The organism is Proteiniborus sp. MB09-C3 (assembly GCF_030263895.1).
GTDB lineage: Bacteria > Bacillota > Clostridia > Tissierellales > Proteiniboraceae > Proteiniborus.
Genome location: NZ_CP127161.1, coordinates 2,535,999 through 2,766,684 on the forward strand (window position 1 = coordinate 2,535,999; position 230,686 = coordinate 2,766,684).

The window sequence follows — 230,686 nt, forward strand, 5'->3', positions numbered from 1 at the left end:
ATAAGCTTTAATATTTTGTTACTGCCTGCTTGAAAAGGTAAATGTATATGTTCACAGACTTTATTACATTTTTTTATTGCATAAATAAGTTCATCTGATAAATCTTTTGGATGTGATGTCATAAATCTAATTCTTTCGATTCCATCTATGTCATTAATCAAATAAAGCAAATCTGCAAAGGTTATTTTTGAGTCTAATGATTTTCCGTATGAATTAACATTCTGCCCCAAAAGGGTGACTTCCTTAAAGCCTTCATCTGCAAGATTTTTAATTTCATTTACTATATCCTCGGGCTCTCTGCTTTTTTCTCTTCCCCTAGTATAAGGAACTATGCAATAGCTACAAAAATTATTGCAACCATACATAATATTAACAAAAGCCTTAAATCCATATTTTCTTTTTGCAGGTATACCTTCTACAATGTTTCCTGCATCTTCCCATACATCTATAATCATCCTAGTATGTTGATTATGATTTGCAATTAGCTCAGGAAGCTTATGAATATTATGTGTTCCAAATATTATATCAACAAATTTATATTTCTCTTTAATTATGTCTCTTATTTCTTTTTTCTGCATCATACATCCACATATTGCAATTATCAAATCTGGGTTTTCTCTTTTCAATGCCTTTAATTCTCCAAGGTTACCGTAAACCTTAAATTCTGCATTTTCTCTAACTAGACATGTATTGAGAATTATTAGATCCGCTTCTTCTTTTTTATCTGTATTTATATATCCTAAGGATTCTAAAATTCCTGACATTTTTTCTGAGTCGTGTTCATTCATTTGACATCCCCAGGTTAAAATTGTATACCTTTTACTGCTATTTATCATTAGGACCTCCACCTTCTTTATATCTATTTCATAACTATTATAATAAGCTTTATTCATTATAACAAACATAGCAATAAAAAAAAAGTAGTTCTATCACTATAGTTCTTAATCCAAGTCTATTATACTGTTAAATAAAATATATTTTATTAATTAAAGAGGAAGATTAGCTCTCCCTCTTTATAAGAACTTTCCTATTCGTTATAAAAAATCCTTCATTGTATATTCTAAATTTTCTGTTTCATTTATTACTTTCAGAATGGTTCTTTTCAATAATTCTCTATCTGTTGAAAAGATATGTTCTTTTTCTTCTTTATCACTTAAATCCAAAAATACGCTTATTCCGTCAATACCTTCTTGAATTTTAAGCAATTCCTTTTCATACAATCCAATATTAGCTAAAATCAGGGTTGGATAATTGATCTGTTTCAATTCCATGCTGGGACAGTCATCTAGGCTGCTTATTTCGTATTTTGAAAACCCTGCCATTATCATAATAAGCCTTATTAAAGTCATTTCATTGTAAAAGTAATTACCGTAATTTTTATTAAAAAAGCTTTCTGAAATAAAGGCCCTTACACTTTCTTTAGGATATATCCACACTATTTCGGATATATCTCTATCATTAACTGGTTTTTTATAATCAAAAAAGGTCTTAATAAAGTAGTTACTATAAAATAAGTCTTCTGTTTTAAAATAAACCTTTTTAATATTATTACTATCAGTATATAGTTTATATTTTAAATAGCTGAGAGCTAAAAAGTTAATGAAATCTTCAAAGTTATCATTTTCTAAACGATTGTTATAATAAAATTCAATATTAATTGGAAAAGGTGTTATGTTGCTAATAATGTATGAAACTAAGCTATAATTAAATACTTCCCTTCTTATCGGATCCGACTGCTCATTCATATAGTTCTTAAATATGTTTATTTCCTTAGGTAATAAAGGTGCAGTTTCAGTATTAGGAAACATAATTTATTCTCCTTTCTATAAGTATTTTTTGAAGAAAAGAGAATAATTATATTAATTTATTTATGTTATTTAATGAAAACTATACATAATGATATTAAAAAAGGTTATTATATAAATCTATTGTAATATTATCTTTTTGATAATTTTTCAAAAAAAAGTTTATTATTTGACTTAACTTAGCTATTCCAAAATCAATTTCATCTTTATGAACAGAGGCTATGCTCAACCTAAAGTACTTTGTATCTCGTTGCCAAATATCAAATAAAGAGCCTGGAGCTATGGTTATACCATTTTTAAGGCATAGCTTATACAATTCATTAGCAGAATAGCTGCTAGGTAAGGAGAACCAAAAATTAAGACCTCCTTGAGGTAAAGTATATTTTACCTGCTTTGGCATATATTTTTTTATGCTCTTAATTATGGTATTGTATCTTTCAGAATAAACAGTACTCATACGTTCAATATGCTTTTGCCAAATTCCTTTTTCTAAATATAGATGAAATGCCCTTTGTATCAAGCCAGAGGTCGAAATATCTGATATATGTTTAGCTGATAACACTTCGCTATATATAGTTTGTGGTATTATCATAAAAGCAAGTCTTAAACCAGGCATAAAGATTTTAGAAAAGCTTTTAATATATATCACTTTATCCACTGTATCAAGGGATTTTAAAGTGTTTTTTGGTTGATTGAATAAATGTAAGTCACTTAAATAATCGTCTTCAATAATATAAAAATTATGTTTCACAGCTAATTCAATTAGTTTTTTCATTTTTGCTACAGTATAAGAATATCCAGTAGGATTCTGAAAGTTAGGCATTACATATATGAACTTTGGTTTAAGACTCCTTAGCTTATATTCTAAGTCTATTAAATCTATTCCGTCTTTATTTATAGGTATCTCCACTATTCTAGCAGATCTAGATTTGAATACAGCTATTGCACCTGTATATGTAGGATTCTCTGTGAATACAACGCTGCCATATTCAATTAAAGCCTTTGATAAAATATCTATACCTTGCTGTGCTCCAGATATTATATGTATATTGTTTTCGTTGGCCTTTATATTAAAACCAGATAGATAGTTGCTTATTGCTTTTCTAAGATCTAAATAACCTTGGCTTTCCTGATAGGTAAAAGCTCTTCCTTTATCTCTATCTAATACTTCATTCAAAACTATCTTAAAGTCATCTATGGGAAAAAGATCTGGCATAGGAGCAGTGCTAGCAAAATTAATTATTTTCTCTTCCTTTTTCATGTCTAAAAATAGGTTTAAACTGTCCAAATTCATACTCGTTTCTTCATCTAGTATTAGTTTGTTCACTTCTTTACTCCGTATATCCTGAACAAAAGTACCACTCCCTATTTTTTTGTAAATATATCCTTCTGTCTCTAATTGATTATAAGCATTTACTATTGTACTATTATTTACTCCAAGTTTATTTGCTAAATATCTAATAGTTGGTAATTTTGTATGAGGTTCAATATTATTTGACTCTATTAATCTTTTTATCTCCTCAAATAACTGAAGGTATAAGTATTTATTATTGCTCTTATCAAGCTTAATATCTCCAATTCGCTCCACCTTTTAATCCTCCATTTTTTACACAATAAAATTGCATATACACAATATTATATTATCATAGTTAAGGTTTTTTTCAAATTTGTCTATTATAAAAAATTAAACCTAACGTAATAGTTAGGCTTAATTTTATTTTTTACCAAAAAATTTTGTTAATATTCCTTTACTGGATTCCTGTTCTCTTTTCAATTTATCCTTCAACTCAACTACCTGATAGGATTTTTCTTTTAGCTGCATTTTAAGCTTAATATTTTCACAAATTAGAACATCTCTTTCATTACTATTAATATCATTTCTTAATTCAGCAATCTCATCCTTGAGCTCATTTATTACGTTCAAATTAGTATCTGCTTTCTCGATTAAAATAGATCCCAATCCTTCAGTAATTAATTCTTTAAATATTTCATAAATTTCAGTAGAACTAGGAATCACCTCAGATTCCTTCTTCACTAAAGTAGTTACCGCAGCTTCACCATCAGTGACTATAAGCTCTGGAGAATTAATGATTAGCTTAATTTGCTTGTTTGTAAAACCTTTCTCTTGTAATGCTTTGATGTAATTATAAATTTCTAGTTCCTTATAAGTATAATACCTATGATTAGAGTTATTTCTTGGTATCTCTAATTCAAATTCTTTCTCATAATACCTTATGACATGAGGCTGGTAGCCAGTCATTTCCGAAACCTCAGAGATTGTATATTCTTTTTCTGCATCGTACACAAAATTCACCTCCTCAAAATTCATACATAATAAATGAATTCTTCATTTATTAAATATATCCTTTACTTTTTTTATATTATCGACCAAAATATTCCGATAAATTCAAACATAAATTTCAGTTATTTAATAAAAAAAAACTAAAAATTGCAGGTTTCTACATTTTTTATGGATAAAAAAAATGGGTGAATTATCACCCATTTAGAACTCTATTTCTTTATTCAATAGACTTAGCAATAAGCTTATGCAGCTATTTACATCATTCTTAGAAATTGTTTCGCTAGGACTATGCGCATATCTAGTGGGAACTGAAATTACTCCTGAAGGAATCCCTTCTTTTGTAAGATGAATAGCTCCTGAATCAGTTCCACCACGCTCTAATATTTCTAGCTGATAAGGTATATTATTTTCTTTCGCGGTCTTTACCATAAAATCCTTTACTACTGGACTAACTATTATGCTTTGATCCTTTATTTTTATAGCTGCACCTTTATCTAATCCTACTGCAAATCGTTTTGCTTTAGGAGTATCACCAGAGCCTGTAATATCTACTGCTATACCAAAATCAGGATCAATGCTATAAGCAGAAGTTTTTGCACCTCTCAAGCCTACTTCTTCTTGGGATGTAAAAACAAAATAAATATCATTATTGGTTTCCTTCAAATTTTTTATTGCTTCAATTAATATATAGCAACCTATTCTATCGTCAATACAGCCTGAAATAACATTATTTTCGTTTTCATAATACTGCGATGTATATACACATGAATCTCCTATACTTACTTTTCTCTCTGCTTCATCCTTTGAACTAGCTCCTATATCTATATACATGCTTTCTAAACTAAGCTTACTCATATCTTCTGTAGGTTCCATATAAATTACGCCTGTTATGCCATTTTTAAAAATAACACGTTGCCCAAGAGAAACATAAGGCGATATGCCACCTATATTGGTAAATCTTAAAAAGCCTTTCTCATCTATGTCTGTTATCAATAACCCTATCTGATCCATATGAGCTGCTAACATAACTTTTTTCCCATTTCCTTTTTTTCTAGCAATTAGATTTCCTAATCTATCAATTTTAAATTCATCTGCATAGTCCTTAATCTCATCACGAATGATTTCTGCAACTTGATTTTCATCGCCAGAAGGACCAAAGGCATTAACTAATTTTTTGAATAATTCTCCATTAAAATTCATTATTAAAACCTCCCTTTTCTATATCATCAATAAATAGATTTAGCAGTTTTTCTGCATTAGCATAATCATCTTTACTCATAACACTAATAGGTGAGTGAATATATCTACATGGAACCGAAATAGTAGCAGTTACTGCCCCTCCCTTTGCTAAGTGAATTTTCCCAGAATCATTACCACCAAAAGTAGTTTTTCTTAGCTGATAAGGAATGTTATTCTTCTTTGCAATATCTATAATAAGTTTTCTTAAATCCTTATTAAATATGGTTGTTCTATCCATTACAGAAATTGCAGGTCCTTTTCCTAACTCTGTTGCTTGCAGGTGTCCTTCTATTCCAGGTACATCTGAGCAAGTTGTTCCTTCTAATACAACCCCGATATCTGGCTCTATTCCATATGCAGCAGGGCCAGCACCTACTAGTCCAATTTCCTCCATTACTGTAAATACCCCATAGATAGAAAGCTTCTTTTTAGTCTTTAATATGTCTATCAATATATTACATCCCACTCTATCATCTAAAGATTTAGCTTTTACTAAATTATCTCCAAATTTAACATATTCACTTAAGAAAGAAGCATATTCACCAGGCTTTACAAGCTTTTCAGCTTCATCTTTACTGCTCACACCTATATCTATATACAATTCCTTGTAATCCAATGCTTTTTTCCATTCAGTTCTTTTTTGTAAATGAAAAGGTTTTGCTCCGATTACTCCATTTATTTTTTTGTTGCCCACTATTACTGGCTTTGAAACTAGTACTCTTTGATCTATGCCTCCTACGCATGTAAATCTTAATAATCCACTATCTTCAATCCTTGTAATCATCAGTCCTACTTCATCCATATGAGCAGCTATCATTAATTTAGGAGTATCAACCTCTCCTTTTTTATATGCAATAATATTTCCTATCTTATCTACTTTAATATCATCTACATAATCCTTTATTTCATTAATTATTATTTCTCTTACTTCCTTTTCATTTCCTGAAATTCCTCTGGCTTCTGTAAGTCTTTTTAATAGCATAATAATCCCTCCAAATTATCATGAAAAATACCAGATATAAATCTAGCTAATAATTTAGCAGACATCTTGATATCTTCAATATTGATAGTTTCTATCGAGGTGTGCATATACCTTAGAGGTAGAGAGATTAATAAGGTTGGAATTCCACATCTGGTTATTTGCATTGCACGAGCATCTGTACCAGTAGGTCCTGGATCTATTTCAAACTGATGAGGAATATTATATTCTCTAGCAACTTCAACAAGTTTTTCTCTTAGTTTCGGATGAATATTTCCTCCAATAGTTATTCCAGGACCCTTTCCCATGTCCAATGAATACTCCTTTGGTATTTCTGGAGTTGAGCCAAATCCAACATCAATGGCAATACCTATATCTGGATTGATTTTATATGTACTAGTAGTAGCTCCTCTTACTCCTACTTCCTCCTGAATTGTTGATACAAAATATACGTCAGCTTGATGTTTTAGGTATTTTAATTCTTTAGCACATTCATACATAGTAACTACGCCTGCTCTATCATCTAAAGCTTTTCCACTTCCCCAATTCCCCTGCAATTTAAGAAAATCTCTTTTAACTGTTATGATATTACCAATTTCAACTAGTTCATCTAGTTGCTCCTTTGAAAAGCCAACATCAATAGTTAAATCCTCAGTGTTCACCGCCTTTTCCCTTTCGGATTCATCTTGCAAATGCGGAGGCTTAGCTCCTATAACACCAAATAAATCATTTTTGCCATGTACAATGACCTCTTGTGCCAATAAAGTTCTAGGATCAATTCCACCTATTGTAGTAAACTTTATAAAGCCTTTGTCATCAATGTCAGTAACCATAAGGCCAATTTCATCCATATGAGCCGCCAGCATTATTTTGATATTTTTCAAGTTGTTTTCGCCTTTTTTTACCGCAATAACGTTTCCTATTTTGTCTGTAGTAATTTCATCCGTAAGGTCTTTAAAAGCTTCAATAATAAAATCAGATACTCCTTGTTCATGTCCTGAGACACCTGATTTTTCACATAAAAGCCTTAGTAATTCGTTTGCTTCCAAATGTTTTCTCCCCCTCTTTTTTATATTTATAGATATTATATTATTGTATTAAGGTTAAATATAATAATATAATAAACTAAGTTAATAAACATTTTTTTTATAAAAAAATGTTTTTGCCGATTTTAAATTATATCTTTCTGGCATTATTATTTGTTCTGTGCTTCCAACAAATAATACTCCATCGTTACTTAAAGAATCATGAAACTTTTTATAGATATTCACCTTAGCTTCTTCAGTAAAATAAATCAAAACATTTCTACATAAAATAAGATTGCAGTTATTTGGATATTTATCTTTAAGTAAGTCAATTCGACTAAATTTAACACAATCCTTAATTGATTGATGGATTTTATAATTACTTCCAATAGATTCAAAATATTTATTTTTCAAGTCAATTGGAACATTCTGAAGACTTTTTTCATTATAGATGCCCGTCTTAGCTTTTTCAATTGCACCTGCGTCAATATCAGTAGCAAGAATACTTATGTCTGATAATTTTAAAAATCTTGTCAGCAGCATCACCAGTGTATACGGTTCTTCTCCTGTAGAACAGGCACTGCTCCATATATTTAACTTTCTATTATTATTTATCAAGCTTGGTAATATCTCTTTCTCTAAAACATCCCACTGAGTAGGATTTCTAAAAAATTCTGATACGTTGATAGTTAAATAGTTTATGAACTCGTCAAGCAGTTTAATATCATTTTTTAGTCCATCAAAATAATCATCGAAATCTGTATACTTATTTCTAGTTAATAATGACTGGATTCTCCTTTTCATTTGCTTTTCTTTATAGCTTGATAAATCTATTCCAATTAATGAAAAAACCTGTTTCTTAAAAAATTCATACTTGTCCATCCTTTGTCCCCTTTTCTATAATGCTGATATGTATAGTATCTATTCTATCAATAAAAAAAGCCTGTGGCAATATGCCACAGGAAACTATATAAAGGGGGTCTTGATGTATTTTGTGAGGTCACTATTATTTTTTACATAAATCGAAAAAATATTCTACTTTATTAATCTCTCAACACAAATTTATTTGTTGCTTGGGTCATAAGCAGTCTCGCAACACAGATATATTTGCTCGCTATTGCTCACATAAATCGGGTTAGGTCATAAAAAAAAAGAATGAGGTTAATAACCCCACTCTACTTATTTTCTTTAAGAATATCACCTATTGTTATTTCTTCTTCAGTGTTATACTCTATAGTTTCATTGACTTCTTTTTCTACAGCTTCCTTAATGCTTAAGCTTATTTTTTTCTCTTCCTTATTAATATCTAGAATCTTAACTCTTACATTTTCACCAACTCTTAGTTCTTCAGATGGTTTTGCTATATGTTTATCTGAAATTTGTGATATATGAACTAATCCTTCAATACCTTGTTCAAGCATTACAAATGCACCAAAATCAACTAGTCTAACTACTTTTCCATCAACAATATCTTCAATATTATATTTTTCATCTATGTTTTCCCATGGATGTGGAGAAGCTTGTTTTAATCCTAATGAAATCCTATTTTTTTGTTTATCAGCATCTAATATCAGTACTTTAACAATATCTCCTTCTTTAACTACTTCTTTTGGATGCTTCACATGAGACCATGAAAGATCGGAAATATGAATTAGACCATCTACTCCTCCAATATCAACAAAAACTCCAAAATCGGTAATTCTCTTTACTTCACCTTCAATTATTTGACCTTTTTCTATGTTCTTCCAAAGCTTATTCTTTTTACTTTCAGCTTCTTCTAATTCAACACTCTTTCTTGAAAGAACAATTCTCTTTTTATTTCTATCAAAATCAATTACTCTCACATCAAAGGATTTTCCCATATAAACTTGTAAGTCGTTTACAAATCTATTAGCTATTTGAGAAATAGGAATAAACCCTCTTAGTCCCTTTACTAAAGCAATAACTCCACCATTTACAATTTCAATAACTTTAGCATTTACAATAGATTTATTATTAAATATTTCTTCTATTTCATCCCAGCTCTTTACTGTGTCTACCCTCTTCTTAGATAGAATTACATTACCATCGCCATCATCTAATCTTAGAATAAGTACTTCTATTTCGTCCCCTGCAGAAAGAATATCAGAAGGTGTTATATCAGGATCATTAGTTAACTCATCTCTTTTTATTATTCCATCTGATTTGTAACCAATGTTCACCATTACTTCATCATTTCTTACTGATATTACTTTACCCTTTACAGTTTCTCCTCTATGAACCTTCACCATTGTATCCTCAATGGCCTTCATCAGTTCATTCATATCTCCTAAATTGCTCATTTTGTCGTAAACCTCCTTAATAATCCAGCTGGGAGTTGAAGCTCCAGCTGTTAACCCTACAGTATTAAATTTTTTTAGTTCACTAATAGGTAATTGGTCTGCTGTTTCAATATGAAAAGTATTATTGCAAAATTTTCTACTAATTTCAACAAGTTTCTGAGTATTAGAACTATGGTATCCACCTATAACCACCATGGCATCTGATATTTTAGATATCTCTTCACAAGACTTCTGCCTTAGCTGAGTGGCATTACATATAGTATTGAAAATCTTTACTTCATTTCCTTTGAGTGAAACTAGTTCTGCTAACCTATTAAAATTACCTTCATAAAAAGTAGTTTGTGCTACAATACATATTTTATCATAATTTAACATAACTTCAATATCTTCTTCATTATTTATTATTATGGCGCTATTATCACACCACCCATTGATACCAACAACTTCTGGATGCTTAGCATTGCCAATAATCACAATTTGGTAGCCAAGAGCATTGAATTTCTTTACCTTATTTTGTATTTTTCTTACAAAAGGACATGTGCAGTCAACAAGTTCGATATTCTTCTCTTTAGCAGTATCATACACATGTAAAGGAACTCCGTGAGATCTGATAATTACCTTGCTATTATCAGCTTCCTGAATATTTTCTATAATGTCTAATCCCTCTTGCTTAAGCTGTTCTATTACATGATTATTGTGAATCAAAGGACCTAAAGAATATGTCTTAGTAGTATTTTCAGATAATATTTTTTTTGTTGTTTCTATAGCTTTACTTACTCCAAAGCAAAAACCTGAATTTTCTGCAATTATGATTTTCAAAACTATTCCTCCTGTTTATCTTTACAATTTTTTAGGTTGTAAATTGTGGTCATAACTTGCCTACTTATTTCTCTATAATCATCCATATTTAGTTTCTGGTCATAGTATTCTTCAGTAATTATTTGTTTACCGATTATTACCCTAATTTTCCTAAACAGCTTGTACTGAGTATCTATATATATTGGTATAATTGGTGCTTTTCCCTTGATGCTAATCATTGCAATGCCAGGTTTGGCACTATCAACATCTTCCATTTTGTTTCTAGTACCTTCTGGAAATATTCCTAAAATATTTTCACATTTCAATATCTTTAAAGAATTTCGAATCGCTGCTAAGTCTGCACCATCCCTATCTACAGGGAATGCTCCTAATTTTTCTAATAAGCTGCCAAAAAACTTTTTTTCGAATAGCTCTTTTTTTGCCATAAAATATATTCTTCTAGGAATTGAAGTAGCAACTGTAATAGGGTCTAACATACTGACATGGTTAGAACAAACTATTATTTTTCCCTCAATAGGAATATTTTCAATTCCAGTTACTTCTATTCTAAAAATAATTCTAAAAATGACAAGTAAAATACCTCTCAAAAAACCGTATAGCGACATTAATTATCACCCCTAATTATGCCAAGTATTTCTGAAACTACATCATCAATGGTTTTATCAGTAGTATCGATTTCAAACGCATCTTTACATTTAACTAAAGGTGAAACTTCTCTCGTGCTATCTATTCTATCTCTTTCCTCAATTTCTTTAATTATTTCTTCTAGATTAGCATTATAACCTTTTTCCTTTAATTCTTTGCACCTTCTGCTTCCTCTTTCTTCAATAGAGGCAGTAATATAAAATTTATAATTTGCATGAGGTAAAACAAAGCTTCCTATGTCCCTTCCATCCATTATAACGCTTTTATTGCTTGCTATACTTCTTTGAATTTCAACAAGTTTTTTTCTAACCTCTTTAATTTTTGCTACATCAGAAACATTAGTACTTATTTCATTATTTCTTATTTCCTCGTCAACTTTTTTGCCATCTAAAAAAATATGATTATTTTTAAAATCTATATTAGTATTCTGCAAAATTTTATTCATTTCTGCTTTATCATATATATTGGTTTTATTTTTTAATATCTTTAAGGTTAATGCCCTATACATTGCTCCAGTATCTATATATACTATATTTAACTCCTTTGAAATTTTTTTAGATATTGTACTTTTCCCTGACCCTGCAGGCCCATCAATAGCAATTGTTAAATTTCCCATGATTATTTTTCCCTCTCTTAATAAACATAACCACCTTCAAGGTGGTCAGTATGTTTAAATTTTCTAGACTCTAGTTATCATTATATATTATAATTATTCACTTCTCAAGAACATTTATCTACCTACACTTATAATACCTTTCAATCTATCTTTACCTGTAAAAAAGTTTTAATACTGCCTTCTGTCGTTAATACTTCATTAAGCTCTGGTTTATTAATATTCTTGCTTATTCCTACTACTTTTATTTTTATTTCTATTTCTTCATCGTACATAGTACTATCTAATTCTATAATATCTCCATCAAATACCTTTAGCATTAACTCATTTTTTTTATCAAATTTATATTTTCCCTTTCCATTAACGGTAACAAATATACTATTGAATTTATCACTGTTTCTTTTTAAAACAACATAACCTGCCTCTTTATTTTTTACTGGTTCATCTGCAATATGTTCGTAATCATCATAAAAAGTTGGCATCTCCATATTTTTTATAAAACCTAGCTGCATTACTAAGAAAAAGACCCCTATTATACTTAGTACTAATACAACTGTCTCGATTTTGTTTAGAATTCTTTTGAAGTCCTTCATTTTTTCACCTCCAAAATTAGTATGGTTAAAATAAACTATGCAAAAAAAGCAAAAAAAATGTACCTTTGAAGTACATTTTATATTTAGCTTTTTATTTGATTATTAACAGTTTAGCCCAGCAAGATATCCAGTAGAATACGCAATCTGTAAATTGTAGCCTCCAGTTAATGCATGAACATCTATGACTTCTCCAGCGAAAAATAATCCTTCAACTATTTTAGATCCCATAGTAGAGGAATCTATCTCTAAAGTAGCAACCCCACCTGAAGTCACTATGGCCTCGTTAATTGGCCTGAAATCAGAAAAACTCATTTCTAGGTTTTTTAATAAATGGACGATATTCTTTCTTTCCTCTCTAGTTATTTGATTTACAAATTTATCTTCATTTATATTAGATAATTTAATTATTATTGGTATCAGCTTTCGAGGAAGTAAATCTTCTAAAGAGTTTTTAAATTGTTTTTTCGAATATTTTTCAAAATCTCTCAATATTCTCACTTCAAGTTTTTCATCAGATAGAGCGGGTTTTAAATCGATTACAATTTTTATTTTATTTCCATAATATTTATTTATATAACTGCTCATAGTTAGCACAATGGGCCCTGATATACCATAGTGAGTAAACAGTAATTCTCCGAAATCCTCAAAGATTTTCGAATTTTCGACATAAGCAGAAACTTTAACATTCTTTAATGCTAAACCTTGTAATTCCTTTACCCACTCCTCCTTAATTTCACATGGTATCAAAGCTGGCCTCAGATTAGTAATTGAATGTCCAAAGCTCTTAGCAAACAAATAACCATCCCCTGTGGAACCTGTTTGCTGATATGATTTACCACCAGTTGCAACTATTACCTTATTAAAATACTGTTCCTCAGAATTAGTAAATACTATTTTAAACTTATCGTCATCTAGCTTTTCAATGTATTTAACTTCCTTATTTAATACTATCTTAACTTTTTCATGACTTAAATATCTTTCTAAAGCTTTAATTACATCACTTGATTTATCACTAACAGGAAATATCCTATTTCCACGTTCTATTTTAGTGTCTACTCCATATGATTTTAATAATTCGATAATATCAGTATTTGTAAAAGAGTAAAATGCACTATACAAAAATGATTTGTTAGCTACAATATTTTCAATTAAATCTTCTACCTCACCAGCATTAGTTATATTACACCTACCTTTTCCCGTTAAAAAAAGCTTCTTACCTAATTTGTTGTTTTTTTCAAATAAAACAACATCTTTACCTAAAGATCCAGCCGTAGCTGCGGCAATCATTCCAGCTGGACCTCCTCCAATTACTGCTATTCGATTTTGCAACATTTAGACCTCCTTTAGATGACTTGTGTCATTAAGCACTCTTAAAACTGGCGAATAGTCTCTATACTCAATAATACTTATACCTGTATTACTAATGGTGAATTTATTATAAAAGGAAATATCAATACCTAATATTCCCAATATAAGAGCTTTAATAGAAGAACCATGGGAAACAATGAGAATATTTTTGTCCTTATTGTCTTTTATAAGTATATTTACTATTCCTAATAGTCTTTCCTGCAAATCAATTAATTTTTCAGCCTCAGGAAGATTCAGCTTATGAGGCTCTGTCATCCAAATAGTATGCTCATTCGTATACTTATTCATTATCTCCTGTGTTGTAAGACCTTCCCACACCCCAAATCTCATTTCTCTCAATTCCTCAAAAGTATTAACCTCTAATTCAAGTAATTCTCCTATTACTTTGGCCGTATCGAAAGCTCGATTTAAATCACTTGAAAAAATCAGATCAATTTTCTCATGTAAAAGACCTTGTGCAGCTTTTTTAGCCTGTTCTCTACCTTTATCAGTAAGCTGTGTATTGCTTTGCCCTTGCACTTTGCTTAAAATATTCCATTCAGATTCTCCATGCCTTATTAAATATAGTCGTCCCATTGTTACCTCCTAGATATTATAACCTTAGCTTTTTAAATAGAAATCTTATTATGTTTTAAGTTTATTATATACATTATAAGTCATAAATAATAAAATAACTATATAATTCTTTATCATTTATGATAAGATTATATATGATATATACTTCAAAATAAAAGAACTGATTAATCAGTCCCTTTATTATCACTACCATATGATTTATCCTTGTTATCGTAAACATTGTATTCCTTCCAAATATTCTCTAGTTCATTAAAATATTGTCCTATATCATCTCTTTCTCTCATGCCTATTGCAATTATCAGTGCGTTTAGTAGGCTCATAGGTGCTACCAAGGAGTCAACAAAAGACAACATGTTGCTCCTAGCAATAAGTGTATAGTCTGCTATGCTAGCTATTGGAGAAATCAAACTATCGGTAATACCCACAACCTTACATTGCTGTGCTTTTACATATTTAAGTGCATCTAAGGTTCTCCTAGAATATCGGGGATAGCTTATTCCTATTACTAAATCATCCTTTGTTACTCTGATGAGCTGCTCAAAAATATCACTTATTCCTGTCCTTATAACCTTAACGTCGTCTACGATTATTCCCAAATAGAACCCTAAATAATCTGCTAATGCGGTTGAGCTACGAAGGCCCAATATATATACCCTTTTAGCTCCTAAAATACTATCTATAACCTTATCAAAGGTTTCAACGTTTATCTCATCTATGGTAGCCTTTATATTCTCCATATCAGTCCTTAGAACCTTTTTCAGACCTACCTCATTATCTGAATACTCCCCAGACATACTCAATCTTTGGACAGTTGTGAGTTTGTTTTTTATAAGCTCCTGTAATGCTCTTTGTAAACTTGGATATCCAGCAAATCCTAAGGTCAAAGCGAACCTCACTACTGTAGACTCACTTACTCCGACCACTTCTCCTAATTTTGCAGCAGTCATAAATGCTGCTTTATCATAGTTAGACATAATATACTCTGCAATAAGTCTTTGTCCTTTACTAAGCCTTGTAAAATTCATCTGAATAACTTTCATTAGATCCTTCTTTTTATCTTCCATAACATCATTCCTTGCTTTCTTTTATAAGCTTCATACCTTCCTCTAATGCTTTTTCATTTAAAGCTTCTGTTCCCTTAGGTACTCTAGCTAAAACTGCACTTATCAAAGATTCTTTTGAGACTATTTGAGAAATACAATTAATTGCACCAAGTGCAACAATATTTGCAACTAAGGGCTTCATCAACTTATCATTTGCAGTATCTAGTATTGGAATACTAATTATATTAATGTCATCTCTCTTTGGATGATCAATACTGCTATCAACTACCAATGTACCACCTTTTTTTAAAGTATCAATGTATTTATCACAAGAAAGCTGAGTTAGAGCTAATAATAGATCGCTATCCTTTACTTTAGGATAATGAATCTCCTCGTCACTTATTATAACTTCTGCTTTACTTGCTCCACCTCTGGCCTCAGGACCATATGACTGAGATTGTATGGCGTTTTTCCCATCTTCAATTGCAGCCTCGGCTAAAATTATACCAGCCAATATTAATCCTTGTCCTCCTGAACCGCTTAGTCGTATTTCATATTGACTAGACATACTATCTCTCCTTTTGAAAACTATCGATTATTTTTTGGTACTCCTCAGTATATTCAGTTCTAGCAACTTTATGAAATTCTCCGATTACAAGCTTTCCTACAATCTGATCATCAGCTAATTTTTCAGCTGCTTTAATATTTACTGAGCTTTCTTTTAAATAATTCATCATATCAACTGCGTTTCCCATTTTGTTTTTTCTTCCAAAATATGTTGGACATATACTTGCAACTTCAACAAATGAAAATCCTTTGTTTTTAATACCTTCTTCAACTTGACTAATGACCATGTTAGCATGGTAAGCTGTTGTCCTCGCAACATAGGTTGCACCAGCAGCCTTTACAAGTTGACATAAATCAAAATTAGAATCAATATTTCCATAGGGAGCAGTTGTTCCAATAGCACCAGTAGGCGTTGCAGGCGAATATTGACCTCCAGTCATACCATATATATTATTATTAAACACAATTGTAGTAATACCAATGTTTCTCCTTGCAGAATGAATTAGATGGTTTCCTCCTATTGCGGCACAATCTCCATCACCTGTGATAACTATTACTTCTAGCTTTGGGTTTGCCATCTTTATTCCTGTTGCAAAGGCTAAGGCTCTTCCATGGGTAGTATGCAAAGTATTGAAATCCATGTAGCCAGTAGCTCTTGAAGAACATCCGATTCCAGACACTATACATACATTATCCTTATCTAAGCCTAAATTATCGATAGCTTTAGCAATTGACCTCATGACTATGCCATTGCTGCATCCAGGACACCAAATATGAGGTAATTTATTTGATCTAAAATAAGTTTCAACAAGTTTGCTAGGCACTTTAATAGACCTCCTTAATCTTAGCTAGAATTTCATCAGGTGATATCAATTCACCATTTACTCTATTACATCTGTGTACATTAGAATATTTATTAGCTACTCTTTCTACTTCCAAAACATATTGACCCAAATTCATTTCTGCTACTATAATCGTTTTTATTTTTTCTGATAGTTTAGCAATTTGCTTATCTAAAAATGGCCATATTGTCATTGGTCTAAATAATCCAACTTTTATACCTTGTTGTCTAGCTAGTTCAACTGCACATTTTGCAGATCTAGCAGTTCCACCATAGGCTATAATTGCGATTTCAGCATCATCTAGCATATATTCTTCATATATAGATATATCATTTTTATTTAACTCCACCTTGTTTACAAGTCTTGATACTAGCTTTTCTGCTACTTCAGGTTTTCCACTTGGGAAACCGGTTTCATCATGTACAAGACCAGTAACATGATATCTATATCCTTCACCAAATGAAATCATTCTAGGTGCAATTTCTCCTTCCAAAACCTCATAAGGCTTGTATTGAGTACTACTTTTTTCCGGTCTCATTCTATCAATAATTTCAATCTCTTCAATATTAGGTATCTCAATCTTTTCTCTAAGATGACCTATAACTTCGTCCATTAGCAATATTACAGGAGTTCTATATTTTTCTGCAAAATTAAAGGCTTTTACTGTTAAGTCAAAGGTTTCTCTAACTGATGATGGTGTAAGTGCAATAATTGGATGATCACCATGGGTTCCCCATCTTGCTTGCATTACATCTCCTTGTGCAGGAGCTGTTGGTAAACCAGTGCTGGGGCCTCCTCTTTGGACATTTACAACTACACAGGGTACTTCTGCAATGGCAGCATAACCAAGATTCTCTTGCTTTAAAGAGAAACCAGGTCCACTAGTAGCAGTCATTGATTTTAATCCAGCCAATGAAGCTCCTATGACAGCTCCCATACTAGCTATTTCGTCTTCCATCTGTATAAACTTGCCACCAATTTTGGGTAACTTTTCAGCAGAAATCTCAGCTATTTCAGTTGATGGTGTAATTGGATATCCTGCATAAAATCTCATTCCTGCAGCAATTGCTCCCTCAACACAAGCTTCATTTCCCTGCATTAACTTAATCCTTTTACTGTCCATCTTCCCTACCTCCTAAGTAAATTGCATAATCCGGGCATCTTAGCTCGCACTGTCCACATTTAATACATGCCTCTATGTTTTTGATTTTTATTTTGCCATGTTCAAGTCCTAGAACATTTTTGGGGCAAAACTCTACACAAATCCCACAACCTTTACACCACTCTACATTAAGTTTAAGTACTTTTTCACTTGTGGTAGCCAATTTAAAGTCCCCCTTATAATATTGTTAAAATATTCTACAAATACATGATATCAAAATATACATATATATGCAATTTTTATTTCATTTTTTTAACTAATTGCACAATTTTGCAAGTTTGACTTCATGTGTTACAAGTACGATTACAACGACTTTTTTATGCTTAGAATTTAAAAATAATATATTTTAATATTTTTATTTTATAAGCAAATACTAATTATTGTCTTGCATAAAATAATCTTTTGCGATAGTTAATAACAACTGCTCGGCTGAGATACTTAGAGTTTATAAGCTTGTTACGAGCTGAGCTCCATTCCCTAACAAATTCTCTAAGCTCGTACTCAATACGATTTTATATTAACTAGCATATAGGATTAAATTTTCAACGTTTTATGGGAGTGATTTTATGATACAAATTGATGATGCAGGAAGTGGAAGTTTAATAGGAGGCACATGTATAGGTGCAATAAGAAAAGAAACTATGGAATATAGATATGATATTATTCCTGTAGAGCTTTATAAAGGCTCTGCCTTTACCGAAAAAAAATATCTAGATTATGTAACAACAATAGTAAGTAATCTATTTAGAGAGCTTAATGTGGATAAAAAGGAAGAAATTCATGTATGCAGAGGATACATGTTTGATGAGCTTAGAAAATGGCTGTCAAGAGAAAGATATAACTATCTAAGCTGCAAAATAGATGAACCATTACAAACTATTATTGAAGAAACTTTTGAAAGTTATTGCCTAGATTTAGGTCTTTACAAAGATTATATCCGCTTTAACAAATATCCCTTTCATTTCCACACAATATTGAAATGGGTATATGCTGATTATGAAAATAGAAAGGAACTATGCAAAACAGGTTGGAAGAGCTGGAAAAAGTATGGTAACCTAGATACGATTATTAAAGACACTTCCATTCAAAAAAATAATATTATATGTTTAAGATGCGGCAACCCTATAATAAAAAATACTAAAGTGAAAGCTATAACTTATATTAGCAACAGGAAAACAACACTCCTATTACATGAAAACTGTTAATCAGCTTCTTTGCAATATAGAAATAGGATAAATACTAAACTTGACTAGTATTTATCCTATAACATCCTATAAATGATTTTCAGTAGATTAATAAAATGAAGTCTCTACTAGCATTTCTATATTGGATAAGTTTTTTCTTCTACATTAAGCAATGAACTATCTATTTTATATTTTTCAGTCTGTCTATATTGAAAAAAGCTAATTGCAACTTGTGGAAAAGAAGCATAAGTCAATACATCTTCATCTTGCTCAATGTATTCTCTTATTTCATTTTTTATCTTCTCAAGCTGTGGCTCTAATAAATCCGCTGGTCTGCCAGTATACACTTTTTCATCGCCAATTATTTTTTCCTTAATATCGTCTGAAATAGGAACTGCTGGCTTACCATAAAGTCCCTTTACATAGTTTCTGACTTCTGAAGGAACCATTTTATACCGTTCTCCTAATATTACATTAAAAACGGCTTGAGTGCCTACCATTTGACTCATTGGTGTCACCAATGGAGGAAACCCTAAGTCTTCTCTAACCTTTGGAATTTCATTAAGAACCTTGTCAAACTTTTCTAGGGAGCCTTGCTTTTCAAGCTGAGAAACTAGATTTGAGAGCATACCACCTGGAACCTGATTTATAAGAGTTCTACTGTCTACTCCTAAAACCTTAGGATTTAAAATACCTTCTTTAATGTACTTTTCCCTTATGGGCTTTAAGTAATCTGCAATATCAGCAACCAAGCTTAAATCTAGCCCAGTATCATAGGGAGAATTCTTTAATGATGCAATCATAGATTCAGTAGATGGCTGACTTGTTCCCATACTAAAAGGTGAAAGAGCCGTATCTATAATATCAACTCCTGCTTCTACTCCTTTCATGTATGTTTGATTAGCAACACCACTGGTAAAGTGAGAATGGAGTTGTAATGGAATCTTAACCTCATTTTTTAATTTACTAACTAATTCATAAGCAGTATATGGTAACAGTATTCCAGACATATCCTTTATACAAATAGAATCTGCTCCCATATTCTCCATTTCTTTTGATAATTTAACATAGTATTCAATATCATGGACTGGACTTATGGTATAAGAAATAGCAGCCTGAGCATGTCCTCCAGCTTTTTTCGTAGCTTCTATTGAAGTTCTTAGATTTCTGACATCATTTAATGCATCAAATATTCTTATAATATCAATACCATTATCAATAGATTTTTTCACAAATTCTTCAACCACATCATCAGGATAATTTTTATACCCCAAAAGATTTTGTCCCCTAAGAAGCATTTGAAGCTTGGTCTTTTTAATTACTTTCCTTAGCTTTCTAAGTCTTTCCCATGGATCCTCGTTCAAAAACCTTAAACAAGCATCAAAAGTGGCTCCTCCCCATACCTCCAAGGAGTGAAATCCGACCTCATCTAGTCTTCCTGCAATAGGAAGCATTTCATCCGTTCTCATTCGTGTAGCAATTAAAGATTGATGAGCATCTCTAAAAATCGTCTCCGTAATTTTTGGTTTAGTCATAACACATTCCCCCTAGGTTTATAATTTATTTTTCTCTACACAATAAAGCACAGGTGGGTAATTAATTTGATTGATGAACTCAAATTTTAGGACATTAAATTTCTTCTGGTCTATGACCGAAAAGTATTTATTAATCTGCCTATCTTCTGTTTTTCCTTCGTTATGACCTACATATGTTGTAACTAATAGCAAACCATTTTCCTTAAGTAAATCTAAGCTTTTTTCTAGTGCAATAACCGTAGTTTCCGCCTTCGTAACTATATCATGACTTCCTCCAGGTAAGTAGCCTAAATTAAAAACAATTAAATCAGCTTTATCTACTACATACTGATCAATATTTTCATGACTATCTTTTATTAAATATACACTTTCATTAAAATTATTCTCAATTAATTTTAAATTAGTATTATTTATTGCAGATTCTTGAATATCGAATCCATAAACTTTTCCTTCTTCTCCAACCAGTTGGGCAAGTAAAAGAGTATCATTTCCATTTCCCACTGTGGCATCTACAACGATATTTCCCTTCGAAATCCTTTTTATCATTAGCGCTTTAGCAATACTCACAACATTGTTAAAATATTTGTACACCTTGTCAGCTCCTTCTGCAAGAGCAACAGCCCTTTTTAAAAAACTCTTCTATATTACATGCTAAAATAATATCCGTATCTAATGCTGCAGTTAAAGCTAATTTCTCATCAATTTTTTTAGCCTTAGAAAAACCCTTTTTAATAAAGTATTGATTATCTCCAATAAAAAAGGCTTTCTTTATACCATTTATTAAGCAATAATTTAAAACAGCCCTTAATAGCCCATCGCCTAAGTTGTCTCCTCTTTTATTTTCATTAATCATTAGGAAATTCAATATAGCATAGTCATTATTAATACTTATATTACAGCCTCCAACTATCTTGCCATTATCCTCTAAAACATAGGATACACTGTTATCACTCATATTATTATCTATCTTATATCCTCTTGACATTTCAGCAATAGCTGCATTTTCTTCACTATTTTCTGTTTTTCTAACCACTATCATATGAATCTTCTCCTTTATAGCCAGATTATACCAAATCACAATATAAAATTCAATCAATTTTATCAATATATAAAAATTAAGCCTGATCAAAAATCTAATCACTACGCAATTATTGCGTAATGATTAGATTTTCTTTAGATATTCTATTTCCTTGTCGTTTAAAAATCTCCAACAGCCTTTTTTCAAAGTCCCCAGTTCAAGATCACCAATTGCTATTCTTTTTAATGAAGTAACAGGGTGCCCAATTTTATCACACATCTTTCTTATCTGCCTATTTTTACCTTCATGTATCTGAATCTTTACTACGCTTTTATCATTTATACTGCTTAATACTTCAATTTCAGCCTCAGAGGTAATGTGTCCATCAATTTCTAAACCATTCCTAAACCTTTCTAATTCTTCTTCTATTGGTTTACCTTTAACTGTCGCAATATATGTCTTAACAACTTCATATTTAGGATGAATTAATCTATAAGCTAGTTCGCCATCATTTGTTAAAAGTAAAAGACCCGATGTATCATAATCAAGTCTGCCTACTGGATATACTCTTTCCTTTATATTTTTTATTAAGTCCAGCACTGTCTTTCTATTATATTCATCTGATACTGTAGTAACATATCCTTTAGGCTTATTCATAATAATATACACCTTTTTTTCTCTATGCTTAATTCTCTTGTTATCAACAGTAATGATATCGTGTAACGGATCTATCTTATGACCTAGCTCAGTTATGATTATTCCATTAACTTTTACTCTTTTATCAGCTATTATCTCTTCTGATTTTCTCCTAGATGCAATTCCACATTGTGCCATAAACTTTTGTAACCTCATTAAACCCCTTCTCTCGTATACTTATTTGTTAAATGCCATTATTAGTATTATACAAGTCTCTCATTATAAATATTCAATAAATCCAGCCTTTGTATTTTCCTCTTAATTTCCTCAGTATCAATTATATAGGTGCCTATCATCTTCATTCTATCAAAAAAAATAGAACCTGCAAATGTATATCTTTTCTTTAAGCCCTCTTTATTTTTTATTTCTTCATTAGCATATGCAATGATGTCTCCTATTGCTGTGTTCCTAGGTAATTCTAGTAATGGCATTCCTAAGCTCAGCCTTACGCTATTGTGGCCTGCTAGACTTCCTGTAGAAATAGCTTCTGTATGCCCAACAAACAAACCAGATTTTTCTCCAGCGCATAGTAAATTATCGACTCCATCTACTTTAAGTGCATTGTTTCTTGGTGCTATTGATAAGTATCTGACTGAATTTCCTTTGCCACCTGAATAAGGATCCTCATACCTAGCACGTTCAAGACCTTCTATTTTTCTTAGCTTTTCTAAAGGATAGAAAGGTGTCATAAGTTTTATATGACCAGTATCTAATAAAATTATATTTTCTGAAAACTCTTTAAGCGAATATTGCTGACACACTTTTAAGTCAAGCTTTTCTAGATTTATATCTTCTTGAGGCACTGGTAATATAGCAACACCTTCACGGTCAAGCTTCTCTCTTATTTCCTTGCTAAGTGAGTCCTTGCTTAGCTCACAAGAACCGCTAAAGGCACCATAGGATCCGTCTCCACGTTGACCTAAAATGTCCTCTACTCCAGCACGCATACTTATGCTAATTCTTGGTCCGAAAGAAGGACATCTTAAAATACACATAGCACAGCCATTCCCATATCTAGTGCAGTTTCCCATAGGTCCTGTAGAGCCTGTGGTTTCTATGAAAATATCTCCTTCTATAATATTTCCATCTGCAATTACTATTCCTTTGATTTTTTTATCTTCCATAATTATATCATTTACTCTGCTCTCAAGCATTATATTAATTCCTCTTTCTCTTAACAGCTTCCTTACCTCTGGTTCTACTTTAGTAACATCATAAAGTGATGCGTGTTTATGCCCAGGAAATTCTACATTTTTATGTTTAGATGCATTATCGGTGATTTCAAATAATTCCCCAGCTCCTAAATGGATATTTTCCTCAGCAGCAGTATACCGTCCATTATTTCTCATTATTCCTCCAACGTTACCTAATCCAATTAACATGTCAGTTCTCTCGATTACAGTTACTTCTGCTCCAGCTTTCTTTGCAGTCAAAGCAGCTGCACAGCCAGCCCATCCTCCACCTACTATTATTACTTTAGTCAAGTAATACCCTCCTCTCAATTATTTTTCTAGAATCAATTTGAGTCTTACATGCTTTGGCCCTTGTTCCATCCTTAAGCCTTATAGTACAACCACCGCAAATACCTTCTCCACAACATATCTCATTATTATTTGTTACTGCCAGATATGGATCTATTCCTAATTCATCTATTATGCTGATTACCTTCATATGAAGCAAGTCTGAGCCGGCACTGTATATAAGACTTATATCCTCATTGAGCAACAATTGCATTATTAAGCCCTTACCTTTTTCACTCATTAAGTCCTCTTCATATGTATCAATATTCATGTCTTTTATAAAATCATTTATAAACAGTTCGCCTACACTACCCTTATCAAGTAATAAAATGACTTTATTTTTATTCTTAACTAGCTTCTCTATAGTTAACAACGCAGGGGCTTGAGAAATACCTCTAGCTAGAACTAAGCAAGTTTTTTCCTTAACACTTTTTAAATTGCGCAACCCATAAATTCCATTCCAATAAGGTCCCTTTACTAAAACATTTTCATCACATTTTTTTAAGCTATTTGTTTTTGCTCCAACTGACTTAAAGGCTATAGTAATCTCCCCATTTGAAACATCGGATTGCATTATTGACATAGGCACATCAAAATATTGAGGCAGCCTTTTATCCCTTAAAAATACATAAGCTCCTGGCTCCTTAAGCTGTCTGGCAAGTGTTCTAGTTACTTTTAACTTCAAAAGATAACTATCTTTTCCAATCTCCTTTATATCTTCAATAGTACTATTATAGTAATCCCTCTGTTGTTTTATTTGGTTCCCATTCATTAAAAGCTCCTGATATACACATACCCCTCTCCAATTACAATCGCAAAACTTCTTTCCTTGAAGTTGGGAGCACGTTATACAATTGTTTGTCTCTGCAAGGTAGCATGGACAATACTCACTGCCAACATCAATACATTCTTGCCTTTTTTTCAAAGTTTCCACTCCCTTCTATTTCTTATGACTATAGTATTAGATTATAGAACTAGGAGTTTTTTGTTACAAAAAAACATGGTTAAAAAACCATGTTTACAAATCAATTTTCTTTTGTATTAAAAAATACTCTTTAAAAACTTTATAAAATTGTTCTTAGACTTAGGCTTGCTGATTTCAAGCATTGATTTTATTTCAGCAGTATGCAATAGTTCACCTTCAAGAAAAACTTGAATATTCCCTAATTTTTGCCCCTTATATATTGGTGCACTTAATGAATCGGGAAGGTTTAATATGATTTTAGCTTTCTCTTTTTCTTCATCTTTTAATGGAATAATAAGATCATCTTCGCTCAAAAGATTAAAGTAATCCTTATAGCCATTTGATATTTTTATTTTCTTTAGAAATTGCCCTTTACTTATCAGCAGAGTGGGCTTATAATTCTCAAATCCAAAATCGAACATTCTATAGCAATCATTAAACCAGTTACCGTCGTTAATCACTACAGCAATCAACTGCATTTCATCTCTAGTAGCACTAGCTACTAGACATCTACCTGCTGCTTTTGTATAACCTATCTTTACTCCATCTCCACCTTTATAGTCCCACAATACATCGTTTTTATTTAAAAAATGCTGATTAATTTCTCTATTTGCAACCCAAGTCTTTGTTTTTGAAACTTCTCTAAAGAAGTCTAATTTCATTGCCTCTCTAGTGATAATTGCTAGGTCATATGCAGTCGAATAGTGGTTTGAGTCATGCAGTCCATGTGGATTTACAAAATTCGTATTGAGAGCACCAATATCTTTAGCTTTTTCATTCATCAGTATAACAAATTTATCTATTGATCCAGATATATGCTCAGCAATAGCTACAGCAGCATCATTTCCTGATCTTAGCATTAGGCCATAAATTAAGTCTTTTAATAAAATCTCTTCATTTTTGGCAAGATAAATGCTTGAACCCTCTACCCCAACTGCACTGTCTTTAACCTTGACTATAGAATCTAAATCGCCATGCTCAATTGCCAACAATGCAGTCATAATCTTTGTTGTGCTAGCCATAGGCCTTTTTAAATCATGATTCAAAGAATACATAATCCTTCCTGTCTTTGAATCAATTAAAACTGCACTTTCTGCACTAGGCGATGGATCTTTAAAACCTAGCAATAAATTTATTATAATTATCATAATCAAAATTACTGTAAGTTTTTTAATTTTAAATATTTTCAAAGGCAACACTCCATTAATCTTTGATAATGTTTCATTTCAATAATTAGGAGCAGAATTTTCTGCCCCTAATTAAATATCACAACCTTCTGTACCTTTTCCTTTAGACTCTTTATCCTTAAACTTATTATGTATCCCATTTGCCATTTTGGGAATTAAGTCTAAAATGCTATTTATAACATTGGCATTTTGGTCTACAGGAAGTAATTTCATATTTCCATTTCCAACTACAATAAAAGCAACAGGTTGTATAGAGACACCAGCTCCTGTGCCTCCACCAAATGGTAAATTCTTTTCGTCGCTTGTATTTCGTTCATCATCATCATTTCTATTATTTCCATTAAATTCAGTTCCTCCAGAAGCAAAACCAAAAGAAACTCTTGATATTGGAATTATTACTTGCCCATCAGCAGATTCCACTGGTTCTCCAACTATAGTATTTACATCTACCATTTCCTTTATGCTTTCCATTGTAGTCTTCATTAAACCTTGTATAGGATGATCAGACATTTAATACACCACCTTTAATAAATACTTTTATTCCTTTAAAGCCTGCAATAATAATATGAACAATTTTAAGCTTTATTATGCAAAAAAAGTCAACTTCTAAAATACTTTCATTGAAATTAGGATATATGCTGATATTCATATCTTTGATATCTTTAATCTCTTTATAATTTAATAAAATATTTAACAATGTACCTATTATTGTCCAAAGTACTCCATATGCAATTCCTGTTAAAGCCGCATCTCCAAGGCCAATTGTAGTAGACAAGCTTAAAGAATTAATATGGATTTTTTTTAATATATAATGAATAATCTTATTAAAGGTATTTGAATATTTCTTAATATTATTATAAATTTCAATGATATCCTCGTATTTCAAAACACTCTCTTTCCTTAATAACTCTTTTTCAGTATTTTTCTCTTCCAATTTTCTTCTTATTTTTAACAATGGGCTTTTATCTTTTGTAACTAAATCAATATAAGATATCTCATAATTAAATTTAATTAAACCCTTTAATAGAGTTGCTTTCACATTTATTATATCGTCATGATTTTTTCTCTTAATTTCAATTTTTATAAATACAGGAATATAGATTAGAATAACTATAAAAGTAAACAACACAAGTAAAACCAGTTTCAAGTAAATCAGCTCCATATTAAAATAATCCACCTATTTGAATATCTTTGCCAAAAAAAAGAAAAATAACACAAAATTATTTCGTGTTATCAAATTCTTCTATTTCTTCTGTATTATCTACTTCAAGAATAGGTAAAGCTTCTAATGTAGGTAAACCAAAACATTTTAAAAAATCATCAGTAGTTCCATAGATAATAGGCTTGCCAGTCTTCTCCAATCTACCTATTTCTCTAATCAAGTTTTTTTCTATTAGCGTATTTAAGGCCTTATCACACTTAACTCCCCTTATTATTTCGACTTCTGCTTTTGTTATAGGCTGTTTGTATGCAATAATTGACAAAGTTTCAAGGGCGGCACCTGATAAAGTTTTATTAACTCTTGGAGTACATAGTTTTTTTATCCATTCAAAATGTTCAGGTCTTGTACTTAATTGATACCTGTCGTTAACTCTGATAATCTGGACTCCCCTTCTATTAAAGTTGAAATCATCCATCATTTCAGTTATGATTTCATTTAAAGACTTCTTGTCCAACTCAATTACATCCATAATATCTTCTAAAGATAATGGATCCCCCCATGTAAATAATAATGCTTCTATAATAGATTTTATCTCTCTAATATCCAAAAAAATCACCTCTATTTTTCATTCCTAGAATTATTGCTCTTGATTATTATTTCTCCAAAATTCTGCTCTTGAACCACTTTAATGATTTTCAATTTAATCAGCTCAAGAATAGATAAAAAAGTAACAACTACTTTTATTTTAGTCATATTTTCATTAAAGAGCTCATCAAATCTAATTTTTTTCTTTTGCTTGATAATACTTTCCAAATCTCCCATACATTCTTCAATAGTCAACTCATCTCTTTGAATCTCAGCTAACTTAATTTCTTTTGTGTCATCTTTTGACTTATTTAAAATGTTTGCATAAGCTAATAGAAGCTCTTTAAAATCTATTTTTTCTAATTCAAAGGAATCTTGTTCCATAAATTCTTCTAGTTCTTCTTTATGTTTAAAGAAAACTTTACTTTGGATATCTCCTTTAACTTTTAAATTCTCTGCCGCCATCTTAAATTTTTTATATTCTATCAATCTTTTTACTAATTCTTCCCTTGGATCAATTTCTTCCATCTCTAGCTGCTCATCTTCCCTATTACTTGCAGGTAATAGCATTTTTGATTTTATTTCTAAGAGTGTAGCTGCCATAACTAAAAACTCACTAGTCATATCTAAATCTATGTTCTGCATAGTTTTGATATAATCTATATACTGATCCGTAATCTTTGCTATTGGAATATCGTATATATCAACTTTTTCTTTTTCAATTAGGTGCATGAGTAAGTCTAATGGTCCCTCAAATGCTTCTAAAACAACTTTATATTCCATCATTATCTCCCTTTATTTTAAATAATGCTACCAATAATCAATATATATAACAATATAAAAATGTTGTCAATAGACGTATCTGCGTGTATTAGCAATAAAAACTAAAAAACAGGATATATATTTTATCATATATCCTGCAAGTTATTACCTACTATTACCTAAAAAAATAGTTGTGACTTTCTTAAACATATCAATAACAGAAGCTTTTTTCAAGTCCTTTTCTGCAATTAAGCTAATTCTTCCAATCTCATTTCCGTTAGTCTTTAATATCATTTCGCCAATTTTTTGTCCTTTTTCATAGGGAGCATTAATAACATCAGGCAATATTATCTCTTTTTCAATTTCTTTTGACGAACCCTTTTTAACCAAAAGGCTATAATCTCTTTCCGCTACTATATTTAAATCACTTTCTTTGCCCTTAGAAACCTTTACTTTTTTTATTACCTCATCTTTTCTGCATATTGGTAGTGAATCATAATTTGCAAATCCAAAGTCTAATAGTTTTTTTGATTCTAGAAATCTGCTATTTGAAGTTGGACCTCCTAGTACTACGCTTATTAAAGATAAATTACCTCTTTTAGCTGATGCTGCAAGACAATGACCTGCTTCATTTGTAAGTCCTGTTTTCAAGCCATTTGCACCTTGGTATTCACGTATTAACCTATTTGTATTTACAAGAGTTTGAGTCACATTTTTATTCTTTCCTACTTTTATATCAGTCATATATATAGTTAACCACTCATGAATTTTAGGATACTTTAATAACTCCTTTGACATTAAACTAATATCATATGCGGTGCTCAGATGTTCCTCATCTGGAAGTCCAGTAGCATTTTTAAAATGTGTATTAGTCATGCCAAGCTGTTTTGCCTTTTCATTCATTCTTTGAACAAACACATCTATACTTCCTGACATATGCTCCGCTAAAGCTACTGCAGCATCATTAGCAGATCTTAAGCAAATAGCTTTCAGTAAATCGTCTACTATCTGTGTTTCTCCTTCTTCTAGATAAACTTGGCTTCCACCCATTCTTTCTGCGTTAGCACTTACATGTACTTTGTCATCAATCCTCATATTTCCACTATTTATTTCTTCCATTGCAATCAAAAGAACCATGATTTTCGTTATACTTGCTGGAGATAATCTCTCATGAATATTTTTTTCATATATGATCTCCCCAGAAATAGCATCTATTAGTATAGCTGATTTAGATTCTAGTTTAAAAGGCCCCTCAGTCTCAGCAAATGAAAGACTTGAAAATATAAAAACTAATACTAAAAGCATTAAAATACTAGTTATTTTTCTATATTTGACTAACTTGTTCATTTTGTCCTCCTTTTGCATAATGTTTAATTTTATATTAACCATCAACCATATAACTTATTCAGATACAAAAATACAAAAAAAGGAGACTATATAGCTTTGTCTCCTAAATTTCTTAATAATGTATATTTTTGATTACATTTTTTTCAAACCATTTGCATCTACTATTCCAAAGATTAATTTTTTTTGCCCAGAATTTTTATCTCCAATTCTGATGGCATTTTTCAGCTGTACATCAACATTCTTAGCTTTATTGCGGTCATTATAATGCAAGTAAGCCAATACATCTCCCTTGTTTACCTTATCATCTACTTTTTTATTTAATATTATTCCAGCAGCTAAATCAATACTGCTTTCTTTTGTCTCTCTTCCAGCACCAAGTGCTAGTGCACATTTTCCTATTTCTTCAGCATCTATTGATTTAATATAGCCTTCACAGTCACTCAATACTTCCACTATATTTGAGGCTTTAGGTAATAGCTCAGTATTTTTAATATATTCCACATCTCCACCTTGAGCCTCAACAAATTCTAATAGCTTGTTATAAGCCTGTCCATTATTAATAACTTCTGTTAACATCTCTCTGCCTAATTCCATACTTTGAGCCTTCTTACCCAAGACTAACAGCATTGATCCAAGGGTAAGGCATAATTCCACGAAATCTTTTGGCCCATTTCCTCTTAAAGACTCAATAGCTTCTTTTACTTCTATTGAATTTCCAATTGCGTAGCCAAGAGGCTCATCCATATTGGAAATTATTGCCACTGTGTCTCTCCCTACACTGTTGCCTATATCAACCATTTCCCTTGCGAGAACAAATGCATCCTCCAAATCCTTCATAAAAGCACCACTTCCAACTTTAACATCCAAAACTATAGCATTGGATCCTGAAGCAAGTTTTTTGCTCATCACACTGCTGGCAATAAGGGAAATATTATCTACAGTAGCAGTTACATCCCTTAAAGCATATAGCTTTTTATCTGCTGGAGTGATGTTAGCAGTCTGACTACATATACATATTTTAATTCTATTCACTATTGAAATAAACTCTTCTTTAGAAAATTCAGTCCTGAGACCTTTAATAGACTCAAGTTTATCTAAAGTTCCACCAGTATGACCCAAGCCTCTTCCAGACATTTTAGCAAATGGAAGTCCACATGCGGCCACCATAGGACCCAAGGCTAAGGTAACCTTATCACCTACACCACCAGTACTATGCTTGTCAACTTTAATGCCCTCTATAAGAGAAAGATCAACTGTCTCCCCAGAATTTACAACTGCATTAGTTAAATCCACAGTTTCTCTTTTATTCATTTTTTTCAGATATATGGCCATAAGCAATGCACTAATTTGATAATCAGGAATTTCACCCTTTGTGTAGCCATTTATGAAAAAATTAATCTCATCCGTGGTCAGTTCTCTTCCATCTCTTTTTTTCTGAATGATATTATATATTCTCATTATAGTGTCACCTCATTGAGTATACCTTTTACTAGTTTAATGAACTTAGGTCTGGTTTCATTGGCTACCTTGACAACTTCCTCATGGCTTATGGAGACTATCTCATCAGCTATGGCCATGTCAGTAACACATGATATGCCTAAAACCCTTAAGCCTGCATGTCTTGCAACTATAACTTCTGGAACTGTAGACATGCCAATAGTATCTCCACCTATTCTTCTAAGCATTCTTAACTCAGCCTTTGAAAAATAATAAGGACCACTTATGGCTGCGTATACACCTTTTTTAGTTTCAATATTGTGTTTTTTCCCAACATTTTCAGCCAATTTTATTAATTCCTTATCATATGCAGAAGACATATCTGGAAATCTAGGTCCTAATTCATCATAATTATGTCCAATAAGTGGGTTGTCTCCAATAAAATTAATATGATCTTCAATTATCATTAATGCTCCTGGATAGAGCTCCTTATTCATTCCGCCACAGGCATTAGTCACTAATAACATCTGTATTCCAAGTGCTTTCATTACTCTAACTGGAAAAGTCACCTGCTGTAAGGAATACCCCTCATAATAGTGAAATCTTCCCTGCATTGCAATAACTTTTTTCCCTTCAAGCTCTCCTAATACTAATCTTCCTTCGTGACCTTCCACAGTTGAAACTGGAAAATTAGGTATATCTTTATAATCAAATATAATTGGATTGTTGATTTCATCTGCTAGAGTTCCTAGTCCTGAACCTAAAATAAGCCCTATTTCTGGTGCAAAGTTTATTCTATCTCTTATGTATGAGCTAGTTTCATTAATAGCTTCTAGTAAATTTTTCATCTTGATTACCCCCTAATTATAGTTCTTTTAATATCTTCTTAATTAAAGAAATAAAATCATTTTTCACTCTTTCGGAAGTTTCAATCACTTCTTTATGATTTAGAGGTTGGTCTAATATTCCTGATGCCATATTTGTTATACATGATATCCCAAGGACCTTTATATTTCCATGAACTGCGGCTATGACCTCTGGTACAGTAGACATTCCAACTGCATCTGCACCTAAAAAAGAAGCCAATCTCACCTCTGCAGGTGTCTCATAGGTAGGTCCTGAATTCCACATGTACACTCCTTGTCTAACTGTTAAATCTAATTTTTCAGCAGATTTAATAGCTATATTTATTAGTGATTTATCATAGGCATGAGACATATCTGGAAACCTAGGTCCCAGTTCACTATGGTTTTCACCTATCAGAGGATTATCAAAGGTAAAATTAATATGATCTGTAATAACCATTAAATCACCAGGCGTGAACTCCCTGTTTACCCCTCCAGCGGCATTAGTTATTATTATGGATTCAACTCCTAAGGCTTTCATAACTCTGACAGGAAAAGTCACCTGTTCAATAGGATATCCTTCATAATAATGGAATCTTCCCTGCATTGCAATAACCCTTTTCCCTTCTAAGGTTCCAACTACTAATTGTCCTTTATGCCCTTGTACAGTTGATGTTGGGAAGTTTGGTACTTCATTATATTTGATTATTGTAGCATCAGATATTTCGTCTGCTAAAGAACCAAGTCCCGAGCCTAGAATAATTCCAATATCAGGTTTTACATTTAGTCTATTTATTAAATACTGGGTAGTTTCATTAATTTTCTCAACTAAATTCACCAAATCTCCTCCTATTTATCTAAAATTAAATGAGCAAAGCTTTCTCCATTATTAAGTCCCTCCAGACCCAATAGGTCTAATATTGTGGCTCCTATATCTGCAAAGGTATTTCTTATTCCAATATTGATACCTCTTTTTATTTTTTTCCCATAGATGAGAACAGGTATATATTCCCTTGAATGGTCTGTACTCACTGTTGTAGGATCACATCCATGGTCAGCAGTAATTATCAGAATCTCGTCTTCATTAAGGCAGTCAATTATTTCTGGAAGCCTATTATCAAATTCCTCCAACGCCCTTGCATACCCTTCTACATTATTCCTGTGCCCATATTTCATATCAAAATCAACTAAATTTGTAAATATCAATCCTCTATTATGTTCCTTAATGTATTTTATTGTATTATCTACTCCATTCATATTATCTACAGTATGGACACTCTTTGTTATCCCTTGTCCACTGAAAATATCTTCAATTTTGCCAACAGCCATGACTTCTAAGCCAGCCTTTTTAATAATATCTAGCATAGTTTCTTCTATTGGCTTTATGGAAAAATCTCTTCTATTTGAAGTCCTAACAAAACTACCTGACTTTCCTACAAATGGTCTAGCAATAACTCTGCCAACAGCATATTTGTCTATTAAAATCCCTCTGGCTATTTCACATAGTTCATATAGCCTGTCAACTGGTATGACTTCCTCATGTGCAGCTATTTGAAATACACTGTCTGCTGAAGTGTATACTATAGGATAGCCAGTATTTATATGTTCTTCTCCTAGCTCTTCTAAAATAGTAGTACCTGAAGCTACCTTATTACCTAAAATCTTGGTGCCTATAAGCTCTTCATATTTTGATATTAATTCGTCTGGGAATCCATTTGGAAAAGTAGGAAAAGGCTCCTTAAGAATTATCCCTCCTATTTCCCAGTGGCCTGTCGTAGTATCTTTTCCAGGAGATTTCTCTGATAATTTTCCATAGCTGCCAATAACATTATCTATATAATCTAGGCCTTCAACACCATCTATTGAGCCAAGTCCAAGTCTATTTAAATTTGTTAGCTTAATATTCTTCACATTTTTAATTATATTTCCCAATGTATTGCTGCCTTCATCACCATATTTATATGCATCAGGTAGTTCTCCTACCCCTACACTATCTAGTACAATTAAAGTTACATTGTTAATCATAATAATTATTCCTCCCTTCTTATTAATAATATTATACCCTAAATCTGCGTTAGTTCTCATAAAGTTCTCATAGAAAAACTAACCCACCAAAAGGTGGGAATCATGCTCTGGGATGGGCTTTTTTATATACTTCTTTAATCTTATTCTTAGTAATCAATGTATAAACTTGAGTAGTAGATATATCTGCATGTCCTAACATTTCCTGAACCGATTTTAAATCAGCTCCGTTTTGCAATAGGTGAGCTGCAAAAGAATGCCTAAGTGTATGAGGAGTTATATTCTTATTAATTTTTGCTTGCTTTGTATATTCCCTTACAATTTTCCAAAACCCTTGTCGCGTAAGCCTTTTTCCATGATAATTCACAAATAAAGATTTTTCCTCTCGATCTTTTACCAAACTCATTCTATGTTTTTCTATGTACAGACTCAAGGTGTTTACTGCCATCTTTCCAATAGGTATGACTCTTTCATTAGGAGTATCCTTTGAACTTAATATATAATCCATATATAAATTAATATCATCTATATCTAATGCTATTAGTTCTGAAACTCTAATGCCCGATGCATATAGCAGTTCTAACATAGCCTTGTCCCTTACTCCTTTAGAACATTCTATATTAGGCTGCTCAAGCAGTATCTCTACCTCTTTCGGTGTCAATATGCTTGGAAGCTTTTTCTCTTGTTTAGGAGACTGAAGATTTATAGTAGGATCTTTATTTATAATTCCTTCATTTAAGAGAAATTGATAAAAAGATCTTAATGATGCTATATTCCTTGACACTGTAGAAACTGACTTTCCTGACTTCTGTAGACTCATAAGATAAGTAATTATTAATGTCTTATTTACATTTACAATATCGGATAAGTCGTTCTCCTTTAAATAGACATTGAATTGCCTCAAATCTCTAATATATGATTCTATAGTATTGTGAGACAACTCCTTCTCCACTTCAAGATAACCGTTAAAATTTTGTATGTTGCTATCCATAGTATTTCCCCTTTATAATCTTAAGTATAGTTATAATTCAACATTTGTTCTTAAAATCCTCCATAATATTATTATTTTTAACCAACAAAAAATAAGAAGTGATTTAGAGAAATAAATACTAGTTATATCACGTATCCTAATAATAGCTTCATAAAGATAGGAGTAACATAGGCCTCTACCAAGCTTCCCATAATAATTAATAGAGAGAGGATTGCAGTTGATATTGAATACCTGGTTAATTCAGACATAAAACTAAATTTTATGCCTCGTTTAGTCTTGCTGGTTACAATTTTTATAGAAAAATTTATAGATAATACTGCTAAAGCTACTATTCCAGGTATCACAAAAATATTTTGAGGTAATATTGTAAGCATTGAAAAGGTGAAACCTTTAAGACCAAGCTCATTTATCAAAAATCCTACAGTAAATCCTACTATAAATCCTCTAAGAACTACTATGAAAATTACTATGGGTAACCCAATTACTGTTATCCCTAAAATCCAAATCAATATTATGGTTTGAAAATTATTTACAAATGAGTGTTTTAATAAGGTCAAACTATCTATTTTTTCTTGACTTAATACTTTAAAAAATGAATCTAAAAAACTAATAAGACTTCGGCTTTGTTCTTCATTTAGTACATTTATAGTGATTGCACCAGCGGAAATGCCAATCATTAAAGCCAATACTAGCAAAAAATAGAGTATGAAGTTGTCCTTAATATTTTTATAAACAATATCTTTGATTCCCAAAAAGTATATCCCCCTTTCATACAAGCCTATACACATTAATATGCTTGTCAGGGAGATAATATTACATTGTATATTTTCTTTTACTAGTTTATATAATTTTACTTTTACTAGCCTTTTTTCATTTTATTATATGCCATATAGACCCCAATTATGGTTTTACCATCTTTGATTGTTCCATCTTTAATCATATTTATAGCTTCATCAATATTAATTTTAACAACATCAATATATTCATCTTCTTCAGGAGTAGCCTCTCCATTTATAACCTCTGAAGCTATAAAAATATGTATTTTTTCATTTGTAAAGCCAGGGGATGAAAAGTAATCAAGAATATATTCTATGTTTTCTGAATACAGACCTGTCTCTTCCTTAAGTTCTCTAATTGCACATTCTACTGGCTGTTCGTTTATCTCTAGTTTTCCTGCTGGTATTTCAAGTAAGACTGTTTCTGTAGCCTTCCGAAACTGCTTAACAAATACGATTTCTCCCTCATTTGTTATTGGAACAATGGCCACAGCCCCAGGATGTTCTACAATTTCTCTTTTAGAATATTTTTTATCAGGCAACTCAACGGTATCAATCCTTAAAGATAATATCTTCCCCTCATATATTTTTTCACTTTTCATTGTTTTTTCCTCATAAATCACGTCATTAACCTCCCTTATGGAATAAAAAATAAAAATTATCATATATTACTATATATAAAAAAAGGAGTTGATCTAAATGATTAAAATTACTTTAAAACACAAATTATTCTTTATTGGTAAAGTAGATGAAATAATAGAAGCTATAGATGATATACTGATTACATACGGGGAGAACGCCACATTATTGGATGTCATTGAACATTCTCTAAAAGCCTAATAGAAGCTTTGGCAGCTGCACCTAATGCAAGGAAAAAAACTTCATCATCATAATAACCTCTGCCCATAGTCTTTACTTCTAACCCATAGTAATTTAGTGCCTTTATTATATCACTACCATTTTCAAAAATAATATTGTGCTTATTATTGATATTGTTTTCCTTAATTTGCAAGTCGATAAATTCAGCATAATCTCCCTTAATAACAGGTAAAACTAAATTAGTTTTTGTATTTGCAACTTCATTAAGTATTGTCAAAGTATGATGACTAATGCCTTGATGTCTCTCTCTTTTGTCAGCAAAGCTTATTCTGGGTACAGCAAGGCTTATTCCTCCTAAATTATTAATTGCATCTATTATGTAGCCCTGTTCAATTCCGCTGAATCCATATTTTGTATCAGTCCCTACTATGCCTGGCCCCATAGTGATTATTGTAATATCACTATTTGCCACAACTTTTGCAGCTATGATTCCAGTATATATATTTACACACTCAATATCTCCTCCGAATGCATGGCCTACAGTAATCGTATTTTTTATTATTTCCTTATCCTTTAATAACTTAACGGTTTTACTAAAGTGTAAAGGTAGCGCTCCTGCATCAGTCATTATATATGTAATATTAAGTTCCGGCCTAAGATTTTTTATGACTGCTGCAATAGGTGCTAACATGCTATGTAATGTTCCAACTATATATATAGAACCCTTTAAGCTCTTAAAGCTTTTAAATTCTTCATGATATTTACTATCCTGCTCCTCAGCAGCAAAGCATTTAAACTGCAAAGGTGTATACCTTAACTTCATAATATGACCTAAGCCCTTAGTTATACTGTGTTCCTTATTTTTATAATTAAAAATTATAAAATGATATCCTCCTGTGCCAAGTCCAAGCTCTATTGCTGTAGTATTTAATACGACTTTATCTCCTTCATTTACGTATCCAGTAATAGCATTATAGTTAACGGCTTTTGCACTTTCACCTTCTACCTCAACGTTAACCCACGCAACCTGATCATCAGATTCATTTATTCTTGTAACAATTCCCTCCTTATATGATAACAGTTCAATTCCCTCCTATTTTCTTCCCAATTTATCAATATAACATAATAATCTATTATTATCAATGATTTCAGTTAGTGAATAGCATTCTGAAATAATATGTAAAACAATCAATAGAACTAAATACAATGATTTTATTAAAATAGACTGTGTTCCAGCACAAAAAGCACCAAGAGTCATACCCAATACATTAGAACCTACATCTCCCATCATAGATTTTGCCTTTAAATCATAAGGTAAATAAACCAATACAATACCTAATAATGATGTTATCACATAATTATATTCATTTAATCTTGAACTGAAAATAAGTATTATTGATAATAGTATAAATACTTTGCTCGCCCTTCCTGGTCTTAAATCAAATAAGTTAATGAGATTAGTAAAAAGTCCTATTATTAAACCGTTGATAATGATATCAATTATATTTGTTGATATAGTAAGGGAGACAAGTAGAGAAGCCATACCCCCAACTATAAGCTTTAATCCGCCTGTAGTAAGCCTTAGTTTAATTAATGAAGATATGTGTCCTTTAAACCCCTTTACTTCTTTTTCTCCAATTATATCGTCAATTATACCTATTAATCCAATCATTAGTATTGAAATGATATAAGAGAAAACAAATACATCCTTAATATTCTTATATAAAACATAAATGAATACAACGAATGATTGAGTTAAAATAAATACTAAGCCCATGCCTACAGGGATTTGCTCCTTTCTGTAGTTTAGTGCTTTACAGTTGTTATTTATTAGTAAACCGTAAATTAGAGGAATAGCAATGAAGCTTAATATACCACTTATAAAAAATAACATTATGCTTGAAATATTCATTTATTCACCTTCTAAATGCTAAAATAATCAATGTAAAAAGTATATTTAAAAACTGTTTTCCTCTATGTATAAAACCCTCTATATTTCTTTCTGTTTCCCTATGAGTCATTTCCACATCTACTTCTTTGATGGTAAAGCCTTTCCTCAATACTTCTACTGTCATAGCTACTTCTACGCCAAATCTATCTGGTATATAATCAATACTATTAATCGCCTTTCTATTATATACTCTTTGCCCTGAAAGAGTAGAAGTTATTTTTTCCCCTGTGTAATAGTAAACTCCATTATTAGCTAATTTTTTTACTAATCCGAATCCACCCTTTTTTTTTGCTTTCTGAAATCTAGCGATAATAACATCAGCCTCTTTATTTATAGCAGGAAGTATTAGCTTAATGGCTTCATCACTTGTTTTTCCTAAATCCCCATCTATCAATACTAAATAATCAAAGTCTGAGTATTCAATGGCTTTATTAATTGCATAACCTTTTCCCCTGTTTTTATCTAGTCCTATAAATGTGACATCTAATTTACTTACTATTTCCTTAGTTCTGTCTGTAGATCCATCATCTACTACTATTATCTCATCAATTAGATCAATTTGCCTAATATTATTTATTGTATTTTCTATGAAGCTTTCTTCATTATAAACAGGTATTACCGCCACTACCTTTGACTTAAAATTATCCATGTATAACTCTCCTCATTACTCAATAATGATGGTGCCTAAGTTTGGTACCAAGCTTTCTGCACTAGGCTTTACTCCATAATTTCCTGGTCTGCCGTCAATGGCTAAAACAAGTGCTACTCTCCCCATAATTGTATCTACATTATCTACCGATGATATTCTGTTATCTTTATATTTATCTATATATGAAAATTGCACATTCTCTTTTTCTACCCCTACAATAGGAATATTTGATTTTTTACAAGCATCTATTATTCTCTTGTCAATGACATCAAATCTTGTATCATCTTTTTCTTTTCTTCCTCCAGCAATTACTATATAATCAACAGCTATGAGGTATTTCCCTGTAGCATCAATTAGTCCCTCTAGTTTAAATGCTTCTATTGCTCTACTATCTTCGCCATTGATAATCTCTTGAGCAACTATATCTACTGCAAGTTTAGCAATATTATTGTTGTCTAAATTTTCAGTTCCAGCTACCTTTTCATAGGCATCTTTCAATAATTCCAAATTAGAATCAAAGTTATTTTTTATTGTTGTTATTGATGTTACTTCGGCTCCTGCTGATTCTAAAATCTGACCGATTCCTTTATAAATATAATCTTCACTTGTTTCTATTATTGCTATTTTGACTCCATTTAGTTTATCCTTTATTACATCGCCATAAATCGCCCTATTAAACTCTTTTATCTGTTCATTTTCCTGTGTAACCTTAGCTATTTCATCTCTTACGGTTTTATTTTCCTCTTCTAGATAATCGAATCTCTCTTCAAGTTGAGTTACTATATCTTCTTTTTGAGACATTAAAATATCTTGTGCATCGAACATAAATCCTATATAAATTCCTATAGCAAGTGCTAAAAATATAGAAACAACCGTTAACACATAGTATTTAATATTAGTCAACTTTTAACAACCTCCTAGAAGCCAAATAAAATTCTAAATCTTATTTGAATTAACCTAATTATTTCTTTCATTGGTGGAAACATAAGTGTTAAAACTATAATAGGTATTAACGCTGCAATTCCTAAACCAATAACATATTTAATCTTAAGGCTGCTTCTATAAAGCATATTAACCCCTTTAGCATCAACTAGCCTTGAGCCCACCTTTAGCCTTACTAAAAAGGTACTTGCCATTCCACTTCTGCCTTTTTCTAAAAAGTCAATCATATTGCTATGGGTTCCAACTGCAACTATTAAATCCACATTATTTGAATATGCTAACAAAAAGGCAATGTCTTCACTGGTTCCAGCAGATGGATAAATCTTCGCTTCTAAGCCTAAGTTATTTACTCTTTCAAGGCCCGGTGCTCTTCCATCCTTATATGCATGTACAATTATCTCCTTAGATAATTGTAAACATTTATCGCTTACACTGTCCATATCTCCAATTACAATATCAGGAATATATCCGAATTCTAATAGAGCATCCCCACCTCCATCTACTCCTATAAGTATAGGCTTCATTTCACTTATATAATTCTGTATAGCTAATAAGTCCTTTTTATAATCCTTTCCCCTGACAACTACTAAGGCGTGTTTGTTAGCCATTTTTGTTTTGACCCTTGGCATACTTCCTTTTTCCAATACTAATTCTTTTTCTTCCTTTGCATATTCGAGAGTGTTTTCAATAAATTTATCTAATTCCTTTTCTAAATTGCTATAGCCAACCTTCAACAATTCTTGTATTTTTCCAGAATCTAATTCTTCATAATTTCCAATAATATTGTTTTTATAAATTATTACATTATCGTTTAATTCTAATTCGTCTCCCTCATTAATAATATCAAAAATCTCTTTATTTTTGCTTTCCAACAGTAAAATGCCATATTCGTTTAAAATAGAAGGACCTTTATTTGGATATTTTCCGCTAATGGATAGATTTAAATTCAATACACATTTTATTTTAGACTCAACAAGAGAATTTGCTGCAATCTCATCTAGGTCTTTATGATCTATAATTGCAATATCTCCAGGCTTTAATCTTTTTATAAGATTTTTTGTCCTTTTATCTTTTTTTACTGTTCCCTTTATCAACATATGATATCCTCCAAAGAATAAAAAGTAATCAAAGAACTGTTAATGAATGTTTTATTTCTATTTTAACCAACTTTTATTTATGAATACTTTATTTGAAAAAATCGATTATCATTCATGATAAGATTAGTTTTGATATAATTGAACAAAATAAATCTCTTTCCTAATTTGCGAAAAGAGATTTATTAATATTAGAAAATAATTATTATGATATCTTCTGCTCTAACCTCAACTTATCAGCAACCATAGCTATAAACTCTGAATTAGTTGGTTTCCCCTTGTCATTGTTTACTGTATAACCAAATAGATTGTTAATAGTATCAACCTTTCCCCTGCTCCATGCAACTTCTATTGCGTGTCTGATAGCTCTTTCCACTCTGCTTGGTGTTGTATTAAATCTTTTAGCAATGTTAGGATATAGCTCTTTTGTAACAGCACTTAATAATTCAACATTATCTACTACCATAGTAATAGCCTCTCTTAAATACAGATAACCCTTAATGTGTGCTGGAACACCAATTTCATGTATAATATTGGTGATTTTAGCTTCTAGGCTTTTGTGTGAATTTGCAGTATTAATTAGGCTTGATGGAATTTCTATTTGCTTTCTTCTTTCGATAATTGCTGGTGTAGTGCCTGTTACCTGCCTAATCCTTTTCATGAAAATGTCAAAATCAAAAGGCTTAACTACATAATAATCAGCACCTAGATTAATAGCTCTTTGTGTGATTTTATCTTGTCCCACGGCAGATAAAACTATGACTTTAGGAAATTTCTCTAATTCAACAGAATGAAGCTTCTCTAATACACCTAAACCATCTAAGTGCGGCATTATAATGTCAAGAACTAATACATCCGGCCTTTTTTCACCAACAAGCTCTAGAGCCTCTATGCCATCTTTTGCTATACCTACCACCTCTACATCCTCTTGAGTTGCCAGATAATCATTAAGAATACTGCAAAAATCCTTGTTATCATCTGCAATTAACATACTAATTTTTTCATTTTTCAATGCAAATTACCCCCCTGAAATCAATTTACAGTATAACAAAATTGAATATAAATAATAAATTCGACAAAAGTAATATATTTCCTTCTAACATTTCATTTTTTTATTATTTTTTTAATTTATTACTATTTCTATCATAAAGAAAAGAGATATGGAAAATTTCCTTATCTCTTGTAGTTTGTTATTTTCCTTCTGCAAATTCAGAATTATTATTTACGTAAATTCCTGCTTCCTTTAGCATCCATTCTATATATATACCATAGCCTTTGGTTGGATCGTTGACAAAAACATGTGTTACTGCTCCTACAATCTTTCCATTCTGTATTATAGGACTCCCACTCATTCCTTGAACAATTCCTCCGGTTTTTTCCTTTAACCTCTCATCTGTAATCTTTATAACCATGCTTTTAGATTGAGGAACATTTTGTTTTTCTAGCTTTAATATCTCTACTTCATATTCTGTTACTTTATCTCCTTCGATATTTGCAAGTATATAAGCTTTGCCAAGCTTTACTTCACTTTGAAATCCAACCGGTAATAACTGTTTTTGCTTGAACAATTTATTTTCATCATATATAGTTCCATATATCCCAAAGGTGGTATTATTCTCAATTTTACCTAATACATCGTCTGTTTCAAAAAACATACCTCTCAGTTCTCCAGGACTACCTTTCTTCCCTTGTTCAATCGACGAAACCTTTGCTCTCATTATCTCGCCATTTTCTGCTTTCATTAAAGTACCTGTATCAACGTCAGTAATGGCATGCCCAAGCGCACCAAATTTTTTAGTATTAGGCTCATAAAAGGTTAATGTACCAATGCCTGCAGTTTTATCCCTTACCCATATGCCTAATCTATAACTATTATCCTGTTTACTTTTAACAGGTAAAACTTCTGTAGTAAAACTTGCATTGTTTCTTTCTATTTCAATCTTCACTTTATTATTTTTTATATTGTTTAATAATTGTATTACATGGTCTGCATCCTTAATCTTAATTCCATTTATCATTGTTATGGAATCTCCCACTTTTATACCAGCATTTCTAGCAGGATTGTATATTTTCCCATCTATGCTTTGAATCTCTGATGTGGCTACAACCAGCACTCCTTTAGTATTTAACTTTACACCTATTGTTTCTCCACCTGGTATCACATAAGCTTGATTCACTACATTTACTTGGATGTCTCTTATTGAAAAGATTCCAAGAAATTTTAATTTTAATTTTGCTATACCATTATTTGTGGATTCTAAGTTATATGAATTTTTTAGGCCTACACTTAATCTTTCTGCATTTGTACTATTAATCTTGACTATATCAGAAGATTCTTCCATTATCTCTAGGGAAAAAGGAAAAAAGATGTTTAAATTTCTGCTGTCACCTTTAATGATATCTATTTGGGAGGGAAATCTAGCTATATTTAATATTTGTACTGAGTAAACTAATAGAATTAGGAGCAAAGTAAAGTAAATCAGTTTTTTGTAACTGGACATTTTATGCAATCAAAATCACTCTCCCATTTACCTATGACTTTAACTTCACCTCCAAAAAAACACTAGTCTTCGTAATTAGAAGACTATAAAATTTAATTTATTCTTTAAGAATAATGTGGCCTTTTTAACCCACATTTATTCGAGCAAATATTTATTAAAATGTAAAGTAAAATCTTTATTTCCGTATTATAGATTATAAAAGCAAAAAACATCTAAAGTTTTAGATGTTTTTGCTTTTGACTATCTATTTAATTTTTTTGACATTTCTATCATTTCTCTTGCATGTTGTTTGGTCGTTTCAGTTAAATTTACTCCACCCAATAATCTAGATAATTCTTCTACTCTCTCATTATAATTAAGTTCAATTATTTCTGTTGTTGATTCGCTATCAGATATCTTTTTGTTAATTAAATAATGACTATCTGCAAGAGCAGCAATTTGTGGCAAATGTGTAATACAAATTACCTGATGATTTGAGGATATATTGGCTATTTTTTCTCCTACTATTTGAGCTGTTCTGCCGCTTATTCCAGTATCAATTTCGTCAAAAATAAGTGTAGGAATTTTATCTATTTCTGCTAAGATACTCTTAAAAGCAAGCATTATTCTAGACATCTCCCCGCCAGAAACTATTTTAGATAATGACTTTAATGGCTCACTAGGATTCGTTGAGATCAAAAATTCAATTTTATCTTGACCATTCTGAGTAAAATATTCAAGCTTTTCAATTTTAACTTTAAATTTAACTTTTGGCATATTAACTTCACTGAGTTCTTTTGTAATCTCTTTTTCAAATCTATCAGAAATGCATGTCCTCTCTTTAGTCAAATCTTGACATAGAAGGCTCATTTTTGTTTCACAATCAAATATTTTATTTCTTATTTCTTTAATTTCTTCCTCACAATTTAATAAGATATTTAAATCTCTATTGATTTTCTCTCTATAATTCAAAATTTCCTCTATAGTCTTACCGTATTTTCTTTTTAGCTTATTTATCAAATCTAGTCTTTCATCAAGAAATTTCAGCCTTTCGGGATTATACTCTATTTTATCTTGATAATATCGTACTTCTCTGGCTAAATCCTGAAGCTGATAAATTATAGATTCAATTACACTTGCAAAGCCTAAAGCATCATCACTGTGTTTGGAAATTTTATGTAAACTTGAGTGTATATTACTAAGTGCATCTATTATAGATTTATTTCCATAATAATCTGAATCTAAGTTTGTTATAGTATCAGATAAGGTAACTGCAATACTTTCAGCATTCGATAATAAATTGTACTCGGAGATTAAGGATTCTTCTTCGCCATCTATAAGCCTTGCTTCATCTATTTCTTCAAGCTGAAAATTCAATAAATCTATCTTTCTTTCTTTTTCCATCTCATCTTGTACTAAAGTTTTAAGCCTAGACTTCAAAGTCTGAAGTTCTTCATATCCTATTTTTACTTTTTCTTTAATATCTATTATTTTATAATCGCCTAAGGAGTCAATAAATTCTGAATGCCTATCATTTTTTAAAAGTGATTGATGATCATGCTGTCCATGAATATCTATTAGTTTACTTGTTACATCGTTCAACATACTAAGTGTAACCGTTCTTCCATTGATTCTTGACGTGCTTCGACCAGTATTAAATATTTCTCTCGCAATAAGTAAGGTATTATCATCTTCTTTTTGAATTCCATATTCTTCTAGTACCTTTTCAATATCATTCATATGCTCAATAAAAAACAAGGCTTCTATTGTAGTCTTTTCACATCCAGACTTAACATATTCCTTATCGGCCCTACCACCTAAAACTAATGAAATAGCATCAATAATTATTGACTTTCCTGCACCTGTTTCTCCTGTTAAAACATTCAAGCCCTTAGTAAAATTAACTCTTATTTTATTTATAATTGCAAAATTTTGAATATTCAATTCGAGGAGCATATTATATACCTCCTAGTTAGTTAAGCAGTTTAAGAAACATTTCTCGTATTTCCAATATCTTATTAGCATCACTGACAGCAATGAAAATAGTATCATCACCTGCAATGGTACCTACTATTTCTTCTATTCCTAAAGAATCTACGGCTGAACCAGATATCTGAGCTGCCCCTGGTAAAGTTTTTATAACTAGTAAATGACCTGCTACTTCGACTGATACTATTGAATTTTTAAATATTTTTATAAGTCTATCAGTTGTTCCTTCAACATTCTGTCCCATAGCAGCGTACTTATATTTACCACTTTTAGCTAACACTTTTACAAGCCTTAATTCTCTAATATCTCTTGAAACAGTAGCTTGTGTGACATCAATTCCTAATTTTTTCAGATAATCCGCTAATTCTTCTTGTGTTTCAATCTCATTGTTTTCTATGAGCTCTAGTATTTTCGATTGTCTAGCATATTTTTTCATTTTAACTATCCCCTTTTCCTATGGCTTTGAAAATCTAATAATAAAAGCTTCATGGTTTATATATTATCAATTTATCTCAATTCCCTAATGATTATTATATCAAATGAAAAAACAAAACAATAGATAGAAATCTATTAGAATAAAAACACTATAGCTCTTTATGAGATTCATTAACTACATTCTCTATTTGTCTATCAATATCAAATTCATTAATTTTATTTTTAACTATATATGCTAAATATTCTCGATTACCTTCAGCACCTTTAACTGGAGAATAAGTCAAAGCTGCAAAGTTAAGTCCGATAGACAGACAAAAATCAAATATTTCCTTAATTACCTCCTTATGCACTTTAATGTCCCTTACTACACCTTTTTTTCCAACCTTATCTCTTCCAGCCTCAAACTGTGGTTTTATCAATGCTATAATATCTACATCTTCTGTGGTTAGTTCCTTTACTTTAGGTAAAACAAGCTTCAAAGAGATAAAAGACACATCAATACTAACTAAATTCGCTAATTCTCCAATGTCATCCTTTTCCAGATGTCTGACATTTGTTCTATCCATAACTATGACTCTGCCATCATTCTGAAGCTTCCAATCTAACTGACCATAGCCTACATCAATAGCATATACCTTCTTTACTCCATTTTTTAACATGCAATCTGTAAAACCTCCTGTAGAGGCACCAATATCCAATGCAGTTTTGTCTTTAATTTCCAAGGAAAATGTATTTATAGCCTTCTCAAGTTTTAAACCGCCTCTACTAACATAGGGAATAGGATTCCCCTTAACAATAATATTGCTATCTATAGGCACCTTTGTACCTGGCTTATCAATTCTCTCATCATCTACATAAATTAATCCCGCCATAATATATTTTTTGGCTTTTTCCCTACTATCAATAATTTGATTATTGACAAGTAATATGTCTATTCTTTCCTTTTCTATTTTCATTCAATCTCTCCTAGGTCAGACTAATCTTCTCATATATTTTATTTAGAATACCTTGAGTATCCATATTATATTGCTTAAACAGTTCATCTACACTTCCATGCTCTATGAATACATCTGGTAAAGTAATGTTCAATATTTCTCCACTATAACTGTTCTCTATTAATAAATCATTTATACAGCTTCCAAAGCCTCCAGCCTTTACATTATCCTCTAATGTAATAATAAGTGAATGGCCTTCTGCAACTTCCTTAATTAAATCTTCATCTAATGGTTTTACAAACCTGCCATTGATTAATGTAATATCTTTACCCTGTTCCCTTAACTTCTCAGCTACTTCATAGCCTGTTTCCACCATCTTTCCAATGGCCAGTAAAGCTATATCCTTACCTTTAGCAAGTATCTCTGCCTTTCCTAGCTCTATTTTTGTTCTAGGGTTTTTTTCAATAATATCATAACAATCTCCCCTTGGATATCTTATGGCTAATGGTTCATTATAGTCTTTACTAAATTCAAGCATTTGAATGAATTCGGTTTTATCTCTTGGTGCCATAATTGTAATATTAGGTATGTGAGATAAATATGACAAGTCAAAAGCTCCATGATGAGTCTCACCATCGCTCCCAACCAGTCCTGCTCTATCAATGGCAAAAACAACAGGTAGCTTTTGTATACAAACATCATGAAGAACTTGATCGTATCCTCTTTGCAAAAACGAAGAGTAAACTACAAAGTAAGGCTTTAATTTATTTGACGCTAATCCAGCAGCAAGTGTTACTCCATGCTGTTCTGCAATGCCTACATCAAAGAATCTATTTTTAAATTTTTCTTGGTATTTGCTAAGTCCTGTACCTTCAGGCATGGCCGCAGTTATTGCTACAATTCTATTATCTTTTTCTGCAAGATCAATCAATGTATCACCTAATATATCAGAAAACGAAGGGTAAACTGGTGTTTTTAGGGACTTACCTGTACTAATGTCAAATGGTGATGAACCATGAAACTTGTCAGGATTTTCTTCTGCTGGTTTATAGCCCTTACCCTTTTTAGTAATGACATGAACTAATACTGGACCTCCAACTTTTTTTGCTATTTCCAGCTCTCTGACTATATCATTAATATTATGTCCATCAATAGGACCCAAATACTTAAATCCTAGCTCTTCAAAAAACATCCCAGGTACAAGAAAATATTTAACACTGTCTTTTGCTCTTTCTGCTGTCTTGAATACCTGTTTACCAATTCCCGGTATGCTGTTTAAAATAGCCACAACATCCTCTTTTACTTTAAAATACGTAGGAGCAGTTCTAATTTTACTTAAATATTGGGATAAGCCTCCAACATTATGGGAAATAGACATCTCATTATCATTTAAGACTACTATTAAGCTAGTACCTGTATCACCAGCATGATTTAAAGCTTCGAATGCCATTCCAGCTGTCATGGCACCATCTCCGATAACACTTACTACGCTGTATTTTTCTTTTTTGATATCTCTTGATAGTGCATACCCAAGTCCAGCAGAAATAGATGTAGAACTATGACCCACTTCAAAAATATCATGTGGGCTTTCCTTTCTTTTTGGGAATCCGCTAATTCCCTTATATTTTCTTATAGTATGGAATGTATCTTTTCTACCAGTGAGAATCTTATGCACATAAGACTGATGTCCAACATCCCAGATTATCTTGTCAAAATCGCTATTAAAAACCTTATGAAGAGCAATTGTAAGCTCTACTACCCCAAGGTTTGAAGCTAAATGACCACCATTTTTAGATACAACATCAATTATTAATTTTCTTATATCTTCAGCTAAAGAATATAATTCCTCATTACTCATTGTTTTTAAGTCTCTTAAATCCTTGTATTTTGAAAGAATATTTTCCAAAACGCCCAACCTACTTTCATTTGTTCTTACTATTTCTTAATTCCGGCAATACATCTATCCTAAGATTTTCATCTAATATCATTATTATTTTTGCTGTAAGAAATATTATTCTATCAGATTTATTAATTGCAAATTCTTTTCCTATGGCCTTTCCTCCAACTGTAAGAGAAGCAATAAGTCCAGTCATTACTACACTTATTAGGGTTATCCTAGTAAATCCATATTGATTTACTAGTTTCATAACAATTATTGTTCCTGCAGCACCACTAATTATTCCACATATATCTCCGATTACATCGTTACAGAAATTTGATACGCGTCCTGCATTTCTAACGAGTTTTACGGCATATTTTGCCTCTTTTATTCGATTAGCTGCCATGGAATGAAAAGTTTTTTCATCGGAGGCAGTTACTGCAATTCCTATTATATCAAAAAATACGCCAAAAATAACAACAACTATTAAGCTTATAAATGCCAAAGTAATATTAAAATTTCTAAGTATGCTTTCTGATACAATACTAACACTTGTTGCTAAAATAAATGTCCATAATGTTATAATAAATACCCATTTTATATTACTATTTTTATTGCTTTTTTTGTTTTTATTTGACAATTTCAAACCTCCAATTACTAAGTGAAAAAATAACTGTATATAGAAATAATGCTGATAGCCACGGCTATCAGCATTTGAGTGGTGATATATCAAGTAAATTTTACGGCTTCAGGTCTAGCAGGATTTCCCAGATAGGAGCTGTCTGTCGCCAGTCCAGCGGTTTCCCTTTAATCCAATCTCTATATCGTCGCCAAAAATAGGGCTAGATTGCCACTTAGTCCGCACTGTAATCCTAAATATACCTCTCAGCATGAGAACAGTCTAGGAGATTTCCTCTACAGCCATACTAATTTCTAGCCTCTTTTGCAAAATAGGTTTCCATGACAAAGCCTATTTCCCGTGGGCCCATGGGATTTAGAGCCACAACCATGTTCCGCCTACTTCACTCAAGGCAGGCTACGCTGCAAGTAGCTTGCACCACAATGCAGGTTAATCCCGTGCAATTCATAATTGTCCGAGTCTCCACGAGGGTAGGGTCATCGCCCGCATGCCATTGCAGATCGCCCCATCCCCCTTACTCCCAGAAACGACCCCCGACTGGGCGTCAGCAGCCGCAACCAGGAACTTCATCGATATGCCCTTTGACGGATTTTTAGCCCCGCCTTCAAAATTAGCTGTACTGACTAGAATACTGCACCACTCTAGATTAGAATAATTATAACATAGGCCGATTCTAATTTCAATTAATTGCAAAATATTTAAAATAACTTATCTCATCAATTTACTATGCTACATATTTTTCATTAAAATTTAATAGTATTTTCGCTAATTCTCTAGCTCTTCCTATAGGCTAAATAGTCTGCTAGCTCCTTAAAAAACATGGATTCTTTTTCATCAAATGTTGACAAAGACTCCATTGCTTTAATATTAAGCCTTTGGATTTCATTAACTGAATTTTCCATGCCATATAAACTTAAGTAGGTGAGCTTATTGTTTGTCTCATCGCTGCCAGTATTCTTTCCTAAAGCTTTTTCATCACCAATCCTGTCTAATATATCATCCCTTATTTGAAAGCATAAACCTATTGATTGTCCATAGCCTCTAAGAAAGCTTATCTGTTCATGATTGGCGCCAGCAACTATAGCTCCTGATACTATGGAGGCTTCAATTAACGCAGAAGTTTTGTTTTGGTGAATGAATGCAAGCTTTTTTTCCTCTATTACATCATCCTTTGACTGAATATCTACAGTCTGTCCTCCTATCATTCCAAACACACCAGCAGATCTGCTTACCTCTTTAATGGCCAAAATATGTTTTTCAAGGCCGATTTTATTTAAGGAAATTCCTTCCAGCATTGTTTCATAAGCCAAATTAAGTAGTCCATCTCCAGCTAGTATTGCAATATCCTCTCCAAAAACCCTATGATTTGTTGGTTTCCCCCTACGAAAGTCATCATTATCCATTGCTGGTAAATCGTCATGTATAAGTGAATAAGTATGTATCATTTCAATTCCCATTGCAATATTCATAGCCTCTTCGTAGCTACCACATATCAATTCACATGTTTTTAATGTCAAAATTGGCCTTAGTCTCTTGCCACCAGCAAATATGCTATATCTCATGGCTTCGAAAACTTTTTTTTGGAATAAATCCGTATTTGGAATAACTTTTTCAAGCTCAATATCAATTATTTTCTTATATTTAGCCAGTTCGTTTATTATATCCATAAATTCCTCCTATGAATTAGCGTTAAACTCCACTTCTTTAATATCATTATTGCCATCATCTAGAATTATCTTCACTTTTCCTTCTACTTTGTTAAGCAAGTCATAGCAATATTTATACAATTCAACACCTTTGCTAAACTCAGTAAGTGAATCATCTAAGCTCAGATCTCCATTTTCAAGCATAGATAAAATATTCTCTAATTCTAGCAAAGCCTCTTCATATGATAGATTCTGTTTTTTTCTAGCCAAAATATCACCATCCCTCACAATTATTTTTGGGTAACCTTTACTTCAATTTTTCCGTCACTAAGAGTTAAGTCTAAGACGTCATCCACAGAAGCTTCCTTAATTGATTTAACTATATTTCCACTTTTATCAACAGCAATAGAGTACCCTCTGTTTAACACAGCAAGGGGGCTCATGGAATCTAACTTGCTCCCTAAAAGGCTTAGCTTATTTTTCTTGTCGCTATGGCTCTGATTCATTGCTTTTATTAAGTCTTTTAATATTATATCCAGCCTCTGCCTGTTATCGTTTAATGTATTAGAAGGATTATTTAATATGAGTCTATCATATATATATCCAAGATTATTTTTTTTCGTTCTTATGGATAAATTAAAAATATTAATCAAACTTATCAGATTTGAGCTCAGTCTGTAGTTCAAATCATCAATTTGAGGCACTACAAGTTCACCAGCAGCAGATGGAGTAGGTGCTCTCATATCAGCTACAAAGTCAGCGATTGTAAAGTCAGTCTCATGGCCGACTGCCGATACTACTGGTAGCCTAGAGCTAAAAATAGTCCTTGCAACTTCCTCATCATTAAAAGCCCATAGTTCTTCAATGCTGCCCCCTCCCCTACCTATGATTATTAGATCAATATCTTCTCTAGAATTAAAGTATTTTATAGCATGACATATTTCAGCAGGGGCTTTTTCTCCTTGGACTAGTATTGGGTATATGATGATTTCAGTAGATGGCATTCTTCTCGTAATAACTGATATTATGTCTTTTACTGCTGCCCCAGTTGATGAAGTGGCTACTCCAATTTTCTTTGGTAGGTAATTAATAGTTTTTTTGTTTTTAGAATCAAATAGACCTTCAGCTTCTAGCTTTTTCTTGAGTTTTTCAAATGATTCAAATAATTCTCCAATGCCTTTTTTTCTTATGCTCCTTACGTATAATTGATATGTGCCATCTCTTTCGTATAATGAAATATATCCATTAACTATGACATACATTCCATCCTCTAATACAATAGGGGCATCATCCATATTATTATTAAAAAAGACACATCTTATCCTGCTTTTATCATCTTTAAGTGTAAAGTACATATTACCATTATAATGATACTTAAAATTAGAAACCTCTCCTTCTATATTGACATCATACAATAGAGGGTCTCCTATGAGTATTCTCTTAATATATTGAGTTATCTCACTTACTTTAAATGGCCTTAATTCCATCCTATAATCCTCCAAAAGATCTTTCTCCGTTCTTAATAGCTCCAAGAAAAGCAGTACCAATTGCATTATCTGTACAAAAGCTTGGTGCTGGAAAATAAATATTTCCAAGTCCGGATTCATTAATTTTTACATCTAAAATATGTCTTATTGAGGAGTTAGCTCCAACTCCTCCAATAATTAAAATATCATTTATATCATACACCTTAATAGCATGAATAACAATATTGGCTAATGCATTTGCAATACAATTGAAGGCACTATTTGATATATCTTCATTGCTATACAGCTTTTCTTCCATCAATCTATAAAAAAATGTTTCTGCACCAGAAAAATTAATCCAAGTTCCATCAGTGTTAATGGGAAGCTTTTTGTTAATAATAAGTCCATTATGCGATAGAATATCCATTTCCTTTCCACAAGGAAATATAAGTTCTAGCTTAACTCCTATTCTGTCAATTAACTGACCTGCACTAATGTCTTTTGTTCCACCAATGATTTTAATATCATAATTTTCTATTTTATCTTCTACATAAAGCAATTCCGTAGTACCACCTGAAATATGAAGTGCCAAAAAAGAATCTGTATGATTCTTCATATGACTGCCTAAGATACCAGCTGCAATATGACCCTCTTGATGACTAAATTCCTTATACTCAGCATTTAAAACTCTAGATATAACAAAAGCCTGTCCTTGAGCTACTCTAAAAACAGGCATATATGACTCTTTAATATTTCTAGGTTTAACGCTTGCTGACACAGTTTTTATTTTAGATATGTCTATCTCATTAGATAATTCATCAATTATCCTTGGAAGATTGTTGACATGCTGAAAAACAGCCTCTTGCTGTCTTAAACCCCTATCTCCACGCTTTACTTCTAAAAGACTTCTTCCATCAAATATTATATTATTAAACTCATCGATTACAGCAACAGATGTAGTATAGGCACTAGTATCAATTCCCATATAATAATTAGTCACTTAAATCATTCCCATCTCTAGCAACAGAGCCTAGAAGTCCATTAATAAATTTACTTGATTCATTTGTACTATATTTTTTACTAATATCAATGGCTTCATTTATAGACACTTCAACAGGGATATCACTTCTAAATAATATTTCATAAATTGCAATTCTCAGAACAGATAGATCTACTCTTGGTATTCTATTGATTTTCCAACCTAATGCATATTTTTCTATATTACTATCTATAATATCTAATTTTTCAGTTATATCCTTAATTGTATTTATTATATATTCTTTCTCATCATTAGAAAATTCGTTATTATTAAGAAATATATCAATGGACTCAGAAGAAAAATCATTATTTATCTCCATCTGAAACAATAGCTTCATTGCCGATTCCCTTGCCAACTTTCTTCCCATGACTAGCCTCCTTTTACTTTAGTTAAATTAACCCTCTGAAAAATCAGAGGGCTCATATTTTACTATTGATTGTATCTGTTATTCTTCCTTCTGTTCCTTTTCAATATTCACGCCTTGAATATTAATATTTACCTCAACTACATTTAGTCCTGTCATTGTTTCAACAGTATTCTTAACACTTTCTTGTATTTCCCAAGCTACTTCTGGTATTTTAGCACCATAATCAACTATTATGTATAAACTAATAGTAACTTCCTTTTCTTTAACTTCAACCTTAACTCCCTTTGTAAAGTTTTTTCTTCCAAGCATTTCTGATATTCCACCAGCAATTCCACCACTCATACCAGCTACACCTTTAATTTCTGTTGCAGCTAGGCTGGCAATAATGCCTACTACTTCATCTGATATTTTTATTTGTCCATAGTCTATTATTTCATCATCTTTATTTTCTAAGTTATTTGACATGTCTTTCACCCCCTGCTTTACTTTAGAGTTTACGCTTATATTATATCAAAAGGTGATAGCCTTTACAAACATTACTAAAACTTTTTCATAATTTTTATATTTCCAGCTTCAATGTCAGTTTCTCTTTTCACAATTTCAAATATTTTTATTGCATCCTGTTCAGTTAATTCATTTGTTGAAACGACTACGCTAGCACTGTCATCACTTAAAAACACAAGTGCATCTTCAAATCCTTTTGCTTTTATTAATCCTTCTAAACTTAATTCTAGCTCCGAAACTTGTCCTAAGGAAATTATTTCATTTTGTGCTTTAGTTCTCGTTTCATCATTAGTGTTCTCATTATTAATTATTTCATACAATCTATCAATTAATGTAGCTCTTAGCTTATCTCGTGATAGTCTATGCTCAATAAAATAGTTGCTGCTTTTAAAACTCTCTTCCTTAGTTATTACACTTTCTATATCATCATCTGCGTTTTTCTTTAAATCTCCTATTGCATCGCTCTTACTGTCTACAATTTCTGCTTCTTCTTTATCATCCGTATCTCCAAGAGATGCTCCAGATCTGTCATCGTCTATAGTTTTGCTTAGCTCCATAAGTTGATTCTCCTCATGCTTTTGATAATCATTTGAGGACTGCATCAATGACTGTTTTATTAATTCATGGTTTACATATCCTATCCCGAATAACAAGCATATAAGAGCAACAATTAAAGCTGTTTTTTTCTTAATATACATATAGAATCCCCCCTATTTACTAGAATAGATCTCTACCTTATTTCCTGAAATACCCAACACTGTCTTAACTGCTGAATAGAGCTTTTCCTTTATTTCTATGTCTTCAGCTCCTTCTGCAACAACAATTACACCTCTAACCTTTGGTTTTGTCTCCTTCATTATCATTAAAGAATCACCGCCACTTCCAACAACAACTTGCTGCGAAAGATCTTCCCTTGTGACTTCCCTTGTTCCTCCCTGTGCATCTTTTTCGTCTGTCTTCTCAACAGTTTGGGTAGTATTAAACACTGGAACCTTTTCAGAAGTATCATCAAAGGTTATCATCACATAAACCTCCCCTACCCCTTTTATTTTCTTTAATATTTCTTCAAGCTTTTTCTCAATGTTATCTGCATAGCTTTCCTCGGTAGAATTGAATACATACCCCTCTCTTAAACCATTATCATTTCCATTTAAAGTAGATTTGCCAGTATCATTCTTTTTACCTAAAAAATAATTCGATAACAGTAGAACAATTGCACCAGCAAATAATAAAACAACTAAGTTCGATGCGTTTTTTTTCTGATTCTTAGGATTGAAAAATTCCTTTAACTTCTCTATCATTCTCCTCTTATCCCCCTTGTTTTACTTTAGGCCTTTAGTATTATTATGATCTTTTCTTTAGGAACTTTATAAAGAGATGAAATAGAGTCGATTATTCTTTCAAATCCAGGTGAACTCACTTTATCGCCTTCAGATATATTAGAACTATTCGATTTATCTGTATTTATGACTACTTTTTCTATTTCATCTATTTTTATGCTCTGTTCATTTTGATTGTTAATATTTGAAGCTCCTAGATATACTTCAATACCTGTAATCAATCCAAAATCCTCATTCTCTATATCTTCTTTTATAGATACTTTTACATTTAACACTTTGTAGTTTTCTTCTGTTTTCAAAAATTCAGCTATTTCATTTTCTAACTTTTTCTTATATACCTCTGTTATTTGCTGATTCTGCGATTCAAAATAGCTTTCATCTCTGTCTATTTCAAAAGCATTGTAGCTTTTTATATTATAGAAAACCTCTCTATCTATATTTATATCGCTAGACATAAGTTTTATGATTGGATTTATTAAAACAATTATTATTAAAAGTCCAAGTATCATATTTACATATTTTTTCATATTACTTGTCGGCAGTAAAATCTCTATAAAGGCTATAAAGAAAATAACCACAACAATATTTACAACCCAATTTTTTAAAAATGCAATCATGTTATCACCTTTACCTTAGCATTACTGTAGCGTTTCCTGCACCTATAATAATGGTTATTGCAATAAAAAACATCACCCCCACAGAAGTAACAGTTGCCAGTAGCATTATTAGAGATTTACTGATTTCATTTAGGCAGTCAACTATTTTATTATCTGTAATAGGCTCTACTAGAGCTCCTGCAATTTTATATATTAAAATTAATGAAAGTATTTTTATAATTGGTATAATACATATGAAAAACAGTGAAATCATCCCTATAGCTCCAACAGCATTTTTCAAAACCATAGAGCAGCCTACAACGGTTTCCATAACATCAGACAAAAATTTACCTACTATTGGTACAAATTTATCTACTGCAAACTTAGCTGTTCTTATAGTTACCCCGTCTACCTTAGCTGTCATAGTGCCCTGTATGGATATAATTCCTATGAATATAGTAAGAGATACACCAATAATAGCTGTGGATATCTGACGAATAAGGCTTGATATTTTTGTTATTTGTATTCTTGAGGATATTTTACATATTATCCCTACTACTGTAGAATAAAATATAAGGGGTAGGATTATATCCTTCATTAATGTACTTATTACACTTACTGCACCTAAGATTACTGGCTTAAATAGTGAAGATGTGGTTATTCCTCCCACTGCTACAAGCAGCGTTAGAAGTATAGGTAAAAGAACTTGAATCAATACTACCATGTCGCTTATAGCTTTCCATGTTATCTCCATGGCTATGACAAAACTCTTTATGGATAAGGATATGAGAATTAAGTAGCAAACATAAAAAGCCACTTCACCAACAGCATCTCTTTCAAATGCACTTTGAATATTAGTAAATAGTGAACATATTATGCCCAGAATCAACAACTTGGCTAGAAGAGCTGAATTTGCCATTACTTCACTAAATACTAATTTTAAAATCCCATTCAGAACCATTCCCCCATCAAGGACATTCTCACCTTTTATAAGAGAAACCATAAATTCTTTAAAGTTTATTCTTGGTAATGCATCTTTAGTTGTATTATTAATTTCTCTAACTAAGTTCTCCAGTTCATCTATTTTCAAGCTCTCCATTTGTTTTTCAATTAGTTGGTCTAGATTTAAAATATCTCCATCTTTGGCAAGTGCGTTAGAAGAAAAAAATAATATGATAAAAGCAAATAAAATTAGTACTACTATCTTCTTTATCATTTTGTTCTCACCTTATGGTATTATTTTTATGATTAAATCTAACAATGAGGTAAGTACAGGAACTGCTAAAACCATAATCAATATTTTGCCAGCTAGCTCTATTTTTGAAGCAATTGCACCCTCACCTGAATCTCTAGCAATTTGCGCTCCAAATTCTGCTATATATGCAACTCCTATCACTTTAAGAATTGTTGAAAAGTACAACAAATCCATATCTATTCTTTTTGCAAGATTATTTAATACCTCTATTACGTAATTCAATTTGCTAATGACAAAAATAAATATGATTAATCCTGTCACTATACTTACTTGAAGCGCAAATTCAGGTTTTTGCTGTCTTAATATTACCGATAAAATAGTAGCTATTATTCCTATTCCAACAATTTGTACTATTTCCATCTTGATCACCCTCATCAATATAACTGAAAGATAGTTTTTACATTATCGAAAAGCTTGCTAATAAGAGTTAGTACCATGGTAAGTACTATTACTACTCCTGCCAAAGTCACTGCGTGGGCATATTCTTCTTTTCCTACCTTAGATAGGACAGTATGAAGTATGCCTACTACTATTCCAATTCCTGCTATCTTAAAAATCAAATCTATATTCATAAATATCTCCTTTCTAATATAGAGCTAGCACTATACCAAACCCTATTAAGACACCTAAGCTTTTATACATCTTGCCGTTTTTTATCTTTTCCTCTTCAGCTTCTCTTTGTTGACCTTTAAGTTGTACTAGAATTACCTTAAAATGCTTCTCCTGATCTGTTCTGTTTGATATTCCTAAGCTACGTCCAAATGACAATATTATTTCTATATCCTGTTCTTTAAAGCAAAGACTCTCCTTTAATTCAGAAGCTACATGTAAAAATCCATCATATACATTTGAATCTTTGTTAATAAGTAAATATTTTCTTATTTCATTAAATATATATGAGACTTTTTTATTTCCTTTATTGTAAACTTCTCTTAATGCATCAGGTAAAGGATTTGCAGCATAAATAATCTCTGTCTCGAGAATTTGAATACAGTACTGAAAATTAATAAGATTATTCAATCTCTCACCATAAAGCCTACTGTAAGAAAAACCCAGTATTGAAGATGATAAAATTATTACTAAGCATGCAGCTGTCTTAATTAAAAACATATTATTTCCCCTTTTCATGTATTACCTCATTACTGATTTGAAGCTAGCCCCATCTACTATGTCTTGTATAGTTCCTACTCCATTTGCATTGTCAATTAAGATTATCCTTTCAAATACTTTTTCTGATATAACTTCTCTAAACCTTGGTTTACTTAAAATATCATTAATCCCATCACCATGTACAGTTGAAATTATTTTTACTCCTGCTTTAATGGCCTCGTGTATAGCCTTAATATCTTTTTCATCGCCTATTTCATCTGTAGCAATTACACTAGGTGACATGGATCTTAGAAGAAGCATTATTCCTTCATGCTTTCTACAACTGTCGATAATATCCGTTCTAATTCCTACATTGTTTTGCGGACAACCTCTATAGCTTCCTCCTAGTTCTGATCTTTCATCTACTACTCCTACCTTCATGCCATAAAAGTTGATTGCAGCTATTCCATCGCTAATATTTCTTATGATATCCCTTAGCAAAGTAGTTTTTCCGCATTGAGGAGGCGACACTAATAGAGTATTGTAAATGGTATTTGGTTTCTTGATAATATAGCTCATGATTTTATTTGAAACACCTATTATTTCTTTTGCAATTCTTAAATTTAATGAAGAAATATCCCTTATTGTCTCTAAACCATTCGTTCCATAAACTGCCTTTCCAGTAACACCAACTCTATGTCCTCCTCTCACTGTAACAAAACCATTTTTTAATTCTTCCTCAATGGAATATATTGAATAATTGCTAATAAGCTGAAATGTCTTTGCTATATGCTTATGGGTAATATTCGTACAGCCATTAGGCTCAAGTACCAATGAACCATTTTTTGAAACAAAATAGTCCTTGCTTCCAAGGCTTATCATAAGAGGCTTTCCATTACGAAGTCGTATTTCTTCTATTTTTTCAATAATGTTTTTAGGTAACTTAGATAAAACAGCTACCAACTCTGGGTCTAAAAAGTCTAATACTTCATAATAGGCATTGACCTTATTAAGTTCCATTGATTTGATGAAATTATTATTTGCTTCCATAGCTACAACCTGTCCCTCCTTTTATATATAATTATGATTAGCTTTTAATAATATGCTAAACAAATAAAAAAAACCTAGTGTAAATTACACTAGGTTTTTTAAAGTATGCTATTCGCAATCACATCCAGAACCACATTCACAAGATATTAATCTCTGACAATTTGGACATTCTATTTTCCCATCATCCGATACTAATTCTGAATCTAAGTATACAATTTCTTTGCAGTAAGGACATTCAACTTCCACGTAGTCAATATCATCCTCATCATCAAATTCGTCGTCATATTCGTCATCGAATTCATCGTCGAACTCTCCAAAAACTTCTTCTTCTACATCGGCTAAATCCTCATCGATAAAATCAACATATTCATTTAACTCTTCTTGCTCTTCATTTAAGTCAGAAATTGCATCAGCAAAGTCTTCTAATGCATCAATAATGTGCCCTAAAAGCTTACCCTCTTTACTCTTTTCTTCAATCTCTAATCCCTCAGCCAAACCTCTTAAATACGCAACTCTCTCATATAAGTAATCCATAACAAACCCTCCCTCTCACAATTTTACTTATCCCATATTGTTACCTAAACTCTTGATAAATACTCATCTGTTCTTGTGTCAATTTTAATTTTATCTCCAATATTAATAAATAATGGTACTAAAACTGTTGCACCAGTTTCTACTGTTGCAGGCTTTGTAGCTCCTGTAGCAGTGTCTCCCTTTACACCTGGCTCAGTATGTGTAACTAATAACTCAACAAAGTTAGGTGCCTGAACATCAAAAGCGTTTCCTTTATAAAATCTTACTAATGTTGTATCATTTTCTTTAATATACTTTATTGCACTTTCAACTTGGTCATAATTAAAAGGCACCTGTTCAAAGGTTTCAGTATCCATAAAATAATACAACTCACCATCATTATATAGATATTGCATTTCCTTAGTCTCAATATGAGCCTTTGGGAATTTATCTGATGGATTAAAAGTCGTTTCTTTTTGTCCTCCAGTTATAATATTTTTGATTTTTGTTCTAACAAAAGCTGCACCTTTTCCAGGCTTAACGTGTTGAAAATCAACTACCTGATAAATATCTCCATCCATTTCAAAAGTAACACCTTTTTTAAAGTCATTTGCTGAAATCATGTTTTAACCTCCTAGTTCATGTTTATAATAGTTGTACATTAAGTCCTAAAAACGTATAAACAGCATCTAATATTTATTATTAACTAGAAGCTATTTCTTATAACAGTTTAGTATAGACTTTATTATTAATTTTATGTACTTTTTTAAGAGAACTATTTTCTATATTATAATAACATAATTCTCTATTTTTGAATAGAAAAATCAATTTTTTATATACAGTATTTTAATAATTTAACTTGTTGTGCTATATAAATTTAATGCCTAATAAGAAAAATATGGTAATGGATAAAGTTAGACTGATTTTAGGAAATAAGAACTAATACATCTATGGATTATTTATCCAAATATCAATTCTTTTATGTTAGCTAGATTAATATTCTTATTCAGACATTTATTAATAAAGTAACATATATTGTGACCTAAAATCTTAGTTCTTAGCCTTGTTATTAAGCCCCATAGAGACTTAGCTTTAACTTTATTTAGATTAAGCTGTTCAGTTAATTGAGAGAATGAGGTTTCTATTCTTCTTCTAGCTTTAAAAATTAACTGTCTAAAAGACTTTGGAAATTGAGATTTACTCTTATTTCTTTTCATAGAAATTAAGTCTATTTCTTTTTCGTTCTTTAGTTCCAAAGCCAGTTTTTCTCCTATATAACCTTTATCTCCTATAATGGTTAAGGAATTATAGGAGGAAACTAAGTCCCAAACAGCACTACGATCATCTTTACTAGCATCAGTTAAAACAAAGTCTGTGATATATCCATCTAAAGTGGAAAGCATATGAGCTTTAAAACCAAAATAGGTTTCTTTTTTAGATGGACATTTACCATAAGTGGCTATACCCTTGAAAGTTTTATGAAATACAGCTCTCCCAAATTTACAAACGGGTATAGGTATGCTATCAATAATTCTATGAGGGTCGCTTGTATAACCAAGTTTAGAAGAAAGCTTTTTTCTAATTTCATCTATGATAGAATGTAGATTTCTACGTGTTCTGTTAAATCTAGTTCTATCACAAAATCTAGGGAATAAATCAACTAAATTTTTTTTACAAAAGTTAAACCAAGCTTTCTCAGAATCTATAGATAGCAGTTCACCTACAATACTAATAGTGATAACTTCACTATCAGATAAAATTAAATAATTGGCATTTTTACGTGATTTAATATATTCTGGAGTAATTTCTTGGTATAGGTCATCAATGACTACATAAGTTACCAAGAAAAAGTCCTTTAAATTTTCTATTTCTTTGATAGAATATTTATAGAGCTCTGGCATATGTTATCCTCCTATCATGATTTCGTTGTGGTTATCAATGATAGGTTAACATAATTGCTAGAGTTTTTTTATTAGTAAGTTTTACTAGCACAACAGGTTAATTTACTTATATTGACTCATGATGAGGCTTGCTAGATACTACTGCTATTGCTTTTATTATTTCCCTAATAACATCAACTTCGTATTGTTTTTCCATTTCTTTAACCTTTGTGAATAATATTCCTTTTTCAGTCACAGTGTATTGAGGCGGCAAATTATTTAACGCTAATGCAGCAATATCCAATTTACATTTCATACACTTACATGTATTATTATCCTTCTCCAATATTTTTTCAATAGTTCTATAGACCACATCTTCCATATAATTATGTAATTCCAATATACTTCCCCCTCATAAAATGTATTATTTGTATAATTCTACTTATCTCCACTATATCCTTTATAAATCTCATCTTTTAATAATATTCTTCCTGTTGCTGGTACTATTGTAATCTCACAATATTTATTTTTTTTATTGTCAAATATAGTTATGGTTCCTCCACCATATGTAGGTGCTCCATTGTAGCTAAAGGAAATATCCCCACCTCTAAATGTCTCTGTGTATGTAATCTTAAAGTCTTTTTCAAGTTGTACTCTTTTTATTACTTTCAAATTTTCAATCACTTTATACTGATTGCTTTCTAAGGAAATTTTAAGATTTTTACCTTCAGCCATTTTCATATATCTTATATTCCTTATATCATCTCTTAGCATTCTACTACTAGTCATTAAATGATAATCTCGTTTTTCAATTTTGGGAATAACTATAGACAAAGAAAGGGCTAAAATTGAAATAACTAATAGCAATTCTATTAAAGTCATTCCACCACTATAATTTTTCCTTTTCATTCTTACCTCCTGTGGTAATTTCTAAAAAAGAACTTAGTTTTAAAAGCCTTTCTCTTTCCATTAAAATTAAAATGTATTTCCAAGGCTACTCCCTTAGCTTCTGTGTAAATACTATCTAAAGGAATAGGCCCAACCTCTATTTTTTCTATATAATTTCCCACCTCTACTGTTGGAGTACCAGATAATCCTATTCCATATTTCAGATTATAATAATTATATTTTAAATCCTTACTCAGTTGAAAAATATATCCTTCTTCTATTGCTTCTGGTACATTCCTGAAGACTATCTTATTTAAAGCTACCTTATCCTTTGTTTCATGCTTAGTATCGCCACTACTATCTTGAAGATAGGTTATACCACTAGATTCAATTATTTTATCCTCTAAAAAACCTATAATAAATTGACCCTGTTGCTGAATCTCTATATCTCTATCATTATTATGAAACATAGTAATATTTGAAATCAATATCGATAAAATTATAGAGACAATAATTCCTGTTAAGGCTAAGGATATTATTAATTCTATTAAGGTGAATCCTTCACTATATCTCTTAAAGATGATATTCATGACACTTCTCTACCTTTCCATCTTCCACTCTAAAACTTTGATTATGTCTTCAAGCTTCAAGTCATCACTTAAAATGCAATCATCATATTCAGGGATAATTATTTTGCATATAAGCTTAATTTCTTTTTTTATACTTCCATTCATATAGGTTGACTTTATTTCTATTATGAAGTGGTCTGTAAGCTCAGTTAATTTAGGATCAATTTTAGGATAGCCGTTATTGTATGTTACATAGGCATTGTTTTTCTTCAGTACTGCAATAAGGCTGTCATTTGGGCTAATGTCATTACAAGTACCCTTTATAAAGCTCTTAAAGGCTCTGTTAAAAACGATATTATACTTCTCTGTTGTTATTTCATTGTTTATGCTATATTGCATGCTTTCTGAATTAACATTTACTTTAGTCTCAATTTCTTCAAATTCTTCTGCCTTTGATATGGCATATGTAATAGCCTCTTCTATAAATTCATTAGTTATAACATATGCCTCTTCTATACCTGCTTCAGCTAGATAAAGGGTCTGCTTAACCGAACTATTTATCTTTTTAATCTTATAATTTTTAACAGCAAAAGACAGAGCTACAGCCCCTATCAAAACTACTACTGATATAGTAAGTAATAGGATGATCAATACAGAGCCTTCACAATCATATTTCAGTTTCTTCACAATAGCACTCACCTACTGTGTAGCTATCTTATATCCCTCTAGACTTTCAAGAAGCTCTTCATCTTTAAAGACTTTAATAGTAATTTTATAAAAACCGTACTTGTATTTATCAATTTTTACTATATCAACTATTACTTTGGTATCTTCATAGCTTTCAATAGTTTGTCCAGCATTGACAGAATCAGAGGATTTTATATCTTCCATGTAACTTTGTCCTAACAATGTAGCCTGATATAAAAGCTCAGATTCCCTATTTATTTTACTGGTGTTTATTAATAAAGATGAAATAGAAATCATAACAATACCTAATATTGCTATAGTGAACAATAATTCTATAAATGAAAGACCAGAAGAATTTTTTAATCTCTTAAGCATAGATTTACTCCAAAACATCATTTGAATTTAAAAATCATTATCCAATACATTTTTTTCATATTACCTTAGAATATATTCATCATTTTTTACAAAATTCCTTCATTTTCTTATAAATTCTAGGATAAATATATATTTTTGTAAAAATATAATAAAAATTGGCATATCTAGTAGAAAGATATGCCACCCTTATTTGACTCAATATTTCTGTTCATTTAATAAATAAAGCATGTAAATTGCTTCTGCCCTGGTTATGGTGTTATCCATAGAGCTATAGCTTTTGCTTCTTACATCCTTGTCCCGCATCATACTACTAGCTATGTTAATCCAATTAAAGCTATTGTCTCCTATAACCTTTCTTATTATATAGTTAATTTGGTTATATGTAACATGATTATTTACTTTAAAGGTATTGTCTGGATACAGTCCCATATAGCTATGCTTTATACCATAAGCGATAAGTAATTTGTAATCCCCTAAATTCTGATAATCATTTAGCTTTTCAAGCTCTTTAATATTTTCATCAAGTCCATTCAAGTTCCATTCATACATCTTGCTTAAAAGCCTTAATAACTGACCTCTAGTAATAGGAGAGTCTGGCCTATATGTATTGTCGCCAAACAAACCTGCTATCTCTCTCCTTGCGAAAGTAATAATCTCATCTTTTGCCCAATGCCCTCTTATATCTTTTATATTTTTAAAATCTTCATCTAAAAAGACTGCATAAATTCCATTAGCAGTATTTAATGAATAAGGTTTAATATAAGTAGTTATTCTATTCTCTGTTATTTTACTAGGTAAGTAAACCCAAGTATTATTAATATATTTATATATACCTCCGTTTTGTGATCCATAGTATTCAAAGCTTAGTTCGATAAATTTTTTATTGTCAAACTGATAGGATGGATTGGCAACTTCTATAGAATATACTTCTGAAGCCTTAATAAATTTATCTTTTGATGGCAAATATCTGTTGTATAACTCTGGGAGACCATTTATAGACACCGCAACATCATTATAATACGTTCCTCTGTTTATTTTAATAGAAATTCTTTTATCTTTAGTAGCTATTTCTCCTCCACTTATGGGAATATTCTGAGTTTCAAATTTAGTAGAAGAGTTACTATAATTAAGATCCTGAAATGATTTAACATATCCTTCATTGAGGCCTTCATTATAGCCGCTAATAAAGCCTTCTGTATACTTGTCACTTTCTAAATATAATTTAAATCCATTTACAACTTCATATTCACTAGATATATGTCTCAATATATTATTAGATTGTCCAAGCATAATATCCATGTTAGCAAAGCCTTCTCCTCTTTCAAGTCCTATTGCTTTGCCCTGTTCGTATCCACTTTCATAAGTAATCTTATTAATATTTGCATTTGCATTTCTATAAGAATCATTGTATTTTTCTTCAAAGGAATAAATAAAAGATTCTATAAAGGCATCTTCATATTCATTTGAGTCTTTATCTAAGTAAAAGCTACTGATTATCTTAGCCCTAGAAGGTAGATTCCTCTTCCAATTATTAGGATTACTGAGATAATAGTCTTTTTTCCCATACATATCTCCTAGTAATCCACCAAAATATTCTCCATCATCTTTCCCTTGTTCAAAAGAATCTTCAAAGGGTTCAAATTTCGCCTTTCTATATCCTTCTTCATAGCCCTCCTGAAACTTAGCTTTAAAAGCATTTAAAAAATCAGTTCTATAAGCATTCGTTTCTTTTTTCAAATCAAAAATCTCTATTATATCAGAACTTGAAGGCACAGCCCTACTCCATCTATTTGATTTCTCATCATAGTAATCTCTATATCCAAAAGCCTCTCCCATGACAAATCCAAGATCTTCAGCATGACTCATTTCTTTATTTTTATCTTTATTTTTATCATCATCTGGACTACTATAAATTCTATTGTATCCATTTTTAAAGCCATCTTTAAAGCCATCTAAAAAAGCATTTTTGTACCTAGTACTTTCTATATTTAATTTATATGTTTTAATTATTTCATCATTGCTAGGCATAGCATTAGAATAATTTTTGCTATTCCCCTTAGCCATATCATACTCCGCCTCTTCTATACCCTCTAACCAGCCTTCAGAATATCCATCATCATATCCTTCATCAGAGGCTGCTGAAAATGAAGTCACAGGGAAAAGAGAAACCATCATAATAAAAATAACTGCTAACACACCTAATTGCTTTAAAACTTTATTCATACTCTTCTCCTTTCATTGCCTTATTTTGGTACAACTAGTATTTGACCTGCTTCAAGAACAGTATTTTGGCTTAATCCATTTTGATTCATTATCTCTTTATATTTTGATTTTGTTCCGTATATTTTTTCGCTTATTGATTCTAATGTGTCTCCATATTGGACTAAATAAAATGAATAAGCCTTATCTTGCTTCTCTTCTTCATTGTCCATAAGAGGATATTCTGTTTCTATATTGTCAAAAAGGATTACTCCATAATCATCTCTATTAGCTCCCAACTCTAGGTAAACTCTATCAAGCTTTAATGGATACAGATTTATATCCTGAGGCGGCATTGTCTCTACAAACTCCCATCCCATCCAGTTTATGCCCCTTGCAATCTCCAAATCAATTTTATTGCCCTCTTGATCTTGAAATCTAAATCCTAAAATCACTGGTGAATATCCATATGAATGAGCCCAAACGCCTATGGAGGATGGGGGATATTTTAAATATATATCTTTGTCATCAAGAACCACATAAGCTCTTTCTTCCTTGTCTACTGTTGAGATGAAGTATTCAGTACGCAAGCTGTATTTACCATGCTTTGAACTGTTAAACCTATAAACCTTACCAGTAACATCAGAACTGGTTGACATAAAATATATATTGTCATCCTCAAAATCTTCTAGTATAGTCCTTTTTTCGCTTTCTTCTATTATGCCTGTTTCTCCATCATCATAAATATCTTCTTCTGATTCTATTACATAACCTTCATAGGGCTTAAAAGGATCCTCCTTAATTACCTTTTGAACTCCTGCATTGTAAGTTGAACCTGATTCGCTATCTATAATTTCATCATAGCTATAGGTATTCAAACTAATTTGTCCATTTAATTTACCTTCGTTACCTTTGGAAATAGCTAATTGATTGACTAAAAATCTTTTCGGAGAAGACCTCAAAAGGGAGAAAAAAGTTCCAAGCTCATCGTAGTCCCCTTCAAAGGGTATAGATATACCAAGATACTTAGTCTCTATACTGCCTAGCATAGCATAATCTGGTCCATTAAAATACATACCTGGAACCTTTAAGTTGTTATTATCAACTATATCATTTAACATATGCATTATTTCAGGCTGATCTATTGTAGAAAAATATTTACTCTGAACACCTCTAATATCATTATCCAGTTTTGCCCACTCATCAGCTATAGCTTTATCTCTAGAAAGTATTGTATCTATTTTAAGCAATTCTTCATTATAGCTATTCTTTTCTTGCTTAAGCTCAGCTATCCGTATAGCTTGTTTTGTAAAAGCAAGTTTATAAAACAACCAAAACAAAATGACAATTAACAAAAGGATTAGTAGACTTCTTTCTTTTTTGCTTAAATTGATCTTCTTTTTCATTAAGTTTTTAGTTGCTATCTTGGCTTCCAACTTCCTCCACCTCCTTAGGCTTTATGTTAATAGTAAAAGTATAATAATCATTTTCAAAGGAAATGGCTGGTATAAAAATCTCATCAAAATGATCTATTTCACCTAATTTATGTTCAAAGTCAGAAATAGATTCTTTGTCTTTTGCTGTCCCTTCTATGGATATTAGATTAGTATTAAAAATCATAGAGTTCAAAAAAACAGCTTCTGGTATTCTAACAGTTATGGCATCCAATAAATTTTCATTTATTATGTCTTGATAATTAATAAAATCATCTAATTGCTTTAGCTGGTTAAATTTCTCTCTAAACTCCACAATCTCTTTTTCCTTTTCTAAAATCTCATTTATTTTGCTATTAGACTTTTTAATTTCCAATTGCTGTTTTAATAAGGCAGTTTCATCAGTAAGTCTATTTATTTTAATAAAATTTAAAAAAGCATAAACAATCATGCCCAATACAACAAGTGCAGCTAACCCATATAGTATGAAATCTTTGTTTAAATTTTTATCTTTCTTCTTGTTATAAGATTCAAAAAAGTTTAAATCACTCAAGTTATTGCACCTCTTCATCTCTTAATACAGCACTTATACAGTTTAGATATTTATTTGGATTAGCTTGAATATTTACTTTGTCTAAATCATTGAGAATCACAGCATCAATATTAAAGTAATTAGAAAAGAGCATGTCCACTCCTTTTATTTGAGATAGACCTCCATATAATAGAATCATATTGATTTCATTTCCAATTTCCTTGCTAATATAGTACTTAATTATGCTTTCAAGCTTATCAATTATGCTTTCAATAGTATTTTTAGTTACATTAACAAGTCGATTATAGTCTGAATAGCTGTCACTAATTATACTTACATCATGAATATTAGATTTCTTTTCTAATAGCTCTTTCTTATCATATTCAAATAAACTTAATATATTGTCATCTAAGTCTTCTCCACCTATTTCAATTGCTCTACTTGTCTGTAGCTTTCCATTTTTGATTATAGATATATTTGTGCTACTGTAACCTAGGTCTATAGCAGCTATAGTTTTATCTGAAATGAACAGATCATTGTTAATGGAATCAATAAACCAAATAAGCTTGCTAATAGAATTAGATTGGTAATCCAATATTTCAGGCTTTAAATTAAGCTCTGACAACAGAAAATAATGTTTTTCTACAATATCCTTAGGAACAGCCACTATTAGCACATTAAGTCTTTCTTTTTCCCCATCAAAAACTTTACCTATTATTTTATGCTGAATCACATATCTGCTAATATCCATAGGCAAATACTCCGAAAGCTGAAACTTAAGCATACTATTTATTTCTTTTGGTTCAACTAAAGGAAATGGGATATCTCTTGTAATAATGGCTGTACTCTTGATTGTCAAATAAGCAATCTTTGATGAAACTTTATTTTTTTTAATCTCATCTCTTATAACTTCCATTAAGACCTTTTCATTTTTTATACGACCATCTTCATAACAGCCTTCAGGAGTTAGTATTGAAAAAGCTTTATTGACTTGTATATTATTGCTGTTCTTTTTGGCTTCTATTATTTTTATTTCGTAGGATCCTATATCTATGTATATTATGTTCTTGTTGAATAATGTTAATTTCAATGTAGTTCCTCCTTCAGCTATTCATTTATTTCCTTCCATTCGTGTATCTCCCAGCCTACATTAATGGGCTCTAATATATGTGGCGGATAGTCGTAGAACATACGAGGATCATGGGCATATTTTTTGTTATATCCAGTGCTGCCAATAGTTCCTACAGCTTTTCTTTCTTTTTGTGTGATATTTCCCCAAAGTATAATATCTCCTTTCCTAGGACCTTTACCATGCTCTTCATATCCGAACCCCTCATTGACTGAGAATAGGGCTGCATTTATAGTTACGTCGTGAGGTGCCATGTCATAGGTTTTGCTTACTTTTCCCCATTTATAATCTGGGCTTAACCACCATCCCCAATTCCTCCACTCCCATTCAAAATCCCAGATATCATCTTTACCATCTGAATCATATGCCTTTTTAGGCCAACCATAGTGTAATATTAGAATCTCATTGTTCGCAATTAAACCTAGCATATCCTTACCAGGTTTTTTACTGTCATTTTTATCAAATGAATATCTAGTATATATTTTTTTCTCACTGTCATAGGAAGACATTGCTGTACCTGTACCATTTTTGTTTCCACTAAACCATGTATTACTGTACTCAACTCCTCCAATTTCAGGATAGGTTCTATTGTTTTTACCTCCCCATGAAAATGAAGTTGGCGGTTGATTTGGCTTATTATTTTTGTTGTACATATCACTAGTATCATAATCGTACCAGTTAGTTGGATCTGAATAAGTAATATAGATCGAATCTTCTGCTCCAATTGTTAATTTCCCTTTAAGGTTTCCCGAAACAAATACATTGCCTGACCTAATGCCAAATTTACCCGTTCCCCCTTTGACACTTTTATCATTATCAGGAACCTTATCTACATAGATGACTAAGTTTTGTATATCTTTTGATATGCTCCTTGTTATTATTTCATCTGAATTTTGGTTTCTAATCTTTACTGTATCTCCGTCAAGAAAAATGCAGGTCCGTCCATAAAACACCATGTCATCTTTTTCTGCCCAATCCTTCAGATTTTTATTTGAAGCTGGAAACTCTAGCTTCTTAGTTTGCATAGGTTGAGATGGATCCTGTACTTTAAAATCTGGATTATATCCAGTGCCTCTTTCTAGTTTATTGACATAGCTTACTGTATCATAAAAAATAGGTCTATTTTGTATTCTAATATCTTTATTAGTATGCAAAGGACCATGACTCTCATCTCCAGTAGTCCACCATATATTGGGCCCATCATCATCACTAACATAAACATGATGTACAAACTGTTTTTTTCTAATTTTAGCTAGTATAGTTCTTTTTATAGTGGGATTTTCTTTCGTCCAGCCTGTAGATTTTATAGTAACAAATCTATCAGCATCACTGGGTTTAGTGACGTCTAACACATAATAGCCCTCTTCAAATTCTATTGGTTTATTCATCAAATCTTCATGAGCAGCAGTGCTATAGAAGTTCAACTCATCATTTAAATACCAAAGATATTGATTGTAACCAGCTTCAGCATATTCAAGAGCTTTTTTAGATGAATTATCTATAATATTAAATTTAGCTTGGTTTGATGTTATTGATAGGGTTACAAATCCAAATATAGTCACGATAGATAGTACGACTAAAACTAATGGTATAGTAAGACCTCGATTATTCTTAAGAATTTTCATCTTATCCCTCCATTTACTCAAATTCAGTCCTGCTTTTGGTTACTAAATACATGTCTATAATAATCGGTGTACTATTTTTGCCAGTATATATTTCTATGTTCACCTTTACCTTTCTTCTATTATCCCTATCTCCAAAGCTCTGCTGTGAAGTATTAATATATGATATCTCACCAAATATGCCATCATTTGTAATATTTGATAACACTACCTTCTCACTAGTAAATGGGTTGGTAAATTTAAATGGATATTTACTATTAGCAGCTTTTTTTATATCTCTTTTCATTTCATTTCCTTCAAGTCTATATCTTACTAGCTCTGGAATATCATCATTGTCTATATCAGTATATATGTACAGAACATTATTATTGGAATTAGCTGGCTTAAAAAGTACAGTATTATCTTCAACAGCTTTTTTAGCTTGACTTGCTTCCTTCTGTATATTATTTATAAATACTCTTATATCCTCACTGGAGTTAAAAGTATCTTTAACATAGTTAAAGCTTTTTGTAGACAAAAAGAATAGATTATATGAAATCATTATAATAATAGCTACAAGTGGTACAACTATTAATAGTTCAATTAATGTTATTCCTTTTTGATTTCTTATAGGATTTGTTCTAATAAGCATATAAATCAAGCTCCTAATTATTTGGGGTTAAGGTACATTTGTTTAAATCCTTTGATAATCTCATTCCATAGCTATTGATCAAACAGTCTGGATTGATGATTTCAAAATTTATAATATCTTCGGTAAAATTCTTACTACCATCAAGTGTAATTTTAAATGCATTATTTTTTCCAGATATAATTTGTGTAATCGTATAATAGCTTTTATCAATTAACTCATCATTTAATGTAAACTCCATAAGCTCTATATTATTAACCTGAGATGTGAAATTAATAATAATTTCTGTCAATTTATTGTTTGTTTTTTTGTACACGCTATTTTCATCTAAAGCAAATACTATATCCAATTTTTCAGTTGTTGCTTTATTGAGATCGTCTATGTCAAATTTGCCATCCCATAAATAACCTGTTTCACTCCTGGTAAAAAAATATCTATCTTCTCCGTTTTCTATTGTATATTCGTAATTCCATAGCCTCCAAAATTTTATGCTAATCAGTTCTTCAATACTAACTTCCAGCAGCATATGTTCTTCACTTTCTCCCTCTGATGGAATGTATGATTCACCAGTAGGCTTAATTTCTACCTTTGCAGCTTTGGGATACTTATTATCTACAGGTAATGCAATATATCCTGGAAGGTCAATATAAAAGTTTATTTCTGGATATTTAGGCTTATTATTTTTATCCCATTTTGGAACAATCACTTCTTTATCTAATTTCCAATCAGAGCTTGCAGCATTAACCCCATTTGGCATAACCATTATTTCAAAATAGCTCCATTTAATAGGTTGTACTTTATACGCTCCATTCATTAGATTTCCTATTAAAGCTATACCGCCTCCATCTGTATTAGCAAAGGTTGAATATAAAGTTGACTGTCCTAAGCCAATCATAACATTTTTAACTCCTTCATTAGCCCCTCTTAAAGTTGCAGATACTTTTACCTGACCTGGGAGAGTTGGTATCCTTTCACCTTCTCTAGATATTAATGTACCCAGTACAGAATACTCCTTAATTTCCCCAGTAAAAACATCCTTTGCTTCTACAACAACATCAACCTTTTTTGTAGCCTGAGGTACTGGTTCACCTGTGCTTGACTCAGAGCCTTCCCAATATACTCCTGTAGTTACGTGATATTTAACTCCCTTTATTGTTACAGAATCATTATCATTCATATAATAATCATCTTTGACAATTCCCCTTGGCGAATATCCAGAAATATCTAAACCTAAGTCGTCATAGTCCAATGTTTTTAGCCATTCTACTTGTGTGTATGCTAAATTTAAAGCATTAAGTCTTATATTATTCCACTTTGCATACTTTACTGAATAAATAGACATTGGTATTATAAATACACTGATAATACCCAGCAATACTATAGAAAAAATCACTTCTATTAAAGTAAATCCTTTTGTTTTATTTTTTCTCAAAGGAACTTCCTCCCTAGACTAAAAACCTTAGAACATACCAATTAATAATTCTGTCTCCGAAAAATAGAGTAACAATAAATGCAATATTGATAAAAGGTCCAAAAGGTATAGCATCTTTTTTCCCTTTTTTATTTAGGAGTAATAAGAATACTGAAAAAACGGCTCCAATTATAAAGGATAATAATATGTTCAAAAGAAGCTTCTTTATTCCAAGCATAAAGCCTAATACACTAATAAGCTTTATGTCTCCTCCTCCCATGCCACCTTTTGAGACTATAGCAATAACTAGAAATAATCCTCCTCCTAATAATAGAGCTAATATGCTATTCATTAGATTAAATGGTGTTTTATACAATATAAATAATGTGAGCTTATGAATAATAGTTATTATGAAAATAATAATTACTAAAGAATCCGGTATTATTTGATGATAGTAGTCTATTAAGCTAATGACAATTAAAATGCTCACAATAGAGCTATAAAAAAAGAAATCAATTAATAATCCATAAAAATGAAAAAATATAGCATATAAAATACCATTCAATAGTTCAACAATGGGATACTGTGGGGAAATGGACTCCCCACAATATCTACATTTGCCTTTTTGCAATAGAAAGCTAAGTACAGGAATAAGGTTGTCCCATTTTAAAGGAGTGCTGCATTTAGGACAATGGGAAGAAGGATAAGCTATAGACTCTTCTCTAGGTATTCTGTATATGCATACATTTAGAAAAGAACCTATTAAAGTTCCGAATATGAATGTTAGTATGTACATGGTAAGCTCTCCTTTAGTCAAATTTTCTGTTTACTTTGAAGCATTTCAATTAAAAAGTTATATTATGTGGGACAAGGTCCTGTCCCTGAAGTCCTTCAAAAGTTATATTATGTGAGACAAGGTTCCTGTCCCTGAGGTCCTTCAGGATAAAATTCCTGTTCTTGTGCTCTTCTCTCTAGGTTCTCAATTCTACTCATTTGATACTGTTATATCTCCGCCAGTAGAAATCGTTACTTTATAATCTTTTCCATTAACTTCTGCGTTAGAGATTCCAGTAGGTGCTTTAGGCCATTCCTGAAGATAATTTCCCCAACCATTATCATCGTCTTTATTTGCTTCTGTCCATACTACATCAGCCTCAGTTGGGACTCCTTCATCTGCTATATACATTGTTGCTGCACTTGTAAGTACTTTAATATTAGCCTGATGTGCAGTATCTGCTGCTGCTTTTCTTGATGTAGTTAGCTTAGGTACCGCAATAGCTGCCAATATACCCAGTATAGCTATAACAACAACTAACTCCACTAAAGTAAATCCTTTTTTATTTTGCTTTAACTGCTTTAACTGCTTTAAAATAAATTCGAACATATCTGTTCCCCCTTGTTATTATTTTTTATCAATACCATATAATAGATGCAACTATTATTTCTTTTCTAAACCACCACCCTTCGAAAATAGTATTAAAAAATTGTCCTTTGGTACAAAAAAAGCTGCACAAATAACACTAAATTATTTATGCAGCTGAACGATCATGGCTACTTCTCAGTAGCTTTAGACTCTAGCTTTGCGTCGCTATTTTTCAATAGCTTTGCCAATTATTCTGTTGATATCTACAATAATATTTTAGTTACTAAATCCTGTCAATACAAAATTTGCTATTTTTCTAGTGTTTTTTTGCTTTTACATCTGTACAGTATTGACCATGTCAAACATTGGCAGTGCCATGGCTATGACTATAAATCCCACTACTAGCGCCATGAATACTACTAGAAGAGGTTGGAGCATTTCTGTCATTTTTTGAATGGCTACCTCTACCTCTTCGTCATAGAAGTCTGCGCTCTTATTTAGTATTTCATCTAGTGAGCCTGATTCTTCTCCTATTTTTATCATTGAATCCACCATAGGAGGAAATACCCTAACTTCTTTAATTGTTCTGGATAGAGGAATTCCTTTCCTTACTTCTTCCTTTGCATTTTCTAGTCTAAGGCTTAAAAACCTGTTGTTGACTATTTTTGATACTACATCTAGAGCTTGAAGTAAGGGTATCCCACTTGATAGAAGCGTAGACAATGTTCTAGTAAATCTTGAAGTAGCTATCTTTATGCTTGTGTCCTTAAAAATTGGTATTCGAAGCTTTAACCCATCAATAAATAATCTTCCAGATTCTTGCTTTCCAAAATATCCTATAATAAGTGCTAAAATAAGTATTGAAGCTAAATATATATACCACTGGTTTTTGAGAGAATCACTGATGCTTAAAAGCAATTTAGTTGGAGCTGGCAATTCTATTCCACTGCTTTCAAACATTCCAATAAAAGTAGGCATGACAGCCACTAACAAGAAAATCACTACTGCTATTGAAACAACTCCTAGAACAATGGGGTAAATCATTGCTCCTTTTACTTTATTTTCGATTTTATTCTCTTTTTCATAATGTATTGCCATTCGTTCCATTATTACATCAAGGTTACCACTTACTTCTCCTGCCTCAACCATGTTTACTAGCAAGCTAGGAAAAACCTTTTCGTATTTTCTCATTGATTCAGATAAAGTCATTCCTTTTTGTACATCATCAAAAACAGCTCTTGTTGCATTTCTCATTGCTTTATTTTCAGTCTGGACTTCCAATATATCTAGACATTTAATTATGCTGACACCTGCATTTAGCATTGTGTAGAACTGCCTGCAATATACTGCTATATCCTTTTTAGTAACCTTTTTCGAAAAATAAGACGATACTGGTTTTTCTTCCTCTTTATGCTCTATTGATATAGGCATGTATTCGTTATTTCTTAGCATCGATAGTACTTCTTGTTCACTGTTAGCCTCATAGATTCCTTCTATAATTTGTCCGCTATCTGTAACTGCTCTATACATAAACTGCATAAAATCACCACCTGATTATAATACATAGTTTCTGATAATATCAGTATTTACAGACTGATTCAGTGCCGTTTCCCCACTTATCAAGCCTCTTTTGTATAAAGATAATAGTGAATTATCCATTGTCTGCATACCAAACTTGGCACCGGTTTGGATTGCTGTATCAATTTGATGAGATTTTTCTTCTCTTATTAAATTTCTAATTGCAGAAGTAACAATCATGACTTCAAATGCAGCTACTCTGCCTTTTCCATCTAATCTAGGTAAAAGCTGTTGAGATACAATTCCCTGAATAACCGAAGAAAATTGAATTCTAATTTGCTGCTGCTGATAAGGAGGAAATACATCTATTATCCTATCTATGGTCTTTGCAGCTCCTAATGTATGTAAGGTAGATAAAACAAGATGCCCTGTTTCAGCAGCTGTTAATGCAATACTTATAGTCTCCAAATCTCTCATTTCTCCTACAAGGATCACATCAGGATCCTGTCTTAGGGCAGACCTAAGAGAATTTGCAAAACTCAAGGAATCATTGCCAATTTCCCTTTGATTAACTATGCTTTTATTATGTCTGTGCAGATACTCTATCGGATCCTCTAAAGTTAATATGTGACAGTTTCTCTCACTATTTATAGAATCTATCATTGAAGCCAGCGTAGTAGATTTTCCACTGCCAGTAGGCCCAGTTACTAGTATTAGTCCCCTTGGAAGCTTTGATAAGTCCTTAATAATATTCGGCAATCCAAGCTCTTCCATAGTAGGTATAGTTGGAGGAATAATCCTAATTGCCAATGCATAGCTTCCTCTTTGCTTGTAGATATTGATTCTGAATCTTCCTATTCCAGGACTAGAATATGATGTATCCAATTCTCCCTTTTCAAACAATTCATTTATTTGTCTTTCATTCAATATTTTTCGAGCAATTTCCTCGGTAGCAGCAGGCTTTAAAACCTCTTCGCCCATCTTTACAAGCTTACCATCTATTCTGTATGTTATAGGTATGCCTACTGTAATATGTATATCTGAAGCATTTTTTTTAATTCCATCTTCAATCAAATCTAAAAAATCCAACTTCATTTTCCCCCTAATCTATGGTATATCCAATTCTGAATACCTCTTCTATTGAAGTTATTCCCTTTAATGCTAAATTAACTACATTATCATAAAGAGTTGTCATACCATTCTTTATAGAAGCTTCTTTAAGTTCATCAGTAGTAGCTCTATTATCTATTAGCCTTCTTATATCCCTATCTATATACATTATCTCGCCTATAGAAACTCTGCCTCTATAGCCTTTAATGCATTTATTACATCCAGTTTGTTTGTAAAGAGTTACATCTTCTTCTAATTCAAGTCCCAAAATCTTTTTTTCTTGAGAACTGGCTTTATAAGGTGTTTTGCAGCTAGGGCATAATTTCTTTACTAATCTTTGAGATATAATACCTATAACAGAGGTAGATACTAAATATGGCTCAATTCCCATATCAATAAGTCTCACTATAGTGGAAGCAGTATCATTGGTATGAAGTGTAGATAAAACAAGATGGCCTGTAATTGATGCCCTTACTGCAATCTCTGCTGTCTCTGAATCTCTTATTTCTCCGACCATTATTATGTCAGGGTCTTGCCTTAAAATAGACCTTAAACCTTTTGCAAAAGTTAAACCTGACTTATTATTTACCTGTACTTGATTGATGCCTTCAAGCTTGTACTCAACAGGATCCTCAACAGTTATTATGTTTTTCTCCTCATCATTTAAATCTTTTAAAATTGTATATAAGGTTGTACTCTTTCCACTTCCAGTAGGTCCGGTCACTAATATTATCCCATAGGGCTGCCTTAATATCTTGTTAAATACCCCTAACTCCCTATCTTCAAATCCTAAATCCTCTTTTGAAAAACTAAATCCATCTCTATCTAATAATCTAATTACTATTTTCTCACCATATACGGTCGGCAATGTAGATATTCTCATATCTATTTCTTTATCCTCTAGTTCAGTTTCAACTCTGCCATCTTGTGGTATTCTTCTTTCTGCAATATCCATTTTACCCATTATCTTTACTCTGGTAACTATTGCCATGTGGCTTTTGATGGAAAATCTCATTATCTCTTGCAAATCTCCATCTATTCTGTATCTTACTCGTACATTGTTTTCAAAGGGTTCAATATGTATATCACTTGCTCTCATTTTAATAGCTTGTCCAACAATAGAGTTAACTAATTTTACTACTGGAGCACTATTAACATCGGATAAGTCTTCCTCATCTAGATCTTCAATACTACTAGATGTGTAGGCTTCTTCAAACTCTTCTAAAACTTTTTTTGTATTCTCTTCTCTATAAAACTTATCTATAGCTCTCAGTATTACAGATTTTAATGAAATAACGACTTCAATATCCATACCTGTAAGAAGTTTAATATCGTCAATTGCAAAGATATTAAAGGGGTCACTCATAGCAACTACAAGCTTGTTGTCAATTTTGTCAATCGGTATTAGGCTATACCTTCTAGCAATATTTTCAGAAATTAAAGAAGTAGCCTTTGGGCTGATTCTATAAGAGGCTAAATCTATAGAAGGTATTTGAAGCTGAGTTTCTAAAACTTCTAATATGTCCTCTTCTTTCACAAAGCCAAGTTCTACTAAAATTTCACCTATTCGCTTAGTCTTAGTCTTTCTCTGCAATTGTAACGCTTGTTCCAGTTGGCTATTACTTATTTTATTTGCTAAAACTAATAAGTCACCTAGCTTAAAATTTTTATTCATATGACCCACCTTTTACTAATATAATAGTATATTCTTACTATTTCTACATAAAAATACTTTTACCTTCATATTTGGAGACTATTGATAATATTCTTGAGCACCTCTCCTTTAATATAATTCCAATCTATACTATCGTTCATTAAGCTTTTATTCCAGATCTTTTGAGAATATATGGCTTGATTAATTAGCATATCTAGCCCTCCAAAGGTTTTGCATCCTAACTTTTCGGCTTCTAAAATCCATTTAGTCTTTTGGGGCTTGTAAATAATGTCATAAAATATGGTGCTTGTAGAAAATAATCTTGGCGAAATAGGAACGCTGTCAGCATCCGGATACATACCTATAGGAGTAGTATTGATCAGTATATCTATATCTTTTGGGATAGATGTTTCTCTGCCTATTTCATAACAATTTATATGTATATTAGGAAATACGTCTTCAACTAATTTTTTAAGCTTGTACGCATTCTGGGTGGTTCTATTAATTATCACCAATTCCTTTATGCCTTCGAAGGCTAAAGACACTGCTATTGAATGTGCAGCTCCTCCTGCTCCAATTAAAGCTACTTTTTTATCTTTAATATCTATTTCTCTATCTCTTAACGATTTAACAAATCCATCTCCATCAGTATTAAAGCCTCGAAGCTTCCCATTTATATTTAATACGGTATTTATTGCTCCTAATATTTTGGCTTTTTCATCAATTTCGTCAATATATTTCATTATTTCAATCTTGTATGGAATTGTTATATTGAAACCTCCTATTCCTAATGCCCTAATGCCATCTACAGCTTTTTCTAGATACTCAGCATTATCTATATTAAATGCTAAATATTTTGCATTCATCGAATTAAGTTGAAAAATCAAATTGTGAATCATTGGCGATAGACTTTTAGAAATAGGATTACCTATTAGACAATAAAGCTTAGTATCTGAATCAATATTCATCTTTTCTCTCCTCATATTTCAATGGTATAGTCTTCTAGTTTAAGATTATTATACTATAAATGAGACTAAAGAACTATTGTTTTATATATGTACACATTTTTTTATTCTTTAAATACTAAAATATAAGTAAAATCAATCTTTCCTCCTAAACAAAAAAACCAGAGAATTTTTTCTCTGGCATATTTTGTATATCTATTGCCTTTTTAAAGCTTGTACTGGTGGAAGTGCTGAAGCTGAAATTGCTGGATAAACTCCAAAAAGAAGTCCTGAGCATAAAGCTACTATTGTAGCTATCTCTATGGCTTGTAGGTTTATTGCAGTACTAAAACCATATCTTTCAAATAAACTTAATCCCCATACTCCTAAAGCTGTACCTGCAATAGCCCCTATTGCACTGAGGTAAAGTGCTTCAAGTATGAACTGTAAAAGCAAATCTGATTGCTTTGCGCCTATTGCTCTTCTAAGACCTATCTCTTCTGTTCTTTCTGTAACAGCAACTAGCATTATATTCATAATACCTAATCCACCTACTAGTAAGGATACTGCTGCTATGCCTCCTAATAATAATGTCATTACACGGTTTGCATTATCTGCCTCTTCTACTAACTGATTTAAGCTGGTTATAGTGATGAGGTCATCGCCGCTACTAGGAATTTCAGATTGTGATGGCCCATCATCATAATAGCCATCATAATAATAGTCACCATAATAACCCATAGTAGATTCAGTTGTACCCTCTTCTCCTTCACCTTGAGCTCCTGTAGGTGCTGTTTGATCTAAGCCTAATTTTCGCTTAAAAATTCTACCTAATTGAACAACAACTAAATCTGCTTCTTCTTTTGAGGCTGCTTTCCCCCATATTTGGTCCACTTGTCTCTTATCTGCAATCTTCAATGCAGATGTATAAGGTATAATTATTTTGTCATCTACACCTTCAGCATTTCCTGATCCTTTTTGTTCAAGAACTCCTATAATTCTATATGTTTGACCTTCTAAAGTGAATGTTTGGCCAACAGGATTTCTTCCTTTCATTAGACCAACACCCATATTATATCCTAATACAGCAACTGGTGAACGCTGCTTTACATGCAGTTCAGTAAAAAAGTTTCCTGAAAGTAGTGCATTATCTCTAATTTTGTGAAAGTCACTATTAACACCTATTATGTCAACTTTACCTCTTGCTCTTCTCCATTTCATAGTAGCACTAGTGTGAAAAACAGGAGTTGCCATTTCAAGTCCTTGAACTCTTTCTACTAATTCTTCTGCTAATTCTGGTTCAAATTCAACACTTGTGTGCTGTGCCTTTATCTCAATAACATTAGAGCCTAAGCTTTCAAATTGTGCTACTACTGATTGTCTCGCGCCTTCACCTATACCCATGAGACTGACTACAGAAGCTACTCCAATTGCTACTCCTAGAATAGTTAAAAAAGATCTTAAGGTATTTGATAATATTCCATGAATAGCCATCTTAGTGGTGAACCACAATCTAATGAAGAAGGAAAATAGACCTTTGTTTTGTTTCATTATATCCCTCCTCAATTACTACCATTAGTATTTGCACCATTATTTTCTGTATTTCCACCATTTTCATTATTGTTATCATCCCCTGTTGAAGGAATAATAGAATCATTTGATTTAATATGTTGACTTGGCAATAGGTCAGCAGTACTTCCTGTAACTACTTTATCTCCTTCTTTAAGGCCTTCAGTGACTTCTGCTAACTTGTCATTCATAAGTCCAAGTTTAACTGTAACTACTTTAGGTACTCCATCATCGCCTAGAATCTCAACCTTTGTTACTCCATCCTCTTCGAATATAGCTTCAAGTGGGATAAGCAAAACTCCTTGAGCACTACCTGCATCTACTTTTGCACGAGCTTGCATACCAGGTCTTAATTGTGGACCACCAATTACCTCTATTTCTACTTGGAATCTAGTTAATCCGCTAGTTCTATCTTTTCCCATTGTATAGATTCTTGCTACTTTTCCTTCAAATTTTTCTGTCGGCATTGCATCTACAGTAATCGAAACTGGAGCATCTTGCTTTATCTGTAAAACATCTATATCATCTACCTCTGAATATATCCTCATATCTGATGTGTTGTAAACATCACCCAACCAATCTCCTGCAGCTACAGTTTCGCCCGGCTGTCTCCAAATACCTGCCACAATTCCGTTCATAGGTGATCTTATTTCAAGCTGATCTAGCTTTGCATAATAGTCTCTCATTTCATTATTTAATTCTCTTATTTTTTCTGTCTTTTCCTGAATCATTTCTCTTACATCATTCCCAGCCATTGTTACTATAACATCGCCTTTTTTAACTTCCTGCATTCCTTTTACATGAACCTGAGTTGCAACTGCTTTTACTGGAGATATAAGCTTTTCTTCATCAACAAAGCCATCCACTTTTCCAGAATATAAAAAGTAAGATATACTTGTTGGCGAATTATCCTCACTATAGGATAAACCTATCTTCACTTCCATATTTGCTTGAATTAAACCTGGGTTTTCTGCTTCAATAGTTGCAGCATATATGAAATTAGTACCAAACTTATCCTCTTCAGTATCATCGGGCATAGGACTTGAGTTTATATCAGTTATGGTACCTTCAACTATTCCCTCAAAATAAGGAAAGCTTAAAGCAACCTTCTGACCTACAGAAACTCTCCCGTATTCTGTAGGAGTAAGCTTTGCAGCTACTTTAAATTTTGAATTATCCACTATACTAGCTACTATCTGTCCTTGTGTCAGTTCCTTGCCTTCCTTAGCCTCAAGATTCATTATCCTTCCTGAAATAGGTGCTATTATTTGTAATCCTTGAGAAGGATTTATGTAATCTATCTCATCTAATGACAATCCAGTTAGTTGAGATAGCTGTTTTTTTTGTGATTCTACCTGTTCTTTTAAATCAGTTAATTTATTATTTAGATCAGTAGCTAATAGAGTTGCCACCACTTGACCTTGAACTACTTCATCACCTTCTCCAACTAAAAATTGATCTATAACATATTGACCACCAGTACCAGTATATCTATCTCCAGGTGCTCTTATTCCACCTGATTGAGTTGGATTTAGCTGACCTGTTACTTCTACACCTGCTGAAATATCTCCTTTTTTCACTTCAAAAGTTGAGTAAACAGGTCCTTGAACCTCTTCTGCTTTTTCAGGCACAAGCTGTTTTACAGCATAATATCCCCCACCAACTACTATAGCAACTACAATTAAAATCATTAATACCCTTTTTGCCAATTCTAACACCTCCAAATATAAAAAAACAATTATTCAATAGCTAATAGCTGTTCATCTAGCACTTCTATTTTTTCTATTTTCCCGTCAAGAAGCCTAAATATTTTATGTCCATATTGAGCAATTTTCTCTTCATGAGTAACCTGTACTATTGTGATTCCCATTTTTTTATTGAGCTTTTGAAATATTGACATGATGTTAACACTTGATTTTGAATCTAAAGCACCAGTGGGCTCGTCGGCAAGTAGTAAAGAGGGATTTCCAACAATTGCACGTGCAATTGCAACTCTTTGCTGCTGTCCTCCTGAAAGCTGTGTAGGAAGATGATGCATTCTGTCTTCCAGCCCTAACGCTTCTAATGCTTCCATTGATCTTTTTTTCCTTTCCTTTCCTAAAACACCTCTATATATTAAAGGTAGTTCTACATTTTCTAATGCGGTCAATCCCGGCAACAGATGAAATGATTGAAATACAAATCCTATAGAACGATTTCTAATATCTGATAATTGCCAGTCACTGACTTTCTCTACACTTTTTTCTCCAAGCTTATATGTACCTGTAGTTGGCTGATCCAAGCAGCCAATAACATTAAGAAGAGTCGATTTACCTGAACCTGAAGGACCCATTATAGAAATAAATTCTCCATTTTCAATAGATAAATCAATACCATTTAAAGCATTGACTTGTATTTGTCCAACCTTATAATTTTTTGTAATATTGTTTAATTCGATTAGTGCCATTTCAGTTTCACCCCTTTTTCTACTAATCATACATTAGACTAAATTTATTTATAAAAAGTTCCAGAAAAAATATATAATGCTAACATTACATATATTTTCGCCAAATTCTTTAATACTCCTCTTTATAAAATTAATCTTAATTATTTTGTAATTTTTTTCACATTTTATTACATCGAGTATTATACATTATCTTCTATATACTTTTTTAATCCTTCTTTTATCGCAAAAGCTATTTTCCCTTGATATTCTTCACTCTCTAGTAAAAGCTTATCAATTGGATTAGTCATAAAACCTGCTTCAATTAATACTCCCGTATGAGATGACTCTCTCAATACAAAAAAATCTTCTGAAAGAACTTTTACCTTCAATGAGTCTGTTTTTAAAAAATTATTATACACATGCTCATTTATAGAATAGCTAATTGTCTCTGCGAATATTTTACTATCTTCTGAGGTAGGATGATAATATATCTGAACACCTCTTGCTTCTTTACTGCTAATGTTTGAGTTAACATGTATACTTACAAATACTATAGGCTTTGCTTGATTTATTATACTCTTTCTAGCATCTAAATCCTTTCTATGCCTTGATGCATTAATATCACTAAATTCTTCTAGAGAAATATCTTTTTCCCTCGTCATAATAACATTAAAGCCTTCTTTTTCTAATTCTTTTTTTAACTTTAATCCTATATCTAGATTTACTTTTTTTTCTAGAAATCCGTCCTTATCGTTTGTTCCTCCATCTATTCCACCATGACCAGGATCTATTACTATTGTTCTATCAGTTTGATTTCTAAAGCAAAAAATATCAATTGCTTTAATGCGATTTAAAAAAATAACACTAAAAATAAATAATACTATAATACTTACAGCTAAAATCACTTTTCTTTTTATTTTTATTATGTAAATTCTATTATTTCTCTTCATTTTCTCCCCCTGTCAATTTACTAATATATTGATCTTTTTATAATAATACTCAAGTATAGATTTCTTTAAAACCATTAATTGTTTAATTTATCTATATTAATACTTATTTACATAAAAATGCTGTATTCTACATATTTCTCTATGCTTAAAAAACAAAAATTAAAGCAAAATAATCATAGGAGGTGATTATTTTGAAAAAACAGTTTAAGGTTATATCACTTATTGCTATAATAGCACTTGTGATAAGTTTTAGTATGGTTGGATGTACTACTAGAGGACCTGCTAGACCTAATACACCTTATAACAACCAATTAAATAGAAATTTGAATTACACTGGCGATGGAACAGATATAAATAGAAATATGAATACTGACTTAAATAACAGAAATATCAATGATAACACTAACAGCGTACCAAATCAAACTACACCAAATCAAACAGTACCATTTAATACTACAACAGATCAAGCAACTAAAATAGCAGATAAAGTTACAGAGTTAAAAGAAGTAAAGAATTGTACAGTTGCTATTTCTGGAGATACAGCTTTAGTAGGAGTTAGCACTGCAGATAATGTTGAAGGTAAAATGACTACTGCTCTCAAAGATAGAATTGATAAAGTAGTTAAAGAAGCTGATACAAATATTAAAACAGTACACGTTACAGCAAATGCTGATCTTTATAGGAGAATTGAAAATGTCGGTAATGGTATAAGAACTGGTAAACCATTATCTGGATTTGCAACAGAAATTGAAGAGTTAATAAGAAGAATAACTCCTACAACAAGATAAATATCCAGCTTATGCTGGATATTCTCAAGCTATCTATTTAAAACTAAATCAGCATCTTTTAAATAACGTATTATCTCTAAGTTTTGCGGGCATACATTCTCACATTGAGCACATTCTATACAATTTGTTGAATCAATGCCCGCTTTTTTCATTCTTTCATAGCTATTAATTCCAGCAGTTGTTGCATCATATACATAATAATTGTTATAAATTTCAAAAATATCTGGTATTGCAACTTTGTTTGGACACGGTACACAGTATCTGCATGATGTACATCCAACTTTATTGCGGCTATTATAAATATCTTTAATATTTTCGATTAATTTAATTTCATCTGAATCAAGCGACAATGGGATTATATTTGAAGCTGTCTTTATATTTTCTTTTACTTGCTCCATACTGCTCATACCACTTAATAACAGGGTTACTTCTGGATAATTCCATACCCATCTTAGTGCAAGCTCAGCAGGGGTTTTATTTATTCCTGATTTTTCCCATATATCTTTTAAATCTCCTCTAGGTTCTTTTGCTAATTTCCCTCCTTTAATTGGCTCCATAATAATTACTGCCAGACCTTTTTCCGAAGCATATTTTAATCCCTCTATACCTGCTTGGTAATCTTCATCCATATAATTTAATTGAATTTGACAAAATGACCAGTTATATGAATCTATAATTTCTTTAAACACATTTAATTCATCATGAAAAGAAAAACCAGCATACTTAATTCTTCCGTCAGCTAAAGCTTCATCTAAAAACTCTAATACACCTAAGCTTCTAGCTTTATTCCATGATTTATTACTTAATGAATGCAATAGATAGAAGTCTATGTATTCTGTCTCAAGCTTTTCCAGTTGTTCATTTAAATATCTATCAAAGTCTTCATGAGTTTCGCAAAGCCATACTGGAAGTTTGGTTGCTAACTTTACCTTTTGACGATATCCATCTTTCAATGCTTTTCCAACTAGTGGCTCACTATTGCGTTGATGATAGGGATATGCTGTATCTATGTAATTAACTCCATTATCTATGGCAAATCTAATCATTTTAATCGCTTCATCTTCATTGATTTTTCCATTATCATCATCTATAACTGGCAATCTCATGCAGCCAAAGCCAAGATTTGATACTTCAAAATCAAGCTTCCCAAATTTTCTATACTTCATATACCTTACCCCCTAAAAATATAATTTTCTTAAGATTCTATAATATATAATACCATAAAGGGGCATTAAAATGGTTATAAATATTGAAAAAACTCTCACAGATGTTATTTGTGAGAGTTTTATGTTTTTACTAACTATTTTTCCAGAATTCAGGCACAAAGAAAAGAAAAACAGTAAATAGCTCTAGTCTTCCAAAAAGCATAAGCAATGAAAATAAAGCTTTGCTCAATGGACTAAAAAAGCTAAAATTTTGCGTAGGACCTACTAGCGCAAATCCTGGTCCAATATTGCCAAGAGTTGTAGCAACTGAACTTGTTGCACTTAAAAAGTCTATACCTTCTAAAGAAATTAATAATGTGGATAGAGCAAAAATAACCATATAGAGAAAGAAAAAGCTAGTAACACTTACAACTACATCCGACGAGATAATTTTTCCGTTTAATTTTATAGGGATATACGCTCTTGGATGAAGTAATTTTGATATCTCCCTTTTAACCAGCTTGCCCATAATCAGCAATCTAACTACTTTGATTCCTCCACCTGTAGAGCCAGCACTTCCACCAACAAACATTAAAAGAAATAGTATAGTTTTGCTAAATTCTGTCCATTTATCAAAATCAACTGTACTATAGCCTGTAGTAGTTATTATTGATGAAACTTGAAATAATGCATGTTTAAACGTTTCCAAAATTGAACTATATACTTTTCCATTCAGGTTTAGAGTTATCAATAAAGTGCTAATCCCAATAATGCCTAAATAAAGCTTTAATTCAGAATTCTTGGCAACATTCTTCCATCTACCTTTATACAAATCAAAATATAGCGGGAAATTGACACCTGACACTATCATAAATATAGAGATTACATAAATAATATAGCTGCTGTTATAAGCTCCTATGCTGCTGTTTCTAGATGAAAATCCTCCAGTACCAACAGTACCAAATGTATGCACAAGAGATTCAAATAAGGACATTCCTCCAAGACAAAGCAGAATGGTTTGAAATACTGTCAATCCTATATATAAAATATATAATATTTTCGCTGTATCTTTAATCTTAGGAACAATTTTATCTGTGATAGGTCCAGGGCTCTCAGCCTTAAAAATCTGATATCCCCCTACTCCAATAGCAGGAAGAATAGCTATGGTCAGTACTAGAATACCCATTCCTCCAATCCAATGTGTGAAGGATCTCCAGAAAATTATTCCCTTTGGTAATGCTTCTACGTTTTGTACTAAAGTAGCTCCTGTAGTGGTGAAACCCGACACCGTTTCAAAAAAAGCATCTACTATTGATGGAATACTACCAGAAAATACAAATGGCAAAGAACCAAAAAAAGAAGCAAACACCCACCCCAATGTAACTATTAATAAAGCATCCCTTGCCTTAACTCTTTTATTTGTTACATTAACCCTAGACATAGGAAAACCGATTAATAGTAATATCAAAATTGAATAAATAAAAGCAAATAAATCCTTTTCACCTGTAAATAAAGATACAGTTAAGGGTGGCAAAAAAGCTATTGCCTCAAATAAAAGTAAATTACCTAAAACCTTTATAACGATCCCATAATTCATCTATAAATCCCCCTCTTGACTTGTAGAACAGCTTCTCAAGGGTTACAACCTCAGATTGTAAGCAAAAAATAATTAGCCTATCTCCAGGATGTATAATGGAATTACCGTCTGGAATGATTACTTTTCCCTTTTGTACAATAGAGCCGATTATTATTCCCTTAGGTAAACCAAGTTCTGCTAATGGTTTACCAACAATCTTAGAGCTTTCTCTTGCAATAACCTCTAGTACCTCTGCTTTTCCACCTAATAGTAAAAATAGTGAAACAACCCTGCCACCTTGTATGAACCTCATTATTTCTCCAGCAGTTATCATAATAGGATTTACGGCATTATTAATACCTAACTGCTCAATTATAGGAATATAATTAGTTCTGCTTACTTTGGTAATTATTTTTCCTACTCCATACTTTTTAGCCAATAAAGTCATCAAAAGGTTTTCTTCATCGTACCCAGTTAAAGAAACTAATGCATCTACATCACTTATATTTTCTTCTGTTAGTAGATAAGGATCCGTTGCATCTCCATGAATAATCAATGCTCCTGGAAGCTCTTGAGCTAAGTAGCTACATCTTTTCTCGTCTTTTTCAATTATCTTAACAAAAACTCCATTTCTTATTAGCTTTTTTGATAGATAATAAGCTGCTTTTCCTCCTCCAAGTATCATGGCTTTTTTGACAACAACATTGGTCTCCAAGCTATTTATGCCGTTTTTAAACATACTTATACTTTCTTTTTCTCCGATTAAATAAATTGTGTCATTTCCGTGTAAAATAGTATCTCCATATGGGATAATTATTTCACCATCTCTAAGAATTGCAGCAATCAATACGGATTTAGGTATCTTTACATCTTTGACCCTGTTTCCTTCCATACTATCTAGTTCATGGACCTTATAATTAATTATGCTTACCTTGCCCTTTGCAAAGTCCTCCATATTAAGTGCTTGTCCTTTCAGTAGATGTGCCCCTATTTCCTTAGCCATTTCAAGTTCAGGGTTTGCAACATAGTCAATATCAAGTTGTTTTTTTAATATGTCAATTTGTTCTGAATACTCTGGATTCCTAATTCTTGCTACTACTCTTTTGCAACCAAGTTTTTTTGCTAGATAACATATTAACATATTTGTGTCATCATTATCAGTAGTAGCAATTAATAGATCAGCACTTTTTACATTAAAATCCCCTAATACTGATATTTGGGCTCCATTTCCCTTAAAGGTGAGTATATCCAGTTGATTGCTTGCCCTTTCAAGAGCTTTTTCATTATTATCAATCATTACTACATTGTTATCATTTTGGGAAAGAAACTCTGCTAAAATATAGCCTAGCTTCCCAGCACCTACTATAATAATATGCATTTTATAACATCCTTTCTAAATAGCTATAGCATGTTTCTTTATTCATTAATTTTAGATAAGATCTTGGGATCAAAAATCTCATCTTTATCTAATACACATATTTTTTTCATATCTTTATCTGCAATATTTTCGTCAACTTTTACATCAGAATTGTATAAAGCAGATTTATAAAGTCTTCGATTATCTAGAATCCATATCTTGTCAGTAAACTCATTTGTTTCAATACTAGACAATGCTTTCTCCATATCATACATTCTTGCATCTATTATGTCAATATAATGCAAAAGTTCTCCTTCAGGAATCATAGGCCTTTTAGGACTTCCAAACTCTGGTTCATAATGATGGGAAAGAAGCATATGCTGTAAGAGGATTGAAGTCTCTCTATTAACACCTAGCCTAACAGCTACATTATCAATTATCTTTATTCCTTGTATAATATGCCCTAATAGTTGTCCTTCAACGGTATAATCAGAGACTATTCCTAATTCATTTGCACTCATTTCATCTATTTTTGCTATGTCATGTAATATGATACCTGCATAGAGAAGATCCTTGTTGATGTGAGAATATATTTCCACAAGTCTTTCTGCCGTCATGAGCATTCTCATAATGTGATAAAGAAGTCCTGATCGAATGGCATGATGGTTTTGTTTTGCTGCTGGATAAAACAACAACTTTTCTTTATACTCTTCTACAATTTCAATAACTATTTTTGAAATATCCTGATTCTCTATTTTATTTATGTAATACATTAACTGTTTGTACATGTATTCTGGCTCATAAGGAGCAGTTTGTACATAATCCTCTAATCTAATATTATCTGCATCTGTGGCTGGTCTCATAAGTGATACTCGTACTTGTTTTTTGCCCTGCCACTGACTGACATCGCCTCTTATTTTTACTATAGAATCCTTAGTATAGCTTAATATATCTTCCTCTTTACAATCCCATAGCTTTGCGTTTATATCTCCAGTGCTATCACATAATTTAATATCTAAATAATTGTTGCCATTAGATGTAGTTTTAATTTCAATTTCTTTTATTAAATAATATCCCTCTATTCGTTCGTCAACATTAAACTCTACAATTTTTTTATAAATCATTTATTATCACCTCAGAATATCATTCTAGCTTTTCTCCACAATATGGACAATATAAGAATTCATCATCAACTTCATTGTTGCATGACTTACAGATTCTTATACCTTTGTATTTCTTTATTTCTTGCAAATCCCAATATGTCACATTTTCATCTTCACCTAGCTCTATTCTTTTACCTTTCTCTTTTGCTGTTTCATAGATCGTATTGCAATTATTACAAAGTATATAGTAGATTTCATTCCATTTAATAATAGGTAAAAAGAAGAAATGAAAGTAATTATATTTTTTTATTAGTTGTCCAGCTTCTTCTTTATTACAATTTTTACAATAGAAATTTGGTAATTCTTTTATTATCTTTTCCTTTGTTTCTATACCAAATATTCCAATAAAGAACATACCATCACCTGCTTATTGCAATCTATATATAATATAGTCTATATTGAAATAACCTTTATTACAAGTGTTTCTTTGTTAACCTCCTAGAGTAATATCTTGTTCGTTATACCAATTTAAGGCTTGAAAAAAATGCTCCGTTTTGAAATCAGGCCAATATTCATCTACTACATAAAAATCTGCATAAATTGATTGAACTGGAAGAAATCCGCTTAATCTTCTTCTGCCTCCCCAACGAATTATTAAATCTACTCTTGATACATCATTGGATTTTATGTGTTGAATAATATTTTTTCTACTATCATTTGATATTTTCAGTTGGTTTAGATCCCACTCCCATCCATAATTCACTAAAAAATTTATTCTAATGTCGCCATTTCCAAAGGTCTTTCTAGTCGTATATGGAATCAATTCTTTAGGAAACATAGGCGATTCTGTATTTCCTACTACTAGTAAAGAGGCATCCTCTTTTGATAGCATCTCAACCGCATTAATACAAGCCTCTGTAAAAGCTTCTCTCTGTACAGAAGGTCTCTTAGTATTGTCAGTGGTAAATCCATAATAGGTAAGTTCTTTAACGCCTGCCTCTTTACATAATTTAAAAAGGGCTAGCCCAGGATCCAACCCCTCTACATAGCCTTTCTCTTTTGTCATTCCTTTTGATACTGCCCATCTCCTATTGCCGTCTGGTATAACACCAATATGGTTTGGAATTCTCATTAAATCACCTCTAGTTTAATATTATGACATGATAGTTGATAAACTTACAATACTATTTTTATGAAAGAATGCCTAACCATATTATTTACACATATATGAACTTTAATCCAATCTATACAGAATATTAAACAATTTGATAATTTTAAGATACTACAATCTCAAATTAAAACCTGAATGTAATTAACTAAAGGGTCAGCAGTGCCTTGTAGCTCGCATTCTTCTTTCTTTAATATATTTATGTATTCTATTATTTCTTTCGTAATTAATTCTCCCATGCAAATTACAGGTATTCCAGGGGGATAGGCCATAACCATCTCACCTGCTATCCTACCAGCTGATTTTGAAAGGGGAAGTAGTTCTTTTTCTAAATAATAGGCTTCCCTAGGAGATATTATAGTCTTTGAGTAACTAGGTATTGAATTTATTCCATTATACTCTCTTATACAACATTTGCAAGCTATATCCCTTAAACTGTTTACTAATAGCTCTAAGTCCTCTACTCTATCTCCTATACTTACTATAGCAAGTATATTATTAATATCGGCTAATTCTATCTGTATATTATATTCCTTTCTTAATTTCTTTTCTATCTCATATCCTGTATACCCAAGTTTTCTAACATTAATAGCTAATTTGGTTTCATCAAAATCAAAGCAGCCTAGACTGCCAACTAGCTCTTTTCCAAAGCCATATATTCCTTCAATTTTGTTTATTTCATTACGTGACCATCTTGCTAAGTCCAAAGTTTTTTGCAACAGTTCCCTACCTTTTGTTGCCATATGTTTTCTAGCAATATCTAATGAACACATTAGCAAATATGAAGCACTTGATGTAAAAATTATATCTAAGACCTTCTTAACTTTTTCAGAAGATATTTTGCTATTTTCACCAATTAAAAGTACTGAGCTCTGTGTCAAGGAGCCGCCTGTTTTGTGCATACTCATGGCACACATATCAGCACCCTGTTCCATTGCTGTTAAAGGTAAGTCCTCATGAAAATACATGTGTGCTCCATGTGCCTCGTCTACTAAAACCGACATATTATGTCTATGTGCTAATTCAGCTATAGTCCTTACATCAGATGTAAAGCCATAATAAGTTGGGTTAATCAAAAAAACCGCCTTAGCATTAGGATGAAGCTCTATAGCTTCCTTCATTTTCTCTATACTAACACCATTAGCAATTCCCAATTCTTTGTTTACTTCAGGCTCCACATAAACAGGTACAGCACCACTTAGTATAACCCCACTTATTGCAGATTTATGAGCATTTCTAGGCAGGATTATTTCATCGTCAGGCATACAGGCACTCATGATCATTGTTTGTATGCCTGATGTAGTGCCATTTACTAAAAAAAATGCTTCTTTAGCTCCAAATGCCTCTGCAAATAACTTTTCTGCTTCTAATATTACTCCCATAGGATTATTAAAGAAATCTAAATCTTCCATGCCATTTACATCCATTTTTAACATCTGTTCTCCTACATAATCTGTTAATTCAGGTATACCTCTGCCATGCTTATGTCCTGGAACATGGAAGGGAATAACATCATCCTTTATGTATTTTTTTACTGCATCAAATAGAGGTGTCGAATTCTGATCTATGGCTTTCAAATTTGTAATCACCCTTCTTTGTAATTTTGTTATATTGCAAAAAATTCCGCTTTATTTTATTTTATGAAATATAGGATATATGGTGAATGATAATAAGGTGATCCGGAAAAAGCCAATGAATCTTAGTTACTAAATAAAAGCTTATATATTCCATAGGAAAATATAATGGCAAAATTTAAAAGAAATATAGACTGAGGAGGCTTGAAGCTTAAAATAAAATACGTAATAACAATTGAAGTTAATTTACCCACATTATTAATGATATCATTTATAGCAATTATCCTTGATGTATAATCTCTCCTAGTTATTACTTGAAGCTTTGTGCTTAGAACAATAGTTGCAAGAGATATAAATAATCCCTCTATGAATTGAAGAACTATTACGGTAATCAATTTATTCGATAAACTATAGGAAAGCCATACTACAGAAACTATTGCTATTGCAAAGTAAGAAAATAATAAATCCATTTTTCTTATTGCCTTGTTAAAATATATTGATATTATCATGGCAAACATATTTGTTCCATAAAAAACAGACATTATAATTCCCCATTCCTTGCTAGTGATTTTTAAGAAGTCAAAAGCAAAGGGATAAAAAGCAGTATTCATTGAGGCTACTAATAAGCTCATTAAAGTACTAATATATATTAGCTCTTTAATGGCAGTTTGAGATTTAAAATACTCGTAACCATTTCTAATGTCTTTATAGATATTAGACCTTACATCAATTTTTTTATTATTTTTGTAAGGCTGGCTTTTAATAAAAAACAAAAGAATTGTAGATAGAAAGTATAAAATGCTGGTGGTAAAAAAAATTACTCTTAATTCAAAAATATCTATTATTAATCCTGCTGCCACAGGTCCTATAATAAACACAAAGCCTGAAATCCCCAACAATACTGAGTTCCCAATCATAATATGCTCATAACCTAATAGACCTAGTATTAGTGTTTTCCTTGAGGGGTTGTATAGAACTTCAAATGAAGCTAAAATCAGCATAAATACATAAATGGTTATAGTTTTATAGCTCAGTACAAATAATACTGTTGTTATTCCTCTCATTAAACTAATAATTATAACTAGGTATTTAACATTATATCTATCTCCTATTCCTCCTGCAAATGGAGATAAAATAAAGCTTGAAATAGGAGTACACAGCACAGCAAAGCTTGCATATTTCCCAGAGCCTGTTATCTGAATAATTAATGAGGTTATTGCAATGAAATTAAAGGCTTCAGCTATATCTGTAATTCCTTGGGCTATTAAAAAAATGATGAAGGATCTGTTTTTCATCATTTTATCTAATGATGTACGGGATACTGTCAAATTAAAACCCCCTAATTTTCCTTGTATAAGTATACTATTAGAAAATTAGGGAGTATATTCTGAGAAGTTTACTTGTTTGATTCTATTATGTGAGGCATTGGCTTATAATGACTAGTTCCTAAATGCTTAGTCTTCGTAGTGCCATCAGGATTGGTAATGACAATCCAGGATTCTACTGAAGCCCCTGCCATTCCCTCAATGAGAATTTTTTCTTCTCCTTCCTTTAAATCAGGGTTTTTTCTGTAATATTTAGGAGCCTCTGTTACACTCAGTATTTTGTGATTCCATTCTATTTGAGGAGGCTTTTCTCTACCATATAATGCTACATATAATCTATTACCTATTCCTTCGGCCCAAATAAGTATCGGGAACTCGGTGTTATTCTTAAACCGAAAATCCTTTGCTCCATATGACACCGTTGCATCCTGTCCATAGGGTACATAAGGAACAGGCATAGAGTGATTATGTCTCTCTACTATCTCTAGATTACTAAGTATTGATACATTATACAGGGTAGAAGAAATTTTACATACTCCGCCTCCAACTGTTGTCGTCAGCTTAGATCCAATATAGGTGGGTCCTACTTGGTATCCTTTTGATTCTACATACGGTCCTATTGTATTATTTTGCGAGAATATTTGATTTGGGGAAAGAACTGTTCCAGCAATAGAATTTGCAGCTAAATGCACATTATATTCTTCACCAGGCAATGGATCCTTTAGTACAGCGCAATATGCAGCCATTAAAATATTTGCTTCATTTTCCTCTTGGGCTTTTAAAAAGCTTTCATTATTCACCCATGGTAGGTTGCTAACTACACCTGATACATCAGGCATATCAACATTTACTGTTTCTAGATTTTTCTCTGAATCTGAGTCTTGGTCTTGGTAATAAAACTTGGTTTTAATATCCCCTTCAACAATATAATCTTCTATTCCATCAGCATCACATGATGTCAATAAAAGTAGTGTAGTTAGAACAACAGCTAAAAAAATTGCGTACGATTTTATTTTCATATTCATTCTCCTCACTAAGTCTTAATTATTTTCAGGTCATTAAATTATAGTTTCTGACATTATCTAAAAAAAATTCATACCTATATTTTCAATTATCAATACATAATAAATTAATCCTAGAATATTTATAAAATTAGAGACTAATTATTTACAGCTAAGGAGAGAAAAGAATATGGTATTTTGGATAGCAATATTTGCAATGGTATGCTGGGGAATAGCACCAATTTTTGCAAAAATAGGACTAGATAATCTTGATCCTTTGCCTGGACTTATCATAAGAACATTCATATCTTCATTTCTTGTATTAGGATTTATAGGATTTAGAGGATTAGTCGGTTACGATAAAATTTTAGATCAAATTGTTGATGTTCCAATTAAGACATGGTTTTTAATTGCTATTGAAGCTCTTCTTGCAACTCTGGTTGGAGACCTTGCTTACTATGCTGCGATCAAAAAAGGAAATGTATCTGTAGTTACAGTCATAATGTCTAGCTCTCCTCTAGTTACCATGTTAGTATCCACTGTTTTTTTAGGTGAAGAATTAACCATTTCAAAAATAATGGGTGCAATGCTAGTAATAGCAGGGATAATGTTTATTATGTAGATTTTCCGCAGCCTCGCAACACAAATTTATTTGCTCGCTGTCGCTCGCATAAATTTGGTCCTAACGGACACTCCTATCATAAACCTACAACAGGGTTGGTGCTCGTTGCGTTTGAGCTATGCTACAATTACCCAAATCTTTGATTTGGAGTAATTGTAGTACTCAGAAACTTGCTTTCTGAGCTTCCTTTATTTTCTGATAAAAGCATTCAGAAAATCGGGTTAGGTCATAAAAAAACTGACATTAACACTAGTGTTTATGTCAGTTTCTCTATACTTATTTAGAAATCTTTAAATTCAACTCATTGACAGTTTCAGAAGCATTACCCGTAATCAAATATACATGCTCCATAGTGTATAAGGCATTTTCTACTCCTGAATATCCTGGCTTATCATCTAGATTGAATACTATTACATTTTTAGACTCTTCTGCCTTTAGCACTGGCATTCCATAGATTGGCGTGCCTTCCGCTGTGTTAGCTGCTGGATTCACTACGTCAGAAGCTCCTATGATTATTGATACATCTGTTTCTTTGAATTCTTCATTCACTTCATCCATTTCCTTAAGCCTGTCATAAGGTATATCTACTTCTGCTAACAATACATTCATATGTCCTGGCATTCTGCCTGCTACTGGATGTATTGCAAAGCTTACTTCCTTACCCTTTGACTCTAATAAATCAAATAAGGTTTTCACTTGGTTCTGTGCCTGAGCTACTGCCATTCCATAGCCTGGTATTATTATTACTTTCTTTGCTTCATCTATTATGTCTTCAACTGATTTTTCCCTAGATGAAACTTCAGCTGGCTTTTCTTCTTTATTGTAGTTAGCCACTTTCATGTTCAGCTCATTGACAGTTGCAGAAGCATTACCCATAATCAAATGTACATGTTCCATAGTGTATAGGGCATTTTCTACTCCTGAGTATCCTGGCTTATCATCTAGATTGAATACTATTACATTTTTAGATTCTTCTGCCTTTAGCACTGGCATTCCATAGATTGGCGTGCCTTCCGCTGTGTTAGCTGCTGGATTCACTACGTCAGAAGCTCCTATGATTATTGATACATCTGTTTCTTTGAATTCTTCATTCACTTCATCCATTTCCTTAAGCCTGTCATAAGGTATATCTACTTCTGCTAACAATACATTCATATGTCCTGGCATTCTGCCTGCTACTGGATGTATTGCAAAGCTTACTTCCTTACCCTTTGACTCTAATAAATCAAATAAGGTTTTCACTTGGTTCTGTGCCTGAGCTACTGCCATTCCATAGCCTGGTATTATTATTACTTTCTTTGCCTCATCTATTATGTCTTCAACGGACTTTTCCTTTTGTGGTTTTGAAATTTCGTTATTTGTTTTTTCCTCTATATCTTTAACTTTATGTACAGTTGTACCTGTACCCTTTGCAATAGTTTTCTTACTCCGTGCAGAACCATTTAGCACATCAAGTAGTGATCTATTCATTGCTTTACACATAATTTGTGTCAGTATTAGCCCCGATGCTCCTACAATTGCACCTACTGATACTAGTAAAGGATCTCCAATTGTAAGCCCTGAAATTGAAGCTGCAAGTCCTGAAAAAGAATTTAGAAGCGATATTGTAATAGGCATATCGCCACCACCAACTCTCATTGCAAATATCACTCCATAAATAAGTGAAATCAATGCAAGTAGAATAGAAACAACTAACACTATTGAGTTTGTATATATTGCCCCAATAATCGTTAAAACTATTAGGACTACAATAATAAGAGTTGATATTGCCTTGTCTCCTGGTAAAGACACTGGGCGTTGTGGAATCCTCCTATCTAACTTTCCTGCAGCTATAAGGCTACCGCTTAAAGTTACACCACCTACTATTAATGCTAAAAGCCCCGAGATTTTGTTGAAAACTGCCATATGATTTAAGTTATTAGAAATCTCTACTATAGCAACTAATGCTGAAGCTCCTCCACCTAATCCATTTAGAAGAGCTACCATTTGTGGCATTTGAATCATCTTAACCCTCAAAGCTAATATGCAGCCTATGATACCTCCTACTGCTATTCCAACCCATAATAATGGAATTGTAAGTATTTTATTATAGTACATAATGCTTATAACAGCCAGTAGCATAGCTAATGCACTAAGCAAATTTCCTTTTCTTGCAGTTTTAGGAGAACTCATTAATTTTATCCCCAATAATACTAATACAGATAATACAATAGAAATAATCTGATAAACCCCTATCATTCAACTACACCCCATTATTTTTATTGAACATCTTTAGCATCCTGTCTGTTACGACAAATCCACCTAAAAGATTTATGGTGGCAAATACTATAGCAATAAAACCCATTACTTCGCTTCCCTTCGATACTGCAAAGGCAGTGGAAACTAAGGACCCCAAAATTGTTACTCCAGAAATAGCATTTGAGCCAGACATAAGCGGAGTATGAAGTAAGGTAGGGATTTCCTTTATGATTTTATATCCTAAGTATGATGCTATTACAAAAATAACTATTAATACCCATGCATCCATCCTATTCACCCCTTATTGCAAACCCATAGCCTCTCTTGCTCCTGAATGAAGTAATTCTCCATCCATAGTAACTAAAGTAGAAGCGATGATTTCGTCTTCTTTATCTATCACGAATTTCCCATCCTTTATAAAGGCTGCTATTAGATTATAAACATTTTTAGAAAACATCCAAGTAGAACTTGAAGCTACCATACCTGGTATATTGTTAGTACCGTCAACAGTTATTCCATAATGCTCTGCTATAACTCCACTTTCTGAAAGCTCACAGTTTCCTCCTTGATCTATTGCTACGTCCATAATTACAGAACCTGGTCTCATGTTTTTAACCATTTCTTCTGTGATAAGTACTGGTGCTAGTTTTCCTGGTACTAATGCCGTAGCTACAACTATATCAGCATCTGTAATAAGATTTTTAATATTTTCACGCTCTTTTTCAATCCATTCAGCTGGCAAACTCTTAGCATATCCACCCTTACCTATAGCTACATCAGCAGGTACTCCAGGATCTAGAACCTTAGCTCCCAAGCTTTTTGAGTGTTCTATTGCATCTGGTCTTATATCAACAGCAGTTACAATAGCTCCTAATCTCTTAGCTGTAGATACAGCTTGTAATCCAGCTACTCCAGTTCCAATAACAACAACCTTAGCTGGTTGAATCATGCCTACAGCAGTACCAGTCATAGGTACAAACTTAGCAAGTTTATTAGCTGCTAAAAGCACGCTCTTGTATCCAGCTACAGCACTCATAGAAGTTAAAGCATCCATGGTTTGAGCTCTAGATATTCTTGGAATTCCGTCTAGTGTAAGGCTAGTTGCTCCACTTTTAGCCAAAGATTTTATCATCTCATGATTTTTTGGTGCTGCAGGATGTAAGAATGTAATAAGTACTTGTCCCTTTTTTAACATGTCAACTTCGTGTTTACCAACTTCTGAGTTGAATACTGGTTCTTTAACCTTTAATATGATATCTGATTGGTTAAATAGTTCCTCTACTTTATCAACTATTTTCGCTCCAACCTTTTCATAGTCTGAATCTGCCATTAGTGAGTTTGAACCTGCCCCTTTTTCAACAAGAACTACTGCACCATTCTGCACCATTTTTTCAACGGTCTCAGGTGTAGCAGCAACTCTTTTCTCCCCCTTCATAATTTCCTTTGGAACACCAATAGTTAACCCCTTAAATTGTACATTACTCATAATACTTAACCCTCCCGACTAAATATATTTTGTTAAATAAATCTTTAAAAATGCATCTGCTAAATCTTATTGTAATAAATCTAAATAAATTAAAATATATAAAGCTAGCAATGAAAACGTTATCACCTGAATTATATAACATACTTAGATTAGTTTACAAGACTTTTAAAATTTTCTTAACAATCTACCTTATGCTACAATATTTCTTGTAAATAGTGCTGCTTTTAGGGAATGCTTTAGCTTATTTTAATATTTCCTTTATGGTGTTTAACGATTTAACTATCAAGTCATCCTCTGCTACTACTTCAAAGATAATTTTTCCATTAAATTCGGTCAATACGTTGCTAAATATATACTCAAAATCCAAGTCACCTTCACTAATTGGTAAATGCTCATGTATTACATCAAAATGTCTATCTGCAATATGTAGCATCCTAGGTTTTTTTATGCTTACTATTTCCTTTAGATGATTGTAATCATCGATATGTGCTAAATCTAATAGCAATTCTACATCATCGTCGTTATACATAATTCTTATATCATCTATACTATAATTGATTGGTTCCAATTTACTGTTATTTTCAACAAATAATTTTATGCCCTCTTCTTTACATAGTCTTTTTGCCTCTAATACCTTTTTACTTAACTTAACAATAGTTTCCTTCGTTATCTCTTCACTCTTACATACAGGATGGATAATCAATTGATTATGCGATAACTTCTTTAATATTGCTAGTATCCTCGGAACATGTTCATCAAACTCATTTATATCTAGCAAAGCATGTATAATAACTGGAAACTCATGAAAAAGAATAACATCTTCTTTTGGCTCTAATACTCTATCTAAAACTATTTGTCCCTTTGCGTACCAAACCTGCATAAAATCAAACCCATTATCTTTAGAAAATTTGACCTCATCTTCATAATTATTGTACCATCTCATACTTCTACCAAATTGTATCATTTTTTCTCCCTCCTTCTATCACTATAGACAATTTCTTCGCACAACAAGAATATAAATCTATAATGCTTTGCATAATTCCTCTATTAGCCAATCGTCATAAATATAATAAGCGCTTTCATGGCTCTCCGCCATCAGTCAATCCATTTTGTCTGAACACCAGCATATATTCATCTTTTCCCACTGCATACTAAGATTTTGTTATGCACTGCTCCGTAACAACAATCCTATAACTTAGTCTACTTTAATATTCTAATTAAATTGGTATGTCTTTTAGAACCTAATTTTATTTGCAAATAATCTATCTAGCCTATATATTCCATATAATAGAATTCAACTTCTGAATTGTTATAAACCCTCTTCATATATTTATCTTTAATTCTAAAACCAACGTTCCTATAACAGTTAACTGCTCTTTTATTGAAGCTTCTTACTTCAAGTGCCATCGTATCGTTAGGAAATCTTTTTTTACATTCTTCAATTAGTAATCTCATAATACTTTTTCCGTAGCCTTTCCCACAAAAAGATGGTTTTAGTCCAACCCCTATATATGCTTTGTCTGCATTTAAACTTATCCTGCCATAGGAAACTAATTCATTATTTAGAAGTATTGCAATAAATTCTAATCTCCTTTTCTCTTCTATCGATAAGCCAAATCCGCTCTTCACTACAGTATCCCACTCTGGCAAATCGTATATAGAATATTCACCTTCATATCTCCAATTGCAAATCTCTTTAGCATAATCCTCTGATAGTTCTGTTAGAATATAGTTTTCCATAAGTATCTCTCCTCTTTAAGTCAAGTATCAAGTTGTCAATAAACTCATCAACTGAACAGATTTTTTTATTTATCACTGTGTCATAAGCATCCACACTAGAATATATTATCTTTTTTTACCACGCCTCTTTACTATTAGGTAAACAATAAGAAATATTAATAGTACTAATGCCAAAGTATTTAATATTTGAAATAAAAACACTTTTATATCTGGTTTTACATCTATAGAGATGTTCATAGGCAGATCATTCCTTTCATAACTTTCTAAAATTACTCAAATTCTTATTTTACCAAACAAAGTTACAAAAAATCAAACGTTTTTCTTTTCTATTTTTAACCTGATGCTTTCTACCTTCTCAATACTTTCTTTTAACCATATAGGAGTATTTTTATTTTCTAATATTTCCGCTTTAGACATCCAGTATATTTCACTAACCTCATCAGCTGACATACATTTTGGTTCACCTGATTTATACTTACACAAAAAAACAATATCAATTACTATTTGTCCTTTATCTGATATAAAGGATTTACTATCTACGTAATGTAATGTTTTCGAGACTTGGATACCAACCTCTTCCATTATTTCTCTTATCAAAGTCTCTTCTAGAACATTATTTTCTGATATTTTTGTTTCAACTTTGCCCCCAACCATAGATAAAAGTCCTGGTGCATGTTCTTCTTTTTCGCTCCTCTTTATAATCAACCATTTATCATTTTTATATATAGCGGCTTCTACATTTACAATATATAATAAATTATCCATATTACTATGACTCTCCTTTCATTCTCACTACATTCTTTCTATCGCAAAATATTAATATAAATCGACCCTTTAAACGCTTTTGGAGATGAGTTAGCGCAGATTCAGATAACATCTCAATGCTTAAGCAGCGCCATATTTTCTTTAAATTATTTTTTTCTAAATATCACGGAGACTCCATTATATGATGTTTTCTATAACTAGATCAAACTTCCTATAAAAATTACTTGTTTGTGGATAAAATTTTCTAATATTTTTTGAAATTAAATCCTAATATTTCTACGTCTTCATTTTTGTCCAATCTTCTATCATAATTTTTTCTCAGCTGTATTAGATTTAGATGATTAAATCCGAAATCTCTATATAATTTTATTGCTCCAATATTTCTTGGTACAACATCTACAAATATAGCCACAACATTCTTTTCAATCATTAATTCATCTAATCTTTGCATAGCATATTTTCCAATCCCTTTATCTCTATATCCTTCTAATATAAACAAATCTTCTAACCATGCCACATCTTGACCCCCAAGTCTGACATAAAAGAATCCTACTGGTTCATCGTCTAAAAATATGTTATATACTGTCCCCTCTTCAATCCAATCTTTTAGAGTTTCTTGAGATTGTTCATCAGTTTGCCAGTATTCTTTAGGGGCATTGTTTAGTTTTCTATGATAATTCATTAATTCTGTAATCATTCCTGCAGTGATAAAAAATAAATCATCTGATAATTCATTGATATGAATATTCATACTTTCTACCTCCTAGACAATTTAGTATTATCAAAAATCTTAATAGGGATTTCTAACGACCCTTGATTTATTCTTGTTCAACACATTTTTCTTGATAATAACGAATACTTCTACGTCTAATAGCGGTGCCTTGCTCACAGTGAGAAAATATTGTGCACCAACATTCTTTGGCACAAATGTCATCTAGCTATACTGAGTTTCAAAGATATTATAATATAATCCTTTATTAGAAATCAGTTCTTCGTGGTCACCACATTCTAGTACTTTTCCTTCATCTATTAAATAAATTTTCCCTACTTTTTTAATAGTTGACAAGCGATGTGTAATTATTAAAACAGTTCTTTCTTTCATCATTTCTTCTATTGCCTGTGTTATCTTTTCTTCTGATTCAGAGTCTAAAGCTGATGTTGCTTCATCTAAAAGTAAAATTGAAGAGCCTTTATTTATTGCTCTTGCAATAAGCTATGCGCTGTTTTTGTCCTCCTGATAGATTAGACCTATTCCCCCCAGAACAGTGTCATAACCATTTGGTAATTCCATAATAAAATCATGAGCATTAGCCATTTTTGCTGCATGAATAATTTCATCTCTTCTTGAGTTTCTTTTTCCGTAGCTTATATTTTCGGCAACAGTTGTAGGGTAAATATATGTATTCTGTGTTACCATGGAAATTTGAGAGCGTAAAGCTTTTAAATCAATTTCATTTATAGCATTGCCAAACACTTTTATATTCCCTTCAGTTGCTTTATAAAAACCAAACAAAAGACCTAATATTGTACTCTTACCTCCTCCACTTGCTCCAATTGAGGCTATTGCTTTGTTTTTAAATAGCTTAAAATCTATATCCTTTAGGGTAGAATTCTGTCCATCATATGAAAATGAAACATTTTTAAATTCCACTGAAATATTATTTTTTATTTCAAAAGTATCTTTATTTTCATAAGCCTCTTCAGTTGGATAAGTTAGTATCTCATATATTCTCTCTGCTCCTCCCTTTGCAAGTTTTACATTGCTAACCAGATTGACTACTTCAATTACAGGATTACTTAAATAAGTGATTATGGCAAGAAAAGCAGTAAATTTACCAATAGTCATTTCCCCAATAAATGTCAACCTCCCACCATATAGGTTTATAACAATCATTGGAATCATAAGTACTGATGTGCTTAGAATCATGGTATATAATCTGCGCTTTACTATTTTCATCTCCGTATGATATACATGTTCTTGATATAGTTTATAGCTATTTTGCAGCTTTTTCTCTAAATTAAATGACTTTACAATATAAATACCGTTTACAGTGTCTTGAATCATTGAAATAGTCTTACCAAGCTGTTTCTGAAGCTTAGCGGAAAATTTACTTATTGGTTTAGAAGCAATGTTGTTTAATCCAATTGCAAAGATTAGTACAGTTATTGTTACTAGAAGTAATTTTGGACTAAGAATCAATCCATAAATAATAGAACATATAAAAATTAAAGGTTGGTATACGAAATTTGATATCTGAATTAGTAGGTTTTTAACTAGCTCTATATCATCATTTACTCTGGAGGCTAAGTCTCCACTATGATGCTTATTAAAATAAGGAAAATAAAGATTCTGTATATGCTCTGCAATTTTATTTCTTAGATTTCGAATTGTATATTGAGTAAATCTAGATGTAGAAAGTTGTCTTAAAAAAATATTTAATGTACTCATAAGTAAAAGTATTACTACAAACCATAAATAGGTATAAAATTTTTCAACAGTATTATCAAAGGAGAGTATATCTGCAAGTTTTTGATATATAATTGGAATTAACATGCTAACTACTACATCAAACAAGCTAAAAATAGCGCTTACAAATAGCCATATTTTATGCTGTTTCCCAAAAGTCAAAATATATCTAAAGGGACTATTTATTTTTTTCATTTTTATAGCCATTCCTTTCGCTTCGCTCAAGGCACAAAACGTAATGAAAAAGTGCTTTTGAGCGTTATTTGTTTTATAATTAACCCCATAGGGATTTCGGTAAACTACAAATCACGGGGAGGTGAGTGGGCTGTCTGACTTGTCAGATGACCGTATTTTTATATGTGTAGAACGCCTTTTCAAGCACAAATAAGTGTACCTTAGAGTACGTAACCTTATCTTTGTTTAAACAATCTCGTTTAAATGCCAGGCGTTCAGTCAATGCCGTATCTCCCTATAATTCTTATGAACTTTCTAGTTCAGAAAGGAGTCCCTATGGCTTTAAAAATCGTGTACAAAATCTGCTGCGGAATTGATGTTCACAAAACTTTTGTTGTAGCCTGCATCGCTTCCACCGATAAACAAGGTGTTACCACCTACAAGAGCCATCGCTTTTCCACCTACACCAAAGGTCTGAAAGAGCTGTTACAATGGCTGCTTGAATCTAATTGTAAGGATGTCTGCATGGAATCTACAGGTAAATACTGGATTCCCGTGTACAACGTCTTGGAAAAAGACTGTTCTATTGTGCTTGCACATCCTAAATACGTTAAGGCTATTCGTGGTAAAAAACTGACAAGAAAGATGCTAAATGGATTGCTGACCTGTTTAAGCATGATCTTGTTGCCGGTAGCTTTATGCCCCCTGCTGATATTCGCCAGCTACGCGACCTTATGCGCTATCGTTACAAACTAACCTGCTTTATGTCCAGTGAAAAGAACCGTCTTCAAAACTGTCTCACGGTTTCCAACATTCAATTGTCTTCCGTTGTCTCCGACACTTTTGGTAAAAGTGCTCAAAAGATTCTGAATAAGATTCTTGAAAATCCTCTAGATACTTCATTCGATATTGAACCTTTAATTCACGGCTCTATGAAGGGTAAAATTCCTGAATTACAGCTCGCCGTTGATGGGCATATCTCCCCGCAACAGGCTGGTAAATTAAAGATTATCAAGAAGCACTTTGAAGATTTGGAATCCCGGAAATCAGAGTTAGAAGAACTGATTCTTGTGCTCGCCAGCCCCTATCAACAAGAACTCGACCTAATCCTAACCGCTCCATCTTTTAAAAACATCTTCTCTGCAATCACAATCATTTCAGAGATTGGTGTTAATATGGAGGCTTTTCCTTCTGGCGAAACACTTGTGTTCATGGGCAGGGCTTACACCTACCAACAATGAAAGTGCAGGGAAGAAAAATCTGTCCGGGTTTCCAAAGCTGGATGCTATATTAAACCACTTCTTGTTCAATGTGCCAACTCTGTGGTTAAAAGTGAAAAGCATCCAGAAATCCGTAACCGCTACCTTCGTTTAAGAAAGCGTCGTGGTCACAAGAAGGCAATCATTGCAATAGCAAGAATGCTTCTAACAGCATTATACAACATGTTGAAGAAAAATGAACCATACAATGCTGAACTTTACAGAAACTCTGACGTTATTCCTGTCAATCGCGAGATTACTGTAGAGCAGGCTATACAATTAGCAAAATTCCAAGGTTACAGAATTAAGTCAGCTACTGAATAACCTTAATTTTGTCTATATATTCAATTTTTTGAAGCCACCGCAAGATGGCTTGTTTGCTATGCCCTTAAGTGAAGTGCCAATCCCTAGTTTTCTTTTTCAACCTTCCCCCCTTATAACTTCAATGTGTATTTCAAAAAACTTTTAGTGCCCTATTTTATTGATTTTAATCAAATCACATTTATTCTTACAATACTCATTTCTTCATTCCTCTAGAATAAGATAATTCCTATTTATGTAAATCAACTATATTAAGCTCGCTAACATCATACATTACTTTAGCATGATTTATCTTTATTAATTCTCTTGATATCAATTTACCTGTTTTTAAATCTACGCAGTGTCTAAAAACCTTTCCATTTCTATAGACCTGACCATATTCTTTAGAAAAAAACTCATCTTCTACCCTTATATGATATTTGCATTCAAGAGGCTTGTCAGCTCTAATTTCTCCGTTTAAATATTCTTTAGATGTATATGTTATCAATTGAAAAGTAATATTTGTTGTATTTTTAAACCTATAATCAATATAATTGTATACAATTGAAGTACCTGTACCAAATGGAATTTGCCTTCCGTTATCAGGAAATAAATCCATTCCATCATGGTGATGATGTTCTATGATTTGCATTGGTGTATGCAATATCATCCAATGAATTAAATTGGTAAACTGACACATTCCGCCTCCAATTCCTTTAGTTGTCCTACCATTGCTTATTACGAGTCCATCTTTATAACCTTTTTTAATAGTACACGGTCCAACAAGCTTCCAAAACGATAAAATTTCTCCAGGTCTGATTATAACTCTAGATATTTTTGGTGCAGCTAAACTTAAGTTAATGGCTTTATTATCCTGAAGCAAGGGATCTACATCACCTAATTTTCTTCTGATCAATGAACTTTGTCTATAGATTAGAAAAGGCAACAAATCATTACTTTTACTTGTTGCTAAATTTCTTATAAATAAATCTTTCATATAGCGCATGAATTGGCACTTTATCACTGAAATTTTATAAGTTAAAGGAGATATCTCACAAAAAAGCTTACGTTTCTTATACAAATTTGTTACCCCCATATTTTTCAAAATGACAACTCCAAACTTGTATATATCTTAGTTCATTCTTTTTTTGTTTTATATAATTATTTATACTACATTCTATATAATCCAGTCTTTTCCTTCTTTGCTTTTCACATTTTAAATTTATGTAAAGATTTATCTGCTAATGCTAGTTGTCCTATTTCAAACTTTCAGCTTATAGCAGTACAAAACAAAAACAGGTGTTTTTATCACCTGCCCCTATAATTATTAATTTATTTTTTTAATACGCTTACATGATGGCTTATGTAATTTCCTTAATATAAAAATAAATTGTATAAAGTACAGAAAATATTATTGGTATAGCTATGTGATCATTAAGCCTTTGTCTACTAATTTCTCTCACTCCTCAATAAATATAATTATTCTTTATTTTATATAATATCTTATTGTCTGTTAGCTCTATAGATAATATCAATGTCCCCATCTACAAACCCAATTCCTATTACAGGTACGCTTTTAAGTATATTAGCTTTTCTTCCTTCATCGAGATATTTTTTAATTAATTTTGCAGTATAATCCAAGCTCTTTTCTCAATCTTCGATATCTTTAGTTCTTTTAATAAAGCAAATATCTTCTCCTGTCGTAAAATAATCTGTGCAATCCCAATCCTCATCGTCTTCATCAAACTCATTAGAACCAATCATCTGTATATCATAAGTCCCTTCTGTGCCCTCATATAAATTAAAATTAAAAGCAATAATACCTTATAATCCAATCTTTTCCTCCTTTATTACTCATATTTTAAGATATATCTTGCCAACATTCAACGGTTATCCTTTCTAACAATATCTAGACTATGAAACCAATTTTGCCTATTGATGTTTCTAGATCCAATAGTAATGCTGCTTTCCCTTCTAATTCTAGTCCCTATACTAAGCCTATAGTGATGTTTCCTTTCACACCTATAATTCTTGGCATAAGATAAATGATATTTTAATTTTCTTTACTTAGTGAGTAAAATACTCTTTCAATATAATCTAAATCTAATATACTATCAATGACCTTAAAATAACTCATATCGGTTATTTCATCATATGATACTATATTTTTTTCTTTATCAATTTTTTTAATATAAATATAGCTCATAATTCTTAAATATTCTTTACTTAGAATATGAATTTTTATTTTTGAATAGGTATCTTTTTCAATAAAATCTATCTCATATATCTCTCTTGATGGAATTTCTTCAGGTATATCATAATCATCTATTCTCTCGATGTTAAGATTTTTAAAATAGTTTAGGAATTCTTTGGTAATATCAGTATTACCACTACTATATCTTACTTCTATAGATTCATTCTTTCTACTTTCTAATTCTAATTCTAGAAAGTTCTTATCAGGGTACATATCCAAAATCACATCATTAAAAGAACCTTTATCTACTAAGATAGCCTCTGGATCTGGTCCATTAGAATTACTTGTCGAACAACCAATTAGTATTAGTATAATTAATGCATTCAATATCATGGCTCTCAATAATCTACTCATTGACTTTCTCCTCCTTTCGATATTAGATTATACTTATTTTATGTTCATTCTTCATCTAGCTGCTACGCATTTTACTAAAAATACATCATAAATAGCTTTTCAAACATTTAAATCAATGTTTTATTTAGTCTCTTTATAGCTCTCTTCTCAACCTGGTGATAGAATAAAAAACGGAGAACATAAACATGATATGTCCTTGAATCTGGTATAATAAATATAACAGACAAGGAGAGATCATTTATGGGAACTAAAAAACATTACAGTAAAGAATTTAAACAAGATGCAGTTAATTATTATTATTCATCTGGCAAATCAATCAAAGCAGTAGCAGAAGATTTAAAGGTTAGTGCTACAGGTCTTAATAATTGGATTCAAAACGCCAAAAAGAATGATGGAGTAGTAAATCATAGAGGTTCTGGTAATTATTCATCAGATGCAGAAAAAGAAATTGCAAAACTAAAAAAAGAACTTAGAGATAAAGAGGATGCACTCGAAATACTAAAAAAGGCCATAAGCATACTGAACTAAGATTAACTGAAGAAATATTTAAAGAAGTAAAAAATTTATCTAAAGAACGCCGAATTTCAGTTAACAGTGTGCTTAAAATACTAGGCGTTTCATCTTCTGGATACTATGATTATCTAAAAAGAGAAGATTCAAATCAGAAGATTAGAAAACAACAGGTTAAGCAAGAAATTACAGAGATTTACAATGAATCTAAACAAATATATGGTGCCCCTAAAATAACATCCATACTGCAAAGCAGAGGTCATGTCATTGCAGAGAAAACAGTTGGGAATTATATGCGTGAGTTAGGCATAAAAGCAATTTGGATAAGCCCATATAGAAGGACAACAATTGATCCAGATTTTGATAATAAACTTAGAAATATTCTAGATAGAAACTTTTCACCTAATTCACCAAATACGGTATGGGTAACAGATATTACCTATGTATGGACAGTAAGTGGATTCGTTTACTTAACAACTGTGATGGATCTATTCTCACGAAAAGTAATAGGTTGGCATCTTTCAGATACTCTTTCAACAGAAGGAGTGTTAAAAGCCATCAATAAGGCAAAATCATCTAGGAAGATAGATGCTCCGATAATCATTCATAGCGACAGAGGTGTACAATATGTATCCAAAGCATACATTGAGGCTACACCAGCAGGAGAATTTATACGAAGTTATTCACAAAAGGGAACCCCTTGGGACAATGCTGTCATTGAGTCTTTTCATGCTCTAATAAAGAGAGAATGGCTCAACAGATTTGTCATAAGGCATATTAGTCATGCTCATGAACTCATTTTTGAATATATCGAAACATTCTACAATACTAAGAGAATTCACAGTCATTGTGATATGTCTTCACCTTATGACTTTGAGGATAAGCATGTTGGTTAATTGACTCAAGAATATATTAAGTTTTTATTGTCCGTTTTCTTGACAGAAGACCAACCTTAAACACATATGACCTTGATATGCTTGATCAAACCTAATATCACCTCTTGTTAAGTTATCCATTCATCAATTCTACATAGTCTATAATCTCTTTTAGGGATTGAATCGTCCAGTTATTCTTCTTATGCCCAGATCTGTCTAAATGAAATGAAGTAAATCCAAGTTTTCTTGCTCCATCAGCCTCAATGTCATAGTCATCTACATAAATACTTTCAATGGCTTCTACATTAAGTGATTTTAATGCCGAATTATAAATAAGTGGTTCTGGCTTTCCAACCCCCACTAAATCACTACAGGTGTAGCTATCTATATATTTCCCTAATCCTAAATTCTCTAATGAAAGTTGAAGAGATGGCGATGTATCACTTATTATGCCAATTTTATAGCCTTTGTCTTTGAAGTATTCCATTACTTCTATTACCTCATCAAATAAATTCTTATCGTTATTGCACCAGAGTTCAGAGAATAGTAACTCAGCTCGCTCTTCTACTAAGTCAGATACACCTTCAGCTTTCAATAATTCTTCATAGTATCTCTTCCAAAATTTCTTTTCTTCATCTAGGCTTTTTAATCCACTCTTTGGATATCTTGCCAAGTCAAACAATTGCATCATTCTATCATAATCTAACTTAAATTCCTTTCTAGACCATTCTTCTACGATCTGATTATACCATCTCAATTTTTCTTTATTTCCATATGTAAGTGTTCCATCTCTATCAAAAAATATTGCTTTATATTTCATTTCTAAACTCCTCCTTACATTTTACAACTTATCACTTTAGCTAACACACACTTTAATAGGATTTCAGCTAAATCCCCAGTATTTGCAACATATCTGTGCTGAACCCCAAATATAAATTCCATAGGATTTCTTTCCTTTATAATCTAAAAATTATGTTCATAATCATAATCATCAAGCAAACGGGTTATTGAAGCAATCTTATCTATGTCAGGTAAAAAATATGGATTAACTCCATAGATAAGTGGCGAATTGAACACTTCCTCCCGTGTTTTACCTTCAAATTCTTGACGAATATAAGGTAAAATGTCGGAAGATACATTTATTATTGTGCTATGTCCCAAGGAAATCATTTCAAGGCGCGGCATTACAAATGGAAAATGTTGTCTGCCTTCGTTCTCTCTTGCTTCTGTGAAAATCAGGCCATCTTTTTAAAAATCATCTGGCGAGCAATTATAGTCAATGGCAAGCTGTTGATATACATAATCCATCATATCTTTTTTATTAATCATAAACTTGTCCCCCTTTTGTAAACATAGTCTTGATTTGTGATATATTACCGATTTTCAGTAATTAAGGAATTTAACTTTTGGAATCTGCCACTGGATTCGACGATCTCAACGTCTCCTTTCCGTATAATGTTTATGGATTCCTGATGTCCATGGTTTTTAGCCAAGCTTGACATAGTTAGATGAATTTAAAATGGAGCGATAGCGGAGCTGTGAATCTTGTGTTATATGTATTAGGGGTTAAGACGATAGCAAGCCATAAAGGCTTAGGCCCTAGTAATCTTTGATTAAAATCATACAAATTCATCAGTCATTTATATTTCTGCTTCATTGACATTTTCCCATGCTTTTTTCAAAAATACCTTTACGGCCCCATTAGCTGGTTATGCGAAATCTGACACACAATTAGTTACTTTACCTTCACTAAATCATATTAATTTACCTATTTCTGCTTTTAGCCAATCCCCATAGATAGAATAAAAACCCTCATGACTTTCTACTATCATCCAGTCCACTTTATCTGAACACCAATATATGTCAAAACCATCTGTATAATATAAATCCAGAGCCGATATATCCATTATGTAGGACGCTGAATTTATACCACCGGTATTTACCATATAAATTTTTTCTACTTTTTTTCGTTTTAAAATAGCTAATAAATAGTCAGTTTTTATTTTCTCATTAAAATACGATTTTTCAAAACACATAGTATCTTTTTCATTTAGTTTTGATTTATACCAAGTTTTATTTATATCTTCCTTAATCTCATTTATCTTTTCTTTAGATAATACTCTTCTATAGAATAAAGGTTCTATATTTACTAAGTAATCTTCGTCAATACTATCAATATGGCTAATAAATTTTTGCTTCTCATTATTACAAATTTCTCTTTTCAATTCTTTAGAAACATCACAATAATGAGTTCTATCGTCAATCTCAGCTTTTTCACATACCGATATTATTCTTTTCTTGATTTCCTGTAACGAATAAAATTTTTCAGGTGATATAGCTTCTATCTTGTTTAAAATAGCTTGAGATATGTCCTTCTTTATCAGGCAATAAGGATTTTTCTTATTGAAATCTTTCAATAAGTTCATTACTTCTTCATTTTTTTGATTAATACATTCTTTATTAAGCTTTTTGAATAGTTCCACTAATGCATTTCTTGAACTTCTAATAATTTCTATAAAATATCTTCTTGATAATGTATGAATTCCAATAATTCTTTCATCCATTTTTCTACTAGCTACTCCCTCCTTTAATTTCGCATAGAGTTCCCATAATTGTTTCTCTCGCTTTACTCATTGCTTTTGCAGATGGCTATGCATATGGTATTAATCTTATAGTAAATCCCTTAGATTAAGCTACTTATTTAGTAGCAATTTTTTAACCTATTTTATTATAAGATTGTTTGGTAAACTTATATTCTACTTTTTTAAAAATCGTTGGCAGCCTTTAGCTGGTTTATGTAATGTTTAGTTCTGATCCTAGTAACACGCTTAAATAGTTATACGCATCAGCTAACCAAGGATGTACAACTTCTAGATTAGATTGATTTTCATACAAATATTTTATAAAAGCAAATACTCCATTTTCTAGTGATTGTTTTAAGCCTTCTTGCACATTTATAAGGTATGGTGGTGTTCCTTCTTGATCCCATTCCAGTTTATCTGCAATAAATAAAATCATTTCGAATCGAGTGGGATTACTCTTTAACGTTGTGTGACAACAAATGGCACTTAAAATTCTTTCATCTGTTATTCCAAATATAGTTTTTGCAATTTCTTTAGACAATTTTTGATGAATGATTGGTGGAAAAGCTTTCTCTTCGGATAAAATATCTATATTTAGAAATTCAGCTACTTCTATCTTCTTATCATTTGGGATAATAGCACTAATATCATGTAAAATGCCAGCTATTCTTGCATCTTTATGGTTTTCTCCAAATATATATGCAAGTCGTTCTGCTTCAGTTGCTACACATTTTGAATGCTTAGCAACAATAATCTTATTGTACTTATTAAGTAGATTAATACTATCTTCAAATATATTATCTGTAAGCTTTAATTGCTCACTTAATTCTAATAAAATTGGATGCATATATTCTCCTTCCTATGGAAAATACTTTTAGCTAAACAAAATAAAAAATTTCTTTATCCGTAGTTTAAACCAGATGCTACATAACGTCTCTGTATTGCTGAAGTCCATCAACCCTTAGATATCTCCTATCTTAGGTTGATGGCGTAAGGAATGAACCAGCAATATATTGTATTGTTACAACTTTAGGTAATTTAATTGATTGATAAGTAGCGATATCTGCTAATCCTCTGTTATATGCTGTTTCATCACACCTAATGTTTAGCTGTTCACATTCCCCTTTAAGTATGTTTGACATTTATTAATCCATAGCCTCTCATGTTCTTCTGGAGTTACTATTCTATTAGCTAAATCTTCTATTGTAAAAATGTTTTGCTTTTCGCACCATTTCATGCAGGTTTTATAAAATTCTATGCTATCATTTTCATTTTCTAAATAAGCATAAACATATTTGAAACCCTTAATATAGGCTGCAACTAATCTAGAATATCCATCTATACAAACCACCTTATCTCCTATTTCTACACAAGTAATAACTATATCTTCTGGTTCCTCAATCCATTTACTTACTTTATCTATTTTTGCTTTACTAACAGTTAATTGTTCAGGGGTTATTTCTTCTATATTAACTCTAAAAACTTCAATATTATTATCTACATCCAATAACCATACAGAACCTTTTCTAAATCCAGCATACTTTAAAACATCCCTTGTTATAACATTTCTGTCTTCATTATAAATAATTCTTTTTAAGTATGGGTTCCAATAAAGTAATTCTTCGATTAATCCTTTAAATGCTAATTGACTCTTATGTGGTTCGAAAATATTAAAGTTCGTAACCTCAGCTTCTTCTACACTATTTACATCATATTCTAGTACTCCGATAACATTATCATCTTCACATGCAATTAAAGTGGTATTATGAATTATGCTCTTCTCATACTTTATGTGCTTAAACTCACTTTCTCTTGCCCTACAGAAATCCATTCTGTTTCTACCTCCTTTGATCTTAAGCTTTCCCCATAATAATTTTATTTGACTTACACTAAAAACAAATTTAGAAATGGCATGTAGCGTTTCGTATTTGCGGAATCCCTTAGCTGAGCTCCAAAGATAGACCCCAAAGTGGAACTTCACTCCCAACGAAGGGATGTGGTGCGCATTGCTTTAAGATTGTGTCTAGGTACACCCTTGCGTAAATGCAATGTTAAATGTATATTTCTTTTTTTAAATATACAATAAATAAAAAACTTAATCAGATATTTATTTTAAAAATGCAGTCTTTTCCACCACTAGCTACAGTTTCTTGAATTTCAGATGAAACAACTCTATCACAGATCGTACTAAATGTTTTTATAACATGACCGTTACAACATTCACACCATGTTTTCGATATAGGCTCATACTCTTCTAATTTGCGAAACATTCCACATACGCATTTACCCAATCCAAATGAGACATTAAGGATCCTTCATCTTTTTTTACATATCCTGGAGCAAGAAATTTTGAATATTCAGCACAGAAATCATCAAGATTATTGCATTTCTCTTTTAACCTATTAATTTCAACAATCTGCTGTTTAGATGGATTGCATGTATGTTTCTGTCTTACTCTAACAATAGTATCTTTATCAAGTAACTTGTCCATTCTATCTATTATTACTTTTCCCAGCCGTGCTTGTTCATGAGAAGGCATTTTATTTGGTAGTGTGGAATATTCAGGGAATAGCTTTATAGCCATGTCCTCCCCTAATACCTCCTTTATACTTATGTAGATCTGATAAAACTTGTAAATAGCCATTAATATCACTCCAATACTTTTCATTTATGTGTAATGCAATATTTATATCATGCCTTTCAGAACAATCTCCAAAGAATAGCCTCGATATCACTATTTCCTATAACGATTTTGTGTTTACGATGTTTTATCATCGGACATCATAGCTTGTCTGTAAAACAATATGGTGAAATGTGGTATTGACTTTCCCTATCAGAGTTCCCTCTATGCACCCTTGCGTGAACGCATTGTTATATATAGTTAGCTCACTCATCTTCTTTGTTACTTAAGAAGCTACAATAGGTAATTTTCAATATGTTTTCCAAAACACTTTCCTATTTTTACCACCTCGCTCATTACTCTATGAATTTTTACGCTATCAAGATACCAATTATCTTTCCTTATGTCTCTACTATCAACAACAGGAGATACCACATCTTAATCAATTACTTTCTACAATTACTTCACATTTTTTAAATAATGCCCCCAAAGAACAACCCCGATATCGCCATATCTATAACGTTTCCGTGTTTACGACGTCCTGAGTCGTACATCAAAACTAGACCGTCCTGGCGGTGATCATACTCGGTAAAGGGATATGGTCTGACTTTTCCACCTGCCATTCCTCCTAAGACCCTCGCGTGAACATATTGCTATCTGTAGGAGTAATATAACCCTCCATGACTTTCTGAAACACTTATTTTTATCAATCTTTTCGTTATTTAATCATTGCTTTTCTTAAATAATAAATATATCCTTATACTTTGAGTTATACTCATTTTCGAAGTTTCATTCTGCAATGTTCCAAACAAACATATCAATTTTTTCTGCTTGTAGATTTTTTAAAATTTCATTTTCAGGAACATCATCTTTTGTAATAGGGATTGCCCCCAATTTTTCTATTGTTCTTCTTGACGCAATATTATCGTAATTAGAGCCTATAAATAAACGACTAAAGCCATGAGCCAAAGCAACATGCTTAACCAGCAAACATGCTTTCATCGCATAATTATTACCGGCATGTGCAGGAGAAACACCGTAACTGATATGTCCCCTTATGTATTGCATTGGTGAGGTATCCACCGCAAAACAAACCACGCCAATATCTTCATTGGTTTCGATAAGCACAATTGAAAATATATATCTGTATGCATATTTTTTATCTAAATCAGGTTCATCATAGCTTTTCACCGTTAGCTTAATTTCATTATCATTTAAATCGGGAAATTCTATAAATTGGAACATAGTTACCTCCTATTATGTAAATAATCTTTGCTAACTTAATACCTACTTTTAACAATTTAATAATATGTTAAATTTAACCACAAAGTTATTCTCTGAAATTATATTACTCTTTCAGATAACGTTTCAAATTTCCGAACCGAGACACTTAGCCAGACCTGGATTAAGGTTATTAAAGATACTGCACGTCGTAAAAAATATATGGATCGCGTGAAAATACAAGATATGCAACTCTACCATTATAATTTAGCATATACCTAACCTTGTCCCTCGTGAACTCTTCATTAATTACACCTAATATTTGCTCTCTGTCAAACCATTTTACTTCAAGACTTTCGTCACTTGTAGTCAATTTACCTGAGATTGCTTTACCAGTAAATCCAAAACTTACAATTGTAGCAATAGGACTATTTCCATGAGGTTGGGTTCTGTTGCCTATATTTGAATGAACTGCTACTAATTTACCAATCTCTATATCTATCCCAGTTTCTTCTTTTATCTCTCTTTTCAATCCATCGGTAATAGATTCGCCTGCTTCAATTTGCCCTCCTGGAATCTCCCATCCTCTATCTGGACTTTTAACTGCGAGTATTTTCCCTTCATCATTTTCTATTAGTCCACCAGCAGCAACAATATGTACTGGATAATTCATAGTTGGTCTCCTTTAATTCGTATTTTCTACTTTTACGCAATATCCTATTTTTCATCAGAAATACCCCAAAATATGACCCCAATATCGCCATGTCTTATAATGCACTCATATTTGCGACGTCCCTGAACCAGGCCTGAAAGATAGGCCCCCTTGGTGGATTTTTGTTCCCGGTGGAGTGATGTTGTAGTTCACAAAGCCATAAGATTGCGCCCTAGTATACTCTTGCGCAAGTACTATGTTGAGGGAACATATTGTTATGTACTGTAGCCGCTCACAATCTAACATTACTTCTTTATTAACCAAAATAATCTTCTAATAAAGTTATTTTCTTGTTAGTACTATCCATTTCAATATAACATCCTATTGGCATTACCATTGGTCGATTATGACAACTATGAAAATCTGCAATAATTGGTAGTTCCTCATTATTAAGTACTTCTAATAATAATTCATAAGGCTTTCTACCAGTTTTTTTATCATCATACAATTCATGTTTTGACAATATAATTCCTGATATCTTATCAAAGATTCCATTAACTTTTAAGAAAGAAAAGTTTCTTTCTAAGGTAGAAGCATTTCCTTCATCCTCAATGAAAAGTATATCTCCTTCTGTTATGTTAGGCATATACTTACTACTCCAAAAACCTAGTATAGTATCCACGTTACCACCTATTAATCTACCTCTAACTATACCTTTAGTTATCGTCTTCCATTCTTTATTTGATATTTCATATGGTATTGTACGATCTTTTACTAATAAATCTTCGAAGTTCCCATATATTTCATCTGCTAATAAGGGATATTCCCAAAATTCCTCAGCTACTGGTGGTCCATAAAAAGTAGTAATCCCTGTTTGTGCATATATTCCCAATAATATTGCTGTAACATCTGAGTACCCAATTACTATCTTTGGATTTTGAATAAAAGATTCATAATCTATATAAGGTAAAAGTGAATTGGAATTCATCCCTCCAATTGTTGCCATAATGCATTTAATATTAGGGTTTCGAATTAGACCATTTAACTCCTCTACTCTTTCTTTTATTGAACCTGAACGATAGTAATCTGATTTTCTAGTAAGATTTCCCTCAACTATTTTGTATCCCTTATTTTCTAGATATTTTTTCGCTCTAACATATGTATTAAAATTACTAACCGGACATGATGGTGAGAATATACCTATACTGTCTCCATATCTTAATTTTTCTAACTTCTTCATATTTAACACTCCCAATCTATTATTTGTTCTATGATCATTAAATAGTAAATGAACAAATAGGAATACCTTATGCGACTATTGTACATAATGTTCCCGTATTTGCAAAGTCCCTAAGCTGGACCTTAGAGATAGACCCAAAAGTGGAGCTTTGCTCCCAGCGAAGGGATGTGGTGCACATTGCCCTAGGATTGTTCTCTAGTGCGCCCTTACGTAAATACATTGTTAGAGACGACAGATTTCTCCCTAGACAACCATTCCAGATACTATCTGTAATAATAAAATACTGTAATCCCAAATGTTCTTCCCCTCTTTTATGAACTTTAATCTTTGATTAGTCCTTTCATTTATTAAATTCTTTAACTCAATTAGTTCATTATCTGATAATCTATTCTTTTTTAGACAAGTCGCCATATTAATACTTTCTAATAACTGTTCCTTTTCTGATTCAACTATTTCCACTTTTTCATCAAAGCTGTTTCTTGAATCATCAATAACTATAGGAATAGCAATTGCATCAACTTGGATGCTATAAAAGCCAAGCTCCTCAAATAATTTAGGAAGTTCTACAGGATCAGGCCAATACTTCCCAACGTTATATTCTTTTATAATTCCATTACTTTCTTTAAATAGCTCATCTAAAAGTTCTTCTTCACGTTTACTTTGTTTAGGTAATAAACTAGGTTCAGTTATTATGTATTTATCTGGTCTTGCATACATTACAGAAACCCTTCCCTTTGGCTTACACACCCTTTTCTGTTCCAATAAAAATTCTTTGTTTGGTACATGTTCTATTACAGTGTGTGATATACAGGCATCTACTGAATTATCTTCTAAAGGTAGCTTTAATGCATCCCCTTCAAAATAATTTATATTGTGCAAATTCATCCTGTTAGCTTTTTCTCTAGCATATTTAACAAATTCTATGTCTCTATCTACACCAATTATTTTAGTTTTTTCTCCCAACCACTGTGATAGTTTTCTAGTAATTGCACCTGGACCACAACCAATATCAAGTATTGTCATTCCTTCTGTAAGCCCAAGTAGGCTTAAAAAAATATCTTTTCTATCGTCTCTAAACCTCATTTCTCTACTTAAATCAAGATTTAGAATACCTTGTATCTTTGTTGACCAAATATCATTTCCCATAGTGTACCTCCTTCAGCGTTTTCTGTCGTCTAACTTATAAATCTCCGACGACGTGAACCAATATATTTTTAAAAATAAAGTTTTCTAACTTTTGAAGTTTTTATTTACTTCTATATAATCCAACCTTTTCCTTCTTTTTCTGTTTTTTTAATTTTAATATTAGTAACTATTACATGCATCAATATTGTTCATATTATTTCATATTCTGGCTTATCACATATTATATAAAAAAACAGGTGTATATCACCTGTTTACATCAATGCTTTATTCAATTTCTTTATAGCTCTCTTTTCAATCCTTGATACATAAGACCTTGATATGCCTAACATCTTGGCTATTTCCCTTTGAGTTTTACATCCACCATTTACTAGACCATACCTAAGTTGAATTATGATTTTCTCTCTATCCTTTAACACTTTGTTCATCTTACAGTATAGTTTTTTTACTTGTATTTTTAAATCTACCTCGTCTATTACTTCATCTGGCTCTGTTCCTAATATATCTATTAATGATAGTTCATTGCCATTAATATCTTATCTACATTTTATGCAAACTATTTTGTGAATAGAATTTCATCAACTTATTATATTAAGTAATGAATATAAATACATAGTAATTCTCTTGGATTAAGCTACTTATTTAGTAGTATTTTTAAAACTCATTTTATTATAAGATTGTTTGCCAAACTTATGTTCTGATTTTCTTGAAAATTTTGGGCAAGCATTAAATGGCTATGTGAAGTTTTTGCACTTCATTTTCATTAACTCACTTTTTATCTCTTCAATTTCCTTATGTATAAACTTAAGTTTATCTTTTTTGAGTATATTAACAGCTTGTTCCAAAAAATCTGACTTTATCTCTCGTAATATTCTTAATGATACAAGTCTTAAATAATCATCTTCATCATTAAGCTTTATTAAACATATCTTTTCACTTCACTTGGGCTTACTTTAACTAAAGATAAAAGTGCCTTTCTCTGAACATATTTGCTCTCATCGTCAATAAAACTATTTAGAAATCCAGTAGTAGCTTGATCTTTGTACCTGCCTAGCAACTTAGCTATTTGCCATCTTGCTTCGCTTTGTATATGAAGGGTAGCTATATGCACTAAATATGATAAAGCATCATAAGTAAGATTATCCTGACACTCATCCAATATTTGTTCATCCTCATTATCCAAAGCCATCACCTCTAAAATACAATCAATTAACTCTTTGCTTTTTCCACCGTTGCGTACAGCCTTGATAGCCTCTATTGTCAATTCAATCAATCTATCCCAATTTGGATATTCCCATTCTTCTTGTTCTAGCTTCCACACATTCTTTGCATATTCATGTGAAGTTTGATTAGCCCACAGCCAAAAACTATTTAACTCATTCTTTAGTTTGTCTAATACAGTCTTCATAAGACACCTCCACTGTATTCGCTTCCTTCATAATTTCACAGTCACGGTGACATTCTTCTAGTTGCCCAGCACACCTCGCACAGATCCCAGAAAAGTCATATAAACCTTGCTGTTTCCTAGTAGCTAAAATATCCCTGTAGCTTTACATTTAGTTCTTCTACAATGCGTTTTATCCTGTTGTGCCTATTCTCTTTGCAGCACTGTATAAACGCTTTTAGCAATTTTTTTAACTTCTTTCTGCTCGTCCTTCTTGCTATTATGTCTCTACCTTTACTTGATACTTTCCGGCGAAATTCAAATTCTAGAAACTTGAAGCTTGTATTTTCATATTTTCTAAATCTTGAGAAACTTATTATCTTTGTCTTTTCTTCTGCTAGTTCCAGATTAAACTTTAATAGTTGTTACTGGCAAGTGTTTTTGGAGAAATTTCGGCAAATAATTTTACTGAATTTTTCCCAGTTTGAACATTAGAATAATGACTTTCTGTGTTCTAGTCTATAGCTCTTGCCAGACATGCTAAAAAGCTCACATCTGTATGTAATTCTGTCTAATACTGCTGTTGTTAAAGCAGGATCTCCTAATAGCTCTGTCCAATCTTCTAAGCCTTTATTAGATGTGATAATAATTGAAGCCTGTTCATGAAGTGCCGATACTAACTGAAAAAATAGATTTGCTTCTTCTCTTGTTATTGGAAGGTAACCTAGTTCGTCTATTATTACAAGGCTTGAAGATAGTATTCTATTCATTTTTCCTTTGCTCTTTCTTGATATTTCGTGTGTTTTTAGTACGTGCATCAGGTTATCCATTGTTACAAAGCTAACCTTATACCCTAATTCTACTGCTTTATATCCTAATGAAATTGATAGATGCGTCTTTCCTACACCTGGAGGGCCTAGGAAGATAAGATTATACATTCTATCTATCCACTCCATTTCTAATAGCCTATTTATCTGTTTCTTTGTTATAGATTTTTGAAAATCTAAGTCAAAGTCTTCTATTTTCTTTATTACCGGAAATCCTGCATTCTTTAATCTTCTTTCTTGTGCTTTTTTATTTCTTATTTCTATTTCATTTTCAAGTATTTTTATTAATATATCTTGATATGAGTAATCGTTTAAATCAGCTTCCTCAATAATTTTATCTGCGTTAATTCTTAAGTAATTCAGGCTAAGTTCTTTTGCATGTTCTTTAATTTGCTCTAGTTTATCCATGTCTTTTTATCTCCCTTCAAAGCATTTATATATTCATCAATGTTTCTGATCTCTGGTTTTACATCTTGGTACTTTGAAGAGATGGATAGATTTGCTTTATCATATTTCTTTTCTGAACCTGTTTCTTTTTTTATACTCAAATATTCTAGTGTATCTTTAAACATTCCTGCACTAAATAGCTTTCGTTTTACACAGTATTCTACTGCTTGTCCTACTAGCTTTTCGTCATAATCCTTTACTACTGATATTATTAATCCAAACTGATCTCTACAATATCTCTCTTTTTCTTTTCGTATGTTATCTAATAGCTCTTTTGCTTCATCTGTCATTCCAAGAGCCTTTAGGGCTTTATCATACATTTCGTCTCTGGTTTTCTTTTTTTCTCTTTCTGGATGATATATTTGAATTAGCTTGCCCTTTTGATTACTGATACTGTGAGTTGCAATAACTAATTCAGTATCTAAATCGACTATATTCATCTTATTATCATTTATTATTAGTTTAACTTCTTTACCTGGTCTGTATGTGCCTTTTGGAACCTGGTATCTATTTTGTTTGTATGATATGGTATTGTTTTTTCTAACGGTATAGGTTAAACTATTATTAAGTTGAATATTTTCAAACAGGCTAGGTACTTTCTGTAAGTGTTCCTTTTCCAGAGTAAACACTTCTTTAGGTACCTTTCTTGTTATTTCATGTACTTTAGCATTACCAGTTCTATCTAACCATTTAAATGAGTCTTCATTTAGTAAATCAATATCTATAAAGGCTCTATGCTTTGCAAAGTTATATTTTGCATATTTGACTACTGCTTCTATTTTTCCTTTGCTTTCTGGGTCAAAAGCTCTGCATAGCCTAGTCTTAAATTTCATGCTACTTATGTAGTTTTGAAACATTTCAGTGAAGATAATATCTCCATGGTTTTCTGATACTGCCAAAATCCTATCTTGGTCATATACTATTTCTTTTGGCATGCCTCCAAAGTATTCGAAAGCTTTATTATGAGCCTCTATGAATGATAGTGTATTAAAAGGTTTATCTTTCCACCATAGAAACTTATATCTCGAATGAGAAAGTACCATTGCAAAACAATATGCTTTAATTTTTGAGCCATCACGCTTGGATAACCAAGTTTGACCTAAATCTACTTGTGCTTGATATCCCATTGGAAGCTCTGGAATCTCCTCGTACTGCCTTGCACAAGGAACTTTAGGCAGTTCATATTTTTCCCTTAAATCCTTTACATAAAGTCTTAATGTTCTATCGCTAAAATCCACTTCACTATACCTTTCTTTGAGCCAATCATATATTTGAGCAGTAGATATATCTCTAAATTCCTTTATCCAAGATAATATTAATTCCCTATGTTTATCAACTTTCTTTCTTCTATTCTTAGCCTCCTCCTTTAGTTCTGCATATTCTTCATAAGACATATTCCAGTATTTATCTACTGTCTTGTAGTTAATCTTAAGAAATCTACTTACTTGAGATTTATTGAATCCCTTTAATTTGTACTGCTTAATTTCAGCAAACATATTCCATCCCTTCAAGCTACCTTCCTCCTCTGATAAAACATATCTTTAATTTTATCAGAAGATGAGGTATTATTGTATTAAGCTGGAAAATTTTCTCCGTTTTTGTTTGCCATAATTCCTCCCTTTTATTATACCAGTCACAATAGTATTTTCCCTAGGCTTCTATAGAATCTGTCTGCGTCTTCCTTATGTATAAAGGCACATATGAAGTCGTCTGCTTTTTATCCCCTATTGAAAGGATACTGTTGACGGGACTAAATATGTTTCGAGGATTACGGTCTTCCCTGTAGTCTATATAATTCTCTGTGTACGCTTTACCCTTACTGTCGCCAGTAATGGTACAACACTCGATAATAGTGGTTGGCTAGACCTTTCCATACAAGGACTTTCACCTCGCTAGTAATGCCAAGCTTTGCTTGGCGTACTAACACTTCAGTATTTGCAACGTCCCTGAGCTGGACCCAAAAGATAGACCCCTTGGTGGAGCTTTGCTCCCAGCGAAGGGATGTGCCCCTAAGATTGCGCCCTAGTGCACCCTTGCGCAAATACATTGTTAGGTGAAGTATCCCATACCAATATGCAAAACCTCTCCAAAAAACCTAATTCTATCTTTCGAAATCGATTCTATGTTTTAGTTCCCCTATTTGGCCATTTGGCTCATAAATAAATGAAATATTATCTACTTCAAAGCTCCAATTAAAATCCATAAATGATAGTTTTCTTAATACTATTCTTATATTTTCTTTTGTAACATCCTCATATGCTAAGCTAATATGTGGAAACCATGATTGTGGACTATAATAATCACTTATATCTTCTCCCATTTGTTTTAATTTTTCCCAAATTGAATAATAGAACTTCAATAGTTGAATATCTTTAACTATGGGTATAAAAACAACTGGGGATTTTCCAGTGAATAATCCTATCACAGCTGTTTTTACCTCAAATGGTTTTAAAGATACTACAATTCTTCAAATACATTTATTAATTTGCTCATATAGTAATTTTCTGCAATTTACCATGAAAAATGTGGATATGGTGTAACTCTAACTCCAGTTAATCCAACTTTTTCTCCAACTCATTCCATATGTGTTCAACCTCTCTATAATATAGTTAGGGTAATAATGATACTACACCATGCATATTTACACTCCCATCTAAAACTTACTATAGCCAACTCAATTGCTAGGGACAATTCACCTAACGTTCCAGTGTTTGCGTAGCGCAAGGCGTAACATGCGCCATGACATGGTATAATACTCCTTAACCGGGAAAGTCGTCCTTGATCCTATCCAAAAAGATTACGCAAACACGTTGTTAGACGATTAACTAGTGCATTACCCAATTCTAACTCAGCCTTTTGATTTTCAAATATCTATCTACCCCTTGTACATACAAATTAAGGGGATCCAAGCCGGGGCTATACAGATTGTTGAAGATCCCTTTAAAAACTGAGTAATCGTTGGTTTCTAATCCGGTAAACATTTCACCGTCAGATAGCATTTCATTATAAAACGCTGTTAAGGACTCAAACGCCATATAGCTGACTAGACCATAAATGCCATGTTGTTCAAGTCTCGGGATGCCCTTCTCAAATTCTTGTATTTTCCATTGAAGATGTGGCAAAAGCGTATGAACCCCACCTTATGACTCGCCATTGCAATCATGTCTATAGCGTTTTGGTCGTAAAATGTACTATTTTTCCCTAGAGACAAGTTATTCCATGACGGGTCTTGTCTTCCTGCGAAATATAGTACCACTTTGTACTGTTCCGCGACAAATTCCAAACCTGTACGGTCCTCCCATATCATAATCAAATCGGCTCTAACTTTTTGATTAAGCAAGTCTACACGCCTTATTAGCTCGGGACGAATAACTGGCCAGATCTTTTCTTTGTATGCTCTAAAGTTATCGATGTAAATCCAGCCTATTTCGACAAAGATCTTATCGAGGGGTAAAATCTTCTGCTCCCAAGTTTCGTCATCGACATTAAAAAACTGAATCAGGTGTTCAGGATATCGTGTATATTGCAAAAAAGGGATATGACTTCTTAGCCGGACAGCTTCATCCCAAGCCGAAAAATAGTCGACCAGCTTGTCCAGACTATCAAAATTAAAGTGCGACGGAGTAAAATAGAGAAGATCCGAAAGCGGGCCGTGGTCTCGTTTGTGAAAAGAGAAAAGATTGGCGTTTGGCCGCAGATACTCTAATTATGTCGGTGGCAAACTGTTTTCGTATTGCTGCGAATAGCTAATATCTTCAAAACCCGCTCGGGCCATAGTGTATAAGTGAGTAGCATAGTTTACAAAAAGTTCAACGTCAAAAAACACTTGCCTATTGGTCTTGTTAATGATAAACACCTCCTTAGGGTTATTTCGCCTAACGTTCTGAGGCTTATCAATGTCGGACTTTCCCTATATTTTTTCTTTCCGATATCAATAAGCTTCTGTTATAAGATGTGGCGACGTCTTTCCCCTATAATTCTTAGCATAATAAAAAGAATATAACTTAAATCTATCAAAGGTAATACTTAATAATAATTATAAATTTTGTCTATAAATTCTTTCATGTTATCACATGATTTATATTTTCATTCTTTGCAACTACAACAAAGTTATATTTACTAATTCAAGTTTATCCTTAGTTTATTTAAAAATCTATAATTCCAAACATATTGCCATAGATAAATCCACCAGATTAGTTCTAATATCTTCTAGTCTATTCCAATTTCTAGAACCCCATTCTATACCGCCTAAGTCATCTCCGCCATAAAGTATTTGTTCAAGTACAACACTTCTAAATTTAGCAACTGCGAAAAATGTAGCCGCCTCCATTTCAACAGTTACACATCCCTCAGAAACACGTAGAGCTATTTTAGCGTCTGTTTCACGATGAAATGCATCTGTAGTCCATGTTTTAGCTTCAATAAATGGTATCTCATTCACTTTTAAATACTTCGTGATGCATTCCAAGGCCGACTTACTAGATTCAACTTCCCTAGATGGCTTTAAACAATGATATGATAAACCCTCATCCCTAACTGCTGAATATGGAACAATCAAGTGCCCCACCTGAATATCCTTTTTTAACACACCAGTTGCTCCTAAGTAACCCTGCACAATTCCAATAGGTTTTTCCATCGAATTCTGTCTCATATATAGGTAATACAACTGTGCATGTTTTGAAATCACCAACCTTTTTTAATCTTCCTTCACTTAACATTCTTTTAATAACATCACCAAAGAATGTGATTAAGCAATGCTCTGGAACATCTCGCTTTTTAATTGTATCAGAAGGCTCAATCTTAGCTCTTAGAGCAGAATCAAACTCCAATATAGGAAAATCTTTTTTAACATCATTGCTTTATTCCCCTTTTGCATTAATTTTATTTACTTAGCATTTTTTACAATTAGGTAACATCTCGACTTTTATCAAATAGAACCAAATGAACAACCCCGTTATCTCCATGCTTTATAACGGCTTGTGTCCTCGACGCCTACCAAGCCATTTATGGGCCTGGTAGGTGTGTTGTGGCGGCTCCGGAGGCTTTACCCTAAATTGCCACAACGAATGGAGACATGTTGTTATGTGTAGTGGCAAATATGACAGCATAATTATCCAGAAATTTGATGTTTAGTATAAGAACATTTCAAGTCAGAAATACACAAATATCATACTCTTTGATTCTGTATATTTAAAAGACGGAAGAGTTCACACGCTTATTCATTATGTACCTGCTGTCTCGAATAATCTCTATAATTTCAAATCCATTTTTAAGATATAAACTAATGGCTCTATGGTTCTTTGTAAAAACATATAAAAATACATCCTTATTCTGTTCTTTTGCAATTGAGTCAACATATCCTAAAACCTTTGTACCTATACCTTTACCCTGAAATTCTTCAAAAATAAAAAAGTCATCAAGCTCAAGTTTTTCTCCTTCATTATGCAAGAAAAAATATCCTACCTTAACCCCATTAAAATAAACACATTCATAACTCTCAATATTATTTTCTATTTTTCTCCTTATCCAATTAAAAATTTTCTCAAAATCTAGGTGCAAGTTGGTTTCATGATCGTTTATAAGTTTCTTTTCTAACTCAAATATCCTATCCACATCATCAGTTGTAGCACTTTTGAATGTCAATTCCATAACTCCCTCCATTCAACAATTAAGAATAATGTTGCTTTCTGTACTAAAGAAGACATATAACTGAACTATACTGATAAATCCAAATTTGAAAAAGTACAGCATTGATATTGCCATTGCACATAATGTTTCCCCGTTTACGACGCCTTTGAACTGGACCTTAAAGATAGACCGTCTTGGCGGTGCTTGCCACCCAGTGAGAAGGTGTGGTGCGCTGACCTTTCCCTCAAAACCTGCCAACCAGCACCTCTCGTGAACACATTGTACCTACTGTCCGGTTAACGATAACCCTCTACATCCATCAACCAAATTCCTTTTGTTCACTTATGACTTGTTTTTATAAGAATCTCTAATATATTGTGTTTGCTATGTGCAACTAATCTTCATTAATACAACAAGGTGTTTCAAGATAATATACAGGTTTGCCAATTCTTTCAGCATATTCAATCTCTGACCTTGTACTGTCACCAATGTAGTTATCAACATTTAGTACAAATACCGTATCGCAAAGTTCTATTTTTCTTTTGTGAAGTTCATCAAGCCTTATTTTATCTTCATCAGTAAGATTTAAACCCTCATCACTTTTTGTATTACAACCTATGCTTAAAACTATTTTTCTTTGTAAAGTGAAGTTGAAATTCCACTCGTCAAAAGTTTTATAAAATCTTGTACTACCACATAAACACACTATTTCTGGTCTATTTATTTCAAAGCACTCCTTCATATTTTTCTAATAATATGACTATCATTTTTTACTCTCGTTTCATCTTTTCAATGTCAAGTCAACTACTAACACAGTATTATGCTAAGAATTGAAGGTAACGTCCCGTTTGTGCGACGTCCCTGAACCGGGCCCCAGAGATAGACCTCTAGGTGGAGCTTTGCTCCTGGTGAAGGGATGTGGCGCACATTACCCTAGGGATTGTGCCATAGTGCACCCTTGCGCAAATATAATGTTAGACGAAGCGACGACTTACATCAAATTTATTTAGCATTAGCATAAATAGTTTCTAGAATTATATCTGGTCCCTTTTCAAATATTTCTCTAAAACATGTCAATTCTTTATTATGGCTATTATAGTAACCTACAATAGAAAAAGTCCTGCAATAGCACCAAACTTGTCCCAAAACCTTCCGCTATTAGCCCTAGATAATATTTCATTCTTTTTATCTTGAAAATCATTTTTCATTTCATAAAGCAATGTTGAGTATGCCTTTTCCTTTCTCTCTAGCATTTCCCTAGTTTCCCAATCAACTGACAAAACGTCTTTGCTAAAAGATAAGAAATGTGCGATGCCCTCGTTAAATACAATATATCGCAAGTTCATATTTGTTGAATCTTTAACATTGGGACTTTGATAAACCTTATTTACATAAATATGCGCTATCTCATGAGTAATTAACTGAATAATGATTTCCAAAATTTTATCATCATTTTCGGAATAAGATCGCATTCGCTCTAAATCAAAAATTATACATTTGTTCCCTTCTTTATCATATCTGACCATTGCGTCATATGGTTCAGGTGAACCAACTATAATATATACAGTTACATCTTCTGCTAAACCACTATAACTACCAAAAAATTGTTCCCATACCTTCAAGTTTAATGGTTTAAAACTTTTTAGTGATTTTAATAACATTTCATAAATATTTTTGAGTCTATCATAATTTTCTTTGGGTGGTTCCTGATATATATGTTTTCCAGGAATTATCGTCCTAAATATCCAATGATCTATTATATTATTCATAGATTTATCAGAAAAATATTGCTCAATTATTTTGGTATTTGATTTCATATACTTTTATACCTCCACTATTAAAAGTTTCGCCTAATGTCCCGTATTTGCGACGTCCATGAGCTGGATAGACCCCTTGGCGGAGCTTTGCTCCCAGCGAAGGGATGTGGTGCACATTGCCCTAAGATTGTGACCGAGTGCACCCTTGTGCAAATATACTGTTATAGGAAGTGATGATCTTTCACACAAATAATCCTTTGCATAATAAAATCTTTCTTAATTAAAACTAAAAGTATAAATTATAAATATCATTAAACATTAAACATTTTACAATAAAGTCCTCTTATGTCATTTCTTAAGTGCGGATTATTCTTAATCAATAAATATATATATTTACTACCAATTTCATAGAAACTTATCCTGTTAAATTTGGGTTGAAGTTTAGATGCATTAGGCTTAAGACCAACTCTATTTCGCATTAAATTTTCTATATATCTTGCAAATCCTTCTTTCCATTCTTGCCATATCATATACTCATAATCCAATTTATTTAATCTATCCCTCATCTGTCTATAGTAACTAATAACACCATCTAAATTTTCTTGTTCCAAATAATCCTCTACTTCAATCGATTTATTGACAAAAACCAAATCTTTATAGGGAAAAGGATGATTGATTTCCCACATATAATTATTTTCTTCCTTATATTTTCTTTCTATTTCTAAATTTGCCCTAATATCTCTTTCACCATTTTCCCACTGGAAACAATGTACAAATTCATGGAAAATGAATATATATCCTTCAAGGCTATTAAAAGCTTCATCTGATATGATTGCTGAGGATTTTCCATGATAAAAGTCTAGGGGAAATGCAGCTAAGACACCCTTTGGTATTGGCATTGATGTTGGCGATTCTAATTTATACTCATACTTCTCACCAGATTCATTACGATCAAATACAAAGAATGTATTGTCTTCAACAAGTGTTACTGGATAAAGTTTTGACACTGAAATATCTATATCTTTTACTTGTTTATGCAATTGTTGAAGCTTTTCTAGAGATAATAGAGTGTTAAAAACAAATTTTTCTTTTAACTTTTTATCCATAACAACCCCTCCCAATAATCAATATTTTAAATATATTCAATAATGAACATAAATCTACGAATGTGTAGCATTTAGCTTTCTTAAAACAAGACCTACAAAGAACTGCCCCGATATCATCATGTCCTATAACGTTTTCGTGTTTGAGACGACTTTGAACACTGGAGGTGGCAAAAAGGTGTGTTGCGGCTTTTATCCAAGGGTCTGACCCTTCGCAACGAACTCAAACACCTTGTTATAGGATGGCTCATGCTCCACGAATCCAAAGCCAACACGGATGTCGGCACCCTACACATATACTTGTTCAATCAACTCATTCTTCTCTCTATAGCACATTCTCTATTTGATTAAATAATTGTTCATAGTTCACCGATTCAAAATGGGTTGTATTCAAATCAATATAGACGCTATTATCAATATCAAGTCTATAACACTTCGAATCAAAAACCTTGGTCTTGTACTCATGAAATTCAGGTAGTTGGTGAATGTGACCTTGGTGCCTATCACCTGAATTGTCCCTTGCTTTGTATCTCTCATATAACGTTTCAGGCTCTGTGTAACACTGAATTTGCAACACCTTAAAATCCATATTGGATTTTAGTTTTAAGAAATTCTTCGTTGCCTCACCATTGTAAAAGTTACTTTCTACAATAAAAGGGTTGTTTGTCATAAGTAGTTTAGCTATGAAGTTGAATAACAAGTTATAGGTAGCTTTGCTTAATTGTAGCGACCATTGTCTATCTCCAATCCCTATGCTGTCAAATAACAACTCTTTTATTTCGTCTTTTGCAACAAGCGGGATTGAATATTTCTCGGAAAGCTTCTTACTCAATGTTGTTTTGCCCGTGCCGGGTGCTCCAGTTACAATTATCATCAATCTGTTCTTCATGTTACTTCCTCCAAATGAAAATATTACTTTATCAATCGACACGATGTCGCATTTAGCTTTTGCATCAGCTGTCCTATAACGTCCTATATTTGCGACGTCCCTGAGCTGGACCTCAGAGATAGACCCCCTGGCGGAGCTTTGCTCCCAGCGAAGAGATATGATGCACAATGCCCTAAGATTGCGCCCGAGTGCACCCTAGCGCAAATATATTGTTTATAAGATGTGGCGACTTCCTTTTCCTTAATCCTCATGTACAATAAGCAATGTATTTTAAATGGGGTTATATGACTTGATAATCTTTTATTTTAATAATCACATTTATTATCTCATTCATACTGACACCTTGTGGCAAATTTATAGCAAAATGAAATTCTTCCTCAGGACTTTCATGAATTTTTTCTTTGTAAATCTCAATTGCTAAATTAGGTTGGTAATAATCTATAAGATAATCCTTAACCCCATAAATCTCTATATTATAATCATTAAAACGATCTAATTGTAAGTATTCTGCTTTTTCTTTTGATATAGTAGTTTCAATAAAAATGTAATCCAAGTTTAAACCAATATCTCCAAAACCTTCAATAGATAGGACAGGAATAGGAAAATATTCATCAATGAAGCCATCATTATGTTTAATAGAATGCATATTAAACCATCCTGCATTAGAATAACTAAAATTATATTTATCTAATATTAACTTTAAGTCTTTAAATTGACTATGCAAAGGCTCATAGATGTTGTTTAGTTGCTCAATTGTCTTCAAATTCATATCCTTACCCCCACTGAAGTTTTTCTAGTAGAAAAAATTTGAACGCTAAATATTAACCTTACTCCACAGCGTTCTACTGATATCAACATCTTTCTATCAACAAACTCCCTGTAAATTGCTCTGATATTGTCCGGTCTTATAACTTACTAGTGATTTAAAAAATACATAAGGCTTAGGGCAAGGACCTCTCCGAATGAGTTTAAATTATATGTAACAGAATCTTAAATCTAATGTTATTTAGATTCCCTGCCCTATGACCCAAAGGACGACAGGGCTTCGCCCTTGGGTCTTTATAAATTAATATAAAAGTCGTCTAGATAAATATCGTAGTGCTGTAGCTAATAAACCTTGGCAGAAATAATAATAAGGCAATAAAGGCAAAACTAATAATATTTTTTGTTATAACTCATATTTCTCTTCCTCTCAATAAAAAACATCAGCTAATAACTTAAATCGTTATGTCGTATATTATAAAAATTACTCACTAAAGAAACTATAGATTATTCTTATAACCTACATTTAGATATTTTTTATTTCATAGCATAAATTGTAAACAGACCAGGTATTTTTTTATTCTCATAACTTGGATGTTCATTAAACTCCCTTATTGTAAATCCTGCTTTAATAACTGCATTAATTATCTCACTTAACGTATAAAAGCGTAAAGAACAGTCGGGAAAAGAACTTTGCTCATCTTCATTGAAAAAACTTTTATATGCAACATCTCCATTGAAAATCTCTGAATTAAAATAATCACCACCTGTTTGTGGAACACTAAACATAAAAAAACCATTAGAATTTATTTTTCTGAAGGGATGGAAATCACTTAATATAAGTTGACCATTAGGCTTTAGTAATTCATATATTGTCTCTACGAATATATCTATGTCACTAAAATAGTGTAATATCCCACCCTCTGCATATGCTATATCAAAAGAATTTCCAAAAATATTTATATTTGTTTCACAAAAGTCACCAATTTCATATTTAATACCTACATTAGCACAATCAGCCAGTTCCATTGCATATCGTTTGTTTTCTTCTGATATGGATAGGTTACAATAAACTAGACAATAAAAATAAGGTCATGTAAGCTATTAATAGAAAAAGGAGAGAGTTTATATGATAAAACGAGAAAGAAGAACCTATACCGAAGAATTCAAAGATCAAATGGTAAAACTATACGAAAGTGGTAAGTCTAAGAATGATATTATAGCTGAATATGACTTAACACCCACCGCCTTTAATACCTGGATAAAAAGAAGCCAAACAACTGGATCTTTCAAGGAAAAAGATAATCGTTCCCCAGAGGAAAATGAACTAATAAAGTTAAGGAAAGAAAATCAACAGCTAAAAATGGAGAATGATATTTTAAAGCAAGCAGCGCTGATATTAGGACGAAAGTAAATGTGATTAAGAGTAGTACCCACAAATACAGTGTATCAGCAATGTGCAAAGTCCTGCAAATTTCTAGAAGTACTTATTACTATGAATCAAAAGCTAAAGAATCTACAGATGAAATAACACTAAAAGTTATAGATATATTTAAAGCAAGTAGAAATAACTACGGTACTAGAAAAATTAAAGTCGAGCTAAAAAAAGCAGGCTATATAGTATCTAGAAGAAAAATAGGTAGAATAATGAAGCAAAATGGCTTAGTATCAAACTATACAGTTGCCCAGTACAAGCATCATGTGGATAAATGTAATGAATCAAAGATTGCTAATGAACTAAATAGAGAATTTAATACAGATGAACCTTATGCAGCTGTAGTCAGTGATTTAACATACGTTAGAGTTAATAAAAGATGGAATTATGTATGTTTCTTAGTCGACCTATTTAATAGAGAAATAATTGGTTATAGCGCTGGTCCTAATAAAGATGTACCTCTAGTTTATAGAGCATTTGCAAGGGTTAAAACTAAATTAGATAATATTACACTATTTCATACAGATCGAGGCAACGAATTCAAAAATAAAATAATAGATGAAGTCCTAGATACCTTCAAAATTAAGCGTTCTTTAAGCATGAAGGGCTGTCCCTATGATAATGCTGTAGCTGAAGCTACATTCAAGATATTTAAAACTGAATTCGCTAATAACTATCATTTTGAAAGCCTAGAGCAGTTAGAAATTATGTTAGCTGATTATGTAAATTGGTTTAATAATATTAGGGTTCATTCAACACTAGGATATTTAAGTCCTAGACAATATAAATTACATAACCTTAAAAAAACTGTCTAAATAAGTGTTGACTATCCAAAACAGCATATTTTATGACACTAATTTAAAACTATTCAAATGGTAAGGTACTTTCGTGTGTAGTCCTTTATTACTTCTATATAATCCAACCTTTTCCTTCTTTTTCTGTTTTTTTAATTTTAATATTAATAACTATTACATGCATCAATATTGTTCATATTACTTCATATTCTGGCTTATCACATATTATATAAAAAAACAGGTGTATATCACCTGTTTACATCAATGCTTTATTCAATTTCTTTATAGCTCTCTTTTCAATCCTTGATACATAAGACCTTGATATGCCTAACATCTTGGCTATTTCCCTTTGAGTTTTACATCCACCATTTAATAGACCGTACCTAAGTTGAATTATGATTTTCTCTCTATCCTTTAACACTTTGTTCATCTTACAGTATAGTTTTTTTACTTGTATTTTTAAATCTACCTCGTCTATTACTTCATCTGGCTCTGTTCCTAATATATCTATTAATGATAGTTCATTACCTTCTTTATCTACACCAATTGGATCCTGAAGAGAAACTTCTGACTTAGTTTTCTTACATGCACGAATAGTCATTAATATTTCGTTATCTATACATCTTGCTGCATATGTTGCTAGTCTTGTACCTTTACATCTATCGAATGTTGTTATTGCCTTAATAAGGCTTAATGTAACATAGTAACAACATACATATATCCTTATTAAAATAACCAGTGTACTTTTATTATTTGCTCGTCAGTTACCTTATTTCTTTCCCCAATTTCTATATAGTCGATAAGATCATTCACCATTTCATGGGTTAGGTTATTAAAATCTTTATACTTCCTTATTGTTTTGATCCACTCGTCTATATTATCTGCTTTATTACTTATCTCTTTAATTTGCATATTAATATATTCACTTTTTTGCTCATAAACTCCTTTTTCTAGCATGAACTTTTTATTAAAATCAATAAATACTTCTTCTGAAATTATTCCTTTGAACTTATCAACGTATAGAGACTCTAATATCTGGGTTTGTTCTTGCAAATACATGTTCACTCTATTTAACTCTTTCTTGAAAACTTTTATCTTGTTATTAATCTCACTTTCTGCATGTAAAATACTAGCAGCATTATCTTCGTCTAAGTAAACATTTATATATTCTTTTATCTTCTTTGAAACAGCATCCTCAAGATTATCAAGTTTAATATAATGAGATGTACACATTTTATTCTCTTTTGGAGTCTTTAAATATAGTTTGCATCTTAAAAAAGGGTATTCACCTCTATCTTTGGAAGTTACGCCTTTTTGCATAGTTCCTCCGCAATCCAAGCATTTTACTTTAGTAGCAAATATATGTGCTTTACCTTTTTTAGTGCTTTTTTGTCTAGATTTAAAGCGTCTTTGTACTTCTAAAAAAACTTCTTCTTGAATAATTGCTTCATGTGTATTTTTCACAATAATCCATTTTTGTTTTGGAATTTGAATATATTTTTTTGATTTATAACTTATTTTTTTGATTTTTCCCTGAGTCATATGTCCAGCATATAATTGATTTTGAAGTATTCTTCTAACGGTGAGTCTATTCCATAGTATACTGCAGTTTAGAGTTTTTTTATAATTTAATCCTGACTTTCTTTTATAGAATGTTGGATTAGGTATTTGTCTAGTGTTCAACTCTTGTGTTATTTTTTGAATTCCAAAGCCTTCTAAATACCAGTTATATATTTGCCTTACAATTTCAGCAGCTTCTTCATCCATTACGAGTTTATTATTATCAGCTGGATCTTTAGTATATCCATAAGCTGCAAAGGAACCAATAAATTTGCCTAATTTTCTTTTTACATCTAGAGCAGCTTTTACATTTTCCGAAATATCCTCACAAAACCATTCATTAGTCAATCCCATGATTTGTCTTTGTTTTTTATTTCCCTTGTTAGAAGTGTCAGCATTATCTACTAAACCAATAAACCTAATATTCCACTCTATAAATTTATTGTGCAAATATTTTTCTACTGCTTCCATTTCCCTAGTAAATCTCGATTGGCTTTTGCATATAACAACATTAAACTTTCCATCCTCTGCATCTTTCAAAAGCCTATTCCATTCTGGTCTATCAGCATCTAGTCCTGACCAGTCGTCATCAGAATACACATCATATATTTCCCAATTATTTGCCAAAACATATCCTTCTAAAAGTGCCTTTTGATTTTGAATACTTTCCGATACCTCAGAAATGTCAACCTTATTCTTATCTTCTTCTGAAAGTCTACAGTATAGAGCAGCCTTCAATTTTAATTATACCTCCTATTCGTAAACTTATGGGAGATATAACCACCTACTTTATTCTAACCTAATTATAGCAAAATAGGTAGCTATAATCAATTAATTAGTTTAGGCTCTTCCTTTTTCTTTATAAGTTTTATGATTATTTCGTTAAATTTTATTTTTCTTTTTTTATCATCATTGTTTTGAAAGTTTTCTTCTAATATTATTTTTGTATTTTCACTCATCAACAACCCTCCTCTATTAACAAAATTATCATTAAAGCCATTATTCTTGTCTCAATATTAATTTAAAATAACTTCTTACTGATTAATAATATATGATTGTAAAAGCTTGTATGATTACCTAATTAAGCATGTTCAATAGATATATCAGCAGGTTAATTTTATAGTTTTTTTCTTTACTAACTTTTCTCTAAATAAGCCAACAAAAAAAGATAGCCAACAAAGCTATCCTAATTTATATATGTTCCTATTAATTCTATCTTTCCATTTCATAATTATCTTCGTCTTTAATTTTTTTTTCAATATCCATATTCTCTTCTCTGACAGCAGCTACTTCTCTTGCAGTATCTAGATAAACCTGATATTCTAAACATTTTTCTTCTAACAGCCTGAAGTTGCAGCAGTTTTTCATAAGCATTTTATCATATCCAGAATTATAACGTTTATATGTATATTTGGCCTTAGATATAATTTTATCTCTAATAATATTACAATATTTAAATTCCTCCAGCAATAATCTTCTGTACTTATATTCTTCCTTAGAAAAATCTTTTATCTTTATTTCTGCCTCAGGAATTGGAAACATAAAACTAAATCTTATACTACTAACTGCTTCCCCATTAGAATTATTTATTATAATGTTTGTTTTCTGTTGTTCTTTAAATGATGAAATTGGTGCAAAATAATTAAAGCCATCTATTGAAAAAATAACACCACATACAAATTTATTATGTGTATTATAGTCTATATTAGGTATTTTGGGTTCAAATAGTTTCAAATAATTTATGTATTGTTGTGAAACCTCGTAAAACATTAACTTGTCCATATATCCTCCTAAATAGAAAGCGGCTAGAATTTTACTTCTAGCCGCTTTCAGAATTACAAGTCGCTCTTACTGTGGCGAAACACACTGTATAAACAAGTCGCTCTTGCTGTGGCGAAACACATTGCATAAATAAGTCGCTCTTACTGTGGCGAAACACACTGTATTATAATACTTACTGGTATAATGCACTACTTTTAAAGCTTCCCACTTATTGGTAGGGGTACACCACTTTTAATATTGTCTTATTAACATTATACCCATTATTAACTATTTTAACAAGAGTAAGTTAACTGTTAATCTTATATTTCAACTTTGCTATCTCATATAAAATTCCTATACGAAAATCAAATAAATCTGATATCTTGTTATTGTTGTGGCTATTGTACCAATATACTCCATCTGTATGTAAATGTTCAAAAAATTTGCTAGTATCACAATATACAGCTTCAATAAAGCCCTTTTTATATCCAATACCTGAAGAAATAGAATGAGTTCCATTATATACGTAACATACATCAATATGAGAAAAATAGTTCGCTAAATGATTAGAACTATGATATTCAAAATCATTTTTGAAAATGTTTTTAATACTTTTTCTTAACCTTTCTCTATGCCAAGGTAAAACTAATACACAATCTTTAGACAAGTCGACTTTTACCATATTATCTTTACTTCTTTCAGATGTGCAACTAAAAGCATTTCCTTCCTCGTCAAAATAGTGAACTGGAAAAGGATCACATCTCAGTTTATCAGCAATTTCTTCATTATATAAAATAGTAGTTAACATATCTGTCTTTAAATCTTCTCTGACAACACTTAAAATATAGTCTAATATAATGATTTGATCTGTTTCATCCTTTTCATATTCTAATACCTCACGAACAAAAAACATTGTGTCATTAAACTCAAGTTTCGGAAATGGTCTGCCATATCTGCTATTGCTTTGGGCAATAGTATCTAAAAATCTTTTTTGCTTAAAAATTTTTGCGAAGAAACCTTTAATCATTTTCACTCATCCTCGATATCTAAATTTTCTCTTAGCAAATTGAGAACATTATAATAAATTCTACCTTGAAAAAAGTCCTCATAGTGCATTAGACTTCTCAATTCATTACATACTCTCATATATTTTCCTTCCATAAAAGCCTTTTTAGCAGCTACTAACCCTGTTATATATATAGCATGAAATGATATATTTTTTCTTTTTTCATATCTCTTAGAAGGCTTGTACTTCAATAACCTTCTATAAAAAACATATAGAGCCTCTTTAGCTTGTTGGTTTATTTCCTCTCCTTGATCATTAAACCAGTTAGCATAAGGTTTTAATATTGCAATTAATTCTTTGCTCAAATCCTCACCTCCATTATATAGAAACTATCTCATAGAAACAATATCAGTTTATAATAGCAACAAATATCTAGAGCTATTCACTGTTAACATGAATATTTACCATTGAAAATAGAAAAAGATAGCCAATAAGAGCTATCTTCAAAATAGAATCTATTAAATTTATTTTTTCATTTCCCAATCATCTTCACTTTTTCTTTCTTTTTCAATATCCACTTCTCCATCTTTAGTAGTAGCTACTTTTCCTGCTGATTCTAAGTAGTATTGATATTCTAAGCATTTTTCTTTTTGTAACTTAAAGTTGCAGCTATTTAAGATAATATTGGTAAATTCCCTTATACTTTTCTCTGCATTTTGTTAATATTTTATATACTCCTTATCAACGTCAAACAAACTAAGTTTTTTCATAAATCACCTCAAAATACAGAGATAGCAGGGTTTCCCCTGCTATATATCATAGTTTAGCTCTTGTGAAGTAGCGAAGCACTCAACATCATTTTAGATATACTATATTCCCTATTGTAAAGCAGAGAATTTTTTCTTTTAGCTTTGATAGTTTCCTATCTTAAATATTATTATACTTATATTGGTAGACTATGTCAAATAAAACGGTCTTTATAATGATAATAAAGAATTCATAATCCAATATAACCTTTTTATTATCACTACAAGTATATATTTAAAGACATTACAAACTATGGATAGCTAGTCCATATCATGATGCCAAAATGCCGTTTCACCAAACACCTTAGCACCCCACCCTCTCAGCTGGCTAAAAAGAAGTATCATTATATCTCCTGTAATGTTATCGCAAGTTGGCCGAGCTACAGCCAATTTAAAGTCAAGACTTATCGCTCATCACCTTCGATACTATCGGTTCGGCACTCATTTCAAAGTGCAGGCAGTCTTGGCGGTCTTACTTAAGTTGCTTTCCCTCATCAGGCTTACAGGAGAACGTATCTGTAATGTCGAATATTCAATTGCCAAGGTTCTAATGCTTAAACTGCTATTGTACTGCTTGTACTACTTGTATTTTTATATATTTAAATACGTAGAGCTGATAATGCTCTGCATAGATAAATCAACTTTTATTCTTTCACTTTATTTATATTATGGAAAATATCATCATTACTATATTTAAGAATATTTTTGATTTTCATTGCTACAGATAAAGAGGGATTTTTATTTCCTAATTCAATATTCGTATATGTAGCTCTATTAATTTCAATGAGCTTTGCAATCTCTTTCTGAGTAAGATTTTTAGATATTCTTATTTTCCTAAGCTTTTCTCTCATGTTTTCAATTTCTCCTTAATATTGTGTATTAAAGAAACTTTATAATTAAATTATAGTTCCCTTTAGGCACATTGTCAAGCGTTTTTTATTATAAAAGTTCATTTTTGACACTATTGTTTATAATAGAAACTCTTTAATATATAATTTAATCATTAAGGAGAGGATAGCATGAAGTTCGGACAACGCTTAAAATGTCTTAGAGATAAAAATAAAGTTACACAAGATGAATTAGCTAAACATTTAGGAGTTGGTAGACCTACCATTGCTGGATATGAAACTAAAGGAAAGCAACCTAGCTTTGAAATCCTAGAAAAGATGGCTGATTTTTTTAGCGTGTCTACAGATTATCTTCTTGGAAGAACTGATATTAAACAACCTATTCAGAATACTAGCAAAGACAAATTATCTTCTGATGAAATCTCTGAAGAGATACGTAACCTATCTCCCGAAAGTCAAGAAGAACTAAAAAAACTAATAGAACTTTATAAGCTTAGAGATATGCAAAAACGTAATACTGAACTATCTGATGAATTAACCTCTACAGAATAAATAGGGTTATTGAAAAAGAAAAGCTTAAGCTAATTGATGAACTAAAAGGTACTTAAACTGGACAAGCCGTGAATTTAACAAAAGCAAATAAAAATATTATTCCGTCAGGAATATATTTTTTTAACCCTCTTGGGGAAAATGTTGTATATTATGGGATATGTTTGTAGAATGTTGTCGAAAAGTGTAAAATGACGGGAGTGATTAGATGGCAAAAATGTTTCCACCTTCGATAAAGGGTTATGAGGAAGAACACTATAGCGAAATAGAAGTATATATGTTTCTTAAATATATGCTTCCAGATGATTATTATGTTTTCTGGAATATGAGAGTAGATAATAATTACCCTGATTTTATAATAGTAGAACCCACACTTGGACTTCTAGTATTAGAAGTAAAAGATTGGGCTTTGGAAACTATATACTCATCAAATGCTAAATACTTCTATTTCAAACCTAACAATAATTCTAAGTTGAATCCTTTGGAACAAGCAACTAGATATAAAAACAAAATAGAAAACGTTCTTAAAGCTGAAGAAAATCTGCTTCAAAATGATGGTATCTACAAAGGTAATCTTAAGTTTTGCCGGGCTTGTGGTGTTGTCTTTACTAATATTGAAAAATTATCATTTTTGAATAGCAGCCATAAAGATTCAATAGATCAAACACTTATACTTTTTAAAGATGAGATTAAAGATATAGAAAATAGAAAAGATATAGGTTTATTAAGAAAAAAGTTTGAAGATATGTTTATTCCTGAAAATAGTTTCTGCTTTGAGCCATTATTCCAAAAAGACATGGATATAATCAAAAAAATAATATACAAAGAATCTGTACCCTGTAATGAGGATGAATTTATATTAGATAGAGATAGTGACAGTATCTCCCCCCAACATGAAGAAACTATAAGTAGTTATGAACTATCTTCAAGTTCTAATAAACCTAATGTTAAAAAGAAGAATCAACTTAAATATACTAGTTCTAAAAAATACTGGACCTTTAAGAAGACAATTCTAGTACTCATAATAAGTATTATTGTTATATCTCCAGCTTTGAAAAGACTCTTCCACCTTCCTTATAATTTCCCTAAGGTATTTGCTAGTTTTGTTGAAAACTTCATTGACAAAAGAACAGAAGCTTTTAGTCAGAATCAAGAAAATAATGATATAGATAATCAACCACTAATGATTTTTAAGGTTGGTAGTCATCCAGGAGCAAAAGGTACTTTTATACTTATAAAAGATGGAAAGAAATATTTAACTAGTAAAATCTTTACAGAAGGTTCTACTATCGAATTCTATGAAGATAAAAAAATTATTATTAATGATGCTAAATCAGACAAGAAAGAGTTTATTATAGAAAATGATGTAATTGATTTAGAAGTTGGAAATACTTATACGAAAATTTATTTGAATGGTGAGGAATATAAGTTTGTGAAGAATTTTAAATTTGATTTTATGAATAAAAAAATTGTTAAATTAAAATAAGCACACAATTATCAGCACTATGACTAATTTATATATAAATTTTAATTTTATAAGGAGGAGACATTAAATGGGCAAAAGTACTGCAAAGCAAATTCATAAAATTTCAGGACTAATAAGTGAACTTAAAAACCCTTCTATTTTACTGGGCGTATTATATGGAATATGTTTTCTAATAATGCTCCCTATTCAATTAAGTAAAACTAGTAGTGTTGGAAATTTATTTTTAGCAATTTTGTATTCAATAATTCCTATACTAATAGTTCATTTTTTATTAAACTTTCTTTATTATCTCGTAATTTCTATACCACTAATAATGTCAATTGTCATTGCCTCAATAGGTCTATTCATTTGGTTGTTTGCTCCTTTACAGGGAGTAATTTTGGACACAATCTTAAATGTTATTAATCTTGCTTTATTAACATTAGGTGATGACATATTTAACGTTAGCGGCAGCTTGAATTATTATATTGAATTTGTATCAAGATTGGGTCAGACTCTAATAACTATAGGTGGAGGCTTGTGGTGGTTAGTTAAAAAAGCAAAAGATATAAACTACGTTGCATTATACGCATATATAATATTTTTAAGCTTTTTGCTAATTCTTTCTGGAATAATACAGCCGTCTTATACTATCATATTTCTTATACTATGGGCTACCTTAGCTATTAAAGTTAAAGAAAACGATAGCCTGCCTGATTTGAAATTATTATTTAAGATAGTTGCAAATATTTCTATTTTCGTAGCAATATTCAGAACGCAACTAATTACTGTTTCTAATTTAAGTTCCATAAGTAATTTACTTAGTATAAATAGAAAAACTTTTTTTAATTCCAATGGTTATAATTATTTCGTCTTTATATACAGCTCAATTATTTTCTTATTAACTACATTTGGCATATGGAAGCCAAATATAATATTAACTAAAATGCCTAGCAAAATGAAAAAAATAGTTGAATATATAAAAGGATTGGCAGTTAAATATTTCTTTTTTAAAATTTAAGGTTTTATTGAAACTCTAAAATATGTGAAGAGATTTAGAGTTGATTTTGTTAACTTTAGTTAGGCTTTTAAAATTGCCTAACTAAAGTTTATTAAGAAAAAGTTTGAAGATATGTTATTTCTGAAAATAGTTTCTGCTTTGAGCCACTTTCTTCAGAAGATATGTTCACTATAAAAAAAGTTCTATATAGAGAATCAGAGTTTAGAGAGCAAGTAGCTATTTCAAATAACGATAATAATAAAAATACTTACAATGAAATATATAGATCCAAATGAAAGACCACTAGTCTCAAGACACCTATATGCCCAGGTTTTTTAAAAAATGCAAAAAAAGGTTTTAATCGTAATAGCTATCGCGAACCTACTTTTAAGAGGGTAATGATAGTACTGGTTATTTTTATTGTTATTACGAGCATATCTTTAAACGTTCTCTATCAGCTCCCAACTAATTCTTTAATTATTCTCTATAAGATCCCTAATAATTTTGAAATATCTTTGCTAGCATTAGTGAGAACATTATTAATAAAAGTCTAGGAATTCTAAATCATAGTCAGGCAAATGAACAAATCAATCTCCAACCCATAATGACTTTTAAAGTTGGTAGCCGCCCAGGAGCAAGGGGTACTTTTATACTCATCAAAGATGGAAAAAGATATTTTACTAGAAAAATATATACAGAAGGCTCTATTATTGAATTTTATGAAGATAAAAAGATTATTATTAATGATGTTAAGGCTGACATTGAAGAATTCATAGCAGAAAATGATGTGATTGATTTAGAAGTTGGAAATTCTTATACGAAAATCTATTTGGGTGGTGAGAAATATAAGTTTGTGAAGAATTTTAAATTTGATTTTATGAATAAATATATTATAAGGAAGGAATAAAGCATTATTTATTGAAATTAATTATTTATTAAGATGTTTAAGGATATCTATCTATAATATAAGTAAAATATTTTTTGAATTCTGTATTTTTATAATTAGCTTTTTACTTAATATACTAAGGAGGGAATATTATTGGGAAGCTTTAAGACTAAAGCCCGTGCTGTAGAATTATTGGGTAGAAAACAGATTAGAGATGGGGTAACTGCATTAGGTGAACTAATGAAAAATTCTTATGATGCAGATGCAGAATGGATAAGAACAGAATTTGTTACAAAAGTAGACAATCCATATATTATTATTTGTGATGAAGGAGATGGAATGGATAAAGACATTATTAATAATAATTGGCTTGTCCTTGGTACTGATTCAAAAAAATCTAGAAGTAATAGCAGAACAAGAAAAAACCGCACTTTAATGGGTGAAAAAGGTATTGGTAGATTAGCTGCAGCTAGATTAGGTGAGCAAATGTTAATGCTTACACGTACTTCTAATTCTGAGTGGAATATGGTTTACATTAATTGGAATATATTTGAAAATCCTAAGTTATATATAGAAGAAATTACTATCCCTTCTATTTTTGAAATAAGCTTTGAATATTTAAAAAGCAATTTTTCATCAATAATTGAGAATTTCAAGAAAGAGCAAAGTAATAACCTTAAGTTACAAGGATGGAAACTTGAAAGTGAAAATTTAAAATCTGGAAGAGATCGTCAGATTTTTGACTTGTATAATAGAATTGAAAACCAAATACATAACTTTGATGTATCTTATAATCATCTTTTGACTTTGTGCTCAATAATAGAAAATGGTAAAAAGCAAGGCACAATTATTTTAATACAGGATATTATTGAAGATTGGGATAGATATCTTAATCCTAATATTCCACAAAAAGACCGGGAACAAGATTTTGTTGCAAACAAAAATTATGTTAGATTTGCTTCCTTTGTTTCAAACTTTAGTAATGCCGATAATCCTTTTAATGTTGAAATAGTATACAACAAGAAACCTTTAGTTTTTAACTCTGACTATACTGAAGAAGATTACAATATTTATGACTTGAAAATAGAAGGCAAAGTTAGAAATGGCAAATTTTACGGTAATATAATGGCGAGGAATGCTGATAGTAAAATATTAGAAGATTGTAACAATGAACTCACCAAAGGAATAGAAGTTACTGCAGGTATTCAAGACTGGAAAAAATATGATTGCGGACCATATAAACTTAAAATGTGTCATGTAGAACTATCTTCTAGTAATAGTGGACTGACGGATGAAGAATATTCAATGATAACTCAAAAAATGCAAATAGCTGGCGGACTTAGCGTGTTTAGGGATAATGTAAGAATTCTTCCTTATGGAGAACCAGAAAATGATTTTCTCAATTTAGAAGCAAGAAGAAGCAAGCATGCTGGTAATTATCTTTTTAGTCATAGAAATATGTTTGGTAAGATTGATATTAACTCCGCTGATAATCCTAATCTAGAAGATAAGTCAAGTAGAGAAGGCTTGATAGAAAATGAATATTTTTATTACTTTACTAAAACATTAGAAAACCTATTAATAAATATATCATTAGATTATCTTTCAAATGCTAGAAAAGACTCTAAAGGTTTAAGAAATACCTATATAGAAAATAATACAAAAGCAATGCAAGATAAAATAAAAGAACAGGAAACTATTAAACAAGAAAGACAACTAGCTAAAGAACACTTAATAAGTTTGGAGACTAAATTAAAAGAGTATCCGTTAAAATTAAAATTTCTTGAAGATGAAATTTATAAATATATTGAAGAGTGGAAATTCAAAGCAGAAGTTGCACAAGTAAATGATGGATATGAAAAGCTTTCCAAACAACTTGAAGAGTTCAGAAAACTAACAGCTAGTAAGAAAAATGATATTGATAATCTCCAACATACATATATAATTTCATTGTCCCAAAGATTTAAAGATTCTTATGATGATAAATTAACTAGTAGAGTATTAACTTATAACAAAGAACTTGCTGATACTATTAAAAACCTAACTAGTAAATTAGGGATGGCTTCCCATGAAATTGAACAAGTATTTTTAAAATTAATACATGATTGGAATGATATAGCTTCAGACAATCTTTTGGATAATCCAATAGATTTCATAAATATTATACTAGAGAAAATTAAGGATATAGATAATTCTATTAACAGTACAATAAAAGAACTTAATTCAGACATTGACATAAAAAGGCAGCATATTCTTTCAGAGATAGAGCCTATTAGTAATATCTTCGAAAAAGTAAATAAGGTCAGTCATGAATTGAAAAGTTATCTAAATAATAGTGAATTAAGCTTATTAATCAATCAAACTAATACTTCAAAAAATGAACTGATTAGTCTCATTAGCTTACCTCCTCATGAAATCAGGAGCCATGCAACACGCATTATACATAGCATAGATGAAGTAGAAAAAAAAAATTACGATTTATTGCTATATACTAGGCTAAAAATAGAAAATGAATTTAATGGATTACTTACGGAAATTCAGCCTTTACTATCTTTTTTAGGTAATACAGCTGGAAATGATTCACTTGATTATTTGCTCGGATCTCTAAAGCTGGAAAATGCACAGTTACAAACAGAACTTGAGTTAATAAACGACTTAGCAAACCTTGGACTAGCATCTGAAGTAGTAAATCATGAATTTAATCAATTATTTACTAACGTTAATGATTCAATTAAGCATCTAAAACGTTTAAATATGTCACAAGGAGCTTTATACTGGCTTAAACAAATTGAGGTAGGATTTAGGGCTATTTCAGATAGACAAAGTCAGCTATCGCCCATGTATAGAAGTTATAACCTACCAAAGCGACCGATAAAATTAAATTATATGTTGGCAGATTTAAAGAACTTTTTTGCATCAACTCTTGAAAGATACAAAATTGATCTAATAATTGATGTTGATGAAGAAATAGAGCTAGTACTATCTCAATCAAAGATTTACCCCGTTTTATCAAACCTAATTCATAATTCTATTTATTGGGTTATAGATAGAGATGCTAAACAAATACTTTTTCACTATAATGAACTTGAAAGCACACTCTATATCGAAGATTCTGGCATAGGAATAAGTAAAAGTACTGGTGAAAAAATCTTTAGTCCTTTTTTTACCAAGAAACCTGGTGGTAGGGGTCTTGGTTTAACTATAGCAAAAAAAGTACTTGAATCACAAAACCATAAAATAGACATTGTTTATGATTCCCCTGAAAAAAGGTTAAGTGGAGCATGTTTTAAAATAGTATTTAATTTAGATTAAAGAAAGGATGTTGATGCTATGAGTACTGTTGTTAAGTCTTTATCTAATAAACAAGCTGAAAGAAAAATAAAAGATTTTTTAAGCAAAGTACTTTACATTGATGATGAATTTTCGCTATCATTAGTTAATAAAGAGAATCAATCTAATCCGAGTGAAGATGTTAATTCCAACGATGAAGAAAGTTATTATGCTGCTTTAAGTGAAGCTTGTCAAACTCAACAACATACTTCTGCAGCAATTGATGTATATACTCCTATTAGTGAAATACACGAATCTATGGAAGATACTAGTTATGTAGATGAATCGAATTTAGAATTATTATTAGAGAATTTACAACAAAATTATAAAAATATAATAATTTTTCCCTATAAATATAATAGTCATACAAAAACAAAAGATCTAGTTGAACACATTCAATGCTCTAATTTCACTATCATTGATTGGCAACTGAAACCAGGGTTAACAGCAGTAAATGTCTTAAAAGATGTTATTTGTACTGAAGATCAGATGAGACTTATTGTGGTATATACTCAAAATTTTAATGAAGCTGAAAATGATTTTAAAGATAACTTTGATGATATGATTTTTTATGATGGAAAAACAGAATCTAATAAAAATTATAAGTATACAATCCATAATTCTTCACTTATTATGCTATGTTCAAAAGTATCTACTGATTCTTTTGATATTGAAGAAATAATTGATACATTTGCTTCGCTACTAGTAGAACAATACGGATATTTTCCTGTTGTATTTTTTGATACCATATTAGAACTTAATAAAAAAACTGGTAAGCTTCTTAAAAAGTTTTCTCAGCCTTTTGAAACATTACTAATTTTACAAAGTCAGTCACAAGGATATAATTACAATGATTTGCCAAAGGAATTAACATCACTAATAACTAATCATATTAATGAAGAAATTGTTGTTAATGAAAATATTATCAACGCAATTTATAGTTCTATTAACAACAATATACATAAACTACAAGAGTTAGATAAATCAACTCTAGATAAAAAGATAAAAGAAGTAATTGCATTGTTAGAAAAAAAACACAAAAAAGAAAAAGAGTATAAACATAATCTTGAAGCATTGTCACAGATTGATGTAAGTTTATTTAAAGAATGCATTAATATTATTGATTTATCTCCAGCTAAGTGGGAAGAATCTTTAAATTTAATAGTAACTAAAATCTCTGATGACTTTATTACAAAACGGATTATGATATACATAAATAAACTGGAATTATTAAATAAAATAGATTCTCCAGATAAAGAATCTATTATTAAAGAATTAATTGATAATACAGATAAAGTCATAAAAAATGAATATGTCAAATGGCTCAAGGAAGTCTTACCTATTTTATTTACTATGTTATCTAATGATAATATTACTAATTCTATAAGCCAGCTAATTGGTACCCTTAAGCTTACTAGCTACGAAAATAATGACTTAACTAATTTATCTGATCTTATTATTTTTAAAGATAATAATAAAATTATCCTCGAAGAAACTAAAGTAAATCTTAAAAATTTTTTTCATAGTGGTGATATTATTATAGATTGTAATGAAATCAATATGAAAAATGACACTTATTTACTGTGTATAACTCCTCCTTGCGATGTTTTTAGGCCAGAAAGAGTTGACTTTAAATTGAATTTTATAAAAGGAAAAGTGCATTCAGATATACCTGAACGTAAGCATTTAAGAGAGAATCAGCATGTTACTATAATACCTGATCATAGAACGAAAAAATTAGTACCAATTGTTTGGAACTTTTATGATATCCAAATATTTGATTTAAAGTGTAAGGAAGAAATAAATAGATTGATAACCTGTAAAAGACCTTATAGATTAAATAATAATTATATACGACAGATTATTGGTAAATATATAGCTTTCTATTCGCGTGTTGGTGTTGATGAGATATTTATTAAGAATTCACAAAGCTATGGTAATATATTCATAGGATAGAACAGGATAATTTAAAATATCTATATTGCATAAAATATACATAAAAAAACGAGTCAATCTCAACTTCTGACTCGTTTTTTAAATTATACGAAGTTCCTCACCTAATCTTATGAAATAGTCACCGCTAGCTTTCGCTAAGTTTACTGGTACTGCATTACCAATCTGTAAGGATATTTCAGTCTTATTTCCTTCAAAAACAAACTTATCATCAAAGCATTGTAATCTGGCTGCTTCACGAGCAGAAATAGCTCTATCTTGTTCGGGATGACCAAATCTTCCTTTTGAATAGGATAAACATCCTCCAGTAAGAGTAGGTGCTGGCTTATCCCAGTCCATTATTCCATATACATCTCCATATCCTACAGCTTTTTTCTTATGACAATTAAGTTGAAGTTCTTCTGGCAAAGAATTTCTACTACCCCCGTGATTTCTTATCCATTTAATCCTCTCTAGATTTATTTTGCTTAATCCAGCACTAAAATGATTCGGGATATTATCATTTATACTACCTGCATCTAATTTAGGCAAGTCAGATATTGTCTGTCTTACAGTCTTCCAAGATTCTAACTTATCATTATTGACTAGATTTTTACTTGAGGTATGGGTCTTTTCAGGAAATTCGAGTTCGATTTTTTTCTTTATCATTTTCTTATATATATCAAGTCTTACCCCATGCAAAACTAGTCTTTTTCTTATTTGAGGCACTCCATAATCAGCAGCATTTAATGTATCATATATTATTTCATAACCATATTCCCTTAATTCTTTAACTACCTTTTTGAAGATTTTGCTCTCCTTTTTCATTCCTGGTACGTTCTCCATTAAAATAAATAGTGGCCTCAGTTCGTATACCAATCTTGCAAATTCAAAAACTAAAAGATTTCTCTCATCTTTTTCACCTTTTTTATTTCTCTGTTGTGATGAAAATCCTTGGCAAGGTGGACATCCCGCTAATAAAAATAGTTGTCCTTTTCTCAATCCTATGTTATTCAATATTTCTTTCCCTTTAACATTTTTTATATCTTTTTCTATAACAGAACCTTTTAGGTTTTTTCTATATGTACTTGCAGCTATGTTCCAAATCTCAACTGCAGTTTTAACCTCAATGCCAGAATCAATCAAACCACATGACAAACCTCCAGCGCCAGAAAATAAATCAATAGCTACTCTTGGCTTTTTCTTCACATAACTTCCCCCTTTATATAGCAAAATCATAGAAACTTATATAATTCATAACTAGCGTTTTTGATTATGGTATAATACATCTGAACACCCTTAGCAGCATTATTATAGTTCTACTATATTTATTAACTTCCTTGTTAAATTAAATCAGGAAAAAACTTTGGACTCACGAATCCCAAAGTTCTAAATATCAATATGTACCGTAGTTTATGTAGTTTTTAGAGCTTTTATATAGTATTAGTACGTGTAATTTGCACGTGTCAATTATACCATACTAAACAATTCCTATCAATATATAAGAAACTCTAGATTCTCCATTAGAAAGCATCCTACGAACTATACAAAACAACTACATAGTAAAACCTTTATATCTTATGTCAGCATCAATATCTAATTTAATATCATGGATTGAATTATATATACAGACTTTTAAGTATGCTACAGTGTTTCTTATTTTCTTCTCTCTACTAGCTTCTTTAAATTTATTTACAGCGTGTTCTATTACAAAAAAGTCTAGTTTTTCCATATCCTCCTCGACTATTTCCGCGGGAATTATATTATCACCTATATTTATTCTTCTATTCTTTTCAATATCCAAAAATAGTAGTTTTATAGCATGCGCAGTTGCATCTCTATATTTTTCTTCTATGGCATAGAGTTCACACTTATTTATAGTTTTCTTATATTTATCCATAAATTGAATTGGTATATTTGTAGGCCTGTCAGTCTTTACATTTTCATTTAATTTTATATTCTTTAGATCTGTAGACTGACAGATAGACTGATTATTAAAACTTAGATCTATTAAAATATTAGAATTATTAGGAGTGTTTTCTGTACTATCTAAAACATTGAAACTATCAGTAAAAACATGATTTAGGGTTTGTCCTTTTTTAGGATAACTCTTTACGTCATACTTTTCCTCTCCAAGTATTTCTTTTTCAAATTCTTCTAAGATAATTTCCTCTCTTTCTTCTGATCCTGTTTTAGGAATATCCTCTAAATTCTTCTTCTGACTGAATTCTGGTTCCTTCTCTATCCTTCCAATTCCTGATTTTTTTTAATTTGTTTAAAGGTACTAAATCATTTAAAATATATATATTTCTGTTACAAGCACCTTTTTCTATATCTACAAGACCACACTCATAAGCTAATTTTAATAACCTGTAAAACCTATTTCTTGAAACATTAAAAGCTTGAAAAAGAGATTCATTATTTTTAAATATTAGGCTATTTTCAATCTCTCCCTCATAATTTCTTCTATCTATATGAATATTGCCTTCGAATTAGACCACTAATATACACTTTTAGACCGTTGAATGCCACATAATAGACCACTCAGTGTCAACTCAAGACCAAAGCGTCTAGAGAGCCCCCATTATGGGACTCTCTTTTAATTTACATTGTTAAAATTGGTTTGTTCTTTGATAGTTAATACCATGTCTCTCTCGCATAGAGACTTCCCCATCTATGAGTATCTGATAAGAATCATGTACAATACGGTCAAGTATTGCATCGGCTATCTGGACATTCTCAATCTTTGAATGCCAGCCTTCTGGAGCGTACTGGGAACAAAATATTGTTGATGTATTCTTTAATCTAGCTTCAATGATTTCGAATACATGTATAGCTTCTTCTTGAGATAATGCTGTAAGCAACCATTCATCACGAATTAATAACTCTATCTTCTTGTATTTAGAAACAATCTTGCGGTAACTTTCATTTGCGGCATATTTAGCTGCTGTTAACTCATCAATTAGCTCTGGTAATCTAATGTATTTAACCTTAAAAAACTGACGACATGCTTGTACACCAAATGCATTTGAAATCCATGTTTTACCGTTACCTGATGCTCCCATCAAAATAATATTATGATTTTCACGTACATAATTACATGTTCCTAGTTCAAGAATTAACTGTTTATCTAAATGGCGATCAGGATGATATTCAATATCCTCAATAGAAGCTGTTTGATCATTAAATGTGGCTTGTTTGATCAATCTCTTTAACTTATTAGATTGACGACGAGAATATTCATAATCGACAAGCAGATTAAAGCGTTGATCAAATGATATATCTTCAAAATCTGAATTTCTTGTTTGTTCTTCATAAAGTTCAACCATACCACTTAAGTGCATTTCGGCTAATTTACGTAAAGTTTCTTTATTCCTCATTTTTTACACCTCCAAAATACTTAGCACCTCTGACAAAGCCATAATCAGTATTTGTTTTAGCCTCATTTAAAGTTCCATTTTCTTTTGCCTTTTGACTATCTTTCATGCATTTTAATATTGTTTTGAGAACAGATAAGGTTGGTGCCTGTGAAATTGTCATTAAGGTTTCACAGCTTTTTTCAATGAGTTCATCTGAATAATATTTAGTTAGGTTTTTAAAAGATAGTAAAATAGTTAACGCCTTTTTCTCAACGTGATTATCTAAAATGTATTCAACGAATTTTTCAGTACTTTGGCCTATTGTATTGGCCCAATTTCTAATTTGATCTGGGGTATGTTCAAGATATTGTCTGTGATTATCAGGCATATGATTGGGATTGGTTGAATGTTGAATATTGACCAATTTCTCCTAAAAGTATTTTATGTGATGCAATTCTCATATCTTTGAAGTATACTTCAATTAAGTCCTTAGTAATTCTAACATCAACTTGACTTTGGACATACTCATAAGGAACGTAATAATACATGCGGTTCACTTGGATATGGTAGTTTAATTGAACCTTTGCAGTTCTCCATTTCGATAGCTGGTAACGTGGGTAACGAAGGAGGATAAGTTTAGTTTTTTCCTCTTCGCTAAACACACTTCTTCTTGAACCATCTCTTTTTTGGAAAGGTTCGTCATTTAATTTATCTACTTCTTCTAGGATTTTTGTATTTAAATCAACGAGACTAAAACATTGATAATATCTCAATGAAGCTATGATTTGTCTGGAAATATATCCAACGCTACCTTCAACGCTTGGCTTATCTTTAGGTGATTTTACCCGTGCTGGGACAATCGTTGCTCCATAATAATTAGCTAGCTCACGATAAGCTTCATTCAAAATAGATTCTCCTCTGACAGCCTTATTCACACCTGTCTTTAAGTTATCAGGAACTAAAACCTCAGCTACTCCATTGAAATATTCAAATGCATGAATATGAGCAATCAACCAGCTTTGTGATGTCATATTAAAAAATCCTTCAGCATAAAATAATTGACTATGCGGTAATGTTGCTACAAACACATAGACAGTTGGTTTCTCACCTGTACTTCGATCTTTAATAGACAAGGTATCTCCTGCCCAGTCAACTTCCATAATTTCACCTGGTTTGTGCCTAGTGGGCATGGTTAACTTATACTTCTTTGCGTATACTCCATAATGCCTACAAAATGTCCTATAGGCATAAGGGATCTTGTTACTATCTCTAGCAATTTGAGAATATTCACGATGAAGTAATTTTAATGTTATATTTTTCTTTTGTAGTTCACGATGTACCTCCTCCCAATCTATAGGGAAATATCCTTTTGCTATAGCTTGTTTTCCAGGAAACAAAAACCCTTCCAACCATTGATTGGTCATATCATCAGTCAATTCAACTAAGCCTAATTGCTTAGCCTTTTTAATTACATCTGATACAGTTTGTCTTGAATGACTGACGCTGGAACTAATGGTCCTTTGGGTTGTTTCCTTGAAATGCAACTCAAGTATTCTACGATATTGCATCATAAAAACCTCCTATATAATTTAGTCATGCAGTCAGCATGCACCTTAATTACATAGGAGGTCTTGAATAAATGGTCTATTGATTGCATTTGTTGGTCTATTATATGGCAACTGATGGTCTGAAAGTAGACATTGCTGGTCTAATTTAGAAGCAATACTCATCTCATTTGGGGATCAATTAGAAAATCCATCAATTATTATACGCTTACCTTTGAAAGCATAGACTTACTTTCATAACTTACAACAAAAAAACAGGTGTATCATCACCTGTCCCTGTATTTTTATCAATTTGCTCAAAAATACTTACATCAATGCCTTATTTAATTTCTTTATAGCTCTTTTTTCTATTCTAGACACATATGACCTTGATATGCCTAGCATCTTAGCTATTTCTCTTTGGGTTTTACAGCCACCATTTACTAAACCATACCTAAGCTGAATTATAATTTTTTCTCTATCCTTAAGCACTTTATTCATCTTGCAGTACAGTTTTTTAACTTGTATTTTTAAATCTACTTCATCTATTACCTCATCTGGCTCCGTTCCTAAAATGTCAATTAATTACAGTTCATTGCCATCAACATCTTATTGGCATTTTATGCAAACTATTTTGTGTATAGGATTCCATCAACTTATTATATTAAGTAATGAATAAAAGTATATAGTAAATCTCTTGGATTAGGCTACATTATACGTCATTAAATTTTTTATCTAGCTTTTTTATTCCTGCTATATAAATTTCATATGCATTTTTATATTCTCTCATCAAATATGTCAGTCTTTCCTTCGGGCTATAATAAATAACTTCAAAATCATCAGTGTATTGAGCAAAGTATATGAATAAATCATCAAATTCTTCATCAGTAGGTTGACATCCCAATATACTCAGCTCAAAATGAAAAATATTGTTATATTCTTGATACATTTTTTTATTTGTTCCCTACTAATCCCCAACAACTCAGACGTTCAATTCTATCATTTTATTTCTTTATATAGATTGAAAGTAACTTCATTAAGAGATATATGTTTAGACATTATTTCATTCATATTTTCCAGAAAAATATTATCAATATTTTCTTTAATAACACTACTCATATTATACAGTGGAAATATTGAATTCTGAAATTTAAAATAATCCATGCAACTAGCATAGTTATAATTCCATTCTATAATACTACTATTTCCATTTTTAAATCCTGTTTTATATGCTATTCCAAGCAATGGACTACTTTTAATTTCCTTGGGTATTTTTTCTGAAATAATATTCTTATCAGAACTATCTTTTAAATTAATAATTAAATCAACTTTTCTTTCTTCTATTTCTTGAACCCAATCAAAATCACTTGATAATACTGCTTTCGATAAAATAATTTTATCAAATGACGCTTTCACAAATTTAACCTCGTCTTTTAAATACTTTCCTAACAAAAATGTTCCTAATCCATCTGCAAAAACACTTATATCTGTTTCATACATATAATATAAATGGGTTATCCAATTACTAAATTGTTCATATTCATTAAGTATATTTTTTCCTGTATATACATATGGGGCAAAAGTCCACCCAGCTGCGCTAACTACTGGAGATATCTCATAATTAAATAAAAAATATTCGTTCAAATTCATAATAGATACCAATACTTTACTTTCCTTAACTCCTCTTATAACATGCCTATTTATGTATGCATCTCTAGCTTTTAATAAATTCTCCAAACTATAATAATCTTCATAATCATTCCAAGTTGATTTGTCTTTTTCCTCGTCCAATACTATTTCAACCATACCAACCTCTATATCATATTTATCTTTAGAAAATAAATTAAGAAATGAATATATTGAATCTTTACTAGATTCTGCAATAACTAATACATCGATCTCACACCCTTCAACACAAAGTAACTCGTTAGATCTTATAGTGCAACATTTTTCATTAGGAAGTACTATCATACAATCCAAATCACTTGGTTCTTCTTTAGAAGTAATGAATGAACCTCCAATGATTATACTCTTAGCACCTCTACTTAAACCAAAAGCAAACAGTTGCTCTAATACTTCTTTATATTTACTACGAATAGTTTTTTCTCCATAACAAAATCTATCTATAAACTCACTAGAATTGCATTGGTGTATTCCTTTATTTAGAGTTCCTCTTTCATTAAACTGTGGTATAGACATTTTTACCCTCCTAAATCTAGTAATATTTCTCTATTTTTTTATCTTTAATCAATCTCATTATATCTTTTTCTATCATCATCTGATATTTTACAAATTCTTTCTTAAATGAATTAATCAATTCGTTTCTTACTACATCAAAACATTTTTTGTATTCATCTTTACTCAATGTTCCTTCTTTAATTTGCTTAGAATATTTCAACAATTCTTCCTGTATCAAAATAAATCTCACAGTTTCAGAAATTACACTCTCAACTAATTTATCTTTTTGAGAAAGCTTAAAAAAACAAGTAAATGTCGAATATTCAGTAATAAGCTCATTATAAATCAATCTGAATTTTTCAAAATGTGAAAATATAGAACCGTCTTGGGAGTATTCCTCCATACGCAAAATTATTTCTATTGCTTCAGACAACATATAATTAATTATTCTATATATTTCTACATAATATCTTTTCTTTTCGGTTAAATATTGTACTATAGAAGGTATTAATACTAATATCCCACTTGCAAAAACACTTAAACTTATATTTGTATAAAAATCCATATGTCCTCTCAATACATTGCAACTTAAAGTTTCAAAATATCCAAATTCAAAAAAAACCGCCAATCCGAAAAAACAAATGCAAAGTATAGACATTAATATAATAATATTTTTACTTATTTTCATTTTTATAGCCATTCCTTTCGCTTCGCTCAAGGCACAAAACGTAATGAAAAAGTGCTTTTGAGCGTTATTTGTTTTATAATTAACCCCATAGGGATTTCGGTAAACTACAAATCACGGGGAGGTGAGTGGGCTGTCTGACTTGTCAGATGACCGTATTTTTATATGTGTAGAACGCCTTTTCAAGCACAAATAAGTGTACCTTAGAGTACGTAACCTTATCTTTGTTTAAACAATCTCGTTTAAATGCCAGGCGTTCAGTCAATGCCGTATCTCCCTATAATTCTTATGAACTTTCTAGTTCAGAAAGGAGTCCCTATGGCTTTAAAAATCGTGTACAAAATCTGCTGCGGAATTGATGTTCACAAAACTTTTGTTGTAGCCTGCATCGCTTCCACCGATAAACAAGGTGTTACCACCTACAAGAGCCATCGCTTTTCCACCTACACCAAAGGTCTGAAAGAGCTGTTACAATGGCTGCTTGAATCTAATTGTAAGGATGTCTGCATGGAATCTACAGGTAAATACTGGATTCCCGTGTACAACGTCTTGGAAAAAGACTGTTCTATTGTGCTTGCACATCCTAAATACGTTAAGGCTATTCGTGGTAAAAAACTGACAAGAAAGATGCTAAATGGATTGCTGACCTGTTTAAGCATGATCTTGTTGCCGGTAGCTTTATGCCCCCTGCTGATATTCGCCAGCTACGCGACCTTATGCGCTATCGTTACAAACTAACCTGCTTTATGTCCAGTGAAAAGAACCGTCTTCAAAACTGTCTCACGGTTTCCAACATTCAATTGTCTTCCGTTGTCTCCGACACTTTTGGTAAAAGTGCTCAAAAGATTCTGAATAAGATTCTTGAAAATCCTCTAGATACTTCATTCGATATTGAACCTTTAATTCACGGCTCTATGAAGGGTAAAATTCCTGAATTACAGCTCGCCGTTGATGGGCATATCTCCCCGCAACAGGCTGGTAAATTAAAGATTATCAAGAAGCACTTTGAAGATTTGGAATCCCGGAAATCAGAGTTAGAAGAACTGATTCTTGTGCTCGCCAGCCCCTATCAACAAGAACTCGACCTAATCCTAACCGCTCCATCTTTTAAAAACATCTTCTCTGCAATCACAATCATTTCAGAGATTGGTGTTAATATGGAGGCTTTTCCTTCGGCGAAACACTTGTGTTCATGGGCAGGGCTTACACCTACCAACAATGAAAGTGCAGGGAAGAAAAAATCTGTCCGGGTTTCCAAAGCTGGATGCTATATTAAACCACTTCTTGTTCAATGTGCCAACTCTGTGGTTAAAAGTGAAAAGCATCCAGAAATCCGTAACCGCTACCTTCGTTTAAGAAAGCGTCGTGGTCACAAGAAGGCAATCATTGCAATAGCAAGAATGCTTCTAACAGCATTATACAACATGTTGAAGAAAAATGAACCATACAATGCTGAACTTTACAGAAACTCTGACGTTATTCCTGTCAATCGCGAGATTACTGTAGAGCAGGCTATACAATTAGCAAAATTCCAAGGTTACAGAATTAAGTCAGCTACTGAATAACCTTAATTTTGTCTATATATTCAATTTTTTGAAGCCACCGCAAGACGGCTTGTTTGCTATGCCCTTAAGTGAAGTGCCAATCCCTAGTTTTCTTTTTCAACCTTTTCTCCTAATCTATAATAGTAGTATAAAAAACATGTAGACAAACTGAGTCTATATAAGCCTAATTGATTCTTCTGCCGTCACCATAGAACTGGCAGTCACCCATCTCCCCTGGCAGTCGTGCAAGTAAGGGGAATTTCACCCCAAGCTTCTCACGGAACCGTACTTGAAAGTATCCCTTCATCTGACACTTATCATTCAACCTATTACAACATTTCTATTTCGATAATTCCAATGTGCAAATAGACTGGGTTCCCTTTTCCTTACTTCAGCCAACCATTTTTCAGCCCTTCTTCTGTGACCACGAAATCTTTTGAACTTACACATTGCCCATTTAACTATCTTTCTCTCAGCACAATTGAATATGAGATAAACAATGTTTAGATTTTACTTGAAAAAAAGCTTGACCAAAGATTTAAAAAGTTGTAATTAGGTAATAATATAAGTCTAACAAATCAAGTTATATTAAGAAGTCTTTGCAATATACCATTTTTCTGATATTTTTGCATTTTGACCATCCGTAGGTGGATTTGCTTCATTAAAACGAGTTAAAGTTGGTAGATTAATAGCAGTACCAAAAACTAAAGCATCACCTGTCTGTAAATACGTTAGCCTATTTATTATTCCCTCGCTAATATAAGGAACCATTCTCGAAATATAACTAATATCATCAGGATTTTGAACTCTATGAATTATAAAATTACTACACTGAGAAACCACAGTTTTAGATAATTCACTGGGTCTTTGAGATGAAATTCCTAGAAGCAAACCATATTTCCTCCCCTCTTTTGCAACCCGTTCGAAAATATTGTAGCTCAAAGCTCCAGAATGAGAATCATTCTTGACAAAGCGATGTGCCTCCTCAATCACTAGGTTAATCGGCATCTCTGCCTTCTTATTCATTTTTTTTAAATAATCAAAAAATAGCTTTGTAATAACTTTTACTACAACTTCACCTGAAGAATCATCCAAACTGCTAATATCAATATTTACAACCTGATTGTTCCCTAAAATATCTAATACATAATCATCTAAATTAGTATACTTCGTTTTTGATAGTATTTTTCCCTGCTCACTATCAATTAAAGCCTGTAATCTAGTTGTTAAGGTTGCTGTGTATTCTTGTATTCTTTGAGAACTGATACTCCCTTCATAAAGAACAGCAAAAATAATTGCTTGATAAAATTGGTTAATATCATAAACAATATTATGAGACTTTGCTAAACGTTCATTAACATCTTCGATGATAAATTGTTCGCAATAAACTTGTAAGCTTTCTATATCAGTAAATTGTCCATAGTTCACATTCAACAGCTTTCTTATATTTTTGCTTCCTGTACTTGTACTAATAGAGAAATCAAGATTAATCTCTCCAGTTCCAAATGTAGTTACTATAGCCTTAATCTTGTCGCTTTTTGACGGGGATGAGTCTGAGCTATTAAGTATTCCTATAATTGTTGAAGATAAAATATGATTTTTTAATGAATTATCACTATTAGTTGGATCATAAAATATTCTAGCAATATCAATCGCTCTTTTAATAATTGGGATTTGTGTTTTTTCAGAAGCATGCAATAGTACAGCCCAATCATCTGCACTTAATGCCCACACAGGTAATTCTAGATGATTTTTATCTTCTAAGTTCAAATCTGCAGTCAAACATCTTATATCAATATCAGGGTTGTGTTTATTTAACTGACATATTGATGATTCGTACTCACCATTAGAGTCAATAATAATAAACTTCGCTCCAATAGCAGAATGTTTTTCCTTCTTAAAAACGTTTTGTATTATACGTGCTATAGTATTCGATTTTCCTGCACCCGTATTTCCAAAAACAGAAAAATGAAATCCAAAAAATCTATCAATATTTATTTTGACGTCATAATCTGGAAAAACAACTGATTTTCCAATAGATAATGATACTAAACGGGTATTATTATAATCATCAATAACCCTCTCTTGGTTCCCAATTTCTAGCATTGTTCTTAAATCTTTTTCAGTAATTATACTAACTTCTGAGAATATTAATGGCATTTTTGAAACACCAAAAGTAAATTTTTTAGAAGATATTTCACCAATCAAGTTTAAATTTATTAACCTATGGCTATTTGGTTTACTCATCTTTTCAGAATTGATAATATTCTTCTCATCAATTGATATTATCTCAGCAATTACTTTTCTTTCTATTTCTTCAATAGAAACATAGGAGCCAATTTCACCAACAAATCGAATACCGTCTACAGTATTTATGTAATTTCCAATTTCAGCATACAGCTCAGCAATAAACCATTTACTACTAATAGAAATAACACGTCCAATATTTCTATTAGTCATATTAATCAACTCCTTTTAATGCAGATTCTATTAGCTTAAATCTTTCTTGCAATTCTACTCTCTCATTTATTTCATCCTGTATATCTGGCAATAATTTATTCACAAAATTATTGAAATAATGTATTTTATCTGTTGAGTTAATTATCCAAATACGACTATCCCCTATTGAAATAAGTTTATCAATATTAGAACCACCACCTAGTATAACTAATCTAAAGCTTGGTACTGACAGCATATTTAAAATTATTCTGTTAATATGATCATCAGAAAAACTATATCCTATCACTATTAAAACGCAATTATTTCTCATAAGTGATTGCTGCATATTTCGCATTAAGTCAGAATACGGCGTCATCAAAGTAGTTCTGTCTTTTAGTGGTGTTGGGTAAATCATAACTGTATCATCAGTAATGTTTTCTATCGATTTTTCAACAACTGTCATATCCTTATTTATCCAGTTAATAGATCCATGAATTTTAAACACATTAAAAAAATTAGAAACCCGATCCCAAATATCTTTGTTTAAATTCATATTTTCTACAAAAGCATAGTTATAGGATATTGGATTGAATTTTCTTTCTACTGTACCTGTGAAGCCATTATTATAGAAAAAACCAAGTTCATCAAGAGCTCTCTCGCTATACAAATCATAATTTGTTGTGAAAATGTTAATAGGGCTTTTCCTATTTTTTCTCAATATTTTTAGGTAAAAATCCTTATATAGAGAATTCACTTCATCACATTTCATTCCTAAAATAACTTGCTCTTTAATAAAATTTTGAACCGTTTTTAACTTTAAATCAATTTCATTTTCTATTGGCCTCACATAATTTACTAACCTAATTGATATCATATAATCAAGCATTCTTTCCAAGTTATCTAAAAAATGTTCTTTAAGAAGTACTTCCTGAACACTAAAATCTGGGTTTTGATCAAAAAATCGTTTTGCTAAAGTATTCATGGTAGGAATTGCACTCTCTTCACCATTTTTAACAAAACTTGAGCAGCCAGAACCTATCAAGAAATTCAAGTTTTCTACTTGTAAACACTGTGCGAATTCCTTCTTCGTTATTTCTAACGTGACTTCATTTTTTGCTTTACCCTTATAAAAATTGATAATTTCTGAATTCATTTCTTCACCCCTTTTTTCTTCTCACCTGCTTGCAAGTTATAAAAAATTTTACTTTTCATCATAGACATTAGCTATTGTTATTTAGCGCTTTTCTTATTAAGCATTTTTTATTACCAAAAATAGTTAGTAAACTACTGCCCTGCAAGTAATTTTAAAATAAAAGATTAGTAAGTAATTGTTTATTGTTTACTAGTTTTTATTCAATATGACACCATGTTACACCTTCTGAAATCGTTCGTTGTTTTTATACATATTTCGACATAGCTTGCTAAATAGTCTTTGATTCATTCATTATCTGTGATACATATAAAAAGCTTTTATGCTTATAAGCAAACTAGTTTATGCATGAATTATATGTTTAAAAAGAACTTATCGATTTATAGAATAAAAAATCCACCGACTATTTTCATCGATGGATTTTTTTAATATTACTTTTTTCTATTGTTTCTTCTCTGTGATAATTTTATCCAAATATTTCTTAATTGCATAGCTTCATCTCTTGTAAACCCATGGTGATTTATCAACAAAGCTTCATCAACAATGTCTAAGGCCTTTTCAATTTCCTTTCTTCGAACTAATACATCTACTTTATCAAAATCAATATCAACACCTTCAAAATCTGGAATTTGAATTTCAACAATTTCTGATGGCTCGAAAGTCATAACACCACCGCCATAGCTTCTACCCGTTACTTCTGAATATGCAAATGTAAGCGAGTTTACAAAAACTGCAGTAGCTAACTTTTTATTTACACCTTCTCTAAACTTAACTCGGTGAATAGTATCTGTTGAAGAAGCTCCCGTTTCGTTTAAAATAATTTTAGGATAATCTCCCACTTGCCTCAATGCAAATGCATCCGGTACCCACCTTGAAGGTGTAATATACCATCTCTTGCGAATTCTAGTTTTGTATCCTTTATGAAATCCTTTCTCTTCTCCATATCTGATATGTGATTGACATACTTTTGGCAATTCTTCAAAATCTACATCAGGAGGTAAAAATAAATAAACTGCCTTTTGATCTTTTGAGTTCTCACTGAAGTCCTCTTCTGAAAATGTAATCCCTTTTAGTTGATTTGATTTACTAACAATAGGAATTGTAAATTCTTCTAAATTCCATTCACTTACCTGTTCCTCTTTCAGAATGAAAAATTCATTTCTTCCTGTTACCAAACCGACTTGAGTATCGAATATTTTCTTACATGGTATAATTTTTTTATCTCTTTTTAGCTTTCTTAATAATTTAATCTCAGTTTCACTTAAAAAATATTTAGTCCATTTTTCAGTAGTATGATCTATAGGTTTGACATTGGATCCATTGATTTTAGTGAAATCTAAAGACTAAAGCTCATCAAGATTTTCGCATTCTATAACTCTGTTTCCCTTCCCATGGTCCACAACTTTTTCGCAAAGCAATAGCACGACTTCTTGTTGAATATCCTCAAATACTAATTTTTTAAACGTAATAATTGTTATTCGTTCAAAAAATTCAGATAAAAATATTCTTGTTTCAGCTGCATACTTGACTTGAAATAATTCTGCTGGTATCACCATTGCTAGCTTTCCTTCATTATTAAGTAGGGAAGCTGAAACTACAAGGAATGGAACCCAAATATTAGTTAACTTATTCGGTTTTAGTCCCAGCCCTCGCATCATTTCTATTGCCAATTCTCGATGTTCTTCCGGAAAGTTCTGATATCTTATAAATGGTGGATTTCCAATAATTACATCATACTTTTTAGTAGGATTATCTTTTACATAATGAAAAAAATCACTATTAATAACTGTCTGAGTTTTAGCCCCAAGACTCCTTGCTTTGTCCTCAGCTTTGAGTGCTTCATCATCAATTAGCTCTATACCTCTAACTCTACCATCAAGATTTTCATCGCCTATGTTTAAATATATAAATCTTCTTAATGCTGATTCAATAAAAATTCCATCTCCACAGCTAAGCTCTAGAACGCTTTGTGTATTTTCATTTATACTCCATTTACATAAAAAGTCAGATATAGTTTTCGGCGTATAATACCCACCCCTTTAGTATCTTCATGTCGATGTTCGTCAATATGTTTTATAATTCTTTATAATATCAATATTGCCCAAAAAACAGTAAGCTGGTTATTAGTTCCCAGCCTACTATCTTAATTGACTTTTTTAAGTTATTTCTTGGATTTAATCATACAAGCACAGCCACCATTTAGTTGATAGTCTACGTCTTTAGTTAATGGTAAGTCGCAATGTTCCCATTCTATTACGTTACCAATAATATATGCTACTTGGCTAAAACCTTGGTCCACCAAAAATTGTGCAACCTGTAGACTTTTAATACCTACACTATCAACAATAATCATTGGTTTTCGCTTTGGAAGATTATGAAAACTTTCCCTATACGAAGAAAAAGGTAACAAGTATACATTTGGAACATCAAATACTCTATAGTTAACCTCGTATTCAGGACGTATATCAACAAGAATCACCTCATCTTACAAATAAGAGAAGGCTTCAGGCGGAGAAAGATGAACTGGTTTTCTATCTAATTGATCAGGATTATCAAAATATGATTTCATACTCATTTCTCCTCGTATAATAGTATTTGCAAGGAAATATTATATATTTTTATAGAGATAATAGCCTTGCAATCTATTGTCTCTTTTTTATTTCTTTGTATAGACCAATAACAATGCCTGTGGTTTAATAATGGTAGAAACCATTAAGGAAAGTTCCGTTTCTCCGTGTTTAGTCTTAGGACTTATTCTATGAAAGTCAGTTCCCCTTGGCTGTGTGTTTTCTTCTAACCGCTAGCTGTTTTCTCCTGAATAGGTGTCCCTTGTTGCAGGAAGGGTTCGTGCATGCACCACAGGAGCTTATTCATATACGCGAGGGTGTCGCTGCCGCAGTCCCAAGGGCATTGTCTTATTGGTTTCTTAATCCATCTAGAAAGTGAGGTGAATTCTATGTTGAACACTCTCTTTGTAGGTATCGATGTTAGTAAACGGAGTAATGTTGTACGATTCACTGATTCACTTGGAGATACTTTAACTGTTTTCTCTGTTCCTAACAATCAAGATGGCGCTAATAATCTTCTAGAAAAACTACATAACACTCTTGTATCTAATGACTTCCAAGCCGTCTCTATCGGTATGGAATCTACATCTATTTATGCGGATCATCTGGCTATATTTCTTCGTAATGATGCCTTTCTAAAGAAATGGGGTGTTAAAGTTTTTATCTTGAATGCTAAGCAAGTTAATGCTTTTAAAGAGGCTTACCCCGAACTACCTAAAAATGATAACATCAATACTCTTGTCATTGCGGATTATCTACGCTTTGGTCGTATTTCCAAAGAAGTTAATTCCGATGAAAAATACATTGCTCTTAGAAATCTTACAAGAGCAAGATTTCAGGTTGCTCAGAATCTAAATCGTGAAAAGACTAGATTTCTTGATACCTTGTTTTACAAATTTTCTTCCCTTGATTCTTCAAAAGTATTTTCTGATACCTTTGGAGCTACTTCCATTGCTGTAATTACTGACTTCTTCTCTACAGATGACATTAATGACATGCCTCTGAAAGATTTAGCAGAATTCTTAATGGATAAGGGAAAAAACAAATTTGATGATCCAGAGCGAGTTGCTAATGAACTAAAAGCAGCTGCTAGGAGTTCCTATCGTTTATCTAAAACTGTAAATGATTCTGTTAACCAACTATTAGCTGTTCACCTAGTTGGAATACGTTCTTTACAACAGCAATTAAATGGTTTAGATAAAGCTATTGAATCTTATATGCAATTGTTTCCTGCTATTTTAAATAGCATTCCTGGTATTGGTCCTGTGTATAGTGCAGGTTTATTAGCTGAAATAGCTGATATACATCGTTTCAAAAACCATGCAGCATTAGCTAAGTATGCAGGCATCGCATGGACACAATACCAATCTGGAGACTACGAAGCCTCCAATACAAGGTTGATTCTTTCGGGCAACAAATACCTAAAGTATTATTTCTTGGAAGCCGCGAATAAGGTACGCATGCACGATACCGAATTCAAGCGCTATTACCAATCCAAGTTTAAAGAAGTCCCGAAACATCAACACAAACGTGCCCTCGCACTTACTGCAAGGAAATTGGTTCGATTGGTTTACTCACTGCTGAGTACCAACCAACTATATATACCACCTACTAACAGATAGTAGGTTCCTTTAACGCCTTCAAAAATTTGCAGCTTTCTGAAGGCTTATTAAAGTACGCCTTTTTTTAGAAATATTATACATATTTCCTTCAAATTCTAATTATTTAGGTCTTGACATATTACCGCTAGACTTCCTTATTAGTGAAGCATATTCTACAACCTTTTTAAGGTCAAATAGATTTTCATTTCGTCGACTTTACCTGAAAATACAGGCTTCCCTGCTATAAAAGTAATTGGCAGCTGATATCCTCTTTTTAGGATTTTCCTTTCTTTCCAATAATTACTTAAATCATCCTCGGTTATGTCAATAAATTCCATTTCGAATTTATCTTTCACATCAGAATTTCCGAGAAAATTTCTAAGTTTTTCATACATCTCAATTGTTGTAAGATCCTCACTAGGATCACAGCTAACGCTTGGTCCTCAGCCACACGATGCAGAAACAATTTCTTTTTTGTTACCAAACATCTGAATTTTTATCTTTTCCATAATGATCCTCACTCCATATAAATTTTATAAAACCCAGGAAAGAAAGCTAGTTGTTACGCTTTCCAGTATAACTATATTTCATTATTCTTTACTCTTTTAATCAAGCCTTCTACCTTTTCTTTTATTAAGCCTCTTGTCATTCTATAACCTTCTATCGGACCACCAGATGGATCTTCTAGTCCCCAGTCCTCACTATGTTTACATGGAACATAAGGACAGACTACATTGCATCCCATAGTAATAAGATAATCCACTTCTTCAGGGATATCACTTAGTAATTTAGGCCTATGGGAGCTCATATCTACTCCTGCTTCCTCCATTACTTCTACTGCTAACGGTTTCACTTCATGATAATTTTCTGTTCCTGCTGAATATACCTCTAAAACATCGCTACCTAATTTTTTTGCCCAACCTTCTGCCATTTGAGAGCGACATGAATTATGAACACATACAAAAGCAACTTTCTTTTTCACTTTTCGCATCTCCTTTACTTAGTATCAGTACTGAACCAGCTTCTTGTATTATTGGCAACTCTAACTAGAGTAAGCATTACAGGTACTTCGACTAGTACACCTACAACTGTTGCTAAGGCCGCTCCTGAATCCAACCCAAATAACGATATAGCAACTGCTACAGCAAGTTCAAAGAAGTTAGATGCTCCAATCATTCCTGCAGGTGCTGCTACACTATGAGGAAGTTTCCAAGCTTTTGCCCATAGATAAGAAACAAAGAATATGAAAAATGTTTGAATGATCAGCGGTACAGCTATTAATGCTATATCTAAAGGATTGTCAATAATTGTTTGGCCTTGAAATGAGAATAGAATTATTAGTGTTAATAAAAGTCCTATAGTAGTAACATTGCCAAACTTAGGTATATAACGGTTTTCAAAGTATTCTAACCCTCTGTTTTTTGTTATTGCAGATCTTGATATCCAGCCTGCTACTAAAGGAATAACTACAAATAATACTACTGATAAAAATAATGTTCCCCAAGGTATTGAAATATTGCTTAATCCTAATAGAAATGCGACTATAGGTACAAACCCTACTAGAATTATAAGGTCATTAGTTGCTACTTGAACAAGTGTATATGCTGGATCACCTTTAGTTAAATGACTCCAAACAAAAACCATAGCTGTACAAGGAGCTGCACCTAAAAGTACAGCTCCTTTTAGATAGTCTTTTGCTAGCTCTGGAGAAATTAAGTTTCTAAATACTACGCTGAAGAAAAATAGTGCTAATGCGTACATGGTAAATGGCTTAATTAACCAATTCGTAATCCATGTAACTATAAGACCTTTTGGATTTTCTCCAGCTTTTTTTATACTACTGAAATCAACCTTTAACATCATTGGATAAATCATCAACCATATTAAAATTGCAACTGGTATTGATACATTATAATATTCAAATCTACTTAGAAACTCTGGTAATTCTGGAAGATAAACCCCTATAAGTACTCCTATTGTCATACATATTACTACCCATAATGTAAGGTGTTTTTCAAAAAAACCAATTTCCTCTTTTGGCTTCTCTTTTGTCATTATACGTCCACCCTTCATACGTAAATTTCATATTATCTAAGCAAGCCCTATTTTAAGAGCTTACTTAGATTTTCACCCTCTAGATCCATTGGAGTCCATTTTACTAATGCTAGGTTTCCTTTAGAAATTTCATTTATAGCATTTATCCATTGAACCTCATTTGAAGCCTTAGCTCTTAGCACTTCGTTAGTTGTGTTAGTTGCATAAAAGCTAGAATTAATTATCCACCACTTGCTAAATATACTTGCCCTATTTAAGTCCTCTTGTAATCTTTTAGCTTCAAAAAATGGAGTAGCTTCAGCTAATGTAACAATTAATACTTCTGTTAATTTATCATCCTTTAGCTTTGGTAATAACTCTTTTACTGATTCAGGTATATCACCACGGGTACGTTCAATTTCCTTGTTATAGCTTTGTGTAGATTCTAGTAATAATAGGGTGTGTCCTGTAGGTGCAGTATCAATAACTACAACTTCATTTTTTGAACGTTCTACTATTTCAGCAAAAGCTCTAAATACTGCTATTTCCTGAGTACAAGGTGATCTTAAATCTTCCTCAATATATGCAATGTCATCCTCGCTCATATTTTCTTTTCCAGCTTTACTTAAAACTTCTTCTCTATATTTCTCTAGCTCCTTTTTTTCATCGATGTGACTTATAGTTACGCCATAGCTTTCATCTATTACAAACTTTAAATGATCTGCTGGGTCAGTAGTAGTTAAATGTACTTTCTTTCCTTTTTCAGCTAGCTCCATTGCAATAGTAGCAGCTATTGTAGTTTTACCGACTCCACCTTTACCCATTGTAAATATTACCTTTTTATTAGATTCATATAAATCATCTATTACCATATTTAAAGTAGGTATATTGTCTATTTCTAATTTTTCATCTTTGAGTTTTACATCTCCATCTTTTAGAAAGGCCCTAATATTTTCAATTCCAGTTATGTTATATGGTCGAAGTGGAATTTCAAACGTTTCTAGTGTTCTAAGTCCTTCAGGTATATCTTTTAGTACTTTCTGTTGTTTTTTATATATTTCATTAGATAATTCATCATCATGCTCCTTTAGTACCCCATTAATAATTAGAAGCTGATTACTCACATCTAATTCCTGCAGCTCATTAGAAGCTCTTTCAGCTTCCTTTAAAGCTGATGTTTCAGGACGAGACACAAGTATAAGCGTAGTCTTTTCTTTATTGGCAAGAGTATCTACCGCATTTTTATATATTTCCTTTTTATCCTCTAGACCTGCAAGCTGTCCTAAGCATGATGCACCATGAGTACTTTCGCTGATAAAACTTGTCCAAGCTGAAGGTAACTGAAGCATTCTTAATGTATGACCTGTAGGTGCAGTATCGAATATTATATGGTCATACTGTTCGGAAACCTCTTTATCAGTAAGAAACCCTGTAAATTCATTAAAAGCAGCTATTTCAACAGTACATGAGCCTGATAATTGTTCCTCCATATTTTGAATAACAACTTCAGGAAGCTTACCTCTATAGGGTGCTACTACACTTTCCTTATATTCAGCAGCTGCAGCTTCTGGCTCGAAATTAGCTATAACCAAGTTAGGAACCTCTTTAATTTGAACACCTTTATTATCCAATTCTGTATTAAATACATCTTGTAGATTTGAAGCAGGATCTGTACTTACTAGCATAATATTCTTACCTTCATCTGCCAATGCGACTGCTATAGAGCAAGCTGTAGAAGTCTTACCTACTCCGCCTTTTCCTGTAAAGAATAAATATTTGGTTAAGTTTATATCTTTCAAGTTAAAGTCTTTAAACATTAGTGCACCACCTTTTTATTATTTTTGCAACATTCATATACACATTCTCAATCTATTTTAGGACTTTGTTTAATTGTCAATTTCAGATAATCCTCTGGTATATCTAGAAATTTAACAAATTCTTCATCTGTTGGGTAAGACTTAGTCTTTACTATTTCGCCATCTACCATTGTAATTGGTAATACTTCTACTCCTTCTTCGGTTAAAATTTCATTTATAACTTTGTTATTAACAAATATCATTGGGTTATTAGTTAGATTATGCCTTTCAACTATTACATCGCTTCTCTTTAATCTATTTATTACCCTAGATACTCTCAACAATTCTGGGTCTATGGATGGTCCACAAATTCCAGTAGGGCAACACATTGCAGGATCAAAGATTGTCATTTTTCTCATTTTTCTCATTTTCTCCACTCCTTTTTATTTGCATTCACATTTAGATTTGTCTTTGCATATACAATCATCAGTATCTGTTATAAGATTCATTAAAAATAGAATAATGTTATTACATTTACTAATGTTTAGTGAATAATAACTCCATAATCCATCTTTTCTTACACTTACTATTTCGCAATCCATTAAAACCTTCATATGATGCGACAATGTAGGCTGTGAGAAATCAAAATGCTCTAATATATCACATGCACATCTTTCTCCACATGATAAAATATCAATTATCTGTAGCCTTTTTGGATCTGATAATGCTTTAATTATCTTTGAATTTTCTTCATATTTTAGTTTCATACATTCACCCCTTATATAGATATACATCTATATAATCATCCTAGGCTTTTATCTATGTAATGTCAATACTATGTTATATATTAATATTGTATGTTTTCATATATAAACATGTGTCTATATAGTATTCTTATATATTGAAAGTTTGCATCAGCTTCGACTTGTAATCTATTTTCTTATTATATGTAGTAAAATAAAAATAAACCAGTCAAGGCAATTTGCTTAACTGGTTTATCTAATCAGCGAATACTTCGATTTTTCCAAAAATTTTGCAATCACTTATTGTTTTTCCTTACAACATTCTATTCGTTTATTTTTTAATACTGCTATATTTCTTGAAGTTCGCATATATATTGCTACTTTTTTTATATTATCCATTTAATATGACCCTCCTTTATCCCTTTATATTACATATGTTTTTTGCATTCATATCATTCCCTGATATGTCAACTCACTATCAATGTCTAAATTTATTTCGTGAATTGAATTATAGATACAAGTTTTTAGATATTCTACTGTATTTTTTATTTGCTTTACTTTACTAGCTTCTTTAAATTTGCTTAAGGCATGATCTATTATTAAATATGTTATTTTTTCCAAATCTTTTATTACAATCCATTTGGGTATATGTCTTCCCCCTATTTTCATACTGTTGTTAAAAAACAATTCCCTCAAAGCTCTTTCTACAGCATCTCTATACCTAGGGTCTATATAATCTAATTCTGCTTTTTGAAGTATGTAATTAAATTGACTTATTTCTTGTTCTATGAAGCTATTATCTTCAGCATTATGGTTAATAAAGCTGTTAAATCTTTCTCTTTTTTCTTTTTCAATATCCCTATTTTTATTTATTTCATGTATTTTATCTGTATGTATGTCCGTCTTTTCAATTCTATTTTTATCATCAACACCATTATTTTTAGACAGACTGACAGACTCAGTATCACTAATATCAGTATTATTAATATTAGTATCATTAGATGAAAGATTTTTACACTCTTGACTGAAAGACTCTTTCACTCTTGACTGAAAGTTTTTTTCATTCTGGACTGAAAAATCTTTACACTCTGGACTGAAAGAATTTTTCACTCCTGTATTTTCAATACTTACAGCAGTTAAAAATATGATATTAGGTTTATTTAGTCCTTGTCTTTCTTCCTCCATTAAACCAATTTCAATTAACTGTTTTATTGCTTTTCTTAAAGTAGGTTGGCTGCATCCTAATAACTTTGCCATATCTTCTCTTGTAAAAATTAAATATACTTCATCATTTTCATTAATCCAGTTGTTAGATAAACTTAGTTCATGTCTATCTCTTAATAATGAATATAGTACTCTGGCATCATTAGAAAGTCCCTTAAATTCTCCCTCAAGTAAAAATTTTGGCATTTGATAAAATCTATTGTTTATTATATTTTCAACGGTATATCTAACTCTATTGTTCATGAAATTCATCCCCCTATAACTTAATATATAGAAAAAGACACCTCTTTTTTTGGTGTCTTTTCTATAGTTTTATGATATCTACAATATAGTTTTAAAGCTATTTTCTATAATTCAAATTCTTCTTCCATTTCATAATCTTCTTCAACTTCATTTGCTTTTACATCTAAATCGACTTCACTTTCATCTATTTCTATATCTTCATCTCTATCTTTGCCTAAGTCTAATTCTTGGTTTAACTCAAACTGCCTTGCTAATTTTGCCTTTAATTCTTCTTCATATTGGAAAGGTTTTTCATACTCTAGCTTTGATTGTTCTAAATTTCTTTTATGTTCATCAACTTGCTCCTTAACAGATTTTACTCTACTTTCTAACCCTTTTAAACCGTTTTCTATTCTAATAATATTGCCTCCGGAATTACTGCCTAAATTCACCTTATATTTTAAATTTCCATTGATTATAATGTCATGATTTGATTCAAACAATAATGATTTTCTTAACAACAATTCAAATCCTTTAAATGTACCTATATGCAAATCTTTACCTATTTCAGCCTTTGAGAACTGTAGTTTAAGAAACTCTCCTGCTTTTTCCCTATCATCAAAGAATTCTCCATTGATTATTATGGAGAATTCTTCTTTATTTGTCTCAGTATTTATTTTTGTATTCATATTTCTTTTTTCAATATCCTTAAGAATATGTTCTAATTTTTGCTGGCAATCTGTTATTAACTTAGGATATTTAAAAATAAAATTGTCTTGAAGTGCATATTTTTGATTATCATAAGAAGATTTTAAAACTCTAAGCCTTGCTATATCATTATCTAACTCCATTTTTTCCTTAATTCTTGGATTGCCTGTTGCTAACGCTTTTACCTCTGCATAAGAAAGTACAGTTTCATCAATATCTTCGCAATTTCTTGCAATAGATTTAGAAGTCATTACCTGAGATATAAACTTCTGTTTTTGCTCCACTATTTGCCATAAATAACTGTCAAAAGTGTCTTTAGTGACATATCTATAGATATTTACTTCCTCATTCATATTACCTTGTCTCAATATTCTACCCTCTCTCTGCTCTATATCTGAAGGCCTATAGGGACAATCTAAATGATGAAGAGCTACTAATCTATCCTGAATATTTGTACCAGTACCCATTTTAGGTGTACTCCCTATGATTACTCTTTTATTTCCATGTCTTAAATCTGTGAACATATTTTCTCTTTGAATTTCATTTTTTGCATCATGAATAAAACATATTTCATCGTCTGGTATTCCTTTCTTAATTAATTCTCCTTTTATATAGTCATATATTGAAAACCTACCATTAGTATTTGGAGTACCCACATCACAAAATACTATTTGAGTGCCTTTAATCTCACATGAGTTTTGATATTCATAAAAGATATTATCTACACAAATATTTACTTTTGAATTGGGATCATTTATTGCATTCTTCTCTAATAGTCTAGGGTCTGTTCCTATTAATCTAGCTTCATTCGTAATCTTTAACATATTGTCTACATTAGGAGTAACTGCTCTATTTCTTATAGCTTCAGCTCTTATAGCAAACTCCTTCATCTTTTCTTTTACATACCCACTAGATTTGGTAGCAATAAGCTTATATTTTTCCTCTTTAAGCTTAGGAACAGGTAATTTTAACATATCAGCTGTTTGCGTGTCGGCAATATTCTTAAACATTGACATCAACTCTGGAAGATTTGTAAACTTAGAAAACCTATTTCTCATTCTATATCCAGTCCCTTCGGGTGATAATTCTAAACTAGATGCAATCTCACCAAAGTTAGCAGCCCATTCATCAAAATGATTTATACCCCTTTCTTTTAAAATATTGGGTTGTAAATATCTTTGCATTACATACATTTCAGTTATACTATTTGATATAGGAGTTCCTGTTGCAAAAACTATTCCTTTACCATTGTTTATCTCTTGAATATATTGGCATTTCATCAACATGTCGCTAGACTTTTTAGCAGCAGTATTAGATACTCCTGCAACATTTCTCATTTTAGAAAATACAGCACAGTTTTTATAATAATGAGCTTCATCCACAAACATTGCATCAATACCTAGTTCTTCAAAGTTTATTAAATCATCTTTTTTAGTATCATCATTTAATTTTTTTAATTCAGCCTCTAGGTTCTTCTTGAACTTTTCCATCTGCTTTATACTCCAATTTTCTCCCCTAGAAGCCTTTGCTTCATCTATAGAGTATGTTATCTCATCTATTTGGTTATTTATCATTTTTTCTAGTCTTTCTTTTGAAATAGGAACTTTTTCAAATTGGGTATATCCCATGATTACAGCATCATAATCTCCTGTTGCTATTCTACCAATAAATCTTTTTCTATTCTGTTTTTGAAAATCTTTTTTAGTTGTAACTAAAATATTAGCAGATGGATAAAGCCTTAAAAATTCTGCTCCCATCTGCTCTGTTAAATGATTAGGTACTACAAATATGCTTTTCTTTGCAAGTCCTAATCTTTTTAATTCCATACATCCTGCTATCATTTCAAAAGACTTACCAGCTCCTACACAATGATTTAATAATGTATTATCTTTACTATATAAAATTCTTGCTATAGCATTTTTTTGATGTGGCCTTAATTTTATATCAGGATTCATATTTGGAAATGTTAGATTGCTACCATCATACTCTCTTAGCCTAATATTATTGAATTTTTCATTATAGTACTTTACATATTTTGCTCTTCTTTCAGGATCTTTAAATATCCAATTTTTAAATTCTTCTTTCAATTGATGTTGTTTTTCTCTTGCTAACATAGTTTCTTTTTGATTGAAAATATATCTAACACTACTACCATCTTCAATTCTGTCTCTTACTGTAACAGAATTAAGGTTTAAAGAATCTTCTATTATATGATAAGCTGTCATTCTCTTAGTTCCAAATGTCTCAGTAGCTGAAACAGAATAATCTTTTGTCTTATTTGATATTGACCAAGAAGAAGTAAATCTATTATATTCTACTCTTACTGATCCATTTTCTCCTCCCATTCTAGAATTACGATTATTGCGCAACCAAAAAGGAGTTCCTAACGTTTCATATATGAATTTTTCAATATCTTCATGCTCTATCCAGGGTGTTCCTAATCTAACATCTATTTCATTAGCCTCAAGGTCTACTGGTTGGACCTTTTCTAAAGCCAGGACATTTTCAGAAAATAACTTTGGGTTACTCTCTGCATATATTCTAGCTATTTTTAACTTTTCTCTTACATTTCCAGATAGATATTCATCTTGGGTTTCCCATCCTAATTTTAAATTTTCACTATCATATTTTAAAGGATTTAAAAATATTTGTCCTTTAAGATCAGTAATTAAAGTCTCAAAATCAACATTATATAGCTCTAGCATAAAAGGAATATCTACTTTTCCTCTTTCATTCATACTTAAAATTAAAGCCTCTCCTGCTGAATTAACTTCAGTAATTACCTCTTTCGGCCTTATTGTCTGTTTAAAGAACATATCTGTTTTTACAATATTCTTTTCATTATCTTCAATCTCTAAAGAACATAATAAAGGATAATCACTATCATCACTAAAAACTAGAGAGTTAGCCCTTGATGAAACATAGCTATTATCCTTTACAAAATTATCATATCTTTCATTTAAAATTTCTTGATGATATTTTAATTCTTCTTCAGTACAACCTCTAGATTGAATATAAATTAAGTTCCTAGTAGCTTCTCTGATAGCTATTAATCCTTTTACTCTCTCTAGTGGCTTACCTGTGAATTTCATCTTTCTCATTATAGTATTTTCTCTATAATAAATATCTTCACCTATTTGTGTATGGGTAAAATTTCTAACGTCTGGCATTGCAGGAATTATACTTTCAGATTTTGTATCTTCCCTTTCATATTGAGTTATATTTGCTTTTAACTTATTTATAGCCTGAAATAGTTCTTTTTCTAAATCAAAATCCACATCATCAATAACTAAAGATGTATAGGTACTATTTTCTCCAAACATTCCTTTTCTTCTTTCATCAAAGACCATTTTTCCTAACATCATATCTGGATTTTCTATAAAGTATTTATTTAAAGGTATATCATCCTCGATATAGCCAATGTCTATCCAATTAGCTTCATTTACAGACATTCTCTCTCGCTTTTGTAGGAATATAATATCTGAGGTTACATCAGTATTTGCATCCTTAAAAGCTGTATTAGGAAGTCTTATTGCTCCTATTAAATCAGCTCTTTCAGATATATATCTTCTTACACTATTATTTTCCTTATCCATAGTTCCCTTAGAAGTTATATACGCAATTATTCCTCCAGGTCTAACTAAATCTAACGTTTTGGCAAAGAAATAATCATGTATCAGAAAGTTATGTTTATTATATTTAGGATCATGGAGTTTATAATCTCCAAAAGGTACATTACCTATAGCTATATCGAAAAAATTGCTAGGATAGTTAGTTTCCTCAAATCCTTGAATTTTAATATCTGCATTTTGATATAGCTGTTTTGAAATTCTTCCCGATATATCATCAAGCTCTACTCCATAAAGTCTAGAATTATCCATACTATCTGGTATCAAAGAAAAAAAGTTACCAACTCCCATAGAAGGCTCTAAAATATTTCCTTGAGCAAAATTAAAGTTCTCCAGAGCCTTATATAATCCTTTTATGACTACTGGTGATGTGTAGTGTGCATTAGGAGTAGAAGCTCTAGCACTTCTATATTCATCTTCAGATAGAAGACTTTTCAGTTCTTCATACTCGCCTAGCCAACCAGTAGCATTTTTATCAAATGCTTGTGGCATACCTCCCCAGCCTACATATTTAGCTAGTATTTTCTGTTCAGCTAATGTAGCAATTCTATTTTCTTTTTCAATAACCTTTAAAGTTTTTATAGCCTCTACATTGTTTTTATATTTAGTTTTTAGTCCTCTAACTCCTATTTCGTCAGCAGGATCATGCTTATAGTTTACATATACACCATCTCTTTCTTCATCTATGAGCCCTTCAATGTCAATTACGTTTTGCTCTTCTTCACTTAAATATTCTTCTATATTTTTTGTAGCCATAAAAAAAGAATCACCATCTTTTTTAGATTGTGATTCTATATTTTTAATAAAAGGAAAAAAGCTTATCTGACCTTGTAGACTATTTCCTTCAGTACTATTTCTTCCGCTTCTCTCCTTATCATGTCCCTGTGCCGATAACTCTCGTATGTATCCATTGGATTTGATACTGGGTCTTTCTTTAGCATCTGTTTTTCTATCACTTCTAATTTTAGCTTCGCTTCCTCGTCTACTTTGTGCATTAATGACATTAACTCTCCCTCTATCATGAGCCAACTGTACCTGCTCTCGTGGTTTTCCTTCAAATAGTTCAATGCCATCATTCCATACTTCCCTAGTGGTATCTCGTCTGCTATCTTCTCCTTGGATATTTGTATTTTGGGATAAAGTATCCCATCTTTCCCTTCCTCGTACTCCAATTCTACTAATGGTTTCTCTATCATTTTGTTCACTCCTTATGTTTTTTATAATATCATAAACCTCTTTTTCTAATTCCCTAAGAATTTGTTCTGAAATATCACTCACTGCTACACCTAATTTATGTGTTAGCATTTTATTATTAAAATTAGATATATTATGAAATATTGATGTCTCATCGAAATTTTCTAACTTCAGTCCACATCTATAAAATATCATATATTTAATACTATTTTCTACAATCTTAATATATTGGTTTTTCATATCATTATTAGATTGCTTTTCTAGTTCTTCTAAAGTGTCGTCAAAATAAATTTTAAAGTCATTACATATCATTTTCTGAACTTGTTTATCAACTGAATTCTCTAAATTTAATTCTTTCATATCCCATTCATTATTCAATCTATCTACTAGCTTTAATAATATTTCTTCATTTAATTGCCATGTTTTAGGTATAGTCCAAGGAGGACCATTCGTACTAGATACATCAAAAAGATACTCTAATTTTAATCCAGCTTTTGATTTATCAATTACTGCAATACTTCTTGTCCCCTTGTTTACATACCTTCCTATCCTATTCCAAATTCTCATATTAGCTACTGCTGTAGCATCTGGTTTTTGAGCATATATTAATACCTTACTGTCAAATTTATATTTATATATCCTTGAAGAAAAATCTAAAAATTTTCTCCACTCATTATCTTCAGATGTAATCCTGTTCATTACTTCTTTATAAATATCTTTTACCTCTTGAAGTCTGCTCAATCGTATCACCTCTAGATTATTTTAATACACGGTTTTCATATATTCTTCTTATAAAAAGTTAGTAGCTATTTATTTTCAACATTTCAAGACACTCAATCATATGTCACCTCCCATTTACTACAAAACTTCAAAAAATAAACACATGATATAGTCAATAAATAAACTATTATCATGTGTTATCAATATTATAAATTCATGAAATTTTTCATAATAACCTTAGAAATAAATTTAGATTCTTGAAGTACTTTTTTACATTTCAATAATCTTATTCTAAAATTAAATATAATCATATGATGGGACATTATTAACAAGGCTAAATGTACTTCAAGGATTACGCCCGAGTGCACCCTTGCGCAAATATTTTGTTAAGTGACGTTAACCCCCAGAGACCAGATGCCAGCAAAGAACTGTCTCCTTATAACTATTTTACATATTTCCTTCTTTGATTATCTATTAGTCTTTTCAAGCGAAGATTCCAATCAGTGCCAATATGGGCATTCAGTAAAAAAATAATTTCATCCAATGTCCATATTTGAATTCTTTCATCCATACTCTTGATATTATCGTTAACATATCCTGTACAGAATAATATTCCTCTACTTATGTTGTCTTTATTAATTCGATACCCAAATGCTTCAACTGTTTGTTTAGCTAATTCTGTTGTTTTATACAATTTACATTCTACATATACCCTTTCATTGCCATCTTCTCTTTTTATATTGGCAATAATATCTTTCCCTCCATCTCTAGTAGCTGGTGTCAATTCAGTTTCATATCCAATATCTTTATACAATATTTCAATTAGCCACTCGAATTCTCTTGGTTTTAGGTCAAAAATAGCATTTTCTAAGCCTTTATTGGTATAAATAAATTTAGCCTCAATCAATGCCTTACATTGGTTTATTCCAATGATTCTGTCGTCTGGCATATAACACACTTCAGCATCATGATAAGAAGTTAATGCTCTAATTGCTTTATATGGGCTATATGGTAAGTACTGTAATACCCACGTTAGCCCTTCCCATGCGTCTTGCCCATTTTCAAGTCTTTTATACATTTCCAAGTACTTGTTGGGATCGTTGTTTAAACAATAAAAGCTCTCGCAATTGGCTCGATCTATTTTCCTGGTGAAAGGAAGTAGTAAATATCTCAGTAATTCTTTCACTTCTTCCTCACTTCTGTTTTCAATGCTATCAATATATTCATTCATCCACTCATGATATGGTATTCTAAATCTTGGGTACACAAATTCATCTTGCCTTACTAATTCAAGCCATTCATCAAAAGTATTAAAATTTTTTGTATAATAATTCTCCATGATCTCCATTTTCTCACCTTCGTTAACTTATTTAATAATAAAATAGTCAAATATCAAGTAGTGTAAAACAAACTCCAAACTCTAGCCCTAGAAAATCCGCGACACGAGGCCGCAAAGCTAAAAATATCACTTAACGTCCCGTATTTGCGATGTTCCTGAGCTGGATCCCAAAGATAGACCTCCTGAAGAAGCTTTGCTCTCGGTGAAGGGATGTGGTGCACAATACCCCAAAACATGCTGGAGTGCACACTTGTGCAAATATTATGTTATGTGTAGTGCCAAATATGACAGCATAATTATCCCGAAATTTGATGTTTAGTATAAGAACATTTCAAGTCAGAAATACACAAATATTATACTCTTTGATTCTGTATATTTAAAAGACGCAAGAGTTCACATGCTTATTCATTATGTACCTGCTGTCACGAATATTCTCTATAATTTCAAATCCATTTTTAAGATATAAACTAATGGCTCTATAGTTCTTTGTAAAAACATATAAAAATACATCCTTATTCTGTTCTTTTGCAATTGAGTTAACATATCCTAAAACCTTTGTACCTATGCCTTTCCCCTGAAATTCTTCAAAAATAAAAAAGTCATCAAGCTCAAGTTTTTCTCCTTCATTATGCAAGAAAAAATATCCTACCTTAACCCCATTAAAATAAACACATTCATAATTCTCAATATTATTTTCTATTTTTCTCCTTATCCAATCAAAAATTTTCTCAAAATCTAGGTGCAAGCTGGTTTCATAATCGTTTATAAGCTTCTTTTCTAACTCAAATATTCTATCCACATCATCAGTTGTAGCACTTTTGAATGTCAATTCCATAACTCCCCTCCATTCAACAATTAAGAATCATGCTGTTTTCTGTACTAAAGACATATAACTGAATTATACTGATAAATCCAAATTTGAAAAGGCACAGTCCTGATATTGCCATTGCACATAACGCCCAAGTATTTGCGACGTCCTTAAGCTGGACCCCATAGATAGACTTCTTGGAGGAGCTTTGCTCCCAGCGAAGGGATATGGTGCACAGAGCCCTAGGATTGTGCCCCAGTGCACTCTTGCGCAAATACCATGTTATACGACGATAATTCACTACAGTTATGAATAACCCATATCTTTTCATACCATGTTTTATCTACTTCATAATCTTTTCTAATTATCTCTCTAACTCCAAGTTCTAGTTCTTTTAACATATCGATTAATTGTTCTCCATCAATTAAATCAATTAGTGATGCTCCATCTCTTGTTGCTTCTTTTACAGCATCTCTTGTAAAACTCCTAGTCGTTATAAATAAACCTTTATCTGCTCTACCTTGCATTGCTCCTCTGAAATCTCTTATATGACTTGCTGTTACACTTCCCTGACATTTTTTTACATTGAAAAATTGTATGAAAACTTAAAATACCATTTAATCTTACAATTCCCTTTCCATATATTCCTCCATCACCAGTTCTACCTGTAACCTCAACTTGAACAAAACCTGATTCTCTCAAGAGCCTCTGAGCTAATCTTTCAAAAGCTCCAGGATCCATTGATAGTAGTATCTTCCTTAATTCCTCACGCCAACTTTCTATTTCGTCAGGCTCTTGTATCCTATCGTGTTCTAACTGTTCATCATCATAATTTAGGTTATTATCTTTTGTTTTAGCTAACGATTGTTCCCTTACAATTTTAACAACCTCTTTTTCATCAATTTTTTTAATATGTATTGCATCCTTTGCTAACGCCCAAACTCCTCTTGATGAATTCTCTAAAATACCGTGTTTTTTTAAATACGTTCTAGTCCAAGCTAATCTATGCGCTACCTCACTTTGATTTCCACCCTTATCACCATGGGGAGTATCAAAACATTCTCTGATAGATCCAAAATCTTGATAACCTTCTCATATATTTCATCAATAGTTCCCGATCCCCCAATTCCTTTAATGCCTTTACTAAAGGATTCATCATTTGATCAAATGTTGAAAGTTTATCCCATATAATTTTCGACACTTTACTTTCACCCTTCTATTACGTTTTTTATAATTTAAGGCAGCTAAAAATAGCTCTATCGTCGTATAACGTTTTTGTGGTTTACAATGTTCTCCGCCAGTCACGCAACTTACTCCACAAGACGGGTTACTAGGGGGACTGTCCGGGAACCGGTGTGTTATGCGACGATAGCCACCTTGAATGCATCTTTTGTGATTTTAATTAAGGCATTTATTAAAATACATTTTATTCCTTCTGATAAATAAGCTTATCCAATTCATCATCATCAAGTTTCTTATCTATATATAAAGATTTAATAGTTGCATGATATTCATCTAATAATTGAGGTTCTTTTTTTGATCTCTCAACTACATATTCATATCTCCAATGTTTATTTTTCTTTTCAATTTTGTTGATAAGCTCTTTTTTAGTAGTTGTGTAAACCGTTTTTCCTTTTTCATTAATTTGTGCTGATTTATTTTTTTCTCTTTCAAGTATTACTCTTTTTAAAAAGTGATCAGCTGAAAAAACATATCTTTTTCTTACTATTCTTTTGGGTGTTAATAAAATTTTCTTACCCTCATATTCATAACAAGGTTCTTTAATTAAAACCCAAGTTTTTGAGGAAACATCCCAAGTGTAAAACTCATCTTCTGAATTTGGACATTTGTCATATAAAGAAATCTGCTCTAATGTATAATCGTTTAATTGCTTATGTATTATATTTGTGAGCATATCAGAAAGTCCATCTTCATTAAATCCATTTATTAACACCGGTAAGTCAATCACGTTAGAAATTGAATCAATATCTCTTATAAGTTTTTCAAGCTCTTTAAAATCCTTAATCATTCCTTCTGCAGTATTCCCATGTCCATTGTCTCCATTCCCATAACCTAATTTTGTGCAATTTATTTCACGGGAATGCGACAATAATTCAATTTTCCTTATATAATTGTCGTCCCTATATGCTTTATAAAACTCATCGAAAAAACTGTTTACTATTATCTCAGCATTATTACACCAATCATCTCTATTAAGAGATAGTAAACAAGGGTCAATAAACAGCTCTTGATCATCATTTACGTCGATGTGTTACTGGCAAGTGTTTTTGGAGAAATTTCGGCAAATAATTTTACTGAATTTTTCCCAGTTTGAACATTAGAATAATGACTTTCTGTGTTCTAGTCTATAGCTCTTGCCAGACATGCTAAAAAGCTCACATCTGTATGTAATTCTGTCTAATACTGCTGTTGTTAAAGCAGGATCTCCTAATAGCTCTGTCCAATCTTCTAAGCCTTTATTAGATGTGATAATAATTGAAGCCTGTTCATGAAGTGCCGATACTAACTGAAAAAATAGATTTGCTTCTTCTCTTGTTATTGGAAGGTAACCTAGTTCGTCTATTATTACAAGGCTTGAAGATAGTATTCTATTCATTTTTCCTTTGCTCTTTCTTGATATTTCGTGTGTTTTTAGTACGTGCATCAGGTTATCCATTGTTACAAAGCTAACCTTATACCCTAATTCTACTGCTTTATATCCTAATGAAATTGATAGATGCGTCTTTCCTACACCTGGAGGGCCTAGGAAGATAAGATTATACATCCTATCTATCCACTCCATTTCTAATAGCCTATTTATCTGTTTCTTTGTTATAGATTTTTGAAAATCTAAGTCAAAGTCTTCTATTTTCTTTATTACCGGAAATCCTGCATTCTTTAATCTTCTTTCTTGTGCTTTTTTATTTCTTATTTCTATTTCATTTTCAAGTATTTTTATTAATATATCTTGATATGAGTAATCGTTTAAATCAGCTTCCTCAATAATTTTATCTGCGTTAATTCTTAAGTAATTCAGGCTAAGTTCTTTTGCATGTTCTTTAATTTGCTCTAGTTTATCCATGTCTTTTTATCTCCCTTCAAAGCATTTATATATTCATCAATGTTTCTGATCTCTGGTTTTACATCTTGGTACTTTGAAGAGATGGATAGATTTGCTTTATCATATTTCTTTTCTGAACCTGTTTCTTTTTTATACTCAAATATTCTAGTGTATCTTTAAACATTCCTGCACTAAATAGCTTTCGTTTTACACAGTATTCTACTGCTTGTCCTACTAGCTTTTCGTCATAATCCTTTACTACTGATATTATTAATCCAAACTGATCTCTACAATATCTCTCTTTTTCTTTTCGTATGTTATCTAATAGCTCTTTTGCTTCATCTGTCATTCCAAGAGCCTTTAGGGCTTTATCATACATTTCGTCTCTGGTTTTCTTTTTTTCTCTTTCTGGATGATATATTTGAATTAGCTTGCCCTTTTGATTACTGATACTGTGAGTTGCAATAACTAATTCAGTATCTAAATCGACTATATTCATCTTATTATCATTTATTATTAGTTTAACTTCTTTACCTGGTCTGTATGTGCCTTTTGGAACCTGGTATCTATTTTGTTTGTATGATATGGTATTGTTTTTTCTAACGGTATAGGTTAAACTATTATTAAGTTGAATATTTTCAAACAGGCTAGGTACTTTCTGTAAGTGTTCCTTTTCCAGAGTAAACACTTCTTTAGGTACCTTTCTTGTTATTTCATGTACTTTAGCATTACCAGTTCTATCTAACCATTTAAATGAGTCTTCATTTAGTAAATCAATATCTATAAAGGCTCTATGCTTTGCAAAGTTATATTTTGCATATTTGACTACTGCTTCTATTTTTCCTTTGCTTTCTGGGTCAAAAGCTCTGCATAGCCTAGTCTTAAATTTCATGCTACTTATGTAGTTTTGAAACATTTCAGTGAAGATAATATCTCCATGGTTTTCTGATACTGCCAAAATCCTATCTTGGTCATATACTATTTCTTTTGGCATGCCTCCAAAGTATTCGAAAGCTTTATTATGAGCCTCTATGAATGATAGTGTATTAAAAGGTTTATCTTTCCACCATAGAAACTTATATCTCGAATGAGAAAGTACCATTGCAAAACAATATGCTTTAATTTTTGAGCCATCACGCTTGGATAACCAAGTTTGACCTAAATCTACTTGTGCTTGATATCCCATTGGAAGCTCTGGAATCTCCTCGTACTGCCTTGCACAAGGAACTTTAGGCAGTCCATGTTTTTCTCTTAAATCTTTTACATAAAGTCTTAATGTTCTATCACTAAAATCCACTTCACCATACCTTTCTCTAAGCCAATCAAATATTTGAGCAGTTGAAATATCTCTAAATTCCTTTATCCAAGATAATATTAGCTCCATATATTTATCAACCTTTTTACTTCTACTCTTAGCATCCTCCTTTAGTTCTGCATATTCTTCATAAGACATGTTCCAGTATTTATCTACTGTTTTGTAGTTAATATTAAGAAATCTACTTACTTGAGACTTATTGAATCCTTTTAATTTATACTGCTTAATTTCAGCAAACATATTCCATCCCTTCAAGCTGTATTCCTCCCCTGATAAAACTTATCTTTAATTTTATCAGAAGATAAGGTATTATTGTATTAAGTTGGAAAATATTCTCCGTTTTTGTTTGCCAAAATTTCTCCCTTTTATTATACCAGTCACACGATGTCAACAAAATCAATCAACGCATGGTTAGGGTTTTGAATTTCTAACAGTTTTGAAACATTCAGCTTTTCTTTCATTTCAATCAACTCCTTTTTATTTAAATTATTTTTAGCACTGTAACTCAGCACTATATCCTTATTAGATATTGTCGTAGTCACGGTAGACATGCCGGTTGCCCGGCGTGCGGATTTCCCGCACCGGGCTCCTCAAGTATACTCGCTTCCGTAATCGGCTACGTTTTCTCTATAGCTTTCTTGCTATTCTTCTCAGTGAGGTTTGCTTTAGTTATCCAGCCCTACATGTCCGGCTAAAGTTTCCTTTGAGAACTACGTATACTTGTTATCCACTTCCCCGTGTAGTCGGCTCTCCCTACCTCAGAGTACTATTAGATAATCCGACTTCTCCTGACTCATCAGCTATCCTCTTTTTCGATTGGGTAAGCTTACCAACTTTTGCTGGAAATCATGAGGCCTCCCAAGTTCCTGACATTACTTTTTATACATACCACGTTCTCTGACCCCGACAGACCCTCAAGAATCTCACCTTTAACGATTCTTTTGTATTGACTTCCGTAACGTTAAATACGTCGTCATCTGCTTTACCCTCTTTACGGGGGGATACGATTAACGAGGCTGAATATGCTTCAGGGATTACGGTCTCCCCTGTGGTCTATATAATTCTCTGTGTACGCTTTACCTTTATCGTCGCCGATATTAGCACAACACTCGATAATGGTGGTTGGTTAGACCTTGCCATGTAAGGACTTTCACCTTACCAGTAATGTCAAGCTTCGCTTGGCGCACTAACGTTCCGTGTTTCCGACGTCTCTGAACCGAACCCCCAGCGCCCTACTTCCTGGCGGTGCAATAGCACCCGGTGAAGAGATGTGCGTAGCAAACGGAAATATATTGTTATCTGAAGTATCTGTCAAAACAAGATAATAAACTTAAATAAATCAACAAAGTTCCACTAATGTTATGATAAATGTTAATACTATTATTAATATTCCAAAGTAGAGTGGAACATTTTTTTCTGTTGAAGTAAATGATTTATACTTCTCAGGTCTTAATCCTTTTCCAAGTGCTACCCATTCTGCTTGATATATTTGATCAGATAGTTTTTTTTCTAGCTTAAGAATAACATCAAATTTAGCTTTATTAAGCTTGCCATAATTGTCAATTAAATTTCTCCAAGAATTACATAGTAGCAAGCCCACTCCAGAAAATCCGTATAGAATAATCCTTGAATTTCCATTTAGTATATCTGTTTCTGATAATAGAGTGGCTATTGCTAATAAAGAACCAATAACAGTTATAAAAAAAGCATTTGTCTTTTGCCTTCTTTCAATCAGTCTTTCAGATGATTCAACCATCATTTTGTATAGTTCAATGACATCATTATTATCTTTCAATGAGAAGTTACTATTAAACTCTTCCTCGAAGTTATATATTGATAATAATCTTGTTATTACATTCTCTTTTTCAGTTTCATTATCCTCATAAAGTTCTAAAATCTCTTTATTTGCATTAGTTGCCTTCTCAATTTCCCACTTAACATTATCAGATTCCTTACAAAATTTAGGGTTATACATAATAACTGCTTCTGCTTCATAAATTGCTTTCTCCGCTTTTTCTTTCCATCTTCTATCATTACAACTGTCTAAAAAAGTTAGATGTAATTTAAATGGCAGGTCTTGTGCAATACTATTTAATCTTTTTTTAGCGTTTTGGTTATCCTTGAGTCGGTGAATGACAAATAATTTCATAGTTAACTCCTATCTACCACCATTAATCAATATCTTAAGGTTGTCCCATGTCCATTTATAAATTTTGTCTGTTGTAGTTGCAGACGTTGGTTTTGTGCATCCCTTATCTGTATATGCAGCTAAAAGAAAATATTGCTTACCCAATTCTTTTGCAATTGATAATTCAGCAGCTACACCTGAAGCCGTATGTGTTTGAGTACCACAAAGCACTATAACGACATCAATATTACCCATTCTGCGACGCACTTTAGCTTTCCAATCGCCTGACAAATGTTCTTTCACAGAATTATCCTTAAAATCAAATGGACTATCTGGTAATTTTGCTTGCCCAGCTAGCATCGTTTTTGTTTTCTCATCATGGTCAATATCAAAACTAATAAAAACTCTTTTCTTTTTCAAATTATACTCCTACTAATATTAATTTTTTTAGTTATTCGCCCCTACTGGCAATCTACAAAGGCAGATATTTCAGATAACTATTGTATCTCCGACATAAGCGCGTCGGTAATTCTACCAAATAGTTATGTCATACGACATAATGTCGGTAATCCACACAAAGTAGCAAATTTTACGACACTAAATCCAATATACTTAACCAGTAAAACATTCCATAGTAAACTCTGGTATATATCTTAAACTTGTGTAAATATTTTGAACATGAAATCTTTTTTATAACTAATTTGAATTGTCAATATCTAATTAAATAACTTTTTAAGATTGGGCGATTTATAGTCTAGTACAAATAATTTCAATAAAGTTCTAAAAAATCACAGTATATGTTGACCAATTATTTTATCTAACTTACGTACATCAATTCCTTTTCCAAGATTAAGCTTAAACTTCCCTGCTCTTGTCCATAATTCTATCTCCGCATTAAAATCAAGAATTCCATGTGCATTTTCGCTTGAATACATATCAACACTTGCAGAATCGTAAACTAATATTTTCCCATCTTCCGTTATACCCCTTAATACTATGAAATGTCCTCCTTTAGTAAAATGTCCCTTTCCCATACTAGCTATCACAGGATATCCTTGGCTAAGAGCTTTTACTATAGAGTTAGGATCTCTTTTGCTAACTGCTTCAACATTAAGTCCATAACAACTACCTCCATCAGTCATTAAAGACCAGTGGCTTCCTAGTCCTTTTGCTCTATGCCCATTAGCAACACTCCAACTAGCAACAATATCAGGAGTTACCTTATTTCCAGTAAGTCCTGATACAACCATTGATAGTGATGTTGGACCGCAACCAGCACTTAATATTGTACCATCTCCATATGGAAGTAGCCCCCATCTCTTGTCAGTTTGATTATAATAAGGAATGTTCTCATTACCTTCAGGATATTCTTGCAGCTGCTCAATATCTATAACTGCATCATCATAAATATTTAAACTTTTTTCTACATCCATAGATGAAATTGTATTATAAATATTAGTAGCTATAAAAACACTTTCTTCATCAATAATATTTACATCATAAAGAACATCCTCAAAGTTCCTAGTATCCACTTGTATATTTGCAATTTTCTTAGTTACAGTTCTAGTTTCTGTTATTATTCTAGTTTTTTTCACAATTTTAGGCTTTCCATCTTCTCCAACAATAGTTTCTTCATACTCCTCCTCATACTCATATTCCTCCTCAATTTCATGTTCAGAAATATCAACAGTTCTATTAATGAATTTTAAAGCAATTTCTTGTATTTTATTAGAATCCATGTTTCTAAAATCCTGATTTAATAATACAGAATCTATAGATATTAATGCTTGCCAGGTTAAATCATAATTATAGCTAACAACAAAGTCATCACAATCTCTATTTTCTTCTTTAACACTTTCTATCCAGTCTCGATTAAGCTTGTCTACAATAAAAATAGTATCCTGGTACACAGCTATTTTTTCTATATCATCTAATAAATTAGGGTTACTCTCAGGCGTACTGCCAAATATTATGCTAATCAGTATGGCAGGAAAACTAGCAAGTGCAAGAAGTAAAACTAGTATAAGAGAAAAAATAGTGATTAACACAGTAAGCAACTTTTTTCTAATCTCTTCATCGAAAACAGCTTTAGCTAACACTTTTTTAAATAATGCAATAGCCGCGGCACTCATAGAAACACCTCATTTCAAAATTCATCATTTATTTTCAACTATATACTGGCTCAAAATTTGTCTAAATACATTAGAATTTTTAGTATCAAACAATTCAAGTTTTGCATCACTAAAATATATATTGTTTTTTTGATTCTTCAAAAGTTTTTTTACATTGTTTTTTTCTCTTTCAGAAGTAAAGCTTAAAATAATGTTTAGATCTTTCTCACTAAGCTTTAAAATTTTCATAAGTTCATCAAGTTCAGACTGCTTTGCAGCTCCACAAAGAATTTTGACATCTGCAATATCTGAAGAACTAACAGCTTTTAACTTTTTCTCTTTCAATAACCCTATATCAATTATGTTGAAATTACAGTCTAGTGGTATATTTCCGTTATAGTAATACTCTACACCCTTATAAGAAGAATTTTTAAAATCATAATAATAAGCTATTTTAGTAAGATAGCCACTTCCATTTGCTTCTGTATAAGAAACCTTTGCTCCTATATCTGCTAAAAAAGTAGCTAAATTAATAGCAGTTTTAGTCGCTCCGAATTTACTTTTAACTCCTGCAATAAAAACCTTGATATTGTCTTGAGTAAATGAATATTTAAAATTAAGTCTTTTCACACGCTTTATAATTTTTTCCTTAAACTTTTCTTCCTGATATAAGCACATTTCCATTTCTTCCTGTATTCCTTCAATATCAGTTGAAGTTATAATGTTGTAGACCTCAGCTTCATTCACAATCCTACTCAACAAAACATTTTCTATATTTTTAGCAATTATAACGAGTTTAGGGTTATATATTGTCTTAAAGGCTGCTATTGCTTCTATGATGTCATCTTGATCATCCTTAAGAGATTCCAAGTCTATAAATACATAAGAATAATGATCTAAACTTTTCATGTCATGAATTACAAATTTTTTTAAATAAAATTCACCTGAAATTTTCTTAATTATCATATTTTTATTATTTTGAAGGAAATCAAAAAGTCCTATATTTTCATTACTTGTTAGATAAAGTAACACTCAATTACCTCCTATCTTCTTATAAACAATGCTACAACTGATAATATAAATATAATTAGCCAAAAAATCATTTTGAGAAATTTTTTCTTACCGTCCATACTCACCTCTCCATTTTTTCATTCTTCTTATTTAGACTTGATTAATTATTGATAACTCCTAAAAAACAAGGCCCTAGAATCGATTTTAAGGCCCTTAAAAGCACTATATATACCTATAACACCTGTGCTTTTAAGAGCTTTTGAGGGGATATTGAAAAAAGGTTAAAGTAAATAATACCTTAACCCTATCTTCTATCTTGACTAAAATATTTTAAGTCTTCAGCAATATCATAATTTAATTTTTCTAGCCTTAAATTCTCTATTTTTAATATTTCCTTTTCCTTTTTAAATTGATTGTTTTTAATTTGCAAGTCCTTCCATTCTTGAAGATTAACTACTGTACTATCCTCTTCCCTATACCACTTACGAAAATTACTTACTATAAAAAATCCACCAAGTAAAATCAATATAAGTATATAACCAGATAACATTAAAATAACTTCTTGCATTATTTTTACCATAGCCTATATTGCCCCTTCCATTTTTATTCTGTCAAATAATATCTGTTCGAGCTCCTGGTTTTTATTTTCTAAGTCCTGATTTTTATCTCTAAGCTTTTCTACCTCATTCTCTAAATCTTTATTTTCATCACGCATTTTTCTCAAAACGTCATTTTCAACTTTAATAGTTTTCTCAAGAATGTGATAAATTTTCCCTATATACATTTCCGTAAGCCTTATAGTAAATAATGCTCCACCAGCTCCACAGAAAAAGTAAATCCATATAAAAATTATCTCTTTCCAATCCACGATAATTACTCCCTTCATTTAATTAATACTCTAATTCCTCTTCTATACTTACTTCTATTGTCTTACTTGCTTCCTCAGCCTTCATAGCTCCTATTTCTGAAATAGAATAAGCTCCTTTATCATTTTTCAATACATATCCACACTTAAAATTGCTTTCTAAGCGATTTTTAAGATATTTGAACTGTTCTTCAACATCTTCAGGTTTAGCATATTTTTCTTCTAGTTGACTGTAAAGATTACCTAAGGATAAAAGTCCATTAGCAGCTTTAATATGTCCAAATACAACATTTGAATCATAAGGAGTAAATTCAAATGTCTTGTCCATCTCTTTAGCTGCTTTTGCTCCCTTAACTGTGACTTTATACTTATCATTCTGTTCTTCAATATAATCGTTATTAACTAGCTTTTTTAACCTTCCTAAGAAAATATTTGATTGTTTATCAGCCTCTTTTGAATCCTTATAACGCTGTTGAAAAAGCTTTTCTAACTGTTCTCTTGAAGAAAACTTTCTAACAGTGGGAATAATCACATTAGCATCATACCTAGAAAATTTGAACTCTTCTTGAACTTTTTCCTTCTTCCTATCTTTTTCATTATTTTCATTGCTTTCTTCATTGCTTTCCTCAGTCTTTTCTTGTTTCAGCTTCTCTTCTTGTTTAGACTTAGGTGCTTGTTTCTCTGTAGGCTCTTTCTTAACTTCTATCATTGGTTTTTCAACTTGCTGTTTTATCCTCATCTTTTCCATTTTCTCAACACTAAATTGTTCTTTAGCATAAGTAGAAACATCTAATCCTCTTTCTAAACCAAGTCTAATTTCTCTCATTCTTCTCCAATCAAAACCGGGTTTATTATAAAATGAAACATCTAGTCCCTTTTCAAGACCTAATTTAATTTCTTCCATCTGTTCAATATTCAACTCGTTCTTTGCAAAGGTGCTTACATCTAATTCCTTACCTAAACCTAATCTAATCTCTCGCATTTGTTTCCAATCAAAATTATGTTTGCTATAAAATGATACATCTAACCCTTTTTCAAGACCTATTCTAATTTCCTCCATTTGCTCAACATTAAACTCTCCCTTTGCATAAGCAGAAACATCCAATCCTTTTTCTAAACCTAGTCTAATCTCTCTCATCTGTTTCCAGTCAAAATCATGGTTTTTATAAAAGTAAGTATCTAATCCCTTATCTTCACCTAAAACAATCTCGTCTTTTTGAAGTCTGTCATATCTGTTGTCAAAATAAAATACAATTCTCTTTATAGTCTCAAACAAACTAGCTTTTCTCTTTAACTTTTCCACACATATCATCCCTTTCTTTTTTATCTTCCCCCAGCACTTCCCATGTACCTAAACTTATATTCAGGAATTTCAAAATTTACCTTTAGCTTTTTAGAGCCTACCATAAAAAGAGCTCTACCTCTTTGCTTAGAAGCTAGCAGTTCTTCCTCAGCTTCAGTTAAGCTATAAAGATTCTTTGTCTCCTCTAAGTTCTTCCCATCAGTTCCCATTAAAATTTTAAAAGTAGGTAAATCTAAAATAGCTTGCCCATACATTTTAATCTTAGGATCTAAAAAATCTCCCACAATGTGAGAGATTATAGCTCCTCCACCTTCATATTTTCTAGCACCTTTAATCAGGTTTCTAAGAAAAATAAGACTTTGAGGAACTCTAGGGTCTATCATTAAATATGCTTCATCACAAAATAACATAACTGGTTCACTAGGATCCTTTATTATTTCCTCCCAAGCCCATTGAAGAAGATTAAAGTATTGGGTACTTAAAATATTTTCAGAAGTATTCTGCAAGTCCTTAGTATCGATACAAATACATTTAGAATTTGCTTCAATAGTAGTATGACCGTTCCAGAGAAAAGAATCACTGCCAAGAGCCATATCTTTTAATAATAAAGCTAAGTCATCATAATCCTTTTGATAGGATGACTCTTTATCTTTTGATTTCTTAAGAATTTGGTTATATAAATCTAGAATTATAGGGAAATCGGTATTAGATAATTTTGATATATCTGTATCCCAAAATATATTAAAAGAATTATATAACTCAATCAATTCACTTTTCAATATTGCAATGAATCTGTCAGTAATAGAAGGAATATATAGTCTAAAGAATATTTCTAGATTTTTAATATACAAAGCCATGTCTCCCATGCCATGGCCTTCATCTGAATACAATCTCTCCGCTTCATCTTCATCATCTTTTGGAGTAACTCTTATTTGTAATGGATTTAGCTTTCCTTTAGATCCTCCACCAGCATTTATCCAGTCTCCATTAAGATTTCTGCAAAGCTCTCTATATTCTCTATGAGGATCAATAAAAATAAGCTTAGTACCCTTCATATATTCAGATAGAGCTATATGTTTAACTACAGTAGACTTTCCTACTCCTGGTACCCCCATTATGACGAAGAAGCTATTAGTTCTATCCCCTCCACGCTTCCAAGGCTCTATTATCACTAAACCTCCTCCACTATCCTTAGCAAAGTAATAGCCTGTGCCGTCATTATAACCACTTGAAGCAAAAGGAAATCCTCCAATAAATGTACTTAAAGGTACAACTTTTTGAGTAATATTATTTACATCGTCATTTTCAATATAAAAAGGAGATAATTGCTTAAATCCTTCTTTCTGCAAATTTGAAAGTGTTCTTAATTTACATCCAAGAACAGAAATATTGCTTTCAACTTTCCTGCAAATTTTATCAAAGACATCTTCATCTCTTGAAACCGGAGCTATTACTGTGCTTAAAAGACCAACAATTTCCTTTTCACCATCAATATCTATCATAGTTTTTTCAGCATCAAGTGCTATCTTTTCAGCTCTTGATGCAGTAAGAGGATCCTTTGTACTTTCAGCAACTCCTCTTTGTTGCTTAATTAAGCTAGAAAGAGAGTTTACAAAAGTACTATTGTCAATAGGAGTAAAATCGATTGAAACAATGGTACTTGGTATGTTGGTAAGTTTTGATAACCACCCGTAATCTGGACTCTGAGGATATTTTATAACTCCGTATACCCTAGAAGTACTTTCCCCTATATCAAAAATATTTTTCTTAAATTTAAGCCCTACAGGAGTAATTATATTCAGTAATGAATTGTTTATCTTTAGTTCTTGCTTTTTCTTTGCCACTATGAAGCCACCTCCTCTAACCTAGCTATAAATGGTATAGCAGTATCAAAACTTATATCTTCTATATGTGAATAAGCAGGATTATTAACTAGATTACACAACCTTATTATCCCTTGCTCTTTCAAGATTTCACAGCATATGTTTCTCCCTTCAAATTTTGAAGCTAGCTCAGTAATTTTTTTGAGAAGTTCTCTTTCTATACCTTCTTCAAATTTCTCATAAAGTCTTATGTAAAACTGTCTTTCTACTACTTCTCCACTCATAGCATAATTACTCATGACTAGCATTTCATGCCTCAGCAGCTCTTTCTGTTTATGATTATCAGTGTTAAGAATTATATCAGAATATTCGCTTATAAGTGGGGTAATATCTATTGGCCTAGATACAGCTAAGAATCTAAAGATTTTTTGCTCTACAGATAACTCTGCTGTTAAAGTTTTACATAATACTTCTTTTTCTCTCCTACTTAAAAGGTCTATAGATATTGGACTGATTTTTAAATAAGCAAATACATAGCCATCTTCTGAATATAAGAAGTTACCACTAATATCATGAACATTTATAAACTCCTGAGCTGTTTCTAAATTCTTATTGGTTTCTTCCTTCTTCTTCACTGAATTTCTTTTAATAAAGAAAAGAGCAGCACCACCTCCTACTAAAGTTAATATCAACATAACAATTGGAACAATCATCTGCATCATCACTCCTTCTATAATCGGTTATTGAAAAGAAAAAAAGAAGTTAAATAACTTCCTTTAAATTAATCTATATATTTAATTTTATTTTTCAATATCATAGCTCCAATTCCTCCACCTCCTCCTGTTCTTCTCTCATATACCATGCTTCTTCTAATTCTTTTTCAATATCCGTTTTATCTAAATCTTTTATTACATCTACAATGTTTTTTCCTGTCCATGCCTTACCTTCTCTAATCATATTTTCAAAAGGTATACTATCAAAGAGCTTTATATCTCCATTATTAAACTTTTTAATAGCAAGCCATTCATCTCCCCCATTTACCTGATTAGCAAAAACAAGTGAACCATATCCAAAAGCTTGCCTAATAGCACAATTACCCCTGCCTATTTTCTTCAGCAAATCTTCAGCATTAGAGCAGTATGTCAACTCATATCCGTAATCTTGTTCCATAAATGGATCTTCCTGAAAAGCTATTCCACCAATTTTTAACCACGCATTTTCTTGCACTATTTTTATATACTCATCTTTAGAAATGTATATTCTAGAGTTATTCACGGTTTTCCAAATCCTCCTTTTAACTTTATATTTTTGAAAATGAAAAAAAGAGAAGCTAAACTTCAAACTCCTCTTTATCCTTTTAAACTATAGATTTTATATTTATTTCTATAATAATCATACTCTTGGCTCTTTTATTACCATACTGAAATATTTACCTCCAACCTGAAATCCATTTTTTACATAGAACTTTTTCAAATTTTCTACTCCAATTGGAGTGCTATTATATAGCTCTCCTCCTATAACACTTACATTCGTATTTTTAACTATATATATGAACCTTTTCAATATTTGACTTCCATGTCCGCAACGTAATTCTCTCATTGTATCAATTGATTCAATATAGGCTGTCTTTTTATTATAAGTGTCATTTAATTTTATTCTAGCACTCAATTCAGCTATAGGAGATATTCTTACTGGAATTTCATTAAGCTTATAAGTATAAAGTTCTATAATATAATCATTCCCGCATATGCTTGGCATCCATTTTTCTACAATATAATATAATTGTCCATTTAAAAAGTATGTATTAATATTATGGTCACCATATTTATTTAAAATCGAATTAAGGTTATCCATTATGTTATCATAGGCCATTTTATCTTTATTAAGCTCTCTTATATATTCTTTTTGCCTTTTATTCTTTCTTCTGCAAGCATATATAATCTCTTCCACTAAAAAAAACACATAACAATTCTCCCCTAATTTTATTCTTCTAAAAACATCTCCACCAAATCATGTATATCTTCAAACTTATATATTTGACCTAGTATATGACTTTTAGAATGATTCTCTATTTCAGCCTGTTTTATAATTTCATAATAGAGCTTTTTAATGATCCATTCTTTTGTATGTCCTAAAATAGAATTATCTCGTTTAATAAAGTAAAACATTTTTTTCATTAAGTTAATCTTTCTATTTCCCCATTTCAAGTATTGAATATACCTCATGGTTAATATATATAAACTGCGGTTTCTTAAGTTATTATTTAGATTCCATACATACCTATATCCATTACTCAAATCATAAAAAGTTAAAGGGTCTGATTTAACTCTACTTATTAAATATTTTTTTTGTATCCTTGATAAACCTTTATCTATCTCTATTTCCCATTCCAAACAATCCGTAAGGATACTGTAACCTATATCTATATCTCTTGAATAAAGAAGATTATTTACTTCTTGCAACCTTTTTTTGTATTGATATAAATTACCATATTTACTAATTTCTCTTTTTAATTCTATATATCTAACTGGGATATTGGAAATCTTCGCTATTTTTACTTCATCAACCATATTATATCGAACTTCTTCTTGAAAAGTCCATACTTCATCACATCTTTTTACTAATTCCAACCTTTTATCTAAAATCTCATGTTTATTATCATAAATTTTTTCAAGTTGTTCAACAATACACTTTGAAGTAATAGGTAAAAATCTTTTATCAATAACATATTTACAATACTTATCTATTTGTTCCTTGCTTATTTTTCTATCATCTAACGGAAAACTTATATATATAAGTTTCATAAAACAATCCTCCTAACCATGTCTATAATTTTTTCATAAATATTCATAAACAACAATCTCCTCTACTCATATATTTTCACACTAAAAAAGACACCTAAATAGTGCCTATTGATACTATGCCCTTTAATCGCTAAAGGGCATAGTAATTCAGATAACTTCTATATCAGTTCCCATACTTATTCTTTATTCCTGGTTTAAGAAGCTCTCTAATATCTCCTTTTATGTCAAGTTCTAATGTTATCTCTTTGATAATATCACCTTTATGTGCCTTAACGATAAACTCATAGGGCGGTCTTAGTCTGTTGTTGTTCTTATCTAAGGTTAAATCTGTACTAACCCAAACAATATATTTAAGTATGTCTTCCTTCCTCATAACAGAGCTATCTACATCAAAAAACAATGAAGGATAATTAACTCCTTTATAGCCCATGGCCACCCTGTCGTCCTTAGCTATAATATCATCAGGAATAACAATCTCTATCTTTTCAACATAACCTTCAGTAGTTATAAAGAACCAGATTTCATCTCCAGCCATAGCAGGATTAGGTAATAATTCTCCAGCTATTTTTATTGGAAGTACTTCAAAGCTAACAGTATCTGTTCCAGTAGCATTATGTGGATCCGCAGCTATTACCATAAGTTCATTATTTCCTGCAATAACATTATACATATTAAAGCTCTGTTCTATTCCTGAGTCAACATTATCCTTAGTCCATATTGTACTCCAAGAACCGCCATTAACCCTATGCTTAACAACTAAATTAAGTTTATCTAAGTCAGGATCATTTGCTACTATACTAACTTTAGCAGTATCCCCTTCATAGATTAAGATAGGGCTTACACTTATTGATACTGTAGGTGGTCTATTAGCAATTATATCACCCTTGTCATAGACTATGGTGTTATCAATTTTCTTTTCTACTCTTACGTATATCTTATCAGCTCCTGATATATTCAGTTCTTTTTCCCATCTGGTACCATTAATATAACTCATCTCATAATCAATTCCTTTTATAGTTGCTATGACTCTATGATCTGATGGATTACTGTTGATAATATCAGCCTTGAATTTTATAATATTTGCTGAAATAGTTGTCATATCAAGCTTATCAATAGTAACAGGTACAAAAATAATAGGCTGCGTGGCTTCTTTAACTGCACCTGTATCTATTGTAAGTTTTAATGTAACGTTTCGTGTAAAAGGATTCTTACTTGTTGCATATTTTAAAGTATTTTTAGCAAATGTATAACTAGGTGCATTTACTACTGTGTTTTGTGTAGTATTTAGATAATTGTTAATAGACTTAAAATCAAATATATATTGATATGATAAGACTCTACTCTTAGGTTCGCTATCGTTATTTACACTTAACACCTCTGAGCCATAAGGTCCAACATATATCCCTTCTGGTGTTACTATTATTGGCTCGGGCTCCATTAAGGTTGGCTGTTTTATAGCTGCTATTGCTGTATCAGTTGCTCTATAGCAATCCTCAACCGTTAATGAGTAATTAATTACCTTTTGTCCACCAAGAGTTTTAGGAATAGTAATCCTTCCTCCTTGATTGGAGCAATGATACCAATTTCCATTTTCGAGTTGATATTTCCACTCTGATTTAACTATACCATTATTTTCTCTGCTATATTGAAAATCTAAATCGAAAGAATTTTCACCTGTAACATATGCTACTGTATCTGTTTCTTCTCGCCAATACTCTATTATCGCTTTTGGAGGCTCATGTATTATAAAGCTTAGTGTTTTATCATCAGAATATTTATCCCATTCTGCTTTGCCAGTATCGTCCATGGCCTTAAGGGTTAAAGTCCAATGCCCCCTCATATTCTGCTCTGCCTTGTCAATAATATAAGTGTCTTTAATAGAGTTTATGGCTCTAAACCCTCCTGATGATTGATGTTTGGACACTGGGTTGTCAAATACTTCTGGCTTGTGCTCATACATAGCCTGTAGAATCTTAGGCTTCATTTTTTCTTCAGGAAAATTATCTTTTAGCTTGTCTCCTATTGAAATTCCTAAATAATCTTTTTCTATATCCTTAAACAACATTTGATGGTTTATATAGTCTCCAACAAGAAATATATTTGTATTCCTTTCTAAGAGCTTGTTATTCTCTTCTAGAATGTAATTAACTATGTCGCTTGTATTATCCTTACTGTTTACTCCGTATCTTCCTAGCTTATTAGTAAGACTATTTCTAATATAATTTTCTACGCTTCCTCCTTGGCCAACAAAAAACATTTTAGCATCTCTATTTTGTACATCATCTTTAATATTGCTAATTAGAGAGTTGTTTATAGTTGAGTTTAATATAGTGTCTTTGGTGTTAGGGATAACAAGTCTTAAATCACTTTCTTTTCCTATTGGAATATACTTTTCAATATCATTTTTTATGTTATCTAGTACATTATAGATTTTTATAGGTATCTCTACAATGTTTGAATCTGCTCCCTTATCGTCTTTTGCCCATGTTTTAAGTCTATATTTACCTGGAGTAATCGTCTGATCCAGCTGTATATTCCCTTGAAAAAACATATCATTACCTGTTGAAACTAGCTTCATGGGATTAGTTAAGTTTACTATCTTATTAGTATGATTAGTCTCTTTTATACTATAGTAAATAACGTTAATATCCCCTTTGTCTTCATCCTTTGCGTATCCTTCTACTATAATTTTATCCTGGTTATGATACTTTGAATTTGCAATAGGGTTAGATATCTTAATAACTGGAGGAACAGTCCTAGCTGTTACTACGCCTGAGTAATTAGACTTATACCTATAGGTATCGTAATTAAAATATACCCTAAAATCTCTTCTATACTTATATGGCCCATGGGTTACCCATTCTCCATTGGGATAAGTACCATCATAGGTTTCATAAGTATAAGAGCCAGGACCTTCAGTTGATCCACCCCATTCAGTCTTTGTAATAGATACGTTAGAATATCCATTGCTTTCGTAATGACTTTTGTAGTAATAATAACTAGTTGGAGGATCATCTCCTTCAAAGCTGCTATTTGCATATTGAGTCCAAGTTCGGGAAGTAGACTCTTGCCTTGTTTCCCAAGTTGTACTAGTTCTTGTTAATGTTCCATAGAAAAGCCCATCATCATAGAAATAAGTGGCAGGCCCTTGATCTTTTGATCTACTCCAGGATGATTGCGCAATAGTGTGCGTTACAGTTTTTCTTGGTACTGCTGCTTCAACTTTTTCAGTAGAAAAAACACATAACATTTGTAAGAGTATAAGAGCTGATATAAATATACTTAATGCTTTTTTCATCCGTATCACAATTTCACCTTCCTTGTTTTTCGCATATAATCTTAATTGCTAGTTAAGAAGCTTTGAGTTAATATAAGCTTCTGTTTCTCCGTTTCTTCCTGAAAAGAATAACTTTATGTTTTTTGAATGCAGTTCCTTTTTAATTTGCTCTATAAGTCGGTCATTTTCAATGTTTTGAACTATCCTGCTATCACTATTAATAATCATAAACTGAGGATTGCCAGCTTTTACTGTGTACTTTTTAAGTGCATCTAGTATGTTTTCTAATGTGCTAAAAATAACGATAGGCATTTCTACTGTTTTTGATTTCCCTCCCTGGTTGTCCTCAGTCCATAGCTCTAAAAGGTTAGTTCCTGTCTTAAGGCCTTGGAGTTGTATGTAACCCTGAAAGGTTTGCCACTGACCGCTGCTTACAATATTTGTAGGCTGTGTTAAAGTTATATCTTGATTCTTAATCGTTTCTAGGTTATATTTTACATCTAAAACATTTCCTATATCTACATCTTTTACTTTTCCTGACACTATTACTGCATCTTGGTTTCCTATCCTTTGATTTTTTAATGGTTCAATTATAGTTAATTCTGGATTTTTATTCATGTCTTCAGAGTGGGAGAATTTGTAATAATAACCATTTAGAACTCCGTCATTTGGATATGAATTTGAATTAGTTGAAGATACTTGGCCTAATTGACTTTGGAGAATATAGTTTTTGTCTAATGCAAGCTCTTTACGCAAATAATTTCCATATGGATTACTGCGAATATAGTTTACATCCATATCTACGTTTTCATATTCCATTAGGGTTTTATAATAATTCAAGTTAACAGTTTTTTTATCTCTTAAAGCCTGACTATAATTAAATTTATGGCCGATTAAAAAAGAGCCTAAATCTTCTTCATTATGAAGTAAATATAACCCTATAAAATCACCAACTTTATATCCATAATTGGTAAGTTCACTAGTTTTACTGCTAATACTTGTTTTAGTTAAAATAATATCTTCATTGCTATCTATACTAATGTCCCACAGAGTACGAGCATTATACCAAGTACCACCAATTACCTTAGAAGTCCATTCTTTTCTTGTTATCTTATGGTTAGCTTCATATGAATATTTGTCCCAATAATAGATTTTTTCATTAGCTGCATAACTCTGTATTGAAAAACCTAACATAGTTACTAACATTAAAAGCAAACTTATCTTTTTTTTCATGCCTTCTATAATCCCCCTTTAAAATTGCCCCCTATAATTTCTATAGGGGGCAATACTTTTATTCAATAACTTCTACACCCTCTGGTCTTATAATTATGACTCTAGTTTTTATTCTGTTTAGGTTAAGCATTTTAATTATGCTATCTACATCGAGTTCTTTTTCCTTCTCTCTCTCCTCCAGGATGTAAATATCTACTGTATTAGTTTTTGTTGTTTGTAGCTCAATATAAGGCTTGTTATTGTCTATAAGTATCGTCTTAAGCTCTGTATTTACATGTGATGTATCCGCTTTACTTAGGTTATCAGGAATGTCTCCCAGCTCTGTATAGTTTGGTATCTTCTCTTTTTCTATAGCTAAAAAGTCAAATATGAACCTGCCAAAGAAATTCTTTTTAGGATCATCTAATATAAGGGTAAATACTGCTCTTTTTTCTCTCCAGTCAATAATTATGTCTGAAAAGTTAGATGTCAGCTCTTTTAGGTTTCTTGTATTTTTCTTTATATGCATATTTAAGGTCTGCTCTAGTTGACCTTCTCTATTAGGACTATAGGATAAAAACAAGGTGCTTTTATCGAAATCTATTTCTTCATCTAAGCTTTCATAATCTACAATAACTTCCATCTTAACCTTAAGCTCATTGTCCGGAGCTCTAAATACAACTGGAGCTCCTACGCTTATATCTGCTCTAGGTGAAAGTTTAGGTGACACATAAAACTCTTCTTCGTACCAGTCACTTTCCTTCCTATGGTTATATACCTTGTACCTAGCTTTATACCACCCTTCTTTATCTATCCTTATAGAGAGTAACTGCTTACCTTTAAATATTACTCTATCTTCAAGTACCTCTTTATCGTTACCTAAAATATACTCTAGTCTTGAAGTATCTGTTTCTCCATCTTTAGCTTTTATTGGGATTATTTCAAATACAGTCTTTTCGTGAGTGAAATCTATTGGATATTTCTCCTGTAATCTCTCTTCTGTGACCTGTTTTGAGATGCTTCCGTCTAAGATAATTTGTTTGTACATCTTCAGGTTCCCACTTAATATAAAAGCAGCATTTGGCTTGGTGCTTAAAAATGCTACTGTTTTAGTTGTCTCTCTTTCTGTTTCCCCTACATATTCAAAGTATCCCATACCAAGCAGCTTTATTTGGTATATGCCTTCATTACGTGTAAATTGATTATCTGAATTTAAGTAAAGGTTTGAAAATTCTGTCTCGGAGTTTTCTCTTATCTCCCATCTCTTATCAGTAATATATTTTGATAAGTCTATTAGCTTAATAAAGTCATCTTCAAATTGTACATAAGGTTCTGCTTTAAAATCTAGTATTGATGTTATTTCAAAATCTTTTGAAGCATAAGCTGTAACCCCTAGTGTATTAGTTGCGTACTGCGTTACAGTGTATTTGCCCCTGTTAAATCGATAATCTAAGTCAACAGTATTTGGAGCTTCTCCATCTCCTTCAACTATAATATTTTTATCTTCATCTTCTATTTTCCAAGTAGTGTAGCTTGTAGGAAATAGACTTTCTATTTCTTCAGGAGTTTTATTAAATACTTGTATTTTCAAAACATTAGGATTTGTCTTGTTATCTAATTCTAAGTCTATGACAGGAACTGCCCCTATTATTGTGAATTCACCTTCTACTCTCTCACTTTCTTTTCCTAGTTCATCCACTACTTTAACAAAGATCTCATACTCTTCATGTGCATCTCCTTCTACTACAAGTTTCCTTTCATTCATGATTCTATTTTTAAATACTTCTTCATAATATCCATCCTGTGTCTTTTTATATAGGCTGACTATAGAATGCCTATATGGGATATTTTGCTCGCTGAAATAACTCCATGTAATAGTTTTATGTTCTAAATTGTTGATCTCTTTTGGATAAAATATACTTGGTATACTTATCTGTGTCGTAGGAGGTATCGAATCTATGTCGAGCTCCACCGTATGGTACGCTGTAGCAAATTTAACTGGAGTACCTATTAGACTAGCTCTAAGTAATAAAGATGCTTTTATTACAGGATTTTGTGGCTTAAAAGTAAAAGCACCATACGCTCCAGCATCATATATTTCATCTGGGTCCCTATTTGTTGAAATAACAACTCTTTCTATTAGATTTGGATCATTTAAAGCTTCTCTTGGATCTTCTTCATACTTTTTAATTTCAGAGTCATCAATATTTTGGAAAAAATAAAAATGTCCCAAACCAGTTCCAATGGAAGTAGAATGACTAGCTGAGACATGGTAATTTACTGTCATTTCTTTATTTTCTAAATAATCTTCTAAAGATATTTTAAATGGTGGTTTGCTTTCTGTACCTATAAATCTAAGATTCGGGAAGACTTCTGGTTCTACTCTCTCTACCATAGTTACCCTATGTATATCTTCCGAAGTTCTTCCATCTCTATCAGTTATTTTTAATTTAAAATCTATATAAGAAGCATTACCATCTTCTATAGTTCTTTCAGATGGGTTTATCATATTTTCCCAATCTAGCTGTAATACCCAATCGTTTTGTCTACTCGTTTTCCTCCAATATTCCCTTTTTGTAATTGTACTAGTTGATGTTGACCTAGAAGAATCAAGTCTAATAGTTGATCCCCATTCCACCATGTCAGGACCATCTAATACAGCATTTATATTTCCTCCAACAGGCGGTCCACTTCCGTCCTCTTTCAATTTGACTAAGATTGCATGTTCTTGCCAAGGAGACCATTGCCCTAAAGAATTTTGTACCCGTAGTCTGTATACTACTATACTCTCACTTGCTGTGGTTGTAGGGTGCTGCTCATTACTTACAAAGCCCCAATTGTTACTAGAGATTTTTACACCATATTCCCATGCTACAATGTCTCCTTTTTCTGTTATAGATTCATCTTTTATGTTTACTGTTACAGGATATTTTTCAACTTCAATTGGGTTAGAATAGTTGTCTGTGACATCTCTACCTTGATGATATATTTTAAAATCTGCTTTTGGCCTTGCTGAATCCTCAACAATAATCTTAATGGCTGTGAAATACCAGCCTTTTATCTGGACATTAGGGTCTCCTGAAGGTTTTATAACCTCAGTACGCCAGTTCCCGTATTGAGAGAAATTATCAAAGTTAGGGACTCCAGAATAGTTATCTGCGACGTTTAAGAATATAACCATTTCTCCTGGCATTTCTGCCGTTATAACTTGATTAATATTCGAGTATGTGTTAAATCTACTTGAAGTGTCTCCTACAATTCCTTGAGCTACTTGCAAATCATATAATTTAATACTGTTTCCCTTACCGAGACTAGAGCGATCCCTAATAGTAATTTTATCTCCAACTTTAACTCTAACTTCTTCTTTTCGAGGCAATAACGACAAACGTTCCTCTTGAGGAGTTTGCTTAGTTATATTTGTACTAGCTAAGTATGAACCATTCACATAGATATCGAAGTTTGCAAGGGGTGTATCAAATTCAAGTCCATACGTCCTTTTCAACTCCAAAATGTAATCTTTATAATCTATCTCTCCTGCAGCTAATACGAAAGATGGCAGCAATACATTTAGAAGCAAGACTATAGATAAAAGTAATGATATTTTCCCAAGTTTCATTAAGCCACTTCCCTTCTTCAACATTAAAAATACCACTCAAAAAAGAGTGGTATTTTTAATAAATTTCTATTTTGTAAATTCTCTGTCCTTAAATGGAAATTCAATATAGTATTCTTTTGTTGTTATACTATTAGTAACCGTTACTTTGTATTTCATTATATCTCCATCTTTAATGTCAAAACTGCCTTTTGAAGGCTTCCAGCGATCACGATTATATAGGGTATACACATAAGGCTGAACATCAAAACTTTTTGAATTTGTTTTGTTCATCTCTATCTCATCAGATGTATGAGGTAAATATTCTGTATCACTGCCCATCTTCTTAAAAATAGTCGTGTTTATTTGAGGATGACTTACACACTCAGTTGTGAATATATGTTCTGTTTTCCCAACATAATCAAGGTGATTCTTCACATTAATTGCATGATATAAAGAACCATATTTAGAAGTGTAATAGAAAACTTCCAATTCAGGCTCGATAAAAGTATCGTCTCCTTTCTTCACTTCAGGAATTTTTCGCTTGTCTGGATTCAAGAGTCTTACTAGCATTGTACTTGCTTCTGTTCTAGTAACATTATTGTCTGACTTAAATGCTCCGTCAGGATATCCAGTTATGATTCCTTTTACAAATGCTTTGAGTACATATTCTTTGTCTTTATCATCTATAGTATCATAATCAGTTATTTGCTTAGAGTATTCATTCATATCAGAAATATATTCTTCATCTATAGCTCTTACTATAATCTTAGCTAGTTCCAATCTACTCATTGGCTTGTTATAATCGTCAAATTCGCTTTCTAATACATATCCTATACTTATGGCTTGTCTTATGTAGTTATCAGCCCAATAACCGTCTTTATTTGAGCCTACGTCTTCTCCTGTAGCTACTGTTAACATCTTTATAGCTTCAGCTCTGCTAACATTATTATTTGGTAGAAATGTTCCATCTGGATATCCTGAAATAATGCCTTTACTATATAATTCTTCTACATATTCAACTGACCAGTGGCTTTTCAGGTCTGAAAAGTTAAACTCATTATCTGCGAATACAATTGTATGTATAGAAAAAAGCATTGTAAAAATTATGATTAAAGTAATACCTTTTCTTTTCATTGAATCCCTCCTTAGTATGATATTTTCCATCTAAAAAATCTCTTTTGTATATCATTAATTTCAATTTTTCATATGATTTTATTATAAATATTATATCATATAAATGGCTAAATTGCAAGGATTTCGAGGCTTTTTCGAATGATTTTTTAAGATTTTTAACAAACTATTTTATATTAAATTTTTTATTTTTTTTCAATAACCATGCAAATTAAAATCTTGTTGCTTATTTTGTCTATACTAAAACACTATTAATCTTTTTTAAAACCTAGTTTTTATGGTAAAATATCTAAAAAAGGGCATGATTAGTATGGGTAATTTTCATATAAGAGATACTTCTATAAAAATTCTAGACTATTTAATTTTGCAAGCTGTTGAAACTGGGTCTCTTGAAATACATTTCACTAGTGAAGAAATTCTCAAAACTATTTATGGTTTAGACTCAAAAAAACTAAATCTATGCCTGAGCTATCTCTATGATTCAGAATTATTACTCTTTAAACGCAAAGATACTGATAATATAAGACATATTAAAATTACTTCTAAAGCTATTGATTTGATTGAATCTTAAGGCAATTAATATCGTTACTAATTCTTATGTCTGTGGGATTAATGGTTAATATGACCTCTGGTGATTCTTTATACACATTTGAATTTATATTTATTTTAACGTTACTTACTCCTTCAATTAGCTGGTCATTATGTTTAACTATTAATCCATCTTCTTTTTTACATTCTATAGTTATCATATTTTCACCTCCTTTTCAATTACAAAAAGCCATCATTACTGATGACTTTTTGTATCTTTAATTTTATTCATGTTTTTTAGATAATCTATAATATCTATATTAACAGCTTGGATTGCTGTGGTGAAGCTGTTTAATAGGTTTTCTGGCATTTGACCATTTACTGAATTAATATAGTCTATAAGATAATTTGATGTAATAACTGCTTTTTCAAGTTTTTTCTTATGTAACTGAATTATGTTATTCTTAGGTTCTATGCTTGAATTAGGTTCTACTACATACTTGCCTTCTTTTCTTATAGCTGGCAATACTTCATCAGTTACCCAATCTGTAAATTTTTCTGCTTTAGGTTTATTACTCCTAAATACTAGCTTATATACTCTACTTTCTGTAAAAAATAATTCACCAGTCGAATGTATTTTTCTAATGCTACTATCTTTCACAATAGAGTTGGTGAGCTTGATTGCTCGATTTTTATTCATATTGATAAATCCATTTGAAAGATTTCTTAGTCATATAAGAAAATTGTGTTGCAAGATTTTATGTTTTGAAACTATAATATACAAAGACTCATAATAAAATAATGCATATATGAAATTCACTGAATTATAAATCATTTGAAAATCTAGCCATTAGAATAATATCCTTGTAACTATTATTTGTCTTTATAGCTTTTCTTTTTCTACCTTCTTCAACGAAACCAAATTTTTTATAGAGTGAAATTGCAGGCGTGTTGTCTTCAAAAACCTCTAGTTCAATTTTTTCAACTTTATTTACTTCTACCCATTCAATAATCTTTTTCATCAATAAGCTACCTACACCTTGTCCAGAATACGCTTTTAAAATCGTTATGCCAAAACTTACAGTATGGTTTAACTTATTTAAGCTACTTCTATCTAAAGTAGAGGAACCTATTATTTCTCCGTCATTTTCTGCAACTAAAAAAAGTGCAGCATTTTTTATGTAATCCTCTTCTTGAGCAATAGTAAGATTAAATTCATCAGATGTCCTTGGAAAAAATGGTGATTCATTCATAACTTGCTTAACTAAAAGTAAAATTTTTTCAGCATCTCTAGTTTCTGCACTTCTAATAGTTAATTTCTCTATCATTTTTTCTCCCCCTCTTATAACTTAAGTCTAAATATTAGCTAGTTCATAATTTCCTACCATTACGAAATATCTAATATTAGGATAAATAATAGTATATTTAACTATCTATCCTATAATCATTATACTATAATTTAATTAAAGATATTGCTTAAATTGATGATAAAAAACTTATTAAGATTACTTCTAAGGCGATTGATTCGATTGAGGCTTAGGGCAGTCAATATCGTTACTAATTCTTATATCTGTAGGATTAATGGTTAATATAACCTCTGGTGATTCTTTATACACATTTGAATTTATATTTATTTTAACATTACTTACTCCTTCAATTAGCTGGCCATTATGTTTAACTATTAATCCCTCTTCTTTTTTATATTCTATTGTTAGCATATTTCTACCTTCCCTACAATGACAAAAAGCCATCATTACTGATGACTTTTTGTATCTTTAATTTTATCCATGTTTTTTAGGTAATCATAATATCTATATATTAACAGCTAAAAACAGATTATAAAACTCTCGATACTATAAAATTCCAAGAACTGATTTTTCGTAAGTCAAGGGTAATATTCAGCCTATCTATACTTGTTGATATCTACATCCCAATTTTCAACATCATAATTAGAAGCATTAAAATTAAATTTTTGATGATTTCCTTCATATGATAAATAACTCATTTTTGCAATCCAATCATTATCATTTCTATGAATGATTTTAAATGCAAATTTACTTTCCAAATACCTCTCTCCTGAATTATGTACATTTTTTCCCTCGTCATTTATTACCATAACATAATGGTATGCTTCATAATTCTCATGTCTATGTATCTCATGAAATGATTCTTTAAATGTGTAATACTTATCAATAATATCATAAGGTATATAGTCGCAAATTAAATTGAGTACATTATCTAATTTAATATCTTGCTTATTATCAACACTCGAAAGATCAATAGTTACATTGGTAATTGCATATTTTTTACCATTACGAGTCGTCATTAATAACAAAGTATCACGATTAGAAGTTAATCCTCTACCGTAAGCAACTTCGACTTTTTTATAACCCTTCCAGAACTTTTTTGCTTCGTTATAATCGCCAAAAAATTGAGGATGACCCTCCATGGTAATTAGATCCACATACGATAAATTATTCTTCACTTTATTTTGACTGTTTAATGCAGTAATAATACTAACTATCCCAACAACAAAAATAATAGTTATAATAAATTTGACTTTCTTTTTGGGTTTGGGCTGAAAGGTAGAATAATTATTAACCTCTACTTGTTTTCTATTAATTATATCTTCTCTGCATACTGGGCAAACCTCTGCAAATGTCTCTTTTCCGCAATTGAAACAGACTCTCGGCTTATCTCCTACCATAACATTACAGGTAGGACACTGTTTACCACTAAACTCTGTTCTACAATTTATACAAATATTTTTAAACTCTTTAGAACCACAGCCATTGCATTGCAAAACATCATCTGCAACCTGTGTCCCACAATACTCGCATATTTTCATATGTTACCTGTCCCCTTTGTAAGTTTTAATTCAATTATACATGAGTATTTTTATATTTATGTTTACTTTATCAATTATTGTAATACAATATAAATAAGGTAATCGACATCACATGATGTGATTGCCACCTATAGTGATTTTAAAGCTTTAATCACCTTGCATGGCCGTACAGGGTGATTATTTTTTCCCTTTACTGTTATCCTTTGTTAGTCTAACAATCAAGGAGATTAGCGATAAAGTAAATGGTTGAAAACATTATCATTAAAGATATTGATTCAAATATACTCATCGCGCCCCCCTTTCCTTAGTAGGGTGGCATCACACCTGCATATCAAGTACCTTGCCCATAGTTTATCACGAAAAGAGCCTATATTCAATGTTTAAAGCAGTTATTAATTTTTCCTATCTTCTTTACATTTATTTTGTTTTCAATCATTAAAAATATTGACGACAAAAAACTTGTTATGAATACCCCTGAATATATTAGCTTGAATAAATCTTAAGGGAATTAATATCGTTACTAGTACTTATATCTATGGGATTAATGGTTAATATAATCTCTGGTGTTTCTTTATACATATTTGAATTTATATTTATTTTAATGTTACTTACTCCTTCAATTATCTGGCCATTATGTTTAACTATTAATCCCTCTTCTTTTTTATATTCTATTGTTATCATATTTTCACCTTCCCTACAATGACAAAAAGCCATCATTACTGATGACTTTTTGTATCTTTAATTTTATTTATATTTTTCAAGCAATCTACAATGTCTACATTAACAGCATGAATTTCCATAGTAAAACTCAACGTTAAGACTAGAATTTTTGATATGATTCTATCAACTAGTCATTTGATAAATCAAAAAAATCATAATGAGACTCATCAGAATTAGACTCTAACATTTTGAAGGTATAAAACTCTAAGTCCGTATAATTCTTTTTCATATTTTTAAAACATAATATTGCATATTCTATATCTGCATCATAGTCAGGAGTTTCTTTTATAATATTATAGAGTTCAATTCCACTTGCAGTTAAGAAATATGCTTTTTGTTCAAAAAATACTACTTTTTCATTTTTACATTCTACTATACACAAGATTTTATCGTTATGTATTGTTAGCTTTTCCTTTGGTTTTAAATTGATAGCAAGGGAATGATCAGCTGTCATTAATCCAATTTCAAACATGGGTATTATATCTTTAGAATAATTCAATTTCTTTTTAGCAATATACTCACGGCAGGCAGAAGAACCATCAGTATCGAATTCATCACCAAAGCCAGTAGAATAGATACAATGAGTATCGCCACTTATCATTATATGATTGCATAATATATTGAATGTTTTTGCTTCATTTGGTGATAAGTTTCTAATCATGTCTAGAGTTCTTAGTGAACATGTAGTTGGTCTAACTATTTCACTTGCCAATACTTGTCCCCAAAGTTTCTGTAAATCTTCATTACTTATATTTCCAACAGCATCAAAAAAACGCATGAACCAGTCAAAATTAAATTCATTTTCTCCTTCTATTTTATGATTGGAATTTTTCATTTTTTCATCAGCTATTTCTGCAACTCTTAGAAAATTCTTACATTTATAAAACTCTAAATATGTCATTTTACCACTTTTTAATAAATCATTAATAACCTCACCAAATTTTGCAGATTTTAATTTTGTGATTTCTTTTGTATTTGTATTTGCCTTTAAAAATATGGTAGTAATTAATGCTGCAATTAAGCTCTGAATAGCTGTTGACACTATAGGAAGATTACTTTTTACAACTTGCATTAACATATTCTCATCCATACGAGACACCTTCCAATGCATAAAATTTAAACATCTATTCCTATTAAAAATATAGAGCATCATTTATTAAGCTGTACACTAACTATAAATATAAAATCTTAATGTTTAATTTAGATAAAGTAATGAATACCTCTTAATGCATTGCCATTTAGTGTGATTTAAATTTTTAATCACCTCGCATGGCAGTGTAAGATAATTTTTTTCCTTATTGTTTAAAATACATCTTATTAATTTTTATAAAAAAAGCTTTACTTCGATAAGATTTAGGATATAATATAGATAAAGGTAATCGACATCACATGATGTGATTGCCACCTATAGTGATTTTAAAGCTTTAATCACCTTGCATGGCCGTGCAGGGTGATTATTTTTTCCCTTTACTGTTATCCTTTGTTAGTCTAACAATTAAGGAGATTAGCGATAAAGTAAATGTTGAAAACATTATCATTAAAGATATTGATTCAAATATACTCATCGCACCACCCCCTTTCCTTAGTAGGGTGGCATCACACCTGCATATCGATTACCTTGTCCATAGTTTATCACGAAAAGAGCCTATATTCAATATTTAAAATAGTTATTGATTTTTCCTATCTTCTTTAAATTTATATTGTTTTCAATCATTTGAGCTAATATTTATTTCAAATTATTCTTCTACGTAAAGTTCTTATAGATACTTCATGTTCTCCTAAGATTTCACATATGAATCTGTTTTCTTCAATAAGATTATCAAGTCTTTCATTTGTTTCTAAATGTCGATTTGCATTTTTAGGATCAAGTTCTATAAGTAAGGATTTTATTTCTTTCTGCCCTGATTCCAATAATTTTTGTCCTGCTTCTAGTGCTTTCTAGACCATTTCTTATTTATTGCTTATACTTTTGAGTTGACTGTTAGCATCTTCTTTAAAACCATAGAGATCATTTCTAATTTCTTTTAAAAGTGCTAAAGCTTCTTTTTCCACCTCCGCACCTCCATTGTTACATAAGTTTATCATATTAAAACTATTATTTCCATATCTTTAATTCACATTAATACTTACTCCTTGCCTCCCTCTATTTCATCTGAATTTGTCTCTATACTATTGTCATACTCCCATTTTCTCGGTGGCCTAGCAAGTTCAAATGCTCCCTTCATTTTATAGCTTGCTATTTCTCTCATTTCTTCTTCTGTTTCTACTGACAATATGACTACCTTAGGCAGTCCTTCGCTGTTGGGATGAATAGCGTTTCCTGTACTGTCTACTAATCCTGTTACTTTTACTTTATTGATAAGGTATTTCTCATTAGTGATTGAATCTGCAAATAATAAAGCATAGTATTCATCAATTTTTATTTGTGTACCTAAAAAATCAGAAATTTCCTTAACTTCAATCCCTATTTCCCACATACTCTCTACATCTTTCCTTACCTCTCCTCTTACTGTAGTCTTGTTTAAAAGAGCAAATTCATCTTTACTTACATCTATCATTAACTCTCTATCTATTAGTTCTTTTTTATCCCTAATTGCTTCGAGTGGTATCATAGAAATAGGTGTTTCTTTCATTTTTATATCTGAATCTTTTAAAACAATACCTCTAGTAAGATCGTCCGAAAAATATGCAATGCTTTCTGTCGACTCTGGTTGTGCTGCCTTCTTCATTTTATTAAAAGTATAGACTGTTAGTATAACAGCAATAATTAAACAGCCTATACCTATCTGTAACAGTCTACGATTTAATTTTATTCTCATCAATTTCCTCCTCTCAATGTATAAATGAATCTATGTCAACAAATACATTTTTCTTTGCATAAACAAAACCTATACCTTTAATATCTATAGGGATTTGAATAGATATATAGATTGTAGTTCTGGTTATAGTAGTTCCATTACTGGCCACAGTTGGTAGTTCATCAGGATTGAATATTCTAATTTCATCTATAATAACAGGATTCGTCTTATGTGGAATATAACTTTCATCCGTTGGTACATAGTTAATATTTAGCTTTAGATTTTCACGTATATATTGTCTTACAACATTAACTGCTTTTACTTTATCTAAGTATATTTCTCTTGCTTGAGGATCATCTAGTCCTGCTTTTCTCTTTGACATCTTTTCTAAATCCATTTCTGAAAAACCTGTCCAGCCAGCTCCTATCAAAGAATTTTCTACTCTATTGCCTAAAGAAATTATAGAATTGATTTCTATTAGAAATATGGTAAGTACAAACATTAAAAGAATCATTATTGTAGCAAAGGCAATATAAATCCATGATTTTCCCATGTCCATACCTACCTTTCCAAAGTCATTATTCTAGTTCTATTTTCATATGTTACTTTCATATTCTTTTCTTCATTAGACATATTTCCCTTAGTTACTTTGAAAGTATAATCAGCTTCTACTTTTAAAATTGCTTCAGTATTCCAGGATAATTTAACTGGTGCTGTTATATTAACGTTTGTAAGTCCAATGCTATTTAATTCATTAACTAGATTATTTCTATGGGTATCATTTAATCCTCCTTCAGCTTGCACTATAGCTAAATATTTATTACAAACATTATCAAATTTAAGCCTTTGAAAAAAAGGAAGGGAATATTGAATATTCCCTACTGCAAACATGAATAGAAAGATTATGACCAAAGCTAATATAACTAATTGTCCTGAAGACATTTTATTCCCTCCTCATTCACTCTTAAGATGAAAATAATGTAGATAGCTTGCCTTCTACAAAATTAGAAAAAAGTTCCCATATATCACTTATAAACGTCCTAATTGGTGTATTTAACAATATTAATGCAATTAAAATAATTGCAGAAATAATTACTCCTGCAATTATATTGTTTCCCCTTTCATTATTAACAGCTTTTACTATCTTTTTCTTAAAATTCTTAGTTCTTATAATTATTTTATGCATTTGCTTTTTCCTCCCTTTTATCTTTCTTTCCTTCTGCAAAATGTTGCTCTTCAACTACAACTTCTGTAAAGAAGTGTCTTCTAGTAGTTTCATCTTCATAGCTGCGGACTTGCAATCTACCAACTATACAAACTTGTTGACCTTTTCTAAAATATTTTTTAGCAAACTCAGCTGCTTTACCAAAAGCTATTAAATTTATGAAATCTGCATCTGGCTCACCTTCTTTTTTATAAGCTCTATTCACTGCCAGATTATATTTAGCTACTGCTATTGAATTTTCACTAGAGCTATATCTAAGCTCTACATCTTTTGTCAATCTGCCTAAAAGCATAACCTTATTCATTTCCCTTACCTCCTGTTTTTCATTTTTCTTCTTAACGTATTATCTAAACATCATACCTAGGCTTCTCATTACCTCAACAAATAAAGGAACAGTTAAGAGCATTACATAACATGTAAACAACATAAGTGAGGCAATAACTAGTTTAGTCCGTTTGTATTGCCTTTGAATTTTCCTCCTTAATCTTTTATTTCTTTTCATCATCTGAGATTGAGCCTTATGATTTTCTATAGTCTTACCTGTTTCCTGCCTTTGCTGAAGAATAAAACTAAATGATTGAAGCTCTACTAGATTTGACAACTTCCTTAAATCTTCTAGTGCTGTCTCTATATTCTTTTTTACTTTAGGTGCAGTAGCTAAATACTCTAATGGTTCTTTTAATGGTGGTTTAGCTATTTTAGAAGCATATGTTAATATAACATCCTCTGAAGTGCCTATTCTGTTCTGAAAGTACAAAACATCCTGAATATTACATAGCTCTAGTCTTATTGTATTTTTTCTGTCTTTAACTTTCTTGCCAATAAGCATATTTATTATAATTAAAAATGTTGATATAGCTGGAATAATACTTCTTGAAGCTTGTTCAAAACCAAGTTGAAAAATACTGTAAATAATAAGCACTATCGCTAACACATGTACTAGTATGAAAATTTCAGGAATAAGTATATATCCTGCTTCTTTTAGATGATTATCTAAAGCTTTGTACCATTTTGTATTAATATCAAGCTTGAATCTTCTACTACGATAGTACTCTTTATTCTTTGTTTTAACTTTTTTAGATTTTGTAATGAAATAAAAAAACACCAGTAAGATTCCTAACCATACTAGTGTTATAGTAAAAAGCATAGATATTTTTATTGAATTAATTTTTTTCACCTCTTTCTGTTATTATTAAACCTATATTTAGCATAGCTAAAATTTATATTATGGTATATGATTTACGTGGAAATATATTCGAATTCGCAATGTCATATCTAAAGGTGCTGTAAAAATATTTTATTCAATAGAGATAGTATCTGATCATAGCATCTTATTCCTAAGGTCTTTTGAGAAAACAATTTGGTGAATATTTAAGCCACTAGAACGGAAGGAAGGACACAAGAGTTTAGATATAACCTTCACTTTTTTGTTTTTTTATTCAGATTTAATGATGAAAAAAAGACCCTCCTAATTGACTATTAGGCTGGTCTCGTTTCTTTCTTACTAAATCTTATAGCAATATTACTTTTACATACTTGCCATTTTTCTGCATTCCTCTGCGCACATACGGCAAACATCTGCACATTTTTGACAATGCTCATCCTTGAACATAGCACACTCTTGTGCACAATTGTCACAGATTTTAGCACATAGCAGACAATGTTCTTTTGAGAATTGTCCATTCATTGACATCATTGAAGCTGACATTTGACACATCATAGCACATTCAACTAATGCACTTACACAGCTTTTTCTTGCATTTAAATCAGGTTCATTTAGACATGCATTAAAGCACTCAAAACATGCTTGTGCACATTTTGTACAAGCATCTATACATGCTTGAAATTTGGTTGTTACCATGCTTACTACACTCATCTTAAAACTCCTTTCTTTTTTAAGTTTTATCAGACTTATTGTTTGCTATTCCAGAGCATTTATACTTATTTTTCTAACAATATATACAGTTATTGATATCAAATCTTGTAGATCCAATTTTCTTCCTATTATTTTTTACAATATAAAAACCCACCTTAAAAGGCAGGTTTCATGACTCTGAGGCTATTAACTAGCCTTTTCAATTATTTTTAAATATAGCTGCTTTTATTTTGCAAATTCATCAGCATATACATAAACCAAGTTGCATGACGTTGCTCATCATGAGAGGCATGCATAAAATGCATCTGAATATGATGATCTGTTGCTCTTTGTGCAATATCCTGATAAAAAGAAGCAGCTTCTAGTTCATCTTGAATCGCTGTTCTAACACCTTCCTCGAATGACCTAGGTAATTCTCCAGCAGGGATTTGTGGCTGTTGTGCTCCCATTCTGCGTAGAATCATAGTGAACCAATGATAGTGTTTCGCTTCATCTTGCTGAATTCTTAATATAACTTGTCGATCCCGTTCATTCGTAGCTAGTTCAGCTAGTTTTTGATAAAAATTGTAAGCATGTACCTCTCCAATTATAGCCTTTGAAATATCATTTATTAAAAGAGTATCACTCATTGAAGTTCCATGACCCATACCCATTTGTCCTTGCTCCATACCCATATGCCCTTGCTCCATCCCCATATGCCCTTGCTCCATACCCATATGCCCTTGACAATTACAGTGTTGGTTTACATTAATAGAATTGCTATACATATAAACTCTCCTCCATTACTATAGTTCCCTCACTAATAGTATATTTTCATTATTTGAATCATGTGAATCTATTCATAGGGTCTATGATTATAACAATATCTTCTACATCAAGGTATCTAGTACGACTCACCATCCGTTAGTAGATTCATAAAATATTATAAGAAAACTTTATATAAAGGAGGATATTAATAATGAATTCTGACAAAGCATTAGACACTTTAAATACTACTCGTATCTGTGGGGGAAATATTTTCGAAAATGCCATTGCTATATCAGATATTGTTTACGCAGATAAGTCCCCAAATTCAGTTATAATAGCAAATGGAGACCTATACCAGGACGCTTTTGCTGCAACTCCCCTTATACATTTTCCTCGTAATGCTCCTATTCTTTTTTCTCATGCAAATTATATAGATCCCTCTACTGTATCCCAAATATTTAAACTGCAACCAAAAGGAGTAGATGGTGTACATGTTTTTATTGTAGGAGGTATTTCATATGGTGTTGAATACTATCTTAGTACATTAGGATTAAAAGTAAAAAGGATATCCGGCACTAATTTTTTTGATACATCAGCTAAAATAGCCGAGTATTTAGGTTTTCCTCAAAACATCATGATTGTGTCTTCAGAAGATTATAGAGAAGGTCTATCAGCATGTGCCTGGGCAGCTCATATGGGAGATATTATACTGTTTGCAACAAGAGATGAGCTTCCAATATATACCCGTAACGTAATCCTGAGAACAAAAAATGCCAATGTATTTATTATAGGTAGTACCAATATGATATCAAAAAATGTTGAAATGGAAATAAAAAAACTCAATCCAAAGTTTGTAGATAGAATTTCAGGCTATAATCCTTATGATGTTTCAGTAAACTTCGCAAAATATAAAAGTCCTGACGGAAAATTTGGGTGGGGAAAAACCAATAGAGATGGTCATGCTTTTACCTTTACATCTATTCAAAATCCTTTTAATAGTGTTTCAGCTGCTCTATTTGCCCATCTAGGAAAACACGCCCCTATTCTTGTAGTAAACAAAGATATTTTTCCTGAAATAACCCGTAATTATATTGAATCAGTAAAGCCACAGCCTAAGCCAGAGCCACACCCACCTTTCATGCATGGTTGGATTGTAGGCTGTAGTGATACAATTTCAGTACATGTACAACTTGAAATAGAACGCTCACTATCTATCGACGAATTTCATGCAGGAATGTAATTAATTATTTGAAAAAAGCTTTATTAAGTAAAAGAAGATGCTCATGAGGCATCTTTTTAATTTATATAAAAAAATGTTGTTTATTTTTTAATTTAAAGACCTCAAAGTTACTTTCAACGGCCATTCCTATTTGTTTTGTAATATCTTAAAATCATATGAATGAAGTTGATTTCTTCCCGCTAATACAGTGTCATCATCTTTAAAGTTTTGTAAAAAATATCTTTTACTTGGTTTTATATACTATGCAATTTCTAAAATATCTTCTTCACTAAGCAATTCCTTACAAGCGGTAGTTCTAAATTCATAATCAATATTAGAACTTTTGATAATTTTAATGCTATCCTTTATTTTATCTATATCTACTTTTGTTCCTACTAAGAGCTCGTATTTATAAAATGGAGCCTTAATATCCATAACTACATAACCAACTAGTTTTTCTACTAGAAGTTTTTCTAGGATTTCTGGATTTGTACCATTTGTGTCTAGCTTAACTAAATATCCTTTATATTTTATTCTATAAAGGTCATAGTCTAGACATACATTTTCTACTTGTTTAGAGAGTTTATTGTTTAGTCCATATCCTGTGCCACCTTTAATAATTTCTTTTGCATTTATTACTACTGCATAATCTGGTGTAAAGCTAAAAACTTTGCTCATATAAACCTTGTTATATTGGCTCATGGGAAAGAACCACTCGACTTCATCTCCTTGTTGTTTATGCTACTTACTTATTTTCATTAAAGCCAAGTTAGGAAAGTTATGTCCATCTATATCCAGTGGTCCTATTTTCAAAACTTCACCTCCAATGAAGTATAAATAACATTATCCGCATACTGTAAATTTAGTGATTACCAATCTGTAGAAGCTATACGGAAAGGTTCTTCATACTCTCCATTTTTTTCTATAGCCTCTCTAAAGGTTATATATTTATATACCTCTCTGCTTCTTCTTATTAAATTTCCAGGCTCAGGCTTTCTTATTCTTCTGCCATGGACTATTTTGTAACTTACTATTTCATCATTGTCTCCTAGCTTTTCTAAATCTTCTATGTCTTCTGTTAACCACCACATGCCCTCTTTATCTATATCGCATTCTTTAATGTTTTCTATAGGATTGTCGTCTTCATCTAGGTTGTATTCTTTTAAGTAAAAATCTAACGTTTCTTCTATGTTTAATTTGCTTGCCCACCACTCATAATCGTTAATTTTGTAAACTTTAATATCATTCATTTTCAGTTTCATTCTCCTCACATTGATTTATTATTTAATCTTCATAAGAAATATGGTCTTTGCACTCCTTGCACTTTCCGCTAGGCTCATCATCCCAACGACTTTTTTGATAACCTAAACATTTGTTTCCACTCTTTTCAGCTTCTTGACATCTGTCGTAACTAGAAGCATAATCCAATATTAATTCAATTAAATCTTCACTCGCATAATAATTGTGCTCCTTAACTAATTTTCTATTTATATGGCTAACCATTTCTTTATTTGCCATGCTACGCATCTCCCCTTTCTCTGCTAATCCTCAAGTTAATGAATAATATTAAGCTTATGTGTAACTATCCATTCTTTCTTCTCTTTTCTAGTTTTTCTAATTGAGCTATAGCACCTTCGCAAGTATCATAAATTTTTGCTTTATATTTACTGTCTCTTTTTATAGCAGTTAAACCTATTCTTTTTGCAGTTATCCCACATTTAATACATTTTACATTATCGTAATTTAGCCCACCTCTCATTTGAGTGACTAGATTTTGTTTTTCCCACATGTGTAGAGTTTTAGTAGGAGAATTAATATCCTTGACTGTTACATTTATCAATTCCCTAGGTCTTTCATTAGGTCTTAAACTATCATTGAATCTATCTATTAGGTTTTGTGCGTATTTTACTGGATCTAAGCTATTATCAATATCATATTCTTCTGTAAATTCCATCCCTGTTTTTATAATTTTCACTGCCATTTCGATTTTCATGTTTTCTCTCCTCTCTATTACGCATTTATAACATATCTAGACATACTGTAAATTCAGTGAATATAATACTTGTTATGCGACATAAAAAATACCGTAAAATTCTTTTCTGAATAATACGGTATTTCAATGTAATATTAAGTTTTAACAAACACGACGTTTAATAAAAACTATGTTCATCAACTTATTTCAAATCTACAAAGTGAAATTTATTTATTTTTTAACTTATGAGCAGTAATTATCGTATAGCTTGAAGCATTCACTGTTATCTCAGAATCAGCTGTTTTAATATACCAGTTTTTACCTCTCCTAGCTATACTACTATTAGATTCTTGAATTCTTTGTCTACACCAATTGACAACATCTTCTACCTCTAAACATAGATTTCTTTTAATTCGTTCTACCCCCAAGTCAGTTGTATGCAGTTTGTCAAGATTTAAAATCAATAGTGTGTTTTTATTGTTATCATTAATTTGTTCTACCATATACTCTCCTTTCAAATTCAAACTACTGTTCATTAAGTATTTTTTGGCTTTCTTAAGTCATCTTTATCTACTATTTCGACGCTATTTTTTAAAAATGCGAATTAACTAAACTTCACATTATGCTCATAATCCTACCTGTGCTGGATCTTTTGTTTCAACTTATCAGATAATCTAAAAATAATCGTTAATATAACCACAATTAGCAGCAAAGACAACAGTATACATGCAACGTATGTTGTGCCATTTATCTGAGGGAAAAGATTCTCTATTCCCATTTTCGTTAACAGTCCGAGTGCTATACCCAAAATTATAAAACAGCTTTTTCTAATCATATTGTCTCCTTTTATAAATATAAATAATTATTCATTAGTAGTTTATAACTGTTACAACTTACTTATATAGAGATTATAGCATATATATTATAATTTTTTTAGAATTATATGATAAATGTTTTTATTTTTTAATACCGTATTATTCAGTTTTCAGCGTTCAATATCTACATCTTTATTTTTAATAGTTACGTCGCATAAAAAACATTATCCGCATATTGTAAACTTAGTGGATAGGTTACAATAAACTAGACAATAAAAATAAGGTCATGTAAGCTATTAATAGAAAAAGGAGAGAGTTTATATGATAAAACGAGAAAGAAGAACCTATGCCGAAGAATTCAAAGATCAAATGGTAAAACTATACGAAAGTGGTAAGTCTAAGAATGATATTATAGCTGAATATGACTTAACACCCACCGCCTTTAATACCTGGATAAAAAGAAGCCAAACAACTGGATCTTTCAAGGAAAAAGATAATCGTTCCCCAGAGGAAAATGAACTAATAAAGTTAAGGAAAGAAAATCAACAGCTAAAAATGGAGAATGATATTTTAAAGCAAGCAGCGCTGATATTAGGACGAAAGTAAATGTGATTAAGAGTAATACCCACAAATACAGTGTATCAGCAATGTGCAAAGTCCTGCAAATTTCTAGAAGTACTTATTACTATGAATCAAAAGCTAAAGAATCTACAGATGAAATAACACTAAAAGTTATAGATATATTTAAAGCAAGTAGAAATAACTACGGTACTAGAAAAATTAAAGTCGAGCTAAAAAAAGCAGGCTATATAGTATCTAGAAGAAAAATAGGTAGAATAATGAAGCAAAATGGCTTAGTATCAAACTATACAGTTGCCCAGTACAAGCATCATGTGGATAAATGTAATGAATCAAAGATTGCTAATGAACTAAATAGAGAATTTAATACAGATGAACCTTATGCAGCTGTAGTCAGTGATTTAACATACGTTAGAGTTAATAAAAGATGGAATTATGTATGTTTCTTAGTCGACCTATTTAATAGAGAAATAATTGGTTATAGTGCTGGTCCTAATAAAGATGCACCTCTAGTTTATAGAGCATTTGCAAAGGTTAAAACTAAATTAGATAATATTACACTATTTCATACAGATCGAGGCAACGAATTCAAAAATAAAATAATAGATGAAGTCCTAGATACCTTCAAAATTAAGCGTTCTTTAAGCATGAAGGGCTGTCCCTATGATAATGCTGTAGCTGAAGCTACATTCAAGATATTTAAAACTGAATTCGCTAATAACTATCATTTTGAAAGCCTAGAGCAGTTAGAAATTATGTTAGCTGATTATGTAAATTGGTTTAATAATATTAGGGTTCATTCAACACTAGGATATTTAAGTCCTAGACAATATAAATTACATAACCTTAAAAAAACTGTCTAAATAAGTGTTGACTATCCATAGTAACCTTTCCCATTACACCGAATATTATGTACTAAAACAGGTTTCCATAAGCAATTTAAGTTTCTTACTAGCCTAACTATTCCTAAGAAATGCCCTGTTCAATAAATAGTAAAGGAGTAGTGTTTTTATGGATAATTCCCCATCTAATATTTCTTGTAGTATAATGAACTGCAATTATCAATCATGTATGTGCTATCGCCCTGCACCATCAATCTTTGCTCCAACCTTAGATTATACGGTTGATGTTCCGATCAACTTGGCCAAATCTCTTGAAGGAAAATATTTTGTTGGCTATGCAGATAATCTTACCTTTGGGAAGGGTACGAGCACTTGGGCTAGATTATACAATCCACCAAACTCTGGTGTTAATTTACATGTTACAGTGTGGACAGTAAGTGATGTATCTGAAACTCCGTTTCGAGCTCAAATCTGGTTCAATGCATCTGCTCCTGGAACACCTCAGGAATCCAATTTAATTACCCCAGCCAATACTGCTCTCTGTCCGCTACCACAACCCCGAATAAAGCTTCAATATGCAGTTGAAGTAACTGGTGAACCAACTGGTGGTATAAAAGCTTTTGTCCGACGTGCTCAACCAGAAACTACACTGGTAGATGATGAACAAGGAAAATTTATCTTTCCACCTTGCGGCTCTTTTCTCATTTTCTTGTCTAATCCAGAAACCCCCTACCAAGCAGCCTCAGGAAGAATTGCTTTTGGCTGGTGGGAAGAACCTATTAGAACCTGATTTTTATTATCTTTCAGCGTCCAGTACATCTGGACGCAATATATTTTATTTTTCTCTATACCTCTATCTTTTTATGGATATTTTTAGTATAATAATTACAGTATTTGCAAAATGAAGGAGAGATAAATATGTCTGTTATAGGTACACCTGCCGCAGGATTAGCCCTTATTATTTCTTGTATAATCGCATGCATCTTGAAAATTGTTTTATCTAAATTAATATATGAAAATTATGGTATAAAACCCTATAAGTATTTCAATGCATGCATAGTAGCAGTTTTTATAGTTCTAAAATTATATGACCTTTATTATGTTACAGCACCAAATTATAATTCATTACTATATCCAATTACTTCTGGTGCATCTTATGGACTTTTATTTGGTTTACTTTCTAAACCTATCAAGAATATTTCTGATAAATGACTCACCCCCTTATTCAGTGCGTAATTCTTTTACTATTAAGTCTGTAACTTATTCATGGATTGAATAACAATATATATAGATATAATAATATCTAAAGAAAATACTATCTGTCCCCATATTGGCTCTAATATAGATTGTCTATATGCAGAATTCATCAGTACATACATGACAGCAAAATTAATAAGCAATAAAAAATACAGTCCTATATTAAGCATTGAATCTTCTGTGCTCTCTTCATCTTCATCGTCATTTTGCTTCCCTATTTCTTCTATGAATGTATCTATTAATGCTACTATATCTCCCCCATGTATATAACAAATCTTTAGATTCTCAACAAAAAGTTTAAGTTCAGATACTTCTATCTTTTCCTTAAAATTTTCTAAGCATTGAATTGGACTTATTTTATGTTCATGCTCATATATCATTATATTTATATAAGTTTTTAAGGGGTCTGATATATATTCAGAAGCTCTTTTGAAACAATCAAATATATCGTTATTTTTACTAGATACAAAGAAGTTTTTAAGTATTATTAAAAAGTCTACAGATATTCTTTTAATTTTATATGAAAGAACATCTGTTATAATCTTTAACAATAGAAATGGTATAGTGCATAGTCCAAATCCAAATATAACAGATACTACTATATTCATATACTGCTCCATGAAGATTACCCCTAAAAAAAAGAACACAAAACATATAAAAATATGCGTCCATACTGAATAAGGAACATAGATTCTAATATTAGATTTTTGTATAAGTTTTTCAATGTAGTCTAATTTTGATTCTAGGACAGAGTTAAACCTTGTTTTTCTGCCTTTCTGATTCGAGTTTGCCTTTATTGCTTTAATTTTGGCTGGTATTTTTTTAATATCTATGTTACTTACTATAAGAAACAGTCCTGCTGAAATTAAGAGAATCACTATTCCTTTTAGCATTATCATTTATATCACCTTCTTCCAAAAGGTTACTTTGAATTAATTTATTAATTAAGCTTTCTGATTTTAAACTGCCCACTTTTTTATGCTTTCCCTGTATAAAAGTAGCTTCTCGATGTTCAATATCAAATTTCCATAAATAATTGTACTTATCTTTTTCTTCTGAAACAATTTCAGCTATCTCAACAATAGTAAAGCTATCCAGATAAACAATAATATTTACACTTTCATACAATATGTCAAGAAGTACTTCATCAGATAAATTGGTTCCTGACATTTTCATATTAATCATCATTTTTCTTAAAGCTTTCTTAGCTGATCCAGCATGTGCTGTATTAAATGTTTGGTTTCCAGCAAATGCCCCATTAAAGAAAGTCATAGCTTCTCCTTCTCTTATTTCTCCATATACATAAACATCTATACTCATGAGAAGTCCCATATCAGAAATTTCTCTTATACCATATACTTCTCCATACTCATTTCTTTTAACTAAAGTATGAACGGCATTAGGATGTTTTAAGAAGAGCTCTGGATGTTCCTCCATAACTAGTATCCTAGTCTCTTTACTTAATTCTTCGAGGACAGCTCTCATTAATGTAGTTTTGCCAGCACCACCTTTACCTACAAACATAATGTTAGCTCCTGACTGAGCATACCTAGTTAGGTCTTTTGCTTGTTTTTCTGTTAGCATTCCTATATCTATTAGCTCTTTAAGTGAATAAGCTTTATCTCTATGCTTTCTAAAGATTACTGTAGGACTTAAGGTAGTTACGGGAGATATACCACATATAATTCTTAGCTTGTTGTCTTTATCTTCAAATTTGACTAAGGCCTTATTTTCGTTAATCTCACCTTTTAAATTTGCTTGTATTGCAGTTTGTATGTAAGAAAGTAAATTATCGTTGCTTCCAAAATTAACATCTACTCTTTCCATCTTATTGCCACATTTTATCCACACATTATCAGGCGAATTAATATATGCATTATTAAATTCTGGCATATCAATGTATTTTTGCATAATCCCATAGCCTAATATATGATCAATTACTTCTTTAACTAATTGTTGTCGATTAACCTCAGCTACTTTATAGTTTTTATCAGCAATAATCTTCAGAACCACTTTTTCTAATGCCGACTTTGGCGATTTTGAAAGGGTTATATCTGCAATTAAATCCTTGTAGTTCCTAACTACTTCATCAGCTATTCTAGAGATTACATCATATATGGATATAAATATTTGCTCATCACTTTTATTCTGCTTATGAAGGGAGCGTTCTTCTATTCTATTTACAATCATTCATTTCCCTCCAATGCTCTTATTTTTTTCCTTTTACTAAAAAATTTTTCTGTCAACAGCAGTTTTTTCTCAGCATTTAATCCTAAGAACTTTAATATAGGTACATATTCATTCATTATTTTTTTACTTTCAAAGGCATTTCCTCGCCTATAATCCTTGTATTCAGATACATATCCAATAATCTGACCTTTTAGTTTTGACTCTATTTCTATAAAAGTTAAATCTTCTCCAGAATATCTATTGATTATAAAGAAAAATTTTCTAACATCAAAGTCTCCGTATTTTTCAAATGCGCTAATAAACCTATTAGCTTCTTCAATGTCAAAAATATTTCCATACACAGGTACAATTACTTTATCTGCTTTAATAAGAGCTTCATTAGTTGTATATATGTCGTACCAGGAGTGAGTATCAATAATAACATAGTCATATAGGAATTTAAGCTTTTCTATTACCTCATTAATATATTTAGGAAACACATTGCTATTTGCTAAAGTATAGTATTCATTAATATCATAAAAGCCTGCTAAAATGTCCAGGTTTTTTTGTTCTTTACTAGTAGTCAAAAAGTCCTCTAGCTTTTCATTAGTTAAAGTATCTCTCTCAAGAGAATGGAATACATTCACAATGGTATTGTCAAAATCTCTTTTAAATATCTTTTTAAATGCAGGCTTCAATGGATTAAAATCTACTAAACAAACTCTACAATTTTGCGTTCTGGCAATTGACATAGCTAAATGTGAAGCAATAACCGATGATCCTTGACTTAATGGCGAATATACCGCTATAACCTCTTTAAAAACAGTCTTAATCACTTCTTTGTATTTCACTTCTACTTTTGATTTTGAAAATATTTTAAAATCAAACTCTTTTGGATAATTTCTAACTGTTTTTTCTATTTTTCTCTTAGTAACTTCACTAAATCTAATAAAGCTTGTTACATTTTCATTTATAAGTCTTGTAATGAGCTTTCTTTCTGTAGAGCTTTCAAGTTCTTCTAAAAGAACTATAACCTTAACTCCTTTTGCTTTTGCTTTACCAGCTATTTTTATAAGGACATCTCCACTATCATCCAACAGCCTATTGAGTATTAACACATCTATGTCTATAATATCTAAAACATCATAGATAAGATGGATATTATCTTCATAATCAATTATATTTATATTAGCCGAGTTAATTACTTCTTCAACTTTTGGCTCTAATCTTCCTATACTTAAAAATACTTTTTCTTTATTCTTATTTCTCAACCTCTTCCCCCCATTCTGGCAGATGTTTATATGGATAATATTTTTGAGTTTTAGAAAATCTAATCATGAACTTGATTTGGTCATAAATAGATATATTAGATTTATCCTTCTGTGTTGCCATTATACTGGCAGTAATTGATGAAAGCATAAATATAACACATATCAAAGTATTGCTTGTGAGCAAATATATAAGAGCATCAATAAATATTGCAATTAAGCATATTAATGACGCTCTTACCATTTCCTTTCTCCCAAACCCATCAAAGATTTCATTCTCAGTTTTAAGTCCTTGAGGTATATATAAGCTTCTTTCTTCATTCATCTGTATATCAGCCTCCAAAATAGTAAAATGCAATCTCCTTTATTTGAAAAATACTCTCAGTCATAATATAGAAAACTATTGCATGCTTCATTCTCTTATCATAGACAGCAGCTTCTTCCACATTTCCAATTTTCTTAAAGAAACAAAATGCCACTCTAAGGGCTACTGCTACCCTAGTTAGCCATATAAAAAAAAGAGAAATTTCATCTATATTGCTCATATCTTCCTCCTATCTTTTAAAAGCCATCTTAGCCATCTGCACTAATCTTACAGATGAATATATTCCATGCATACCTCCACCACCACTAGATACTATTAAAAATTCTTGTAAGAATCGTGGTGTTCTCAAGGCTAGAAGCAGGCACGCAATTCCAAAGAAAACATGTCCATTTAGCATTATAACTAATCCTAATTTAGCTAAAACAACCTGTATTAGCACAGTAAAGAAGGATTGCAAAAACTTTTGAATATATGTTCTAAAAACTCCTTTGTCTGCATCCATAAGTCCAGTACAAGCTAGGGGTACTCCAATTCTAAGTATTAATATCTCTAACCCCCTAGTTATAAACTGAATGTACAGAAATATAAAAATTATAAAGAATACAAGAACTGCTATCGCTGGAAAAAATCCAAGAGTCCCTATATTATTGGCAATAGCAGTAAAGCTTGTATTAATATTTAGCCCTATAGTAGTCATAACTTCTGTAGAAGCTTTTTCTGTTATTTCAGCAAATATATCATAAACTATGGGAAATGATATGGCTATAGCCATTGCCCTAAAAAAATTGGCTAGCAAAATAATAGGATCTGCATCTGGATCTCCATCGGTCCAAAGAATATATGTTTCAAATCCTTTCTTAAGAAATTTTAGAATAATTAAGGATACTCCATATCCAAAGAATATATCAAAAAGAATATCAAAACCATTAGTCCCAAGATTTGAAATCTCCTCTTCTGCATAAAGTGCCATTGTCACTAGTTTTTCTAAACCAAAATCATAAGCAATTGCTCCAGTTATCAAAGAAACTATAAGTCCTATAATCAGTGCTTCCAAAATATCACTCCTCCCTAAAAGGATAAGAGGAATTAAAGCACTTCTTTAATCCCTCTTACTTATATAGTTTAAACATAATATCCAACAATTAAGTTAATTATAACTGAAGCTACTTCAACTCC

Annotated in this window: 228 protein-coding genes, 8 pseudogenes and 1 riboswitch (2 of these 237 only partly in view); of the genes and pseudogenes, 20 read left to right on the forward strand and 216 right to left on the reverse strand. The window is 31.5% G+C overall.

Going from position 1 to position 230,686, the window contains the following annotated elements:
* From miaB to QO263_RS12440, 19 genes are all read right to left on the reverse strand, one after another.
* Window positions 1-836, reverse strand: the 5' portion of a protein-coding gene (gene miaB / locus QO263_RS12350) for a tRNA (N6-isopentenyl adenosine(37)-C2)-methylthiotransferase MiaB (protein ID WP_285621910.1). It extends 502 nt beyond the left edge of the window; only the first 836 of its 1,338 coding nucleotides appear in the window; its start codon is at window positions 834-836; its stop codon lies beyond the left edge, outside the window.
* Window positions 837-1,034: 198 nt separating this feature from the next.
* Window positions 1,035-1,808 carry a hypothetical protein gene (locus QO263_RS12355; RefSeq protein WP_285621913.1) on the reverse strand — a complete coding sequence of 258 codons (774 nt, stop codon included), beginning with the start codon at window positions 1,806-1,808 and terminating at the stop codon, window positions 1,035-1,037.
* A gap of 94 nt (window positions 1,809-1,902) precedes the next feature.
* On the reverse strand, window positions 1,903-3,393 hold the full coding sequence (gene pdxR, locus QO263_RS12360) for a MocR-like pyridoxine biosynthesis transcription factor PdxR (protein ID WP_285621915.1): 1,491 nt from the start codon (window positions 3,391-3,393) through the stop codon (window positions 1,903-1,905).
* 126 nt (window positions 3,394-3,519) lie between these two features.
* Window positions 3,520-4,110, reverse strand: coding sequence for a MerR family transcriptional regulator (locus tag QO263_RS12365; protein WP_285621917.1), 591 nt, complete (start codon window positions 4,108-4,110; stop codon window positions 3,520-3,522).
* A 198-nt stretch (window positions 4,111-4,308) separates the two neighbouring features.
* Window positions 4,309-5,307 carry a M42 family metallopeptidase gene (locus QO263_RS12370; RefSeq protein WP_285621919.1) on the reverse strand — a complete coding sequence of 333 codons (999 nt, stop codon included), beginning with the start codon at window positions 5,305-5,307 and terminating at the stop codon, window positions 4,309-4,311.
* Entirely contained in the window at window positions 5,297-6,328 is a 1,032-nt protein-coding gene (locus QO263_RS12375) for a M42 family metallopeptidase (protein ID WP_285621922.1), read from the reverse strand. Before QO263_RS12375 ends, QO263_RS12370 begins: the two co-directional genes overlap by 11 nt.
* Entirely contained in the window at window positions 6,319-7,374 is a 1,056-nt protein-coding gene (locus QO263_RS12380) for a M42 family metallopeptidase (protein ID WP_285621923.1), read from the reverse strand. Before QO263_RS12380 ends, QO263_RS12375 begins: the two co-directional genes overlap by 10 nt.
* 81 nt (window positions 7,375-7,455) lie before the next feature.
* The gene (locus tag QO263_RS12385) at window positions 7,456-8,232 is read right to left on the reverse strand and encodes a CheR family methyltransferase (protein WP_285621926.1); all 777 of its coding nucleotides are present in this window, start codon (window positions 8,230-8,232) and stop codon (window positions 7,456-7,458) included.
* Window positions 8,233-8,525: 293 nt separating this feature from the next.
* Window positions 8,526-10,490 (reverse strand): bifunctional 4-hydroxy-3-methylbut-2-enyl diphosphate reductase/30S ribosomal protein S1, encoded by a 1,965-nt coding sequence (locus QO263_RS12390; RefSeq protein ID WP_285621929.1) that lies wholly within the window; start codon window positions 10,488-10,490, stop codon window positions 8,526-8,528.
* A gap of 2 nt (window positions 10,491-10,492) precedes the next feature.
* A complete protein-coding gene (locus tag QO263_RS12395) occupies window positions 10,493-11,095 on the reverse strand; it encodes a lysophospholipid acyltransferase family protein (protein ID WP_285621932.1) in 603 nt (200 codons plus the stop codon).
* Entirely contained in the window at window positions 11,095-11,751 is a 657-nt protein-coding gene (gene cmk, locus QO263_RS12400) for a (d)CMP kinase (RefSeq protein WP_285621937.1), read from the reverse strand. The genes QO263_RS12395 and cmk overlap by 1 nt, the downstream gene beginning before the upstream one ends.
* A gap of 140 nt (window positions 11,752-11,891) precedes the next feature.
* Window positions 11,892-12,341, reverse strand: coding sequence for a hypothetical protein (locus QO263_RS12405; protein ID WP_285621940.1), 450 nt, complete (start codon window positions 12,339-12,341; stop codon window positions 11,892-11,894).
* Between the two features lie 102 nt (window positions 12,342-12,443).
* Window positions 12,444-13,673, reverse strand: coding sequence for a BaiN/RdsA family NAD(P)/FAD-dependent oxidoreductase (locus tag QO263_RS12410; protein WP_285621942.1), 1,230 nt, complete (start codon window positions 13,671-13,673; stop codon window positions 12,444-12,446).
* Window positions 13,674-14,285 (reverse strand): histidine phosphatase family protein, encoded by a 612-nt coding sequence (locus QO263_RS12415; RefSeq protein WP_285621945.1) that lies wholly within the window; start codon window positions 14,283-14,285, stop codon window positions 13,674-13,676.
* Window positions 14,286-14,449: 164 nt separating this feature from the next.
* The gene (locus tag QO263_RS12420; RefSeq protein ID WP_285621947.1) at window positions 14,450-15,349 is read right to left on the reverse strand and encodes a MurR/RpiR family transcriptional regulator; all 900 of its coding nucleotides are present in this window, start codon (window positions 15,347-15,349) and stop codon (window positions 14,450-14,452) included.
* A gap of 4 nt (window positions 15,350-15,353) precedes the next feature.
* Window positions 15,354-15,896: a 2-oxoacid:acceptor oxidoreductase family protein gene (locus tag QO263_RS12425; protein ID WP_285621950.1), complete on the reverse strand. Its 543-nt coding sequence runs from the start codon at window positions 15,894-15,896 to the stop codon at window positions 15,354-15,356.
* Between the two features lies 1 nt (window position 15,897).
* A complete protein-coding gene (locus QO263_RS12430; protein ID WP_285621953.1) occupies window positions 15,898-16,719 on the reverse strand; it encodes a 2-oxoacid:ferredoxin oxidoreductase subunit beta in 822 nt (273 codons plus the stop codon).
* Between the two features lies 1 nt (window position 16,720).
* Entirely contained in the window at window positions 16,721-17,860 is a 1,140-nt protein-coding gene (locus QO263_RS12435; RefSeq protein ID WP_285621956.1) for a 2-oxoacid:acceptor oxidoreductase subunit alpha, read from the reverse strand.
* Window positions 17,850-18,062 carry a 4Fe-4S binding protein gene (locus QO263_RS12440; RefSeq protein WP_285621959.1) on the reverse strand — a complete coding sequence of 71 codons (213 nt, stop codon included), beginning with the start codon at window positions 18,060-18,062 and terminating at the stop codon, window positions 17,850-17,852. The genes QO263_RS12435 and QO263_RS12440 overlap by 11 nt, the downstream gene beginning before the upstream one ends.
* 403 nt (window positions 18,063-18,465) lie before the next feature.
* On the opposite strand from QO263_RS12440, the gene QO263_RS12445 reads away from it, so the two are divergent.
* Window positions 18,466-19,104 (forward strand): hypothetical protein, encoded by a 639-nt coding sequence (locus tag QO263_RS12445; RefSeq protein ID WP_285621962.1) that lies wholly within the window; start codon window positions 18,466-18,468, stop codon window positions 19,102-19,104.
* Window positions 19,105-19,220: 116 nt separating this feature from the next.
* Here QO263_RS12445 and QO263_RS12450 read toward each other — a convergent pair whose 3' ends face one another.
* The 19 genes from QO263_RS12450 to QO263_RS12540 form a co-directional block, all read right to left on the reverse strand.
* Window positions 19,221-20,618, reverse strand: coding sequence for an oxaloacetate decarboxylase subunit alpha (locus QO263_RS12450; RefSeq protein ID WP_285621964.1), 1,398 nt, complete (start codon window positions 20,616-20,618; stop codon window positions 19,221-19,223).
* 18 nt (window positions 20,619-20,636) lie between these two features.
* Window positions 20,637-21,209, reverse strand: a complete 573-nt coding sequence (gene mnmM / locus QO263_RS12455; protein ID WP_285621967.1) for a tRNA 5-(aminomethyl)-2-thiouridylate-methyltransferase MnmM — start codon at window positions 21,207-21,209, stop codon at window positions 20,637-20,639.
* Between the two features lie 4 nt (window positions 21,210-21,213).
* Entirely contained in the window at window positions 21,214-21,657 is a 444-nt protein-coding gene (locus tag QO263_RS12460) for a GNAT family N-acetyltransferase (protein WP_285621970.1), read from the reverse strand.
* Between the two features lie 123 nt (window positions 21,658-21,780).
* Complete coding sequence (locus QO263_RS12465; protein ID WP_285621972.1) at window positions 21,781-22,488, reverse strand: pseudouridine synthase; 708 nt, start codon at window positions 22,486-22,488, stop codon at window positions 21,781-21,783.
* A 47-nt stretch (window positions 22,489-22,535) separates the two neighbouring features.
* Complete coding sequence (locus QO263_RS12470) at window positions 22,536-23,816, reverse strand: FAD-dependent oxidoreductase (RefSeq protein WP_285621975.1); 1,281 nt, start codon at window positions 23,814-23,816, stop codon at window positions 22,536-22,538.
* Window positions 23,809-24,777 carry a sulfide/dihydroorotate dehydrogenase-like FAD/NAD-binding protein gene (locus tag QO263_RS12475; RefSeq protein ID WP_285621978.1) on the reverse strand — a complete coding sequence of 323 codons (969 nt, stop codon included), beginning with the start codon at window positions 24,775-24,777 and terminating at the stop codon, window positions 23,809-23,811. Before QO263_RS12475 ends, QO263_RS12470 begins: the two co-directional genes overlap by 8 nt.
* Window positions 24,778-24,893: 116 nt before the next feature.
* On the reverse strand, window positions 24,894-26,006 hold the full coding sequence (locus QO263_RS12480; protein WP_285621981.1) for a D-alanyl-D-alanine carboxypeptidase family protein: 1,113 nt from the start codon (window positions 26,004-26,006) through the stop codon (window positions 24,894-24,896).
* A 69-nt stretch (window positions 26,007-26,075) separates the two neighbouring features.
* Entirely contained in the window at window positions 26,076-26,513 is a 438-nt protein-coding gene (gene ytfJ / locus QO263_RS12485) for a GerW family sporulation protein (protein ID WP_285621984.1), read from the reverse strand.
* Window positions 26,506-27,150 carry a DUF2953 domain-containing protein gene (locus QO263_RS12490; protein ID WP_285621988.1) on the reverse strand — a complete coding sequence of 215 codons (645 nt, stop codon included), beginning with the start codon at window positions 27,148-27,150 and terminating at the stop codon, window positions 26,506-26,508. The genes ytfJ and QO263_RS12490 overlap by 8 nt, the downstream gene beginning before the upstream one ends.
* A gap of 73 nt (window positions 27,151-27,223) precedes the next feature.
* Window positions 27,224-27,772 (reverse strand): SMC-Scp complex subunit ScpB, encoded by a 549-nt coding sequence (scpB, locus tag QO263_RS12495; protein WP_285621991.1) that lies wholly within the window; start codon window positions 27,770-27,772, stop codon window positions 27,224-27,226.
* A gap of 11 nt (window positions 27,773-27,783) precedes the next feature.
* The gene (locus QO263_RS12500) at window positions 27,784-28,533 is read right to left on the reverse strand and encodes a segregation and condensation protein A (protein WP_285621995.1); all 750 of its coding nucleotides are present in this window, start codon (window positions 28,531-28,533) and stop codon (window positions 27,784-27,786) included.
* A 144-nt stretch (window positions 28,534-28,677) separates the two neighbouring features.
* Window positions 28,678-29,859 (reverse strand): D-alanyl-D-alanine carboxypeptidase family protein, encoded by a 1,182-nt coding sequence (locus QO263_RS12505; protein ID WP_285621997.1) that lies wholly within the window; start codon window positions 29,857-29,859, stop codon window positions 28,678-28,680.
* Window positions 29,860-29,991: 132 nt separating this feature from the next.
* The gene (locus QO263_RS12510) at window positions 29,992-31,317 is read right to left on the reverse strand and encodes a pyrimidine-nucleoside phosphorylase (protein ID WP_285622001.1); all 1,326 of its coding nucleotides are present in this window, start codon (window positions 31,315-31,317) and stop codon (window positions 29,992-29,994) included.
* Complete coding sequence (locus QO263_RS12515) at window positions 31,317-32,144, reverse strand: purine-nucleoside phosphorylase (protein ID WP_285622003.1); 828 nt, start codon at window positions 32,142-32,144, stop codon at window positions 31,317-31,319. Before QO263_RS12515 ends, QO263_RS12510 begins: the two co-directional genes overlap by 1 nt.
* 16 nt (window positions 32,145-32,160) lie before the next feature.
* Window positions 32,161-32,979 carry a purine-nucleoside phosphorylase gene (locus tag QO263_RS12520; protein WP_285622006.1) on the reverse strand — a complete coding sequence of 273 codons (819 nt, stop codon included), beginning with the start codon at window positions 32,977-32,979 and terminating at the stop codon, window positions 32,161-32,163.
* Between the two features lie 11 nt (window positions 32,980-32,990).
* Window positions 32,991-34,166: a phosphopentomutase gene (locus tag QO263_RS12525; protein WP_285622009.1), complete on the reverse strand. Its 1,176-nt coding sequence runs from the start codon at window positions 34,164-34,166 to the stop codon at window positions 32,991-32,993.
* A gap of 100 nt (window positions 34,167-34,266) precedes the next feature.
* Window positions 34,267-35,154, reverse strand: a complete 888-nt coding sequence (gene xerD / locus QO263_RS12530; protein WP_285622011.1) for a site-specific tyrosine recombinase XerD — start codon at window positions 35,152-35,154, stop codon at window positions 34,267-34,269.
* A 122-nt stretch (window positions 35,155-35,276) separates the two neighbouring features.
* Window positions 35,277-35,906: a stage II sporulation protein M gene (gene spoIIM / locus QO263_RS12535; RefSeq protein WP_285622014.1), complete on the reverse strand. Its 630-nt coding sequence runs from the start codon at window positions 35,904-35,906 to the stop codon at window positions 35,277-35,279.
* 107 nt (window positions 35,907-36,013) lie between these two features.
* Window positions 36,014-36,553: an NUDIX hydrolase gene (locus QO263_RS12540; RefSeq protein ID WP_285622016.1), complete on the reverse strand. Its 540-nt coding sequence runs from the start codon at window positions 36,551-36,553 to the stop codon at window positions 36,014-36,016.
* 76 nt (window positions 36,554-36,629) lie between these two features.
* Between QO263_RS12540 and QO263_RS12545 the strand changes: the two genes are divergently transcribed.
* Complete coding sequence (locus tag QO263_RS12545; protein WP_285622019.1) at window positions 36,630-36,770, forward strand: hypothetical protein; 141 nt, start codon at window positions 36,630-36,632, stop codon at window positions 36,768-36,770.
* Here the strand turns inward: QO263_RS12545 and QO263_RS12550 are convergent.
* The 51 genes from QO263_RS12550 to QO263_RS12800 all read right to left on the reverse strand — a co-directional run bounded on the left by QO263_RS12550 (window position 36,745) and on the right by QO263_RS12800 (window position 85,494).
* Window positions 36,745-37,836 carry a DUF3866 family protein gene (locus QO263_RS12550; protein WP_352169746.1) on the reverse strand — a complete coding sequence of 364 codons (1,092 nt, stop codon included), beginning with the start codon at window positions 37,834-37,836 and terminating at the stop codon, window positions 36,745-36,747. The genes QO263_RS12545 and QO263_RS12550 overlap by 26 nt on opposite strands.
* 6 nt (window positions 37,837-37,842) lie before the next feature.
* On the reverse strand, window positions 37,843-38,661 hold the full coding sequence (locus QO263_RS12555) for a glycosyltransferase (protein WP_285622022.1): 819 nt from the start codon (window positions 38,659-38,661) through the stop codon (window positions 37,843-37,845).
* Window positions 38,662-38,665: 4 nt separating this feature from the next.
* The gene (locus QO263_RS12560) at window positions 38,666-39,349 is read right to left on the reverse strand and encodes a glycosyltransferase family 2 protein (protein ID WP_285622025.1); all 684 of its coding nucleotides are present in this window, start codon (window positions 39,347-39,349) and stop codon (window positions 38,666-38,668) included.
* 15 nt (window positions 39,350-39,364) lie between these two features.
* Window positions 39,365-40,252 (reverse strand): copper transporter, encoded by an 888-nt coding sequence (locus QO263_RS12565; protein ID WP_285622028.1) that lies wholly within the window; start codon window positions 40,250-40,252, stop codon window positions 39,365-39,367.
* Between the two features lie 14 nt (window positions 40,253-40,266).
* Window positions 40,267-41,388: a putative cytokinetic ring protein SteA gene (gene steA / locus QO263_RS12570; RefSeq protein WP_285622031.1), complete on the reverse strand. Its 1,122-nt coding sequence runs from the start codon at window positions 41,386-41,388 to the stop codon at window positions 40,267-40,269.
* Between the two features lie 202 nt (window positions 41,389-41,590).
* Window positions 41,591-42,397 carry a sporulation transcription factor Spo0A gene (spo0A, locus tag QO263_RS12575; RefSeq protein WP_285622034.1) on the reverse strand — a complete coding sequence of 269 codons (807 nt, stop codon included), beginning with the start codon at window positions 42,395-42,397 and terminating at the stop codon, window positions 41,591-41,593.
* A 178-nt stretch (window positions 42,398-42,575) separates the two neighbouring features.
* The gene (gene spoIVB / locus QO263_RS12580; protein WP_285629304.1) at window positions 42,576-43,886 is read right to left on the reverse strand and encodes a SpoIVB peptidase; all 1,311 of its coding nucleotides are present in this window, start codon (window positions 43,884-43,886) and stop codon (window positions 42,576-42,578) included.
* Window positions 43,887-44,126: 240 nt separating this feature from the next.
* Window positions 44,127-45,821: a DNA repair protein RecN gene (gene recN / locus QO263_RS12585; RefSeq protein WP_285622037.1), complete on the reverse strand. Its 1,695-nt coding sequence runs from the start codon at window positions 45,819-45,821 to the stop codon at window positions 44,127-44,129.
* Window positions 45,822-45,837: 16 nt separating this feature from the next.
* Window positions 45,838-46,290 carry an arginine repressor gene (locus QO263_RS12590; protein WP_285622040.1) on the reverse strand — a complete coding sequence of 151 codons (453 nt, stop codon included), beginning with the start codon at window positions 46,288-46,290 and terminating at the stop codon, window positions 45,838-45,840.
* A gap of 148 nt (window positions 46,291-46,438) precedes the next feature.
* The gene (locus tag QO263_RS12595; protein WP_285622042.1) at window positions 46,439-47,245 is read right to left on the reverse strand and encodes a TlyA family RNA methyltransferase; all 807 of its coding nucleotides are present in this window, start codon (window positions 47,243-47,245) and stop codon (window positions 46,439-46,441) included.
* 10 nt (window positions 47,246-47,255) lie between these two features.
* The gene (gene dxs / locus QO263_RS12600) at window positions 47,256-49,082 is read right to left on the reverse strand and encodes a 1-deoxy-D-xylulose-5-phosphate synthase (RefSeq protein WP_502928718.1); all 1,827 of its coding nucleotides are present in this window, start codon (window positions 49,080-49,082) and stop codon (window positions 47,256-47,258) included.
* Window positions 49,083-49,146: 64 nt separating this feature from the next.
* Window positions 49,147-49,743 (reverse strand): hypothetical protein, encoded by a 597-nt coding sequence (locus tag QO263_RS12605; protein WP_285622046.1) that lies wholly within the window; start codon window positions 49,741-49,743, stop codon window positions 49,147-49,149.
* 773 nt (window positions 49,744-50,516) lie between these two features.
* Window positions 50,517-51,410, reverse strand: coding sequence for a polyprenyl synthetase family protein (locus QO263_RS12610; RefSeq protein ID WP_285622048.1), 894 nt, complete (start codon window positions 51,408-51,410; stop codon window positions 50,517-50,519).
* A gap of 9 nt (window positions 51,411-51,419) precedes the next feature.
* Entirely contained in the window at window positions 51,420-51,659 is a 240-nt protein-coding gene (gene xseB / locus QO263_RS12615; protein WP_285622050.1) for an exodeoxyribonuclease VII small subunit, read from the reverse strand.
* Between the two features lie 20 nt (window positions 51,660-51,679).
* Entirely contained in the window at window positions 51,680-52,876 is a 1,197-nt protein-coding gene (xseA, locus tag QO263_RS12620) for an exodeoxyribonuclease VII large subunit (RefSeq protein ID WP_285622051.1), read from the reverse strand.
* A gap of 1 nt (window position 52,877) precedes the next feature.
* Window positions 52,878-53,855 (reverse strand): tRNA (adenosine(37)-N6)-threonylcarbamoyltransferase complex transferase subunit TsaD, encoded by a 978-nt coding sequence (locus QO263_RS12625; protein WP_285622052.1) that lies wholly within the window; start codon window positions 53,853-53,855, stop codon window positions 52,878-52,880.
* Window positions 53,848-54,261 (reverse strand): transcription antitermination factor NusB, encoded by a 414-nt coding sequence (gene nusB, locus QO263_RS12630; RefSeq protein WP_285622053.1) that lies wholly within the window; start codon window positions 54,259-54,261, stop codon window positions 53,848-53,850. The genes QO263_RS12625 and nusB overlap by 8 nt, the downstream gene beginning before the upstream one ends.
* Before the next feature lie 78 nt (window positions 54,262-54,339).
* Window positions 54,340-54,726, reverse strand: coding sequence for an Asp23/Gls24 family envelope stress response protein (locus QO263_RS12635; protein WP_285622054.1), 387 nt, complete (start codon window positions 54,724-54,726; stop codon window positions 54,340-54,342).
* Between the two features lie 74 nt (window positions 54,727-54,800).
* A complete protein-coding gene (locus tag QO263_RS12640) occupies window positions 54,801-55,463 on the reverse strand; it encodes a SpoIIIAH-like family protein (protein WP_285622056.1) in 663 nt (220 codons plus the stop codon).
* 12 nt (window positions 55,464-55,475) lie between these two features.
* Window positions 55,476-56,066 (reverse strand): stage III sporulation protein AG, encoded by a 591-nt coding sequence (spoIIIAG, locus tag QO263_RS12645; protein WP_285622058.1) that lies wholly within the window; start codon window positions 56,064-56,066, stop codon window positions 55,476-55,478.
* A gap of 26 nt (window positions 56,067-56,092) precedes the next feature.
* Window positions 56,093-56,722: a stage III sporulation protein AF gene (spoIIIAF, locus tag QO263_RS12650; RefSeq protein WP_285622060.1), complete on the reverse strand. Its 630-nt coding sequence runs from the start codon at window positions 56,720-56,722 to the stop codon at window positions 56,093-56,095.
* Between the two features lie 10 nt (window positions 56,723-56,732).
* Window positions 56,733-57,917: a stage III sporulation protein AE gene (gene spoIIIAE, locus QO263_RS12655; RefSeq protein ID WP_285622063.1), complete on the reverse strand. Its 1,185-nt coding sequence runs from the start codon at window positions 57,915-57,917 to the stop codon at window positions 56,733-56,735.
* A 12-nt stretch (window positions 57,918-57,929) separates the two neighbouring features.
* The gene (gene spoIIIAD, locus QO263_RS12660) at window positions 57,930-58,316 is read right to left on the reverse strand and encodes a stage III sporulation protein AD (RefSeq protein ID WP_285622064.1); all 387 of its coding nucleotides are present in this window, start codon (window positions 58,314-58,316) and stop codon (window positions 57,930-57,932) included.
* A gap of 14 nt (window positions 58,317-58,330) precedes the next feature.
* On the reverse strand, window positions 58,331-58,528 hold the full coding sequence (spoIIIAC, locus tag QO263_RS12665; protein WP_285622067.1) for a stage III sporulation protein AC: 198 nt from the start codon (window positions 58,526-58,528) through the stop codon (window positions 58,331-58,333).
* A gap of 13 nt (window positions 58,529-58,541) precedes the next feature.
* The gene (gene spoIIIAB, locus QO263_RS12670) at window positions 58,542-59,066 is read right to left on the reverse strand and encodes a stage III sporulation protein SpoIIIAB (RefSeq protein WP_285622069.1); all 525 of its coding nucleotides are present in this window, start codon (window positions 59,064-59,066) and stop codon (window positions 58,542-58,544) included.
* Between the two features lie 21 nt (window positions 59,067-59,087).
* Complete coding sequence (spoIIIAA, locus tag QO263_RS12675; protein ID WP_285622071.1) at window positions 59,088-60,095, reverse strand: stage III sporulation protein AA; 1,008 nt, start codon at window positions 60,093-60,095, stop codon at window positions 59,088-59,090.
* Between the two features lie 108 nt (window positions 60,096-60,203).
* Window positions 60,204-60,629: a CD1247 N-terminal domain-containing protein gene (locus QO263_RS12680; protein ID WP_285622074.1), complete on the reverse strand. Its 426-nt coding sequence runs from the start codon at window positions 60,627-60,629 to the stop codon at window positions 60,204-60,206.
* Window positions 60,630-60,673: 44 nt separating this feature from the next.
* Complete coding sequence (gene efp / locus QO263_RS12685; protein WP_285622077.1) at window positions 60,674-61,231, reverse strand: elongation factor P; 558 nt, start codon at window positions 61,229-61,231, stop codon at window positions 60,674-60,676.
* Between the two features lie 336 nt (window positions 61,232-61,567).
* Entirely contained in the window at window positions 61,568-62,509 is a 942-nt protein-coding gene (locus QO263_RS12690) for an IS982 family transposase (RefSeq protein ID WP_285622080.1), read from the reverse strand.
* A 106-nt stretch (window positions 62,510-62,615) separates the two neighbouring features.
* Window positions 62,616-62,888: a late competence development ComFB family protein gene (locus tag QO263_RS12695; RefSeq protein WP_352168769.1), complete on the reverse strand. Its 273-nt coding sequence runs from the start codon at window positions 62,886-62,888 to the stop codon at window positions 62,616-62,618.
* A gap of 38 nt (window positions 62,889-62,926) precedes the next feature.
* The gene (locus QO263_RS12700) at window positions 62,927-63,397 is read right to left on the reverse strand and encodes a pilus assembly FimT family protein (protein WP_285622084.1); all 471 of its coding nucleotides are present in this window, start codon (window positions 63,395-63,397) and stop codon (window positions 62,927-62,929) included.
* Window positions 63,398-63,399: 2 nt separating this feature from the next.
* Window positions 63,400-63,966, reverse strand: a complete 567-nt coding sequence (locus tag QO263_RS12705; RefSeq protein ID WP_285622087.1) for a prepilin-type N-terminal cleavage/methylation domain-containing protein — start codon at window positions 63,964-63,966, stop codon at window positions 63,400-63,402.
* A 9-nt stretch (window positions 63,967-63,975) separates the two neighbouring features.
* Entirely contained in the window at window positions 63,976-64,632 is a 657-nt protein-coding gene (locus QO263_RS12710) for a hypothetical protein (protein ID WP_285622088.1), read from the reverse strand.
* Between the two features lie 12 nt (window positions 64,633-64,644).
* A complete protein-coding gene (locus tag QO263_RS12715) occupies window positions 64,645-65,007 on the reverse strand; it encodes a type IV pilus modification PilV family protein (protein WP_285622090.1) in 363 nt (120 codons plus the stop codon).
* Between the two features lie 195 nt (window positions 65,008-65,202).
* Window positions 65,203-67,230 carry an S-layer homology domain-containing protein gene (locus QO263_RS12720; RefSeq protein WP_285622096.1) on the reverse strand — a complete coding sequence of 676 codons (2,028 nt, stop codon included), beginning with the start codon at window positions 67,228-67,230 and terminating at the stop codon, window positions 65,203-65,205.
* A gap of 20 nt (window positions 67,231-67,250) precedes the next feature.
* Window positions 67,251-68,642, reverse strand: coding sequence for a LysM peptidoglycan-binding domain-containing protein (locus QO263_RS12725; RefSeq protein ID WP_285622098.1), 1,392 nt, complete (start codon window positions 68,640-68,642; stop codon window positions 67,251-67,253).
* Window positions 68,620-69,192 carry a PilN domain-containing protein gene (locus tag QO263_RS12730; protein ID WP_285622102.1) on the reverse strand — a complete coding sequence of 191 codons (573 nt, stop codon included), beginning with the start codon at window positions 69,190-69,192 and terminating at the stop codon, window positions 68,620-68,622. Before QO263_RS12730 ends, QO263_RS12725 begins: the two co-directional genes overlap by 23 nt.
* Before the next feature lies 1 nt (window position 69,193).
* On the reverse strand, window positions 69,194-70,261 hold the full coding sequence (pilM, locus tag QO263_RS12735; protein WP_285622104.1) for a type IV pilus assembly protein PilM: 1,068 nt from the start codon (window positions 70,259-70,261) through the stop codon (window positions 69,194-69,196).
* Window positions 70,262-70,278: 17 nt separating this feature from the next.
* A complete protein-coding gene (locus QO263_RS12740; RefSeq protein ID WP_285622106.1) occupies window positions 70,279-71,925 on the reverse strand; it encodes a hypothetical protein in 1,647 nt (548 codons plus the stop codon).
* A gap of 13 nt (window positions 71,926-71,938) precedes the next feature.
* Window positions 71,939-72,553 carry a PilW family protein gene (locus QO263_RS12745; RefSeq protein WP_285622109.1) on the reverse strand — a complete coding sequence of 205 codons (615 nt, stop codon included), beginning with the start codon at window positions 72,551-72,553 and terminating at the stop codon, window positions 71,939-71,941.
* A gap of 13 nt (window positions 72,554-72,566) precedes the next feature.
* Window positions 72,567-73,982 carry a type IV pilus modification PilV family protein gene (locus QO263_RS12750; RefSeq protein ID WP_285622112.1) on the reverse strand — a complete coding sequence of 472 codons (1,416 nt, stop codon included), beginning with the start codon at window positions 73,980-73,982 and terminating at the stop codon, window positions 72,567-72,569.
* 13 nt (window positions 73,983-73,995) lie between these two features.
* Window positions 73,996-74,757, reverse strand: coding sequence for a prepilin peptidase (locus QO263_RS12755; protein ID WP_285622114.1), 762 nt, complete (start codon window positions 74,755-74,757; stop codon window positions 73,996-73,998).
* Window positions 74,758-74,946: 189 nt separating this feature from the next.
* Window positions 74,947-75,345: a type II secretion system protein gene (locus QO263_RS12760; RefSeq protein ID WP_285622117.1), complete on the reverse strand. Its 399-nt coding sequence runs from the start codon at window positions 75,343-75,345 to the stop codon at window positions 74,947-74,949.
* Window positions 75,346-75,490: 145 nt separating this feature from the next.
* Window positions 75,491-75,580, reverse strand: a riboswitch (cyclic di-GMP riboswitch).
* Window positions 75,581-75,657: 77 nt separating this feature from the next.
* A complete protein-coding gene (locus QO263_RS12765) occupies window positions 75,658-76,863 on the reverse strand; it encodes a type II secretion system F family protein (RefSeq protein WP_285622119.1) in 1,206 nt (401 codons plus the stop codon).
* Window positions 76,864-76,878: 15 nt separating this feature from the next.
* Window positions 76,879-77,937 carry a type IV pilus twitching motility protein PilT gene (locus QO263_RS12770; RefSeq protein WP_352168775.1) on the reverse strand — a complete coding sequence of 353 codons (1,059 nt, stop codon included), beginning with the start codon at window positions 77,935-77,937 and terminating at the stop codon, window positions 76,879-76,881.
* A 7-nt stretch (window positions 77,938-77,944) separates the two neighbouring features.
* Window positions 77,945-79,627, reverse strand: a complete 1,683-nt coding sequence (locus QO263_RS12775; RefSeq protein WP_285622123.1) for a GspE/PulE family protein — start codon at window positions 79,625-79,627, stop codon at window positions 77,945-77,947.
* 65 nt (window positions 79,628-79,692) lie between these two features.
* Window positions 79,693-80,574 carry a shikimate dehydrogenase gene (gene aroE / locus QO263_RS12780; protein ID WP_285622124.1) on the reverse strand — a complete coding sequence of 294 codons (882 nt, stop codon included), beginning with the start codon at window positions 80,572-80,574 and terminating at the stop codon, window positions 79,693-79,695.
* A 192-nt stretch (window positions 80,575-80,766) separates the two neighbouring features.
* Window positions 80,767-82,101 carry an ABC transporter permease gene (locus QO263_RS12785; RefSeq protein WP_285622125.1) on the reverse strand — a complete coding sequence of 445 codons (1,335 nt, stop codon included), beginning with the start codon at window positions 82,099-82,101 and terminating at the stop codon, window positions 80,767-80,769.
* Between the two features lie 11 nt (window positions 82,102-82,112).
* Window positions 82,113-83,828, reverse strand: coding sequence for an efflux RND transporter periplasmic adaptor subunit (locus QO263_RS12790; RefSeq protein ID WP_285622129.1), 1,716 nt, complete (start codon window positions 83,826-83,828; stop codon window positions 82,113-82,115).
* 29 nt (window positions 83,829-83,857) lie between these two features.
* Window positions 83,858-84,565 carry an ABC transporter ATP-binding protein gene (locus tag QO263_RS12795; protein ID WP_285622132.1) on the reverse strand — a complete coding sequence of 236 codons (708 nt, stop codon included), beginning with the start codon at window positions 84,563-84,565 and terminating at the stop codon, window positions 83,858-83,860.
* A gap of 179 nt (window positions 84,566-84,744) precedes the next feature.
* Window positions 84,745-85,494: an N-acetylmuramoyl-L-alanine amidase family protein gene (locus QO263_RS12800; protein ID WP_285622135.1), complete on the reverse strand. Its 750-nt coding sequence runs from the start codon at window positions 85,492-85,494 to the stop codon at window positions 84,745-84,747.
* Window positions 85,495-85,685: 191 nt separating this feature from the next.
* Between QO263_RS12800 and QO263_RS12805 the strand changes: the two genes are divergently transcribed.
* Window positions 85,686-86,282, forward strand: coding sequence for a YhcN/YlaJ family sporulation lipoprotein (locus tag QO263_RS12805; protein WP_285622138.1), 597 nt, complete (start codon window positions 85,686-85,688; stop codon window positions 86,280-86,282).
* A gap of 29 nt (window positions 86,283-86,311) precedes the next feature.
* On the opposite strand, the gene QO263_RS12810 is transcribed toward QO263_RS12805, so the two are convergent.
* From QO263_RS12810 to QO263_RS12850, 9 genes are all read right to left on the reverse strand, one after another.
* Window positions 86,312-87,448: an aldo/keto reductase gene (locus tag QO263_RS12810; protein ID WP_285622141.1), complete on the reverse strand. Its 1,137-nt coding sequence runs from the start codon at window positions 87,446-87,448 to the stop codon at window positions 86,312-86,314.
* A gap of 130 nt (window positions 87,449-87,578) precedes the next feature.
* Entirely contained in the window at window positions 87,579-89,024 is a 1,446-nt protein-coding gene (locus QO263_RS12815; protein ID WP_285622145.1) for a TrkH family potassium uptake protein, read from the reverse strand.
* Window positions 88,990-90,381, reverse strand: coding sequence for a Trk system potassium transporter TrkA (gene trkA, locus QO263_RS12820; protein WP_285622148.1), 1,392 nt, complete (start codon window positions 90,379-90,381; stop codon window positions 88,990-88,992). The genes QO263_RS12815 and trkA overlap by 35 nt, the downstream gene beginning before the upstream one ends.
* A gap of 38 nt (window positions 90,382-90,419) precedes the next feature.
* A complete protein-coding gene (locus QO263_RS12825; RefSeq protein WP_285622151.1) occupies window positions 90,420-91,484 on the reverse strand; it encodes a 3'-5' exoribonuclease YhaM family protein in 1,065 nt (354 codons plus the stop codon).
* A gap of 19 nt (window positions 91,485-91,503) precedes the next feature.
* Complete coding sequence (locus QO263_RS12830) at window positions 91,504-91,878, reverse strand: zinc ribbon domain-containing protein (RefSeq protein WP_285622153.1); 375 nt, start codon at window positions 91,876-91,878, stop codon at window positions 91,504-91,506.
* A gap of 75 nt (window positions 91,879-91,953) precedes the next feature.
* A complete protein-coding gene (gene uppS / locus QO263_RS12835; RefSeq protein WP_285622155.1) occupies window positions 91,954-92,595 on the reverse strand; it encodes a polyprenyl diphosphate synthase in 642 nt (213 codons plus the stop codon).
* A gap of 158 nt (window positions 92,596-92,753) precedes the next feature.
* Entirely contained in the window at window positions 92,754-94,208 is a 1,455-nt protein-coding gene (locus QO263_RS12840) for an aminotransferase class I/II-fold pyridoxal phosphate-dependent enzyme (protein ID WP_285622158.1), read from the reverse strand.
* Window positions 94,209-94,330: 122 nt separating this feature from the next.
* Entirely contained in the window at window positions 94,331-95,533 is a 1,203-nt protein-coding gene (locus QO263_RS12845; protein WP_285622161.1) for an MFS transporter, read from the reverse strand.
* 68 nt (window positions 95,534-95,601) lie between these two features.
* Entirely contained in the window at window positions 95,602-96,549 is a 948-nt protein-coding gene (locus tag QO263_RS12850) for a VanW family protein (RefSeq protein ID WP_285622164.1), read from the reverse strand.
* A gap of 172 nt (window positions 96,550-96,721) precedes the next feature.
* Here QO263_RS12850 and QO263_RS12855 point away from each other — a divergent pair, with 172 nt between their 5' ends.
* Window positions 96,722-97,153, forward strand: a complete 432-nt coding sequence (locus QO263_RS12855) for an EamA family transporter (protein WP_285622166.1) — start codon at window positions 96,722-96,724, stop codon at window positions 97,151-97,153.
* Between the two features lie 276 nt (window positions 97,154-97,429).
* On the opposite strand, the gene QO263_RS12860 is transcribed toward QO263_RS12855, so the two are convergent.
* From QO263_RS12860 to QO263_RS12900, 9 genes are all read right to left on the reverse strand, one after another.
* The gene (locus QO263_RS12860) at window positions 97,430-99,391 is read right to left on the reverse strand and encodes an NAD(P)(+) transhydrogenase (Re/Si-specific) subunit beta (protein WP_285622168.1); all 1,962 of its coding nucleotides are present in this window, start codon (window positions 99,389-99,391) and stop codon (window positions 97,430-97,432) included.
* Window positions 99,392-99,395: 4 nt separating this feature from the next.
* Window positions 99,396-99,680, reverse strand: coding sequence for an NAD(P) transhydrogenase subunit alpha part 2 (locus QO263_RS12865; RefSeq protein WP_285622170.1), 285 nt, complete (start codon window positions 99,678-99,680; stop codon window positions 99,396-99,398).
* Between the two features lie 12 nt (window positions 99,681-99,692).
* On the reverse strand, window positions 99,693-100,877 hold the full coding sequence (locus QO263_RS12870; protein WP_285622172.1) for an NAD(P) transhydrogenase subunit alpha: 1,185 nt from the start codon (window positions 100,875-100,877) through the stop codon (window positions 99,693-99,695).
* A 241-nt stretch (window positions 100,878-101,118) separates the two neighbouring features.
* Window positions 101,119-101,841: a TIM barrel protein gene (locus QO263_RS12875; RefSeq protein WP_285622174.1), complete on the reverse strand. Its 723-nt coding sequence runs from the start codon at window positions 101,839-101,841 to the stop codon at window positions 101,119-101,121.
* Window positions 101,842-102,143: 302 nt separating this feature from the next.
* Window positions 102,144-102,617 carry a GNAT family N-acetyltransferase gene (locus QO263_RS12880; protein ID WP_285622176.1) on the reverse strand — a complete coding sequence of 158 codons (474 nt, stop codon included), beginning with the start codon at window positions 102,615-102,617 and terminating at the stop codon, window positions 102,144-102,146.
* Window positions 102,618-102,926: 309 nt separating this feature from the next.
* Complete coding sequence (locus QO263_RS12885) at window positions 102,927-103,382, reverse strand: NUDIX hydrolase (protein WP_285622178.1); 456 nt, start codon at window positions 103,380-103,382, stop codon at window positions 102,927-102,929.
* 244 nt (window positions 103,383-103,626) lie between these two features.
* Complete coding sequence (locus tag QO263_RS12890) at window positions 103,627-104,133, reverse strand: GNAT family N-acetyltransferase (protein WP_285622180.1); 507 nt, start codon at window positions 104,131-104,133, stop codon at window positions 103,627-103,629.
* Between the two features lie 183 nt (window positions 104,134-104,316).
* Window positions 104,317-104,484: a hypothetical protein gene (locus QO263_RS12895; RefSeq protein ID WP_285622182.1), complete on the reverse strand. Its 168-nt coding sequence runs from the start codon at window positions 104,482-104,484 to the stop codon at window positions 104,317-104,319.
* A 111-nt stretch (window positions 104,485-104,595) separates the two neighbouring features.
* On the reverse strand, window positions 104,596-106,056 hold the full coding sequence (locus QO263_RS12900) for an ABC transporter ATP-binding protein (protein WP_285622184.1): 1,461 nt from the start codon (window positions 106,054-106,056) through the stop codon (window positions 104,596-104,598).
* A 303-nt stretch (window positions 106,057-106,359) separates the two neighbouring features.
* Between QO263_RS12900 and QO263_RS12905 the strand changes: the two are divergent.
* Window positions 106,360-107,606 (forward strand): annotated as a pseudogene (locus QO263_RS12905) (IS110 family RNA-guided transposase).
* A gap of 226 nt (window positions 107,607-107,832) precedes the next feature.
* On the opposite strand, the gene QO263_RS12910 reads toward QO263_RS12905, so the two are convergent.
* The 3 genes from QO263_RS12910 to QO263_RS12920 all read right to left on the reverse strand — a co-directional run bounded on the left by QO263_RS12910 (window position 107,833) and on the right by QO263_RS12920 (window position 110,190).
* On the reverse strand, window positions 107,833-108,663 hold the full coding sequence (locus tag QO263_RS12910) for a VanW family protein (RefSeq protein ID WP_285622187.1): 831 nt from the start codon (window positions 108,661-108,663) through the stop codon (window positions 107,833-107,835).
* A gap of 422 nt (window positions 108,664-109,085) precedes the next feature.
* The gene (locus QO263_RS12915) at window positions 109,086-109,223 is read right to left on the reverse strand and encodes a hypothetical protein (RefSeq protein ID WP_285622189.1); all 138 of its coding nucleotides are present in this window, start codon (window positions 109,221-109,223) and stop codon (window positions 109,086-109,088) included.
* A gap of 412 nt (window positions 109,224-109,635) precedes the next feature.
* Window positions 109,636-110,190 (reverse strand): hypothetical protein, encoded by a 555-nt coding sequence (locus tag QO263_RS12920; RefSeq protein WP_285622191.1) that lies wholly within the window; start codon window positions 110,188-110,190, stop codon window positions 109,636-109,638.
* A gap of 240 nt (window positions 110,191-110,430) precedes the next feature.
* Between QO263_RS12920 and QO263_RS12925 the strand changes: the two genes are divergently transcribed.
* Window positions 110,431-110,718: a transposase gene (locus QO263_RS12925; RefSeq protein ID WP_285622192.1), complete on the forward strand. Its 288-nt coding sequence runs from the start codon at window positions 110,431-110,433 to the stop codon at window positions 110,716-110,718.
* A 14-nt stretch (window positions 110,719-110,732) separates the two neighbouring features.
* The gene (locus tag QO263_RS12930; RefSeq protein ID WP_285629308.1) at window positions 110,733-111,596 is read left to right on the forward strand and encodes an IS3 family transposase; all 864 of its coding nucleotides are present in this window, start codon (window positions 110,733-110,735) and stop codon (window positions 111,594-111,596) included.
* 112 nt (window positions 111,597-111,708) lie between these two features.
* Here QO263_RS12930 and QO263_RS12935 read toward each other — a convergent pair whose 3' ends face one another.
* The 23 genes and pseudogenes from QO263_RS12935 to QO263_RS13045 all read right to left on the reverse strand — a co-directional run.
* Window positions 111,709-112,395: an HAD family hydrolase gene (locus tag QO263_RS12935; protein ID WP_285622193.1), complete on the reverse strand. Its 687-nt coding sequence runs from the start codon at window positions 112,393-112,395 to the stop codon at window positions 111,709-111,711.
* 934 nt (window positions 112,396-113,329) lie between these two features.
* The gene (locus QO263_RS12940) at window positions 113,330-114,139 is read right to left on the reverse strand and encodes a hypothetical protein (protein WP_285622196.1); all 810 of its coding nucleotides are present in this window, start codon (window positions 114,137-114,139) and stop codon (window positions 113,330-113,332) included.
* Between the two features lie 229 nt (window positions 114,140-114,368).
* The gene (gene yqeK / locus QO263_RS12945) at window positions 114,369-115,004 is read right to left on the reverse strand and encodes a bis(5'-nucleosyl)-tetraphosphatase (symmetrical) YqeK (protein WP_285622198.1); all 636 of its coding nucleotides are present in this window, start codon (window positions 115,002-115,004) and stop codon (window positions 114,369-114,371) included.
* 258 nt (window positions 115,005-115,262) lie between these two features.
* The gene (locus tag QO263_RS12950) at window positions 115,263-115,988 is read right to left on the reverse strand and encodes a hypothetical protein (RefSeq protein WP_285622201.1); all 726 of its coding nucleotides are present in this window, start codon (window positions 115,986-115,988) and stop codon (window positions 115,263-115,265) included.
* Window positions 115,989-116,411: 423 nt separating this feature from the next.
* A complete protein-coding gene (locus QO263_RS12955; RefSeq protein ID WP_285622203.1) occupies window positions 116,412-116,801 on the reverse strand; it encodes a hypothetical protein in 390 nt (129 codons plus the stop codon).
* A gap of 765 nt (window positions 116,802-117,566) precedes the next feature.
* Complete coding sequence (locus QO263_RS12960) at window positions 117,567-118,022, reverse strand: GNAT family N-acetyltransferase (protein ID WP_285622206.1); 456 nt, start codon at window positions 118,020-118,022, stop codon at window positions 117,567-117,569.
* Window positions 118,023-118,191: 169 nt separating this feature from the next.
* Window positions 118,192-118,671 (reverse strand): NUDIX hydrolase, encoded by a 480-nt coding sequence (locus tag QO263_RS12965; protein ID WP_285622208.1) that lies wholly within the window; start codon window positions 118,669-118,671, stop codon window positions 118,192-118,194.
* 295 nt (window positions 118,672-118,966) lie between these two features.
* Entirely contained in the window at window positions 118,967-119,890 is a 924-nt protein-coding gene (locus QO263_RS12970) for a S66 family peptidase (RefSeq protein WP_285622210.1), read from the reverse strand.
* A gap of 243 nt (window positions 119,891-120,133) precedes the next feature.
* A complete protein-coding gene (locus tag QO263_RS12975; RefSeq protein ID WP_285622212.1) occupies window positions 120,134-121,036 on the reverse strand; it encodes a class I SAM-dependent methyltransferase in 903 nt (300 codons plus the stop codon).
* Window positions 121,037-121,287: 251 nt separating this feature from the next.
* Window positions 121,288-121,569: pseudogene (locus QO263_RS12980) on the reverse strand (sigma-70 family RNA polymerase sigma factor); the annotation flags it as partial.
* Window positions 121,570-121,952: 383 nt separating this feature from the next.
* A complete protein-coding gene (locus QO263_RS12985) occupies window positions 121,953-122,441 on the reverse strand; it encodes a HEAT repeat domain-containing protein (protein ID WP_285622214.1) in 489 nt (162 codons plus the stop codon).
* Window positions 122,442-122,908: 467 nt separating this feature from the next.
* On the reverse strand, window positions 122,909-123,652 hold the full coding sequence (gene istB, locus QO263_RS12990) for an IS21-like element helper ATPase IstB (protein WP_285622216.1): 744 nt from the start codon (window positions 123,650-123,652) through the stop codon (window positions 122,909-122,911).
* Window positions 123,640-125,202 (reverse strand): IS21 family transposase, encoded by a 1,563-nt coding sequence (istA, locus tag QO263_RS12995; RefSeq protein ID WP_285622221.1) that lies wholly within the window; start codon window positions 125,200-125,202, stop codon window positions 123,640-123,642. The genes istB (QO263_RS12990) and istA (QO263_RS12995) overlap by 13 nt, the downstream gene beginning before the upstream one ends.
* Window positions 125,203-125,792: 590 nt before the next feature.
* On the reverse strand, window positions 125,793-126,155 hold the full coding sequence (locus tag QO263_RS13000) for a 2'-5' RNA ligase family protein (RefSeq protein WP_285629312.1): 363 nt from the start codon (window positions 126,153-126,155) through the stop codon (window positions 125,793-125,795).
* A 1,689-nt stretch (window positions 126,156-127,844) separates the two neighbouring features.
* Entirely contained in the window at window positions 127,845-128,279 is a 435-nt protein-coding gene (locus QO263_RS13005; protein ID WP_285622223.1) for a nucleoside phosphorylase, read from the reverse strand.
* The gene (locus QO263_RS13010) at window positions 128,224-128,520 is read right to left on the reverse strand and encodes a nucleoside phosphorylase-I family protein (RefSeq protein ID WP_285622225.1); all 297 of its coding nucleotides are present in this window, start codon (window positions 128,518-128,520) and stop codon (window positions 128,224-128,226) included. Before QO263_RS13010 ends, QO263_RS13005 begins: the two co-directional genes overlap by 56 nt.
* A 361-nt stretch (window positions 128,521-128,881) precedes the next feature.
* Window positions 128,882-129,340, reverse strand: a complete 459-nt coding sequence (locus QO263_RS13015; protein ID WP_285622226.1) for a GNAT family N-acetyltransferase — start codon at window positions 129,338-129,340, stop codon at window positions 128,882-128,884.
* 373 nt (window positions 129,341-129,713) lie between these two features.
* Window positions 129,714-130,061 (reverse strand): hypothetical protein, encoded by a 348-nt coding sequence (locus tag QO263_RS13020; RefSeq protein ID WP_285622227.1) that lies wholly within the window; start codon window positions 130,059-130,061, stop codon window positions 129,714-129,716.
* Between the two features lie 361 nt (window positions 130,062-130,422).
* On the reverse strand, window positions 130,423-131,136 hold the full coding sequence (locus QO263_RS13025) for a hypothetical protein (RefSeq protein ID WP_285622229.1): 714 nt from the start codon (window positions 131,134-131,136) through the stop codon (window positions 130,423-130,425).
* A 251-nt stretch (window positions 131,137-131,387) separates the two neighbouring features.
* The gene (locus tag QO263_RS13030) at window positions 131,388-132,182 is read right to left on the reverse strand and encodes a hypothetical protein (protein ID WP_285622231.1); all 795 of its coding nucleotides are present in this window, start codon (window positions 132,180-132,182) and stop codon (window positions 131,388-131,390) included.
* Window positions 132,183-132,504: 322 nt separating this feature from the next.
* Window positions 132,505-133,068: a P-loop nucleotide/nucleoside kinase family protein gene (locus tag QO263_RS13035; RefSeq protein ID WP_285622233.1), complete on the reverse strand. Its 564-nt coding sequence runs from the start codon at window positions 133,066-133,068 to the stop codon at window positions 132,505-132,507.
* Between the two features lie 280 nt (window positions 133,069-133,348).
* Window positions 133,349-133,837 (reverse strand): hypothetical protein, encoded by a 489-nt coding sequence (locus QO263_RS13040; protein ID WP_285622238.1) that lies wholly within the window; start codon window positions 133,835-133,837, stop codon window positions 133,349-133,351.
* A gap of 530 nt (window positions 133,838-134,367) precedes the next feature.
* Window positions 134,368-134,889: pseudogene (locus tag QO263_RS13045) on the reverse strand (class I SAM-dependent methyltransferase); the annotation flags it as partial.
* A 70-nt stretch (window positions 134,890-134,959) separates the two neighbouring features.
* Between QO263_RS13045 and QO263_RS13050 the strand changes: the two are divergent.
* Window positions 134,960-136,080 (forward strand): IS3 family transposase gene (locus QO263_RS13050; protein WP_285622240.1). Its coding sequence is split into 2 segments (ribosomal slippage): window positions 134,960-135,209 and window positions 135,209-136,080, totalling 1,122 coding nucleotides; the frame shifts between segments, so codons are not numbered across the junction.
* Between the two features lie 235 nt (window positions 136,081-136,315).
* Here the strand turns inward: QO263_RS13050 and QO263_RS13055 are convergent.
* The 7 genes and pseudogenes from QO263_RS13055 to QO263_RS13085 form a co-directional block, all read right to left on the reverse strand.
* A pseudogene (locus QO263_RS13055) lies at window positions 136,316-136,756 on the reverse strand (sigma-70 family RNA polymerase sigma factor); the annotation flags it as partial.
* A gap of 29 nt (window positions 136,757-136,785) precedes the next feature.
* Window positions 136,786-138,357 carry a recombinase family protein gene (locus QO263_RS13060; protein ID WP_285622243.1) on the reverse strand — a complete coding sequence of 524 codons (1,572 nt, stop codon included), beginning with the start codon at window positions 138,355-138,357 and terminating at the stop codon, window positions 136,786-136,788.
* Between the two features lie 89 nt (window positions 138,358-138,446).
* Complete coding sequence (locus tag QO263_RS13065) at window positions 138,447-138,578, reverse strand: hypothetical protein (RefSeq protein WP_285622246.1); 132 nt, start codon at window positions 138,576-138,578, stop codon at window positions 138,447-138,449.
* 253 nt (window positions 138,579-138,831) lie between these two features.
* Window positions 138,832-139,401 (reverse strand): type III toxin-antitoxin system ToxN/AbiQ family toxin, encoded by a 570-nt coding sequence (locus tag QO263_RS13070; RefSeq protein ID WP_285622248.1) that lies wholly within the window; start codon window positions 139,399-139,401, stop codon window positions 138,832-138,834.
* 286 nt (window positions 139,402-139,687) lie between these two features.
* Window positions 139,688-140,407 (reverse strand): DUF6710 family protein, encoded by a 720-nt coding sequence (locus QO263_RS13075; RefSeq protein ID WP_285622251.1) that lies wholly within the window; start codon window positions 140,405-140,407, stop codon window positions 139,688-139,690.
* A 2-nt stretch (window positions 140,408-140,409) separates the two neighbouring features.
* Complete coding sequence (locus QO263_RS13080; RefSeq protein WP_285622253.1) at window positions 140,410-140,751, reverse strand: hypothetical protein; 342 nt, start codon at window positions 140,749-140,751, stop codon at window positions 140,410-140,412.
* A 1,085-nt stretch (window positions 140,752-141,836) separates the two neighbouring features.
* Window positions 141,837-142,043: a helix-turn-helix transcriptional regulator gene (locus QO263_RS13085; RefSeq protein WP_285622255.1), complete on the reverse strand. Its 207-nt coding sequence runs from the start codon at window positions 142,041-142,043 to the stop codon at window positions 141,837-141,839.
* A gap of 168 nt (window positions 142,044-142,211) precedes the next feature.
* On the opposite strand from QO263_RS13085, the gene QO263_RS13090 reads away from it, so the two are divergent.
* The 6 genes from QO263_RS13090 to QO263_RS13115 all read left to right on the forward strand — a co-directional run bounded on the left by QO263_RS13090 (window position 142,212) and on the right by QO263_RS13115 (window position 151,226).
* Window positions 142,212-142,592 carry a helix-turn-helix domain-containing protein gene (locus QO263_RS13090; protein ID WP_285622256.1) on the forward strand — a complete coding sequence of 127 codons (381 nt, stop codon included), beginning with the start codon at window positions 142,212-142,214 and terminating at the stop codon, window positions 142,590-142,592.
* Between the two features lie 205 nt (window positions 142,593-142,797).
* Window positions 142,798-144,075 carry a nuclease-related domain-containing protein gene (locus QO263_RS13095; protein ID WP_285622258.1) on the forward strand — a complete coding sequence of 426 codons (1,278 nt, stop codon included), beginning with the start codon at window positions 142,798-142,800 and terminating at the stop codon, window positions 144,073-144,075.
* Window positions 144,076-144,142: 67 nt separating this feature from the next.
* Window positions 144,143-145,075, forward strand: a complete 933-nt coding sequence (locus QO263_RS13100; protein ID WP_285622260.1) for a hypothetical protein — start codon at window positions 144,143-144,145, stop codon at window positions 145,073-145,075.
* A gap of 583 nt (window positions 145,076-145,658) precedes the next feature.
* Window positions 145,659-145,961, forward strand: a complete 303-nt coding sequence (locus QO263_RS13105; protein ID WP_285622263.1) for a hypothetical protein — start codon at window positions 145,659-145,661, stop codon at window positions 145,959-145,961.
* Between the two features lie 132 nt (window positions 145,962-146,093).
* Window positions 146,094-149,252 carry an ATP-binding protein gene (locus tag QO263_RS13110; protein WP_285622266.1) on the forward strand — a complete coding sequence of 1,053 codons (3,159 nt, stop codon included), beginning with the start codon at window positions 146,094-146,096 and terminating at the stop codon, window positions 149,250-149,252.
* A gap of 18 nt (window positions 149,253-149,270) precedes the next feature.
* On the forward strand, window positions 149,271-151,226 hold the full coding sequence (locus QO263_RS13115) for a response regulator receiver domain (RefSeq protein ID WP_285622268.1): 1,956 nt from the start codon (window positions 149,271-149,273) through the stop codon (window positions 151,224-151,226).
* Window positions 151,227-151,304: 78 nt separating this feature from the next.
* Here the strand turns inward: QO263_RS13115 and QO263_RS13120 are convergent, their stop codons facing one another.
* The 10 genes and pseudogenes from QO263_RS13120 to QO263_RS13160 all read right to left on the reverse strand — a co-directional run bounded on the left by QO263_RS13120 (window position 151,305) and on the right by QO263_RS13160 (window position 158,983).
* Window positions 151,305-152,411 carry a DNA cytosine methyltransferase gene (locus QO263_RS13120; protein WP_285622271.1) on the reverse strand — a complete coding sequence of 369 codons (1,107 nt, stop codon included), beginning with the start codon at window positions 152,409-152,411 and terminating at the stop codon, window positions 151,305-151,307.
* A gap of 346 nt (window positions 152,412-152,757) precedes the next feature.
* A complete protein-coding gene (locus tag QO263_RS13125) occupies window positions 152,758-153,102 on the reverse strand; it encodes a hypothetical protein (RefSeq protein WP_285622273.1) in 345 nt (114 codons plus the stop codon).
* 292 nt (window positions 153,103-153,394) lie between these two features.
* Window positions 153,395-153,682 carry a hypothetical protein gene (locus tag QO263_RS19155; protein ID WP_502928719.1) on the reverse strand — a complete coding sequence of 96 codons (288 nt, stop codon included), beginning with the start codon at window positions 153,680-153,682 and terminating at the stop codon, window positions 153,395-153,397.
* A 132-nt stretch (window positions 153,683-153,814) separates the two neighbouring features.
* Window positions 153,815-154,582, reverse strand: coding sequence for an IS21-like element helper ATPase IstB (gene istB, locus QO263_RS13130; protein ID WP_285622276.1), 768 nt, complete (start codon window positions 154,580-154,582; stop codon window positions 153,815-153,817).
* A complete protein-coding gene (locus QO263_RS13135; protein ID WP_285622278.1) occupies window positions 154,572-154,985 on the reverse strand; it encodes a hypothetical protein in 414 nt (137 codons plus the stop codon). Before QO263_RS13135 ends, istB (QO263_RS13130) begins: the two co-directional genes overlap by 11 nt.
* Window positions 154,942-156,132 carry an IS21 family transposase gene (gene istA / locus QO263_RS13140; protein ID WP_285622280.1) on the reverse strand — a complete coding sequence of 397 codons (1,191 nt, stop codon included), beginning with the start codon at window positions 156,130-156,132 and terminating at the stop codon, window positions 154,942-154,944. Before istA (QO263_RS13140) ends, QO263_RS13135 begins: the two co-directional genes overlap by 44 nt.
* Before the next feature lie 300 nt (window positions 156,133-156,432).
* Window positions 156,433-156,714: pseudogene (locus tag QO263_RS13145) on the reverse strand (sigma-70 family RNA polymerase sigma factor); the annotation flags it as partial.
* Between the two features lie 103 nt (window positions 156,715-156,817).
* Window positions 156,818-157,054 carry a hypothetical protein gene (locus tag QO263_RS13150; RefSeq protein ID WP_285622282.1) on the reverse strand — a complete coding sequence of 79 codons (237 nt, stop codon included), beginning with the start codon at window positions 157,052-157,054 and terminating at the stop codon, window positions 156,818-156,820.
* Window positions 157,055-157,104: 50 nt separating this feature from the next.
* Entirely contained in the window at window positions 157,105-158,304 is a 1,200-nt protein-coding gene (locus QO263_RS13155) for a DUF6932 family protein (protein WP_285622285.1), read from the reverse strand.
* Between the two features lie 16 nt (window positions 158,305-158,320).
* Window positions 158,321-158,983, reverse strand: a complete 663-nt coding sequence (locus QO263_RS13160; protein WP_285622287.1) for a hypothetical protein — start codon at window positions 158,981-158,983, stop codon at window positions 158,321-158,323.
* Window positions 158,984-159,286: 303 nt separating this feature from the next.
* Between QO263_RS13160 and QO263_RS13165 the strand changes: the two are divergent.
* A pseudogene (locus QO263_RS13165) lies at window positions 159,287-160,533 on the forward strand (IS110 family RNA-guided transposase).
* Between the two features lie 567 nt (window positions 160,534-161,100).
* Here the strand turns inward: QO263_RS13165 and QO263_RS13170 are convergent.
* From QO263_RS13170 to QO263_RS13190, 5 genes and pseudogenes are all read right to left on the reverse strand, one after another.
* The gene (locus tag QO263_RS13170; RefSeq protein WP_285622292.1) at window positions 161,101-162,972 is read right to left on the reverse strand and encodes an ATP-binding protein; all 1,872 of its coding nucleotides are present in this window, start codon (window positions 162,970-162,972) and stop codon (window positions 161,101-161,103) included.
* A 1-nt stretch (window position 162,973) separates the two neighbouring features.
* Window positions 162,974-164,104, reverse strand: a complete 1,131-nt coding sequence (locus QO263_RS13175) for an SIR2 family protein (RefSeq protein WP_285622295.1) — start codon at window positions 164,102-164,104, stop codon at window positions 162,974-162,976.
* 428 nt (window positions 164,105-164,532) lie between these two features.
* Window positions 164,533-165,426 (reverse strand): hypothetical protein, encoded by an 894-nt coding sequence (locus QO263_RS13180; protein ID WP_502928720.1) that lies wholly within the window; start codon window positions 165,424-165,426, stop codon window positions 164,533-164,535.
* An 18-nt stretch (window positions 165,427-165,444) separates the two neighbouring features.
* Window positions 165,445-166,125, reverse strand: a pseudogene (locus QO263_RS13185) (Eco57I restriction-modification methylase domain-containing protein); the annotation flags it as partial.
* Between the two features lie 137 nt (window positions 166,126-166,262).
* Window positions 166,263-166,580: a rhodanese-like domain-containing protein gene (locus tag QO263_RS13190; protein WP_285622300.1), complete on the reverse strand. Its 318-nt coding sequence runs from the start codon at window positions 166,578-166,580 to the stop codon at window positions 166,263-166,265.
* A 477-nt stretch (window positions 166,581-167,057) separates the two neighbouring features.
* Here QO263_RS13190 and QO263_RS13195 point away from each other — a divergent pair, with 477 nt between their 5' ends.
* A complete protein-coding gene (locus QO263_RS13195) occupies window positions 167,058-168,290 on the forward strand; it encodes an IS110 family RNA-guided transposase (RefSeq protein ID WP_285622303.1) in 1,233 nt (410 codons plus the stop codon).
* Window positions 168,291-168,442: 152 nt separating this feature from the next.
* On the opposite strand, the gene QO263_RS13200 is transcribed toward QO263_RS13195, so the two are convergent.
* The 49 genes and pseudogenes from QO263_RS13200 to QO263_RS13435 all read right to left on the reverse strand — a co-directional run bounded on the left by QO263_RS13200 (window position 168,443) and on the right by QO263_RS13435 (window position 219,084).
* Entirely contained in the window at window positions 168,443-168,625 is a 183-nt protein-coding gene (locus tag QO263_RS13200; protein ID WP_285622304.1) for a hypothetical protein, read from the reverse strand.
* A gap of 224 nt (window positions 168,626-168,849) precedes the next feature.
* On the reverse strand, window positions 168,850-169,260 hold the full coding sequence (locus tag QO263_RS13205; protein WP_502928668.1) for an arsenate reductase ArsC: 411 nt from the start codon (window positions 169,258-169,260) through the stop codon (window positions 168,850-168,852).
* A gap of 5 nt (window positions 169,261-169,265) precedes the next feature.
* Window positions 169,266-170,324, reverse strand: coding sequence for an ACR3 family arsenite efflux transporter (gene arsB, locus QO263_RS13210; protein WP_285622309.1), 1,059 nt, complete (start codon window positions 170,322-170,324; stop codon window positions 169,266-169,268).
* Window positions 170,325-170,371: 47 nt separating this feature from the next.
* Entirely contained in the window at window positions 170,372-172,120 is a 1,749-nt protein-coding gene (arsA, locus tag QO263_RS13215; protein ID WP_285622311.1) for an arsenical pump-driving ATPase, read from the reverse strand.
* 47 nt (window positions 172,121-172,167) lie between these two features.
* On the reverse strand, window positions 172,168-172,518 hold the full coding sequence (gene arsD / locus QO263_RS13220; protein WP_285629314.1) for an arsenite efflux transporter metallochaperone ArsD: 351 nt from the start codon (window positions 172,516-172,518) through the stop codon (window positions 172,168-172,170).
* 24 nt (window positions 172,519-172,542) lie between these two features.
* On the reverse strand, window positions 172,543-172,866 hold the full coding sequence (locus QO263_RS13225) for an ArsR/SmtB family transcription factor (RefSeq protein ID WP_285622314.1): 324 nt from the start codon (window positions 172,864-172,866) through the stop codon (window positions 172,543-172,545).
* A gap of 423 nt (window positions 172,867-173,289) precedes the next feature.
* Complete coding sequence (locus QO263_RS13230; protein WP_285622317.1) at window positions 173,290-174,309, reverse strand: replication initiator protein A; 1,020 nt, start codon at window positions 174,307-174,309, stop codon at window positions 173,290-173,292.
* Window positions 174,310-174,413: 104 nt separating this feature from the next.
* Window positions 174,414-180,560: a helicase-like domain-containing protein gene (locus QO263_RS13235; RefSeq protein ID WP_502928669.1), complete on the reverse strand. Its 6,147-nt coding sequence runs from the start codon at window positions 180,558-180,560 to the stop codon at window positions 174,414-174,416.
* 421 nt (window positions 180,561-180,981) lie between these two features.
* Window positions 180,982-181,887 carry a restriction endonuclease gene (locus QO263_RS13240; RefSeq protein WP_285622320.1) on the reverse strand — a complete coding sequence of 302 codons (906 nt, stop codon included), beginning with the start codon at window positions 181,885-181,887 and terminating at the stop codon, window positions 180,982-180,984.
* Window positions 181,888-182,254: 367 nt separating this feature from the next.
* Entirely contained in the window at window positions 182,255-182,713 is a 459-nt protein-coding gene (locus tag QO263_RS13245; protein WP_285622323.1) for a GNAT family N-acetyltransferase, read from the reverse strand.
* A gap of 215 nt (window positions 182,714-182,928) precedes the next feature.
* Window positions 182,929-183,213 carry a restriction endonuclease gene (locus QO263_RS13250; protein WP_352168804.1) on the reverse strand — a complete coding sequence of 95 codons (285 nt, stop codon included), beginning with the start codon at window positions 183,211-183,213 and terminating at the stop codon, window positions 182,929-182,931.
* Window positions 183,203-183,427 (reverse strand): restriction endonuclease, encoded by a 225-nt coding sequence (locus tag QO263_RS13255; protein WP_285622325.1) that lies wholly within the window; start codon window positions 183,425-183,427, stop codon window positions 183,203-183,205. The genes QO263_RS13250 and QO263_RS13255 overlap by 11 nt, the downstream gene beginning before the upstream one ends.
* Before the next feature lie 234 nt (window positions 183,428-183,661).
* Window positions 183,662-183,754: pseudogene (locus QO263_RS19050) on the reverse strand (hypothetical protein); the annotation flags it as partial.
* Window positions 183,755-184,112: 358 nt separating this feature from the next.
* A complete protein-coding gene (locus QO263_RS13260) occupies window positions 184,113-184,955 on the reverse strand; it encodes a DUF8370 family protein (protein WP_502928721.1) in 843 nt (280 codons plus the stop codon).
* Window positions 184,956-185,024: 69 nt separating this feature from the next.
* Complete coding sequence (gene istB / locus QO263_RS13265) at window positions 185,025-185,768, reverse strand: IS21-like element helper ATPase IstB (RefSeq protein ID WP_285622216.1); 744 nt, start codon at window positions 185,766-185,768, stop codon at window positions 185,025-185,027.
* Window positions 185,769-185,826: 58 nt separating this feature from the next.
* Window positions 185,827-187,317 carry an IS21 family transposase gene (gene istA, locus QO263_RS13270; RefSeq protein WP_285622328.1) on the reverse strand — a complete coding sequence of 497 codons (1,491 nt, stop codon included), beginning with the start codon at window positions 187,315-187,317 and terminating at the stop codon, window positions 185,827-185,829.
* Between the two features lie 1,084 nt (window positions 187,318-188,401).
* Window positions 188,402-189,211, reverse strand: a complete 810-nt coding sequence (locus tag QO263_RS13275; RefSeq protein WP_285622330.1) for a RipA family octameric membrane protein — start codon at window positions 189,209-189,211, stop codon at window positions 188,402-188,404.
* 9 nt (window positions 189,212-189,220) lie between these two features.
* Window positions 189,221-189,610, reverse strand: a complete 390-nt coding sequence (locus QO263_RS13280) for a TIR domain-containing protein (RefSeq protein ID WP_285622334.1) — start codon at window positions 189,608-189,610, stop codon at window positions 189,221-189,223.
* A 368-nt stretch (window positions 189,611-189,978) separates the two neighbouring features.
* Window positions 189,979-191,322, reverse strand: a complete 1,344-nt coding sequence (locus QO263_RS13285; RefSeq protein ID WP_285622336.1) for a C39 family peptidase — start codon at window positions 191,320-191,322, stop codon at window positions 189,979-189,981.
* 24 nt (window positions 191,323-191,346) lie between these two features.
* A complete protein-coding gene (locus QO263_RS13290) occupies window positions 191,347-192,333 on the reverse strand; it encodes a hypothetical protein (RefSeq protein WP_285622339.1) in 987 nt (328 codons plus the stop codon).
* Window positions 192,334-192,616: 283 nt separating this feature from the next.
* Entirely contained in the window at window positions 192,617-192,892 is a 276-nt protein-coding gene (locus tag QO263_RS13295; protein WP_285622341.1) for a hypothetical protein, read from the reverse strand.
* Between the two features lie 3 nt (window positions 192,893-192,895).
* Window positions 192,896-193,198, reverse strand: coding sequence for a hypothetical protein (locus QO263_RS13300; protein ID WP_285622343.1), 303 nt, complete (start codon window positions 193,196-193,198; stop codon window positions 192,896-192,898).
* Between the two features lie 4 nt (window positions 193,199-193,202).
* Window positions 193,203-194,480 carry a hypothetical protein gene (locus QO263_RS13305; protein WP_285622345.1) on the reverse strand — a complete coding sequence of 426 codons (1,278 nt, stop codon included), beginning with the start codon at window positions 194,478-194,480 and terminating at the stop codon, window positions 193,203-193,205.
* Window positions 194,481-194,500: 20 nt separating this feature from the next.
* A complete protein-coding gene (locus QO263_RS13310; RefSeq protein WP_352169750.1) occupies window positions 194,501-196,327 on the reverse strand; it encodes a VirB4 family type IV secretion system protein in 1,827 nt (608 codons plus the stop codon).
* On the reverse strand, window positions 196,324-197,016 hold the full coding sequence (locus QO263_RS13315) for a TraC-like domain-containing protein (protein ID WP_285622350.1): 693 nt from the start codon (window positions 197,014-197,016) through the stop codon (window positions 196,324-196,326). The genes QO263_RS13310 and QO263_RS13315 overlap by 4 nt, the downstream gene beginning before the upstream one ends.
* 100 nt (window positions 197,017-197,116) lie before the next feature.
* On the reverse strand, window positions 197,117-197,578 hold the full coding sequence (locus tag QO263_RS13320; RefSeq protein WP_285622352.1) for a hypothetical protein: 462 nt from the start codon (window positions 197,576-197,578) through the stop codon (window positions 197,117-197,119).
* 117 nt (window positions 197,579-197,695) lie between these two features.
* Window positions 197,696-198,265, reverse strand: a complete 570-nt coding sequence (locus QO263_RS13325; protein ID WP_285622354.1) for a hypothetical protein — start codon at window positions 198,263-198,265, stop codon at window positions 197,696-197,698.
* Window positions 198,266-198,285: 20 nt separating this feature from the next.
* Complete coding sequence (locus QO263_RS13330; RefSeq protein WP_285622359.1) at window positions 198,286-199,107, reverse strand: DUF7768 domain-containing protein; 822 nt, start codon at window positions 199,105-199,107, stop codon at window positions 198,286-198,288.
* Window positions 199,108-199,270: 163 nt separating this feature from the next.
* Window positions 199,271-202,414, reverse strand: a complete 3,144-nt coding sequence (locus tag QO263_RS13335) for a hypothetical protein (RefSeq protein ID WP_285622361.1) — start codon at window positions 202,412-202,414, stop codon at window positions 199,271-199,273.
* A 39-nt stretch (window positions 202,415-202,453) separates the two neighbouring features.
* Complete coding sequence (locus QO263_RS13340; protein ID WP_285622366.1) at window positions 202,454-203,617, reverse strand: hypothetical protein; 1,164 nt, start codon at window positions 203,615-203,617, stop codon at window positions 202,454-202,456.
* A gap of 58 nt (window positions 203,618-203,675) precedes the next feature.
* Window positions 203,676-207,212, reverse strand: a complete 3,537-nt coding sequence (locus QO263_RS13345) for a hypothetical protein (protein WP_285622369.1) — start codon at window positions 207,210-207,212, stop codon at window positions 203,676-203,678.
* A 66-nt stretch (window positions 207,213-207,278) separates the two neighbouring features.
* Window positions 207,279-208,325: an S-layer homology domain-containing protein gene (locus QO263_RS13350; protein ID WP_285622372.1), complete on the reverse strand. Its 1,047-nt coding sequence runs from the start codon at window positions 208,323-208,325 to the stop codon at window positions 207,279-207,281.
* Between the two features lie 545 nt (window positions 208,326-208,870).
* On the reverse strand, window positions 208,871-209,071 hold the full coding sequence (locus tag QO263_RS13355) for a hypothetical protein (RefSeq protein ID WP_285622375.1): 201 nt from the start codon (window positions 209,069-209,071) through the stop codon (window positions 208,871-208,873).
* A gap of 35 nt (window positions 209,072-209,106) precedes the next feature.
* A complete protein-coding gene (locus QO263_RS13360; RefSeq protein WP_285622378.1) occupies window positions 209,107-209,550 on the reverse strand; it encodes a BRO-N domain-containing protein in 444 nt (147 codons plus the stop codon).
* Window positions 209,551-209,674: 124 nt separating this feature from the next.
* Entirely contained in the window at window positions 209,675-210,178 is a 504-nt protein-coding gene (locus QO263_RS13365) for a GNAT family N-acetyltransferase (protein WP_285622380.1), read from the reverse strand.
* 183 nt (window positions 210,179-210,361) lie between these two features.
* Complete coding sequence (locus tag QO263_RS13370) at window positions 210,362-210,568, reverse strand: hypothetical protein (protein ID WP_285622382.1); 207 nt, start codon at window positions 210,566-210,568, stop codon at window positions 210,362-210,364.
* 185 nt (window positions 210,569-210,753) lie between these two features.
* The gene (locus QO263_RS13375; RefSeq protein WP_285622383.1) at window positions 210,754-211,698 is read right to left on the reverse strand and encodes a hypothetical protein; all 945 of its coding nucleotides are present in this window, start codon (window positions 211,696-211,698) and stop codon (window positions 210,754-210,756) included.
* A gap of 483 nt (window positions 211,699-212,181) precedes the next feature.
* The gene (locus QO263_RS13380) at window positions 212,182-212,379 is read right to left on the reverse strand and encodes a hypothetical protein (RefSeq protein WP_285622386.1); all 198 of its coding nucleotides are present in this window, start codon (window positions 212,377-212,379) and stop codon (window positions 212,182-212,184) included.
* Window positions 212,380-212,545: 166 nt separating this feature from the next.
* A complete protein-coding gene (locus tag QO263_RS13385; protein ID WP_285622388.1) occupies window positions 212,546-213,508 on the reverse strand; it encodes a DUF2806 domain-containing protein in 963 nt (320 codons plus the stop codon).
* Window positions 213,509-213,872: 364 nt separating this feature from the next.
* Complete coding sequence (locus QO263_RS13390) at window positions 213,873-213,983, reverse strand: putative holin-like toxin (RefSeq protein ID WP_285622390.1); 111 nt, start codon at window positions 213,981-213,983, stop codon at window positions 213,873-213,875.
* Between the two features lie 166 nt (window positions 213,984-214,149).
* Entirely contained in the window at window positions 214,150-214,329 is a 180-nt protein-coding gene (locus QO263_RS13395; RefSeq protein ID WP_285622392.1) for a hypothetical protein, read from the reverse strand.
* A gap of 215 nt (window positions 214,330-214,544) precedes the next feature.
* Window positions 214,545-215,237, reverse strand: a complete 693-nt coding sequence (locus QO263_RS13400) for a hypothetical protein (RefSeq protein WP_285622394.1) — start codon at window positions 215,235-215,237, stop codon at window positions 214,545-214,547.
* Between the two features lie 13 nt (window positions 215,238-215,250).
* Window positions 215,251-215,769, reverse strand: coding sequence for a hypothetical protein (locus QO263_RS13405; RefSeq protein ID WP_285622396.1), 519 nt, complete (start codon window positions 215,767-215,769; stop codon window positions 215,251-215,253).
* Window positions 215,770-215,777: 8 nt separating this feature from the next.
* Window positions 215,778-216,158, reverse strand: a complete 381-nt coding sequence (locus QO263_RS13410; RefSeq protein ID WP_285622398.1) for a hypothetical protein — start codon at window positions 216,156-216,158, stop codon at window positions 215,778-215,780.
* 22 nt (window positions 216,159-216,180) lie between these two features.
* A complete protein-coding gene (locus QO263_RS13415) occupies window positions 216,181-216,402 on the reverse strand; it encodes a hypothetical protein (protein WP_285622400.1) in 222 nt (73 codons plus the stop codon).
* On the reverse strand, window positions 216,395-216,745 hold the full coding sequence (locus tag QO263_RS13420) for a single-stranded DNA-binding protein (protein ID WP_285622405.1): 351 nt from the start codon (window positions 216,743-216,745) through the stop codon (window positions 216,395-216,397). Before QO263_RS13420 ends, QO263_RS13415 begins: the two co-directional genes overlap by 8 nt.
* 39 nt (window positions 216,746-216,784) lie before the next feature.
* Entirely contained in the window at window positions 216,785-217,546 is a 762-nt protein-coding gene (locus tag QO263_RS13425; RefSeq protein ID WP_285622409.1) for a type II secretion system F family protein, read from the reverse strand.
* Between the two features lie 423 nt (window positions 217,547-217,969).
* Entirely contained in the window at window positions 217,970-218,317 is a 348-nt protein-coding gene (locus QO263_RS13430; RefSeq protein ID WP_285622411.1) for a four-helix bundle copper-binding protein, read from the reverse strand.
* A 209-nt stretch (window positions 218,318-218,526) separates the two neighbouring features.
* Window positions 218,527-219,084, reverse strand: a complete 558-nt coding sequence (locus QO263_RS13435) for a ferritin family protein (RefSeq protein WP_285622413.1) — start codon at window positions 219,082-219,084, stop codon at window positions 218,527-218,529.
* A gap of 191 nt (window positions 219,085-219,275) precedes the next feature.
* On the opposite strand from QO263_RS13435, the gene QO263_RS13440 reads away from it, so the two are divergent.
* Window positions 219,276-220,304, forward strand: a complete 1,029-nt coding sequence (locus QO263_RS13440) for a cell wall-binding repeat-containing protein (RefSeq protein ID WP_285622415.1) — start codon at window positions 219,276-219,278, stop codon at window positions 220,302-220,304.
* Window positions 220,305-220,544: 240 nt separating this feature from the next.
* Here the strand turns inward: QO263_RS13440 and QO263_RS13445 are convergent, their stop codons facing one another.
* The 5 genes from QO263_RS13445 to QO263_RS13465 form a co-directional block, all read right to left on the reverse strand.
* The gene (locus QO263_RS13445) at window positions 220,545-220,961 is read right to left on the reverse strand and encodes a hypothetical protein (protein WP_285622417.1); all 417 of its coding nucleotides are present in this window, start codon (window positions 220,959-220,961) and stop codon (window positions 220,545-220,547) included.
* Between the two features lie 191 nt (window positions 220,962-221,152).
* Window positions 221,153-221,533 (reverse strand): hypothetical protein, encoded by a 381-nt coding sequence (locus QO263_RS13450; protein WP_285622420.1) that lies wholly within the window; start codon window positions 221,531-221,533, stop codon window positions 221,153-221,155.
* Window positions 221,534-221,567: 34 nt separating this feature from the next.
* Window positions 221,568-221,801: a hypothetical protein gene (locus QO263_RS13455; RefSeq protein ID WP_285622423.1), complete on the reverse strand. Its 234-nt coding sequence runs from the start codon at window positions 221,799-221,801 to the stop codon at window positions 221,568-221,570.
* A 64-nt stretch (window positions 221,802-221,865) separates the two neighbouring features.
* Window positions 221,866-222,276, reverse strand: a complete 411-nt coding sequence (locus QO263_RS13460; protein WP_285622425.1) for a hypothetical protein — start codon at window positions 222,274-222,276, stop codon at window positions 221,866-221,868.
* 206 nt (window positions 222,277-222,482) lie between these two features.
* A complete protein-coding gene (locus QO263_RS13465) occupies window positions 222,483-222,758 on the reverse strand; it encodes a DUF3781 domain-containing protein (protein WP_285622428.1) in 276 nt (91 codons plus the stop codon).
* A gap of 633 nt (window positions 222,759-223,391) precedes the next feature.
* Here QO263_RS13465 and QO263_RS13470 point away from each other — a divergent pair.
* From QO263_RS13470 to QO263_RS13480, 3 genes are all read left to right on the forward strand, one after another.
* A protein-coding gene (locus tag QO263_RS13470; RefSeq protein WP_285622429.1) for an IS3 family transposase occupies window positions 223,392-224,512 on the forward strand; the annotation gives its coding sequence in 2 pieces (ribosomal slippage) (window positions 223,392-223,641 and window positions 223,641-224,512; 1,122 coding nt in all).
* 148 nt (window positions 224,513-224,660) lie between these two features.
* A complete protein-coding gene (locus QO263_RS13475; protein WP_285622431.1) occupies window positions 224,661-225,281 on the forward strand; it encodes a DUF6143 family protein in 621 nt (206 codons plus the stop codon).
* Window positions 225,282-225,409: 128 nt separating this feature from the next.
* On the forward strand, window positions 225,410-225,703 hold the full coding sequence (locus QO263_RS13480) for a hypothetical protein (RefSeq protein WP_285622434.1): 294 nt from the start codon (window positions 225,410-225,412) through the stop codon (window positions 225,701-225,703).
* 35 nt (window positions 225,704-225,738) lie between these two features.
* On the opposite strand, the gene QO263_RS13485 is transcribed toward QO263_RS13480, so the two are convergent.
* From QO263_RS13485 to QO263_RS13515, 7 genes are all read right to left on the reverse strand, one after another.
* A complete protein-coding gene (locus tag QO263_RS13485) occupies window positions 225,739-226,647 on the reverse strand; it encodes a type II secretion system F family protein (RefSeq protein WP_285622436.1) in 909 nt (302 codons plus the stop codon).
* The gene (locus QO263_RS13490) at window positions 226,583-227,938 is read right to left on the reverse strand and encodes an ATPase, T2SS/T4P/T4SS family (protein ID WP_285622438.1); all 1,356 of its coding nucleotides are present in this window, start codon (window positions 227,936-227,938) and stop codon (window positions 226,583-226,585) included. The genes QO263_RS13485 and QO263_RS13490 overlap by 65 nt, the downstream gene beginning before the upstream one ends.
* The gene (locus tag QO263_RS13495) at window positions 227,935-229,188 is read right to left on the reverse strand and encodes an AAA family ATPase (RefSeq protein ID WP_285622440.1); all 1,254 of its coding nucleotides are present in this window, start codon (window positions 229,186-229,188) and stop codon (window positions 227,935-227,937) included. Before QO263_RS13495 ends, QO263_RS13490 begins: the two co-directional genes overlap by 4 nt.
* Complete coding sequence (locus tag QO263_RS13500) at window positions 229,178-229,510, reverse strand: hypothetical protein (RefSeq protein WP_285622444.1); 333 nt, start codon at window positions 229,508-229,510, stop codon at window positions 229,178-229,180. The genes QO263_RS13495 and QO263_RS13500 overlap by 11 nt, the downstream gene beginning before the upstream one ends.
* Window positions 229,511-229,517: 7 nt before the next feature.
* The gene (locus QO263_RS13505) at window positions 229,518-229,730 is read right to left on the reverse strand and encodes a mercury transporter (RefSeq protein WP_285622447.1); all 213 of its coding nucleotides are present in this window, start codon (window positions 229,728-229,730) and stop codon (window positions 229,518-229,520) included.
* 9 nt (window positions 229,731-229,739) lie between these two features.
* A complete protein-coding gene (locus QO263_RS13510; protein ID WP_285622450.1) occupies window positions 229,740-230,564 on the reverse strand; it encodes a conjugal transfer protein TrbL family protein in 825 nt (274 codons plus the stop codon).
* A gap of 68 nt (window positions 230,565-230,632) precedes the next feature.
* On the reverse strand, window positions 230,633-230,686 hold the 3' end of the coding sequence (locus QO263_RS13515; protein WP_285622453.1) for a hypothetical protein. The gene runs 282 nt beyond the window's last position; the window shows 54 of its 336 coding nt (coding positions 283-336); its start codon lies off the right edge, out of view; it ends in the stop codon at window positions 230,633-230,635.

Excerpts from the sequence above, each read along its gene's own strand:
- QO263_RS13485 (WP_285622436.1), bottom strand. The coding sequence starts at position 226,647 with ATGATAATGCTAAAAGGAATAGTGATTCTCTTAATTTCAGCAGGACTG.
- QO263_RS13230 (WP_285622317.1), bottom strand. The coding sequence starts at position 174,309 with ATGAACAATAGAGTTAGATATACCGTTGAAAATATAATAAACAATAGA.
- aroE (WP_285622124.1), bottom strand. The coding sequence starts at position 80,574 with ATGAATATTGATTCAGATACTAAGCTTTATTGTCTAATAGGTAATCCT.
- QO263_RS12410 (WP_285621942.1), bottom strand. The coding sequence starts at position 13,673 with ATGTTGCAAAATCGAATAGCAGTAATTGGAGGAGGTCCAGCTGGAATG.
- QO263_RS13350 (WP_285622372.1), bottom strand. The coding sequence starts at position 208,325 with ATGAAAAGAAAAGGTATTACTTTAATCATAATTTTTACAATGCTTTTT.
- QO263_RS12510 (WP_285622001.1), bottom strand. The coding sequence starts at position 31,317 with ATGAGAATATATAATATCATTCAGAAAAAAAGAGATGGAAGAGAACTG.
- QO263_RS13040 (WP_285622238.1), bottom strand. The coding sequence starts at position 133,837 with ATGAATTTGAAGACAATTGAGCAACTAAACAACATCTATGAGCCTTTG.
- nusB (WP_285622053.1), bottom strand. The coding sequence starts at position 54,261 with ATGGGAAGAAAGTTGGCAAGGGAATCGGCAATGAAGCTATTGTTTCAG.
- QO263_RS12880 (WP_285622176.1), bottom strand. The coding sequence starts at position 102,617 with ATGGAAAACTATATTCTAACAGAACTATCAGAGGATTATGCTAAAGAG.
- QO263_RS12635 (WP_285622054.1), bottom strand. The coding sequence starts at position 54,726 with ATGTCAAATAACTTAGAAAATAAAGATGATGAAATAATAGACTATGGA.
- QO263_RS13490 (WP_285622438.1), bottom strand. The coding sequence starts at position 227,938 with ATGATTGTAAATAGAATAGAAGAACGCTCCCTTCATAAGCAGAATAAA.
- QO263_RS13330 (WP_285622359.1), bottom strand. The coding sequence starts at position 199,107 with ATGAAACTTATATATATAAGTTTTCCGTTAGATGATAGAAAAATAAGC.
- QO263_RS13450 (WP_285622420.1), bottom strand. The coding sequence starts at position 221,533 with ATGAATGATATTAAAGTTTACAAAATTAACGATTATGAGTGGTGGGCA.
- QO263_RS12500 (WP_285621995.1), bottom strand. The coding sequence starts at position 28,533 with ATGGAATATAAAGTTGTTTTAGAAGCATTTGAGGGACCATTAGACTTA.
- QO263_RS12795 (WP_285622132.1), bottom strand. The coding sequence starts at position 84,565 with ATGGCACTAATCGAATTAAACAATATTACAAAAAATTATAAGGTTGGA.
- QO263_RS13375 (WP_285622383.1), bottom strand. The coding sequence starts at position 211,698 with ATGAAAATATGCGAGTATTGTGGGACACAGGTTGCAGATGATGTTTTG.
- QO263_RS13385 (WP_285622388.1), bottom strand. The coding sequence starts at position 213,508 with ATGGATGAGAATATGTTAATGCAAGTTGTAAAAAGTAATCTTCCTATA.
- QO263_RS12525 (WP_285622009.1), bottom strand. The coding sequence starts at position 34,166 with ATGATTAACAATGTAACTTTAATTGTACTAGATAGTGTAGGGGTAGGA.
- QO263_RS13020 (WP_285622227.1), bottom strand. The coding sequence starts at position 130,061 with ATGAAGGAGTGCTTTGAAATAAATAGACCAGAAATAGTGTGTTTATGT.
- QO263_RS12355 (WP_285621913.1), bottom strand. The coding sequence starts at position 1,808 with ATGTTTCCTAATACTGAAACTGCACCTTTATTACCTAAGGAAATAAAC.
- QO263_RS12445 (WP_285621962.1), top strand. The coding sequence starts at position 18,466 with ATGATACAAATTGATGATGCAGGAAGTGGAAGTTTAATAGGAGGCACA.
- QO263_RS12800 (WP_285622135.1), bottom strand. The coding sequence starts at position 85,494 with ATGAAGAGAAATAATAGAATTTACATAATAAAAATAAAAAGAAAAGTG.
- arsB (WP_285622309.1), bottom strand. The coding sequence starts at position 170,324 with ATGACAAAAGAGAAGCCAAAAGAGGAAATTGGTTTTTTTGAAAAACAC.
- istA (WP_285622280.1), bottom strand. The coding sequence starts at position 156,132 with ATGATGCAATATCGTAGAATACTTGAGTTGCATTTCAAGGAAACAACC.
- QO263_RS12785 (WP_285622125.1), bottom strand. The coding sequence starts at position 82,101 with ATGAAACAAAACAAAGGTCTATTTTCCTTCTTCATTAGATTGTGGTTC.
- QO263_RS13205 (WP_502928668.1), bottom strand. The coding sequence starts at position 169,260 with ATGCGAAAAGTGAAAAAGAAAGTTGCTTTTGTATGTGTTCATAATTCA.
- QO263_RS13065 (WP_285622246.1), bottom strand. The coding sequence starts at position 138,578 with ATGAGTGAAAATACAAAAATAATATTAGAAGAAAACTTTCAAAACAAT.
- QO263_RS12775 (WP_285622123.1), bottom strand. The coding sequence starts at position 79,627 with ATGAATAAAAATTTTAAGCTAGGTGACTTATTAGTTTTAGCAAATAAA.
- QO263_RS12720 (WP_285622096.1), bottom strand. The coding sequence starts at position 67,230 with ATGAATAAAGTTTTAAAGCAATTAGGTGTGTTAGCAGTTATTTTTATT.
- QO263_RS13160 (WP_285622287.1), bottom strand. The coding sequence starts at position 158,983 with ATGGCTATAAAAATGAAAATAAGTAAAAATATTATTATATTAATGTCT.
- QO263_RS13445 (WP_285622417.1), bottom strand. The coding sequence starts at position 220,961 with ATGAGCAAAGTTTTTAGCTTTACACCAGATTATGCAGTAGTAATAAAT.
- QO263_RS12890 (WP_285622180.1), bottom strand. The coding sequence starts at position 104,133 with ATGAATATTCATATCAATGAATTATCAGATGATTTATTTTTTATCACT.
- QO263_RS12770 (WP_352168775.1), bottom strand. The coding sequence starts at position 77,937 with ATGAAGTTGGATTTTTTAGATTTGATTGAAGATGGAATTAAAAAAAAT.
- QO263_RS13085 (WP_285622255.1), bottom strand. The coding sequence starts at position 142,043 with ATGAGAGAAAAGCTTAGGAAAATAAGAATATCTAAAAATCTTACTCAG.
- QO263_RS12955 (WP_285622203.1), bottom strand. The coding sequence starts at position 116,801 with ATGGCTATTTACAAGTTTTATCAGATCTACATAAGTATAAAGGAGGTA.
- QO263_RS12370 (WP_285621919.1), bottom strand. The coding sequence starts at position 5,307 with ATGAATTTTAATGGAGAATTATTCAAAAAATTAGTTAATGCCTTTGGT.
- QO263_RS13430 (WP_285622411.1), bottom strand. The coding sequence starts at position 218,317 with ATGAGTGTAGTAAGCATGGTAACAACCAAATTTCAAGCATGTATAGAT.
- QO263_RS12765 (WP_285622119.1), bottom strand. The coding sequence starts at position 76,863 with ATGCAGTTTATGTATAGAGCAGTTACAGATAGCGGACAAATTATAGAA.
- QO263_RS12705 (WP_285622087.1), bottom strand. The coding sequence starts at position 63,966 with ATGAATATCATCTTTAAGAGATATAGTGAAGGATTCACCTTAATAGAA.
- QO263_RS13365 (WP_285622380.1), bottom strand. The coding sequence starts at position 210,178 with ATGATAGAGAAATTAACTATTAGAAGTGCAGAAACTAGAGATGCTGAA.
- xseA (WP_285622051.1), bottom strand. The coding sequence starts at position 52,876 with ATGGAATTAAGGCCATTTAAAGTAAGTGAGATAACTCAATATATTAAG.
- QO263_RS13105 (WP_285622263.1), top strand. The coding sequence starts at position 145,659 with ATGACTTTTAAAGTTGGTAGCCGCCCAGGAGCAAGGGGTACTTTTATA.
- QO263_RS13400 (WP_285622394.1), bottom strand. The coding sequence starts at position 215,237 with ATGAGAATAAAATTAAATCGTAGACTGTTACAGATAGGTATAGGCTGT.
- QO263_RS12680 (WP_285622074.1), bottom strand. The coding sequence starts at position 60,629 with ATGGATTACTTATATGAGAGAGTTGCGTATTTAAGAGGTTTGGCTGAG.
- QO263_RS12590 (WP_285622040.1), bottom strand. The coding sequence starts at position 46,290 with ATGAAAAAATATGCTAGACAATCGAAAATACTAGAGCTCATAGAAAAC.
- steA (WP_285622031.1), bottom strand. The coding sequence starts at position 41,388 with ATGTTGATAAAGGGAACAGTAAAAAAAGATAAAAGGACAAAAAATCTT.
- QO263_RS13175 (WP_285622295.1), bottom strand. The coding sequence starts at position 164,104 with ATGAATTCAGAAATTATCAATTTTTATAAGGGTAAAGCAAAAAATGAA.
- QO263_RS12610 (WP_285622048.1), bottom strand. The coding sequence starts at position 51,410 with ATGGATATAATAAACGAACTGGCTAAATATAAGAAAATAATTGATATT.
- QO263_RS12405 (WP_285621940.1), bottom strand. The coding sequence starts at position 12,341 with ATGAAGGACTTCAAAAGAATTCTAAACAAAATCGAGACAGTTGTATTA.
- yqeK (WP_285622198.1), bottom strand. The coding sequence starts at position 115,004 with ATGCATCCAATTTTATTAGAATTAAGTGAGCAATTAAAGCTTACAGAT.
- QO263_RS13285 (WP_285622336.1), bottom strand. The coding sequence starts at position 191,322 with ATGAGTGCCGCGGCTATTGCATTATTTAAAAAAGTGTTAGCTAAAGCT.
- QO263_RS12640 (WP_285622056.1), bottom strand. The coding sequence starts at position 55,463 with ATGTATATTAAGAAAAAAACAGCTTTAATTGTTGCTCTTATATGCTTG.
- QO263_RS12435 (WP_285621956.1), bottom strand. The coding sequence starts at position 17,860 with ATGGACAGTAAAAGGATTAAGTTAATGCAGGGAAATGAAGCTTGTGTT.
- spoIIIAC (WP_285622067.1), bottom strand. The coding sequence starts at position 58,528 with ATGAATATAGATTTGATTTTTAAGATAGCAGGAATTGGAATAGTAGTA.
- QO263_RS12920 (WP_285622191.1), bottom strand. The coding sequence starts at position 110,190 with ATGAGTAGATTATTGAGAGCCATGATATTGAATGCATTAATTATACTA.
- QO263_RS13480 (WP_285622434.1), top strand. The coding sequence starts at position 225,410 with ATGTCTGTTATAGGTACACCTGCCGCAGGATTAGCCCTTATTATTTCT.
- QO263_RS12925 (WP_285622192.1), top strand. The coding sequence starts at position 110,431 with ATGGGAACTAAAAAACATTACAGTAAAGAATTTAAACAAGATGCAGTT.
- QO263_RS13405 (WP_285622396.1), bottom strand. The coding sequence starts at position 215,769 with ATGGGAAAATCATGGATTTATATTGCCTTTGCTACAATAATGATTCTT.
- QO263_RS12895 (WP_285622182.1), bottom strand. The coding sequence starts at position 104,484 with ATGAAAGAAAGAACTGTTTTAATAATTACACATCGCTTGTCAACTATT.
- QO263_RS12755 (WP_285622114.1), bottom strand. The coding sequence starts at position 74,757 with ATGTACATACTAACATTCATATTCGGAACTTTAATAGGTTCTTTTCTA.
- QO263_RS12505 (WP_285621997.1), bottom strand. The coding sequence starts at position 29,859 with ATGAACAAGTTAGTCAAATATAGAAAAATAACTAGTATTTTAATGCTT.
- QO263_RS13505 (WP_285622447.1), bottom strand. The coding sequence starts at position 229,730 with ATGAGCAATATAGATGAAATTTCTCTTTTTTTTATATGGCTAACTAGG.
- recN (WP_285622037.1), bottom strand. The coding sequence starts at position 45,821 with ATGCTCCTCGAATTGAATATTCAAAATTTTGCAATTATAAATAAAATA.
- QO263_RS13340 (WP_285622366.1), bottom strand. The coding sequence starts at position 203,617 with ATGAAAAAAAAGATAAGTTTGCTTTTAATGTTAGTAACTATGTTAGGT.
- QO263_RS13075 (WP_285622251.1), bottom strand. The coding sequence starts at position 140,407 with ATGATTAAAGGTTTCTTCGCAAAAATTTTTAAGCAAAAAAGATTTTTA.
- QO263_RS12855 (WP_285622166.1), top strand. The coding sequence starts at position 96,722 with ATGGTATTTTGGATAGCAATATTTGCAATGGTATGCTGGGGAATAGCA.
- QO263_RS13370 (WP_285622382.1), bottom strand. The coding sequence starts at position 210,568 with ATGCTAACAATAGAATATAAAAAAGAAGAGGGATTAATAGTTAAACAT.
- QO263_RS12420 (WP_285621947.1), bottom strand. The coding sequence starts at position 15,349 with ATGGAAGATAAAAAGAAGGATCTAATGAAAGTTATTCAGATGAATTTT.
- QO263_RS13115 (WP_285622268.1), top strand. The coding sequence starts at position 149,271 with ATGAGTACTGTTGTTAAGTCTTTATCTAATAAACAAGCTGAAAGAAAA.
- QO263_RS13415 (WP_285622400.1), bottom strand. The coding sequence starts at position 216,402 with ATGCATAAAATAATTATAAGAACTAAGAATTTTAAGAAAAAGATAGTA.
- QO263_RS13500 (WP_285622444.1), bottom strand. The coding sequence starts at position 229,510 with ATGAATGAAGAAAGAAGCTTATATATACCTCAAGGACTTAAAACTGAG.
- QO263_RS13440 (WP_285622415.1), top strand. The coding sequence starts at position 219,276 with ATGAATTCTGACAAAGCATTAGACACTTTAAATACTACTCGTATCTGT.
- spoIIIAE (WP_285622063.1), bottom strand. The coding sequence starts at position 57,917 with ATGATAAAGAAGATAGTAGTACTAATTTTATTTGCTTTTATCATATTA.
- QO263_RS12830 (WP_285622153.1), bottom strand. The coding sequence starts at position 91,878 with ATGTTCTTTATTGGAATATTTGGTATAGAAACAAAGGAAAAGATAATA.
- QO263_RS13225 (WP_285622314.1), bottom strand. The coding sequence starts at position 172,866 with ATGAAACTAAAATATGAAGAAAATTCAAAGATAATTAAAGCATTATCA.
- QO263_RS13380 (WP_285622386.1), bottom strand. The coding sequence starts at position 212,379 with ATGATAACAATAGAATATAAAAAAGAAGAGGGATTAATAGTTAAACAT.
- QO263_RS12740 (WP_285622106.1), bottom strand. The coding sequence starts at position 71,925 with ATGAAAATTCTTAAGAATAATCGAGGTCTTACTATACCATTAGTTTTA.
- QO263_RS12900 (WP_285622184.1), bottom strand. The coding sequence starts at position 106,056 with ATGGCTATAAAAATGAAAAAAATAAATAGTCCCTTTAGATATATTTTG.
- QO263_RS13300 (WP_285622343.1), bottom strand. The coding sequence starts at position 193,198 with ATGAAGGGAGTAATTATCGTGGATTGGAAAGAGATAATTTTTATATGG.
- QO263_RS13345 (WP_285622369.1), bottom strand. The coding sequence starts at position 207,212 with ATGAAACTTGGGAAAATATCATTACTTTTATCTATAGTCTTGCTTCTA.
- arsA (WP_285622311.1), bottom strand. The coding sequence starts at position 172,120 with ATGTTTAAAGACTTTAACTTGAAAGATATAAACTTAACCAAATATTTA.
- QO263_RS12715 (WP_285622090.1), bottom strand. The coding sequence starts at position 65,007 with ATGCTTAAGAGATTAAAAAATTCTTCTGGTCTTTCATTTATAGAATTA.
- QO263_RS13245 (WP_285622323.1), bottom strand. The coding sequence starts at position 182,713 with ATGGAATTGACATTCAAAAGTGCTACAACTGATGATGTGGATAGAATA.
- QO263_RS13025 (WP_285622229.1), bottom strand. The coding sequence starts at position 131,136 with ATGAAATCAAATACCAAAATAATTGAGCAATATTTTTCTGATAAATCT.
- QO263_RS13090 (WP_285622256.1), top strand. The coding sequence starts at position 142,212 with ATGAAGTTCGGACAACGCTTAAAATGTCTTAGAGATAAAAATAAAGTT.
- QO263_RS13475 (WP_285622431.1), top strand. The coding sequence starts at position 224,661 with ATGGATAATTCCCCATCTAATATTTCTTGTAGTATAATGAACTGCAAT.
- QO263_RS12960 (WP_285622206.1), bottom strand. The coding sequence starts at position 118,022 with ATGTTCCAATTTATAGAATTTCCCGATTTAAATGATAATGAAATTAAG.
- ytfJ (WP_285621984.1), bottom strand. The coding sequence starts at position 26,513 with ATGTCTGATCATCCTATACAAGGTTTAATGAAGACTACAATGGAAAGC.
- QO263_RS13455 (WP_285622423.1), bottom strand. The coding sequence starts at position 221,801 with ATGGCAAATAAAGAAATGGTTAGCCATATAAATAGAAAATTAGTTAAG.
- trkA (WP_285622148.1), bottom strand. The coding sequence starts at position 90,381 with ATGCATATTATTATAGTAGGTGCTGGGAAGCTAGGCTATATTTTAGCA.
- QO263_RS13100 (WP_285622260.1), top strand. The coding sequence starts at position 144,143 with ATGGGCAAAAGTACTGCAAAGCAAATTCATAAAATTTCAGGACTAATA.
- QO263_RS12865 (WP_285622170.1), bottom strand. The coding sequence starts at position 99,680 with ATGGATGCATGGGTATTAATAGTTATTTTTGTAATAGCATCATACTTA.
- QO263_RS13460 (WP_285622425.1), bottom strand. The coding sequence starts at position 222,276 with ATGAAAATCGAAATGGCAGTGAAAATTATAAAAACAGGGATGGAATTT.
- QO263_RS12545 (WP_285622019.1), top strand. The coding sequence starts at position 36,630 with ATGATTAAAATTACTTTAAAACACAAATTATTCTTTATTGGTAAAGTA.
- spoIVB (WP_285629304.1), bottom strand. The coding sequence starts at position 43,886 with ATGTCCAGTTACAAAAAACTGATTTACTTTACTTTGCTCCTAATTCTA.
- QO263_RS13070 (WP_285622248.1), bottom strand. The coding sequence starts at position 139,401 with ATGGACAAGTTAATGTTTTACGAGGTTTCACAACAATACATAAATTAT.
- QO263_RS13465 (WP_285622428.1), bottom strand. The coding sequence starts at position 222,758 with ATGGTAGAACAAATTAATGATAACAATAAAAACACACTATTGATTTTA.
- QO263_RS13355 (WP_285622375.1), bottom strand. The coding sequence starts at position 209,071 with ATGATAACTATAGAATGTAAAAAAGAAGATGGATTAATAGTTAAACAT.
- uppS (WP_285622155.1), bottom strand. The coding sequence starts at position 92,595 with ATGAGAATTCCAAACCATATTGGTGTTATACCAGACGGCAATAGGAGA.
- spoIIIAB (WP_285622069.1), bottom strand. The coding sequence starts at position 59,066 with ATGTTTTTAATTAAGACAGCTGCATGCTTAGTAATAATTTTATCATCT.
- xerD (WP_285622011.1), bottom strand. The coding sequence starts at position 35,154 with ATGGATAGCAACATACAAAATTTTAACGGTTATCTTGAAGTGGAGAAG.
- QO263_RS13315 (WP_285622350.1), bottom strand. The coding sequence starts at position 197,016 with ATGATTGTTCCAATTGTTATGTTGATATTAACTTTAGTAGGAGGTGGT.
- QO263_RS12760 (WP_285622117.1), bottom strand. The coding sequence starts at position 75,345 with ATGTTCGAATTTATTTTAAAGCAGTTAAAGCAGTTAAAGCAAAATAAA.
- spoIIIAG (WP_285622058.1), bottom strand. The coding sequence starts at position 56,066 with ATGATAGAGAAGTTAAAGGAATTTTTCAATCCTAAGAATCAGAAAAAA.
- QO263_RS12815 (WP_285622145.1), bottom strand. The coding sequence starts at position 89,024 with ATGAATTATGGGATCGTTATAAAGGTTTTAGGTAATTTACTTTTATTT.
- QO263_RS12690 (WP_285622080.1), bottom strand. The coding sequence starts at position 62,509 with ATGCCAGAGCTCTATAAATATTCTATCAAAGAAATAGAAAATTTAAAG.
- QO263_RS12885 (WP_285622178.1), bottom strand. The coding sequence starts at position 103,382 with ATGGATAATTTATTATATATTGTAAATGTAGAAGCCGCTATATATAAA.
- QO263_RS12465 (WP_285621972.1), bottom strand. The coding sequence starts at position 22,488 with ATGAGGTTACAAAAGTTTATGGCACAATGTGGAATTGCATCTAGGAGA.
- QO263_RS12395 (WP_285621932.1), bottom strand. The coding sequence starts at position 11,095 with ATGTCGCTATACGGTTTTTTGAGAGGTATTTTACTTGTCATTTTTAGA.
- QO263_RS12970 (WP_285622210.1), bottom strand. The coding sequence starts at position 119,890 with ATGAAGAAGTTAGAAAAATTAAGATATGGAGACAGTATAGGTATATTC.
- QO263_RS12870 (WP_285622172.1), bottom strand. The coding sequence starts at position 100,877 with ATGAGTAATGTACAATTTAAGGGGTTAACTATTGGTGTTCCAAAGGAA.
- QO263_RS13410 (WP_285622398.1), bottom strand. The coding sequence starts at position 216,158 with ATGTCTTCAGGACAATTAGTTATATTAGCTTTGGTCATAATCTTTCTA.
- QO263_RS13255 (WP_285622325.1), bottom strand. The coding sequence starts at position 183,427 with ATGGATCCTGGAGCTTTTGAAAGATTAGCTCAGAGGCTCTTGAGAGAA.
- QO263_RS13250 (WP_352168804.1), bottom strand. The coding sequence starts at position 183,213 with ATGCAAGGTAGAGCAGATAAAGGTTTATTTATAACGACTAGGAGTTTT.
- QO263_RS12375 (WP_285621922.1), bottom strand. The coding sequence starts at position 6,328 with ATGCTATTAAAAAGACTTACAGAAGCCAGAGGAATTTCAGGAAATGAA.
- QO263_RS12560 (WP_285622025.1), bottom strand. The coding sequence starts at position 39,349 with ATGGATAATTTTAAGTCAAAGGTAGTGGCGGTAATACCTGTTTATAAT.
- QO263_RS13095 (WP_285622258.1), top strand. The coding sequence starts at position 142,798 with ATGGCAAAAATGTTTCCACCTTCGATAAAGGGTTATGAGGAAGAACAC.
- QO263_RS13390 (WP_285622390.1), bottom strand. The coding sequence starts at position 213,983 with ATGAGTATATTTGAATCAATATCTTTAATGATAATGTTTTCAACATTT.
- QO263_RS12450 (WP_285621964.1), bottom strand. The coding sequence starts at position 20,618 with ATGACTAAACCAAAAATTACGGAGACGATTTTTAGAGATGCTCATCAA.
- QO263_RS13240 (WP_285622320.1), bottom strand. The coding sequence starts at position 181,887 with ATGGAGATCATGGAGAATTATTATACAAAAAATTTTAATACTTTTGAT.
- QO263_RS12425 (WP_285621950.1), bottom strand. The coding sequence starts at position 15,896 with ATGTCTAGTCAATATGAAATACGACTAAGCGGTTCAGGAGGACAAGGA.
- istB (WP_285622216.1), bottom strand. The coding sequence starts at position 123,652 with ATGGATAAACTAGAGCAAATTAAAGAACATGCAAAAGAACTTAGCCTG.
- QO263_RS12700 (WP_285622084.1), bottom strand. The coding sequence starts at position 63,397 with ATGAAAAGGAAAAATTATAGTGGTGGAATGACTTTAATAGAATTGCTA.
- QO263_RS12810 (WP_285622141.1), bottom strand. The coding sequence starts at position 87,448 with ATGAAGTATAGAAAATTTGGGAAGCTTGATTTTGAAGTATCAAATCTT.
- QO263_RS12385 (WP_285621926.1), bottom strand. The coding sequence starts at position 8,232 with ATGGACAAGTATGAATTTTTTAAGAAACAGGTTTTTTCATTAATTGGA.
- QO263_RS12985 (WP_285622214.1), bottom strand. The coding sequence starts at position 122,441 with ATGAAGACTGTATTAGACAAACTAAAGAATGAGTTAAATAGTTTTTGG.
- QO263_RS12965 (WP_285622208.1), bottom strand. The coding sequence starts at position 118,671 with ATGAATTATCCAGTACATATTGTTGCTGCTGGTGGACTAATAGAAAAT.
- QO263_RS13035 (WP_285622233.1), bottom strand. The coding sequence starts at position 133,068 with ATGAAGAACAGATTGATGATAATTGTAACTGGAGCACCCGGCACGGGC.
- QO263_RS12555 (WP_285622022.1), bottom strand. The coding sequence starts at position 38,661 with ATGAATATTTCAAGCATAATGTTATTTTTTATAAGTGGTATATTAAGC.
- QO263_RS12825 (WP_285622151.1), bottom strand. The coding sequence starts at position 91,484 with ATGATTTATAAAAAAATTGTAGAGTTTAATGTTGACGAACGAATAGAG.
- QO263_RS12860 (WP_285622168.1), bottom strand. The coding sequence starts at position 99,391 with ATGATAGGGGTTTATCAGATTATTTCTATTGTATTATCTGTATTAGTA.
- QO263_RS12745 (WP_285622109.1), bottom strand. The coding sequence starts at position 72,553 with ATGCTTATTAGAACAAATCCTATAAGAAATCAAAAAGGAATAACATTA.
- QO263_RS13420 (WP_285622405.1), bottom strand. The coding sequence starts at position 216,745 with ATGAATAAGGTTATGCTTTTAGGCAGATTGACAAAAGATGTAGAGCTT.
- spoIIIAA (WP_285622071.1), bottom strand. The coding sequence starts at position 60,095 with ATGGAAGCAAATAATAATTTCATCAAATCAATGGAACTTAATAAGGTC.
- QO263_RS13435 (WP_285622413.1), bottom strand. The coding sequence starts at position 219,084 with ATGTATAGCAATTCTATTAATGTAAACCAACACTGTAATTGTCAAGGG.
- QO263_RS12975 (WP_285622212.1), bottom strand. The coding sequence starts at position 121,036 with ATGGGAAATGATATTTGGTCAACAAAGATACAAGGTATTCTAAATCTT.
- QO263_RS12515 (WP_285622003.1), bottom strand. The coding sequence starts at position 32,144 with ATGAAAAATTTACTAGAAGCTATTAATGAAACTAGCTCATACATAAGA.
- efp (WP_285622077.1), bottom strand. The coding sequence starts at position 61,231 with ATGATTTCAGCAAATGACTTTAAAAAAGGTGTTACTTTTGAAATGGAT.
- QO263_RS13030 (WP_285622231.1), bottom strand. The coding sequence starts at position 132,182 with ATGGATAAAAAGTTAAAAGAAAAATTTGTTTTTAACACTCTATTATCT.
- QO263_RS13150 (WP_285622282.1), bottom strand. The coding sequence starts at position 157,054 with ATGTATCAAGAATATAACAATATTTTTCATTTTGAGCTGAGTATATTG.
- QO263_RS13195 (WP_285622303.1), top strand. The coding sequence starts at position 167,058 with ATGTTGAACACTCTCTTTGTAGGTATCGATGTTAGTAAACGGAGTAAT.
- QO263_RS13170 (WP_285622292.1), bottom strand. The coding sequence starts at position 162,972 with ATGACTAATAGAAATATTGGACGTGTTATTTCTATTAGTAGTAAATGG.
- QO263_RS13275 (WP_285622330.1), bottom strand. The coding sequence starts at position 189,211 with ATGAAATTATTTGTCATTCACCGACTCAAGGATAACCAAAACGCTAAA.
- QO263_RS12460 (WP_285621970.1), bottom strand. The coding sequence starts at position 21,657 with ATGATAGTGGTTAGAAAAACAGAAAATAGTGAAGAAAATGCAGCTATT.
- istB (WP_285622276.1), bottom strand. The coding sequence starts at position 154,582 with ATGAGGAATAAAGAAACTTTACGTAAATTAGCCGAAATGCACTTAAGT.
- QO263_RS12875 (WP_285622174.1), bottom strand. The coding sequence starts at position 101,841 with ATGATACAATTTGGTAGAAGTATGAGATGGTACAATAATTATGAAGAT.
- QO263_RS12415 (WP_285621945.1), bottom strand. The coding sequence starts at position 14,285 with ATGGGACGACTATATTTAATAAGGCATGGAGAATCTGAATGGAATATT.
- cmk (WP_285621937.1), bottom strand. The coding sequence starts at position 11,751 with ATGGGAAATTTAACAATTGCTATTGATGGGCCTGCAGGGTCAGGGAAA.
- QO263_RS13015 (WP_285622226.1), bottom strand. The coding sequence starts at position 129,340 with ATGGAATTGACATTCAAAAGTGCTACAACTGATGATGTGGATAGGATA.
- QO263_RS13360 (WP_285622378.1), bottom strand. The coding sequence starts at position 209,550 with ATGAATAAAAATCGAGCAATCAAGCTCACCAACTCTATTGTGAAAGAT.
- QO263_RS13155 (WP_285622285.1), bottom strand. The coding sequence starts at position 158,304 with ATGTCTATACCACAGTTTAATGAAAGAGGAACTCTAAATAAAGGAATA.
- QO263_RS12595 (WP_285622042.1), bottom strand. The coding sequence starts at position 47,245 with ATGAAAATAGAAAAGGAAAGAATAGACATATTACTTGTCAATAATCAA.
- QO263_RS12940 (WP_285622196.1), bottom strand. The coding sequence starts at position 114,139 with ATGGATGAAAGAATTATTGGAATTCATACATTATCAAGAAGATATTTT.
- spoIIIAD (WP_285622064.1), bottom strand. The coding sequence starts at position 58,316 with ATGGAAATAGTACAAATTGTTGGAATAGGAATAATAGCTACTATTTTA.
- QO263_RS12935 (WP_285622193.1), bottom strand. The coding sequence starts at position 112,395 with ATGAAATATAAAGCAATATTTTTTGATAGAGATGGAACACTTACATAT.
- QO263_RS13295 (WP_285622341.1), bottom strand. The coding sequence starts at position 192,892 with ATGGTAAAAATAATGCAAGAAGTTATTTTAATGTTATCTGGTTATATA.
- dxs (WP_502928718.1), bottom strand. The coding sequence starts at position 49,082 with ATGAGTAATGAGGAATTATATTCTTTAGCTGAAGATATAAGAAAATTA.
- arsD (WP_285629314.1), bottom strand. The coding sequence starts at position 172,518 with ATGAGAAAAATGACAATCTTTGATCCTGCAATGTGTTGCCCTACTGGA.
- QO263_RS12850 (WP_285622164.1), bottom strand. The coding sequence starts at position 96,549 with ATGAAAATAAAATCGTACGCAATTTTTTTAGCTGTTGTTCTAACTACA.
- istB (WP_285622216.1), bottom strand. The coding sequence starts at position 185,768 with ATGGATAAACTAGAGCAAATTAAAGAACATGCAAAAGAACTTAGCCTG.
- spoIIIAF (WP_285622060.1), bottom strand. The coding sequence starts at position 56,722 with ATGATTGCATTTTTAAAAAATTGGGTTGTAAATATTGTTGTGGTTATT.
- QO263_RS13125 (WP_285622273.1), bottom strand. The coding sequence starts at position 153,102 with ATGGATAAATATAAGAAAACTATAAATAAGTGTGAACTCTATGCCATA.
- QO263_RS12950 (WP_285622201.1), bottom strand. The coding sequence starts at position 115,988 with ATGGATTTCTGTAGGGCAAGAGAAAGTGAGTTTAAGCACATAAAGTAT.